The organism is Clostridium algidicarnis (assembly GCF_000703125.1).
GTDB lineage: Bacteria > Bacillota > Clostridia > Clostridiales > Clostridiaceae > Clostridium_L > Clostridium_L algidicarnis.
In genome coordinates this window covers 2,588,711-2,819,396 of the sequence record NZ_JNLN01000001.1, presented here as the reverse complement: position 1 = coordinate 2,819,396, position 230,686 = coordinate 2,588,711, and the positions used below count along the sequence as shown (strand labels likewise).

Below are 230,686 nucleotides of genomic sequence, written 5' to 3'. Positions count from 1 at the left end.
TCTCATGGAAGCTTTTAAAAAGGCAGATGACGTATTACGCCAAGGTGTACAAGGTATATCTGATCTTATTACTATACCAGGGCTTGTTAATTTAGATTTTGCGGATGTAAGAACTGTAATGTTAAATAAAGGTCTTGCACATATGGGAGTAGGAAAAGGAAATGGAGAAAACAGAGCTCAAGATGCAGCAAAACAAGCTATATCAAGTCCTCTTTTAGAGACATCAATAGTTGGAGCTACAGGAGTGTTATTAAATGTTACTGGAGGTTCAGATCTTGGCTTACTTGAAATAAATGAAGCAGCTGAAATAGTTCAAGGAGCTGCAGATCCAGATGCAAATATAATATTTGGTGCTGTAATAGATGAAAACCTAAAAGATGAGATAAGAATTACTGTTATTGCTACTGGATTTGAGGAAGAAACCTCGAAGAAACCTAAAAAGGATATGCAAAATATAATGAGCGATAAAAATAATAAAGAGCCTATAGAAGAAGCAGCTGCAACTTCAGCAGATACTTACGAAGATAGCCAGCTAGAAATACCAGCGTTTTTGAGAAAACAAAGAAGATAAATAGAACAATAAAAAAACTTGATGAAATTTCATCAAGTTTTTTTTGCGTTTAATCTTTAACATTTATTCGAATTTTAAAGTGTTTTTTGTAAAAAGATAATTTAAAAATAAATATATAATCTATATGAAATGACAAAATTTTGAATAAGGGAGCTATATAATGTTATTAAGGGAGTGGTGAAATTGATAGTTTATTTAGATGTACTGCTAATTGAAAATTTCATAGTAAATTTATTTTTGATATGTATAACTTCAGATACTATGAAAATAAAGCTCAAAGTTACAAATGCTATATTATCTGCAGTTTTTGCTACATCATATGTAATGGTTATATTGATACCAAAATTAAATGTCTTTAATGCAATTTACATAAAGATACCACTAGTTATGGTTTTTATGATTATTGCATTTAAAAAATTAGATATAGGATTTATATTAAAATCTTCTGTAATTTACATTATATATTCTATGATATTAAGTGGTTTATGTTTTTTTATGGGTATAAATAATATAAATATAGTGGAGTCAAAAAATACTTTAGAAAGCTTTTCTTATAAATATATAATAATGTCTATGATGATATTATATATATTTATAAATCGAATAATAAATTTTATAAAAGATAGATATGTTGTAGACAATTTAATATATAGTGTAGAAATATTTTACAAGGGGAAAGTAAAATCTTTTAAAGGCTTTTTAGATACTGGAAATGAACTCAGGGAACCTGCTACTGATTTGCCTGTTATCATTGTAGAAAGGGGGGCATTAGGTGATATCACATTAGAAGACAAAGAAAGATACATGATACCATATGAAGTTGTAAATGGTTCTAAGGGAAGGCTACAGGGATTTAAACCAGAATATATTAAATTATATTACAACAAAGATGAGAAAGTATCTATTAAACCAATAGAAGCTATTATATGTATATGTGATAATTCGCTAAGCAAAGGTGGAGAGTATTCTGCTTTATTATCAAGAGGAATATTATAAAGGGGGTAAGAAAAATGAATATTAAGGTACTTATTAATAGGATAATATCAAAGTTTGAATTATTTTTTAAAAAAGTTTATTATATAGGAGGTAACGATGCATTACCCCCACCTTTAACAAAAGAAGAGGAAGAAGATTTAGTACTAAGGCTTATGAAGGGGGAAGAAACGGTAAGAAGTGTTTTAATAGAAAGAAATTTAAGATTAGTTGTTTATATAGCAAGAAAGTTTGAAAATACAGGTATTGCTATAGAAGATTTAATTTCTGTTGGAACTATAGGACTTATTAAAGCTGTAAATACCTTTAATCCAGAAAAAAAGATTAAACTTGCAACTTATGGATCTAGATGTATAGAAAATGAAATACTAATGTATCTAAGGCGTAATAGCAAGATAAAAGCCGAAATATCATTTTATGAGCCTCTAAATATAGACTGGGATGGAAATGAACTGTTACTATCTGATATATTAGGAACAGAAAATGATATGGTGTATAACATTATAGAAGATGAGGTTGATAAAGAATTATTATTTTTAGCAATGGAAAAACTTAATGATAGAGAAAAGGAAATAGTTAAATTAAGGTTTGGATTAGTTGGAAAAAATGAAAAGACTCAAAAGGAAGTAGCTGATATGCTTGGAATATCACAATCTTATATTTCTAGGTTAGAAAAAAGAATAATTAAAAGATTGAAAAAAGAAATAAATAAAATGTTATAGTTTGTCTTTAGTATAAAAGTCATTTCTTCAGGGAATAATTAAAATGCAATTACTCTGAAGGGACTGATTTTTATGATGATCAATAAAGTTGAAATTTGCGGAGTTAATACATCTAAGTTACCGGTTTTGAAAGATAAAGAAATGAAAAAGATGTTACTTGAGATTCAAAATGGTGATGATAGCTCAAGGGATGATTTTATTAAAGGTAATCTTAGATTGGTTTTAAGTGTGATTCAAAGATTTAACAATAGAGGAGAAAATGCAGATGACCTTTTTCAAGTAGGATGTATAGGGCTTATGAAAGCTATAGATAACTTTGATTTAAGTCAAAATGTTCGATTCTCAACCTATGCTGTTCCTATGATAATAGGAGAAATAAGAAGGTATCTAAGAGATAACAACTCTATAAGGGTTAGTAGATCCTTAAGGGATATAGCATATAAAGCTTTAATGGCAAGAGATAAATTAGTAAATGAAAATAATAAAGAACCTACCATATCTCAAATTGCAAAGGAACTAAATATCCCAAGGGAAGAGGTTGTATTTGCTTTAGACGCAATACAAGATCCAGTATCTTTATTTGAACCTATATATCATGACGGAGGAGATGCTATATATGTGATGGATCAAATAAAAGATACTAAAAATATTGATGATAGTTGGCTAGAAGATATATCCATAAAAGAAGCCATGAAAAAGCTAAATAATAGAGAAAAGCTTATATTAAATTTACGATTTTTTGATGGAAGAACTCAAATGGAGGTAGCAGAAGAAATAGGTATATCCCAGGCTCAAGTATCTAGGTTAGAAAAAACAGCATTAAAACATATGAAAAAGTACATATAAATAATATTAATGCATAAAATTATTCTAAGGTTTATATGGAGATTATTTGTTAGAGTATTCTTTACATATGAACCTTAGAAGGTTTTATAAATGTCATAGAATTTATTATCTACAATATTAATATACTAAGGGAAGAAATATAAATATGTATTTGCATATTGTAAAAGATCTCAAATTATAATTAAGTGAATTTAATAGGGGGGATTTTCATGGAAATGGATATGCATTCTATAAACAATATAAGAGTTATGGAAGTTATAGATATAAATACAGGGGTGAAACTTGGCTATATAAAAGATGTAAAAGTTGATTGTGAAAATTATAAAATAATTTCTGTAATAGTACCAGTTCAAAAAAATTCTTGGTTTAGTAAAATAGATGTTATAGAAATACCTTGGGAAAAGATTCTTAAAATAGGTGTAGATGTTATATTGGTTGATAATTATATAATCAGAGAAGATGCATAGTATGTAGAAATTACATAGAAAAGTGTGTATAATTAAATAAAAGCAATAATTATGAAGAAAGGTGGGAATGCTTTGAAATGTCCATACTGCGCTTACGAAGAAAGTAGGGTTGTAGATTCTAGAGCTACAGAAGACAAGCTGGCTATCAGGAGGAGACGTGAATGTGTATCTTGTAGTAAAAGATATACAACCTATGAAAAGATTGAAGACATTCCTATATTAGTTATAAAGAAAGATCTTGCAAGAGAATACTTTGATAAAAATAAAATAATAAATGGATTAATAAAAGCTTGTCAAAAAAGGCCTATATCAAGGTTGCAAATAGAAAATTTAGCAAGTGATATAGAAAAAGAATTAAGTAATAGCATGACTACAGAAATAAAATCAGAGGATATAGGCGAAATGATCATGGATAGGTTAAAGGAATTAGACGAAATATCTTATGTTAGATTTGCATCAGTATATAGACAGTTTAAGGATATAAATTCCTTCATGGAAGAAATTAAAAATATAATGAGTAAATGATATTTTAGCCAAGCTCTAGCAGTTTGGCTAAAATGTTATAATACTGAATATATAATTAACAAGATAAAATAACTTTATTGGAATATATAAAGTTAAAGTATGTTTTTATTAATGGAGGAATTTAATGAAAAATATATTATTAGATGAAAGATTTGAGTTTGTTCATGAATCTATGGGTGGAGCTAATTTTTATTTTTCCACAGCGTATAATGAAATAAGTTTTAAAATAGATGAAAATGAAGGAATTTTAAATATAGATAAATTAAAAGAGATTATAAATTTAAAAGAAATTAAATATTTAAAACAATTGCATAGTGATATTATAAAAGTTAATCCAAAAAGCGAAGAAATAGGTGATGCAATTATATGTAAGGAAAAGAATATAGCTATTGGAGTCTTTATAGCAGATTGTGCACCTATACTTATTTTTGACAAAGATACAAAGGCTATGGCAGCTGTTCACAGTGGATGGAGAGGAACTTATAAATTGATTTTGCTTAAGACATTACAGAAAATGAAGGAGGAGTATGGAACTAAGGCAGAGAATATTATAGCTTACATAGGTCCGCATAATGGTGTATGTTGCTATGAAGTAGGTCAGGGCGTTAATGAAGAATTTAAAAAGGAAGATTTTTACAATAATAAAAATATATTTGAAGGAAAAAATTTGAATATAACTGCCTGCCTCAGATATCAACTAAATTCATTTGGAGTCTTAGAGCATAATATATTTGATGCTAATTCATGTACATATTGTGCAAAAGACTACAAATTACATTCTTATAGAAAAACAGGAGTTAATTCAGGTAGGTTGTTTTCTTTTTTATATTATAGATAAGTGAATTAAGTATCTAACATTTTAAGTACGTTTATCACAGTAGATTAAGATCTATTAAAAGTAAAAGGATACGGAGGGTTAATTATGTCTAAAGAAAAGATATTAATAGTAGACGATGAAGAGCATATAATAGAGCTACTAAAATTTAATTTAGAAAAATCCGGATATGAGGTATTAGTGGCTATGGATGGTAATAATGCTATAAGTAAAGCTAAAAGTGAAATACCTAAACTTATATTGCTAGATTTAATGCTTCCAGGCATGGACGGATATGATGTATGTAAAGAAATAAGAAAAGATAACTTAACAGCTCATATTCCTATAATAATGTTAACGGCAAAAGGTGAAGAGTTAGATAAGATAATAGGATTAGAATTAGGAGCAGATGATTATATAACTAAGCCATTTTCAGTTAGAGAATTAACTGCAAGAGTTAAGGCAGTTTTAAGGAGGGTCAATACCAAGCCTCTAGATGTAAGATATAGTTTTTCTAATATAACCATAGATTTTGAAAAACATGAAGTTATAAAAGATCTTAAAAAGATAGATTTAACCCTTAAAGAATTTGAACTTTTAGAAATTTTAATTAAAAATAAAGGAAAGGTTTTAACAAGAGAAATGCTTTTAGATAAGATATGGGGATATGAATACATAGGAGAAACAAGAACTGTAGATGTTCATATAAGGCATCTAAGACAAAAGATAGAGGATGATGACAAAAATCCAAAATACATAGAGACTATAAGGGGTATTGGGTATAGGTTTAATAATGAGTATAGGAGAGACTAGCTATGAAGAAAAAAATTATGCTCTTTGTGCTAGGTATAATAACATTTAGCCTTATACTTGTGAGTTCAATATTTATTATGATATGGAATTATCAACATTTAGAGCAAACGAAAAGTAATATTAGTATAGATAATAAGTTAATAGTAAATAGCATAAAAGATAAGACACTTGAAGAAAGATTAATATGGTTAAAAGAAAGTGTTGATGAATTCCATGTTAGAGTTACATACATTGATGAAAAGGGTGAAGTCATAATTGATACACTAAAAGACGAAGAAGATATGGATAACCATAATTTAAGAAAAGAAGTTTCGGATGCAATAAGAAATGGTGAAGGAGATAGTGTTAGATACAGCAATACCCTCGATAAGAATATGGTATATAATGCTTTATTATTAGAAGATGGATCTATACTAAGGGTGTCAATGGGTGTTGACAGTATGAAAAGTGTTCAACAAAGATATTTAAAGTATTATATTTTAACTTTGTTTTTAGTAATAGCGGTTTCAGTTTTATTATCCTCTAAATTTAGTCATTTTATAGTAAGACCTATAGAAGAACTTCAATTCCTTACATCAAAGGTTGCAAGTGGTGATCTAAATAAAAGGGTAAATATATTAACAAATGATGAGATAGGAAAACTTGGCAGAACCTTCAATGATATGGCAGATAAACTTGAGAGTACCATAAAGGAAGCTGTGGATAGGCAAGATAAGTTAGAATCTATACTTAAAAGTATGGATAGTGGCGTTATTGCAGTAGATGAAAACTATAATGTTATTATAATTAATCCTTATGCAAAAAAGATATTTGGTATAAGAAAAAACATTATAGGTGAAAATCTTATGGAACATATAAGAGACTTTGAATTAGAAAACGTATTTAAAGAAAGAAAGGATGAGTATAAAGAAATAAATATACTTTGGCCTTCAGAAAAGGAATTAAGAATAAAAACAGGAGATATAATAAGTGATGGAAAGCTTATAGGCACAGTAGCTGTGGTACAAGATATAACAGATCTTAAAAAATTAGAAAATATGAGAACTCAATTTGTAGCAAATGTATCTCATGAATTAAAGACACCATTAACTTCTATTAGAGGGTTTGCAGAAACTTTAAGATATGTAGATGATGATGAGAAAAAGGATAGATTTTTAAACATAATAAATGAAGAGGCCGAAAGACTTACAAGGCTCATTGAAGATATATTAACTCTTTCTGATATAGAACAGCATAAGGACGAAAAAAGTTCTGATATCAATGTGGAATATAAAATTAATGATATTTACTATTTAATGAAAAGTGTAGCATCGAATAAAGATATAAGTATTACGCTAAATCTTGAAAGTGGTATTGTTTTATACGGAAATGAAGATAGATTTACACAAATGATGATAAATCTTATAGATAATGCTATAAAATATTCAGATAAGGGGTCTAGTGTTTATATAAGTTCTAAGACGGATAAGAAAGATTGCATAATAATTGTAGAAGATACAGGAGTTGGAATTCAAAAAGAGCATATATATAGACTTTTTGAAAGGTTTTATAGAGTTGATAAAGCTAGGTCTAGGGCTAATGGAGGTACCGGACTTGGACTTGCTATAGTAAAGCATATAGTACTAGGGTTTGGTGGAAATATAGATGTTAAAAGCGAGGTTTCTAAAGGAAGTAAATTTATAATTACATTACCAATAAAAAAAGGACTCTAAAAGAGTTCTTTTTTTATTGGTAATGTAATAGAAGATAAAAGCTTATTTTCAAATGAATACAAATTAACAATGAAATTAATGTGAAAAATAATATTTAGAATAAAGTGTCTTAGTAAAGAGAATAATATATATGCAGATAAGTTTTAAAATATTAATTAATTTATCATATATAAGAAGTTATATAAAAGATGTATGTTAACTTTAATTAACACTGGAATAATACGCTATTAACTTTCAAGTATTATTATAAAGTTGTAGTAAATAAGTTAGATATTAAAAATGGAGGTAGGAAGATGAATAAAAATGTATCAAAGTTTATTAAAACTGGCTTATCAATAGTACTTATTGGAGGGATTTTAGCAGGGTGTTCAACTAAATCAGAAAATAAAGAAAGTGAAAATAAAGAAAGTGAAAATAAAATAGAAGGAAGTATAACAGCTATAGGATCTACAGCGCTTCAACCCTTAGCACAGCAAATTGCTAAAATGTTTAATGAAAAAAATCCAAATGCCACTATAAATGTCCAAGGAGGCGGAAGTGGTACAGGGCTTAAAGATGTGTCTGCAGGAAATGCTGATATCGGTAACTCAGATGTTTTTGCAGAAGAAAAGCTGGATGAAGATAAAGCTAAAGAACTTATAGATAACAAAGTTTGTGTAGTTGGATTTGCAGCTGTTGCTAACTCTAAAGTAACCCTAAATAGCTTAACTAAAGATCAGCTTATAGATATATTTACAGGCAAAATAGTTAACTGGAAGGAACTTGGTGGAGATGACATAAAGATAACTATAATAAGTAGACCAGATTCTTCAGGAACTAAAGCAACTTTTAAAAAATACGCTTTAGATGGAGCTAAAGAAGCAACAGGAGAAGCGTTAAAAGAAGATTCAAGTGGTGCTGTAGCTAAAGCAGTTAAAGAAACAGAAGGATCAATATCCTATCTAGCATCATCCTACTTATCAAACGAAAAGAACTTAGAAGGAATTAAAGTTCTAAAGTATGAAGATGTAGAGATGTCAAAAGAAAATATAACTACAGGAAAATATCCTATATGGTCTTATGAACACATGTATACAAAAGGTGAAGCAGCTGGAGTAACAAAGGCATATATAGAGTTCTTTGCTACAGATGAAGCTAAAAGCACCATGGAAAAACTAGGATATTATCCAACCAGTGACATGAAGGTTACTAGAGATAAATAAGATTACGTTTATACATTCTAAGAATTAGAATAGCGGAGTTGTGATGATATGAAAAAAAGTCTTAAAAATAAGATTAAAAATGAATATTTAGGTAGAGCATATGCTACCTTTTGCGGTATGCTTATTATTATTTTAACTATATCTATAATATATTTTATTACATCAAAAGGTATAAAATTATTTACACAAAATAAACAATCCATTTTAGAATTCTTGTTTTCTAAAGTTTGGGATCCAGAAGAGAAGAAGTATGGTGCATTAATATATATATTAGGATCATCAGCTGTGTCACTTGGAGCAGTTATAATAAGTACTCCACTGGCAATAGCGCTTGCTATCTTTATGAATATGATATCTCCAAAACTTGGAGAAAAGGTAATGCAACCTGCTATGGAGTTATTTGTTGGTATACCATCGGTAGTTTATGGATGGATTGGTATAAGCGTTTTAGTACCAATCATAAAGAACTATTTAGGAGGTCTTGGATTTAGTCTTTTAGCAGGAATATTAGTTTTGAGTGTAATGATTCTTCCAACAATAACAAGCATAGCCTCTGACGCTATTAAAACAGTACCTAAAGAATATATGGAGTCCTCTTATGGACTAGGAGCAACTAGGTGGCAAACTATAAAAGGGATAGTAGTACCCTCAGCTAAAACTGGAATATCTACTGGAATTGTATTAGGACTTGCAAGAGCTTTTGGTGAAGCTCTTGCAGTACAAATGGTTATAGGAAATGCTCTTAGAATTCCATCAAAGCTACTAAAACCCTCATCTACATTAACAGGGGCTATAACTATGGATATGGGTAATACTGTAATGGGTACTGAATGGAATAATGCATTATGGTCTATGGCACTATTACTGTTAATAATTTCATTTATATTCATACTTATAATAAGAGCTATTTCAAAAAGAGGTGAAATCTGATAATGGAAAAGACTAAGGACAAGATAGCCACTATAATATTATATGTAATTTCAGGATTTGTAATATTGCTGTTAGTAGCATTTATTTCATATATATTAATAAAAGGTGGAAGTTCCCTTACATCATCTTTTATATTTGGGAATCCAAAGTTTACTGAAGCAGGAGGAGGAATAGGCCCACAATTGTTTAATTCCTTTTATCTTTTAGTTATAACATTAATTATTACTATTCCAATAGGTGTAGGAGCTGGGATATATCTTGCTGAATATGCAAGAAAAGGTAAAGTATTGAATATAATAAGACTATCTATTGAAACAATGGCTGCACTACCGTCAATAGTAGTAGGATTATTTGGACTTGTAGTTTTTGTACAAATGGCCAAATGGGGATACTCACTTATAGCAGGAGCTTTAGCCATAACCATACTTAATTTGTCATCTATGACAAGGGTATGTGAAAATGCTATAAGGGTGGCCTCGTTAGGAGTAAAAGAATCTAGCTTAGGTCTTGGCGCTACTAAATGGCAGACAATAAAGAAGGTGATTTTACCAATGGCTATGCCACAAATTCTTACTGGAATAATCTTAGCTTCTGGAAGAATATTTGGAGAAGCAGCGGCGCTTATATATACAGCAGGGATGAGTGCAAGCCCATTAAATTTTAGTAATATAAGTTTTATAGATAAGGCATCTCCTTTTGCTATTACGCGTTCTACAGAAACACTGGCAGTTTATATTTGGAAGATAAATTCAGAAGGTATGCTACCAGATGCTACAAAGGTTGCTAATGGAGCATCAGCAGTTTTAGTAATAATGATATTGTTATTTAATTTTACGGCTAGAATATTAGGTAAAAAGCTACATGAATCTTACACTGGAAAGATATAGGGGGAATTGTAATGAGCATAATTCAAACAAAAGATCTTGACCTATACTATGGAAATTCACAGGCCTTAAAAAAGATAAATTTAAATATAGACAAAAATACAGTTACAGCCCTCATTGGACCTTCAGGCTGTGGTAAATCTACATTTTTAAGAACTATAAATAGAATGAATGACTTAATTGATTCAGTAAAAATAAAAGGGCAGGTTTTATTTGAAGGTAAAAATATATATGATGACTATGATGTGATTGAACTTAGAAAGAGAATAGGGATAGTATTTCAAAAGCCAAATCCATTTGTTATGTCGGTTTATGATAATGTAGCTTATGGGCCTAGAATACATGGAATAAAAAACAAGGCAAAGCTTGATGAAATAGTAGAAAATAGCTTAAAAGAAGCTGTGCTTTGGGAGGAGGTAAAAGATAGATTAAAAAAGAATGCCATGGGACTTTCAGGAGGACAACAACAAAGACTGTGTATAGCAAGAACCCTAGCCGTAGAGCCAGAAGTAATTCTTATGGATGAACCTACATCTGCTTTAGACCCAATATCTACGTTGAAGATAGAAGAATTAATGGATACATTAAAAAAGCAATATACAGTGATTATAGTTACACATAATATGCAGCAAGCAGGAAGAATATCAGATAATACCGCATTTTTTCTAACAGGAGAAGTTATTGAATATGGAAAAACAGAAGAGATATTTCATAGACCTTTAGATAAAAGAACAGAAGATTATATAACAGGTAGATTTGGTTAAATTTAAAATGAGGTGATATCATGACAAGAAGATCTTTTGATACGGATTTAAAAAATCTTCACAGGGAAGTCTTAAGAATGGGAAGCATTGTAGAAAAACAAATACACCTATCTATAAAAGCTCTTGAAGAGCAAGATGAAAGTCTTTCTATTCAAGTTATAAAACAAGATGATTTAGTTGATGATCTTGAAAGAGAAATAGAAGATAAGTGTATAAAACTTATAGCAATGCAACAACCTTTAGCTAAAGACCTTAGAAATGTATTTACAACTATAAAGATAGTAACAGATTTAGAACGGATGGCGGATCATGCTGTAGACATTGCAAAAATTGTTATAAGATTAAAAGATGAAAAATATATAAGAGAGCTAACAGATATACCAAGAATGTCTTTAATTATTCAACAAATGATAAGAGATTCACTAGATGCATATATAAATGCTGATTCATCCAAAGCTTATGATGTATGTAAGATGGATGATGAGATAGATGATATATACGAGCATTCATTTACAGAGCTTTTAAAGTATATAATAGAAGATAAAAGCAATGCAAAACAAGCTACTCAGTTTTTATTTGTATTTAAATTTCTAGAAAGAATAGCAGATCATGTAACCAATATATGTGAATGGACCATATATTTAGTTACAGGCGAGACTGTGGATTTAAACGATTAATAAATACTAAAAAATAATATGTAGATAAAAGTTACAATAAGCTGTATAATGTATAATGGAATATTAATTTAGATTTATACTTAAGAGAGTAGATTAAAGTAATTTATATTTTAAGAGAAGATGTAAAAATGCTTTTTCATCTTCTCTTATTTTATTGACTATAAAGGCCAATTAATGTAATATAACTAATTGATAGCAATAAATATGGGAGTGGGAATATGAATACAAAAATATGCGAAGTATTTAAAGACAGTATAGCAGAAGAGTTAGGTATAGAGGTTGGAGATAAAATAATTAGTATCAATGGAAATCAAATAAAAGATATAATAGATTATAGATTTCTTATGGCAGATGAATATGTAGAGGTGGAGATAGAGAAGTCCGATAAAGAACGGTGGATTCTAGAGATAGAAAAGGACTATGATGAGAAACTAGGAATAGAATTTGAAGATGCCATAATGGATGATGCTAGAAGTTGTAGTAATAAGTGCATATTTTGTTTTATAGATCAACTTCCAAAAGGAATGCGTAAATCACTTTACTTTAAAGATGATGATTCAAGACTTTCCTTTTTACAAGGGAATTTTGTAACCCTAACCAATATGAAAGATGATGATATAGATAGAATTATAAGATATAGAATTAGTCCTATTAATATATCTGTACATACAACTAATGGGGAGTTAAGAAAAAGAATGCTAAATAATAGGTTTGCAGGAGATATATATGATAAACTAAAAAAACTAGCTGCGGCAGGAATACAAATGAACTGTCAAATAGTTAGTTGTCCTGAAGTTAATAATGGAAAAGAATTAATAAATACGATTCAAGATCTTTATAAACTTCATCCTTATATCGAAAATGTGGCTGTAGTACCAGTTGGAGTTACTATGCATAGAGAAGGATTATTCCCATTAAAGTTGTATAATAAAGCATTAGCTACAGAAGAAATAAAAAGTGTTAGAAAACTTCAAGATATATATGAAGGTGAAATTCATGAACCTTTTGTACGATTATCTGATGAATTTTATATAACAGCAGGTATAGAAATTCCAGAAGATGAGTTTTATAGGGGATTTAAACAATTAGAAGATGGTATTGGAATGATAAGATTCTTTAGAGATACAATAAAAAAAGATTTACACAAGTTAAATAAATATAGCACAGGTAGTTTTACTATGGTTACGGGGGTCTCTGCCTATGAAGAGATATTAATGGCATCAAAAAATATCATGGAAAGTAATCCTAAAATTGATATAAAGGTAGAAAAGACTATTAATAAGGCTTTTGGAGAAACTATAACAGTAGCAGGATTACTAACAGGAAAAGATATAATAGATAATTTAAGAGAAAAACAATTAGGTGAATTCATAATTATACCTAAAAATATGTTAAGAAGCGGCGAAGAAGTATTTTTAGATGATGTAACTTTAGATAAAATGAAAAGTGAACTAGGCAAGGAAGTACTAGTTTGTGATTATACAGGCGAAGACTTGATAGATATAATAAACAGTAATTGTAAGGAGGAACAAATATGGCAAAACCAGTAGTTGCAATAGTAGGTAGACCCAATGTAGGTAAATCCACTTTGTTTAATAAATTAGCAGGTAAAAGAATTTCAATAGTAGAAGACACTCCAGGAGTAACACGAGATAGAATATACGCAGAGGCTGAATGGTTAAGGTATAATTTCACAATGATAGACACAGGTGGTATAGAGCCACAAAATGATGATATTATAATTGCTCAAATGAGAAGGCAAGCACAAATTGCTATTGAAACTGCTACTGTAATAATATTTATAGTAGATGGTAAAGAGGGGCTTACACCAGCAGACCATGAAGTAGCACATATGCTTAGAACTAGTAAAAAGCCTGTAGTGCTTGTAGTAAATAAGGTAGATTCACTTAAAGATGAAAATAATGCTTTTGAATTTTATAATTTAGGAATAGGTGATCCTATAACTATATCAGCTACTCAAGGATTAGGTCTTGGAGATATGCTTGATACTGTAGTAGAACACTTTAAAGATAGTGATTATGAAGAGAATGATGATGAATACATTAGGATAGCTATGGTAGGGAAACCTAATGTAGGTAAGTCTTCATTAATTAATAAACTTTTAGGTGAGGATAGAGTAATTGTAAGTGATATTCCTGGAACTACAAGAGACTCTATAGATAGTTACTTAGAAAATGACTTAGGAAAATTTATATTAGTAGATACAGCAGGACTTAGAAGAAAGAGTAAAGTTAAAAAGGAAATTGAAAGATATAGTGTTATAAGAACTCTAACATCTATAGAAAGATCAGATGTGTGTATACTTATGATAGATGCACAAGATGGTGTTACTGATCAAGATGAAAAGATTATAGGATATGCTCATGAGCTTAATAAGGCTGTAATGATAGTAGTTAACAAATGGGACTTAATAGAAAAAGATGACAAAACTATGGAAAAATTTAAAAAGGAAATAGCTATAAAGCTATCATTTTTAAGTTATGCGCCATATCTATTTATTTCAGCACTTACAGGACAAAGAACACATAAGATTTTAGCTATGGCAAAGGATTGTTATAATAATTACTCTAGAAGAATAACTACAGGATTATTAAATGAAGTTGTAAATAGAGCAATACTTATGAAAGAACCACCTGTAGTTGCACTTAAGAGATTAAAAGTATATTATGTTACTCAAACTGGTATAAAACCGCCTACATTTGTATTTTTTGTAAACAATAAAAGTACATTACACTTTTCTTATGAAAGGTACCTAATGAATCAGTTAAGAGCTGGATTTAATTTTGAAGGTACTGGAATTAAGTTAGAATTTAGAGAGAAGAAGGAATAATATGAGTAAAATAACCTTTCTTGGCGGAGGAAGTTTTGGTAGTGCCTTAAGTATACTTTTAGCTAAAAAGGACCATGATATAACCCTTTGGGATAGGAAGAAGTCTGTTATAGATGATATAAATAATAATAGAAATAATCATAAATATCTAAAGGATGTAAATTTTCCTGAAAATATATTTGCAACAGAAGATATTGCATTAGCTTTAAAAGATTCAGAATTTGTAATCCTTGCAGTACCATCTCATGCTATACGGGAGATAACAAAAGTTATAAAGCCATATATATCAAAAGAATCTATTGTTATAAGCATTGCAAAGGGAATCGAAGAAGGAAGCTACAAGAGATTATCACAGGTTATAGAAGAAGAATTAGAAAATCCAGTTGTAGTATTTTCAGGACCTAGTCATGCAGAGGAAGTTTCTTTAGATATACCTACAACAGTAGTTGTAAGTTCAAAAGATATGGATAAAGCAAAGATTGTTCAAGACTTATTTTTTACACAAAGCCTTAGGGTTTACACTAATGATGATTTAATTGGTGTAGAAATAGGCGGAGCTGTAAAAAATATAATAGCTTTGGCAGCTGGTATATCAGATGGTATAGGATATGGTGATAATGCAAAAGCTGCTTTAATGACTAGAGGGATGAATGAGATAATTAAGATTGGTAAATGCCTTGGAGGAAGAAAAGAAACATTTTTTGGACTTACAGGCATGGGGGACTTAATAGTAACCTGTACTTCTCTTCATAGTAGAAACAGGAGAGCTGGCATACTAATAGGTGAAGGAAAGACTATGGATGAATCTATTGAAAGTGTAGGTATGGTAGTAGAGGGCATAAAAAGTTGCAAGGCTTTTTATGAATTAAAAGAAAAGCTAAATGTATCTATGCCCATAACCGATACTCTATATAAGGTTCTTTTTCAAAACAAAGACCCAGAAGAAGGGGTTAAAGAATTAATGCAAAGGGACAAAAAAGATGAAATTTATTAAGAAGACTAAAATTAGTCTTCTTTTTTTTGTTAGAAGTAATAAAGTGATTAAAGTATCAATATATATATAATGTTAACATATAGTTTAGGAGGGTAGAAATTGAATAATTTTAACATATACAAGGATATATCGGAACGAACCCAAGGGGATATATATGTAGGAGTTGTAGGTCCTGTTAGAACTGGTAAATCAACATTTATTAAACGGTTTATGGATACCATGGTAATTCCTAAAATCGAAAATGCCTATAAGAAACAAAGAGCGAAGGATGAATTACCACAAAGCTCCTCTGGAAAGAGTATTCATACAACAGAACCAAAATTTGTTCCAAATGAAGCTATAGAAATGAGCTTAGAAGATGGAATAAAATTTAAAGTTAGAATGGTTGATTGTGTTGGATACATTGTAAAAGGAGCACTTGGTTATAAAGAGGGAGAAGAGCCTAAGATGGTTACTACACCTTGGTATGATTATGCAATACCATTTGAAGAAGCAGCAGAAATAGGAACAAAAAAAGTTATTACTGAGCATTCTACTATAGGGCTTTTAATAACTACAGATGGAAGTATAACGGATATAACAAGAGAGGAATATGTAGAAGCAGAAGAAAGAGTCGTGGAAGAATTAAAAAATATGAATAGACCATTTATAATTGTTCTTAACTCATCTAAAGAATATGCTCCAGAAACTATAGCATTAAGGAAAGAGTTAGAAGATAAATATGATGTACCCGTCCAAACATTAGATGTATTGAATATGGAAGAAAAGGATATGATGAATCTTTTCCAAAAGGTACTAAAAGAGTTCCCAATTAAAGAGATAAATATAGATATGCCTCATTGGATCGAAAAACTTGAGGGCACACACTGGCTTAAAATTAATTTCCTGAACATAATAAAGGATATGTGCAAAAATGTTTATAAAGTAAGAGATATAAAGAAAACTTTAGATGGAATAAAAGAAGAGGAATTTCTAGAAAATGCTTTAATTGATGAAATGGATATGGGAGAAGGTATAGCTAGGGTTACTATGAATCCTAAAGGTGGAGTATTTTATCAAATACTTAGCGAAATATGTGATTCTAGTATAAAGGGGGAAGATGAACTTTTAACTGTTATAAAAGAATTTCATCTAGCAAAGGTTGAATACGATAAAATATCTATGGCATTAAAAGATGTAAAAGAAACAGGCTATGGACTTGTACCACCTCAATTAGCTGAAATGAAGTTCGAAGAGCCAGAAATAGTAAAACAGGGCAATAAGTATGGTGTAAAATTAAAAGCTAGCGCACCATCCTTGCACTTTATTAAGGCTGATATTAAAACAGAAATATCTCCTATTATGGGATCTGAAAAGGAGAGTGAAGATTTAGTAAAATCTTTATTAGAACAATTTGAAAGTGATCCTTCAAAAATGTGGCAAAGTAATATGTTTGGTAAGTCCTTAGAAGTATTAGTAAAAGAAGGACTTCAAAATAAATTATATAAGATGCCAGAAGATGTCCAAAGCAAAATTCAAAGGACACTTCAAAAGATAATTAATGAAGGAAATGGTGGGCTCATTTGTATAATATTATAAGTTTAATATTAGATTAAATATTAAATTTAAATCAAAGGTGTGACAAAGTATACATGATATTTTGTCACACCTTTGAATAATTATAATTTACATATTAGAGTCTTGTTATAATAAGACTTTAATATATTTACATAAAGATAATATAAAGCTATAATAATAAGTAAGTAGGTTATTATAACCAATAAATTAATATTGTGAAATATAGCCCTTCATCTTAAATAGAAGATGATAGGTTTTATTTTTTAAAATAACATATAGTACATTTAAAGTACACACTTGAAAGGATGAATAGCATGAGTAATGAAGAACTAGGAGAACTTTTATTCCCTAAAATAGAGAAAACGCCGAAATATTATTTAGAACGTTATCCAAAAAGAGAGATTAAAGAAGAAGCTAAGGTAGTTAGATATGCTCCAAGCCCTACAGGATTTCAACATATAGGTGGTGTATTTGCAGCGCTTATAGATGAAAGAATAGCAAGTCAAAGTGAAGGGGTTTTTATATTAAGAATAGAGGATACTGATCAAAAAAGAGAGGTTGAAGGAGCTATTTATGACACTATAGAAACCATGAAACACTTTGGCATGAATTTTAATGAAGGTGTCACAGGAGATGATAAAGAAATAGGCGAGTATGGTCCTTATAAACAAAGCCTTAGAAAAGAAATTTACCAAACTTTTGCAAAAGACTTAGTTAAAAAAGGATTAGCATATCCATGTTTTTGCACTCAAGAAGAATTAAACGAAGTTAGAGAAAATCAAATTTCAATAAAGGTTACTCCAGGATATTATGGGGAGTATGCAAAATGTAGAAATTTATCTTTAGATGACATTGAGTCTCATATTGAAAAGGGTGATAATTTTATTTTAAGATTAAAATCGCCAGGGGATATAGAAAATAGAGTTGAATTTCATGACTTAATAAAAGGAGATATTTCTTTCCCAGAAAACAATCAGGACATAGTTATAATAAAGTCAGATGGGCTTCCAACTTATCATTTTGCACATGCTATTGACGATTATTTAATGAAGACAACTCATGTAATAAGGGGTGAGGAATGGCTATCATCATTACCAATACATGTTCAATTATTTGAGGTTTTGGGATTTGATGCTCCAAAGTTTGCTCATATTCCAACTATAATGAAACAAGATGGAGATGCTAAAAGAAAACTAAGCAAAAGAAAAGATCCAGAAAGTGCTGTTTCTTATTACAACGAGCAGGGGTATCCTGTAGAATCAGTTACTGAGTATCTTTTGAATATAATAAATTCTAATTTCGAACAATGGAGAGAAGAAAATCCTAAACTAAGTTATAAGGACTTCCCAGTATCTTTAGAGAAGATGAGCAAAAGTGGAGCTTTATTTGATATAATTAAGCTAAATGATGTAAGTAAAAATATAATAGCTAAAATGAACTCTGACAAAGTATATGAATTATATATAGAGTGGGCAAAAGAATTTGACAAAGAAAGTTATGATCTTGCAGTTAAGTATGAAGATAAATTAAGAAAAGTCTTTAATATAGATAAAGAAGGAACAAAGCCAAGAAAAGACTTTGAAAAGTGGAGTGATGTTAAAGAAAAGATATTTTATTTCTTTGATGAACTGTTCTATCTTAAAGGGGTAGAGGATGTAGAACTTCCTAAAAATATGAGCTTAGATGAAGCAAAAAGTATAGTTAAAGAATATATTAAAATATTTAATATAAACGAAGACAATAATGTATGGTTTGAAAACCTAAAGTCACTAGCTTTAAAATTAGGTTATGCAGGAGATAGAAAAACTTTTAAAAAGGATCCAGAAAGCTATAAAGGTATGGTTTCAGATGTTGCTGGAGTTATAAGAAGTGCGCTCACACATAGAACAAATACACCTGATTTGCACACTATAATTCAAATAATGGGTAAAGAAAAGGTAGAAGAAAGATTCGAAAAGTTTTTAAATTTATAAAAATATATTGACAATTATAATTGCAGATGTTAGTCTAAATAAGATAGTAAGCCTTTAATTTGATTCAGAGAAATCAGTAAGGAAGATATAGATGAATATAACAATATTTATGTTATTGTTATGCCTTCCTTTTTAAGGAAGGCATTTTTTGTTTAAGTTGTTTAGATAATAACTTATTTAAATTATATAAATGCATCTATAGAAATGTAAAACAATAGCGATGAAAGTTAAGGCCTACAAAAATTAAATATTATATAACCTTTAAAATTAACACAGTGATGTTAAAAGGAGAGATGATTATGTTAAAAGGAAGACACTTAATTGACCCTATGGATTTTACTCTAGAGGAAATTCAAGAAATACTTATTCTAAGTGAAAAAATTATTTTAAATCCAAATGATTATTCAGATATTTGTAAAGGTAAAATATTAGCAAATCTATTCTATGAGCCAAGCACTAGAACCAGATTTAGCTTTGAAGCCGCTATGTTGAGACTTGGAGGACAGGTTATAGGCTTTTCAGAAGCAAATTCTAGCTCTGTAGCTAAGGGCGAAAGTATTGCAGATACTATAAGGACTGTAGGATGCTATGCCGATATAGCAGCCATTAGACACCCTAAAGAGGGATCTTCAAAAATCGCATCTCAGTACTCACCTATTCCAGTAATAAATGCAGGAGATGGAGGACATCAACATCCAACTCAAACACTTACAGACTTACTCACCATAAAAAGTATAAAAGGAAACTTAGATAATAATGTAATTGGTATTTGTGGTGATTTAAAATTTGGAAGGACAGTACATTCTCTAATAAAATCCATGTCTAGATATAAAAACAATAAATTCGTATTAATATCTCCAAAACAGTTAAGTATACCAGATTATATAAGTAAAGAAATATTAAAGAAGAATAATATAGAATACCTAGAAATAGAAAAAATGGATGATGTAATAAAAGATTTAGATATTCTTTATATGACAAGAGTTCAAAAAGAAAGATTCTTTAATGAAGATGAGTACTTAAAGCTTAAAGATAGTTATATATTAAATAAAGAAAAAATGAACAAATCTAAAGAAGATATGATAGTTATGCATCCTTTACCAAGAGTTAACGAAATAGCCTATGAAGTAGATGAAGATCCAAGAGCTTGTTATTTTGAGCAAGCTAAATATGGAATGTATGTAAGAATGGCTTTAATGGCTAAACTTTTGGGGGTGAACTAATATGGTTTCTATAAATAGTATTAGAAAAGGTATCGTGATAGATCACATAAAGGCTGGGCTTGGAATGAAAATATTTAAGTATCTAGGTTTAAATAATGCAAATTATACCGTGGCTTTAATTATGAATGCTCCAAGCTCTAAACTTAATAGGAAAGATATGATAAAAATAGAAAACGAGCTAGATATAGATTACACAGTACTTGGAATTTTAGATCCTTCAATAACTATAGATATAATAGAGGACGAAAAGATAGTAAAAAAATTAAAACTTCAATTACCTCTAAATGTTGAGAATATAATAAAATGCAAAAATCCAAGATGTATAACTTCTGTAGAAAATTATATTCCTCAAAGCTTTTATTTATCAGATAGAAAAAATAGTGAGTATAGATGTACTTATTGTGACGAAGCTTCTAATCTTGAAGATATATAAAAAGGAGGAGTAATAATGAAATTACTTATAAAGAACGTAAATATAATAGATTATAAGGATAATTTTTTCGGAGATGTTTATATAGAAGAAGGGAAAATAACTAGTATAGGTAAAGATATAGATAAAGAATGCGAAATCATAGATGGAAAAGGATATAAATTACTTCCGTCTTTTATAGATCTTCATAGTCATTTTAGAGATCCAGGGTATACCTATAAAGAAGATTTATATACAGGAAGTAAAGCAGCAGCGAAGGGTGGATATACAGTAGTAAATCTTATGGCAAACACAAATCCTGTTTGCAGCAATACAAAGGTATTAAGTAGTATAAGAAATAAAGCTAAAGAAATAAACATCATTGACATAAATCAGTGTATGGCAATTACAGAAGATATTAAGGGTGAAAACATTGATAGTCTTAAAGAAATAACAAAGTATGATGAGATTAAATTTGTAAGTGATGACGGTAAAGGTGTATCTGATAGCAAAGTTATGATTGAGGCCATGAGGGTATGCAAAGATAAAGATATTACAATGATTTCGCATGCTGAGAGTCAAGAATTATCAGATATTGATATGAGGCTTGCTGAAAATACTATGACATGGAGAGATATAGTACTTGCTAAATTTACGGGGGTAAAGCTTCACTTAGCACATGTTAGTACAAAAGAATCTATGAAATATATAATTGAAGCTAAGGAGGAAGGATCTAAGGTAACCTGCGAGGTAACACCTCATCATATAGCCCTTACTTCTAAAACAAATTATAGAGTAAATCCTCCTTTAAGAGAAGAGGAGGATAGAAAGTTTTTGATAAAAGCTATTAAAAATGGATATGTAGATGCAATAGCTACAGACCATGCACCTCATAGCAAAAAGGATAAAGAAAAAGGATCCCCAGGGCTTATAGGGCTTGAAAGTGCCTTTAATGTATGTTACACAACTTTAGTTAAAGAAGAGGGAATATCTATAAATAAGTTATCAGAAATTATGTCATATAATCCAGCTAGGATAATGGGGTTTAATAAGGGGAAAGTTAGCATAGGGTTTGATGCAGACTTTGTTTTAGTAGATACAGAAAAACAATGCGAAATATATGAGGAAGATATAATTTCAAAAAGTAACAACACTCCCTTTATAGGGTTTAAAGGATATGGGAAAATACTTGCAACTATAAAAGGTGGCAAAGTTGTTTATAAAGGAGATATATAATTATGAGTATAATGGATAAGCTTTACGAAAAGGTTGAAGAAAGAGGGAATACTTGTGTAGGTTTAGATACCAATTTAGATTATATACCTCTATCAATAAAAGCAAAATTTACAAATTATGAAGATATGATATTTAATTTTAATAAAGAGATAATAGATTCAACCTTTGATAAGGTGGCTTGCTTTAAACTTCAGATAGCTTATTATGAGGCACAAGGTATAGAAGGTTTAAGAGCATACTCGAAGACAGTAAAATATATAAAAGAAAAAGACTCTTTAGCTATAGGTGATATAAAAAGAGGGGATATAAAAGATACAGCAAAGATGTATGCAAAAGCTCATTTTGAAGGAGACTTAGAGTGTGACTTTATAACCTTAAATCCTTATATGGGAATGGATAGCATAGAACCCTACCTTCCTTATATAAAAAAAGGAGATAAAGGAGTTTTTATTTTACTTAGAACCTCTAATAAGGGAGCCGAGGATATACAGTATATAGAATCAAAGAATGGAAAAAGAGTATATGATATCATGGGCGAAAAGATATCTTGTATGGGCAGGGAATATATAGGTGAAAAAGGATATAGCCAAATAGGAGCTGTTGTAGGATGCACTCACATAGAAGAAGGAAAAGATTTAAGGGAAAAGTTAAATAATACCTTCTTTTTAATACCTGGATATGGTGCTCAAGGGGGAAGAGTAGAAGATGTAGCAATTTATTTAAATAAAGGTAATGGAGGAGTTGTGAACTCTTCTAGAAAGATAATTTTAGCTTATAAAGAGCATAAAGGAGAAGATGTAGGGTTTTATGCGAGACAGGAAGTAATGAGGATGAATGATGAAATAAAAAATGCTTTAAATATTTAAATTTATGGAGGTATATATGAGTGCTAATTTTACGAAAGTAAAGGTAATAAAAAATGATGAAGTTTATAATAATATATTTAGCCTTTGTGTTGAATTAAATGAAGATGCAGAAAATTTACTTCCAGGTAAGTTTTATATGTTAAAGCTAGAAGATACGGAAACCCTTTTACCAAGACCAATAAGTATATGCAGTTTTAATTCAAATAAATTAGAATTTCTTTATGAAGTCGTGGGAAAGGGTACTAAAAGTTTTAGTACCCTCTCTACGGGCGAATATATAAACATAATTGGGCCTTTAGGAAATGGATTTCCAGCTAATGAAGCCAAAGGAAAGATAGCTGTTATATCGGGAGGGATAGGAATAGCACCAATGAAAGAGCTCATAAAAAGATTAAAAGATTCAAAGGATGTACAAACCATTCATTTATACTCTGGTTTTAGAGAAGAACCTTATTTCATGGAAAGCTTTAAAGATACAGCTGACACGATTTATATAGCTACGGATAGTGGAAAAGAAGGCTATAAAGGCTTTATAACAGATATTGTAGATTATAAAAGTTATGATTTAGTATTTTGTTGTGGGCCCTTGCCTATGATGAAAAAGGTTGCACAAAGCTGCAAGGAATGTGGGGTTAAATCTTATATATCTATGGAAGGTCATATGGCCTGTGGTGTTGGAGCCTGCCTTGTATGCACATGTAAAACTAAAGAGGGAAATAAAAGAACGTGTAAAGATGGACCAATTTTCTTAGGTGAAACCTTAGAATTTTAAAGGGAGAGTATTATGAAAATAAATATAAATGGTATTGAATTTAAAAATCCTGTTATAGCAGCCTCTGGTACCTTTGGATTTGGGCAAGAATACAATGATTTTTATGATGTAGGAAAGCTTGGAGGTATATGTACTAAAGGGCTTACTCTAAATCCTAAAGAAGGAAATGAAGGCGTTAGATCCTATGAAACTTCTTTAGGTATGCTAAACAGTGTAGGACTACAAAATATAGGTGTAGAAGAATTTATAACAAGTGAACTTCCTAAAATGAAAAAACTAAATACAAATATAATAGCTAATTTAGGTGGAGGATCTATAGAAGACTACGAAAGAGCAGTAGAGATTTTAAACAGTAGTGATATAGATATGATAGAACTTAACATATCTTGCCCTAATGTAAAGGAGGGTGGAATGGCCTTTGGTATAAAATCTGAAGTTGCTTATGATGTAGTATCTAGGATAAAAAAGATAAGTAAAAAGAAGATAATGGTAAAGTTATCTCCTAATGCAGAGGATATTGTAGATATGGCATATAATTGCTGCATGGCTGGAGCTGACAGTTTGTCATTAATAAATACCTTAAAGGGTATGGCTATAGATATAAAATCAAAGAAACCTGTATTTAATAACATATTTGCTGGATTATCTGGTCCGGCAGTTAAACCTATAGCACTAAGAATGGTTTATGAAGTCTCTTCTAAAGTTAATATACCCGTAGTTGGAATAGGTGGTATAGCTTCCACAGAAGACGCACTTGAATTTATAATGGCAGGAGCTACAGCAGTTCAGATAGGAACTGCAAATTTTTATAATCCAAGGGTTGGAATAGAAGTAGTTAATGGTATACATAAGTATATGAAAGAAGAAGGAATAAAGGATTTGTCGGAAATAAGAGGCATAGCACAAATATAATTTTAAGGAGTTGTTATTATGGTTATAGATATATTAAAGAATAGTAAAGCTTTATTAGAAGGTCACTTTTTATTATCATCGGGGATGCATAGTAATAAATATTGCCAGTGCGCTAAGGTATTAGAAGATCCAAAAGAAGCAGAAAAGGTTTTAGAAAATGTAGCAACACAGCTAAAAGATATTGAATTTGATGTTGTTGTTGGACCTGCTATGGGGGGGATACTTGTAGCTTATGAATTAGCAAGGCAACTTGGGAAGGTATGTATCTTCACAGAAAGACAAGATGGGAAGATGACACTAAAAAGAGGGTTTGAATTAAAAAAAGGACAAAAGGTTATAATTTCAGAAGATGTTGTAACTACAGGGAAATCTTTTAAAGAAACAGAAGAGGTTATAAAATCATACGGAGCAGAAGTAGTAGCTGTTGCTTGCATAGTGGATAGAAGCAATGGAAAGATACATGAAAGGCCACTATACAGTGCTATAAAGCTTCAGGTAGATAACTATGATCCAAAGGATTGTCCTTTATGCAAAGAATTAATACCTTATATAAAACCTGGTAGTAGGGATATAAAATAAAGTTATAATTTAATATGAGATTATGTGATTACTTGGATAAGGCAACATAAACGAACTATAGATATTATTAATAGAATAAGATGATTACATTTAAAATACTAACTTGATATAAAGTATAAAAGGTGTTACTATATTAATATTGGGTACGCACCTAAAAATACTAGGCTCCTTGGTCAAGCGGTTAAGACACCACCCTCTCACGGTGGAATCAGGGGTTCGATTCCCCTAGGAGTCACCAAATGTTAGAATATAAAGATTTGAAGGAATTCAGATCTTTATATTTTTTTGTTTTAGTAAGAGCTTACACGCTATGAAAATAATGTTTTGTTTAAAATACAATGATAAAAAACTGTTTGATTTTGAAAAATAGAACTTTATCTCTTTTCAATTTTGGCTAAAGTAAGTATAATAGCATTGTACTTAAAATATATAAATAATGTAGTGAAGGTGAATTATGGGAAGATTAATATTGGCAGAAAAACCTTCTGTAGCTAGAAATATAGCAGAAGCACTAGGATGTAAAATTAAAAAAGATGGATATATTGAAGGTCCAGGATATGTAATAACTTGGGCCTTTGGTCATTTGTTGACCTTGTATGATGGCAAGGATTATGATGAAAAGTTAGCTTTATGGGATTTTGATTACTTTCCATATATACCAGATGAGTTCAAGTATAAAATTAAAAATGACAGTAAGAATAAAAAGGTAGTGGATAAAGGGGCAAAAAAGCAATTAGATATTATAAGCAGCCTCATAAATAGAAAAGATATTGAAGAAATTATAACGGCTACAGATTTTGATAGAGAGGGAGAGCTTATTGCCCTTCTTATATTTAAATATTTAAATGTAGAAAAACCTATACATAGGATACTAATTAATGAATGGACTCCAGAAGAGGTTAATAAAGGGTTGAATAACCTAAAGACAAATGAGCAAATGAGTACCCTACAAGATGCTGGACTTAGTAGGCAACTAGCAGACTGGGTAATAGGTATAAACTTCACTGCAGTTGCTACAATGAAGTATACACGGGGAAGGGGGAACTTACTTAATATTGGAAGGGTACTCATGCCAACACTTAAGCTAATTTATGATAGAGAATTAGAAATAAAAAACTTTAAACCAGAAGCTTTTAATGAATTGTTTACTACTTTCGAAAATCAATTTGGAAAGTATAAAGGTAAGTTTTTTCATGGAAGTAAAGATAAATTTAAAAATAAGGAAAGCGTTGTTAGGTTAAAGGATGAGGTTCAGGGAAAACCTGGTGTGATAAAGAGCAAAAAGGTGGAAATAAAAAATGAATATCCACAGGCACTATTTAACTTAAGTAATCTCCAAGGATTTGTTACTAGTAAATTCAATGGATGGACGGCGGATAAGGTATTAAAGGTAGCACAAAGTTTATATGAGAAAAAATACATAACTTATCCTAGGACCGAAAGTACAGCGTTAGAGGAAAGCATTAAGGATAAGGCTAAAAATGTATTAATGATACTTAAAAAGGATATTCCATTTAAAGATGAAATAGTTTTTAATGAGTCGAAGAAAGTATTTAATAATGAAAAGGTAGAAAGTCATAGTGCTATAATACCAACTTATATTGTTCCTAAAAATTTAGATAAAGATGAAATGGAACTGTATAGTAGTATAAAAAATAGATTTTTATCTCAATTCATGGATGCAGCGCAGTATGAAAATACTGAGATTGTAACATCTGTACAGGGAGATAATTATGAAAGGCTATTTGTGACTAAAGGAAGGATACTTATAAATAAAGGTTGGCTTAAGCTTTATAATGAAGATAAAAAGGAAGAACTATTACCAAAGATAAGTGAAAATGAGAAGGTTGAAAGCAGTGATACTGTTGTTGTATCTAAAAAGAGTAAACCACCTGCTCATTATACAGAAAAGACACTTTTGAAATCTATGGAAACCTGTGGTAAAGCTAATAAATCGCAAGAACAAGATGATGAAGAGTCTCAAATATTGTATGGATATTCTATAGGTACCGCAGCTACAAGAGCAGATACCATAAATAAGCTAAAGTATGCAAGGTATATCTCTACAAAGGGGAAATCACTATTAATAACTGATATAGGAAGTAAGCTTATAGAAAACTTTCCTGTGAAAGAATTAATGGACACTGACTATACAGGAAGGCTTGAAAAGAAGTTATATGATATAGAAAAAGGAAGCTATAATAAAGATGAGTTTTTAAAAGAAATATATAATTTTACAAGGGTTGGAGTAATGAGGATGAAGTCTAGTAGAGCCACCATAATAAATGATACAAGAGAAGCAAAAGAAATAAAAAAGTAACTATTAATTAGCTTTTACACTATGAATTAATAGTTACTCAAATTAAAATATTAAGACAGATTTTTAGTGTATAACTAAGCAAAAGACAAAGAGATTGCAAATTAATATAAATATTGATAGGCTATTTACATATCAATATTTATTTCATTAGGATCTTCACCGAAAAGCCTTAATTTTTTTAGCTTGTTTTCAAGATATAAAGTGACAAATAAAACCTCTATGCCTGTACAAATAAAGTATATACCAATTAATCTTGATAAGGTTACAAAAGCAATATAAGGTTTAAATATAATCATTAAGGCAAAACATAAAGATATGAAGGATAGAATTATACCTAAATATCCTTTTTCCACACTTTTGCCTTTAAAGGATTTTAAAAATAAGGTTATTGAAATATAGGCACACCATAAACCTAATATGACAGAAAATGACAATACCGATAGGTTTTCGTTGAAATAAAATAAAATAGCCACAATAATGAAAATAATTCCTTCAAATAAGTTTAAAATAAACATATAATTTTCTTTAAATCTACGTTTATCTACTAAGGTTTTTATAAGTTTTACAGAACCTAAAGTTATTAAAAGTATTTGAAATATTAATGATAAAATAGAAAGAGATTCGGTAGGATATACAAAGCTTATAATACCTATAAATAGGAACAATATACCTTGTAATATTGATAACATCTTAATCTGCTTCATAAAATTTCCTCCTTTATAATATATTATAGATATATTATAAAGGATAAAGACTATAAAGAATAGATGTATAGTAAAGAAAGAGGTGCTAAATGAAAAGTAAAAAAAGCGAGTTCTCTGTAGAAAAACCGAGATTACCCTTATTATTAGAAGATATGGATCTATCCTATGAGGATTTACAAGATGAAAGCTATATATCTTTTGCTAGTATAACTGACTTTCATCTTGAAGGTGAAAGTATAAAAAGAGTTAATTTAAAGGAAACAATATTTAAAGGAAGCACTTTTATAGGATGTTCATTTCCAAGATCTGAACTAGTAGATGTAAGGTTTGAAAATTGTGATTTGTCTAATGTGAATTTAGAAAATGCTATAATACATAGAGTGGAATTTATAAATTGTAAACTTATAGGTATCAATTTAAGTGAAGCAAATTTAAAAAATATTACTTTTAGTGAGTGTAACTTAAGATATACTCTATTTTCATTTTCTAAGTTTAATGAAATAAAGTTTAATGAATGTGACCTAGCTTTATCTGATTTTCAAGAAGTTACTTTTTCTAAAGTTGGATTTTATGATTCAAAGCTTTCAGAGTGCCAGATGTCAGGTACTAAACTAAAAGATATAGATTTAACTAGTTGTGATATAGAAGGCATTGCAATTAGGATAGAAGATCTTAAGGGTGTTATAGTATCACCAATTCAAGCAGTTTCTTTATCTAAACTTATGGATATTATTATCAAATGATTAATGGTACATCAAATTTTTCATAAAAAGTTTGATGTACCATTATATTATAATATGGGAGAAAGTAGTCTTGTAATAGATTCTGCAAATCTAACCCAAAGACCTCTGTTTTCAAAAAGGTCAAGAGTTACTTCCTTGGAATCTAATATATCCCTTTTAAATTGGATTTCCATTTTATTAGAGATATTTTCGTTATAAATAAAACAATTTGTTTCAAAGTTTAATTTAAAACTACGTATATCCATATTTGCACTTCCAATACTACACACGTTGCTATCAGATACTATGGTTTTAGAATGCAAAAATCCTTTGTTATAATAATAGACTCTGACACCACTTTTTAAAAGTTCTCCAACGTAAGAACTAGCAGCCCAAAACATAAATTTATGGTCAGGGACTCCAGGAATCATAATACGAACATCAACTCCAGATAAAGCAGATAATTTTAAAGATTCTAAAGTAGTCTCATCCGGAATAAAATAAGGACTTTGGACATATACATTTTTTTTAGCATTATTTATAATTTTAACAAATCCATTTCTAATGTAAGGACTTTTATGGTCTGGACCACTTGAAACTATCTGAGTCCCGGTTATCTCATCTATAGACATATCAATGGTTAAATACTTTCCATAATCATGTATTATTTCTTCCGAAGCATAGGTCCAATCCATAAGGAATCTTTCTTCTAGATCTCTTACAGCCTCTCCAGCAATTTTTAAATGAGTATCCCTCCAGTATCCAATTTTCTTATCCTTACTTAAATATTCATTTCCGATATTAAATCCACCGACAAATCCAACCTTACCATCAATTACAGCTATCTTTCTGTGGTTCCTAAAATTGATTCTTTTATTTAAATGAGGAAATAGTGCAGGAAAAAATACGGCGTATTTTCCACCTGAATCTACAAAGTTTTTTAAATAGATTTTACTATTAATTTTATAAGATCCCATTGAGTCGAATAAAATTTTAACTTCTACATTTTCTTTTGCTTTTTTAGTAAGTAGGTCTATTAACATTTTACCAGTTTCATCTCTGCTTATAATATAATATTCAATATGAATAAAGCTTTTACTGTTTTCGATAGCGCTAAAAAGTTCTTTAAATTTTTCTTTACCATCAAAAATCAAGTCAATATTATTTTTTTGAGTGTAAAATGAATTAGAGTTTCTATAATTCATTTTAATTAAGTCTATATTTTCAAAAGTGCCCTCATCTAATACATATTCTTTTCGCGAGTTGAGTAAATAATCACATTTTTTTCTTTCATCAACAATAATTTTTTTGGTGAATAGTTTTTCTTTGTTTAAATTTCTACCTAGAAGCATATAAATAATAAAGCCTATGAAGGGTAAAAATATTATAACTAATAACCATGCCCAGGTAGTAGAAGGATTCTTCCTTTCAAAAAATATAAGAATAGTTGCAAAAAACAAATTAGTAACAATAACTAGAATTCCTATTATGATATTTAATTTCATAAATTTATACTCCTTAAAATATTTGAACTACGTATGATCAAACATACTAATTCTACATAATTATTTAATTTCCTTTATTTATAAACATATAAGAACAATAAATTGTAGTATTTTGTTTCATTAAAAAAGTAAGACCTTTTGTAATTTTACAAAAGGTCTTACCCTATGGTACTTTAATTAAATATTATAATATAGTTATTCATTTTCATATATTAGTTCATAATTCCTATCATTAATTAAAAACACCTTTTCTATATCACTAATTATAAAGGAATTTATATCTTTGTCATAACAAAATTCCACACTAATGCCACAGTTAGAGCTTAGTTTTCTAGGTGTAGGTAATATTTTGTAAGAAATATTTTCGGCGTTTATTATATTAGTAAACTTTATAGCACCGGAATGAGTATAAAATAAACAAATATAATTTACAACATTATTTTTTACCATATAATATAAAGCCATCTTCCACATTTTTTGAAGATACAGAATAACCGGATTGTTTAAAGTAACGTTCAACATTATTCTTAGCAGTTGCATTATCCACAGTAACTTCAACTTCTTTAGGATTATTCATTAAAGCATTTTTTGTCATCAAAACTGGCTGTGGACAAGATATACCTCTAGCATCTATTTTAACCAATGTTAACATCTCCCTTTGAAACTATATTTACTTTTTTAGTACCTTTTTCTATATTTATATAGGATATTAAACATACAACTAAAAATCCAATTAACACTGCTACCTTACCATTAAATGTAGGTCCTTTAGCACTAGAAGCTAAATTGAAATTGTGTACAAAAGCTGCACCTACAAAGAGGCCTAAAACTGTTATAACAGAATCTATATTACCCTCAGAAGATAATATTAGTTGCCTTAAAGGACAACCACCTAATAGTACTGATGCCCACCCAGCTAAAGCCATGCCTAAAAAGTTCCATAAAGCATCGTTATGAGCTACAGGCTGATTTATAAATCCTAAATTAAACTTGCCTATTATTAAATTTCCTATAAGCGCAAATACAAATATAGAAATAAAGCCAGATAATAAATAGGTATCTTTAAACATTATAACATCTCTAATTCCTCCAACCATACAAAGCCTAGTCCTTTGTGCAATTGCACCTACAACGAGCCCTGCAATTAAGGCCATATAAATTGGAGCATGAGAAGCACCGGGACCTTTCTTACTAAAAAATATAAAAGCAGGTGCTGAAATAAGAAGAGCAAATAACCCTACATTAACTGCAGGAAATAAGTACTTTTCAAGTTTTGTTATTGTATAATTTCTTTTTAAAGAAAATCCTTTATTTAAAAATTGTATTCCAAGAAAAATACCAGCTGTAAATCCTACTATACCTGTAATGGCATTTAAGTCCCCACCTGCAAGCCTAAGCACCATTCTTAAAGGACATCCTAGGAACATTAAAGCACCTACCATAACAATAAACCCTAATATAAATCTGGTAAATGGCGATGAACCCCCTTTAGAATAAAGCTCTTTTTTAAAGAATGCCATTATAAATGCGCCTAATACAATACCTATAATTTCAGGCCTTATATATTGAACAACTTCCGCCCTGTGTAAACCTAGACTACCTGCTGTGTCACGTATGAAACAGGCTATACAAAGTCCCATGTTAATAGGGTTTCCGAAGTACACAAGTATTACTGAAAGTATACCAACTATTGCACCAGCCGCTATAATCCCTCTTTTTTCTTTCATGAAAATTCCCCCTTATTTTTATTACTTCTATATAAATATAACAAATTATTCAATGCATGTTAAATATATAAAGCTGATTGGTAAAGTCTTCTCTATCAGCAAATACAATACTGTAAGTTGTAAATAGACTATATACTTAAATATTCATATAATATATTTTTTAGTTCTTCTAAAAAGTTGTTTATTTTTAATAAGGTATCTTAAACAAATAATATAAAAATTATATTTTCACTAAATTTTAAAATTGCAGTAATAATAAAAATAACTTCAATTTAAGATAAAAAAACTAATAAATCTTATTATAAAATGAAAGAATAATATATAAATTTGTATATATATTATTTAATGAAATTATGTTAAATTTACTAGGAGGAATATTTAAAACATAGATAATTAATATGATATTATATTTAAAAAGGCGATAGTGTATATTTTAATTTTATAAGTCATTGGTTTTAAATATTTATTAACTTAAAACTAAGGGTTGTAGAGTAAATGATTTTAAATAATAGGAGGTATTTTATGAAAAAGGTAGCAATTGTTTTTAATGGTGGAACTATTTCTATGAAGGTGGATCCTAGGATAAAGGCGGCAGTTCCTAGCCTTACTGGAGAAGAAATAATGTCTATGGTAACGGGTATAGAAAAATATGCAGATATAGAATCACATAATTTTTCAATGTTACCAAGTCCACATATGACACCAGAGATTATGCTAGATCTATCAAAGTTTATCCAAAAGCTTTTAGATAGAGAAGATATAGCAGGTGTTGTAGTAACACATGGTACAGATTCTCTTGAAGAAACTGCGTATCTTGTGGATTTAACTATTAATTCTATAAAACCTGTGATATTTACAGGATCTATGAGAAGTGGATCAGAGCTTGGATATGATGGACCTTCTAATTTAGCTGAATCCATTTGTACATCAATATCAGATGAATCAAAAAATAGAGGGGTTCTAGTCTGTTTAAATGGACAATTGAACTGTGCATCGGAAGTGACAAAAGCTAATTCTATGAGTTTAAATGCTTTTAAAACTCCAAACTTTGGACCAATTGGTATAGTGGATAATAATAGAGTTATATTTTATAGAAATAACATAGAAAAACAAACCATGAGTATAAAAGAATTAGATAGTAAAGTTGCTCTTATAAAATGCGCATCAGGTATGGATTCAGGTGTAATAAATTATTACATAAGTGAAGGAAACAGTGGTATCGTTGTAGAGGCTATGGGAAGGGGAAATATACCACCGCTTATGGTAGAAGGTATAGAAAATGCTATAAATAAAGGAATTGCTGTGGTTATTGTTTCTAGATGTTTTGAAGGAAGGGTCTTTGATTCATATGGATATCACGGAGGAGGAAAAGAACTAAGAAATTTAGGTGTTATATTTGGCGATAATTTGCCAGGGCAAAAAGCTAGAATTAAGTTACTAGTAGCACTTAGCTACACTAAAGATTTAGATGAAATTAAGTCTATATTTGAAAAAAGCTTATATAATATTTAGTTTTTAATATAAATTGTAAAATAAAAATTGTTATATAAACCTAAATAACACGAACAATATAATTAGATTTAAAAATAATAGCATGTAATGTTGACAATAATGAATTAATGTTATAAGATAATATTCGTAAACAGTAATACTCATATAGTTTTGGCGATAAGGGCTAAAAGTTTCTACCAGGCACCATAAATGTCTGACTATGAGTGGATCTTTAGAATTATCTTGATTTTACATGTGAAATTTAACTTTTTTAGTAATTCATATGTAATTATATTTTCATTAAGATAATACCTATATAGATTCCTCAGGGAATTTATATAGGTATTTTGCTTTATTAAAAGAACTTAGTGTGCAACATAAGATAAAATTTAGGAGGATGATTATGGATAAGTTATTTAGTTTTAACAAGTTAAAAGAAAGGAAAGATACAAACATAAGGAAAGAAATAATTGCAGGAATTACTACCTTTTTAACTATGGCATATATTATAGCAGTTAATCCTACTATACTAGGAGCCACAGGAATGCCAGCAGGAGCTTTGGTTACAGCTACATGCCTTTCAGCAGGTGTTGCCACAATAATGATGGGTATATATGCAGATTTACCATTTGCACTTGCATCAGGTATGGGTTTAAATGCATTTTTTGCCTATACAGTTGTTATAAAAATGAATGTACCCTGGGAAGTAGCACTTACAGCAGTATTTGTAGAAGGAATTATATTTATAGTTTTATCATTAACTAACGTAAGAGAAGCAGTAATAAATAGTATACCTATGAACTTAAAATTAGCTGTTACAGCAGGGATAGGTCTATTTATAACCTTCATTGGATTTGTAGATAGTGGAATGGTTATTAAAAACGACGCTACTTTAGTGGGACTTGGCAACTTTATGTCACCAACGGTTTTAATTACAGCTGTGGGAGTAGTAATTATTGTTGTACTTTCAAAAAAGAACGTTAAAGGAGCTATATTATTTGGGATATTTGGTAGCACTATTTTATCTTGGATATATGCAATTATTAGCCCTGAATTTGCAGCCTTGTATAATATATTTTTGCCTAGTGGTATTTTTAAGTTTGAATCTTTAGCACCAATTGCATTTAAGTTAGATTTTTCATATATAACAGATCCTTCAAAGATATGGGGATTTGTAGTTATAGTTTTCACCTTTCTATTCGTAGATTTCTTTGATACTATAGGGACCTTGGTTGGAGTAGCATCAAAGGCCAATATGTTAGATGAAAATGGGCGGGTTCCAAGAGCTGGAAGAGCTTTATTATCAGATGCGGTTGGAACTACCTTTGGAGCTTTAATAGGAGTATCAACAGTAACTACTTTTGTTGAAAGCTCTGCTGGAGTAGCAGAAGGTGGAAGAACAGGACTTACATCTATTGTTACTGGAATACTATTTTTAATAGCTATGTTTTTTTCACCAATATTTGTAGCTATACCATCTGCAGCTACAGCGCCTGCGCTTATTATAGTAGGATTTTTTATGATGGAAAATGTAGTTAAAATTAACTTTAGCGATTTTACAGAAGGGGTGCCAGCATTTTTAATTATTGCACTAATGCCACTTACATATAGTATAGGAGATGGTTTAACCATTGGTATACTATCTTATGTAATAATAAATTTAGTGAATAACTTATTTAGTAAAGAAAAGAAAAAGATATCTCCTGTAATGATAATTCTAGGTATTATATTTATGGCTAAGATAATATTTACTGGACTTTCCTAAATAAATATATTAATAAAACTTATTTGTACTTGAATAAATGTATCTTTATATATTGTGAATATTACTTTAAACAGAGTATACATTGAAAATCTAAAACCTGTATTTATAAATTCTATAATTTATAAATACAGGTTTTTATTATATTAATCTAAAGGTATAAGTAGTAACTAACTAATGGTTGCTGTATCAAAAAGATATAATAATGAATATTATGTTAAAAACAATATTTTGGAGGAGTTTATTTGAAAATAAATAATAGGACGACAAATCTTCCACAGTACCATTTTGATAAGATTGATATCTTAAAAGATAAGGTAAGAAAAGAAGGAAGAGAGTTAATAGATATTGGTATAGGTGATCCAGATCTAGAACCACCTAAAGAGGTCAATGAGGCGCTAATAGAAGCATTAAGCTATAAGGGATATCATAACTATCCTAAAGGAAGTGGGATAGTTAAATTAAAGAAACAAGTGGTTAAAGATTATAAGCTTAATTATGGTGTAGACTTAACTGAAGATGAGGTACTGATAACTATAGGTTCTAAAGAAGCGTTAAGTAATATAATCCCAACAGTTTGTGATATAAACGATTATATTATTTTACCAGATCCTTCATATCCAGCATATGAATCTTGCAGTAGGCTTTGGGGTGTAATCCCATATAAGATGCCTTTAATTGAAGAAAAAAATTATTATCCAAACCTTAACTTAATTCCTGAAAATATAAAAAAAGTATCTAAACTTATGATAATAAATTATCCTAATAACCCTACGGGAGCTAATTTAAAAAAAGACTTTTTAGAGGAGGTTAAAGAAATGTGTGCAAAGTATAATATAGTACTTTGTAACGATGGAGCTTATAAAGAGATTGTAAATAAAAAAGAAGATAGGTTGTCAATTCTTATGGGAGGAATAAGCAACTGCATTGAATTTAGCAGTTTTTCTAAGGCGTTTAGTATGACAGGATATAGAATAGGCTATGTTGCTGGTGACAAAAATATTATAAAGGCTTTGGGAGAAGTTAAAAACAATATGGATTCAGGTCAATTTATGCCTATTCAATATTCAGCTTTAAGGGCAATAAAAGATTGTAGCTACTATATAGAATATATAAATGAGGTGTACAGAAAAAGAAAAGTTTTAGCAGAGTCTATTTTAGATGAAAAGAATATAAAATATTTTAAGGGAGAAGGTACCTTCTATATTTGGTGTAAAATTCCTACAGGTTATACCACAGATGAATTTTGTAGTGAGTTACTTTTGAAAAAGGGTATTGTTGTAACACCTGGAAGTGCATTTGGGAGACTAGGATACGGTTATTTTAGAATTGCGCTTACTAAGGATGAAGAAGTTATAAGAAATACACTGAATAAACTAGATAGGTACAGTAAAAACTAGATAAATTCTATTTTTAAAATAAAACTTGAAATATTGCAGGTTGTTTATGTATAATAGGTATGATGAATTGGAAAAGCATAAGGAGGAGTTTCATGATTAAAAGTATGACGGGTTTTGGCAGAGCCAATAGTGAAGAGGGGAACAAACATAACTTTGTAATAGAAGTTAAAAGTGTAAACCACAGGTTTTTAGACTTAAATATTAAAATGCCTAAAGCCATGATTGCTTTAGAAGAAAGAATTAGAAGCATCATTTCTCAATATTTAAACAGAGGCAAGGTGGATTTATTTTTAAATTATAAAAACTATGAAAAAGTAGAAGGTAGAGTAAGGGTTAACACAAATCTATTAGATAGCTATATGAGTTGTCTTAATGAAATAAAAGATAATTATGATGTTAAAGATGATATATCACTGTCTTTTGTTTCAAAGTTACCTGATATTATGTATATAGAAGAAGATGAAGAAGACATTGAGGAACTTTGGAAAGAAATATCCCCTTCTATACATTATGCGTTAAAAAACTTGTTATCTATGCGAGAAAGAGAAGGAATTAAACTAAATCAAGATATAAAATCTAATTGTGATAATATAAAAGGCGAGTTAGATAAAATAGAAGTAAAGGCTCCAACAGTGGTTAAGGAATACGAGATAAAGCTTCAAGATAGAATAAAAAATCTGATAGAAGATGGAAAACTAGATGAAGGTCGTTTAAATATGGAAGTGGCTATATTTTCAGATAAAGCAAGTATAGATGAAGAAATAATAAGATTAAATAGCCATATTGAACAATTAAACGACACTTTGAATTTAAAAGAGCCTGTAGGTAGAAAACTTGATTTTATAGTTCAAGAAATGAATAGGGAGGCTAATACTATAGCTTCTAAATCTTCAGATTTAGAAATAACAAATCAAGTACTTAATATAAAAAACAATATTGAAAAAATAAGAGAACAAGTGCAAAACGTAGAATAATGAATTTTAGGAGGAAGACAATGAGTATTAAGTTAATAAACATAGGTTTTGGAAATATTGTTTCTGCTAATAGATTAGTAGCGATAGTAAGTCCTGAGTCTGCGCCGATAAAAAGAATAATCCAAGAGGCAAGAGATAGGGGAATGTTAATAGATGCAACATATGGTAGAAGAACAAGAGCTGTAATAATTACAGATAGTGACCATGTGATTCTTTCAGCAGTACAACCAGAAACAGTAGCACATAGACTATCATCAAAGGGAGAAGAGCCTGGAGATGAGGTTGAAGAATAATGTCTAATAAAGGTATATTAATAGTTATATCAGGGCCATCAGGAGCAGGTAAGGGTACTATTTGTAAGGCTTTGCTAGAAAAAAACCAATATTACCTTTCAATTTCAGCAACTACTAGGAAACCTAGAGAGGGAGAAGTTGATGGAGTTAACTATTATTTTATGGATAGAGATGAATTTGAAAATAAAATAAAGGAAGATGATTTTTTAGAATGTGCTGAGGTTTATGGAAACTTATATGGAACTCCTAGATCAAAAGTTCAGGCTATGCTTGATAGTGGAAAAGATGTTATACTTGAGATAGATATTCAAGGAGCATTAAAAGTTAAAGATAAAATAGAAGATGGTGTATTTATATTTATCCTACCTCCATCTATGGAAGAATTAAAACAAAGAATAATAAAAAGAGGCAGTGAAACACCAGAATCATTAATGACTAGATTTAAATCTGCATATCAAGAAATTAATTATATTTCAACATATAATTATGCAGTAGTAAACAATACAGTAAGTGAGGCTGTTAACAAAATAGAGAGCATACTAACCGCAGAAAGATGCAGGGTAGACAGAATAAAAGAAAAAATATTAGATTCTAAGGAGGGCTTAATACATGAACAACTCTATGATTAATCCATCAATAACAGACTTATTAGAAAAGGTGGATGATAGATACACTTTAGTTACAGTAACTTCAAAAAGAGCAAGACAAATAATTGATGGTGCTGAGCCAATGGTAGAGGTAGACTCTAAAAAACCTTTAACTAGAGCCATTAGCGAAGTAGATCAAGGATATGTTAAATATGAAACAATAAAAGAAGGAATAAAATAGTTATGACAAAGAATTCTCATTGTGTAGTTTTAGGTGTCACAGGAGGCATAGCTGCATATAAAGCTCTAGATATTATTAGTGCTTTAAAGAAAAAGGACATAGAAGTTAATGTAATAATGACAAAGTCTGCCAAAGAATTTGTTTCACCTTTGACATTTCAAACCCTTAGTCAAAATATAGTAGTATCAGATATGTTCGAAGAGCCTAAAGCCTTTGAAATACAACATATTTCATTAGCTAAAAAGGCGGATATACTTCTTGTTGCACCAGCTACAGCTAACATCATAGGTAAGGTAGCAAATGGCATTGCAGATGATATGTTATCTACAACCATAATGGCTACAAAAGCAAAGGTTGTATTTGCTCTAGCCATGAATACCAATATGTATAATAACAAAATAGTTCAAGAAAATATATCTAAGTTAAAAAGATATGGGTATGAATTTATTGAACCTACTAGTGGAAGGCTTGCTTGTGGAGATGAAGGAAAAGGTAAACTTGCAGATACAAAATATATAGCGGGTAAGGTTGAAAGTATGCTTTATAATCCTAAAGATTTAGAGGGTAAAACAGTATTGGTTACAGCAGGACCGACCATAGCAAACATTGATCCCGTAAGATATATAACAAATAAATCTACAGGAAAGATGGGGTATGCTATAGCAAAGGAAGCTAGAGATAGAGGGGCAAAGGTTATTTTAATATCTGGTCCTACTAATTTAGAAAGGCCTTTTGAAGTTGAATTTATAAGTGTAACTACAAATGAAGAAATGTTAAAAGAAGTGCTATTGCATTATGAAAAAGCAGATATTGTGGTAAAAGCAGCTGCAGTATCCGATTATAAAACTAAGTATTATAGTAAAGAAAAGATTAAAAAAACCGAAGACAGTATGAGTATAGAATTTTCAAAAGATAATGATATACTTAAAATCTTAGGACAAAAAAAAGAAAGTCAAATTTTAGTAGGCTTTGCTGCGGAAAGCAGTAATCTTATAGAAAATGCCAAAGTTAAACTTACTAAAAAGAATTTAGACTATATAGTTGCAAATAATATTCTTCACACGGGATTTGCTTCAGAAGACAATGAGGTAAGTATAATATGTAAAGATGGAGATATTATAAAACTACAATCTATGAATAAAAAAAAGGTTGCAAAAGAATTATTTGATATTGTAAATAAAAGGCGCTAGTCTGCGCTTTTTTATTTTATAAAGGGTGATTAAATGTTAAAGTTTGCTGGTATTGTTATAAACCAGGATGCAAATGAATTAGATAGAATTTTTACGTATACAATTAAAGCAGAAGATGCTAATAATATAAATATAGGCTATAGGGTTAAAGTCCCGTTTGGAAGAGGTGATAGATTAGTAGATGGGTTTGTATTATACCTCTATGATGAATCACATGAATTTAAAGACTCCAATATAAAAATGAAAAGTATTGAAAAGATTTATAAAGAAGTGGAACTTTTTAATGAAAAAGACGTAAATCTTATGGAGTTTATGAGAAAAAGATATCTTTGTTCATATGTGGATGCTTTAAAACAATTTTTGCCTAAAGGAATTGTAGGTGGAATGAAAAATAAAACCATAGAAGTTTTATTTACTAAAGAAATCTTAGAGGGTCGATATAAAAAAGAGCCTTACGAGTCTATATGGAATAAAGTAAAAGAACTAAATGGAAATGTAACACGAGCGGAATTGAATAAAAATTATTCTATGTCATTAAGCTCTATAAATACATTAATAAAGCAAGGTTTTATATTTTCAGAGCCTAAAACAGTACAGAGGTATAATGTTAGAGAATTTGAACATTATGGAAAAAAAACACCTAACGCCGAACAAAAATATGTTATTGATAAAATTTTAAATTCAGATAAAAAGGTATTTCTTATCCATGGGGTCACTGGAAGTGGTAAGACTGAAGTGTATATGAACTTGGTAGAAGATTGTATAAAAGAAGGTAAGTCTTCTATAATCTTGGTACCGGAAATTGCACTAACGCCACAAATGATAGAAAGATTTAAAGGAAGATTTGGTAAAGATGTTGCTGTATTTCATAGTAAACTTTCTGATGGAGAAAGATTTGATGAATGGTTTAGAGTCAAAGAAGGAAAAGCTAAATTAGCTGTAGGAGCAAGATCTGCTATATTTTTGCCTTTTAAGGATTTAGGTATTATAATAATTGATGAAGAACATGAAACTAGTTATAAGTCTGATAGTAACCCTAAATATGACGCTAGAGAAATTGCTGAATATAGGAGTAAACTAGAAGGGTGTAGGGTAGTTTTAGGAACTGCAACGCCAAGTATAGAATCCTATTATAAAGCTGAAGTTGGAGAGATAGAATTACTAAAGATGGAAAAAAGAATAGATGATGCATTTATGCCAGTGATACAAGTTATTGACATGAGAGAAGAACTTGAAAATAATAACAAATCTATTTTTAGTAATTTATTATATAGTAGCATGAAAGATGCCTTAGAAAAAAAAGAACAAATAATTTTGTTTTTAAATAGAAGAGGGTTTTCTACTTTTGTATCTTGCAGAAAATGCGGATATGTATTCAAATGTGATAAATGTGATATATCAATGACTTACCATTTTTCAGGTAACTATTTGTCCTGTCATTATTGTGGAAAAAAGTCTAGAGCTACCAACGTTTGCCCTGTTTGTAATAGTAAATATGTAAAGTATTTTGGAGTAGGTACTGAAAAAGTAGAAACAGAAGTAAAGAAATACTTTAAAGAGGCTAAAATATTACGAATGGACTTAGATACTACAAGAAGGAAGGATTCCTATGAGAAGATATATAACTCCTTTAAAAAAGGTGAAGCAGATATTTTAATTGGAACTCAAATGGTTGCTAAAGGATTAGATTTCCCAAATGTGTCTCTAGTAGGCGTTTTGGCAGCAGATTTATCTTTGAATTTACCTGATTATAGGGCATCGGAAAGAACATTTCAACTTATAACACAAGTTTCTGGTAGAGCTGGAAGGGGTAAAACTATAGGAAATGTAGTAGTTCAAAGTTATCTACCAGATAGTTATAGTATAAAGGCTGCGAAGGAATACAATTATAGTAGTTTTTATAAAGAAGAATTATCTATTAGAAAGAGTATGAATTATCCACCTTTTGCAGAAATATTGCTTATAAATATGAGCTCTAAAAATGAAGAATTATTAATAAAATGTATACAAGATATTAGCATTAATTTAAAGAATAAGCTACAATATAATGATAAAATAGTCATACTAGGACCTTGTCCTTGTATGATAAGCAAGATTAAAGAATTATATAGATGGCAAATAATAATAAAAGGTGAAATAAATGACCAATTAGCAAAGGAAATAAAAGACTTTTTATATGCCAGTACTAAAAGTTACTATAAAGATATAAGATTAAGTATTGATATTAACCCCAGTAGTCTAATATAATGTAACTTAGCTTATTATTTTAATATAGAAAGGAAGAGTTTTTATGGCATTAAGAAATATTAGAATTTATGGAGATCCTATCCTAAGAAAAAAAAGCAAACCTGTAGAGGTGGTTAACGATAGAATAAAGATTTTAATTAAGGATATGTTTCAAACTATGTATTATGAAGATGGCGTAGGTCTTGCTGCTCCACAAGTAGGTATACTAAAAAGAGTTGTAGTAGTGGATATTGGAGAAGGTCCTATAGCATTAATTAATCCTGAGATAATTTCAAAAGAAGGATCTTATATAGATGTGGAAGGGTGCTTAAGTTTACCAGAGGAGCAAGGTGAGGTTGAAAGACCACAGCGTATAACAGTAAAAGCTTTAAATGAAGAAGGAAAAGAAATTAAGTTTAGAGCAGAAGATTTATTTGCAAGGGCTATTTGTCATGAGGTAGATCACTTAGATGGGGTTTTATTTACAGACAAAGTTATCCCAGAGGAGGAATAGAAGATAAATGAATATAGTATTTATGGGTACTCCAAATTTTGCAGTACCCTCTTTTCAAAAGATTATAGATGAGTATGGTGTAGTTGCTGCATTTACACAACCAGATAGACCAAAGGGTAGAGGGAAAAAGCTTTCTATGTCTCCGGTTAAAGAATTAGCTTTAGATTATAATATACCTGTTTTTCAACCAGAAAAAGTAAAAGGCAATGAAGAAGTTATTAGAATACTTAAAAATTTAAATCCAGACTTTATAATCGTAGTAGCTTATGGTCAGATATTGACAAAAGCAGTTTTAGATATACCTAAGTATGCATGTATAAACCTTCATGCATCATTACTACCTAAATATAGAGGGGCAGCTCCAATTAATTGGGCAATAATTAATGGTGAGAAAAAGAGTGGGAATACTACTATGCTTATGGATGTTGGGATAGATACAGGGGATATACTTTTAACTAATGAGGTATGTATAGATGATGATATTACAGCAGGTGAGCTACATGATAAGTTAATGAGTACCGGATCAGATCTTCTTATAGATACTATACAATCTATGTATAAGGGAGGTTTATCATCAATAAAGCAAGAAGATAAAGGAAGCAGTCATGCTTCTATGTTAAATAAAGATATTGCTAAAATTAATTGGAATGAAAACTCTTTAAATATACATAACCTTATAAGAGGATTAAATCCATGGCCTATAGCTCATACTGATTATGAAGGACAACGAATGAAAATATATAAAAGCAGTGTTATAAATAAAAAGTCCACAAAAACACCAGGAACAATATTAAATGTAAGTAAAGAAGGTATAGAAGTAGCTACGAAGGATAGTATACTTCGTATTGAAATTATACAATTTCCTAATGCAAAACCACTAAAGGTTGAAGAATATATAAATGGACATGATATCAAAGAAGGTTTAATATTAATTTAAATTAAAGGGAGGTAATTTTTTTGTTTTATGATAGTACTTATTTAATTTTAGTGCCAGCCTTAATACTTTCTATATGGGCTCAATCTAAAATATCATCTACTTTCAATAAATATTCAAAAATATATAGTTCCAAAGGATATACAGGTTCAGAGGTTGCAAGGATGATCCTTGATAGTAATGGACTCGTTGATGTACGTATTGAGAGGGTGGCTGGTAATCTTACAGACCACTATGACCCTAAGGATAGGATACTTAGGCTTTCAGAAAAGGTGTACTCTAGCACGTCAGTTGCATCTATAGGAGTTGCGGCTCATGAAGTAGGTCATGCAATTCAACATCAACAGGATTATAGACCTCTTATAATTAGAAATAATATAGTACCTGTTGTAAATATAAGTTCTAGTGCATCCTGGATAATATTTTTTATTGGAATAATAATGGGGTTACCACTTTTAACAAACATAGGAATAGTATTATTTTCAGCAGTAGTTTTATTTCAACTTATAACTTTGCCAGTTGAATTTAATGCTTCTAATAGGGCTATTAAAATACTAGAAGATAAATCTATACTTTATGAAAATGAAATAGTTGGCGCAAAAAAGGTGTTAAGTGCTGCAGCTCTTACTTACGTGGCAGCTACACTTACAGCTATATCACAATTATTAAGATTAATGGCATTAAGTAATAGAAGAAATGATTAAGGAATTTGAGGTAGAAATATGAACGCGAGAGAATTAGCCACTAATGTTTTATGTAAAGTATTTAATGAAAATGCTTATTCTAATATTGCATTAAATAAAGAATTAAAAGGTAAAGAATTAAAAGATATGGACAGGGGACTTATTACTGAAATAGTATATGGGACTATAAAATATAAATATACTATAGATATTATTATAAAATCTTTTGTAAAAGATATAAAAAAAGTAGACAATTATGTATTAAATATATTAAGGATTACTGTATATCAAATTAGATATCTAGACAAAGTTCCAAATTATGCTGCAGTAAATGAAGCTGTAAATTTGGCTAAGAAAAAATCTAAAGCATCTTCTAAATTTGTAAATGCAGTACTTAGAAATTATTTAAGAAATGAAGAAAAGGACTTTTTAAATAATCAAGATAGATTTGAAAGATGGGCCTATGAGTATTCTTTTGAACCTTGGATGATAAGATCATTATATAAACAGTATGGAAATAAATATACAGAACTTATATTAAAAGGTTTGAATAACAGACCAGCAGTAACGGTTAGAACAAACTCAATTAAAGGTTCTTATGATGACATTTTTAAAGGCTTACAAGAGGCTGGGTATGAAATTAGTAGGGGATATGTATGCGATGATGCCATAGTTATATCAAAGGGTAGCAGTATAGAAAAAAACAGAGCATTTGTAGAAGGTGAAATTACAGTGCAAGATGAAAGCGCTATGCTTGTAGCAAATGTTATGGATATAAATAAAGATGATATAGTCTTAGATTTATGTGCAGCACCAGGAGGTAAAACTACGCATATAGCAGAGCTTTTAAAGGGTACTGGTAAGGTTTTGGCTTTTGATATACAAGAGGGTAAATTAAAGTTTATAAAAGAGAATATGGACAGATTGGGACTTTCAAACATAGTACTTGATACTATGGATGCTACAAGGTTTAATGAAAAGCTTATTAATAAAGCAGATAAGGTGTTAATAGATGTACCTTGTTCTGGTATAGGCATAATAAGAAAAAAACCAGAAATAAAATGGAATAAAAATTTAAAAAATCTTAAGGAACTAATAGCTATACAAAGAGAGATTATGAAAAATGCTTCTCAATATGTAAAAAAAGGTGGTATACTCCTTTATTCTACTTGTACATTAAATAAAGAAGAAAACGAAGATAATATAAAATGGTTTTTGAAAAATAACAATAGTTTTAAGTTGGAAAAAGTATATTTTAAAGAAGCAAATAATATTATTTATAGTGAAGAAGGTTCTGTTACTATATTACCACAAGAGAACATGGATGGCTTTTTTATAGCTAAATTAATGAGAGTTTAGTAGGTGCTGTATGAAAAATATTTTAGACCTATCGTTAGAAGAACTAAAAATCTGGATGAAAGAGAATAAAGAAAGTGAATTTAGAGCAAAGCAAGTTATGGACTGGATTTATAAAGGTATTTTTGAATTTAATCTTATGTCAAACTTATCAAAACCTCTTAGAGAGAAGTTAAAAAGTCACTTCTTAATATATATACCACTAGTGGTTAATAGCTTTCAGTCAAAAAAAGATAATACTAAAAAATTACTATTAGCACTTGAAGATAATAATCTTATAGAATGCGTAATAATGGATTATAAATATGGTAAGTCTATTTGCATATCTACGCAAGTAGGATGTAGAATGGGATGTAAATTTTGTGCATCTACAGTAGATGGCGTAATTAGAAGCCTTTCAGCGGGGGAAATGATTTCGCAGATATTAGCTGCAGAAAAGTTGAATGGAGATCGTATATCAAATGTTGTGCTTATGGGAAGCGGAGAACCATTTGATAACTATGACAATGTGATTAAATTTTTGAAGATAGTAAATGCAGAATATGGACTAAACATAGGGCAAAGGCATATTACACTATCTACTTGTGGAATTGTGCCTAAAATAAATGAAATGGCAAAAGAAAACATGCAAATAACGTTGGCTATTTCACTTCATGCATCTAATGATGAAGATAGAAAGAAGATAATGCCAATAGCTAATAAGTACTCTATAGAAGAAATAATTAATGCATGCAAAGATTATATTGATAAGACAGGCAGAAGAATTACATTTGAATATGCATTGGTTAATGAAATAAATGATTCCAAAGAAAATGCTATAGAATTAAGTAATTTACTTAAGGGTATTTTATGTCATGTGAATTTAATACCTGTGAATGAAATTAAAGAAAAGGTATATGTAAAATCTTCCGAAGAAAATATTAAGAAGTTTGCAGATGTTTTGAATAAGAGAGGAATTGACACCACTGTAAGAAGGGAAATGGGATCAGATATTGATGCTGCATGTGGACAACTTAGAAGAAGCCACATTGAGAAGACCCAAATATCAAAAAAGGGGTGCTAGTCATGTTTGGAATGATAACAGATTTAGGAATGGTACGAAGCCTAAATGAAGATTATGTTGGTTATTTAATTAATGATAATATTAAATTATTTATAGTAGCTGATGGTATGGGTGGCCATAATGCAGGAGAGATAGCAAGTAAAACAGCTGTAGAGACTGTAAAAAGTTATTTTGAGGCAAAACAAAATATCTTAAAAGAAAATTTATTAAGTGATTTTAAAGAGGCTATAACCTATGCTAATGAAAAGATATTTAACATTTCAAATGAAAAAAAAGAATGCAGAGGAATGGGAACTACTATAACAGCTTGCATAATGTATGAAGATAAGACTTTAATAGCAAATGTAGGAGACAGTAGTTGCTTTATTATAGAGAAAGATAATATAATTAAGATAACTAAAGATCATTCTTTAGTACAGCAGCTTGTAGATAAGGGAAGCATAACGGAGGAAGAAGCTGTGAATCACCCAAATAAAAATGTAATAACAAGAGCAGTTGGCACATATGAACATTTAGAAATAGATATATTTGATATATCTGATATAGATATGGATATGATTTTGTTATGTACAGATGGCCTAACTAATGATATACCAAAAGATGAATTATATAATATTATTAATAAAAATAGTTGCGCGAGCTACGATGAACTTTGCAAAAAGATAATAGAAGAGGCTAAAAAACGCGGGGGAAGAGACAACATATCTTTAATTTTAGTTAAAGGAGAGCAAGATTATGATGATAGGAACGATATTAGGCGATAGATACGAGCTCTTAGAAAAAATAGGAGAAGGTGGCATGGCTATAGTTTATAAAGCTAGGTGCCATAAATTAAATAGGTTTGATGCCGTTAAAATTTTAAAGAAAGAATTTGTATCAGATAGTGATTTAGTTGATAAGTTTAAAAAAGAAGCTACAGCAATTGCTAACTTATCGGATAATAATATAGTTAATATTTTTGATGTTGGAAGTCAAGGTGATATAAATTATATTGTTATGGAATATGTAAAAGGAAAAACATTAAAGGAAGTTATTAAAGAAGATGGAAGATTACCTTATGATAAGGTTTTGGATTATGGTATACAAATTTCAAAGGCACTAGATTGTGCCCATAGAAATAATATAATTCATAGAGATATAAAGCCACAAAATATTTTAGTTACAGAAGAAGGCGTTTTAAAAGTAACAGACTTTGGTATAGCAAAATCACCAGATTCAGCCACTATAACTAATTCTAAAAAGATATTAGGTTCTGCTCATTATTTTTCTCCAGAACAAGCAAAGGGAGCCTATATTGATGCTAGGACGGATATATATTCTTTAGGAATAGTGCTATATGAAATGGTTACAGGAAGAGTTCCATTTGATGCTGAAAGTCCAGTTTCTGTAGCATTAAAACATATACAAGAAGCACCTATACCACCTAAGCAAATAGTTCAAAACATACCTGAAAGTTTAAATAAATTAATATTAAATGCTATAGAAAAAGAGCCAGCTAAAAGGTATAAAACTGCTAAAGATATGATGAATGACTTAATTAAAATACAAAAGGATCCAGATTCTCAAATGCAGTATGCTAATATAGACAATGGATTTACTAGAATAATGGATCCTGTAAATCAAGCCCTACTTCAAGAGGAACTTGAAAAGGACAAAACAATTATAGAGGATAATGATGAAGATGAAGATGAAGAAGAAGAAGAATATAAAGATGAAGATCATAAGAAAAAAGCAGGGATAACAAAGAAAAGTAAAAAAATAATAATAATATCGCTTATGGCTGTATTAGCCATATCATTAGGACTATTAAGTGCTTATTTAATTGATAGATCATCACTCACAACTAAAAAGAATAAAGAAGTAACAGTGCCTCAAATATTAAATCTAACAAAAGAAGAGGCTAAAAAGGTTCTTGAAAGCAATAAACTTAAAATGGAAGTAGCAGGTACAGAGAAAAGTGACAAAGAAGAAGGGACCATAATAGATTCAAACCCTAAAGAAGGTGAAACGGCAAAAGAAGGCGATGTAGTAAAAGTTATTATAAGCGGAGGAAAGTCATCTGTAAATGTTCCGGACCTTAAAGATATAGACATAAAATCAGCTAAGGATATGATAGAAAGTTATGAACTTGAAGTCGGAAGTATTGATTCAGATTTTAGTGATACAGTAAGTAAAGATAATGTAATAAAACAAGATCCAGCTCCAGATAAGCAAGTTGAAAAGGGTACAAAAATTAATTTAGTTGTAAGCAAAGGACCTAAGACTGTTTTAGTTGCTGTTCCAAATGTAATGAATGCAAATATTAATGATGCGGAAAATGCTTTGAAAAATTCAAAATTGACTGTAAATAAATCTGTGGAAGAAACTACTGATAAATCCAAGGATCAAAAGGTATTTTATCAATCAATAGAGGCGAATACTAAAGTAGAAGCAGGATCTAATATAAATATAAAATATTATATTTATAAAGAGCCAGAAAAATTAAATGTAGGTGAACTTGTTGGTAAAACAATAAGTGAAGCTCAAGGAAGAGCAAATTCTTTAGGTGTAAAACTTAATACAGGTGGGTTTGCAGGGGAAGATAAAATTACGGCACTAGATGTTAACAGTGTTTTACCTGGTGGAACTGTTACAGTAACAGCAGCTGAAAAGCCTAAAAAACCAGAACCAGAAGAGCCGGTGAAACCAGTAGAACCAGACCCAAAACCTGACCCAAAACCTAAACCATAACTTATTAACAATGGAGGTTATAGATGAAAGGTATAATAACAAAAGGTATCGGAGGATTTTACTATATAGATACTGTAGATGAAGTTTTTGAGTGTAAGGCCAGGGGTAAGTTCAGACATGATGAACTTACTCCAATGGTTGGTGATAAAGTTGAAATAACAGTAGAAAACGGTAAGGGCGTAATAGAAAAGATTTACAAGAGAAACTCAGAACTTACAAGACCTATGGTATCCAATGTAAGTCAAGCATTTATAGTTTTTGCAATTAAAGACCCAGACCTTAATATAGAACTTTTAAATAGGTTTATATTACTTTGTGAATACAACAATATAAAACCGATAATATGTATAAATAAAATAGATCTTTGTGAAAAAGAGGAATATCTTTATATTAAAGATATTTTCAAAGATTTGGGTTATGAACTTTTATTTATAAAAGCAACAGAAGAGGATAATCTTGAACCACTAAAAAAAATGCTTAAAGATAATGTAACAGTACTTTGTGGGCCTTCTGGATCGGGAAAATCCACTATATTAAATAGTCTTATAGGAAATTATAAGATGGAGACTGGCGAAGTAAGTAAAAAAATTGGTAGGGGAAAGCATACTACAAGGCATAGTGAATTAATTCAAATAGAACAGGGATTTTTATTAGATACTCCCGGGTTTTCTACTTTAGATGTGGATATTATGCCTAAGGAAGAACTCCAATACTTATTTCCAGAATTTTCATTTTACAGGCAGTGTAAGTTTAATTCTTGCCTTCATAATAAAGAGCCAGGTTGTAAAGTAAAAGAAGCATTAGATAAAGGTAACATAAGTAGAGTTAGGTATGACTTTTATATTAAAACATTAGAAGAAATTATGGGGAGGAGAAAAAAATGGTAAAGATAGCACCTTCAATATTATCAGCAGATTTTTCAAAATTAGGAGAGCATATAACAAGATTAGATAATAGCGAGGCGGACATTATACATATAGATGTTATGGATGGAAGGTTTGTACCTAATATTAGTTTTGGTATGCCAATTATTAAATCTATAAGACCTTACACAAAGAAAGAATTTGATGTACACCTTATGATAGAGGAACCGTCAAAATATATAGAAGAGTTTGCTAAAGCAGGAGCAGATATTATTACTGTACATTATGAATCAGAAAAGCATTTAGATAAAACTATTACTCATATAAAAGAGCTTGGAATAAAAGTTGCTGTAGCATTAAATCCAGCAACACCTATTAATGTATTAGAAAGCATATTAAAAGAATTAGATATGGTTTTAATTATGAGCGTAAACCCAGGATTTGGGGGACAAAAATATATAAAGTATTGTGATGAAAAGATTAAAGATTTAAAACAAATGATACTGAAAACTGGTAAGGATATAGCTATAGAAGTAGATGGCGGAATAGATTTAACTAATATTAAAGATGTATCAAATAGCGGAGCTGACATAATAGTTGCAGGATCTGCGGTGTTTAAACAAGATAGAATAGAAGAAAATATAAAAAACCTTAAAGAGGTTACAAAATGAAAATAGTTATAGTAGCAGGGGGAAATCCCCCCTCTTTTAATTTACTTAATGATGAGATTAGAGATTGTGATTTTCTTATAGCAGCTGATAAGGGAGGGGAAGTGCTTTATAGGGCAGGTATAAGCCCAAATATTTTACTTGGTGACTTCGACTCTATAGATGAAAAAGTTTTTAAATATTTTAAAAATAATTTAGAGGATATAGAAATATATCCAAAAGAAAAAGATTTTACAGACACAGAACTTGCTTTAATAAAGGCATTAGAAAAAAAGGCAAAAGAAATAGTTTTTTTAGGATGTACAGGAAGTAGATTAGATCATATGTTAGCAAATTTGGGGCTTTTAGAGACTTGCCTTGATAATGGAGTAGATGCGTATATAAAAGATGACAACAATTGTATATTTTTAAGAAATAAAAATTGTAGTCTTAAAGGCGAGTATGGCCAAATACTGTCATTTCAAGCTTTTAAGGAGGAGGTAGAAGAGTTTAATATATATGGTGCAAAGTATGACCTTCGAGACTATAGGCTTGCATTTGGAGACCCTAGGACGGTGTCTAATGAATTTTTAAAAGAAGATGTGAGAATTGAGTTTAAAAAAGGTATAGTTATGGTTATGTATTCTAAAGATTAAATTATTATAAAACAAAGTATTATAATTTGTGGTTAACCAAATAAGAGTTATTTTAAACAATAAAATTAATAAAATATGATAATCACCAAAGTAAAGATGTTTAATATAATAATTATTGGAGCAATATGTTTCGGGTGATTTATTTGGGTAAAAGATGGAATAAGAAAAAGTTTTATGGAATAGTAGTTGGGTGTGTAGGACTTGGAATGGTATTATCTGTATTAATGCCTCTGTGGGCATGGTTATTGGCTATTGGAGCTGGACTTGTATACTGTGGATGGTATATTTTCTGTGGTAAAAAGTAAAAAATCAACCATATATTTAATATATTTAGAAGCTAATTTAAGCCTAATCTCTTTTAAGGAGGCAATGTAACATGAAGATAATGGCAATAAAGTTACCTAAGTTCTTATCTAACATACTAAAAGCTCTAAAAAAAAGATAAATAAAAAATGCAATTGTATCTTAACAATTGCATTTTTTATCTTTTATATAGCTCTTTCAACCTTACCGGAACGAAGGCACCTTGTACAAACATGGACAGTCCTTGGAGTACCGTTAACTATGGCTTTTATTTTCTTTATATTTGGAGCCCATTTTCTTTTTGATTGACGGTGCGAGTGGCTGTATTGAACCCCTGACATAACACCTTTATCACAATATTCACATCTTCTTGACATTATAAAACACCTCCTCTAACTATAGAAGATAATATTCTTCATTTAGCACAAATAATATTCTATCAAATATTCAGATTTTGTGCAAGTAAAATATAAGGTTATTAGTAAATAAAGTAATTAAAATTTAAATTTTCTTGAATAAAGTGAAAAGTTAATATAGAATATATGATATGGAATTAATCAAGGAGGACTGAATATGATAGGAATATCTAATGAATATGGAAACGTAGAGTATTCAGACGAAGTTATAGCTAATATAGTAGGGTTATCTACTATGGAATGTTATGGTGTAGTAGGAATGGCTTCTAAAAGTGCTGCTGATGGTTTATGGCAATTACTGAAGATCGAAAATTTGAGTAAAGGCGTTAAAATTAATTATAAAAATGAAGAACTGACTATAGAATTATTTGTAGTAGTACAATATGGAACTAAAATATCTGTTATAGCTAATAATATTATTCAAAGAATAAGATATAATATAGAAAGCTATACAGCATTAAAGGTTTCTTGTATAACTGTGAATGTTCAAGGTATCAGGGTCTAGGAGGTTTACTTAAATGAAATATTTAAAAATAAATGGTGAGCATTTTTATAATGTAATGGTTAATGCTAGTAATAAATTAGAAGAACAAAAGGAGTTTGTTAATTCCTTAAATGTATTTCCAGTACCTGATGGGGACACAGGGACTAATATGTCAATGACATTTAAAGCAGCAGTAAAAGAAATAGAGGATATGAACTCTAAATCTATTAGCGAAGTTTCAAAGAAACTTGCTAAAGGAGCTCTTATGGGAGCTAGAGGTAATTCAGGAGTTATATTATCTCAAATACTAAGAGGTATTGCAAAAGGATTAGAAGGTAAGGAAGAAGCAAATGCTGAAGAGTTTGCAGAAAGTATAATGGAAGGTAGTAGATCTGCATATAAAGCAGTAATGAGACCAATAGAGGGTACAATCCTTACAGTGGTAAGGTCAGCAGGTGAAAATGCTCTGAAGAGTAAAGCTAAAGATATAACACTCCTTATGGATGACGTTTGCAAAGGTGCAGAAGATACTTTAAATAAGACACCTGATATGTTACCAGTTTTAAAAAGTGCTAAGGTAGTAGATTCTGGTGGAATGGGACTTTTAATAATATTAAAAGGAATTCATGAAGCTTTAAGAGATGATGTTAAATCTACGCTTGGAGATTTTCATTCAATAGCCACTAATATATCTGCTGCTAACAATCTTGAACCTCATGATATTAAATTTGGTTATTGTACCGAATTTATAATTTTAGGAGATTCATCTAAAGCAGAAGATTTTAAAAGGGAAGTAGAAGCTCAGGGCGATTCTATGATAGTTGTCGGTTATGAAGATGTAATTAAAGTTCATATTCATACCAATGATCCTGGAAATGTTTTATCAAAAGCAGTAGCAATTGGAGAACTTTCAAAAATTAAAATTGATAATATGAGGGAAGAACATAGAAGTTTAATTATAGATCAAGAAAAATATAAAGAAGAAACTAAAGAAGAACAAAAAAAATATGGATTCATTTCTGTATCTATGGGAGAGGGAATAGAACATATTTTTAAAGACTTAGGAGTAGACTATATTATATCAGGTGGCCAAACCATGAATCCTAGTACAGAAGAAATAGTAAAAAGTATAGAAAAGGTAAATGCAGAAAATATATTTATATTGCCAAACAATAAAAATATAATTATGTCAGCAACTCAAGCCGCGGAGCTTTCAGAAAAAAATGTTGTTGTTATACCTACAAAAAGTATACCACAAGGTATAACTTGTGTTACTATGTTTAATCCTGATGGAGATGTAGAAGAAAACTTAGAAGTTATGAAAGAAAGTATTGAATCTGTTATATCAGCATCTATAACTTATGCTGTCCGTGATACTGAGATGGACGGAATTGAAATAAAAGAAGGAAATATACTAGGACTTGTTGAAGGTAAAATTAAAGAAGTTGGTAGTGAGATATACGACGTTAGCGAAAAATTGTTAGAAAAGATAGTTGACGCGGATAAATCGCTTATAACTCTTTTTTACGGAGCAGACTGCACAAAAGAAGAAGTAGAAAAGTTTGCTTTAAAATTAGAAGGTATATATGAAAATATAGACATTCAATTTTACGAAGGAAAACAGCCTTTGTATTATTTCATAATTTCTGTAGAATAATTTAAAAAGCCTACGGGCTTTTTTTGCTATGAGGTGTTATTTGTGAATCTTTATAAAGATATAGAAGAATTAAAAGGAGTTGGCGCTAAAACAAAAGAAAATTTAAATAAATGTGGTATATTCACGGTTATGGATCTTTTATTATATTTTCCAAAAACTTATGAGTTTGTAAACAATGAAACTTTATGGAGTGAAAACTTTGAAAAAGAAAAATTAGTATTAACTTGCACTTTTAAAGGAGTTAAAAGTCATATTAAGACTAGAACAGGTAAACATCTTATTACCTTAAATTTTAGCTACAAAAATATGAAAGTTATAGCGAAGTGGTTTAATCAACCATACATAAAAACAAAGTTTAACATTGACGAAGAATATGTACTTTTTGGAAGCTATAAAAAGAGTGGAGATATTTTAGAAATTACTAATCCTCTTATAGGAAGTAAAGAGCTTAAAACTGGAAATATTATATCCAAATATATACTTCAGGACAAATTGACTAATAAAATCATATTGAAATTGATAAATAGTGTCTTAGATAATATAGAAATAAAAGAAAATTTACCACAAGATTTATTGCAAAAACATAATTTTATGTCCTTAGATAGTTCTATTAGAAACATACATTTCCCAAAAAATATGGAAAGTTTAAATAAAGCTAAAGAAAGGCTGAAATTTCAAGAGCTTTTTACTTATTCCTTAAAAATATTAATGTTAAAGAAAAAACTTCAGTTTAATACAAAGGGGATAGCTTTTAAAATGGATGAATCCTTAACTAATCTAAAAGAAAGTTTACCATTTAAACTTACAAAAGCTCAAAGTAGAACTGTGAGAGAAATTCTTATAGATGAAAAAAGAGCTTATCCAATGAATAGGTTAGTACAAGGAGATGTAGGAAGTGGGAAGACTATAATTGCCATAATAGCAATGTTTAATGTAGTTAAAAATAATTATCAAGCAATATTTATGGCTCCTACTGAGATTCTTGCAAATCAACATTATAAAGAATGTAAAGACATATTAAATAAATTTGCTATTGAAATAGAACTACTTACTGGAAGTACATCACCAAAGGAAAAAGAAAGAATTAAAAAAGATCTAAAAGAAGGTAAACCAATGATAGCAATAGGTACACATGCTTTAATCGAAGAAGATGTAAAAGCCTTGAAGCTAGGTATCATAATAACAGATGAACAACATAGGTTTGGAGTACATCAAAGAAGTAAGCTTATAAATAAAGAAGAAACTGCAGATGTGTTAGTAATGACAGCAACTCCGATACCTAGGACTTTATCACTATATTTATATGGAGACTTAGATGTTTCAATTATAGATGAACTGCCTCCTGGAAGACAAAAAATAGATACTGTTTTTTATAATCAAAAACAAAGAGGGCTAGCTTATAAATTTTTATTCGAAGAAATAAAAAAGGGACGTCAAGCTTATATTGTATGTCCACTTATAGAAGAAAATGAAAAATTAGATCTTAACTCTGTAAACAAATTATATGAAGAGTTAAAACAAACATATCTGAATAAGGAAACTGTAGAGATACTTCATGGAAAAATGAAACCATTAGTAAAACAAGATATAATGACTAAGTTTAAAAATGGAGAAGTATCTGTTTTAATTTCAACTACGGTTATAGAAGTTGGGGTAAATGTTCCTAATGCTACAGTAATGATTGTAGAAAACGCTGAAAGATTTGGTCTATCTCAGCTTCATCAACTAAGGGGAAGGGTTGGAAGAGGAACTTATAAATCATATTGTATGCTTATAGGGGAAGCTAAAAGTAATACAACTAAGAAAAGAATGATGACTATGGTAGAAAGTAACGATGGATTTTATATAGCGGAGCAAGATTTAAAATTAAGAGGGTCTGGAGAGCTATTTGGAATTAAACAACATGGAGAGACGGGACTTATATTGGCTGATATAATGGAGGATATAGAATTATTTAAAATAGCTAATAATGAAGCACACCAAGTTATAAATAGCAATCTTTATATAAATAAACTACTGATAGAAGAAATAATGAGTTACTTAGAAAGTAGTTCTAAATATATTTGTTTTAATTAATATAAAAACTTTGTATATTATAAATTCCTATGGTAAAATGTATAAAAGTAATTTTGAGGAGGATGGCATATGAGAATAATAGCTGGTGTAGCAAGGGGAAGAAAGTTACTTGCTCCTGTTAACCTAGATACAAGGCCAACTTTAGATAGAGTAAAAGAGGCCATGTTTAGTATGATACAATTAAGAATCCCAAATGCCACAACACTAGATGTTTTTGCAGGTACTGGCAGCTTAGGTTTAGAAAGCGTAAGTAGAGGTGCGAAGGAATGTTATTTAATAGATAAAAGTCCTGTAACCTTTCCTTTATTAAAACAAAATGTAGAAAATTTAAAGTTTCAAGATAAGGCATATTGCCTTAACATGGATTCTTATGAAGCATTAAAGAGGCTTGGTAAATCTGAAAATAAATTTGATGTAATATTTATAGATCCACCTTACATGAAAGAGATGATACCTAAGGCCATAGAACTCGTACATAGTAACAGTTTACTTGCTAAGGGAGGGCTTATAGTAACAAAGATTGATAGTCAAGAGGAAATATATGAAGGCAATGGCTTTATAATACTAAAGGATCATAGAAGATACGGAAATACAACTATATGTTTTTATGATTATAAGGAGGACTAAGCCCATGAGAAGAGTTGTTTATCCGGGAAGTTTTGACCCCATAACAAATGGACATTTGGATATAATAAAAAGATCCTCTGAAGTATTTGATGAAGTTACGGTTGGAGTTTTAGTTAATGTTGATAAAAAAGGGCTTTTTGACATTGAAGAAAGAGTAGAACTTATAAGAAAAGTTGTTAAGCCATATAAAAATGTCAAAGTAGATAGTTTTGATGGCTTATTAATAGACTTTATGAAAGAAAAAGATATTAAAGTAATTGTTAAAGGGTTAAGGGCATTTTCAGATTTCGAATATGAATTTCAAATGGCACTTATGAATAATAAATTAGATTCATCTATAGAAACTGTTTTTATGATGACAAATGCAAAATATTCTTACTTAAGTTCTTCTTCAGTTAGACAAGTAGCTAAGTTTGGTGGATGTATAAAAGGATTAGTTCCGGACGAAATAATATCTACAATAGTAGAAAAAGCTAAAATATAGGGGTGATTTAAATGGACGTTATTCAATTATTAGAATATCTTCAAGAAATAATAGATAGTGCGTCGAAAGTTCCCATTACTGGAAAGATAGTACTAGATAAAAAGGAAATGCTAGAGGTAATTGATCAAATAATAAATTATATGCCAGATGAATTTAAAAAAGCTCAATGGGTTTTAAGCGAAAAAGAAAGAATTCTTGCAGAAGCTAGAGAAGAGTATGACAATATAAAGGGTCAAACTGTAGAGATGATGAAAAAACAGGTAGAAAATCATGATATAACAAAAGAAGCTAAAATAAAGTCTCAAGATATAATAGCTGTAGCTCAAAGAGATGCTAAGGCCATAAGGCTCGGTGCAAGGGATTATGCCGATGAAGTATTGTGTCAATTAGATGAAGAGATGAAAGAAAATAGCAAAAAAATGATGAAAAATGTAAAAAAAGATGTAGAAGATTTTATGAAAAACCTGTCTGAAGATTTATCACAAAACTCATCTACAATAAGAGAAAATATAAAGGAATTAAGAAACATCAAATAATTTTTTTGAAAAATAGTGTGCAAAGTAAATAAAGAGTAATAATAAAATAGGAATATAGCTTTTAAAACTTATAGTTAGAGGAGTCTTATTCGAAAAAGTAAAAAGTGTTCTATCATTTAAAAATAATAAGGATACAAGGGTTATAATGAAACTTATAACACCTTGAATTACTTTTCTTATGACGTATTTAATTATTGAAATTTCTTTGTATTTATGTGTGAAGGAATGAATTTGAGCTATTATTGCAAGCCCACTAAAGGCACATAAAAAACTAATAAAACATAGGCTTAAAACATAATTTATATTTCCTTTAGATAAAAGATAACAGCCGTTTGTAACTTCTATTAAACCTAAAATGATTCCACTTAAAGCGTTTTTTGGTAAAGAAGACTCCATATATATTTTATTTAAAACAATGTTGAAGACAACATTGTTTTTTATTATAGCTAAAATAACAGAGAATATTACAACGTAAGATCCGATGTTAAGCGTTGTGGCTATTGCATTTTCTATAGAAGATTTAAGCACCATTCCTAAATTGTTATTTTTACTTGCCTTAATAGTTTTAACCTTTAATTTTGACACAGGTTCTTTATATTTATGTTTTAAAATAATAGCCATAAAAACACAAGATAAATAATTAGAAAAAAGTAATAGGTAACCAGCTCTTGTATTTCCAAGCATAGATGTTCCGACAGATCCTATTAAAAAAAGCGGACTAGAATTTGAAGCTATACTTATTAGCTTAGAAAGCTCTGATGAATTTATGTTACCTAAGTCGTACAATTCACAGCTATATTTTGCACCTAAAGGGTAACCGCATAACATGCTAATGATTAGAGCAAAGCTAGCTTCTTTAGGTAATCCCAGGGGCTTGGAGATTAAGGGACCAAGGAATGTTGAATAAATATTTACTCCATCATAAGCAACTAGAATATTAGTTATAATTATAAATGGAAATAAAGATGGAAATAAAGATGTGAAAAAGAGCTTGGCACCATTTATAGAAGCGTCTATGCATAAAGTTGGATTTAAAATAAAGTTAATTATGAAATAAGTTAATATTATTGTCATCAAAATATTTACCTTATTGTATTTTAATAAGTAAAACAATAAAATGATAATCAAAACTATAGTTATAAATAAAAGAAATTTCACAATCATTCCTCCAATAAATAAAAGCATTGAAATAGTATAGGGATCTCGACGGTACACCATACTAAAAAGTATATTGAAAGATGTGAAGGAATATTAACAAAATAAGTATATTTATTTAATTATTATAGGGCTTTTAAAATAATCTTCATTGTATCTTATAGAAGGATTTAATATACTGTATGCTTTAGTGCTTTGTAAATCTAATTCTAACATTGGACATAAACTTTTAGGAAGTTTTGTATATATTTGAAGTGAGGAAGTGTTTTTGATTTTTTTTAGAAGCTCAGCTCCTTTATCATTAAAAGCCAAAACACGTATATAACTTGGATCACTTCTTCTCAAATTATCAATAGAATAATTCTCAAATCCAATGAAATACTGGCACAATAGCCGATTTATTCTTGTGGAAGCATATCTTTTACTTTTAATTTTAGAAAAAGATTCTTCATAAGTAGAGCCATCCCATAAACTTTTATATATTTTATTGTATAATCCTTCAGAAGCTTCTGGAATTTGCTTTAAAGAATTGTTATCTGTTAAGGCTTTATATTTTATAAATGGGAATATATTCTCTATTTGAGGAAATGTATAATTGTCTTTGATTAAAGTTTCTATAAGGGTGTAAGAAGATTTTGGTAGATGACTTTTAAGTAATGTTAAATCATCTGAAGTTTTAAGATGATTTCTTATGGAGGTTGCGCTAGAAAAACTCGCATTTAAACCTTCATCGTTGTAATTTGAACCAAGCCTTTTAATGGTAAAAGGCTCTATAGTACTATCTAGTGAATATAAAGCTTTTAAATATTCTATAGCTAATATATTATTTGAAGAGCTTAAAAGGTTTGTTATAAAGTCTATAGTATACATTGGAAAGTTATCAGTAATATATTCAGTTAGAGCTAGAGATCTTGCTTTTGCAAAGGCAAGTCCGTAAGATAGCTTAGATTTAAGCAAAGACTTATATGCATGAGGCTCATTGCAAAGAATAGATGCTATAAGTTTTAAGGGCTCGATATCACCAACTTCACTTCCAAAACTTAAATAATCAACTATTCCTAAAGAATTTAATATTTGAGCAGAGCCCTTTGCAAAAAATTCTGCTGATGAAAGGCTAAATATTACAGGAAGTTCAATTACAAGGTCTATTCCGTTTGAAACAGACACCTTTGACTTATTCCATTTATCAATATAAGAGGGTAGACCTCTTTGGACAAAGTTACCACTCATTATAGATATGAGATAATCACAATTTAATTCTTTTTTAGTTTTCTCGATGTGAAGTTTATGGCCGTTATGCAATGGATTATACTCAGAGATAATAGCAGCTACTTTCATAAAAAGACCTCCTTTGGTTTAATAAAATTTTATTAAAAAGTGATATTAATAAAACAATTTTGCAATAAAGATAAAAAACTATCAAACTAAAGTCAATATAGACTTTAAAAATAACTCAATCTATAGTATTATACTATAGAGAAATACATATTGAAACTTCAACTTATATTTTTAAATTTCAATATATAACGTTTTATCCGATGGCTACCATCCGCAACACCCCTCTCCTCTTCAAGGTGGGGGATGACGGCTGCTACGCCCTGGATAAGTTCTTCTAAGACTGAGATGGAGAGATGTATTCCTTATAAGCAAACTCCACCTAAGTCTAAAAATCACTTGATAAAAAAAATATAATTATTGTTGGAGTTTATAAAAAGTATATTAAAAAAGCAGCCTTAATTAAATGAGAGGAGAAATGAGCATGGAATTTATGAAGAACATATGGGAATCTGCAAAGTCAGATAGAAAAAAAATAGTTCTTCCAGAAGGCGATGAAGATAGAACACTTATCGCCAGTGAAAAAATCAATAAAGAAGGTCTTGCAGATATTATATTAGTTGGTAGCAGCATTATAATAAAAGCAAAAGCAAAAGTTTTAGGGGTGGACATAGAGGGTATACAAATAGAGGATCCTGAAACATCATCTAATACAGATAAATATGCGGAAGAATTTTATGAACTAAGGAAAAAGAAAGGCATGACTAAAGAAAAGGCCTTAAAAATAGTAAAGGATCCCCTTTACTATGGTACAATGATGGTTAAGATGAATGATGCTAACGGCATGGTATCAGGTGCTGTACATACTACAGGAGACCTTTTAAGACCGGGACTTCAAATAATAAAAACAGCGCCAGGGGTATCGGTAGTATCTAGTTTTTTCATTATGATGGTTCCAGATCATAATTATGGTGATGATGGAATGTTAATATTTTCAGACTGTGCGGTTAACCCAAGCCCAACAGCAGATGAATTAGCTGCTATAGCTATAGCTACAGCTGAAACAGCAAAAAATTTATGTAAAATAGAACCTAAGGTTGCCATGTTATCTTTTTCAACTATGGGAAGTGCTGAACATGAATTAGTTGAAAAGGTAAGAAATGCTACACAAATTGCAAAAGATAGAAGACCTGACCTAGATATAGATGGAGAGATGCAACTTGATGCTGCTATAGTTCCTAAAGTTGCTAATCAAAAAGCTCCAAATAGTAAGGTTGCAGGAAATGCTAATGTACTTATATTCCCAGATTTACAATCAGGAAATATAGGATATAAGCTAGTTCAAAGATTTGGAAGGGCAGAAGCTATAGGACCTATATCTCAAGGATTCGCAAAGCCTATAAACGATTTATCTAGAGGATGTAGCTCTGAGGATATAGTAAATGTGGTGGCTTTGACTGCGGTTCAAGCTCAAACAAGTAAGTAAATAAAATTATTAGTGTTTAAAACGAAAGGGGAAAATCAAATGAAAGTATTAGTTATTAATTGTGGAAGTTCATCATTAAAATATCAATTAATTGATATGACAAATGAGAAATCTTTAGCTCAAGGATTAGTTGAAAGAATTGGTATTGAAGGATCAATATTAACACAAAAGGTAGAGGGTAGAGATAAGTACATTGTTAAAGAGCCTATGAATGACCATAAAGATGCAATTAGTATAGTATTAAATGCCTTAGTTAACAAAGAAAGTGGAGTTATAAGCAGCATGGATGAGATTAATGCTGTAGGTCATAGAGTTGTTCATGGTGGAGAAAAATATTCTAAGTCAGTAATTATAGATGAAACAGTTATGAAAGAACTTGAAGAGTGCGCAAAACTTGCACCACTTCATAACCCACCAAATATAATTGGAATAAACGCATGTAAGGAACTTATGCCACAAACTCCTATGGTAGTAGTATTTGATACTGCATTCCACCAAACTATGCCTGAAAAAGCATATATGTATGCATTACCATATGAACTATATAAAGAGAATAAAATCAGAAAATATGGCTTCCACGGAACATCACATAAATATGTTTCAAAAGTAGCATCAGAATGTATGAACAAAGATTTAAAAGATATAAAGATGATAACTTGCCATTTAGGTAATGGAGCTAGCATTGCGGCTATTAATGATGGAGTATGCGTTGATACAAGCATGGGATTCACTCCACTTGCAGGTATAGTCATGGGAACAAGATGTGGAGATATAGACCCTGCAATAGTTACATATTTAATAAAGGAAGTTGGTTATTCTGTAGAAGAGACTAACAATATATTAAATAAAAAATCAGGTGTTCTAGGTTTATCAGGAGTAAGCAGTGACTTTAGAGATATTGAAAATGCAGTGGGTGAAGGTAACAAAAGAGCAGCTTTAGCATTAGATGTATTTAATTATAGAGTTAAACAAACAATAGGGTCTTACGCAGCATCAATAAGTGGACTTGATTGTCTTGTATTTACTGCAGGACTTGGTGAAAACTCACCTGACACAAGAGAAGCAATCTGTGATGGATTAGAATTTTTAGGAGTTAAAATAGATAAAGAGAAAAATAATGTAAGAGGTAAAGTTACTGAAATAAGTGCATCAGATTCAAAAGTCAAAGTTTTTGTTATACCTACTAACGAAGAACTTATGATAGCAAGAGATACAAAAGAACTTTTGAACAAATAGTAAGAAACATCTTGACTTTTAATGGGCAAGTTTATATAATAAATTGTGGTTATAAGCAAAATATAATTACTAAGGAGAGAAGTGAAAGATTTAAAGTATTATCTGTAATCTTTCAAAGTTAAAGCTATGAGTGTAGAAATTATAGAATTAAACAAAGGCAAGTCTTTTAAGAAAGAAGTATCTTTTATTTATAATAAAGATACGATAAGTTATGACGGAGAAGATATAGGTTTTGTAAGACCCATAGCAGTAAGTGGAGATATAAGTTCTAATGGGGACGTAATAACTCTAATAGCTAAGGTCAAAACAGAATTAGAACTTACATGTTCTAGATGTCTTGAAAAGTTTAATTATCCTCTAAATTTAAATTTGAATGAAGAATTTTCTTTTGATGAAGAAATAGAGGATGAGAATATAATCATTTTAAATAGTGATAATTTAGATATTGCTGAAGTTGTAGAAAACAGTATAATATTAACATTACCTATGAAGAAGCTTTGTAGTGAAGATTGTAAAGGTCTTTGCCAAATTTGTGGGACTAATCTAAACAATCAAAGTTGTGATTGTGATAAAGATATTATTGATCCGAGATTGGCAAAGTTAAAACAACTGTTTTTAGATGATTAAGGAGGTGTTATAAATGGGAAATCCAGCGAGAAAATTTTCTAAAGGTAGAAGAGACTCAAGGAGAGCGCAAACTTTTAAATTAAGTGCGCCAGGAATTGTTGAATGTCCACAATGCCATGAAATGAAACTTGGACATAGAGTATGTAAGAACTGTGGTTTTTACAAAGGTAAAGAAATAGTTGCTACTGAAGCAAAATAATGTAGGAAAGGAAAGTCTTAGGGCTTTCTTTTCTTTATATCTGAAATTAAAAGGGGCGTGTTAACCGTGAAAATTGCTGTAGATGGAATGGGTGGAGATAATTCTCCTAGAATAGTTGTAGAAGGCTCAATTCAAGCTTTGAAAGAATTTGAAGACTTACAGATAATAATTACAGGGAAACAAAATGAAATAAATAAAGAACTCTCTAAATATGAATATGATAAAAATAAAATTACCGTTGTTAATGCAACTGAGGTAATAGACACTAATGATCATCCTGTAATGGCAATAAGGAGAAAAAAGGATTCTAGTTTGGTTAAAGCATTAAATTTAGTGAAAAACAATGAAGCGGATGCTATAATTTCTGCGGGTAGCACTGGTGCCTTTATGGCGGGATCTCTTTTCATAGTAGGACGTATTAATGGTATTGATAGACCAGCTCTTGCACCAATAATGCCAGGTAAAAATGGAAAGTTTATGGTGGTAGATTGTGGTGCTAATGTAGATTGTAAGCCTAATAATCTTGTTCAGTTTGCCCATATGGGGAAAATATATTTTGAAAATGTTTTAGGCGTTAAGAATCCATCTATAGGGTTAGTTAACATAGGTGTAGAAGAGGAAAAAGGAAATGAATTAACTAAGGCTACTTACAAGTTGCTTAAAAATGAAGCTATTAACTTCGTAGGTAATATAGAGCCTAGAGATGTTCCATTAGGAAATACAGATATAGTGGTATGTGATGGGTTTGTAGGAAATACTATTTTAAAGATGTATGAAGGTGTGTCTTCTAGTATATTCGATGTTTTAAAATCTGAAATAATGAGTTCTACAAGAACTAAAATTGGTGGACTTTTATTAAAGCCTATATTCAAAGAATTTAAAATTAAATTTGATTATAAAGAATATGGTGGAGCAGCTTTTATAGGTGTAAAGGGTATATGTATAAAGGCACATGGAAGCTCAGATGGAAAAGCCTTGAAAAATGCTATAAAGCAAGCTATTATATTTTACGATAATAAGATTATAGAAAAAATAAGTAATGAAATAGAAAGTTTGTAATATTAAGTTCTTTCTATTGACGATGAATAATATATGTAATATTATCTAATTATAGAATTTCGTTGGGAGGTGATAATATGACATTTGAAAAGATAAAAGCAATTATAGCTGATAAATTAAGTGTTGACGAGAATGAGATTAATATGGAATCATCTTTTATAGAAGATTTAGGAGCAGATTCTCTTGATATAGTTGAACTTATAATGGCCCTTGAGGATGAATTTGACTTAGAGATGGCCGATGAAGATGCAGAAAAGATGGTTATAGTTAAAGATGTAGTTGATTATATAAAAGAGCATATTGAAGAATAGTGTAAAGTCCCGTATATCGGGGCTTTATTTATCAAAAAAACAAAGTTTATTCTTGAGTTTGCAAAGAATTAGTAGATTGAAGAATAAACTTCTTTGAGGAGTTGGAAGAATGAAACATTATCTAGAAAACATAAAAAATATAGAAAAACAGATTGATACAGTATTCAGCGACAAAGAACATTTATTAACAGCTATAACTCATAGTTCCTATGCTAATCAATTTAAAAATGTAGACTACAATGAAAGATTAGAATTTTTAGGTGATTCTGTGCTTCAATTATGTATAACAGAATACCTTTTTAATAATTATAAGCAAAAAAGCGAAGGTGATTTAACAAAGCTAAGATCACTTATTGTATGCGAAAACTCTTTATATGAAATTGCATTAACATGGGGAATTGGAAGGCACATGCGTATGAGTCGCGGGGAAGAGCTTACAGGTGGGCGTGATAGAGTTTCAATTCAAGCAGATTGCGTAGAAGCTGTAATAGCAGCCGTATACTTAGATAAGGGGATAGATTACGTTACAGACTTCATACTAAAGAGTTTTAAAGAAACTATAAGTAAGGCAATTAATCAAGAAATAGTACTAGATTATAAAACTGCTCTTCAAGAAAAACTTCAAAAGGATGGCGAAGTTGAAATTGATTATGAACTAGTAAAATATGAGGGACCTCCTCATAGACGAAAATTTTATACTAAGGTTGTAATTAATAATAAGGTTATGGGTGAAGGCAATGGTTATAGTAAAAAAGAATCAGAACAAAGCTCTGCTAAAGAGGCCTTATTAAAACTGGAGGAAATACATGAGTAAAGATTATTATATTATTCCTATATTTGTTCCCCATGAAGGATGTCCACATAACTGTGTATTTTGCAACCAAGATAAAATAACTGGGGAACAAGAAAAGGTAAATGCAGAGTTAGTAAAAAATACTATAGATGAATATCTATTAACTATAAATAATAAAGAGGCCACTATAGAGGTGTCATTTTTTGGAGGAACCTTTACAGCAATACCAGTAGAAAAACAAAAAGAACTTTTAAGTGTAGCAAAAACATATAAAGAATCTAAACTCATATCTAAAATAAGGCTATCAACTAGGCCAGATTATATAAATGAACAGATATTAAATACATTAAAAGATTACTCTGTAGACATAATTGAACTTGGCATACAATCTTTAGACGAAGAGGTCTTAAAAAGGTCTGGAAGAGGACATAGCGAGGAAGATGCTATTAAAGCTTCTAAACTGATAAAAGATTATGGATTTACATTAGGTCATCAAATAATGCTAGGATTGCCTACGGATAATTTTAAAAAAGATATAGAAACTACTAAAAAGATTATAGCTATGGGACCTGACATTTGTAGGATATACCCCTCTCTTGTAATTAAAGACACTCCTATGGAACTTATGTACAATAAAGGAGTGTATAAACCATATACATTAGAAGAGGCAATAGAGGTATCTAAAACAATTTATATGATGCTTGTAGAAAAAGATATAAATGTTATAAGGATAGGACTGCAGCCTACAGAAAATATAAATAAGGGTAAAGACGTTGTAGCTGGCCCATTTCATCCTGCATTTAGAGAATTAGTGGAAAGCAATATATGGAATGATGTTATATATGAAATTATAAAAGAAGTTAAATCAGAGATAATAATACAAGTACCAAGTAAAGATTTATCTAAACTTTATGCTAATAAAAAGATGTATTTTAATAAAATGAAAGATAGAATTGAATCAAAATTTATTGTTATAAAAGTAAATGATAATCTAAAACGAGGAGATTTTATAATAGAGTTTTATGAAAATAAAATGGTCTTAAATTTATATTCTATTATAAAAAAAATAGGAGGCTAATATGAAAATTAAAACTAGAGAAAAGATAGGGAAGTTTTTATTAGGAATGATAATCTTGATATTTTTGATTGGACTATTGCCAGTAGCATTTAAGTAGCTAAAGGAGTGGGCGTATGTTTTTAAAATCTATTGAGATAAAGGGCTTTAAATCTTTTGCAGATAAGATAGAATTAAAATTAAAAAAAGGTATTACTGGAGTCGTTGGACCAAATGGAAGCGGAAAAAGCAATATTTCAGATGCAATAAGATGGGTGCTTGGAGAGCAAAGTGTAAAAAATTTAAGAGGGGGAAAAATGGAGGATGTTATATTCTCTGGAACTGAATTTAGGAAGTCCGTTGGTTTAGCACAAGTTTCCTTAACTCTTGATAATTCTAAAGGTGAATTACCTATAGATTACATGGATGTTACAATAGGTAGAAGGCTTTATAGATCGGGTGAAAGCGAGTATTTTATAAATAATATATCTTGTAGATTAAAAGATATACACGAGTTATTTATGGATACAGGTATTGGAAAAGAAGGATATTCTATAATAGGACAAGGTAAAATTGATGCTATATTAAGTGGAAAAGCAGAGGATAGAAGATCTCTTCTAGAAGAAGCAGCAGGAATAGTAAAGTTTAAAACTCGAAGAGATGATGCTCAAAAGAAAATTGATTCAACAGAACAAAATTTAATAAGAATAAATGATATATTGCTTACCTATGAAGAAAGACTAGAACCTTTAAGAATAGATAATGAAAAAGCAAAAGAATTTCTAAAATTATCATCTAAACTTAAAGGTTTAGAGGTATCCTTAATAGTAAAAAGAATAGAAATTATAGAAGCAAACATTTTAAAGCAAAATAGCAACTTAGAGAGAATAGAAAAAGATTTAAATGAATTAAAAAAGGATGAAACTAGTATAAAAGAAGAGTTAATAAAAAGTGAATCCTTGTTAGAAGAGTCTTCTATAAAAAATAAATATAAAGCAGATGAATATTATAAACTAAAAGAAATAGTTCAGTCACTTAAGGCAGAAATAGGAATTGCTAAAGAACGTTTAGACAATTCAAAAACCACTATACAAGTAAATGAAGGAAGCATAAAGAACTTAAACCAGAAGATAGAAGAGCTTAAAAGAGAAAAAAATAAAAATGAAGAGTCTTTAAAAGAAAATGAAAACTACGAAAAGAAACTAAAACATGAGATAAATATTTTAGAAGAAGAGAGTAATTTATGTAATAGTGAATTATCAAACTTTAAATCAGAAGTTTCTATTTTAAGAAAAGATGCTATTGAAATACTAAGAAATCAATCAAAACTTAGAAATGACAAGTCAAAAGTTGAGATAGAGATTAATTCTTTAAAAGAAAAGCAGCAACAACTTCATGGTTACTGTGAAGATTATTATAATCTTTTAAAAACAAATAAAGATACAGGTCTTAGGATAATTAGTGAAAAAGAAAGATTTATGGATAGTACAGAAAAATTAGAAATATCTATAAAGGATAATAGAAACAAAGTTCTTTTTGTAAAAAGGGCTTTAAATGATAATGAAATAAAGCTAAAAAATATTAATAGAGATATTAATAAATTAGAGGCAAATAAAAATGCACTTATAAATTTAGAAAGTAATTATGAAGGATATAATAAATCCGTTAAAGCTTTAATGATGCGTATGAAAAAAGGTGATATGCATGGCCATATTGATAACTTTTGGGTTTTAGGAGATATAATAAGGGCAAATCCTAACTATCAATCTGCTATAGAAATAGCTTTAGGCGTTGGGGTGTCTAATATGGTAACTAATACTGAAAATGAAGCGAAGTATTTAATAGAATATCTTAAAAAGAATAATTTAGGTAGAGCCACATTCTTACCATTAAACATAATACAAGGGAAAAGTATTTATTTAGATAAAGAAATAACATCTATAAAAGGATATATAGGTATTGCTAGTAAAATTATTGATTTTGATGATAAATTTAAAAATGCTATAGAATATATTTTAGGAAGAACCATTATATCAGATGATATGAAAAGTGCTTTAGAGATAGCGAAAAAAGTAAATTATAAAAATAAGATAGTTACACTTCAAGGGGAAGTTATAAATACAGGTGGAGCACTTACAGGTGGAAGCTTGTATTATAAAAATACAAATATAATAGGTAGAAAAGATGAAATTGAAAAATTAAAGTTAGAGATATTAGAATTTAATAAGTCTTTGGAAAAAGCGAATAGTGAATTAGAAAGATACAAAGATGAGTATAAAATTCTAGAAGAAAATTATCTTAAGTTAAGAGAAAAGATTCATTATAATAATATAGAGGTAGCTAAAATAGATGAGAAGATTTTAGCTATAGAGTCAGAAAAAGAAAGGTTAACTAAAAATATACTTACGTCGAAACAAGAAATAGTTTTAATAGAAGAAAGTATAGATAATAAAACTAAAGAATTAGAAGAAGATATTAAACAAATACTTAATTTAGATAAAAAAGAAAAGCAATGTGGAGATAGAATAACCTTTTTAGAAGAAGAGATAATAAACAAAGAAGAAGGATCCAAGGTTAAAAAAGAATATATCTTAGATTTAAAAGTTAAAAAAGCTAAAATAGATGAATTTATATTAAATATGCTAAAAGAAGTAGAAAGGTTATGCAAGAATCTAGATGAACTAGAATCAGAGATACTAGAAAAAAAACAGACTATCCTAGATAAAGAACAAACTATTGTGAAATCAAAGGAAGATATTGAAAATTTAACTAAAAGCATAGAAGAAAATAAATTTATAATAGAGAATTTGGATAAAGATTTTAAAAGTTATGAGATAGAAAATATAAAAATTAAAGCTAATATTACTAACCTAAAAAGTAGAATAGAACAATTACAATTATTTATACAAAAAAAAGAAGAAGAAAAGAATAAGTTTAATATAAATAAAACTAGAATAGATATAGAAAAAGAAAATTTATATGCAGGATTAAATAATGAGTTTAATATTAGCTTTGTTGAAGCTTTGGATATAGCAAAAGATATTGAAAATGAAGATTTTGCAAAAGAAGAAGTTATAACTATAAAAAAAGAAATATCTAAGCTAGGTACCATAAATCTAGGATCTATAGATGAATACAAAGATATAAAAGAAAAGTATACATTTATGAATAGTCAAAAGGAAGATTTAAACAACGCACGTATTGAGCTAAAAGAAGTTATTGATGATATGACAAGTAAAATGAAAGACGTTTTTTCATCTAATTTTAAGGTTTTAAATGAAAACTTTAATAATACATTTAAAGAATTATTTAAAGGTGGAAACGCAGCTCTTATATTGGGCGAAGGTGATGAACTTACGGCCAATATTGATATAAATGTGCAGCCACCAGGTAAGAAGCTTCAAAATATAAATCTTATGTCAGGAGGAGAAAAGGTACTTTCGGCAATAGCGCTACTTTTTGCAATATTAAAGATGAAACCTACACCATTTTGTATATTAGATGAAATTGAGGCAGCATTAGATGATGCAAATGTTTATAAATACGCTGAATTCTTAAAAAAGTTTTCAAATGAGATACAGTTCATAGTGATAACTCATAGAAAAGGAACTATGGAATCAGCAGATATGCTCTATGGTGTCACTATGGAGGAAAAAGGTATATCTAAGATAGTATCAGTAGATTTAAGTAAATAATTAAGGAGGATAAATATGTTTGGAGGTCTTTTTGAAAAATTAAAATCTGGATTAAGTAAAACCAGAGATACTCTTACAGATAAGGTTAACGATATGTTAAATTTAGCTGTAACAATAGATGAAGATTTATATGAGGAATTAGAAGAAATTTTGATAACGTCAGACATAGGAGTAGAGACTTCTATGGACATTATAAGCAGGCTAAAAATTAAGATTAGAGAAGAAAAAATTAATGATCCTGAGCTTATAAAGCCTTGTTTGAAAGAAATTATAAAGGAATTAATGGTGGATGAAGAGCCTATAGATAACAATGTGTTTCCTAAAGTTATTTTAGTTATAGGAGTGAATGGTGTTGGGAAAACTACTTCTATTGGAAAGCTTGCTTTAAAGTATAAAAATGATGGCAAAAAAGTTATTCTTGCTGCAGCGGATACTTTTAGAGCAGCAGCTATAGATCAATTAGAAGTTTGGAGCAGTAGAGCTAATGTAGACCTAATAAAACATAAAGAAGGATCTGACCCAGCAGCAGTAGTTTACGATGCTATTCAAGCTTCAAAAGCTAGAAAAGCAGATATATTAATTTGTGATACTGCAGGGAGACTTCATAATAAGAAAAACTTGATGGATGAACTTTCTAAAATTAATAGAATAATAGATAGAGAATTTAGCGAAGCAGAAAAACAAACATTGCTAGTACTAGATGGCACCACAGGTCAAAATGCAATAATACAAGCAAAGCAATTTATGGAATCTAGCCCTTTAGACGGGATTATATTAACTAAGCTTGACGGTACTGCTAAGGGTGGGGTGGTAATATCTATAAAAAGGGAATTTGAAATACCGGTTAAATATATAGGAGTTGGAGAAGGGATTGATGATCTTCAAGAATTCAATGCAGAAGCCTTTGCAGAAGCCTTATTTTAAAATATAAAACTGTTAAGTAAAAATGCTTGACAATGTAATTATATTTTGTTATAATTTTTTTTGTAGGTTAGGTGATATAAATGGAAGATAGATTTACTATCTCACTATTATTTGATTTTTATGGTGAACTTTTAACTGAAAAACAAGTGAATATAATGAATTTGTATTACAACGAAGATCTTTCATTAGTAGAGATTGCAGAAATAAATGAAACTAGTCGTCAAGCTATATATGATACAATTAAGACCTGTTATAAATTACTTATGAACTATGAGTCTAAATTAAATTTATTAGAAAAGAGCTTGAAACTATCAGAAAGTATTAAAGAAATATGCATTAAGTTAGATAAAGTGGAGAAAAATTTTGATTCTACTGAAGAGAGTTATATTGAGATTAATAATATAAAAAGTATCCTTTTAAAGGATATTAATATTTAGGAGGATTAGCATGGCTTTTGAAGGATTAACATCCAAACTTCAAGAAACTTTTAAGAAGTTAAAGGGAAAAGGGAAGCTTTCAGAAAAAGATATAAAAGAAGCCATGAGAGAGGTTAAACTTGCTCTTTTAGAGGCAGATGTAAATTATAAAGTGGTTAAAAGCTTTGTAAGTTCTGTAAGCGAAAAATGTTTGGGATCAGAGGTTTTAGAAAGTCTAACACCTGCTCAGCAAGTTATAAAAATAGTTAATGATGAGTTAACTAAACTTATGGGTGAGGAAGAAAGTAAGATAAATCATTCTGATACTGGGCTTACAGTTATAATGCTTGTAGGGTTACAGGGAGCTGGTAAGACCACCATGGGAGGCAAACTTGCCCTTCATTTTAGAAAAAAGAATAAAAAACCATTGCTAGTAGCAGCAGATGTATATAGACCAGCTGCAATCAAGCAATTGCAAACTGTAGGTAAGCAAATAGACGTTCCTGTATTTTCTATGGGAGATAAAATAAGTCCTGTAGATATAGCAAAGGCATCCTTAAGCTTTGCTAAAGATAATGGAAATAATGTAATAATAATAGATACTGCAGGAAGACTTCATATAGATGAAAATTTAATGGAGGAGCTTGCTTGCATAAAAACTGCTATAAACCCGTCTGAAATACTGCTTGTAGTAGATGCTATGACTGGGCAAGATGCAGTGAATGTTTCTGAATCATTTAATGACCAATTAGGCGTTTCTGGAATAGTTTTAACTAAACTTGACGGAGATACTAGAGGTGGAGCAGCTTTATCTATTAGGGAAATAACTAAAAAACCCATTAAATTTGTAGGTATAGGCGAAAAGATGAATGATATCGAAGTCTTTCATCCTGAACGAATGGCTTCAAGAATATTAGGAATGGGTGATATGTTATCACTTATAGAGAAAGCGCAACAATCTATAGATGAAAAAGAAGCAAAAGAACTTGGGAATAAAATACTAAATCAAGGATTTAACTTTGAGGATTTTCTAACGGCCATGAGCCAAATGAAGAAACTTGGACCTTTAAATAAGATAATGGATATGATACCAGGAGGTAATTCAAAAGAATTACAAGGGGTGGACTTTAATCAGGGTGAGAAAGAAATGTCTAAGATGGAGGCTATAATAAAATCCATGACATTAAAGGAAAGGAGAAATCCGAATTTACTAAGTGCTCAATCCAGAAAAAGGCGTATAGCTAATGGGTCTGGAGTTACTGTTCAAGAAGTTAATAAAGTAATAAAAAACTTCGAAAGCATGAAAAAGATGACTAAGCAAATGAAAGGTATGAAAAAGGGAATGAAAAAGAGTCCTTTTGGAAATTTACCCTTTGTTTAATATAAATTATAAGATTTGAAGGAGGTGAAAAATAATGGCAGTAAAGATAAGACTTAAAAGAATGGGCGCTAAGAAGACTCCTTTTTATAGAGTTGTAGTAGCTGATTCAAGAAGCCCAAGAGATGGAAAGTTCATAGAAGAAATAGGATATTATAATCCAGTATCAGAGCCAAAAGTAATCAAAATTGATGAAGAAAAGGCAGCTAAATGGATAAGTAATGGAGCACAACCATCAGATACAGTTAAAAAGCTTTTTGTAAAGGCTGGAATAAACGATAAACTTTCAAAGTAATACTTGGGAGGTGATTTCTGCTTAAGATTTTATAAAGTCTTATAGCAGAATCTTTATGAAAGAATTAGTTGAAATAATAGCTAAATCATTAGTTGATAATCCTGAGATGGTACAAGTAAATGAAATAACTGGAGAGCAATCTATAATTTTAGAGTTAAAAGTTGCTGAAGGTGATATGGGAAAAGTTATAGGGAAACAAGGTCGCATAGCAAAAGCTATAAGAACCGTTGTAAAAGCCGCAGCAATTAAAGAAAATAAAAGAGTAATTGTTGAAATTATATAAAATATTTTCAAGGCAGAGTTAGGTTTATTCCTAGCTCTTTTTGATTAAATTATGTTTGGTGGTGAATATGTGGAAGATTATTTATCTGTAGGTCAAATAAGCAAACCTCATGGAATAAAAGGGGAAGTCAAAGTAATACCTCTAACAGATGATATAAAGAGGTTTAGAAAATTAAAAAAGGTGTATATAGACGGAAATGAAAAAGTTATAGTTTGGTGTAAAATGCAAGTTGATAGAGTCATACTCAAAATAGAGGGTATCGATACTATGGAAGGTGCAGAAAGTTTAAGAAATAAATATATCCAAGTAAAAAGGGAAGAAGCAGTTAGATTACCAAAGGATAGCTATTTTATAGCAGATTTATTATCATGTACAGTATATGATACATCAGAAAACAAAATAGGAAAAGTATATGATGTAATTAAAACTGGAAGTAATGATGTGTATTGGATTAAAGATGAAAAAGAGATTTTAATACCAGCTTTAAAGGATATAGTACTTGATGTGGATATAGATTCTCATAAGATTATTATAAGACCTATAAAGGAGTGGCAAGATGAAGATTGATATCCTAACATTGTTTCCAGAGATGTTTAGTGTATTCGATCATAGTATATTAGCTAAAGCTAGGGAAAAAGGAATTATAGATATAAATTGCTTTAATATAAGGGACTTTACAGAAAATAAACATAGGAAGGTAGATGATTATCCTTATGGTGGTGGAGCTGGTATGGTTATGTCACCACAACCTATTGTTGATTGCATAAAGCATGTTAAAGAAAATAATAAGGGCAGGGTAATATTTTTAGGACCGAAAGGTGCGACTTTTACACAGTCAAAGGCTAATGATTTATCAAAGGAAGAAAATCTTATCTTTTTATGTGGCCATTATGAAGGTATAGATGAGAGGGTTTATAATTACATAGATGAGGAGATATCCTTAGGGGATTTTATACTTACTGGTGGCGAAATGGCTGCTATACCAGTAATAGATAGCATATGTAGATTAGTACCAGGGGTATTATCTAATAGTAACAGCTATGAAGATGAATCCTTTTATAACGGGCTTCTAGAGTACCCTCAGTATACAAGACCAGAAGTCTTTAATGATGAAAGAGTACCTGAGGTGCTTATCTCAGGGCACCATGAGAACATAAGAAAATGGAGAAAAACTAAGTCACTTTTATTAACTAAAAAAAATCGATTGGACCTTTTTAAAAAGTTTCCTCTTAGCAAAGAAGATATAAAATTACTAAAAGATATTGATAAATTATAAAAAAACATTGAATATACCTACCATATGTGATAAAATATCAAATGTGTTAGTACGAACGGTCCTCTGTCAGAAAATAACTGGCAAGAACGTTAAATTAGTTTAAGGAGGAATACACAATGAATGAATTAATAAGAGCTATTGAAGCAGAACAACTAAGAAGTGATTTACCAAACTTTAATGTAGGTGATACAGTTAAGGTACACGTAAGAATAAAAGAAGGAACTAGAGAAAGAATACAAATTTTCGAAGGAACCGTTCTTAAGAGACAAAATGGTGGAATAAGAGAAACATTCACTGTAAGAAGACTAGCTTCAGGTGTAGGGGTAGAAAGAACATTTCCTTTAAATGCTCCAATAGTTGAAAAAATAGAAGTAGTAAGAAAAGGTAAGATTAGAAGAGCTAAATTATTCTACTTAAGAGATAGAGTTGGTAAGGCTGCTAAGGTTAGAGAACGTAAATAATATATAATAGTTACATAAATTATTTTATAGCAAAAGGGACTTTTATAGTCCCATTTTTGTTATTTAAAAATATATGTTTTGTAAAAGTGAAAGGAAGTGAACTTAATGGCAATAAATTGGTTTCCGGGTCATATGGTTAGGACTAGAAGACAAATAACCGAAAATTTAAAATTAGTGGATTTAGTTATAGAAATACGAGATGCCAGGATAGTTAAATCTAGTAGTAATCCAGAAATAAATGAGCTTTGTGAAAATAAGCCTAGAATAATATTATTAAATAAAGCTGATTTAAGTGAAGGCAAGGTTACAAAAGATTGGATTAAAACTTTATCTTCAGATAAAATTAAGCTATTGGAAGTAAACAGTTTAACAGGGGAAGGTATTAAAAATATAAAGCCTGCAATATCAGAACTTTTGAAGGAAAAAGAAGATAGAATGAAAAAAAAGGGCCTTAGAAGCATTGTATGGAGAGCTATGGTAGTTGGAATACCAAATGTTGGTAAATCTTCATTTATAAATAAGATGGCTAAAAATAATATAGCTAAAGTAGGGGATAAACCTGGTGTTACAAAAAATAAACAATGGATAAAGACTTCTTTGGGAGTAGAGCTTATGGATACTCCAGGTATTTTATGGCCTAAATTTGAAGATGAAGAGGTTGCTTTAAATCTAGCATTTACAGGGTCAATTAAAGATGAAATAATGGATGTAGAAGAGCTTGCACTAAAACTTATTGAAAGATTAGTTGTTACAAATCCTAATAACCTTAAAAATAGATATAAATTAGATACACTAGAAGGAACGTCTTTAGAAATAATGGAAGCTATAGGTAAAAAAAGAGGCGCTATAATATCTGGTGGTGGTGTTGATTATAATAGAATTGCAATAATGCTATTAGATGAATTTAGAGGTGGAAAGATAGGGAAGATATCTCTTGAGACACCTTAATTAAGGAGAGAATATTTTGAAAGACATTTTGCTTAATGAAAATTTTGAAAGTTTGTCTGTAGATATTTTAAAAAGTTATGTAAATTCGCTTAGCTTCTATAACTTAGAAAAAGAAGAGGTATATTTTATAAATAAAAAGCTTGAATTAGATAATAGAAAATCAATTCAATATTTAGCTACACGATTTATGAGGTGTTACGAAAACTATAATAAGGAATTGAAGAGAATTGAAAATTTATATATGTTTGATAAAGGTTTTAAAAACTTTGAGCTGATTGCAGGAATAGATGAAGTAGGAAGAGGGCCACTTGCGGGTCCTATAGTTTCTGCAGCTGTTATATTGGATCTAAATGTTAATAATAAAGATATGATTTTAGGGTTAAATGATTCTAAAAAGCTAACTGAAACAAAAAGAAAATATCTTAGCAACATAATAAAATCAAAAGCATTAGCATATTCAATATCTTTTTGTAGCAATAGTGATATTGACGAAAGAGGTATAGGATTCTGTAACAATGAAGTATTTAAAAAGGCAGTATATAGCTTAGATATAAAGCCAAATTTAGTCTTGTCTGATGGGTATACTATAAAGAGTTTTGAATCACCTAATATAGCAGTTATAAGGGGTGATTCAAAGAGCGCTAGTATAGCTGCTGCATCTATAATAGCAAAGGTTTATAGAGATAACTTAATGAAGGAACAAGCTAAAATTTATCCGCATTATGATTTTGATCACAATGTGGGATATGGAACCAGAAAACATATTGAAGCTATAGAAAAGTACGGGGCAACTTCAATACATAGAGTAAGTTTTTTAAATAATATTATAGGCGAAAAGCATCTTTAATGATACTTATTTTAGGTGTACTATATTGATTTAATAATATTTCTATAGCATCAAATCTAAAAAAGTTTTTATGCAAATTATTTTGTTGAATATAAAATTTAGCTACACGCTTTATTTTCTGAGTTTTAGAATAGGTTATGGATTCCAGTGCTGTGCATACATGTGATCCATACCTAGTCTTAACCTCTATAAAGCAAATGTATTTGTCATCTCTTGCAATTATATCAATTTCACCTAATTTACATAAGAAATTTGTTTCTATAATATCATATCCTTGAAGTAGTAGATGATTTAAGGCTAAGGATTCACCATGATATCCTAGGGCCTTTTTTTGTGATTTCAAAATTACCACCCTATCCTTTATATAATTTATCAATTTAGTAAGTAAGGATTAAAATACAAACAAAATATAAAACTTACAAAATAGTATTAACATTAATTATAAAATTATACATAATGGTCAATAATTAACTAGAGGTGATTTTAATTATGGCTATCAAAATTTATAGTGCCGCTTATACAGGCATTAAAGGGTTTTTAGTAGATGTGGAAGTGGATATATCATATGGACTACCAACATTTAATATTGTGGGACTTGGAGATACTGCTATAAAAGAATCTAAGGATAGAGTAAGGACTTCCATTATAAACTCGGGATTTGATTTTCCTGTAGGAAGAATAACAGTAAATCTTGCTCCAGCTAGTATAAAAAAGGAAGGAGCTGTATTTGATTTATCTATAGCTTTAGGTATATTGTTAGCAAGTTCTCAGATAACTTATGCAAGTATAGAAGAATTTGTGTTTATGGGCGAACTTTCTCTTAATGGTGAATTAAGACCTGTAAAAGGAATTCTTCCTATAATATTAGAAGCTATGAACAATGGGATAAAGGATTTTATTGTGCCCTATGAAAATATTAATGAGTGTATGGTAAGTAAAGACATAAAAGCTTTTCCATTTAAGAATTTAAAAGAGGTTATACATTTCCTAACATATAAGGATATGTTACCGTATAAAAATTCTTCCAATGAAAAGGATGAAAACAATATAAAAGCATTAGAATATGATTTTGATGATGTAGTAGGACAAGAAAGTGTAAAACGAGTGTTAGAAGTGGCTGCTGCAGGATTTCACAATTTAATACTTTATGGGCCACCAGGATCTGGTAAAACAATGTTAGCGAAAAGGATGTCATGCATTCTTCCAGGGTTAACTTATGAAGAATCTGTAGAAGTAACTAAAATATACAGTGTTTCAGGAAATCTTAATAAACAGCAAGGACTTATAAAATCAAGACCCTTTAGAAATCCTCATCACAGTATAACAAAAACAGCATTAATAGGTGGGGGGAGAGACCTTAAGGTAGGTGAGATAACACTTGCGCATAATGGAGTACTATTTTTAGATGAGATTTTGGAGTTTAATAGAAGTACACTAGAACTATTAAGGCAACCATTAGAAGATGGTAATGTAACTATAACTAGACTTACAGGGTCTATAGATTATCCTTCTAAATTTATATTTATAGGAAGTTTAAATCCATGTCCATGTGGATTTTATCTTTCTCACTCAGAAATTAAACAATGTACTTGTAGTGAAGCTGAAAGAAAAAGGTACCTTCAAAAGTTATCGGGACCTTTGCTTGATAGGATAGATTTATTCTCATTTGTACCCTCTTTAAAATATGAGGATATAAATAAAGATAATAAGTCTAAGACTTCAAAAAATTCTAAAGAGATAAAAGATAGGGTTTTTAAAGCTAGAGAAATACAAGCTCAGAGATTTAAAAATGGAGATATAAAATATAATTCTGAGATGAATAAAGAATATATTAAAGAATATTGTAAATTAGATAAAGATTCTAGTGAAATATTGAAAACTGTTTATGAGAAATATGGATTAAGCACTAGAGGATATTATAAAATATTAAAGATTTCAAGAACTATAGCCGATTTAAATGATAATAAAAATATAACAAAAAATGATATTATAGAATCAATACAGTATAGACGGTTTCTTAAAGATATAATTTAGTCATAATAAGAAACCAGTATTATTTACTTAAAGTTACAAGAAATTGTTATAATTTTAAGTATTAATGGTTATACTCTAGAAAAAAGATTTGAGGTAAATATATGAATAAATATGAATTAAATTTTATTTTAGCTAAAATCTCTAATAGCAAAAAATCATTATTATTAGAAACTTATGGCAGTGTGGAGAATATATACAATAATATTGAAAGGCAAAAAGAAAACAATTACCTTAACTATATATGGATGGAATTAGAGTCGAGTATTTATATAAATATAGAAGAGTTAAGTGAAATGATATTTAAAAATGAAATGAAATATTGTTTTTATGGTGAAAGCGTATATCCTTATTTTTTGAAAAACATAGAAGAACCTCCCTTTGTATTATTTTATAAAGGAGAAATAGAAAAGCTGCAAAATCATACTAATATATCCATAATAGGGTCTAGAAAATGTAGTAATTACGGAGAAGAAATGGCTAAACAAATAATTAAAGGTTTGAACGGATATGATATAAATATTATAAGTGGTGGAGCTAGAGGAATAGATAGCATAGCTCATAATATATCATTAAAAGAAGGGTTGTATACAACAGCTGTATTGGGGTGTGGATTAGATCTTATCTATCCAAAAGAAAACAAAACTTTATATGATGAAATTTCTAAAAGAGGATGTATAATTTCTGAATTTATGCCGGGAACTCCACCATATAAGATTAATTTTCCAAGAAGAAATAGAATAATAAGTGGGCTTAGTGAATTAGTAATAATAGTAGAAGCCGCAGAAAGAAGTGGTACACTAATAACAGCTAATTATGCACTACTTCAAGGTAAAGATGTTATGGCTGTGCCAGGTAGCTATTACTGGAAACAGAGTAGAGGCTGCAATGATCTAATAAAAGATGGCGCCTATATATTTACAGGAATAAATGATATATTAGAATTATTAGGAATTGATAAAAAGATTAATAATTGTGATAAAAGCAATAAAATGAATTTAAATAAAAGCTTTTTAATGAAGTTTATTGAAGATAGACCCATACATATAAATGAAATAATTAACAAAAGTAATATTGACATAAAGGTACTGTATGAGTTATTATTTGAAATGCAACTTGCTGAAGAAATAATATGCTTAGCAGGAGACTATTATGTTAAGAAAATTTAAATATGATAATATAAAGCCAGATAGAAAATATAGTAAATATGTATAAGAAATAGTATGAAATATGTTTGTGGGATTATATTACGTAGGGGGTGAAATCTCCATTTCATTATGGAGTATTATATGGGACAAAATTTAGTTATTGTTGAATCACCAGCAAAGGCAAAAACAATCGGTAAGTATTTAGGGAAAAATTATATAGTAGAAGCATCTATGGGACATGTTAGAGATTTACCTAAAAGTCAACTAGGAGTGGATATAGAAAATAATTATGATCCTAAATATATTACAATAAGAGGTAAAGGTGAATTATTAAATAAGCTAAGAAAGCTTGCAAAGAAAAGCGATAAAGTTTATCTTGCAACAGACCCTGATAGAGAGGGAGAAGCTATTTCATGGCATTTAGCAACAGCATTAAAAATAGATAAAAAAGAAAAGTGTAGAATAGAGTTTAATGAAATTACTAAGACGGCCGTGAAAAATTCTATAAAGAATTCAAGAACTATAGATGAAGATTTAGTAGATGCTCAGCAGGCAAGAAGAGTTTTAGATAGACTAGTTGGATATGAAATAAGTCCAATTTTATGGAGAAATGTAAAGTGGGGACTTAGTGCAGGTAGGGTTCAGTCAGCAGCGTTACACTTGATTTGCGATAGAGAAGCAGAAATTGAAAAGTTTATTCCAAAAGAGTATTGGAGCATAGAGTGTATTATCTTAAAAGATAAAATAAAATTTCCTGTAAAACTTACAGGTTATAATAATAAAAAAATAGAAATAAAAGATGAACAAGAAGCTAATAATATTATTGAAAATATAAAAAGCAATGATTTTAAAGTAGAAAAAGTTAAGAAGTCTTTAAAAAATAAAAATCCACTTCCACCATTTACAACAAGTACATTACAACAAGAAGCTTATAAAAAGATAAATTTTGCAACAAAAAAGACTATGTCGGTAGCTCAACAACTTTATGAAGGTGTTGAAATAAAGGGATATGGAACCATTGGTTTAATTACTTATATGAGGACAGATTCTGTACGTATATCTGATGAGGCTCAAGGATATGCAATGGAATTTATCGAAAGCACCTATGGTAAAGAATATTTACCAAAAGAGCCTAGAGTTTATAAAAGTAAAAAAAATATACAAGATGCTCATGAAGCTGTAAGGCCTTCAGATATAAACATTAGACCAGAGAAAGTAAAGGCAAGCCTTAAGCCAGAACAATATAAACTGTATTTACTTATATGGAATAGATATGTAGGAAGTCAAATGTCATCTTGTACATTAAATACTATTTCAGTAGAGATGAAAAATGGAGATTACACTTTTAGAGCTAGCGGATCATCAATTAAATTTGAAGGTTTTATGAAAGTGTATGATTATGCTCCTGATACGGAAGAGGAAAACACAAAAATACCGGAGCTTATTGAAAATGAAATTTTAAATTGTTGTGATATAGATCCTAAACAACATTTCACACAGCCTTCTGCTAGATACACAGAAGCAAGTTTTGTTAAAACTATGGAGGAAAATGGAATTGGAAGACCAAGTACTTATGTACCAACTATATCTACACTCTTTAGCAGAAAATACATTGATAGAGAGAAAAAAAGTTTATTACCAACGGATTTGGGCAAAATAGTAAATGACATTATGGAAAAGTATTTTAAACAAGTAGTTGATATAGAATTTACTGCGGCAATGGAAAATAAGCTAGATAGTGTAGAAGAGGGAAAGGAACCATGGAAAGAAGTTGTAGATGAGTTTTTTAAACCTTTAAAGGAATCTATAGATATAGCTGAAAAAGAAATATCCAAAATAACCATAGAGGATGAAGTAAGTGAGGTGCCTTGCGATAAATGTGGTAAATTAATGGTTATTAAGCATGGAAGATTTGGTAAGTTTTTAGCTTGTCCGGGATATCCAGAATGTAAAAATACTAAAGCGATAGTGGAAGAACTAAAAGCTCCATGTCCTAAGTGTGGAGGTATATTAGTTGCTAAAAGAAGTAAAAAAGGTAATAGATTTTATGGATGTTCTACATATCCAGAATGCGATTTTATTAGTTGGTTTGAACCTTCAGAAAAAAAATGTATTAAATGCGGAACATTTATGTATAAAAAATATAGTAAAGCTAAAGGAAATTATTTGGAATGCTCTAATGCAGAGTGTAAATTCAAAGAAATTATAGAAAAGGAAACTGAAGAATAAGTTGATTAATACTTAATTGATGATAATTTAATTTCAATACAAGGAGAAATATGTTGAATTAATAAGATTTAGGTTGAAACTTGTTCTATAGTATGATATTATGATTTAGGTAAAGCTACGACTATTCTAAATATTTAGAAAAGATTAAGTCTTTAGAATAGTCAATAAACTTAAAAGTTATATAAATGTATATAAATTAGATATTTTATATAATTTATTGTAAGGAGGAATAAAATGTCTACGTTGTTGAGTAAAGCAAGAAGCCTAAATAAGATACTTCAAAAATCTGGAGCAGAACCAGTAGTATTTGATGATATTTGTAAGATCCTAAGTGAAGTTCTGGAATGTAATGTTTATATAGTAAGCAGAAAAGGAAAGATACTAGGACATAATTTTTCCAAAGGATTTGAGTGCGATAAAGTCAAAAGCAATGTTTTAGACCAAGGGAGATTCCCAGAAGACTATAACAATAATCTTTTAAATATTCATGAAACAATATCAAATGTTCCAAATAAAGGAAGCTGCGTGTTTGAAGATAATTGTGAATGTAACTTACTAGAGAAAAACTCTACTATAGTTCCTATAATAGGAAACAGAGATAGAATCGGTACTTTACTTTTAGCTAGATTTGGAGATCTATTTACTGATGATGACTTAGTTTTAGCTGAATATAGTGCTACAATTGTAGGGCTTGAAATGTTAAGAGCTAAGCAAGACGTAATAGAAGAAGAAGCTCGTAAAAAAGCAGTAGTTCAATTAGCTATTGGTACTTTATCTTATTCTGAACTAGAGGCAGTAGAGCATATATTTAATGAGCTAAATGGGAGTGAAGGTCTTTTAGTTGCTTCTAAAATAGCTGATAAAGTAGGAATTACTAGATCAGTTATTGTAAATGCTCTTAGAAAGTTTGAAAGCGCAGGAGTAATTGAATCAAGATCCCTGGGAATGAAGGGTACACATATAAAGATATTAAATGACAAGTTATTAGATGAATTAAAAAAGATGAAATAAAAAAAAGTAAAAGGAATTATCCTTTTACTTTTTTAAATGTAAATTTAGATTATTAAAAAAGTTAATAAATTTTAAAATATATATTGATACTATGATAGCATTATGATATACTATCAAAAGAGAAAATACACACATTGTTCAATTTATAAAGGGGTGCCTTAAAGGTATTTTATGAATATGAGAACAATGGAGGTAAAAACCAAGGAGGTATATAAAATGGCAGTAATTTCAATGAAACAATTATTAGAAGCAGGTGTTCATTTTGGACATCAAACTAGAAGGTGGAACCCTAAAATGGCTCCATATATATTTACTGAAAGAAATGGTATATATATAATTGACCTTCAAAAAACAGTTAAGAAAATAGATAATGCGTATGATTTTATTAGACAATTATCAATGGATGGAAAAGATATTCTATTTGTTGGAACTAAAAAACAAGCTCAAGAAGCTATACGTGAGGAAGCTGAAAGATCAGGAATGCATTTTGTTAACAATAGATGGTTAGGTGGAATGTTAACAAACTTTAAAACTATAAAGGCTAGAATAAAAAGATTAAATGACTTAAGAACTATGGAAGAAGATGGAACATTTGATGTTCTTCCAAAGAAAGAAGTAACTAATCTTAGAAATGAAATGGAAAAGCTAGAAGCTAATTTAGGCGGAATTCAAAACATGGATGTAAGTAACATTGGAGCACTGTTTGTTGTTGATCCAAGAAAAGAGAAAAATGCTGTTTCAGAAGCTAAGATATTAGGAATACCTGTAGTAGGAATAGTTGACACAAACTGTGATCCAGATGAAGTTGATTATATAATACCAGGAAATGATGATGCAATAAGAGCAGTTAAGTTAATAACTGGAAGAATGGCTGATGCTGTTATCGAAGGAAGACAAGGTGAACAACTAGCTGAATAGTTTATATAAATGGTAAATGAGGTTTAAATCTCATTTGCCATTTAAACTAACTGAATAAGGAGGATTTAAAATGATTAGTGCAAAGTCTGTAAAAGAACTAAGAGATATGACGGGTGCAGGGATGATGGACTGCAAGAAAGCTTTAACTGAAGCTGATGGAGATATTGAAAAAGCAGTTGAAGTATTAAGAGAAAAGGGATTGGCAGCTGCAGCTAAAAAAGCTGGGAGAATTGCTTCAGAAGGAGTAGTTGAAACATTTATTTCTGAAGATAAAAAACAAGCTGGTATGATTGAATTAAATTGTGAAACTGATTTTGTTTCACTTAATGAAGAATTTATAAAATTTGCTAAGAGCTTAGCTAAAATGGCTTCAGTTTCTAATGCAAAAGATATTGATGAATTTATAGAAGAAAAACATATAGATAATCCAGATAAATCTGCAAAAGAAGTTTTAACTGATTTAATAGCAAAACTTGGAGAAAATATGAACATTAGAAGATTTGTTAAGTTAAATGTTCAAAATGGTGTAATATCAAGCTATGTTCATGGTGGAGGCAGAATTGGAGTTTTAGTTGAATTGGGATGTGAAAATAGCAACGAAATATTAGAAACAGTTGCGAAAGATGTTGCTATGCAAATTGCAGCAACTAATCCATTGTTCTTAGATAAAACATGTGTAGATCAAGTATCAATTGAAAAAGAAAGAGAAATATATAAAGTTCAAGCTTTAAATGAAGGAAAACCTGAAAAGATAGTTGAAAAAATGGTTGAAGGTAGAATTCAAAAATACTATAAAGAAGTTTGTTTAGTTGAGCAAGTTTGGGTAAAAGATGCTGATTACACAATTTCAAAGTATTTAAAAGAAAAGTCCAAGGAAGTAGGATCTGAAATAAAGATTAATAAGTTTGAAAGATTTGAAAAGGGCGAAGGAATAGAGAAAAAAGAAGAAAACTTTGCTGAAGAAGTTCAAAAGCAAATGCAGCAGGGAAAATAAAAAAGAGAACACTGCGTGTTCTCTTTTTTTAAAAATATATATTAAAAGCAATAATTTTACTGGGGGTTAGTATATGGAAGGTTGCAAATATAAGAGAATCATACTTAAAGTATCAGGAGAAGCATTAGCAGGAGATAATGGATTTGGTATTGACTTTGATGTTGCCACAAGAATAGCTATAGAAATTAAAGAGTTGGTTGATATGGGAGTAGAGATTGGTGTTGTTGTTGGAGGCGGAAACATATGGAGAGGAAGAAGTGGTAAAGGCATGGACAGAGCTACAGCAGACTATATGGGTATGCTAGCAACTTGTATAAATGCATTAGCTCTTCAAGATTCTCTTGAAAACGTAGGCGTGCACACTAGAGTGCAAACTGCAATTGAAATGAAGGAAATTGCAGAACCGTTTATAAGAAGAAGAGCAATGAGACATTTAGAAAAGGGAAGAGTTGTAATATTTGCTGCAGGAACTGGAAATCCATATTTCTCTACAGATACAACTGCTGCCTTAAGAGCTGCAGAAATGGAAGTCGATGTAATATTATTAGCTAAAAAAGTAGACGGAGTTTATGATAAAGATCCCCATAAATATAGTGATGCTATAAAATTTGATAAATTATCTCATATGGAAGTATTAGAAAAGGGATTACAAGTAATGGATTCAACGGCTGCATCGTTGTGTATGGACAATAACATACCTATTTTAGTATTTGGATTAGATAATCCAGGGAATATAAAAAAAGCTATAATGGGTGAAAATTTAGGTACTCTAATATCATCAAAATAATATAGGAGGGTTATTATGATAAAAGATATTATAAAAAAAGCTGAAGATAAGATGAAAAAGACAATAATAGTGCTAAAAAGCGATTTATCTACTATGAAAGCTGGTAGGGCAAATCCTACAATGCTTGATAGAATAGAGGTAGAATACTACGGAAGTATGGTACCTTTAAGTCAGGTAGGAAATATTTCTGCCCCAGAACCTAGGGTACTTCTAATACAGCCTTGGGAAAAGTCTACCCTTAAGGATATTGAAAGGTCAATTTTAAAATCAGATTTAGGTATAAACCCTTCAAATGATGGAACGGTTATAAGACTTATGGTACCGGAACTTACTGAAGAAACAAGGAAGAATCTAGTTAAAAATATAAAAAAAGCAGGGGAAGATTCTAAGGTTGCTATAAGATCTATAAGAAGAGAAAGTAACGACAAAATAAAGAACTTGAAAAAAGATGGAAATCTTTCAGAAGACGAAGTTAAAAATGTAGAAGACGATATACAAAAGCTAACTGATAACTATATAAAAGAAGTTGATATTATAATAGATGATAAAGAAAAAGAAGTAATGTCAGTATAGTAAATGTCTTTAAGTTTCAAATAAATAAAACCTGCTTTGCGGGTTTTATTTAATATTTTTTAGTATTGGGGGCATTGTAATTGTTTAATATATTTAAAAAGAAACTTATTAGGCCAAATGAACAGCTAAAATTAGATATGAATAATATACCAAAACATATAGCTATAATCATGGATGGAAATGGTAGATGGGCAAAAGAAAAGAATTTACCAAGATCTATGGGACATAAAGCTGGGGTAGAGACAATAAGATGTATTGTTAAGGAATGCAATAAATTAGGAATAAAGTATTTGACGTTATATGCCTTCTCTACAGAAAACTGGAATAGGCCAAAGGAAGAAATAAATACATTGATGGGACTTTTAATTCAATATTTAAGAAACGAATTTAATGAATTACATGAAAACGGAGTAGTTATAAATCATATTGGAGATATAACAAAGTTACCCTTATCTTGTCAAAAAGAACTTATTAGTGCATACGAAAAAACTAAAAATAATACAGGGGTAATTATGAATTTAGCTCTAAACTATGGTGGAAGAGATGAGATAGTTTATGCTGTTAATAGCTTAATTAAGGATTTTAGCGAAAAAGATATATTAAAACAACCAATAGATGAAAAAGTTTTTGAAAAGTATCTTTATACAAAAGACATGCCGGATCCAGATTTAATAATAAGACCAAGTGGAGAACAAAGAATAAGCAATTTTTTATTATGGCAGTGTGCTTATTCTGAGTTTTGGTATTCTGATATATATTGGCCAGATTTTGGGATAGAAGATCTTCACAAAGCTATAGCAGACTATCAAAGGAGAGATAGAAGATTTGGTAGTGTAAAATAAAGAATGTAGGTGGTAAATTGAAATCTAATAATAGGTATTTAGGAGCACTAATGTTATCTCCCCTCATTGCATTTTTATTTATAGGAGGACCATATTTAAAAATTGTGTCTTTAATCTTGTCTTTAATGGGAATGTATGAAATATATAATGCAGCTAGAGCTGTAGACATTAAACCTATACCAATACTAGGGTATATATCTTGTGTTTTTTATTATATATTTAATTCAAATTCTGAGATATCATTATTTATTATTATAGTATTAATTTTTATTCTTTTGATAAATTCAGTATTAAACGTGAAATATAACTTTATAGATATATCTGTAACATTATTAGGATTTATTTATTGCGGGATATTCTTTAGTTTTATTTCATTAGTAAATCAGATGCAATATGGAAAATACATGGTGTGGATAATATTTTTATCTTCATGGATTTGTGATACGGCGGCTTATTATACAGGTAGAATTTTTGGAAAAAGAAAGTTATGTCCTAAAGTAAGTCCTAAAAAGACTATAGAAGGCTCTATTGGTGGGCTAATTGGTAGTATGGTAGCTTGTAGTGCTTTTGGCTTTTTTATAAGTAAGAGTGTACCAATACCAAATTATCATTATGTGATATTGGGATTATTAGGTGGTATAGCAGGTCAATTTGGTGATTTATCAGCATCAGCTATAAAAAGATATGTAGGTATAAAAGATTATAGTAATCTAATACCAGGTCATGGTGGAATATTAGATAGATTCGATAGTATATTATTTTCATCTGTAATAGTGTTTTATTATCTTCATTTTATATTACAGCTTTAATTATAAAATTAATATTTTTAACCAATAAAAAGGAGCCTTATATTTATATAAGGCTCCTTTTTATGCGAAATATTTAATGCCCTATATATCATTAAATAGAATAAATTGAATATATGGACTAGTTGTAATATACTAAAAGAAGGACACAAAAGTTATTTATAGGAAGTTATAACTAATTAAATTAACTTGTTATAAAAAATATAAGGGAGGGTTATATGGTTAAGGAATTAGAACAACTTATTGATATGGCTAAAAAAAGACCTGTTAAAACTATGTCGGTTGCTGTTGCAGATGACAATGACATATTAAAGGCTGTATCAAAAGCTGTTAATTTAGGAATTATAAATGCTACGTTAGTTGGAAACAAAGAAAGAATAGAAGCTATTTTAAAGGCTGAAAATATATTAATTAAAGGTGCGAAAATTATAAATGAAAAGGATAGTAAGATTGCAGCAAAGATTGCAGTGGAAGAAGTATCTTTAGGAAAAGCTGATTTTATAATGAAGGGTATGATAAACACTGCAGATTTATTAAAAGCGGTACTTGATAAAAAAGCAGATCTTAGAGGTAAAGGTATACTTTCACACGTTATGGTTTATGAAACACCGACTTACCATAAGTTGCTCTTTTTAACAGATGGAGGAATGATACCTTATCCAGATGTAAATGATAAAGTTGCAATAATAAATAATGCTGTGTTTGTTGCAAGTAGCCTTGGAATTCAAACCCCTAAGGTGGCAGCTATATGTGCTGTTGAAACCGTTAACCCCTCTATGCAATCTACAATAGATGCGTCTATACTATCTCAAATGAATAAAAGAGGACAAATAAAAAATTGCTTGGTTGATGGACCTTTAGGATTAGACAATTCAATATCTAAAGAAGCTGCAAATCATAAAGGTATTAAAAGTGAAGTTGCAGGAGATGCTGACATACTACTTGTTCCAAATATAGAATCCGGTAATTTTTTGGGCAAATCATTAACCTATTTTGGAAAGGCTAAGAGTGCAGGTATAATTGTAGGAGCTAAATGTCCAATAGTTTTGGTATCAAGAGCAGATTCTGCAATGTCAAAGCTATATTCCATAGCGCTTGGAGCGCTAATGGACTAATTTTTAGGAGGAGATTTTATGAAAGTTATAATGTCAGGAAATGAAGCTATTGCAAGGGGAGTCTATGAAGCAGATTGTAAAATCGCATCAGGATATCCTGGGACACCTAGTACGGAAGTATTAGAGAATTTTGCTACTTATGAAGGAGTTTATGCAGAATGGGCACCTAATGAAAAGGTTGGATTTGAAGTTGCGTCTGGAGCATCTATAGGTGGAGCTAGAAGCTTATCAGCTATGAAACACGTAGGGCTCAATGTAGCTGCAGATCCGCTCTTTACAATGGCTTATGAAGGCGTTAATGGTGGTTTTGTAGTAGTAACTGCAGATGACCCAGGTATGCACTCATCTCAGAATGAGCAAGACAATAGACTATATGCACCTCATGCAAAAATAGCACTTATAGAACCTTCTGACTCAGATGAGTGTAGAATATTTATGAAAGAAGCATTTAAAATAAGTGAAGATTTTGATACTGTTGTTTTATTTAGAAGCACTACTAGAGTTTCCCATTCTAAAGGACCTGTTGAACTTGGAGAAAAGTTAGAGGTTCCTATTAAACCCTATGTAAAAAACATATCAAAATATGCTATGATACCTGCTAATGCAAGAAAGAAACACTATGAGGTAGAAGAAAGATTAGAAAGATTAAAAGACTTTTCTAATACAACCTTTTTAAATAAAATAGAGATGAATGATACATCTATAGGAATAATAACTAGTGGTATAAGTTATCAATATGCTAAAGAAGTTTTCGGTGATGATGCATCTTATCTTAAAATAGGAATGAGCTATCCTTTACCAGATAAATTAATAAAAGAATTTTCTAAGAAGGTGGACAAACTTTATGTAATAGAAGAAAATGAACCTTATTTAGAAAATGCTATAAAGGTAATGGGTATAGATTGTATAGGAAAAGATATAATTCCAATATGTGGAGAATTAAACCCAGAAATTATAAGAGAGGCTATTTTAGGTAAAAAAGCAGACTCTAATTATATAACAGATATAGTTCCACCATCAAGGCCTCCAATATTGTGTGCTGGGTGTCCTCATAGAGGAATGTTTTATGCCGTATCAAAATATAAGGATATAATAGCTACAGGGGATATAGGATGCTATACTCTTGGAATGATGCCGCCACTTAGTGTTACAGATACAGTTATTTGTATGGGAGCTTCGATTTCATCAGGACTTGGAATGCAAAAGGCAAGGGAACTATCTGGTGATAAATCAAAGGTGTTTGCATTTATTGGTGACTCAACATTCTTTCACTCTGGAATAACAGGACTTATAGACTCTGTTTATAACGATATTCCAATAGTTACTTGTATATTAGATAATAGAATTACAGGCATGACTGGTCATCAAGAAAATCCTGGTACAGGAAAAACACTTCAACGCAAAACTGCACCTATAATAGATATCGAAGGATTAGTATTATCCTTAGGTATTAAAAAAGAGAACTTGAAGGTTGTAGATCCTTATGATTTAAAGGCCACTGAAGCTGCTGTAAAAGAAGCTTATGAAAGTGAAGAACCTTTTGTTATAATAGCAAAGCAGCCCTGTGCTTTAATAAAAGATGTAATAAAGTACAGAGCTCATATGAAGTGCAAAATAGATCCTATAAAATGCAAAAAGTGCAAGGCTTGTCTAAAGGTTGGATGCCCTGCATTAAATTATAAAAATGGAATTGTAAGTATAGATAAAGATATGTGTAATGGATGCGAAATATGTAAGCAAGTCTGTAAGTTCGGAGCTATTGAAAAGGTAGGTGAACAAAATGAGTAATACTAAAAATATTTTGTTTGTAGGTGTAGGTGGCCAAGGAACCATATTAGCATCTAAGGTGTTAACAGAAGGAATTTTAAATTTTGGCTACGACGTAAAAATGTCAGAAGTACACGGAATGGCCCAAAGAGGAGGAAGTGTAACAACTCAAGTAAGGTATGGAGAATGCGTTTCTTCACCATTAATTGAAAAAGGAACTGTAGATGTAATTGTTTCATTTGAAAAGAGTGAGGCTGCTAGATGGGTTTCTTATTTAAAAGATGAGGGTACTTTAATAGTTAATGATTATGAAATATATCCTATTACTGTACTTATAGGTATGGAAAGCTACCCTAAAGATGTTAGTAGTAGATTAAAAGCTTTGGTTCAAAATACTGTTATTGTTGATGCTCATGGTATGGCGGGGGATCTTGGAAATGTAAAAGCTCAAAATATTATTTTGTTAGGAGCATTAATCAAAGCATTAAATTTAGAAGATATAGATTGGGAAAAGGTTTTGGAAAATAATGTGCCAAAGAAGGCATTAGAACTTAATAATAAGGCATTTAAAATAGGGTTAGAATTTTAACGCTAATAAAATAAAAAGAATGGAGATTTGAGTCTCCATTCTTTTTATTTTACGACTTTTATATATTCTACCTTTGGGTCTTCTGTACCTTGAACATAAAGCCCTGCATCTTTAAGTTCATTTACATAGCTTATTATTTCTTCAGTGATTTTTTCTCCAGGACATAAAATTGGAATTCCTGGTGGATAAGCTAATAAAAATTCACCACTAATTAAACCTATGCTATCGTCTAAAAGAAGTGACTCTTTATTGCTGTTAAAAGCATCTCTAGGTATTAGTATTCTTTCAGGTATAGATGGTATATCAATAAAATCTGGCTTTTTAGAACTTTTATTTGAATATTCTGTACTTATTTCTTTTAAAGCTTCTATAAGTTTATCTATACTTTCTTTAGTATCTCCAAAAGAGCCTACTGCTAAAATGTTATAAAGATCTGAAAGCTCCATTTGAATATGATATTTTGTGGACAAAATCATATCTAAATCATATCCTGTAATACCTAAATCTCTACAAGTAATGGTAAGTTTTGTAGGATCCAATGAAAATACTCCAGGAGATCCTAGTATTTCATCACCAAAACAATAAAGTCCCGGTATCTTGTTTATTTCATCCCTAGCATAGCTACAAAGTGCCAGTGAACCTTCAAGCAGTTCTTTACCATGAAGTGCAATCTGACGTCTAGAACAGTCTAATGAAGCCATGAGTATATAAGAGGGAGATGTTGTTTGTAACAAATTTAAAATTTGTTGAACTCTTGAAGAATCTATATATTTTGAGTTAACATGTAATAAAGAACATTGAGTCAAAGCACCTATTATTTTATGTGTACTTTGAGCGCATATGTCAGCACCTGCATCGATTGCTGACAGTGGTAACTTTTCATTAAATCTTAAGTGAGGACCATGTGCTTCATCTACAATTAAAGGAATATCATAACTATGAACGATTTCAGCTATGCATTTTAAATCTGTAGCTACACCATAGTAAGTAGGGTTTATTATCAAAACTGCCTTTGTTTCAGGATGCTTTTTTAAGGTAGCCTCCACAGTCTCTGGTGTTACACCTTGAGCTATACCTAAGTTTTTATCTAATTCTGGCTGCATATATACTGGGGTAGCACCACTTAAGATAATTCCAGCAGTAACGGATTTATGTACATTTCTTGGAACTAACAATGTATCACCGGAACCTACTGCAGACATTATCATAGCTTGAATTGCACCAGAAGTCCCATGGATTGAGAAAAATGCATCTTCTGATCCATAGGCATCTGCTGCCAATTCTTGAGCTTTTTTTATGGGCCCTGTAGGATGATGAAGACTATCCACCAGTTTAAATACAGTTACATCAATTTTAAATGGATTTATACCCATAAAGCTTTTAAATTCTTCATCCATACCTACGCCTTTTTTATGGCCAGGAACGTGAAATGGTATAGTTTCTCTATTTACATATTCCATTAAAGAATCAAACAATGGGGTTTCATTTTGATCTAATTTATACACCTTACTATAGCACCTTCTTTCCTGTTATAATCTAATAAATATTTAAATTTATATCGCTTAAAAAACAATATTATTATATGTTATATAGTGCTTAAATGCAATATGAAAAGGTAATAAAAAAATATAATATGCTTTATTTATAAATACTTGGGTGTACTTATAAGATCTTTTTTAGTATAATAGGTTTGTTAAGAATTTCTAGGAGGATAACAATATGTATCATTATAATGTATATGAGGAATGGTTAAGTTCAAAGTTTATTGATGATAAAACTAAAAATGAGCTAATTTTAATTAAAAATAATCAAACAGAAATAATTGATAGATTTTATAAAGATTTAGAATTTGGAACTGGCGGATTAAGAGGCTTAATGGGTGCTGGAACAAATAGAATGAATTTATATACTGTAGGTAAGGCCACAGAGGGCTTAGCTCAGTATTTAAATAGTACGTATAAAGAGCCTTCCGTGGCTATAGCCTATGATTCACGCAATATGTCAAAAGAATTTTCTGAAAAAGCAGCACTGACACTTTGTGCTAATGGAATCAAATGTTATTTATTTGAAGACTTAAGGCCAACTCCTATGCTTTCTTATGCATTAAGGCAGTTACACTGTAATGCAGGTATAGTAATAACCGCGTCTCATAATCCAAAAGAATATAATGGGTACAAGGTATATGGTGAAGATGGGGGACAAATTACTGATACTAAGGCTAAAGATATATTTAAATATATTAATAACGTTAAAGTATTTGAAGGAGTTAAAACCATAAGTAAAGCATTAGCAATAGAAAAGAATTTATTAAATATTATTGGGGAAGACATAGATTCTTCCTATATAGATAAAGTCAAAAATTTATCTATAAGAAAAGATATGATAAAGGAAAATGCAAAGAATCTTAAGATAGTATATACACCTATACATGGCTCAGGAAATATCCCAATGAGAAAGATGTTAAAAGAATTAGGATATACAGATGTACATGTGGTTAAAAAGCAAGAAGATCCAAATGGAAATTTTCCAACAGTAGAGTACCCAAACCCAGAAGACCCTAAATCTTTTGAGCTAGCTATAAAGATGGCTTATGAAATAAAGCCTGATATAATATTTGGAACAGATCCAGATTGTGATAGAATTGGAGTAGTTGTATTTGATAAAGAAGAATATAAATCATTAAGTGGAAATGAAATAGGCATTCTTTTATCTAATTATATTATGGAATCTTTAAAAGAAAGTAGTTTAATGCCAAAGAACCCAATTATATTAAAAACTATTGTAACTACAGATTTAGTTAAAAGGATAGCAAAAGATTATAATGTGGAGGTTATGGATGTACTTACTGGATTTAAATATATTGGAGAAAAGATTACAGAATTTGAAGATAGTAAAGAAAAGGATTTTATATTTGCATTTGAAGAAAGTTATGGATATTTAGCTGGAGATTTTGTGAGAGATAAAGATGCAATTATAACAGCTATGTTAATATCAGAAATGGCTCTATATTATAAAGAAAAAGGAAAGACCTTATTTGATGCATTACTTGAAATATATAAACAATATGGTTATTATAAGGAAAAACTTATATCTATTGAATTACAAGGCAAAGAAGGACAAGAAAAAATTGAAAATTGCATAGATTATTTAAGGCATTCAATGAAACCTACTATAAATAATATCAGTATAGTAAAAAAGCTAGACTACAAAACTGGAATTGAAAAAGATCTTATTAAAATAGAAGAAAAAACCATAGATCTACCTAAGTCGAATGTACTTAAATTTATATTAAAGGATGAATCATGGTTTGTTGTTAGACCTTCAGGTACTGAACCTAAGATTAAAATTTATATTTCTGCTTGGTCTTATGATATATTTGAGGCTGAAGAAAGAATTGTTAAATTAGAAAATAGCATAATGGATATAGTAAATAATGCTATGGATGTAGAAGCTTAATTATCTTTAAAATTAAGATAATAATAAATTGTAAGTTAATAAGGAGGGTTTTTTTGGATATAGATTCTAAATTCAAACAAAAATTAGAAAAGCTAATCTTTATAGAGGTTAAAAAAGAAGTGGTAGAAGAACTTTTTAACACAAAACTAATAAATAAGGAAAATATATTTATACCGGTAGAGTCTTCTTATATTACTAAAGAGATTCTAGAAACTTTAAAATTAGAAAGTATACCTTTAAATAAAATAGTAAAATCTATATTTTTAATACTAGGGGCAGATAGTGAGTTTGAATATAACAATATATATAAAGCCTTGGTTATAAAAAATGAAGAAGCTATAAAATATATAAAGGGTGAAATAGCATCCTATGTTAAAGAAAAGAATTATGAAGATGCATATTTGCTACTTAAGGGATTAATTTCAGTAGATGATGAAGACGAAAACATTGAAAAGGCTATATGGATACTAGAAACATTAAGAGGAGAAGAAAAGGAATTTATAAAAGAAGAATTAGAACTTATCGAATATTTAAAAACTATAAATAGTTATGATTTACCATACTTTTATGAAGCTTTAATATATAAAGATGAAGAAGAATATGAAAAGGCAATACTAGCTATTGAAGAATGTCTGAAAAGGGAAGGAGAGTTTAAGACGCAATCACTGGAGCTTAAAGAGACTATACTTCAATCATTAAACTATGAAGATGGAAAAGCATTGATTTATGATGATCCCAAAAAGGCATTAGAAAAGTTATTGCCTTTAGTAAAAAGTCATGAAGAAAATCCTATGCTTTTTTATCATATAGCGGTAGCTTATAGAATTATAGGTAATTACCAAAAGGCTATATATTATTTAAATGAAAGTAGATCTATAGATAGTGATATTTTAGAAGTAGTAAATGAATTAGGATTGAACTATGCATCTATGGGTGACTATAGCGATGCTATTATATATTTCAAAAAAGGATTTGAGGTCTCCCAAAGTGTTGAATTTTGCACAAATTTAGCAGTTTCTTATTTGAAAATAGGAGATAAAAAGAATGCTGAAATATATATTTCAAAAGGTAAAGAAATAAGTCCAGAAGATGATATAATTACAGAGATAGAAAGAACTATTAAATAATACGATTAAAAGAATTTTATGAAGCTTTATTAATAGCCTTATAAAGTTATTTTAATATCCGGTAGGACGTTAAGAACAAATATACAGTTTTCATCTATAGATGGAGATAATTTAAAGACTATACTTGTAACGTCATCAGGACAAGGAAAAGGTACTGTAGCTATAAACTTAACAATAACTATAGTTCAAAGTGGAAAAAAGGTTCTTTTATTGGATTGTGATTTTAGAAAACCATCTATACATAAAAAACTAGCTTTACCAAATAGAGAAGGACTAACCAATATATTAATAAAAGATAAAAATATAGAAGACTGCATCTTATCTATATCAACTTCTAATTTATTCGTTTTAACTAATGGAGCAATACCTCCAAATTCATATGAATTATTAGGAACGAAAAAGATGAAAAACATTATTATAAATCTCAAGGAACTTTTTTTATATAATTATAATCGATTCCCCACCAGTTATAGCAGTGACAGATGCGCAAATACTAATATAAAAGAAGCTTTTGAAATTATTAAAAGTAGAAATTTAGACTTATATAAATGGATATTAAATAATGAAGAAAAAGTATTAGATGGCAAGAGGTAGAAATACTAGAAATAGATTTAAATAAAAGAAAAAAGATATTTAACTTTTTCAAAAAAACTGAAATAATCATATGTGCATTTAGATTAAAACGTTTTTAAAATAGGTAGTCTTATAAAATTTATATAAAATTTTGTAGGCTACCTGTTTTAAAATACATAATGTTATCAAATAACTATGAATCACATTGATAAATGTATTTATATGGAATGAGGTATATTATTAGTTTGACTTAATATAGTTTAAAGTGTAAAATTATTTAAGAAAACAAGCTTGAATGAGGTGCAATATGAAAAATAAAAAAGTTGTTACAGAAACGTTTAAATTGGGAACCTATTTAATTGATTCAATATTGGTAATCTTGTCAATATATATAGCTTTTATTATAAAGTTTCAATTTGAACCACCTATGTACAATCTAGAGCCATTTATAGATATAATACCCTTCATAATAGTGGCGTATTTAATTTTTATGTATGTCTTTGGATTAAGTGATATATTGAAAAGAAGCATAGGGGAAACAATATATTCTATAACACTAACGGTAATTTCACTTTTTATTACTACAGCTTTTATAACATTTTTTGCAAGAGGATTCTCCTTTCCAAGAAGTGTTCTCATAATAAGTCCCTTTATACAGTTTGCTTTGCTAAGTATATGGAGAAGTATAGTTTGGAAGTTAAGGAGAATACAACATGGTGTTAAGGATTCTCTTATAATTGGTGAAAAAAATATAGATTATGTTACAAAAAAAATACTTTTAAAACAAAATGAATTGTACAACATAAAGTATATATGTGGAAGTAAGTCGAAAAATATAGATGAGTATTTAGACAACGTAGAGGTTGTATTTATATGCAATGATGTAGATTATAATATAAAAAGTAGCATAGTAGATAAATGTTTGGATAATAGAAAAAGCATATATATAATACCGGATATATATGAGATAGCAATATTAAACTCTAAATTAAATAGAGCAGATGATATTCCTATGTTTAAGGTGCAAAAATTAGGACTTAATTTCGAGCAGTTATTCTTTAAACGAATATTAGATATTATAATTTCAATTATAGGAATAGTTTTAACTAGCCCAATTATGATAATAGTATCTATAATTATAAAGTTAAAAGATGGTGGAAACATATTTTATAAACAAGAAAGAGTAACTATTGGAGAAAAAAGGTTTCAGGTTCTTAAATTTAGAACAATGGTTATGAATGCAGAAAAACTTACAGGACCAGTGCTCGCTGGTGAAGATGATCCTAGAATAACTAAGATAGGAAAAGTCATGCGTGCTACTAGAATAGATGAGTTACCTCAATTTTTCAATATATTAAAAGGTGATATGAGCGTTGTTGGTCCAAGACCTGAAAGACCTTTTTTTGTAGAAAAGTTTAAAAGTGAAATTTCAGATTTCAAATATAGGACTCTTGTAAAGGCAGGGTTAACAGGTGTTGCCCAAGTTATGGGAAAATACACAACAACACCAGAAGATAAAGTTAGATATGACATAATATATATCAAAAATTATTCCATTTTGTTAGATTTAAAGCTTATACTTCAAACTATTAAAATAATGTTTATGAAGGAGAGCTCAGAAGGTGTAGCGTTAGATGAACCTTTAATGGATATAATAGAGAAAAAAAATCCTAAAATAATTGTAGATAAAGATTAAAAGATATTAGGCCTTGCTTAATATCTTTTATAACATATTAAAATAAATAATTTAAGAGGTATTATGGATGAAAAAGTTAGCATATGTGATTACTCAATCAGAAATGGGCGGAGCTCAAAAAAATATACTTTTACTTTGTGAAGGTTTAAAATCTTCTTATGAGATAACTGTATATTCAGCTAGTGGAGGAGATATGATAGATATCCTAAAGGAAATGGATATTAGGCATAAATCAATACCTAATATGGTAAGAGAAATAAGCCCATTAAATGACTACAAGGCTTATAAATATCTAAAAGAAGAGTTCCTAAAAGAAAAATTTGATATAGTTCACAGCCATAGCTCTAAAGCAGGAGTTTTGGCAAGGGAAGCAGCTAAAAGGGCTAAGACTCATAACATAGTATACACAGCCCATGGATTTGTTTTTAATGAGCCTATGAGCAAGCTTAAACAAACTATATATAAAATAGCTGAAAAAAGAGAAGCAAGATTTAGTGATAATATAATATGTGTAGATCCTAAAGATATAATAATAGCAAAAGATTTAGGTATAATACCTAAAAAAGAATTAGTTTACATTCCTAATGGTATAAACTTTGAAAATGATAACAATAAAATGGCACTTAAAGAAAATGATACATTTAGATTTGGATTAGTAGCTAACTTTTATGAAACCAAGGGACATAGATATTTAATAAAAGCATTTAAAGAAATATTAAAGACTTATCCTAAATGCGAACTTGTATTAATTGGTGAAGGAATATTAAAAGAAGAAATGGTTTCATTATCTGATGGAGAAGATAGAATAAAATTTTTAGGATACAAAGAAAATGGCGGAGAACTTATAAAAGATTTTAATTGTTTTACGCTATCTTCCGTAAAAGAAGGGTTTCCTTTTGTGATTTTAGAAGCTATAAAGCAAAAAGTACCTATAATATCTACGGATGTAGGTGCAATTAGGGATATTTTAAAAAATGATAAGTATGGTCTAATTATAGAAAAAGCTTCTATAAAAGAAATGCAAAAAGCTATGGGATATGTTATAAATAATTATGAAGAGGCTATAAATAAATCAGATATGGCCTATGATTATTGTAAAAATGTATATTCTTTAGAAAATATGATAAATCTTACAAAACACATATATGAAAATTAAATTTTAAAATTTAACAAGTTTAAGTTTGGAGGGAAACCAATGCAATTATCTAACAAAGTAAAAAAGACTTTATTATTTGTGCTGAATTGTTATTTAGCAGCTCTTTTGCTTGTCCCTAGAGATTTTAATATATATAAAAATGTGGGACCCGCAGATTCAATATTATGTTTGTTATTTATATTCTATTTTATTGCAATATTAAGAAGTGGAAATATAAAAAAATATGTAGTACTTAACTCAAAAAAGGTATTCAAAAATAAACTTATTAAAAGTATGCTATTATTATTTGTTTTTATGGTGGTTTCAACTATATATGCAAGTAATAAGTTAGTATCCATAGGAGAAGCATTTAGATTTTTTAGTTACATCCTGATAGGAATAATGATTTACTTAGAACTGAATAATAAGAGCTTTTTTAGAATGATTATTACTAATTATTTTGTGATGACAGGAATCATATGTATATTCGGTATAATTCAATTTTTCACAGGAAAAGGAATATCTACTACAGTTATAATAATGGATAAAGTTAATAGGGTCCAATCAACACTTGGAAATCCTAATGCATTTGGGGCTTTTTTAGTTATAAGTTTCTTTCCATTGTTAAGCCTACTTATAAGTGAAAAAAGCAAGAAAATAAAGTGGTTTTATGGATTTAATTTATTGTTAATATCTATTAATATAGTGTTAAGCTTTTCTAGAAACTCTTGGCTAGCTTGGACTATTGGAATTGTAGTATTAGCACTACTTTATAGTTATAAATTTTTATACATATTAGCCTTAGGTGGAGCAGGAGCATTAGTGTTCCCGTCTATGAGAGGAAGACTTCTTCAATTTACGGATGTATCACAAAATATGTCTAGGATAAATATATGGAGAGTAGCCTTAAAGATGATTAAAGAGCATCCATTTAAAGGCATTGGAAATGGTAACTTTTCAGCTCTTTATGATAATTATGTGGAAAAGTATCCTGAACTGTGGATGGAAGATATAAAAGGATATCCTAGCCATAATTCTTTTCTTAAGGTATTTAGTGAGCTTGGTGTATTTGCATTTATTATATTTATAGCATTAATGGGTAGAATAATAAAGACAGTTAACTTTTTAAGAAAAAATTTAAAAGGTTATTACGGTGAATTTTATACAGGGTTTTTTATTTCTTTAATTGTGATGATTATATTAAACTTGTTTGATAATATATTCTTTGCTCCGCAAGTAGCAGTTCATTTTTGGATTTTTGCATTTATTGCAGAGTATATTAGAGAAAATATAGTAATGTTTAACAACTAAAATTTAAATGGATGTGAAGATTGTGATAGAAATTTTAGGATATCCAATTTATAGTGGATATAAAAAAGAAATATTAAATGATATAGAAGAAATTGTAAGCTCCGAGGGGTGTGTACATATTGTATCTGGAAATCCAGAGGTTTTATACCAAGGTTTGTTCGAGAAGCCACTTTATGAAAACTTTACTTCTAAAAGAAGTCTAATAATACCAGATGGTGTTGGTGTTATATTTTCTGCAAAGGTTAAGGGCTTAAAAGTAAAAGAAAAAATTGCCGGTATTGAAGTTATGCAAGATATTATAAGTTATTGCAATAGAAAAGATAAGAGTATATATTTACTAGGATCAAAAGATTCCATAGTAAGAAAATGTAAAGTAAATATAGAGGCAACTTATAAAGATATTAATGTGGTAGGTTATAAGGATGGATATTTTGATTTAGATAATTGTGATGATATAATAGAGGATATAAATAAATGTAATCCGGATGTTTTATTTGTTGCAATGGGGTGCCCAAGACAAGAACGATTTATAATAAAACATATGGATAAACTTCATTGTAAGCTTTTTATGGGAGTTGGGGGAAGTTTTGATATATTAGCAGGGGAGCTAAAGAGAGCACCAAAATGGATGATAACTTTTGGAATAGAGTGGCTTTATAGAATCTTAAAGGAGCCTTTTAGAATTAAAAGAATGAAATCTATACCTAAATTTATGATTAGAGCTATAATAGGCAAAGTGTAGGTGAAACCATGAAATATGGGATGCAATATTTAAAAACAGAAAATGTTCATTTAATTAAAGATATGGGAATGATACCTTATAAGTTATTTAAAAGACATGGATATAAGCCTTTTGTAATTACTTATGAAAATGGAGAATATCCTTATTTAGATAAAGAAGTTAAGGGTATTAATTTAAGATTTGTAAAAAGAATATTTAACAATTTTTCACTAGATGGTGCATTCCATTTGGTTAGATATGCTAAAGATTATGATATAATACAAATATTTCACACTACACTGTCATCTTTTATTTATGCTTATACATATAAGATGTTTAATTCAAAAGGGAAGATATATCTAAAACTTGATTGTAGTCATAAGCTAGTAGAAAGAATTGAAGGATTAAATAGATTCCAATATAAAATGTTGAACAAAGCTTTTAACAAGATGGATTTAATAAGCGTGGAGCAAGAGGAACTTTATCCTAAGATTAAAGATTTATTGCCAAGTCAAAAACATAAGATAATAAATATATCTAATGGAGTAGACTTTGATTATATAAAGGGTATAGGACTTTCTTATGACTTTTCTAAAAAAGAAAATATAATTTTAAGTGTTACAAGGGTTGGATCAGAGGAAAAGAACACCCCTATGTTACTAGAAGCCTTTGCGAATATCGAAGGTATAGATAAAACAGATTGGAAGCTTGTAGTAGTAGGTCCAGTTGAAGAAACGTTTAAAGAATACATAAAAGGTTATTTAGAGTCTTATCCTAATATAGCCAATAGGGTAATAATCAAAGGAAACATAGAAAATAGAAAGTGCTTGTATGAAGAGTATCAAAGAGCTAAAATATTTTCTTTGACATCTGACTTTGAAAGCTTTGGCATAGCGTTTGTAGAAGCAGCAGCTTTTGGCGATGTTATAGTATCAACAGAGGTAGGGATAGCAAAAGAGATAGTAGGAGATAGCAATGGAATTACTGTGCCTATAAAGGATACAAAGGCACTAACCAAAGCACTACAAGAAACTATATATAAATCAAATATAAAAGAAATTAGCAATAAAACTTATGAGATTACAAAAGAAAAATATGATTGGAATAAAGTTGCAGATAAACTTTATGAATATATATCAAAATTATAAAGTTTATAAAAACAATTGAATATAATTAATAAAAGATGATGAAGTTAAATATTTAATTTCATCATCTTTTATTAAAAAATCATTTTAACTAAAAAAACATAATTACGGCATAAAAATTATCATAAGAATATTCAAAATAGATTTTATAGAAGGAAAATTAAAAACTTTACAGAATATATATAAGGTGAATAAGTAAAAGGAGGTCAATATGAATATTATAGAAATAGATGGAAATGGGTTAGATTTAGAAAAGATTATTTTGGTTTCAAGAAAGGGGTCAAAAGTAGAAATAACTAAAGAAGCAAGAGAGGGTATAAGAAAATCTAGAAAAATAATTGAACAAATAGTTGAAGAAAAGAAAGTGGTGTATGGTGTAACTACAGGATTTGGAAAGTTTGCTGATGTAAGTATCTCGAATAAGGACTGTAAAACACTGCAAAAGAACTTAATTCTTTCTCATGCTTGTGGCACTGGAAATCTTTTATCACAAGAAATAGTAAGGGCTGTAATGTTACTTAGAATTAATGCTTTATGTAAAGGGTATTCAGGTATAAGTGAAGTGACTTTAGATACATTAGTTAATATGCTAAATAAAGGAGTTCACCCTTGTATACCTGAAAAAGGCTCACTTGGAGCATCAGGAGATTTGGCACCTTTATCACATATGGTACTTCCTATGCTAGGTGAAGGTGAAGCAGAATTTAACGGACAAATTATGTCAGGAAAAGAAGCCATGGAAATGGCGGGCATCCCTACCGTAGATTTGACTTATAAAGAAGGATTAGCTTTAATAAATGGTACACAAGTTATGACTGCTATTGGTGCAATAACCTTATACGATGCTATAGATATATGCAAAATATCAGATATAGCAGCCTCACTATCTTTAGAGGCGTTAAGAGGAATAAAAGATGCTTATGACCCAAGGATACATAACATTAGACCTTATAGTGGACAAATAAGTACTGCAGACAACGTTTTAAGATTAGTTAAGGGAAGTACTTATGTAACATCACAAGGTGAGCTTAGAGTTCAAGATGCTTACACACTAAGATGTGTTCCACAAGTTCATGGTGCAACTAAAGATGCTATAAATTATGTAAAAGAAAAAGTTCTTATTGAAATAAATTCAGTTACTGACAATCCTATAGTAACAAAAGAGGGCGATGTTATTTCCGGAGGAAACTTTCATGGTCAACCTATGGCTTTAGCTTTTGATTTCATGGGAATAGCCTTAGCAGAAGTTGCAAATATATCTGAAAGAAGACTAGAAAGACTAATTAATTATCAACTAAATGATTTACCTGCATTTTTAGTTAAAAATGGAGGCTTAAATTCAGGGTTTATGATAACCCAATATGCTGCAGCCTCTTTAGTGTCAGAAAATAAGATATTAGCCCATCCAGCTTCAGTGGATTCAATACCATCTTCTGCAAATCAAGAAGACCACGTAAGTATGGGGACTATAGCTGCAAGAAAAAGTAGAGATATATTAGAAAATGTTAGAAGGGTACTAGCAACAGAAATTATGGCTGCTTGTCAAGCACTTGATTTCAGAGAAGGATTCATTTTAGGAGAGGGAACACAAGAAGCATATAACGTAGTTAGAGAAAGTATAGATTTTATTGAAGAAGATAAGGTTATGTATAAAGAATTAGATAAATGTACTAAAATATTAAAAGATAGAAGTATTATTGAAGCTGTAGAGAAAAAAGTTAATATAAACATATAACTTAAAAAATTTATAAGATAATGCATTTAATATTATGGAGATTATGATATTGAATGCATTATCATAAAGGTAGGGGGAATTTAAATGTTAAAAGAATTAACGGTAGAAAATTTTGCAAAAGAACTAGCATCAAAATCACCAGCACCAGGTGGCGGTAGTGCAGCAGCTTTGTCAGCTACTTTAGCTGCATCTTTAAGTAGTATGGTTTTTAACTTAACAATAGGTAAGAAGGCTTATGAAAATTTAAAAGATGAGGAAAAAGAATGTATAATAAATGCACTAAAGAAAACTGAAGTTTTAAGAGAAGAGTATCTTGATATTATGCAAGAGGATACAACTGTATTCTTAAAGGTAATGGATGCTTATAAGATGCCTAAAGATAGTGAAGACGAAAAGAACTTAAGAAAGATAAAAATAGAAGAAGCTTATAAACTAGCATTAGAGGTTCCAAGGAGGTTATCTGAAAAGTGTTTTGAATTATATAAGTACATTGAGATTGCTGCAAAGTACGGCAACGCTAACGCCATTTCAGATGCTGGGGTTTCGGCTCTTATGATTCAAGCTGCGCTTGAGGGAGCTTCACTTAATGTAAAAATAAATTTGGCTAGTTTAGAAGATATAAAGTTAAAAGAAACACTTTTAAAAGAGACAAATACACTTATAAAAGAAGGATCAATTAAGAAAGATGCAATATTAAAAATAGTAGAAAATAAGATAGGCGCTTAATATTATACAATAAAATTTAATTTTGGGGGATCATATATGGAAGACAAGGATGTAGTCAAAAAGATAATGAAAAAGTCTATAAGCTTAGAAGGCTTTATATCTATGATTTTATTTATTACCTTTTTCTTTTTAATGGGGCGACAAATGGGAACTTCAAATATGTTTAATACTATTATGAATACTTCTCATAAATTATTATTAAATACAGTTTTTTTTATAATGGGTATAGCTGTAATAGCAGGTGCTGTGGCAGCGTTACTATCTGAATTTGGTGTGATATCTATAATTAACAAAATATTATCACCCCTAATGCGTCCACTATATGATTTGCCAGGTGCTGCGGCTTTGGGGATTGTTACCACTTACTTATCCGATAATCCTGCAATAATAACTCTTGCGGATGATAAGGGCTTTAAGAGATATTTTAAGAAATATCAAATACCTGCGTTAACAAATCTTGGGACATCCTTTGGGATGGGATTAATAGTAACCACATTTATGATGGGACAAAAGTCAAATGCTGGAGAAGACTTTTTTTTAGCAGCTATTATAGGAAATGTAGGTGCATTTATAGGAAGTATTATAAGTGTTAGAATAATGTTACACTTTACTAAAAAACATTTTGGTAAAGACAAGTGGGTATTTGAAGATGTAGGTAGTGATATAGACTCTTTAAAATATAGAGAAATTAGGCAGGGGAGCACAGGATCTAGGATGCTTTCATCTATGCTTGAAGGTGGAAAGACTGGCGTAGACATGGGGTTATCAATAATACCTGGTGTGCTTGTAATATGTACACTAGTTTTAATGATTACTAATGGTCCAAGCTTAAGTGGTGAGTATACTGGAGCTGCATTTGAAGGTGTTGCTGTATTGCCATGGATAGGCAGCAAATTATCTTTTATTATTGAACCTTTACTTGGGTTTAAAAATCCAGAAGCCATAGCCTTTCCAATTACCTCTTTAGGATCGGTAGGCGCAGCAATTAGCCTTGTGCCAAATTTTTTAGAAAGAGGATTAATTGGTGGAAATGAAATAGCTGTGTTTACAGCTATGGGAATGTGCTGGAGCGGTTATTTAAGCACTCACGTTGCTATGATGGATGCTTTAAAGTGTAGAAGCCTAACGGGGAAGGCTATTTTAAGTCATACGGTAGGTGGCTTAGGTGCTGGAATTAGCGCCCATCTAATTTACATGTTAATATCTTAAGTTTAAGATATTAAATTTTAAATAAAGGATAAAACCTAAAGGTTTTATCCTTTATTTTTAAGGAAGATCATCTAAAGATTTTAAAGTATAACCTTCTGATTCCCATTTAGTTATAACTTCATCTAGAATATCCGCATTAGTTTTAGATACAGCATGTAAAAGTACAATTGCACCACTATGACTTCTTTTTAATATGGTTTCTAAAGCTTTTTCTTTAGATGGTTGCTTTTTAATATCCCAGTCATTGTATGCAAAGCTCCAAAATATAGTTTTATAATTTAGTTCCTTTGTGTAATTTAAAGATAACTCACTATATTTTCCCATAGGAGGTCTAAAATATTTAGCCATTTTTTTACCAGTAAGATTTTCAAAGGATATTTCAAGATCTAATAATTCTTTATTAAACTTATCTTTGTCTTTAATTAAAGCCATGGAAGGATGGTTACAAGTGTGATTACAGACTAAGTGACCTTCTTCTATCATTCTTTTTATTATGTCAGGATTTGATTCAATATAAGGTTTAACCACAAAAAATGCTGCTTTTACATTATGTTTTTTAAGTATATCTAATATTTCATTAGTATATCCATTTTCATATCCCTCATCAAAAGTTAGATAAATAACCTTTTCTGTAGTATCACCTACATAATAAGCGTCATATTTTTTTAAAAGATGTGCTCCTTCCTTTGAAGGTTCTGGGGTAAGACCATCACTTCTTGGATTAAAATACCAATTAAGTTCCTTAGTATCTAAAGGCTTTTGCTCGGACTCATAAGCCTCATTAGAAGAATATTGAAACAATTTATCAGTGTAGTTTCTTATGGAATTGAAATTTGAAAAACTATTTATTAGTATAGTTAAAGAAAAAACATAACTAGCACAAATATTTAAATTCATATTATCACCTCCATATAATTAAATAATATTAATACGAACATAATAATAGTATTAACTATGTTTAAGTATAAATAAGTGTTAAAGTTATGGAAACATAGAATTACATACCTTGTATGCTATGTTTTTGTAAGAAAGCTTTAAGATTTAAATTTAAAATATGAGTTTCTAGTTTTAAATATTTTTCTAAAGAAATATTTTAATTCTTAAATGAATAAATCAATAAGTTGAAATAAAGCTATCCATAGAGTATAATTTAAAAAGCAAGATTTTGAGGAAAGGACTGTACATGCGATGAAACTTGGAATAGTAGGGTTACCTAATATAGGAAAAAGCACACTTTTTAATGCGATAACAAAGGCTGGTGCTGAATCAGCTAATTATCCATTTTGCACCATTGAACCAAATGTAGGAGTGGTTAATGTACCAGATAACAGATTAGAAGTACTAGAAAAAATGTACAACTCTAAAAAGAAAGTTTATACTAATATAGAATTTTATGATATAGCAGGTCTTGTAAAAGGCGCTAGTAAAGGAGAAGGCTTAGGTAATAAGTTCTTATCCCATATAAGAGAGGTTTCTGCAATTATACATGTGGTTAGATGTTTTGATGATACTAATGTAGTACATGTGGATGGGTCTGTAGATCCAGTAAGAGATATAGAAACAATAAACTTAGAATTAATATTTTCAGATTTAGAAGTTTTAGAAAGAAGAATGGAGAAATCCGCAAAACTTGTAAGATCAGGAGATAAAAAGGCAAAAGAAGAATATGAGCTTATGGAAAGAATCAAAGCTCACCTTGAAGGCAATGAGCCTGTTAGAACCATGGAGGCCACTGAAGAGGAACAAGAGTTTATAAAAGCAATGTTTTTAATAACATCTAAGGCTGTTTTATATGCAGCAAATATTTCAGAAGAAGACTTAACATCAGGAAATCATAATAATAAGTATGTTGAAATAGTAAAAGCTCATGCAGAAAAAGAAAATTCTGAAGTTGTTATAATATGTGCTAAATTAGAAGAGGAATTATCTACGCTAGAAGAAGAAGAAAAAAAAGAAATGTTAAGTGAATATGGATTAGAGGAAACAGGATTAGATCAATTAGTATCTTTAAGCTATAAACTTTTAGGCTTAATTAGCTTTTTAACAGCAGGACAACAAGAGGTAAGGGCATGGACAATAGTAAAGGGAACAAAGGCTCCTAAAGCTGCTGGAAAAATTCATTCTGATATTGAAAGAGGATTTATAAGAGCAGAAATAATAGACTATGATAAATTGATAGAAGTAGGTTCAGAAAGTGCCGCTAAGGAAAAAGGGTTCTTTAGACTAGAAGGAAAAGAATATGAAATGAAAGATGGAGATGTAGTAAACTTTAGATTTAATGTATAGTAAGTGATAATTCTAGAGTTGTAGTTGAATTTATTTATAAATTGCGTAATGTTTCCATCAGAAATCATATGAAAAAGTTTTTAAAAATAAAAATAAGAGTTTCAGATTATTAAATCTGAAACTCTTATTTTTTAACTTCTGGCGGGAATATGTGGGAATCGAACCCACCCATGATGGTATTAGCACCACAACACAGTTTTGAAGACTGGCGAGCACACCAGCACTCATCTACTCCCATATGCACATTTGTTATTCTACAATAAACTTTATAAAAAGTCAACAATAGCTTTTTGTAAATTATAAGTTAATTATATTAATAAAAAACAAAATAGATTTTGTTTTAAGAAGGTTTTTTGATATTTTTATAGAATTAATAAGCAAAGTGGTTTAAAATGGAGTAGAGTGGAGGGGAAATAAATGTTTATGGGAGAATACCAACATGCCATAGATAATAAAAATAGAATAATAGTACCCTCAAAGTTTAGGGAGGCCCTTGGAGATAAATTTGTTATAACTAAAGGCCTTGATGGATGTTTATACATTTATGATATGGATGAGTGGGGTTTACTACAAGAAAAATTAAAAAAGCTACCATTAACAAGTAAAGATGCTAGAGCTTTTGTAAGGTTTTTCTTTTCAGGTGCTAATGAAGTTCAATTAGATAAACAAGGAAGGGCACTAATACCTCAAAATCTAATAGAATATTCTAAAATAAACAAAGAAATAATAAGTATTGGGGTAATGAGCAGAATAGAGATATGGAGTAAGGAAAGATGGGAAGAATATAACGAATCAAATATAGATTATGATGAAGTAGCTGAAAAAATGAGCGAATTAGGAATATAAAGGAGTAAATTATGGAATTTAAACATGTTTCTGTATTATTGGAGGAGTGCATTGATAACTTAAATATTAATCCTCTAGGAATTTATGTAGATTGTACCTTAGGTGGAGCTGGACACTCTTTAGAGATATTAAAAAGGTTGGATAAAAAAGGTGCCTTAATAGGTATAGATCAAGATGAAGATGCATTAAAAGCAGCAAAGGAAAAATTAAAAGATTACGACAATGTAATTTATGCACATAGTAATTTTTATGATATAAAAGAAGTGCTTAAAAGATTAAATATAGATAAGGTCGATGGAATATTAATGGACCTTGGGGTATCTTCTTATCAATTAGATAACGACGAAAGAGGCTTTAGCTATATGCATGATGCACCTTTAGATATGAGAATGGATAGAACAAAGAACTTTTCTGCATATGAAGTTGTAAATGAATATTCTATGGATGAATTATACAGGGTTATAAGAGACTATGGTGAAGAAAAGTTTGCCAAAAGAATTGCAGAATTTATAGTTAAAGCTAGAGAAGAAAACAAAATAGAAACTACATTTAAACTAGTTGAGATAATTAAAAATGCAATACCAGCTAGGGCTAGGAGAGAAGGACCTCATCCTGCAAAAAGAACTTTTCAAGCTATAAGAATTGAAGTTAATAATGAACTTGGTATAATAGAAAAAACCATAGAAGATTCTGTGGATTCTTTAAATGGAAATGGAAGAATTGCAATAATAACATTCCATTCGTTAGAAGATAGAATTGTAAAAAATAAATTCAAAGCACTTACAAATCCCTGCACTTGCCCAAGGGAATTCCCGATTTGTGTTTGCGAAAATAAACCTATTATAAAGATCTTAACTAAAAAGCCAATAGAACCTAGTATTGAAGAAGTAGAACTTAACCGTAGAAGTAGAAGTGCAAAACTTAGAGTTGCAGAAAAAATAGTTCTAAAGTGAAGCGGAGGGGAATAAATTGATAGTAGAAAAGCAGAAAAATTATATTAATGGTAGTAACGCATTAATGCCAGAATTAAAAAAAGATACACAAAAAAAAGATAAATATAAAAAATTACAAAGAGAAAAAAGAGAGAGAGAAATAAGAATATCAAAAGAAAAAAATCAAAAGAAAAAATCAGCCATTCGTTATATATTAATTCTTTTTGCTTTAGGAATTCTACTTACTAGTAGATATGCTATTATATTTAATATCCAAAAGGATTTATCTTCAGTAAAAAATCAAATTCAAAAAGTTGATTCAGAAAATGAGGCATTAAAAATTGATATACTAAAAGTTAGCTCTTATGAAAGTGTAAAAAACACAGCAGAAAAACAATTAAATATGAAGGAACCTGATAATAGTAAAGCTCTAATTGTTGATCTTTCAAAAAACAATTTTAAAGAATCTAATAAGGATAAAGAAAAACTTAGTAAGTTTGAAAAGCTTAAAGATATATTGTTTTAAATTTACATCTACTAGCAATTAAGTGGAGGTATATACTTGTCTAAGATTCAATATAAAGACCAAGTTATAATTCGGAAGAGAATAGTAACAATATTTATATTCTTTGTTGTATCCCTTACTATTTTAATTACTAGGCTTTCATACATAATGATAATAAAATCCCCGGAATATTCGGCAAGGGCAGAAGAACAGTGGACTAGTGAAGTTAAAATTTCTGCTAAAAGGGGTAGTATATTAGATAGAAATGGAAAGGAATTAGCTATAAGTGCAAATGTTTATAGGGTGGATCTAGATATGAATGCATTTAGAGCTTTTTTAAAAAAAGAGAATTTAACTAATGAAGGTGTAGCGGATTCTATTTCAGAGGTTTTAGAAATGAAGCCTGAAGAGGTATTAAAAATTTTAAATAAAAAACTCCCAAATGGTAAGGTTATGCAATCTGCAAATTTAATTCGAAGAATTGAAAAAGATGGGGCAGATAAGTTAAAATCATTGGGCATAGGTGGTATGATAGTATCCCCAGATACTAAAAGATATTATCCAAACAATAACTTTTTAGCTCACGTACTGGGTACTACAAATATAGATGGAGATGGACTTACAGGTATAGAACTAGCTTATAATAAAGAGCTTACTGGGACCATTGGGGTAAGCATTTTAGAAATAGATAGTAGGGGTGCAGATAAAGAGCATACTATATCAGAGTATAGAAAACCTGTTGAAGGTATGGATATATTTTTAACTATAGATGAAAAAATACAGCAATTTGCAGAGCAAGCAGCAGATCAAGCACTTATGGATAATCAAGCTAAAAATGTGTCTATAATAGTTATGAATCCTAAAACAGGAGAAGTCTATGCTTTAGCTAATAAACCAGATTTTAACCCAAATAAGCCTAAAGAAGAAAATGAGTCCATGGAAGATCTTCAAAAAAAATGGAGAAATAAAATAGTAAATGATACCTATGAACCAGGGTCTATATTTAAAGTTATTACATCAATTGGAGCAATGGAAGAAGGACTTATTGATGATTCAAGTAAGTTTATGTGTAGTGGAAGTATTAAGGTTGCAAACAGAACTATACATTGTTGGAAGAGAAATGGGCATGGAGAACAAAGCTTTCAAGAAATATTAAAAAATTCTTGTAATGTGGGATTTGTAAATGTTGGTCAAAAACTTCAAAAAGAAAAACTTAACAAGTATATTAAAGCTTTTGGATTTGGACAAAAAACAGGAATAGATCTTCCAGGTGAAGCTAAAGGAATAGTTAAGAAAACTGAAACTATAAGTGATGTAGATCTTGCAACAATATCCTTTGGGCAAACCAACACAGTAAGTCCAATACAATTTTTAGCAGCCTTTAATACTCTAGCTAATAATGGCGTATGGGTTAGACCTCACGTAATGAAGCAAATTATGAATGGTGAAGAAAACAGTATTTATAAGACTTATGAAGATTATGGAGAGAAAAGGGTAGTAAGTGAAGAGAATACTAAACTTTTAAGAAGCTATCTAGAGAATGTTATTGCAGAAGGCAGTGGAAAGAGAGCTTATATAGAAGGTTATCATATAGCAGGAAAAACTGGTACAGCTCAAAAAGTTAATTCACAAAGTGGAACTTATGAACATGGTAAATATGTAGCTTCCTTTGTTGGAATGGCACCAGCTGACAATCCAGAAATAACTGTCTTTATTTCTATTGATGAACCAAGTTCAGGCGAATATTACGCAGGGGTTATAGCAACACCTGTAGCTAAGCAAGTTTTTAATAATATTTTTAATTATCTTCAAATAAAACCAGATGCAGATAATAAAAGCGTTGAAGAAAGCCTTCTTAAAGATATTATTGTTCCAGATGTAAGAGGGATGAAAAGATCAGAAGCTATAAAAGTATTAAAGTCCAATAATCTAAGTTATGAAGTCAATGGGGAATTAGACAATATTTACGATATGAGTCCTAAGCCAGGGTATACTATAAAGGAAAATAAAAAAATATTGCTTTATGCAGATAAAAGTTATAATTATAATAAAGAAGTTATAGTGCCAAGTTTAACTGGGTATTCTAAAGAAGGCGCTTTGAGTATATTAAAATCTATAGGACTTGAAGCTACAATAGAAGGCGACGGCATGGTAATAGAACAGAGCTTAGAAGCAGATACCATAGTAAAGTACGGAACAAATATTCATATACTATTAAGTCCTACAGGATTTGATTAGTTAAAATATTTAAACTTTAGGCATGTGGAATAAGGCTTATACCACATGCCAATATTATTTTAGTATAATATAATTTTGCAAAACCTATTTAAATATACCGTAATTTATATATTTAAATAGGCATATTAATATAAGGAGATGCTAAGATGAAAATTAAAAATATCCTTAAAGAAATAGAATTTACATTTGTATCCGAAACTTTTGAAGGTGAAATTAGCAAAATACAATATAATTCAAAAAAGGTTTCTACTGATGATATGTTTTTTTGTATAAAGGGTTTAAAAGTTGATGGGCATTTATATATAGATGAAGCTATAAAAAAAGGCGCAAAAGTTATTGTTCTAGAAAATGTTGATTTTGCACCGAAGGTAAAGGGCATTACAGTTATTAAGGTAACAGATACAAGGAAAGCTTTAGCTAAAGCTACAGCTAATTATTATGATAATCCTTCAAGAAAAATAAACTTAATAGGAATTACAGGCACTAACGGTAAGACTACAACTTCATATATGATTAAGTCTATATTAGAAGAAGCGGGATATAAAGTAGGACTTATAGGAACTATAGCAAATTTTATAGGAAAAACTCCGATACCTTCTGAAAGAACTACTCCAGAATCTTTAGAATTACAATGTTTACTTGATAAAATGGTTAAAGAAGGAACAGAGTATTGTGTCATGGAAGTTTCATCCCATTCTTTAGCTTTAGATAGGGTTTATGGAATTAAGTTCAAATTATCTATGTTTACAAATCTTACACAAGATCATTTAGATTTTCATAAAACTTTTGAAAACTACTATAATTGCAAACTAAAGTTATTTAAAAATAGTGAATATGCTGCAATTAATGTAGATGATTCTTATGGAAAAAGAGTTTTAAGAGATATAAAAGAAGATAATATAATAAAAAGTACATATTCTATAAAAGAAGAATCAGATTTTAAAGCATATAATATAACAAGCTATCCAAAAGGAATTTCTTTTAATATGGACCTTCAAAACACTAAATATAATATGAAAATTAGTATACCAGGAAATTATAATATTTATAACGCTCTTGGAGCAATTTCTATATGTGTTAAAAGCGGTATAGACATGAAATATATACAAAAAGGATTAGAAAGATCTATAGTTCCTGGAAGATGCGAAACAGTAGCTAAGGATAAAAATTTAGGATTTGATATAATTTTAGATTATGCTCATACCCCAGATGGTCTAGAAAATGTACTATCTACATTAAAGGAGCTCACAAAAGGTAGACTTATAAGCGTTTATGGGTGTGGTGGCGATAGAGACAAAGGTAAAAGACCTATAATGGGTAGTATAGGAGAAAAACTTAGTGATATTACAATAATTACATCAGACAATCCAAGATCGGAAGATCCTATTAATATAATAGAAGACATAATATCAGGAATAAAAGATAAAGAAAATTGCATAGTAATAGAAGATAGAAAAAAGGCTATTGAAAAAGCTATTTCCATAGCAAAAAAAGATGATGTTATATTAATTGCAGGTAAGGGACATGAGACTTATCAAATCTTAAAGGAAAAAACAATACATTTTGATGAAAGAGAAATAGTAGAAGAAATATTAAACAATAAATTTAGTGGAAAGTAGGTATTATGATGATCGGTCTAACCTTAGATGAGATTATAGAGAGTACAAGGGGTCATATTTATTTAAAAAAAGGTGAAGTAAATTTTAGAGATATAAACACTGATACAAGAAAAATAGAGCCAAAGAGTATATTTTTAGCATTAAAAGGTGATAATTTCAATGGAAATGATTTTATTGAAGAAGCCTTAAAAAAGGGAGCAAGTTTATGTATATTAGATGAAATAAATTTTAAAAAGGAAGATTTATTATCTAAATACAATAACTTTATTATAATAAAAGTTGAAAATTGCAAGGAAGCCTTATTAAAAATGGCTCAATATAAAAGAGAAAAATCAAATATAAAAGTGATAGGTATAACAGGATCTACAGGTAAAACTACAACTAAAGATATGATGTCAGCTGTTTTAAGTAGTAAATTTAAAGTTTTTAAAACTAAAGGGAATTTTAATAACCATATAGGACTCCCTTTAATGATATTACAGATGGACGAAAGCTATGAAATAGCTGTGCTTGAACTTGGTATGAGTAATTTAAATGAGATTCATAACTTAGCAGAGGTTTCAAAACCTGATGTTGCAGTAATAACAAATATTGGGTTATCACACATTGAAAACTTAAAAAGCAAAGATAATATTTTAAAAGCTAAAATGGAAATAACAGATTTTTTTACCAAGGACAATGTATTAATAATAAATCAGCAAGATCCTATGCTCTCAAAAATAAATAGTAAAAAGTTTGAAATTGTAAGAACATCTACATCAAAGGATAACAGTGATTTTAAAGCAATTAACATTAATTTAAAAGAAAGTTATAGTGAGTTTTCTTTGATTTATAAAGGAAAAGATCTAGGTAGGATAAGTTTACCGGTACCAGGAGTACATAATATTGAAAATGCACTTTTAGCTATCAGTTGTGGATATTTAATGGGCATAGATATAAAACAAATGGTGGAATCCTTAAAAGCTTTAGAAGTTTCTTCCATGAGGTTAGACATAATAAAGGGGGAAAATATAGATATAATAAATGATTGTTATAATTCAAGTCCTGATTCAATTAAGGCAGCCATAGATGTTCAAGCAAACTTAGATAAATCGAGAAAGGTTGCTATACTTGGTACTATGAAGGAACTTGGTGAGTATTCTAGAAATGCTCATAAAGAAATAGGGGGTTATGCGAAAGATAAAGGTATAGATATATTAGTAGCTGTTGGTGAATTTTCATCAGAAATGGCAGAAGGTTATAATGATGAAAAAAACGTATTTTTATTTAAAAATACAAATGAAGCCATAAAGAATATTAATAAAATAATAAGAAAAGATGATTTGGTTTTGGTTAAAGCTTCAAGGTCTATGAAGTTTGAATCAATAATCGAAGAATTAAAAAGGATATACAACTAAAGAGGGGGGAAGTTAAAGAGTTATGAATATAAACAGCATGAATAATTTATTAAATTATTATAATATATTTTCAATATTGATAGGGTTTATAATAGTGTCAATTTTAGCCCCTATAGCTATACCTGTACTTTCAAAACTTAAATTTGGTCAAAATATAAGGTCGGATGGACCTAAATCACATCAAAAAAAAGCAGGAACCCCTACAATGGGAGGAATAATTTTTATTATATCTACTTTAATTTCTATGATTATAATGATAGGAAAACCAAGTGATGAAGCGATGGTTGCATTATACGCATTTATAGGATTTGGATTTGTAGGTTTTTTAGATGATTATATGAAAATAAGACATAAAGATAATCAAGGACTTAATGCAAAGCAAAAGATGGTATTACTTATTATTGTATCATCAGTTTTATCTTATTATGCTTACGGTAAAATTGGAACTGAATTATTTATTCCATTTACTAGTAAGACTATAGATTTAGGTATACTCTATATACCTTTTATGTTAGTTTATTTTACTGGAGTTACTAATGCTGTAAATTTGACTGATGGACTTGACGGACTTGCCACATCAGTTACACTGCTAGTTATAACATTTTTTGCCTTAGTAAGTTTTGGTATGGGGCATTATACTCTCTCAATATTTTGCTTGATTTTAGCTGGATCATTACTTGGATTTTTAAGATTCAATGCATTTCCTGCTAGAATATTTATGGGAGATACGGGCTCTCTAGCACTTGGAGGAGCTGTAGCAATGGTTGCTGTGGCACTTCAACTGCAGCTATTACTATTCATAGTAGGTGGCATTTATGTAATAGAAACACTTTCAGTTATAATTCAAGTAACATCCTTTAAACTAACAGGTAAAAGGGTATTTAAGATGGCACCTTTACATCATCATTTTGAACAACTTGGGTGGCCAGAAACTAAAATAGTTACTAGTTTTTTAATAATAACAGTTATATTATGTTTAATAGGATTCCTTGCTTTTTAAAATTGACTAAGGAGGATATTTATGAAAAAAAAGAAAAAGAATATTAAGCAAATAGATTTTATTATGTTTGCTTCTATATTAATTCTTCTTGCTATAGGGGTTATAATGGTTTATAGTGCTAGTTCCTATATTGCGTTGTATGGTAAAAAGGACAGCATGTTTTATTTAAAAAGGCAGGCGCTTTGGGCTATTTTAGGAGTTACAACCATGTGTGTATTCATGAATTATGATTATCACAAACTAAAAAAATATACAACTTTGCTTATGATTATTTGCGTGCCGTTGTTATTTCTTGTTTTTGCTTTCGAAGGTGTAAATGGCGCTCAAAGATGGATAAGAATAGGTCCTGCATCATTTCAACCTTCTGAAATTGTAAAATATGTAGTAGTAGCTTATATGGCTAAAAGTTTAGAATACAAAGGAGAAAAGATTAATAGTTTTTTATATGGTATATTACCTTATCTTTTGGTTTCAGGCTTTTATGCAGGTATGATTCTTTTAGAAAAAAACCTAAGTATAGCATCAGTTATAATGATAGTTACCCTTATAATTTTGTTTGTAGCAGGTGGAAGAGCATTTCATCTCTTTGGCATAGTGACACCAAGTCTTTTTGCATTAGGGGTAGTGTTTATATTTTCAGAATCTTATAGAAAGGATAGGCTTTTAAATTTCATAGATCCCTGGAAAGATCCAGTTAAAAATGGCTATCAATTAATACAGTCATTACTTGCACTGGGTTCAGGAAAGATACTGGGCCTAGGACTTGGTAAGTCACGGCAAAAGGCATACTATATGCCAGAACCACATAATGATTTTATTTTTGCTATAATTGGTGAAGAGCTTGGACTTGTAGGTTGTCTTTTTATAATACTATTATTTTTAATTTTTATATGGAGAGGAATCAGAACTGCATCTAAGGCAAAAGATATTTATGGAACGCTTTTAGCCACAGGAATAACTTCGATAATAGCAGTTCAAGCCATAATAAATATTGCAGTAGTAACAGGTTCTATGCCTGTAACAGGAGTACCACTACCTTTTATAAGCTATGGTGGATCGTCGTTAGTTATAAATCTTATTGCAATGGGGGTACTGCTTAATATATCTAGGCAGACTGATAGTATTTAAAAAAGAGGCTATATTAGTTGGAATACATAGGGTAGTTAACGTGTATTCCAAAAATATAGGCTCTAATTTATTTTTAGGTATTCTTATTATTAAATTAATGTTATTATAATAATAAGAATCCTTAAAGTTTAAAAGGAGATCAAAATGGGCGAAATAGCAAAGAAAAAAGAAGAAAACTCATTTATAGTTAAAAGGAGAAAAAGAAAGGCTTTAAAACGCAATATTATAATTTTCATATTTTTAATTGTTATATTAATTACGTTAAGTCTAAAATTAAAAATTTTTGATGTTGAAACTATAATCGTAGAGGGAAATAATATAATTTCATCAGAAGAAATTATAAGTACATCTACTTTAGAAAAGGGAAATAATATTTTTTATATTAATACTAAAAAGATAATTAAAAAAATACATGACAATCCCTACATAAAAAACGTAAAGATAAGTAGGAGGCTACCAAATACAATTATATTAAATGTAGAGGAAAGAAGTGCATTTTTTTATGGAGAAAGCAATAATAAATACTTTATAATAGATAGGGATTCAAATTTATTACAAATAAAAGATGAAATTACTAATATGAATTTAATATATATAGATGGATTAGATTATACTAATGCAAAAGTAGGGGAGGAAATATTGCCTAAAGAAGATAGGAAGAATAAGGTTATAAATGACTTCTCTTTTTTAATAGAAAATAATACATCAGGAATAGATATAACATCTTTAGACATGAAAGATATCTTATCTATAAAGGCTTATCATAACAATATGTGCATAATTATAGGAACTAGTGATGATATAGAAGGGAAATTAAATAAGGCTATAAATATAATTTCTAGTAAGCCTGAGTTAAGTCAATCTAAGGGATATATAAACGTAAGCTTTAAAGGAAACCCCGTAATATTTGTAGAAGAGTAGGAAGAGGTGATGGAGTGAAAAAGGTTAATTCTCAAGTGGCTGTGGCTTTAATTTGTGCGCTTCTTGGATTCTTGCTAGCTTATCAATTTAAGCTTCTAGGTGGTCAAGATAAAAAGCTTCAGACAAATAACTATGATAAAGAAGAAATAAGTGTTGAAGTCGAGATGTTGCAAAAACAAAAAGAAGAATTAGAAAAAAAGAATAATGATGTATCTTCACAATTAAAAAAGTATGAGGAATCCGCTAGTGAAAGTGGAGATGTAACTAAAGAATTAAAAAAACAATTAGATAATAGTAGATTAATACTAGGTAGTTTAGATGTGACAGGCCCAGGCGTAATATTATCACTAACACCTAAAGATCCTGTGTTTTCTAGCAATACATATACAGCATTTATAACTGATTATGAGCTGGTATATGTAATAAATGAATTGAATTTTTCGGGCGCAGAGGCCATATCTATAAATGATAAGAGGGTAACATTACAAACGGGAATAAAAAGTTCTTCTAATAATAGCTTTATTTTAATAAATGATGAGAAAATATCACCAAAAGAAAAAATAGAAATAAAAGCAATTGGAAATAAAAAAACCTTAGATGCAGGAGTTAATTTTGCAGGAGTTTTTCATTATCAAAACCTAGAAAATTATAATATTGATATTAAGATGTCTGATTCAATAAATATACCAAAGTTTAGTAAAAACTATAAGCAAGAATATATTAAAGCTGTAGAATAAGTAGGAGTGATAAAATGATAGCATTAATTGGACTTTTAGTTGGAGTTTTAATGGGGATGTTTTTAAAGATAAATATTCCGGATAAGTTTTCACCTTATATATCTGTAGCTATACTTGCTTGCTTAGATTCAGTTTTTGGAGCTATAAGAGCATATCTATCTAAAAACTTTCAAGCTGATATATTTATATCTGGGTTTTTCGGAAATGCAGCTTTAGCTGCAGGACTTGCATATTTGGGAGATAGGCTTGGTATACCAATATATATTGCTGCAGTTATAGTATTTGGTGGAAGAATTTTTGACAATTTCGCTATAATAAGAAGGTTACTATTAGAAAAGATTAAACATCGTTAAATTTAATGTAGTATTAAATTACTTTTACATTAATTTTTAAATCCAAAAAGGGTGATTTTATGAAATTAAATGAAGGAAAAATATTTATTTTTATAGCTGCAATTATGATAGGAATTCTTGTATCTTTCAATATAAATTTAAGCACAGACAATAAACGAGAGTATGTAAGCACGAAAGAATATCAAGAAATGTACAATAAAAGAAATAAATTATATAGAGAGGTTTCCGATGTAAGAGAGGATTACCAAAGTAATTATAAAAAACTTAATTCCTTTAAATCAGGATACGTAGATAAAGAAAAGAATATAGCAGATTCTATAGTAGAAGAACTAGAAAATAACAAAATACTTTTAGGGTATAATAAGGTTCAAGGGAATGGTATAGAAATAACCGTAAGAGATGGATTCGATGAGCTTAATCCTGATATAGAAGATCCCCTTTTAAGGTATATGCGCACCTTTCATAATACAGATTTAATTCAAATTATAAACGAGTTAAAACTTTTTGGAGCTGAAGCTATTTCAATAAATGGGCAAAGACTAATGAGCAATTCTGAAGTGTATTGTAGTTCAGCATTTATAAGTATAAATGGAGTGAAACTTCCTGCACCTTTTCATATAGAAGCTATAGGAAATACAGAAAACCTTGTAAATAGTCTTAAGTCCAATGATAGCTATGTAAAAAGGTTACAAGGTAGAGGTATAAATATTGATATAGAAGAGAAAGAGACTATTGTAATTTCACCTTATATAGGAGATTTGAAAGTGAACTTTTTAAGTAGTAAAAAAAATAAATAATAATTTATTTAAAAATAAAGGGATTTTTAAATTTGTGAAGAATAGTTACTTTATAAGGGTTATCAAAGGAGAGGGTATTAATGGATGTCTTGGGTAACTTAAAATCAATTATAAATAAAATACCAAAGGATTCAACTTTTATAGCTGTGAGTAAGCAACAATCTAAGGATAGTATAAAAAAGGCTTATGATTTTGGTATAATAGACTTTGGAGAAAATAAGGTCCAAGAATTATTAGAAAAAAGTGAAGAACTGCCAAAAGATATAAGATGGCATTTTATAGGTCACCTTCAAAGAAATAAGGTAAAATATATAGTAGGGAAGGTTTATCTTATTCAATCTTTAGATAGCATAAGGCTTTTATCGGAAATAGAAAAACAATTTATGAAACAAAACAAAGTTGCAGAGGCTTTAATTGAAATTAATATAGGAAAAGAAAAAAGTAAGGATGGCATATTCTTAGAAGATTTAGAAGAATTAATTGTTGAAATTGAGAAATGTAATTTTGTAAAGATTAAAGGTCTTATGGCTATAATACCAAAAGGCGATGAAAAGTCTTCTGAATCTTATTTTATGAAGATGAAGGATATTTGGGATAACCTTTCTTATAGAAAATTTTCTAATATATCTATGGACTATCTATCTATGGGAATGAGTAGAGACTACGAATTAGCTTTAAAGTGTGGAGCTAATATGATAAGAGTCGGGGAAGGCATCTTTGGTAAAAAAATATAAAAATAAGGAGGAATATAAATGGCAGCGAAAGTGTTAAATAAAGTATGGGGATTTTTGGGGTTAGAGGATGAATATGATGAAGAGTATGATGAAGAATATGATGAGGCTGAAGAAGAAGAAGTAAAACAACCTACTCAATTAAATAATAAAAAGAATCAAGGTAAGGTGGTAAGTATACATACTGCAGTTTCTGCTAAGGTTACTATAGTAAAGCCTCAAAGCTACGAAGAAGTAACAGAGATAAGTGATGATTTAAAAAATCGAAAAATAGTTATTGTAAACACCACAGCTCTAGAACCTAAAATAGCTCAAAGATTATTAGATTTTATGGGTGGAGCAAGCTATGCTCTAGGTGGCGAGCTTCAAGAGGTTGAAAATGGTGTCTATATAGTATCACCTTCTAATATAGAAGTTACGAGCGAACTAAAGACTGAATTAAGTAAAGGATTGTTTAATTGGTCTAAATAGTTTTTAGATAGAAGGGAATGAATAATTATTTTAAGAGTTTTTTTTGAGGTCTTATTTTCAATAGTAGAATATGCTATATTGATAGATGTAGTTTTATCATTTATTTTTAGAGAACAACAAAACAAGCTTATAAATATAATAAAATTTCTAACAGAACCAATCTTAAAACCAGCTAAGCTATTACAAGATAAATTTATTCCAAACCTCTCCTTAGATTTTTCACCAGTTATTGTATTGATACTATTATATTTGCTAGAGAGCATAATTATGCCTCTTGTTAGTTAAATAATATGAATAAAAAGGATTTTTTAAAGTATATGGGAGAGGAAGACATATCTTTATGTTCAAATCTTTATGATAAGATTTTATTATCGAATAAAACATTAAACACTGTCTATAGCAATGAATTTTTAACACCTAATATTTGGAATAAGATTCAGAAATATTGCAACGTAAATAATATTGTTTCTGATGTTTCGGGTGGATTTGATGATGCTGAAAGAAGGATAATTAGATTTAATGGTTCTGGATTTTACTATTCTATTCAAATTATTAAGATTACAAATAAGTCGAAATTTTGTGAACTTCTACATAAAGATTATTTAGGAGCATTAATGTCATTAGGAGTAAAAAGGGAGAAATTTGGTGATCTTATAGTACAAGATAATAAATGCTATTTGCCAGTAACTGAAGATATATTACAGTATATATTTATTAATTTAAAAGTTATAGGTAAGAGTCCATGCACTGTAGAGATTTTAAATGACAATGAAAGTATTCCAGACTATAATTTTAAAGTAAATGTGCATTTAGCTTCATCAAAGAGAATAGATGTGATAGTTAGTTCAATTACAAATCTTTCAAGAGCAAAAAGTCAGCAGTACATAAAATCGGGTAAAGTACTTATAGACTATGTCACTTGTTATGAAAAAAGCGAGGAAGTAATGTCTGCAAGTACTATTACCATAAGAGGATATGGAAAATATAAGGTTGGAGAGATAATAGGTACCACATCTAGTGGTAGATTAAAAATAGAAATAAAAAAATACGTTTGACGGGGTGATGACTTATGAAAATAACTCCAATGGATATAAGTAATAAAGAATTTAAAAAGGTACTTAGAGGATATGATTCAGAAGAGGTAGATGAATTTTTAGATAAAATTGTAGAAGAATATGAAGTGCTATTTAAAGAAAATGCCATACTAAAAGAGAAAATGTCAGTAATGGATGATAGGATAGATCATTATTCTAATATAGAAAATACAATACAAAATACTTTAGTATTGGCTCAAAATGCGGCAGAACAAGCTAAAAAATCTGCACAAAAAGAAGCAGATATAATAGTTAGAAATTCTAATGAAACGGCACAAAAGATATTAGATAAAGCTCATAGTGATGTTATAAGAGTGAATGATGAGTATGAAAGATTAAAACAAGATTTTATTAGGTTTAGAGTTAAGTTTAGAAGTTTTATGAATGTTCAGTTAGAAACTTTTGATGATCTTGAAAAAGATTTTGCTAAAAATTATAATTTAGGAATACCTTTAGAAGAAGATGTAGTTGAAGAAGAAGAAAAAGAACAAATTATAAATAAAGAAATTGAAGTACAAAAGGATGAATCTATAAACTCAGATGATTTAAGTGCTATTAAAAGCTTCTTTGCAAAAAATAGCTAATTGAACTCACTCTTTAAGAGTGAGTTTTTTTATTTAAGACGGGAGGACAAATATGTATAAGAAAATAGAGCAAGATATTAATATACCCTATCCTATATATTTGGTAAATAATATTTATGAAACGGTTAAAAGAATTGAAAATATAAAGGTAAAGCATAGGGCTGATTTATTTCTTATATACGATAAAAATTTAAGCGTATATTACGATAAATATATAAATAACATTAGGAGCTTTTGCAAAAGCTCACTTTATATAGAATGTAAAGAATGCAATAAAAATAGAGAAACTGTAGATGAGATATATAAATTTTTAGTAGATAATAATGCCAAAAGGAATGGTATAGTAATATGTATAGGTGGTGGCATCCTAGGGGATTTAGTGGGATTTGTTTCTGGCACTTACATGAGGGGTATAAGATACATTAATATTCCAACTACAATGATATCTCAAGTTGATAGTAGCATTGGAGGGAAGGTTGGATATAATTTTAATAATCTAAAAAATTATATTGGAATGTTTTATAACTCATTAGAAGTCATAATATGTCCAGAGTTTCTTAAAACACTCAAAAGAAAAGAAATTTTGAGTGGATTTGGGGAAATAATTAAATATTGTATAATAGATAGGGCTGATTTGTTAATTTATTTTGAAAAAAATATAGAATCTATAGTGAACCTTGAAAAAGATGAAATAATTTTATTAGTGCAAAAATGTATATTAATAAAAAGAGGTATTGTTTCTAAAGATTTTAAGGATACAGGACTTAGAAATGTATTAAATTTTGGACATACTGTAGGCCATGCTATAGAAATAGATTCAAATTACAAGGTTTCTCATGGACAATCGGTATCTCTTGGAATATTAGTTGCATTAAAATTATCAGAAACCCTTATGTCTTTAGATAAAAATCTATATAATAAAATAAAAGATATTTATACGTATATAGGTATAGATAAGTATTATAAGATAAATAATAAAGATAATTTTATAAAAAGCATAAGAGGAGATAAAAAAAATGATTCTAATATAAGATTTGTACTAATATCAACATTAGGAAAACCTGTTATAGCGGTTAAAGTTAAAGAAGAACAGCTACTTAAAGCTATCAAAGAGAGTATAGAAGGTGAAAAAATATATGAGTAAATTATTATGTGATAAAGATAGTGGTGATGCAATTATAGTTAAAGTAGGAGACACAGAAATAGGTAGTAAAAAAAAGGTTATAATATCAGGGCCCTGCGCAGTAGAGGATTATGATACTATGATTAGCATTGCGACACAATTAAAATTATATGGTGTAAACATACTAAGAGGAGGAGCTTTTAAGCCTAGAACATCACCTTATGATTTTCAAGGACTTGGTAAAGAAGGACTTGAAATATTAAAGTCTGTAAGGGAAGAAGTTAATATACCTGTATCCACAGAAATTATGGATACTAGAGACGTAGAAGAAGCTCTTAATTATATTGACGTAATTCAAATAGGATCCAGAAATATGTATAATTACAGTTTATTAAAAGAAGTAGGAAAGTTAAAAACACCCATCATACTTAAAAGGGGCATAAGTGCAACTATAAATGAATGGATAAATGCTGCAGAATATATATTAAGAGAAGGAAATGAAAATGTTATATTGTGTGAAAGAGGTATTAGAACCTTCGAAACATATACACGCAATACTTTGGATCTAAATGCTGTAGCCTTTGTTAAAAGCAACTATAGATTGCCCATTATAGTGGACCCAAGCCATGGAACAGGACTTAGAGAACTAGTACATCCAATGTCTTTAGCGTCTATTGCTGCAGGGGCAGATGGGCTATTAATAGAAAGCCACATAAATCCGGACCTTTCAATATCTGATGCAAATCAAACAATATCAATAAATACTCTTTCTGATATAATTAATGACATAAAAAGATTATATTGAAGGGAGGATTTAAATGGATATAAAGATATTAAAAGCTAAGGAAGATATTCATAAAGAAATTAAAAACTTGCCAGGTGATAAGTCTATTGCACATAGAAGCCTTATAATAGGCTGTATACCTAAGGGAACTTATAATATATATAACTTTCCAAAAGGTGATGATTGTGTTGTTACACTTAAGAATATAGAAAAGCTTGGAGCTAAGATTATTTATGAAGATGAATATAAATTAAAAGTTATAAGCCCTGGAATAGAAGAATTTAAAAAGGATGTTGGTATATTAAACTGTGATAATTCAGGAACAACTGTTAGATTATTACTAGGTATTTTATGTGCAGCTAACATAAAAGCGGTTTTAATAGGTGATGAATCTTTAAGTAAAAGACCCATGGAAAGAATATTAGAACCATTACGACTTATGGGAGGAGTATTTGAGTGCTCAGAAGACAAATTGCCTATAAACACCACTAAATTATCAAATCTAGAAAGTATAGAATATTTGATGACGGTATCCTCAGCACAGGTAAAATCAGCCCTTTTAATAGCGGCTTTAGTAGCAAAAAAGTATATAGTAGTAAAGGAAGTTTTATCTACAAGAGATCATACTGAAATTATGATGAAATACCTAGGCGCAGATATTACGTGTAAAGGAAACTCTATAACGCTTGAAAAGTCTAATTTATCTTCTAAGGATATCTTTATTCCGGGAGATATATCTTCTGCAGCTTTTATAATAGGGTTATGCCTACTCGCGAAAGAGTCAAGTGTAACTTTAAAAGATGTTCTACTAAATCCCAGCAGAAGAAAATTTATAGATATATTAAAGGACATGGGTGCTGATATAAATACAGACATAAAAGAAACTAGAAATGGAGAACTTGTAGGTGATATAAAGGTTAAAAGTAGTGACCTTAAAGGAATTGAAATTGAAGCAAAATATACTCCGAGTATTATAGATGAAATTCCGCTTATTAGTGTTTTAGCCGCTTTTAGTGAAGGTACTACTATAATAAAATCAGTAGATGAGTTAAAGGTTAAAGAAAGTAATAGAGTAGATGGTATAATAAATAATTTAAAAAATTGTGGTATACAATCACATTATGATAATGGAGACCTATTTATTAAGGGTGGGAATTCATATATAAGCAAAGATATAAATATTGAAAGTCAAAAAGATCATAGAATAGCTATGGCATTTGCAGTACTTTCTATTAGAAATTTAAAAAGTACCAATATTAATCATTGGGAGTATACAAATATATCATTTCCAAATAGCATAAAATTTTTTAGTGAATTCTTAAATATGGTTGAGACCTAGAGATTAAAAAAAATGATGCTTTCGAGCAATATAAAAATGCATTACCAGATTAATTTAACGGGGGATGGAAAATTGGAAATAATTATAATTATTTTAGGTGTGTTTGTTGACAGGGTTACAAAAATGTGGGCAGTTAGTAATTTAGCTAAGGGTAAGGATGTAGTTATAATTAATAACTTTTTTAGTTTGTCTTACTTAGAAAATAGAGGGGCTGCATTCGGTATTTTCCAAGGAAGGGCTTTTTTATTATCATTATTAACGATTATTGTTGTATTAGCAATGATTTTTTATTTAATAAGGTATAAACCTAAATCATTTATATTAAAAATATCATTAGCTCTTATTATATCTGGGGCTATAGGTAATTTAATAGATAGAATAAAGTATAATTATGTAGTAGATTTTATTTTTTTCCACTATAAAGATGTTTATAGTTTTCCGACATTTAACATTGCGGATATACTTGTGGTTATAGGAACATTTTTACTTGCAGTATTTATAATAAAGGATGGCGAATAATGAAAGAAGAAGTATTTTTAATAGAAGAATGTGTAGATGAAGAGAGGGTAGATAAATATTTATTTAGAAGTTTAGAGATTTTATCAAGATCCTACATACAAAAATTAATTGAGGAAAGTAATGTTCTAGTAAATGATAATCCTGTAAAAAGCAAATATAAGATAAAACAAGGAGATTTAATTAAGGTTTATCTTAAAGAAAGCACAGAAATTGAAGTGAGGCCCGAAAATATATATTTAGATATATTATATGAAGATGAGGATATAATCATTGTAAATAAAGACCAAGGCATGGTTGTTCATCCTGCATCTGGTAATCATTATGGTACACTTGTAAATGCACTTGTAAATCACTCATCGAATCTATCTAAGGTTAATGGTATTGAAAGACCTGGGATAGTTCACAGAATAGATAAAGATACTTCAGGAGTACTTGTTATAGCCAAAAATGATAATTCACACTGCATATTAGCAGAACAATTTAAAGCACATACTATAAAAAGAGAGTACTATGCACTAGTTGAAGGAGTTTTAAAAAGTGACAGTGGTACTATAGACACTATAATAGGTAGAAATCCTAAAGAAAAGATTAAATTTGCAGTAGTAGAAGAAGGTAAGCGTGCTATAACTCATTATGAGGTTTTAGAAAGATATGAAAATAATACTTTAGTAAGGTGCAACCTAGAAACAGGAAGAACTCATCAAATAAGAGTTCACATGGCCTATATAGGTCATCCTTTAGTGGGAGATCCGGTATATGGATATAAGAAACAAAAGTTCAACTTAAAGGGGCAAATGCTTCATGCCAAATCTTTAGGTTTTATTCATCCAACTAAAAATCAGTATGTTGAGTTTGAATCTGAACTTCCAGAGTATTTTATAAAAATACTCACTAGATTAAAAAAACAGTTGTAAAGAATAATTTTAGATGATATAATAATAAAAATACCTTTAAAATGATCCAAGAGAGATCCAAAGGCGCAGATATTAACTTTGTTATTAATTTGTTTTTAAGCGTCTTATCTTTTCTGATAAGACGCTTTATTTTTATAGAAGGGGGAATAATTATGAAACTAAAGACAACTCTATTAGATGAAAATGCAATAAAAAGAAGTCTTATAAGAATATCACATGAGATATTAGAAAAAAATAAAGGCATAGAAGATATTGTTTTAGTAGGTATAAAAAGAAGAGGATATCCACTAGCAATAAGGATAGCAGAAACTATAGAGGCTATAGAGGGAATAAAAGTTTCGGTAGGATCTGTAGATATAACATTATATAGAGATGACCTTACAAATTTAAATGATGCACCAACCATAAATAACAAAAACCTAGGTGTTGAAATTAAAGATAAAAAAGTGATATTAGTAGATGATGTACTTTACACAGGAAGGACAGTTAGAGCAGCTATAGACGCAGTTATGGACAATGGAAGACCTATGTCTATTCAATTGGCTGTGCTTATAGATAGAGGACATAGAGAGCTTCCTATAAGAGCTGACTATGTAGGTAAAAATATACCTACATCAAAAGACGAGATGGTATCTGTTGAAATTAAAGAAATAGATGGAGAAGATTTAGTGAAAATTTATGAATTAGAATCATAATAAATTTTTAAAAATTATATTTTAACACACCAAATTAAAATGAATTAAAAGATTTTCTATATATAAGTCTTTTAAAATAATCCAGTGAGGTTAAAAAGAGGAGGAATAATATGAAAAACTACGTAGATGTAGAAGAAAGACTACCAATGATTAAGACATTACCTTTAAGTTTCCAACATTTATTTGCAATGGTAGGTGCAACTATATTAGTGCCAATGCTGACTAACACAAACCCTTCCTTAGCACTATTTTGTAGTGGGGTTGGAACCCTTATATATATATTGTGCACTAAGGGAAAGCTTCCAGCGTATCTTGGATCATCCTTTGCATTTATAGCACCTATAGTTGCAGCCACCGCTAAGTATGGTAGGCCATCAATGCTATCTGGTATAGTTGCAGCAGGGGTTGTTTATGTTATAGTAGCAGCTATAATTAAATTTACAGGTACGGGGTGGCTTGATAAACTACTACCGCCAATAGTTGTAGGATCTGTAGTTATTGTTATTGGTTTAGGACTTGCAGGTGTAGCTATAGACTGGGCGGGATTAAATCCGAATTTTATGGTTCAATCTATGGAAGGCATCCCTAGAATGTCATGGATAGCAGTATCCTTAGTAACTTTGGGCATAGGTATTTTTGGAACTATGTACTTTAAAGGATTTTTAGGTGTAATACCAATACTTGTAGCCATGGTTGTAGGATACATATTATCCTTAATTTTAGGTGTAATCCCACAAGAATCAATAGAAATTATAAAATCAGCTAAACTTTTTGAAATACCAAGATTCATGGCACCAAAATTTAATTGGAATGCCATACTACTTATGGCTCCAGTGGCTTTTGTTACATTAGCAGAACATATAGGACATGTATATGTAACAAATAATGTTTGTGGAAAAGACTTCACAAAAGATCCAGGACTTCATAGATCTATATTAGGAGATGGAGTTGCCACGATTTTTGCAGGACTAGTTGGTGGACCGCCTAACACTACCTATGGTGAAAATATAGGAGTTATGGCTATAACTAAGGTATATAGTGTTTGGGTTATAGCATGGGCAGCGGTTATAGCTATAGTGTTATCATTCATAGGTCCTGTATCTGCTGTAATAAGCAATATACCTCTACCAGTAATGGGTGGAGTGTCTATATTACTATTTGGTATAATAGCTTCATCAGGATTTAGAATTTTTGTTGAAAACAAAATAGATTTTGGTATGAAAAAGAATCTTATAATATGTTCCGTAATAATAATTTTAGGTATAGGTGGAGCGGTTATAGACTTTAAGGGTGTGAGTTTATCAGGAGGTGCACTAGCTACCTTAGTTGGCATAATACTAAATTTAGTGTTACCTGAAAAGAGTAAATCAGAGTAGAAGGTTTAATATGAAAAGAGCTTGGATAAAAGGAAGTAGTTCCTTTGGTTCAAGCTCTTTTAAATTTACCAACTATTTATCTACGGATAGGAGTTTATTTTAAACTCTTTTAAGTCCAAGATCCTTAGGGTTTATATAAAGTGTTTTATTAGTATAATATATAACCATTCCAGGTTTAGCACCAGAAGGCTTTTTAACATTTTTAACTAAAGTGTAATCCACAGGAACATTAGAGGAATCTTTAGATTTACTATAATAAGCAGCAAGGGTAGCAGCCTCTAACAAGGTTGTATCAGATATATTAGTTCCTTTTATTATTACATGAGAACCAGGAATGTCCTTTGTGTGAAGCCAAGTATCCTGCTTGTTTGCAAATTTAAGCGTTAGATAATCATTTTGAATATTATTTTTTCCAACATAAATATCCAGTCCTTCACTAGAAATAAAATGCATTGGTTTTGAAATTTTCTTTTTGCCTTTTTTTAGAATCTTACGTTTTAAATATCCTGATTCAACAAGTTCAGACCTTATTTCTTCAATCTCTTCATATTGTTCTATATTAACTAAGTTATTTAAAACAGAATTTAAATATTCTATCTCGTCAGCAGCTATTGAAAGTTGAATTTTAGCGGCCGCTTCAGACTTTTTATATTTATTATACTTTTTATAAAAGGATTGTATATTTTCAGAGATCGTTTTATTTTCATCTAATTTTATAGTAATATATTCATCTTCATCACTATAATAATTTTGAAGAGACACTTCAGATTTACCTGGTGTAATGCTATATATATTTGCAGTTAAAAGTTCGCCTTTAATTTTATACTCATCTTTATTTTTACATTCTTCTAAGGTGGATTTTAAAATATCAATTTTTTTATTACACCTATCTAAATTAGTATTAATTAATTTTAATAGCTCTGTGCTTCTACCGTGAACATGCTGACTTCTAGCCTTTTGTTTATAAAAAGATTCAATAAGTTTTGAAGGTGAGGTATAAATATCTTTATTATAACTTTTCATTGTAATTAGGTCTAGACAGTAGAAGTCTTTTAGCATGTTTTCATCTGAATAACTTATAAATTCAAAGTTATTAGAAAGTATATTACTAAAGTAATCCATGCAAATATTAGCATATGAATTTAAATATTGATCTACATCGTCTAAAGAAAGGTAACTTTTGTATATATCCTCAGATAATAATTTGCTTACACCATTAAAACATAAAGAAGCAGTTTTATTAGAAATATCTAAATCATTTTCCTTAATAAAAGTTATTATGTTAGTATTACTGCAATTTAATGGATTTAATTTATCGAAACTAGGTGGGTATTTAAACTTTAAACCAGGATAAATACTTCTATAGCTATTAATATCAGGGGTTATATGTTTTATAGAGTCCATAACTATTCCATCTCTTTTTCTAACTAATGTAATATTACTATGTCTTCCCATAATTTCAATTACTAAAGAGTAGATACTGTCAAAGCCTAAATCATCTGTATTTTCAACATCTATGATTAGAACTCTATCATTGTTTAATTGTGTAATATCTTTTATTCTACCACTAACTATATATTTCCGAAGAATCATACAAAACATTGGAGCACTTGCTGGATTAGCTTTTGATTCTTTTGAAAAATGTATCCTTGGATAATTAGAGTTAGAACTTATAAGTAATTTTTTGTTACCGCTAGAACATCTAACACTTAATATAATCTCATCCTTTTCAGGTTGATTAACCTTATCTATTTTTGCGTTTAATATTTCGCTTTTTAATTCACTAACAATACTGTGTAAAAATATTCCATCTAAAGCCATAAATAAACTTCCTTTCTTAAAAAAACGTCCTGGATTTCATTAATAATACATTGATTATACCAATATTTAATATAGTTGTCTAAATGTAATAAAATTTTTACAATTTATTTATATATATATAGTATTATATATATGCAATAATAATGTAATAGAAAGAATAGTTAAGGAGGAGCAATTTTGAATTTTAAAAAGATGCATGGAAATGGAAATGACTTTATAATAATTGAGGATTTAAATAATGAATATTTAGGAAAAGAAGGTAATATAGCATTAAAACTTTGTAATAGAAACTTTGGAATAGGTGCAGATGGTATTTTAATAGTACGAAATTCTAAAGAAGCTGATATAGAAATGGTAATTATTAATTCAGATGGATCTTATGCTTCTATGTGTGGTAATGGTATAAGATGTTTTGCAAAATATGTTTATGAAGAAAAGATAGTTGAAAAGACTATAATTAATATAAAAACAGGAGATGGAATAAAGAAGGTAAGTCTTACTCTAAAAGGTGACAATATAGAAGAAATCACCGTATATATGGGGAAACCATCTTTAAATCCAAGTAATATCTCAGAAGTTTCAGAAAAACCTATAATAAATAAGCCATTAGAAATAAATAACAAGAGATATATAATAAACTCGCTCCATCTTGGGGTGACACATACTGTCATAATAGATAAACTTAGTAATTATAAAATAGAAGAAGGTAAATTTATAGAAGAAAACAGTTTTTTTAAAATGAAAACAAATGTTAACTTTTGCGAAGTATTAGATAGAAAAAGTATTAAAATTAAGACATGGGAAGTTGGCGCAGGTCCGACTCTTGCTTGTGGAACTGGAAGTTGTGCCTCTGCATATATGTCTTATATGCTAGGATATACAGATAATGAAGTTTCAGTTATAGTGGAAGGTGGAACATTAAAAGTTCGAATAGAAGATGGTGATGATATATATATGATTGGAAATGCAGAAAATGTATTTAAAGGAACTCTTTTGATGGAGTATTAATATGACTGGTGGGAATAATGATGAAGAAAAAGTGTAATGCTTTTATACTTTTACTTTTTACGCTATTTTTGGTTGCATGCAATAAAGGAGCCCCTAGTGAAAAAGATATAATTAAGGATTGCAATTATTCAAATTTTACAAAGGCTACATTAATGGAATCATCAGAAACTAATATAAAGGCATATAGTTTAAAAGATGGAAAAAGAGAGTATATAGATGAGATAGAGGATATAATGGATTTTAAATACTCCGAAAATATTTTAATATATTTAAAGGAGAAAAATAAAAACAAAGAACTTCCAAGTACAAATATTAGTATAATCAAAAAAGATAAAAAAATACAAAGTTTAGATAAATATAATAGCTATATTGATCTTAGAATATCTAAAAATGGAAACAATATAGCTTACAGGGCATTTGAAGAGGATAGTCTTAGCAGTGCAAAAGGTGTTATGGTATATAACATAGCAACTAATAAAGAAAGTGAAGTTTCTAATGATATCTTAATTTCGGGAAATGTTTATGACTGGATAGATGACAGCAACATAGTTTACTATGGAGCAATAAATAATTCAAAAGAATCTGCTATATTTTTAAAAGACACAAATAATAATGAAGAAAAGAAACTTTTACAAATAAATGATGGATTCATCGTGTATTTAGAAAGTTTAGATGAAAATAATATTATAACTATAAAGTATAGTAAAGATAATTATGAATTGGTTCTTATTAATTTAAAGGAAGAAACATATAATCCCTTTGACTTAAAGTTATCAAAAATTTTTTACTCTCTTAAATCTGGAGAAGATATATATGTAATGGGTAAAGATGAAAGTGAAAAAGATTGTATATATAAACTTCAATTGGATAGAACATTTAAAAAGGCAGTATTTAATTTTCCTAAAAATATAAATTCTTCAGGTGGAATGGCTGTAGATGAAAATGGTAATGTATATTTTTTAGGATATGAAGTTAATAAAGAAAAATCAAAGGTTTATATGATAAAAAAAGAGGATAATTCAGTTAATTTGATAATAGACAAAGAAAAAAACTATCATATATATCAAAAAGATAAATAGTAAAAGAGGAATATTTCTTAAAAAGAAATATTCCTCTTTTTGTGTATAAAAAATTAGTGTTTGACAATAATCATAAGTAAATCATGAAATATATATGTTTAACCTATAGAAAGGGGTAATAGGGTATATGCTAAATCCTGAATTAAACTCTAGCCTAGTAAATCTAATACCTAAAAACATAGCTTATGAGAATTTTATGGTTCCACTTAATATAAATGATAAAATTATTGATTTAGCAATAAGTGATGAAAATAATTTATTTGCTATTAATTATGTAAAGTTTTTATATAAAAGAGAAGTTAGAATACATCTGTTTAAAGAAGAGGTGATATTGCAAAAGTTATCCCTTTATTATGGAAATAATGTTAAGGATAATTCTATTGAAGAATTAATAAAAGATAATGTGGAGAAAAGAGAAAAAATATCATGGGAGGAGAAGTCTCCTGCTTCTAGGTTAGTACAGGATATAATAAATGAGGCCATAGATGCTAATGCTAGTGATATTCATATTGAACCTAAAGAAAATGAAATAACTATAAGGTTTAGGAAGGATGGAGTTTTATTTCAATATATAAAACTTCCAAAGGCTGTGTTATCTAGTCTAGTTATAAGAATAAAGCTTTTATCTAATATGAACATTGCTGAAAAGAGGATACCACAGGATGGCAAAATATCATTTGCTAAAAAAGACACAGGATATGATATAAGGGTTTCTTCTATTCCCACTATAAATGGTGAAAAGTTAGTTCTTAGGATTTTATATAAGGATTCAGCCTTTAAGTCATTAGACAATCTAGGATTTAGAAAGGAGCAATTAAAGCTTATACGATCTATGTTAAATTCTCAGTATGGAATGATACTTGTAACAGGACCTACTGGTAGTGGCAAAAGTACTACTTTATATGGCATGATAAATGATTTTAATAAAGAAAATTTAAATATAACTACTATAGAAGACCCTGTAGAATATAGTATAAAAGGTATTAATCAAATAAACGTTGATACTAAAGGAGGAGTACACTTTTCTTCAGGTCTTAGAAGCATTTTGCGCCAAGATCCAGATATTATAATGATTGGTGAAATAAGAGATGAGGAAACAGCTCAAATAGCTTCTAGAGCAGCTATAACAGGACACAAGGTCCTATCAACACTTCATACCAATGATTGTATAGGTGCACTTTACAGACTGTCTGAAATGGGAATAAAGAGATATATAATGATGGATGCAGTATTAGGTGTAGTATCACAAAGCCTTGTAAAAAAGTTATGTTGTCATTGTAAACAAAAGTCTAAAGAAAAAAATTACAAAGGTCTAAATTTAAATATTAAAGAGGATGAATGGTTTTATGAAGCCAAGGGATGTAAGATTTGTAGGAACACAGGTTATTTAGGACGTGTTTTAGTTAGTGAAATACTTTATTTAGATGAAGATAAGAAAATAAATCTACAAAATTGCAAGGATATAAGGGATTTTAGAAGAGAATTAAACATAAAAGAAGAAGATACCCTATTATTTCAGTACAAACAGTTACTATTGCAAGGAGTAATAGATTATAAACAAGTTGTACCCATTATAACTAAGCAAAGGATGATGAAAGATGGATAGGTATTATTATATTGCATATAACTTAAATGGTAGGCGTAAAATGGGTACATTTAAAGGGAGAGAAGATGCATTATGGTTATCATTAAAAACTGAGGGTTATTATATATCAAGGTACCGTAAGGCTATTAATTTAAAGAAAGGCATTAAAAAATCTTCATATAAAGATTTAGAAATTTTATGTCTTAACTTAAAGCTTATGATAGGTTCAGGTGTTAGCCTACTTAGTTCTCTAAATATAATACAAGAAGGCATAGAAAATATGTCAGTAAAAAATAGTATTTTAGAAATATGTAAATCTTTAAAAGATGGTAAAAGTCTAAGTCAAAGTTTTTTAAGTTATCCTAACATATATCCAAGGCTGTTTATACAAATGATAAAAGTCGGTGAAGATAGTGGAAGGTTAGAAGATAGTTTTAAAATACTAGGTGATTATTATAAAAAGCAACAAAAACTAAAAAGTAAATTAATAAATGCACTATCATACCCAGCTGTACTTATGATTACTGTTATTATAATGTTTTTCTTTATAACAATTAAAGTAATTCCAAACTTTATGACTTTATTAGAAAATAATGTACAAGAGCTACCATTGTACACAAAGGCAATCTTAAGGATTAGTAGCTTCATTTCAGCTAAGTGGTATTTAATAGTAATAATACTTATATTAAATGTATTGCTTGTATTATTTAATTATAAGAGGAGCTACATGAGCAATTTTTTGATTGCAAGAATCAAGACCGTTAAAGAGTTTTATAATATTAAATTCATCATGAGTTTAAGGGTACTTATAGAATCAGGAAATACAATTATAAATAGCATAGAAAAATGTACGAATATGTTTGAAGAGAATAATTATAAAAAAGATCTAAATTTAATAGTAGCAGATATAAAAAAAGGAAGAAGCTTATATAAAGCATTTAAAAGATCCGGATTATTTAACTCTATTTCTTTAGTAATTTTAAAGGTAGGAGAAGAAAGTGGGAATCTAGAAGAAAGCTTAAATCACATAGAAGAAATAATGTTAGTTAACTATGAAAAGAAAATAGAAAAAAATCTTAATATTATTCAGCCTGTCTCCTTAATTATTGTAGGTGGGATGATTTTAACCCTTGTAATAACTTTAGTTTTACCCATGATTAATGGATTAACATCAATATCTTGAAGCAGGTGACATATGAAAAGAGCATTTAATAAAGTTTATGTGAAAAAAAAAGGATTCACTTTAATTGAAATATTAATAACGTTAAGTCTTATAGGCATAACTGCATATATAACATTTATTCCTATAAATCTAGTGAAAAACAATATATTTAATGCTGAAGTTAAACATTGCAAGACATCTATATTTTCATTAATATCTTTCTCTAGTGAATATTGTAAAGGTAATCAAAAAAATGGATACATACAATTAGAAAAGAAAGCAAATAAAATAAGTTTTTCAGTTGATAATAAAATTGTTAAAGTTATGATAATACCAAAAGGATATAAATTAACGGGTGGTAACTTGGATAATATATTGCATGTTGGCAAAGATGGCACAGTGCAACCTGGAACTATAAGCCTTAAAGATTCTAAAGGCAATGAACACTCAATTACAATACAGGTAGGTAATTTTTATGCAGAAATTAAATAATAATAGTAAAAGTAAGGGGAGCATTCTTGTTGAAACACTAATTGCATTTTCTATATTAATTTTAATTATTAATACATTCTTTATGTGTAGAAGCTATTATTTTAAAGAAACGATTAATCAGGAAGATTCTATGAAAGAAACATTGTTCTTAGAGGCTTTAAAAAACGAAATATATTATAATCAAAGTTTTGAGGCTTGGGAACTAACCTGTAATAAAGAATATTACATTGAAAATGAATATATTAAAATGGACTTTATAAAACATAAGAATATATTAGAAATAATGAAGGAAGAAAGTCAGATTAAAAAACCATATATTAAGATAAATACCATTAAAACAGAAGATATATTAGAGGTGAATATTAGGTTTATAAAGGAATCTAGTAGTAAAAAAATAAAACTATATAAAGGAAACTACTGACAAATGAATAAAAGAAAGAAAAAGGCATTTTCTATTTTAGAGTTTATTATTTCTTTTGCCATATCTATGACTATTGCCTCATTCCTTTTTATATTAATATTAATGTGTGTTAAGGATAACCAAAAAGAGAATAAATCTTATGTTAATTATGTTTATTTAAAACAAGCTGTAGATATAATAGATAGAGAGATATCTACAGGAAGATTTATGGTAGAGGTCAAGAATAATTCTATAATATTAAAAGAAAACAAAATAAATAATCCAATAGAAAAAGAAATAACTAAAAACAAAGAAAATAGGGTGGTGTCTATTGTTAAAATAAACAATAGTATTCAAACTTCTAATAATATTATTAAAAATGTAGAAGAATTCTATGTAGAACAAAAGGGTGATCTAATCTTCATTAAGATAGTTTTAAAGGAGGGAGAAATTATAGAAAAATGCTTACCTATGATAAAAATATAAAAAAACATAAAAAAGGTAATATCCTTTTAGCAACATTAATTACTATGATTATGGTATTTACAATTAGTAGCTTCACAATAAATATATTAAAAAAACGTGTAGATACTAATAGTTTAATAAATAAAGCTGTATTTAGAGAAAACAATAAAATGAAGGAAGTTCTCTTAACCAAATTGAGTTTTCAACTGCAAAGTTATTTAGACAAATATATAAGTGAAAATCATGAAGAGGAGATAAGTGAAGTAGAACTTTTGAAAAGCTTTAAGACTATTATAACTTATGAAAATTGTAGTATAAAATACGATAATTTAAGAGAGTGTATAAACTTACATATTAAAGATTTTAGCGGATCCTATAGTAACGAAAGTTATAAATGCAAGATAAGTGAAAATAAAGTTAAACTTATAAGATGTGAAGGGGAGGTGCATGATGAATTCAAATAATATTTATATGATTATAGGAAGAGAAATTTATACTTATGATAAAAGAACAAAGTGTTATGAAAAATTTAAGTATGAGGATATAGATTTTATATATTTTAAAAACAAAAAACTAAATATTATTTTAGAGGGAGAGGAAATATATAATTTAAAATTAAATTTACCTAGGATGAATAATATATCATTAAAGAAAAATATAGAAAAGGAAGTAAATCTTTTATTTAAAAAAGATGATATTCTTTTTGATTATGAAGTTATAAAGTCTAGTGATAAAAATTTAATTACGAGCATTAAATGCATAAACACAGATAAATATGAAATTATCGATAGATATTTTGCAGGCTGTAAGTCATTGAGGATTATACCAATTCAAGAAGTTTTAGCTAAATATATAAAAAATAAAGCTAAAGTGAAAGAGGGTATAGTAATAGCTTTAATAAAAGAACATTTATATTTTATAATTTTAAAATACGGTGATATAGTTTTTTGTATCCTTAATAAGGATGCAGATGAAAAAAATATTAATAATCTGTGCGAAGAATCTTTGAATATTATTACTAAGTCTTTAGAACATTTAAGTTTATCTATAGAAAATAATATGTATTTAATAAACTTGAATCTGGATAAGAAACATACTAATGACTTTAATATTAAAAGATTTAATATTAAAGCTGAGGAGTTGTTTTATGTTAATTAGATATAAAAATCAATATAGTTATCTTCCATCTAGCTATGTAAGTGGCAAAGAAAAAGAAAAATCAATGTCTTATAATAATTACATAATTCTTGCTTTAGTTATTATGATATCAGTAGGCATGTTAATAATAGATTATAATAAAAGTATAAGCTCTAAAAAGCAAGTTGACACAGTCAATGAAGATTTTAGCAAAAAGAGTGTAAGTTGCAATTCAAAAGATATACATGATATCTTAGAGACGTTATTTGGGTTTGAAGAAAAAATGTTTTTAGTAGATAGTGTTTTAATTACTAAAGATAATGTAACTTCAAAGATTACTTTTTATGACAATAAAGATATAGATGAATTTATAAATTACTATAATAAAAATAATCATATAAAGGTGAAGAGTATGGAATATATAAAAGATTTAGAAAATAAATATAGTTTTAATATTAATTTATCTTATTAAGGTGATTGTATGACAAATAATACTAAAAAGATTATTATAATAATATTAGTAATTATATCTTTAGGTGAAACTTTTTATATATTAAATAAATATTCACTAGAAAATTCTAATAATACTACGGTAGTAAATGAAGAAGCTATACCCCTATTCAATGAAATATCTGAAAATAAAGATGAAACATATGATGATAAGGGAAAAGTAGGAATTAATAATGAAAATACCATATCTAGCATATTGATTTTTCATGAAGAATTAGGCTTTGAAATTGAAAAAATAGAATATAGCAAAGATAATATAAATATATTTGTAAATTTTACATCGGATATAAATAAATTTTTAAATTACCTATTAGAACTAGAGAAAAGATATGTTAATATTGAAGAGATGAGTATCCTATCTAAAGAGGATAATGTTATAAAAGGGTATTTAATTATTAAAATATCTAAAGATATTTAGGGGAGCATCTAAAATGAGTAAATTAATATTTATAGGTATGCCTGGTGCCGGAAAAACTACTATAGGAGAAGCCGTCAGTAAGGAAAAAGAATGGCGTTTTATAGATACTGATAAGTATATAGGGTCTAGGGAAGGAAGTAGTATTTCTAATATCTTCAAAGAAAAAGGAGAATTATATTTTAGAGATTTAGAAAAAAATATATTAAAAGATTTTGAGGATAAATCTAATATCGTAATATCCACAGGTGGAGGATTACCGATATATAACAATAATATGGAAAAGTTAAATTCATTAGGATTAACAATCTTTTTAGATACACCAATTGATGAATTAGTAGAAAGAATTAAAAAAGATAATAAAAGACCATTGATTTCACAAAACCATATAAAAGTTGAATTAGAGACATTATTGAAATATAGAACTCATATATACAAAAAAGCAACTATAATAATAGATTGTGAAAGTAAAAATAAATATGATATAATAAATGAGGTTATAAATAAAATTAAACTATTTGAGATTAATTTATAATAATATATAAATTAAAGGGTAAAATACTAATGAGAATTATATATTATTTTTAAATAATAGTCAGACTAAAGGTTGATTTTTTTCAAAAATTAGTTTAAAATCTAATAGGTTTAACAGGTGAGATAAATGAAGATATTTGTTATTAATGGACCAAATCTTAATAGATTAGGTAAGAGGGAAGTGAACATTTACGGTGACTTAAGCTTAGGTGAAATAAACAAAAAAATAACTGAGCATTTTAAAGATCAAGCTGAAATTTGTTTTTTTCAAAGCAATAATGAAGGAAAAATTATAAGTGTCATAGGAGAAGCTGACGAAAAATACGATGCTATAGTAATAAACCCAGCAGCATATTCTCATTACAGTATTGCTATATTAGATGCATTAAAGGGAATAAGCATACCGTCAGTAGAAGTCCATCTTAGTAATATTTATAAAAGGGAAGACTTTAGAAAAATAAGTGTTACTGCAAATGCAGCAATAGGTGTAATAAGTGGACTTGGATGGAAGGGTTATATTTTAGCCATAGAATTTTTATTAAACGAGTACAAAGACATACATAAAAACAATATATTTGCCTGAAAAGGTTGTAATATAAATTAATCTAAAAGATTTTTGGAGGGATACTTAATGATATCAGCAGGAGACTTAAGAAAAGGTAATACTTTTGAATTAGATGGACAAGTATTTACAGTAATAGACTTTTTACATGTTAAGCCAGGTAAGGGAGCAGCTTTTGTAAGAACAAAGCTTAGAAATGTAATATCAGGTGGAGTTACTGATACAACTTTTAACCCAACTTTAAAATTACAAGAAGCCGTAATTGAAAGAAAAGAAATGCAATATTTATATTCCGATGGAGAGTTATATTATTTTATGGACCAAGAAACTTTTGAGCAAATTCCATTGAACTTAGAAATTGTAGAAACAGCTATAAAGTTTTTAAAAGAAAATATGTTTGCTATAATAAAATTTTATAAAGACGAAGCATTCTCTGTTGAAGCTCCTAATTTTGTTGAGCTAGCCGTAACCCATACAGAACCATCAGCAAAGGGAAATACTGCAACTAATACATTAAAGCCAGCTACAGTTGAAACTGGTGCTGTAATAAATGTTCCACTTTTTGTAAGCGAAGGGGACGTAATTAGAATAGATACTAGAAATGGTGACTATATGGAAAGAGTTTAAAGCATAGTATTAAACCTTTTATTTTAGAAAGGGATGTGTATCTATGAGCGATATTATAAAAGATATAGAGAGTATTAAAAGTGAACTACAATCATCTAATTTATTAGAGGAAACTTTAGATAAAGCTCTTCAAGTTATTTTGGATTTAGGAGCAAAGGTTACTACAATGGAAAAAGATATGCTAGAGCTAACTGAATATGCCGAGTATATTGAGAGAAGACTAGATTTTATGTCTTCACCATTAGAAGATTATGAAGATGTTATAGGCCCTTTAGATTATGAATATGATGAAGATGATTATGTTGAAAGTTCTTGCCCATTTTGTGGCGAGGTACTATTTATAGAAGAGCAACTATTTAAAAGTGACTCTAAGATAAAATGTCCAAATTGCAATAAGACTATGAAACTAGAAGAAAAGTATTTAGAACCAATAAAAAGTGAGGATTAAAACAAATGTTTTAATCTATTGTTTAACAAATTAAATAGTAAATAAAAAAAACCTAAGATTATTCTTAGGTTTTTTTTATTTTTGTAATAATTATGAGTATATATAAATAAAAATTAAATATACAAGGAGATGCATAACCTTAATAAAAAGATAGAAAGAGGAATGTTATGAATACTAATGAAATTATAAATATTTTACCTAAAGAGATTATATTAAAACTAGAAGAAATTAAAGATTTTAATTGCATTCAGGAAATTAGATTAAGGACAAATAGACCACTTATAATCCAAATAAATCAAGAGGAAATAATAAAACCATATTTAGTTACTAAAAATGATATAAAAACTATACTTCAAAGAATAAGCAATTATTCTTTATACGCTTTTGAAGAAGAGATAAGGCAAGGATATATAACAATAAAGGGTGGTCATAGAGTTGGCATAGCAGGGGATTGTGTTCAAGAAAAAGAAGGAATTAAAACAATAAGAACTATTTCTTCTTTAAATATAAGGATATGTAAAGAAGTGAGGGGATGCGGGCTAAATATACTACCTTATGTAATAGAAAAAGGTAAGATACTTAACACTATAATTATTTCACCACCAAAGTGCGGTAAAACCACTATATTAAGAGATATTACAAGGAGTATATCAGACGGTGATATAAATCAAGGACTCAAAGGTAAAAAGGTAGTTATAATTGATGAGCGAAGTGAAATTGCAGCTTGCTTTGAAGGCGTTCCGCAGTTAAATGTGGGTATTCGAACGGATGTTTATGATAATTGTATGAAAAGTTATGGAATAATAATGGCAATCAGGTCTATGGGGCCTGAAGTAATAATTTCTGATGAAATTGGATCTTTAAAAGATATGGAAAGTATCCTACTTGCCATGAATTCAGGTGTTAATATTATTACTACTATTCATGGAAGTGGTATTGAAGATATGAAAAAAAGATCAGTATTCAAAGACATACTAGAAGAAGAAGTTTTTAGAAGAGCTGTTGTATTAAGTAATAGAAATGGAGTTGGAACCATAGACTATATATATGACTTTAAAGATAAAAAAGTGATTTATGGAGAAAAAAACTATGGTTAAATATTTTGGGTTTCTTATGATAATTATTTCTTGTTCCTTGGCAGGATTTGTGTATGCAGAGTCCCTCAGAAAAAGGGTTTTGGAACTAAAAGAATTAGAAAGAGCATTAAATCATCTTCAAAATGAAATTTTTTATACACATACACCACTTCCAGAAGCTCTTTTAAATATATCTAAAAAAGGAAAATATGGATTTAAAGATTTATTTAAAGATGTAGCAACTGACTTAAAAGAAAACAAAGTTAAAGATGTCTATGAAAGTTTTCAAAATAATTTAGAAAAACATAAGAAATCCTTAAATATTAATGAAGAGGACAGAAATATAATTTTAGACCTAGCTAAAGGGATTGGAGAGTCTGACATTGAGTCCCACATGAGTATATTTTCAATTACATTAAAAAACCTCCAAGATCAAATTGAAATTGCTTTAGAAAAAAGTAAAAAGGATATGAAAGTATATAGGTATCTTGGTATCTCCATAGGTCTAATGACAGTTATTTTCTTAATATAAAGGAGGAGAGGACATGCTAGACATAAGTTTGTTATTTAAAATAGGAAGTGCCGGTATAGTGCTAGTAATATTAGATAAGGTCCTTACAACTAGTGGAAAAGAAGATATAGCTGCTATTGCTAATATAGCAGGGGTAGTGATAATACTTTTGATGGTAATAAATCTTATAAGCAAGTTATTTGATTCTGTAAAAACCATGTTTCAATTTTAGGTGGTTTTATGGAAATAATAAAAATAACCTCTTTCGCCTTTGTAGCATTATTTTTACTTATTATATTTAAGGAGGAAAGGGAAGATATATCAATATTTATTACTTTAATCACTAGTGTTATAATTATTTTCTTTTTGCTAAGTAAAATCAATTTCATATTTCAATTTCTTCAGTCTATAGCGCTAAAGGCCAACATAGATGCAGTTTATCTAAGTACAGTTATGAAAATACTAGGAATAGCCTATGTAGCATCATTTTGTTCTGAAATATGCAAGGATGCAGGGGCTAATAGCATAGCTTCAAAGGTAGAACTTTCAGGTAAAATTCTTATTTTATTTTTAGCCATACCAATTTTGATGGCGGTTCTAGACGCCATACTAAAGATTATGTAGGTGGATATATGAAAAAATTAATAATAATGGTTTTATTTATAATAATGATAAGTTTCACCACAACCAAAGCAGAAACTCAAATTAAGAAGGTGGATATTAATGGAGGGGGAGGGATAGAAAATGTAGAAGAAAAGAATATTGATACTATGGATGAAAAAGACTTAGAAAATTTATATGAATATATGAGAAATATTAAATTAGATCATGAAGTTTCTAATGATTTAGATATTAAAAGTTATATATCAAATTATATTAAAACAGGAAAAGGAAACCTTAATTATAGGGAAGTGTTAAAAGGACTTCTTAGTTATACATTTAAAGAGGTAATTAGCTCATCAAAGTTTTTAGTTATGGTGATAGTCATTGCATTAATAACTGCATTATTAAAAAATATTCAAGATGCTTTTACTAATGATAACATAACAAACATTGCCTACTTTGCATGCTACTCAATATTAATAATGATATTATCAAAAAGCTTCTTAATATCTATAAATTTAGCTAAGGGTACTATAAAGGAATTAACAGATTTTATGGCGGCGCTTATACCTGTTTTAATGCTACTACTAACAAGTGTTGGAGGGGTAGCGCAGGTTGCAACTATGGATCCTATAACATTAATTGCTATAAATGTTATACCAAGGTTTTATGTAGATTTTATAATTCCATTTATACTTATGGGGTTTGTACTACAATTTATAAATAGTTTATCTGAAGATTATAAGATAACTAAATTAGCTAAGCTTTCAAATCAAATTGTATTATGGGTGCAAGGCATAATTATGACAATATTTATAGGTATAATTACTATAAGAGGAGCCACATCAAGTACATTAGATGCTGTAACTGCAAAAACAGCTAAATTTGCAGTTGATAATTTTGTACCTATAGTTGGGAAAGCTTTATCTGATGCAGTAGCAACGGTTGCTGGATATTCCTTATTATTAAAAAATGCTGTAAGTGTTTTGGGACTTGTAATTATAGTATTTATTATAATTACTCCTATACTTAAGTTGTTTATAATGGCTATGTTATATAAGATAACAGCTGCATTTATAGAACCTATAAGCGATAAAAGAATAATTGAGTGCGTTAGCTCTATAGGTGATTCTATAATACTTATAATGTCTTGTGTTATTTGTATTTCAGTAATGTTTTTTATAATGATAGCTATAATAGCCTCAAGCGGTAAAGCTATTATAGGAGTTTAGGGGTGATTATATGGACATGCTAAAAACTTGGATTATAAACATATGTAGTACAGTTTTATTTATAACAGCTGTAGAACTTATCTTACCAAATAACACTATAAAGAAATATGCAAAGTTTGTTTTAGGATTAATATTAATGACTGTGGTTATAAATCCCATATTTAAAATTGCAGATAAAAATAAAGAAAATTTAACATGGAACATAGAAAAAAGCGAAAAGTATTTAGTAGATTTTGAAAAAAATAAAAAAGAATATAAGAGTAAAAATATGGACTCTACCATGGAAAATTTCAAAAAGAATTTACAAGATAAAATAATTGAAAACTTATTAACAAAATATCCCGAAGATAAATTTGAGGTTGGAGTACTTTTAGAAAGTAATGAAGAAAAGTTTTCTATTAAGGGGTTAGAAGTAAAGGCCTACGATAAAAATATAAACAAGGTTAAAAAGGTAGAATTAAATGGTGTAAAAGACGATAATGCCAAATCCTCTTTAGATACAGCTAAAGATAAGGAAATTAAAACTTATTTAAGCTCCATTCTAAACATAGAGGAAAAAAACATTAAAATAATAAGATAAATAAAGAATGGTCTTATATAAAACCGAAAAGTGTACAGAAATTTTTAAGACGGAGGGGATAAAATGTGGACCTAAAAAAGATAGTGGAAAGACTCAGCAAAAAGGGAACGAAGAATACTATGTTTAACATTTTAATAATATTGCTTATAGGTTTATTTATAGTAATAATATCCGATTTATTTAAAAGCACATCAGCTAAAACTAGTATAAAACAAAAGGAAGATAAAAATATAAATATGAGTGAAAATATTTCATCTTATGAAGATGAACAAAAAAACCAACTGAAATATATATTAAGCAAAATCGAGGGCGTTGGTGGGGTTGATGTGATGATGTATTTTGAAAGTGGAGAAGAACATGTTCCAGCTTTAGATAAAAATAATTCTACAAGCAACACAAAAGAAAAGGATACCGTTGGAGGCAGCAGAGATATAGTACAAAATAATGATGGTACAAAAGTCGTTATGAGCAACAAAGGTAATGACAATGAGCCTCTTATAATTAAAACATATAAGCCAAAGGTTAGCGGAATAATAATAGTTGCAGAAGGTGCAGAGGAAAAAAGGATACAATATGACATAACTAAAGCAGTATCCAACTTTTATAACATTCCTGAAAACAAAGTAAATGTATATTCAATGAAAAAATAGCATATAATTCAATAGAAAAAGGATAGGGGGAATATAAATGAATAAAAAACAAGCAGGTATAATATTAGCTCTATTGGCATTAATAGTTTGTGCAGGAGTAATGGCTACTAAGGTTAATGGAAATATTGATGAATTAGCCATTGGTAACTTAGACACAGGTAAAAACACACTAAGTCTAGGTAAAGAAAAGAAAGAAAAAGAAGTAGCAGAGTCAGATTATTTTTATGAATCAAGAACCATTAGAGATCAACGAACTTCAGAAACAGTACAAACATTAAAGACGCTTATGTCTGAAAAAGATATATCTAAAGAGGAAAAAGATAGTATTTCTAAGAAACATACAGACCTTGCATTAAATCAAGATAATGAAAATAGAATAGAAATTGCACTTAAGGGTAAAGGATTTGAAGATGTGCTATGTTTAATAGAAGGTGACAAGGCAAGAATAATAGTTAAGACTAAAGAAGAATTAACAGAAAAACAAAGAAAACAAATACAAGAAGTAGTTATGAGTGTATCTAAAATAAAGAATGTAGAGATAGATACTAAACAATAATAATTGTAAAACATATTATTGTTTGATATAATGTACCTAAGATTAATAGATTGCTATGCAAAAGTAGGAGGTTAATTTATATGGACGATATAAAAAGAGACGATGTGAACCTTGGTATAGTAAAAATATCAGATGAAGTGGTTAGTGTAATCGCAGGTATTGCAGCTACAGAAATAAAAGGAACTACTGATATGAGTCATACAGTAACAGGTGGTATCACTGAACTTTTTACAGGAAAGAAAAACAATTCAAAAGGTGTAAAAGTCAACGTAGAAGAAGATAGTGCTTCTATTGATATAATTTTGAATGTAGATTATGGTGTTAAAATACAAGATGTAGCAAGTGAAGTACAACAAAACGTAAAAAAAGCTGTTGAAACTATGACAGGTCTTACTGTATCATCAGTTAACGTATATATTCAAAACATAATATTACCAAAAGAAGTATCTACTGTAGACGTTACAGAGTAGAAATAAAACACCTTATTTAATAAATAAGGTGTTTTATTTATTTATAATTAATAATTTAAGATGTTATTTTCTTACTTAAAGAAGTATGATAAAGCATAAATAGGAATAAAAAGGCTCTTGAAAATTCAGGAGTTTTTTTTATAATTTATATGTAATTGTATAGATATCAATTTTGATATATAATATTTAATGATTAATAATAATTAATACTTAACTTTGGATAAATTCTATTATTAAATTTAGGAGGATATAATGAACAGAAAGAGATCAAGAGAAACAGCATTAGAGCTTACATTTCAAATGATGATAAATAAAGAAAGCTCAGAGGAGACCATTGAAAACTTTATTGAAAATACTGATTATGATATAAATGAATTAGACCTTGATTATATAAAATTAATATTAAAAGGTATAGATTCAAATAAAGAAAAATTAGATACGGAAATCGAGAAGTACATGGTAAACTGGAAACTTCAAAGAATATCAAAAATAGATCATGCAATCTTAAGAATAGGGTGCTATGAAATACTTTTATTAAAAGATGTACCTTATAAAGTTGCAATTAATGAAGCCTTAGAACTTACTAGAAAATATTCCGATGAAAAGTCAATATCATTTATAAATGGTATACTTGATAATATAAACAAAAACAAATAAATTAGTAAGGGGAGAGAAGATTATGGGAAATATCATCAATGGGAAAGAAATTGCTAAGTTTTTAAAAAATGACATAAGAAAATTTGCAGAAGATAAGAAAAACCAAGGAAATAGAGTTCCATGTCTTGCTACAATAACAGTGGGTCAAGATGGGGGATCTATTTACTATGTAAATAGTCAAATTAAATTATGTGAAGATTTAGGGCTTGAACCAAAACATTTTTCATTAGATGAAAGCATAACCGAAGAAGAATTAATAAATCTTATTGAAAAGTTAAATAATGATAAATCAGTAGATGGAATAATGCTTCAACTACCTTTGCCAAAACATATAAACGAAAAGGAAGTTTCTTCTAAAATAAATTACAAAAAAGATATTGATGGGTTAACTGATATTAACTTAGGTAGATTTTATAAAGGTGAGAAGGCATTTGTACCATGTACTGCTAATAGTGCCTTAGAACTTATAAAGAATACTGGTATAAAGATACAAGGTAAAAGAGTAGTGGTTTTAGGTAGAAGTAATATAGTAGGTAAACCTTCAGCACAATTATTATTAAATGAAAATGCTACAGTTACTATTTGTCACTCAAAAACAGAAAACTTAAAGGCGGTATGTAAAGAAGCGGATATCTTAGTTGTAGCTATAGGAAGACCACAGTCTGTAGGAAAAGACTATATAAAAGAAGGTGCTGTAGTTATAGATGTTGGAACATCATCTGTAAATGGTAAGATTACAGGGGATGTTATATTTGATGAAGTTTTAGAAATAGCATCTTTTGTAAGTCCAGTACCAGGTGGCGTTGGTTCTATGACTACTACCTTATTAATGAAAAATTTATGTGAGGCGTTTAAGGAAAATGTATATTAAAACACTAACTGTAACTTTAGTAAATAGTTACGTTAAAAAGATGCTAGATAACGATATTATATTAAATAACTTAAAAATAAAAGGTGAAGTGTCTAATTTTAAAAAACATTCTAGTGGACATTTATATTTTTCATTAAAAGATGATTCATCAAAGATTAATTGCGTGATGTTTAAAGATTATGCAAGTTTATTAGATATAAATATGGAAGATGGTTTAATGGTTGAAATAAAGGGCAAAATAAAGGTATACCAAAAAGAAGGAAGCTACCAACTTTATTGTGAAGAAATAAAAAAACAAGGAGTAGGTGAATTATATCTTGCCTTCTTAAAACTTAAGGAAACCTTAGAAAAAGAAGGGCTTTTTAAATTAGAACATAAAAAGTCTCTTCCCCTTTACCCTAAAAAGATAGGTGTAATAACATCACCTACAGGCGCAGCTATAAAGGATGTTATAAACGTAGCTAAAAGGAGAAATCCTTATATAGATATTATAATTTACCCAGCATTAGTTCAAGGTATTGGATCTAGTAGTAACGTAATTGAGGGAATCGAATATTTAGAAAAAAATAAGAAGGTAGAAGTTATTATAATTGCTAGGGGTGGAGGAAGTATAGAAGAGTTATGGTCATTTAACGATGAGGCCTTAGCTAGAAGAATCTATGAGTCTAAAACACCAATAGTTACAGGGGTTGGACATGAAACGGATTATACTATAGTAGATTTTGTAAGTGATTTAAGAGCTCCAACACCGTCAGCAGCAGCGGAAATTGTATTTAAAAGCTATTCTGAAATAAAAAAAGAGATAGATTATAATTATAATAGGTTGCAAAAGAGTATGGATGATAACTTACTAAGGAAAAAGAACGAAGTAAACTTATTAAAAAACACTATAGAATTTAATAGCCCAATGACCTATATATTAAATGAGCATAAAAAAATCGAAATCATTAATGATAGACTTAATATTAGTATGAAGAAAAAGGTTAGTGAAGAAAAAAACAAATTAGGTTATATGTTGGAGTTATTAAATTCTAGAAACCCCTTAAATATATTAAATAAAGGATATACTTTAGTTAAAGATGAAAGCGGTAAGATAGTAAAAGATAGTAAAAAATTAAGTGGAGAGCAGCAAATCGAGATTAAGTTTAGAGATGGAAGCTTAAAGGCTAAAATAGAATCTAAGTAATGCTAGAACTATATAAAAGATTATTAAGTTAATATGTAAGGGGGCTATTTTATGGCTAAAAAAGATGATACTTATGAAAATTTAATTAGTAAATTGGAGATTATAGTAGAGGAAATGGAAAGTGAAGAATTAACTTTAGAAAAGTCTATGAAAAATTATGAAGAGGGTGTCAAGATCTGTAACAAGCTATATTCTTTAATCAATGAAATAGAAGGAAAGATAACTATACTAAAAAAAGATGGATTAGAGGAGTTTGAACAGTAAAATGATAAGTTATAATTATATAAAAAAAGAAATTGAATCATGGATGGAAGTATATTTTAAAGATAAACATGGGTATAACAATAAAATATATGAATCTATGTATTATAGTATTAAAAATGGTGGGAAAAGAATTAGACCTATTCTTAATATATTAATTTATAAATTATATAAAGAGAATTATAATGAAATAATACCTTTATCATCATCAATAGAGATGATACACACATATTCTTTAATACATGATGATTTACCTTGTATGGACAATGATGATTTAAGAAGAGGAGAACCTACAAACCATAAAGTATTTGGAGATGCTATAGCGGTTCTTGCAGGAGATGCCTTACTTAATGAGGCAATGAGCATATTATTTTCTTTATCCTTAACTAAGGGACCTGAAATTTTAGAAGCTAGCTACTATATTTCAAAAAGTTCAGGAGCTGAAGGTATGATTGCAGGGCAGGTTGTAGATATTTTAAGTGAAGGGAAAAATATAAGTAACGAAGAACTAAAATATATGCATGATAAAAAAACCGGAGCTTTAATTAAAGCCTCAGTCATGTCAGCTGCTATAGCAGCAAAAGCACCTAAGGAGCATTTAATTATATTAGAAGAGTATGCACAAAACTTAGGTTTGGCATTCCAAATAAAAGACGACATTTTAGATGTAATTGGTGATGAAAAACTATTAGGTAAATCATTAAATAAAGATATAAAAAATAAAAAGTCTACATTTATAACCAATTATGGCCTTGAAAAGTGTGAAAGTTTATGTGATGATATAACCCATAAATGTATTAAAAGTCTAAAAGACTTAGATTTAGATACTAAAGATCTTGAAGAGCTTACTATGGAGCTTTTAAACAGAAAATCTTAGTATGGGTTTATGTTTGAAGGATTATGTGTACATAAAAATAATTATTTAAAAGTGATAATAGAATCTTCAAACATATATAAAACAAAAAAGGATATGATTAATATGGTTAATATGTTAGATGAATATAACGGTCATAAAGACATAAAAAAAATGACCTTAGAAGAGCTAGATAATTTGGCAAAAGATATTAGAACATTTTTAATAGATAAAGTTTCTAAAACAGGAGGACATTTAGCCTCTAATTTAGGAGTTGTAGAGCTTACATTGAGTTTATTTAATGCATTTGATGTAGATAGAGATAAGATTGTTTTTGATGTAGGCCACCAATCTTATATATATAAGATATTAACAGGTAGAAAAGAAAAGTTTGATAGTTTAAGACAACTTGGAGGAATAAGTGGATTCCCTAAAAGAAATGAAAGTATATATGATTGTTTTGACACGGGACATAGCAGTACGTCTATATCTGCAGCACTAGGCATGGCTAGAGCTAGGGATCTTAAAAATAAGAAAAACAATATAATAGCTGTTATAGGTGATGGTGCCTTAACAGGTGGAATGGCTTTAGAAGCACTTAATGATGTGGGATATAGTAAAACTAATTTAATTATTATACTAAATGATAATCAAATGTCTATAGATAAAAATGTAGGTGGGATGTCCACATACTTAAGTAAGTTAAGAGTAGATCCAAGATACAATAAATTAAAAGATGAGTTTAATTCTACTATGGAGAGAACTTCAGTAGGTAAAGGTATAGTATACTCTATAGATAAATTTAAAGGCAGTATAAAACATATGGTTGTACCTGAAATGCTCTTTGAAGATATGGGGATAAAATATTTAGGCCCTATAGATGGTCATGATATTAAAGAAATGAGCAAAGTTATGAACCTTGCAAAAAACATACAAGGTCCAGTATTAATTCATGCTATAACAAAAAAAGGTAAGGGGTATAGTTTTGCTGAAGATAACCCGAATAAATTCCACGGTATAGGACCTTTTAGCTCAGATAGTGGAGAGCTTTCTTCTTCAAGTAAAAACAACTATTCAAAAGTTTTTGGAGATGAACTGCTAAAAATTGCAAAAGAAGATGAAAATGTTGTAGCAATTACAGCTGCTATGCCTGATGGTACAGGTTTAAAAAAGTTTGCTGAAGCTTACCCTGAAAGATTTTTTGATGTTGGAATAGCAGAACAACACGCTGTAACTCTTGCAGCAGGAATGGCAGCATCAGGTATTAAACCAGTATTTGCTGTATATTCAACCTTCTTACAAAGAGCTTTTGATCAAATACTGCATGATGTATGTATACAAAACCTTCCCGTAGTATTTGCTATAGATAGAGCAGGTATAGTTGGAGAGGATGGAGAAACCCATCAAGGAGTCTTTGATATATCTTATCTTTCATGTATGCCTAATATGACTATATTAGCACCAAAATCCATGGAAGAATTAAGACCAATGTTAAGATGGTCATTAAATCAAGATTCACCTGTTGCAATAAGATATCCTAGAGGTGGGGACATGGATGGGATAAACTTTCAGCCTTTAACATTAGATAAAATTAAAAAAGGAAGATGGGAAAGGTTAAGATTAGGTGATGATGTTGTTATAATAGCCACTGGCAAAATGGTTCAAATGGCAGAAAAGGCAGCAATAATTCTTGAAAAAAGCAATATAAATGTAACAATTATAAATGCATGCTTTATTAAACCTATAGATAAAAGGATGATAAAAGATTTAGTAGATAATAATAAGATAATAATTACACTAGAGGATAATGTAATATCTGGAGGTATGGGATCTGAAATTTTAAATTACATAAGCACACTAGGTAGTTCTATTAAATTTAAGAGTTTGGGCTTTGTTGATGAATTTATAAATCAAGGGGATATAAAGTCCTTATATAAAAAATATAATTTAGATCCAGAGGGTATAGTTAATTCAGTAATAGAAATGTTATAATAATAAATAAAACAATTAAGGAGAAACAATGTCGGTTATAAAGGAAAGAATAGATGTTTTAGTAGTTAATAAAGGCCTATTTGAGTCTAGAGAAAAGGCTAGGGCAAGTATTATGGCAGGTAAAATATTTGTAGATGGAATAAGGGTAGATAAATGCGGAGAAAAAGTTAAGGTAGATTCTAATATTGAATTTAAAGGTGAAAAGCTTCCATATGTAAGTAGAGGAGGCCTAAAACTTGAAAAAGCAATAAAAGATTTCGGACTTAATTTAAAGGATAAGGTATGTTTAGATATTGGAGCCTCAACAGGAGGGTTCACAGATTGTATGCTTCAAAATGGAGCCTCAAAAGTATTTTCTATAGATGTAGGATACGGACAGTTCGCATGGAAATTGAGAGTAGACCCTAGAGTTACTTGCATGGAAAGAACGAATGTAAGATACGTAAAGCCAGAAGATATAGGTGAGTCTTGTGGTTTTGCAAGCATAGATGTATCATTTATATCACTTAAAACAGTTATACCGCCTATATTAGATCTTTTACAAGATAAGGGCGAGGTTGTAGCTTTAATTAAACCACAATTTGAAGCAGGCAGAGAAAAGGTGGGTAAAAAAGGCGTAGTTAGAGATCCTGAAGTACATAAAGAGGTTATTACAAATATAGTAAATTTTTTAATTAATCACAATCTAACTATAATAAGATTAGATTACTCGCCAATAAAAGGACCAGAAGGTAATATTGAATATTTAGTTTATTTTTGCAAAGATGAAAGAAATACAAATTTTAACAAAGAACAAATTGATTTAATAGTGAATAAATCTCATAGCAATTTATAACTTAAAAAGGGAGCTGTAGATTTGAGCAGAATTAAGAGCATAGGTATAAATGTAAATACCTCTAAGGATAAAGATGAAAAAACACTTAAAGAAATAATAAAGATTATAGAAAAGAAATTAGGACATATAGATATAAAGGTATATAAAGACTCAAAAGGACTCGGTAGAAATGAAGATCCTAATATAGAAATGTTGATATCACTAGGTGGAGATGGAACCATGTTAAGTAGTGCTAGAGAAGTATCACAATTTAATGTGCCTATACTAGGAGTTAATATTGGTACCTTAGGTTTTTTAACAGCAGTGGAGATATTAGAATTTGAACAGGCCATAGATGTTATTTCAAAAAACAACTATTCTATAGAAAAAAGATTAATGTTAAATTGTGTTGTAAACCAAAACCATAAGGAGGAACTAAGAGCATTAAATGATATCGTAATATCTAAGGCTGTGCTTTCAAGAATAGTTATATATGATATAGAAATAAATGATGTTTTTTATTCTTCATTTAAAGGCGATGGTATTATAATTTCCACACCCACAGGATCCACTGCTTACTCATTATCTGCAGGAGGTCCTATAATATATCCCACATTAGATTTAATAAGTGTGACCCCTATATGCCCTCACACACAAGGAATAAGAACTATGATATTTAAATCTTCAGATAAAATTAAAATTACTGTAAGAATGGACAATGAAGAAATTTATCTTACATCGGATGGACAAAATTCACTAAGACTTTCAGATGATGCAAGTGTGGTTATATCTGGTGACCATAATAAATGTCATATAGTTAGGCTAGATGGCTATGATTATTTTGATATACTTAGAAAAAAGATAATGTGGAGAACTGAAGAGGTTGTAGGTGATAGATGGTGAAATCTAAAAGGCATTCAAAAATATTAGAAATTATATCTTTAAAAGATATCGAAACCCAAGAAGAATTAGCAGAAGAGCTAAAAGAGAGTGGATTTAATGTAACTCAAGCAACTATATCTAGAGATATTAAAATGTTAAAGCTAACAAAGGTTTTGTCCTCTGAAGGTAGATATAAGTATGTTGTAATTTCTAGAGATCAAAACCAAATATCAGATAAACTTGCAAGTGTTTTAACTAATACTGTTTTGTCCATAGAAAGCATAGATAAGATGGTGGTTATAAAGACACTTTCAGGATCCGCATCAGCCGCAGCAGAAGCTATAGATAATTTACAACTTACAGAAATTGCAGGGACTATAGCAGGTGATAATACCATATTAATTTTAGTAAGATCTTTAGAAAGAGCTGAAGAATTAGTAAGAAAGATAAGAAAGCTTATATAAAAATTAAAAATTATTAAATAGGAATTTAAGGTGGTAAGAAAATGCTTCTTCAACTAAATATATATAATTTTGCATTAATTGAAAAGCTAAGCATATCATTTAAGGGTGGATTTAATGTGCTTTCTGGAGAAACAGGAGCAGGTAAATCTATAATTATTGATGCCATTAATTATGTTCTTGGCAGTAAATTTAATAAGGACTTAATAAGAAGTGGAGAACAAAAAACTTACGTCGAAGCTATTTTTTCATTAGAAAACCCAAAGACACTACTATTATTACAAGAGTTAGAAATAGAGTATGATGATATTATAATCATAAGTAGAGAAAGCTTTCAAAATGGCAAGAGTATAGTAAAGGTTAATGGAAAATCTGTAATCCTTTCCTCACTAAAAAATATATCAAGTACACTTATTGATATTCATGGTCAACATGAAAATCAAAATCTTTTAGAGGCTAGCAATCACATAAATTATTTAGATGATTTTTCTGATAGAGATTTTGATATAAAGAAAAAGGATTATGAAAAAAGTTACAGAGAATTAAATGATATAATTAAAAAAATTGAAGATATAAAAGGAAAAGAAGATAGAGAAAAGCTAATTAATTACTTAGAGTATCAAATTAATGATATTGATTCTGCAAATTTAGATCCAGATGAAGAAAAGAATTTAGAGGAACGATTTAATATATTATCTAATGCAGAAAAGATAAGTAAGAGTATTAATATTGCCTATGGAGTATTAAATGATAGTGATGAAAACTTCACATCTACAAAGGATTTAATAAATTCAGCCCTTAAAGAGTTAAGAAATATAGAAAAGCATTCAGAAAAAATAAATACTTTAGCAGAGCAACTTCAAAGTATAGGTTTTTCTATGGAAGACATAATACTTGAGCTTAGAGGCATAAAAGAAGATATCATATATGATGATAATGAACTTGAAAAAATAAACGCTAGATTATATAAAATAGCGGATTATAAAAAAAAATATGGGAAAACTATAGATGAAATTCTTCAATACAGAGATAATATTAAAAATCAATTTGAAGAGATCACAAATAGTGAAGAGATATTAAAAGAACTTGAATTGAAAAAAGAAAATTTAATGAAGATATTAGAAAAAAAGGCAACTATCATACATGAATTAAGAAAAAAGACAGCTAAGATATTAAAAAGTAAAATTAAAGTGGAATTAGATTATATTGGTCTTGAAAAGAGTAATTTCGATATATCTATCGAATATACTGACTCATTTAATATTGATGGTAAAGACAAAGTGCAATTTTTAATCTCCACTAATCCAGGCGAGCCTTTAAAGCCTTTAGAAAAGATAATTTCAGGTGGAGAACTTTCAAGAATAATGTTAGCTTTAAAGACTATATTTGTAGATAATGATAAAATTCCTACAGTTATCTTTGATGAAATTGATACTGGAATAAGCGGTAGGATTGCTCAAAGAGTAGCAGAAAAGATGTATTTAATATCTAAAGCACATCAAGTTTTTTGTATAACTCATCTTCCTCAAATAGCCAGCATGTCAGATAATCACTTTTTAGTATATAAAACTATAAATAATAATAAAACTTATACGAAACTTACGAGTCTTACCACTAAAGAAAAAGAAATAGAAGTAGCAAAAATGATAGGTGGGATTGAAGTTACAGAAGTTACTTTGAAAAATTCAAGAGAAATAATTAATTTAGCAGATAAATCAAAGGAGACACTATCATAAAATATCATAAATTTAATACATACTTAATAGATATAATCACAAAATAAAACTATAAATTAATTTTATAGTTTTATTTTTTTGAAGTTTATCAATAAATAGAGCTTTAAAATATATATTTACTCTTATAACATTATTATTACAGGATATTAGTATAAGAAAAAGGGGAATTTAAAACTAATGAAATAAAAAAGGAGGAGAAGGCATGAGAAAAAATATATCTAATAAGTTATGCTTTATTTTAACTCCTATATTTATTCTTTTTTCTAATATATTTTTTAGCTTTAGTGAAACGCCAAATTTAATATTAGTAAAAGAAAGTCAAAGCATAAATGTAAAACAAGTATTACAAAAGAATGATATAAACAAAGATACCTTAAAATTCCATCCTATATTTTTTACAAATAGAAACACTTTAAATTCTTTGCAAAGTAAAAGCATTATAAAATCTAATGGAAAAAGTATTTCAGAAATAGAGATTTATCCTGGTGGAAATAGCCTTGGAATAAAACTCAATACAAATGGAGTGTTAGTAGTTGCATATTCACAAATAGAAAATGAATCAGAAAATATACCTAGTATATCTGAAAAAGGTGGAATTGAAATTGGCGATAATATATTAAAAATAAATAATGTGGAAATAAATACTGCAGAAGATATGGTAAGAACAATAAATAATTGTGAAGGAAAAGAAATTTCACTTATTATTAATAGAAAGGGTAATATTATTGAGAAAAGTATTATGCCTGTAAAAGGTAAAGGCGGAAGATACAAAATAGGATTATGGATAAGGGATTCAACTTCTGGTGTAGGGACACTAACTTTTTATGATGATACTACAAAAAAGTTTGCTGCATTAGGTCATCCTGTAACAGATGAAGATACAGGAAATATAATGACTATAAAAAATGGTGAAATTATAAAGGCATCTATTGTAAGTGTAAAAAGAGGGGAAAAAGGAAGTCCTGGAGAACTTAAAGGAAACTTTATAGAAGAAACATTACCTCTAGGAAATATAATAAATAACACTGAATGTGGAATTTTTGGAGAAGTTTCAGATAATATAAAAGGTTTAAAGTTTAATAAGCCCCTAAAGATAGCCTCAAAAGAAGAATTAAAAGAAGGACCTGCTGAAATAATAACAACCATAGATGATTCAGGACCGAAAAGATATAAAATAGAAATAGAAAAATTATTATACCAGGATAAACCAGGACCTAAGAGTATGGTAATAAAAGTTACAGATAAAGAGCTTTTGGAGAAAACCGGTGGAATAGTGCAAGGCATGAGTGGAAGTCCTATAATTCAAAATAATAAACTAGTTGGGGCTGTAACACATGTATTAATAAATAAGCCAGACACAGGATATGGCATATATATAGAGTGGATGTTAAAAGATTCTGGTATACTAGACTAATAAAAACAATTTACTATAAAATTTATATATAATTAAGAGTTTACCATCATATATATAAATAAAATGGAAAATACTAAAGAGATTTAAAACTTTTTAGTATTTTCCATTTAAATAACATAAATTATTTAGTTTAAGAAGGAAAAGCATTAGTTTTGTCGAAATAGTAATTGTTAAGATTTGGAATAAGATATTAAAGGGGGAAAGGTAAGATGGAAGAAGCAAAAATTTCAGTTCTAATTGCGGATGATAATAAAGAATTTTGCAATATTTTAAATGATTATCTACTTAATCAAAAAGATATTGTAGTAGCAGGTATAGCAAAGGATGGGTTAGAGGCATTAAAATTAATAGAAGAAAGAAAACCTGATTTAGTTGTTTTAGATATTATAATGCCACACTTAGATGGATTAGGTGTCCTAGAGAGATTAAATATCATGAAGATAGACCCTATGCCAAGGGTGATAGTATTATCAGCAGTAGGACAAGATAAAATAACACAACGAGCTATAAGTTTGGGAGCAGATTATTATGTAGTAAAACCTTTTGATATGAATGTTTTCATAAAAAGAATAAGGCAAATGTTTAATAATACATTAGCTACAGATACAAAGAAAACTGTTGTTTCAATATCAGATAGTGTAGAACTAAGACCACTAAAAAAAGAACCCATGGATTTAGAAGGTGAAATAACTAACATAATTCATGAGATAGGAGTGCCGGCACATATAAAAGGATATATGTATCTAAGAGATGCTATAAGCATGGTAGTAAACGATATGGAGCTTTTATCAGCAGTAACAAAAGAACTCTATCCTTCCATTGCAAAAAAATACAATACTACTCCAAGTAGAGTAGAAAGAGCAATAAGGCATGCTATTGAAGTAGCTTGGGGAAGAGGAGAAATAGAAACTATAAATAAAATCTTTGGATATACTGTACACAATCAAAAAGGAAAACCTACAAATTCTGAATTTATTGCTATGGTAGCAGACAAGTTAAGACTTCAAAATAGAGTAGTATAAATTAGGGTACTGGTAGGTTACAAGCTTTTATATAGTGTGCTTTGATAGCAACTAACTTCATTTTAGACCAATTAATATATTAGATAAATAAAAATACACTTTTGTATCAGAAATATAATTTTTGATATGGAGGTGTTTTTATTTTGCCTAGAATTAAAAAATCTGAAAGAAAACTAGAAGATACTTTAGAAGATTTTATGGTTAATTGTACAAATAAAGATTTAACTTTAAAAACTTTAAAAAGTTATGAAAGTACAATTAAGTTATTTTTGAAGTTTTTGGAAGAAGAATATAACATTTTAGATTTAGGAAAAGTTGAAGAAAAACATATAAAAGAATATTTAACATTTACAAAAGAACGAGGGAAATATAGCTTTGTAACAGATGCTAGAACCACAAAAATTAATAATCCTAACAATCGTAAAGATTTTGGAAAACAAGTATCTAACTACACCATAAACAGTTATCTAAGAAATATCAAAGTGTTTTTTAGTTTTTGTTTGGAGAATAACTATATAAAAGTAAATCCTACTACAAAACTTAAACAATTAAAAATAAGTAGAAAGCCTAAAGAAGAAATATCAGATTTAGATTTTAAAAAGCTTATAAGTGCCATAGACACTACTACATTTCATGGACATAGAGACTATGTCTTAATTCATTTGTTAATGGATACAGGTATGCGAATTGGAGAAACTTTAGCATTAACAGAAAAAGATATATTAGCAGATAAAAGAGCAATTTTTATAAGTGCCACTATAAACAAAGGCAGAAGAGATAGATATGTTTTTTATTCCGTAACAATGCAAAAGATTTTAACTAGATGGTTAGATTACAAAGATAGATATATGGATACAGATTATTTATTTCCAAGTGCTAGAAATAAAAAGTTAGAAGTAACAAATGTAGAAAAGAATATTAAAAAATATGTATTGTTAGCGGGAATAAATCCAAATATATCTTGTCATCACTTCAGAAATAATTTTGGTAGAAGATATTTAACTTCAGGAGGAAACATATATCAGCTATCACAAATACTCGGTCATAGCAGTGTAGAGGTAACAGAACAAGCTTACGCAGATTTAACTGTAGAAGACATAAGAAAGAGCTATCAGCTTCACAGTCCATTGGAGAATATGAAATAGGAGGATTTTATTATGAAAAGTATTAAAGGGTTTAATAAATTAACTACTCAGCAACAAGAATTATTCCTAAAAATATATACAAAACATCAAAGTATACTAGGTGCTTCAGCAAAAGTAGAATATACACCAATTTCCGTTAAGTTAGAAGATGGCTACTTTAGAACTACCTTTAAAAATAAACAATGGCTACATTATAAATTTAATGGAACTTGGTACTGATTAATGGCAAATAAAAAAAGCAGGTACTAGTAATACCCACTTTTAATTGAATAAAGATTAACTTAACCTTTACCCTCAACAATATACAATTAATTGGATTATACCAAAAAAAGTTGAGTTTGTAAAGGTCAAGTTTCCTATTGTTTAAAATAGGTAAGTTGTCTAAGCACTAGAGCAACTCTAAATAATTTCTAGTAGGATTAGCTATGCCGATGCAAAACAAGTAGCTGGGACAAGCAATATTTCTACTATTGTATTGTTTGCCCCTAAGAAGGATGTGTATAGCCTTCTAACAAATTATACAGGTAGGTTTACTGGATAGCAATATCAGCTTTATATGTTAGCTCTAGGGCAGTAATTAGAGTGTTTAAGCATATACAACAATAGTAGTACTAAAGAAACCTAAGCATACTATACAAAACTTTAAATTATCAATATATAAAGAGTATCTTAATTGGTACTCTTTCCCTTTTTATCTCAAAAAGCACTTTTCTAGGGCAAACTACGTCTATTTCCTAGCAACTTCCAAAACTTTAATTGGTGTGGTTCAAGAAGTCAAGTTAATTCTAAAATGTTTTTTAACAATTTAGAAAAAAGATTTTAATAACTCGGTTGAAACGATTTGCAGATCCGAAACTCATGGATGATATAGACATGAGTTTCGGATCTAGCGAATAACTACACCCGACCAACATTTTGTTGGTGGGATAAAATGTCCTAAGCCAAGAGCAAATAGCAAGAGAATTAGGGGTAGACGTTAGAACTATTCAAAGGCTTAAAAAACTCCAAACTTTATCTCCAGACTTACAACAACTTATTGAAGACGGTTCAGTAAAAGGCAATTCCGAAAATCGGTCTAACCGACTTTTAAACTTCTTAATTACAACAAATGCCCTATAATACACCATCTAAAAGTTTACCCTAGTGTTTATACCTATTCCGTCCTAAAACACTAAACAGGTCAATATAAGTGTAATTTGATAGGTGTATGCGTTCTATTATATGTTCTATTACCTTTCTATTATCTATTAGTGGTTTAATCAGTGGTCTACTCATGTAGTATTTATAGTAGCCTACTAGACCACTAAAACCATACTTAAACCCTTACTTATACTAATCTAAAAACAATCAATAAGGAATATAAAAGGTTAGGTATAAAGTAATTATAAAAAATGTTAACCACCAATAGAAACCCCTTTAAACGTTGGTATTGCTATTGTTGTTAATTGTTTCCATTATCATAAAATGGCTTTAACACAAGTAGCCCCAACGTTTATAGGCTTTTTACGTTAATGGTCTCTAAGGGAACACATAGGAAATAAAATATGTAACGCAAAGGTACTTATTTTCCTTTTTATGAATAGCCAAGTAATCTTAATTGAAGCTACATCTAATAAAACAAAATATTGTAAATCATGTGCAAAAGGGATGGAATTAGAAAAATATAAAAAATATAATAAGAAACGTAAAATTAACCACCAATAGAAAAACCCACTCTATCCATTGATACTACTTGTCTAGGAGGTGATTCACTATTATCTTCCTTTTTATGAATAAGAAAAGGTAGACATTAGAATGGAAAAGTTAAAACGTCATAGATTACAAAAACTCTATAACCATTGATACCACTACTTTACAAGCTTTTGTAAATAAAAGTAAAAATTGAAAAACAACCCTCAAACCATTGCTATTACTTGTTTACAAGGATTATTCCTTAATGGTCTCTAAGGGAACAGTACATATAAAGATAAAATAAAAAAAGAATGTAACGAAATAGAAAACCCACTCTAGCCATTGATACTACTAGTTTAAGAGGTGATTCACTGTTATTTTCCTTTTTATGAGTAGTAGAATAGTAGACGGAGCAGAAAACTCTATAACTATTGGTATTACTAATTCATAAGGCTTTTGGCAATAAAAGGGAAAACTCAAAAACCTTACTCTAACCATTGAAACCACTTGTTTACAAGGATTATTCCTTAATGGTCTCTAAGGGAGCACTACACATAATTGTGGAATATTAATAGAAGCTAAAAGTGGAAGAATAAAATATTGTAAATCATGTGCAAAAGAAATACAACTTGAATGGCAAAGAAAAAGTATGAAAAAATTAAGAAATCATAAAATGTGAAGTGATAGAAAAAATCCGTCCCTTGATACAACCAGCTTGTAGGGTTTGGAGAAAAATGGGAACTAAGAAAACAACCCTCAAACCATTGGTATTACTAGCTTACAGAGTTTTACCCTTAATGGTCTCTAAGGGAACAGTACGATAAAAACGCATTTAGTATATTTATTAAGTATATTAAATGGGGTTTTATTATTAACCCTATTGTTAATTTTGTTGTTATCATAATAGGTAAGTTTTATTACTTTTGTAGTTGGTTCAAACCCAACCTTCCTCAAATTAAAATGTATAAAGTGATGTGATGGGGAATTAATGCCATTAAGAGCATCTATTAGCTTATAGGTGCTTTTATTTTATTTAAAATAATAATATTAATAATATATTTTTTTAGGCAACTAAAGTTTCCTAAATAGGTGGAGGAGAAACATGGAACAGGAGGAATTAAGATGTAAGTTAATAGAACATTGTAATTCAAGAGGTGTAAAGTATTCATTTATTGCTACAAAATTGAATGTAAATAAATCAACATTATCAAGATTCAAGGACAATAAAAAAGTTTTAGGTAAAGAATTATACAATAAACTAAAAAAATATTTAGAAATGGAGATGTAAAGATGAAAAAAGGTATGGATTTACAACTATTCGCAGAGGAATCACCAGAAACAATAGAAACAGAGGTTATTGATACAACAGAGAGAACTACAGAAACTGAAACAGAGCCAAATAAAGAAACTGAAACATTAGAAACTAAGTTGAAGGAATTAGAAGATAGGGAAAAGGCTTTTAAGGTTAAAGAAACAGAATTTGCCCTTAAAACAGAATTAACTAAGGCTAATCTTCCAACAGAACTAACTAAATACTTAAAGATTGATAAAGGTCAAGATCTTAAAGCATTTGTAAAAGATTTAGGTAAAATAATTAATAATTTAAAACTAGAAGGTGCTTATGTACCTACAGACAAAAATACTCAAACAGATTTAATAACTAAAAAACAATTTAAAGAAATGGGATATGCAGAAAGGTTAAATCTTTATAATACAAACCCAAGTCTATATGCAGCACTCAGCAAATAACACTCTATTATTTTAGGGTGTTTTTTATATGTCTTTTTTGGCTTAGACGTTAAAGAAAGCACTAAAAAATGAAAGAAGGAATTTTAAATGGCAAACTTAATAAAACCAGAATTATTTACATCAATACTAGGAGCAAAATTCACAGGAGCAGTAAAGGTATTACCTTTAGCAGTAGATTTAGGAGAAATAGAAGGATTCAGAGAAGTTGGAGAAACTATTCACTTTCCAAGATTTGAAGCTTTAAGTGGACTTGTCACAGATATGAAAACAAAGGCAGAAATGGACACAGAGAAGTTAAGTCAAAAGGATTCTACAGCTATAATAGAACATATAGGTAGAGCAGTAGCAGTAGAAGATTATGAAGACCTTACAGCACTAGGCAATCACATCGACGAAGCAGGAAGACAATTAGGTGTAGTATTTGCCAGACATTTAGATAGTAGATTAATTGCAGAAGCAAAGAAAACTTTATTAATATCAACACCAGCATCTGCAAACAAAATAAGAGAAACAGAATTAAATGATGCACTAGGATTATTTGGAGATGAGCAAGATTCAGAAGATTTTGCTGGAATCATAATAAATAGTAAATTATTAGGTGCTTTCTATGAAATGCAAGGATTCGTAGATAAGAATAAGACATTTGTAACAGATGGTAGTGGAATAATTAGAAATGGTTTAGTTGGATATTTTAGAAATATACCAGTAATTGTTTCTGACAAGGATACATATGACACTTCCACAAAGAAGTGTGAAACATTAATAATCAAAAAAGGATCTTTAGGCTACAAAATGAAAAAGGAATTTAACACAGAAATACAAAGAAACGCAAAAGCAAAATCTTCTGATATTTGTGCAGATGCTATTTTTGCAGTTAAATTGCTAAATGAAGAAGGTATAGTTTTAATAAAGTAATAAATCAGATTTTAGGTGTGGGAATAATATCTCACACCTTTAAAACAATTAAAATATTGAGGTGATAAAAATGTCTATGAGAGCAGAAGGGTTTAGAAGAATTAGAGAATCAAGGAATCTAACACAAAAGGAACTAGCAGATAGGATAGGGTGTACTAGAAACTATATCAGCATGGTGGAGAATGGGTTTAGAATACCAACAGATGAATGGATAGGAAGATGGAAAACATCAGTATACCAATAATAAAATAGGAGGAATCAAGTATGGAGAAGTATTATGTTATAAAGAATAAATATTTAGCAGAAGGGTTAGCATTTTTAGGATTTAGATATTTTAAATATAATCAAAATGGCAAAGAAACATACAGCTTTATTAAAAATGAAGATTTTTTAAATGCAATGCAATCAATTATAAAATTAAAAAATGAAATAGGATATAAAAATAATTAGGAATGGAGATGTCACTTATGAAAATCAATTTAGATACTTTAAAAAATGAAATAGAATTAAATAAAAAATACAATATAAAAATATTATGTGAAAAAATGAATATAGAATATAAAGATGATACAAAATTTAGAAGAAAAATATTGACATTGATAAAAGAAAATATGCAAATAACAGAAGAAGGAAGAGGTAAAGGATATAAAATAATAATTAATAAAATAAATAGTGGGTTTGAATACATAGATGGTAGAGGTAAAAGTGAAGGTAGTAGAGGTCAAAATAAAATTTATGCTCAATACATAGACCTTTTATTGCATAAATACTTAATAACACAGGCAAATGGTAAAAATATAGTGAATACAACTAATAATAAGATTGCAGAAGCTACAGGAATAGTTAATTGTAATTATAGAACAGCCATAGCTAATCAAGAGAAATTTTACAACACAATAAAAAATGAAATAGAATTAAATAATAATACATATTGTATGTTTGATACATTTAAGAATGTAAAAACTAAAATAAGAGAAGTTGTAAAAGGTAGTTTAGATAGATTACAGAAAGACAATACAATTTCATATGAAATTAGTACATTTGTATATGTAAATAATGTAAGTAGAATAGCTACACCAGAAGAACTAGAAATAATAACCAAATATGAGGAAAAAATATTGTGTGAAATGAATATAACAAAAAGGCAAAAAGATAATAATTATAAGCTAAATAGAGAATTTAATGTAAAAGTTCTTAAAAAGGTACAAGAAGAAACCAATATAACAAGAATTTATAAGGGATATGAGATAATTATTCTAAATAAAAATATAGAAAGCTTTAATGAGGGAGAATACATAACAAAATTAAATAATGAAATATTAAAGTTTTTGAGAAATAAATCAATGCAAGAAGAAAATAAAGTGTCAGAAAATAAAAGCTTTATTGGTAAATGGGAAATTGATAGAAATGATGAAGAATATATAACAAAATGCAATAAAATAATTGAAATAATTGTGAATGTAACATATCAAGATATAAAAAATAAAATAATTAGGTGTAAAAATAATAAAATAAGTACTCAATTGAGTGCAGAAGAGCAAGATGAAATAATATATAGTCTTATAGATAATTTAGATGTAGAAGATGTAGATATAGACTTTTAAGGTATATTATTTTACCGTGCTTCTCAACATCACTAAGAAGAGTATATATTACTTAGTGTGTTTGAAAAGCACGGTAAACTTTATTTTTTGTCACTTCTCAAAACCTCTAAGAAGAAGAGTAACCGACTATCTTTCAAATTCCCTTATATAATACTTATTATTCTTATATAAGGGAATTTGAAACTTGTACACCTAAAATTATAATTCTTAAAGATTTGATTACATAATACAGGGCTACCTACGGTAGTGATGGCGCTACGCACCATAATTCCCATTCATATAAAATATAATAATAGTTAATTGCGGTGGGGTTTGGGGAGGTGCTAGGTTAATTAGGAATACTAGCACCGTTAGGTGTGTGTAGTCCTTTAACCCTCCCCATATATAGGTAAGTTAGAGTTGTCCAGGGGTTACAACCATGTCAAAGCAAACGCTACGGTATATATTTTTATGTTGTGCAAAGGGAACTATTGGAACTACAACGTTCGTGTCAAAGGTTTAATAATAATTATTTTATAATTTTTGCAAGAGTCCAATTTTGGACTGGTCGAGTTTTACAGACGTTTAAATCAATCCAAAATTTACAGACATACAATCATTCAACTTTCATTCACACGTTTAACTGAAATGGGTGTTAAGGTTAAAAAGTGCCTTAAACCGTTGGTATCATTGGGTTTGCTGCTAATAGGCTTAAACCATTGGTATGACTGGGTTTGAAGGTGTTGTAGAAAAGAAGTTGAAATAAATACAATGAAATAGAGATAAAAATTCAGATATACGAAATATGAACATCTGAAATAAATATAATGTATAAATATACATAAAACGTGCATAATTATACATTTGGAAAGAGGGAATAAATATGGCAAAACAAAGTTATAAGATAGACAGATTTGTAGAATGGTATTTCAATACACCAGATAAAACAGAAGAGAGTTTTAAGCCTTTAGCTCCAACTATGGGCATTACATTAGATACTTGTCTAAAGAATTTTAAAACTAAGGAACAATGGATTAAAGTTGCAAAAGAATATCTAAATAATTCTAAGGATTCAGAAATGCTAGATATATATTTAAAAATGCAAGAAAAAGCTAAACAAGGTGATGTTAAATGTGCGGATTGGTGTCAAAAGTTCTTCAAAAGTGATTTTCTAGTAAATAAAACAGATGAAGTTAACGATTACCTAAGCGGTATAGAAATAGAGGTGGATTAAACGTGGGATTGAGTGCAGAAAATGTTTTGAAACTTAAATTTTTATTACAGGATGGTCATGAAGCAGATTTTATAAGAAGTTTTATTAAAATAGTAGATAAAGATACAAATACAGTACCTTTTTTACTTACATCAGAGCAAAAAGAATTTGTTGATTCATTAGAAAAGTTTAATATTGTATTAAAAAGTAGGCAACTAGGATTAAGTGTTGTTACTGTAGCATTAGCAATAAGAAGATGTATAGTGTACCCTAATTCAAATTGTATGCTGGTTTCTCACGATCAAAAGTCATGTAATGCGATATTTGATAAGCTAAAACAACAATTTAATAGTTTGCCTAAATGGTTAAAACCAAAAACATTAGCAAATAATCGTCAAGAAATAAAAATGGAAAATGGTAGTAAAATTACTTGTGTATGTGCTGGAAATAAAGATGTTGGACGTGGAGATACATTACAATTAGTACATTTGTCAGAGTTTGCTTTTTGGAAGATGCCTAAGAAACAACTTAATAGTATTACACAAGCTTTAAGTGCAGATGGTAAATTAATAATAGAATCTACAGCAAGTGGACTGAATGAGTTCCATGATTTATATTTTCAATCAAAACATGGGGAAAACTCATATAAAAGTTTCTTTTTTAATTGGATAAATGGAAGTACTCTATTCAAAAAGGATTATTTAAAAAGTGCAGAACTCTATAAAATAAGAAATAATGGAGCATTGACACTAGAAGAATTAGATGAAGAAGAAATAGAACTTAAAAATATGGGTGCAAGTATAGATCAATTAATGTGGAGAAGGTTAAAAGTTGCTAATACAGGTGTTGAAGCATTTCATCAAGAATATCCTAGTACCGATACAGAAGCTTTTATATCTACAGGAGCAAATGTTTTTGATAATAGTAGAATTTTAAGTGTAGAGAAGGCTATAAAAGAAGAAAAACAACAATATATCAATAAGAATAATCTAATAGATTTACCTATAGATTTAATGGCACTATATGGTAGGTCTTTTTTCATGTATAAAATCCCAATGGAAGGTAGACGGTATGTAATTGGTGTAGATATGTCAGAGGGAGTTGGACAAGATTATTCTGTATTAGAAGTATTAGACAAAGAAACAGGGGAGCAAGTAGCAGAATTATATAATAATCAAATAAAACCATATCAAATGGTGGATTTACTTTATTCTTTAGGTATGTATTTTAATTATGCTTTATTATGTATAGAAAAAGCTTCAGGTGGACATAGTGTCATAGAAAAATTAAGGTATGATAAAAATTACATGAATATGGTTAAATATAAGACTTATGATGAAAGAAACAAAGAAAGATGGAATATAGGATTTGACACTAATACAAAAACAAAAAGTATGGCAATAAATGATCTAAGAGAAAGTTTTGAAAAAGGTGAAATAAAAATAAATAGTATAAGAGTTCTACAAGAAATGAAAATCTTTAGCATAAAAGATAATGGGACAATGGGAGCAACAGGCAGCGGACATGATGATACTGTAATGGCTATGGCACTAGCAATACAAGCTATTAAATATCCTTATTGGTACATATAAGTAAAATAAATTTGAAAGAAGGAATAAAATTGAATTTTGAAGAATATTTAAAAAGATATTATAATGGAGATATTGTTGCATTATTGCATGACGAAATAATGAAACCAGAGCATCTACAAAGAATAAGTGAAGACAAGCAGATGAAATTATATTTGCAAGGTAAACATAGGATAACAACTAAGCCAGATATGGAATGGAAGAAAGAAAAATTCACAACAACTAAGCTTGTAATCCAAAAAGCTAAAACAATTCTCAATATACATAATACTTATTTGTTAGGTAAAAGAGTTTCACTTAATGGTACAGAAAATATGGTAGATATATATAATAATGTTTATCGTTTAGGAAAGTTTCATAATCAAGATTTTAATATAATCAGAAAAGTAAATCAAAGTGGTAATACATGGGAATATGTATATAAGGGTGCTAAAGGAATAACAAGTAAAATTATTAATTCTGATTTAGCTTATCCAATATATAATTTTAAAAATGAATATATCGCTTTCATAGAATACTATAAGATTAATCAAACTGAATATTGGAATTTATATACAGAAGATAAGGTGCAAGAGTTTAACACAGAAGATGGGATATTAAAACTAGAAAAAGAAAGTTCTAATATTGGTGGCTTACCTATACATTATAAAAATTATAGTGCAGCTAGTGAAGTATATGGAGAAAGTGAACTAAAAGATATAATACCAATATTAGACAAATATGAAGAGATAATAAGCAAGATGATAGATAGTGTGTATTGTTTAAGTCTTAATCCTATAGGAGTTGCAACAGGACAAAGTGTAGTTGGTACTATGGATGCAGATATGGTAGGTCAAATAATCAACTTAGATAGTGGAAAATTTGATTTTGCTACAGGTGAATTAGACTATAATAGTATAAAATTAATTTTAGATAACTTGAAAGAATGTTTACAAGATGTTAGTAGTACACCTAGCGTGGCTATGGGTAATAGTAATATAGCAAATGTATCAGAGGTATCCTTAAAAATGTTGTATGAGTTAGCTACAAAGAAAGCACAGCTAAATGAGAAGTGGCTAAGAAATGGAATGGAAGAAAGATGGGAAAGAATAAAAAATATTTTGTTGCTACAAGGTGTGGAAATTAAAGATAATGAATATATTGATTGTGAATTTAATTATTCTATACCACAAAATACAACAGAAATAATAACAAATCTAAGTAATCAATATAAAGATGGTGCAATGAGTAAGGAAACTTATATACAAATAAGTCCACTTACTACAGATGTAGGGCAGGAAATGGAACGAATAGGTCAAGATAATAAGGTGAATGAGGGTAATGAGGTAGAATAAGGTAGGATAGATAAGTGATATAAATAAGTAGATATATGTACTAATAGTTTGTACCGACCGATAGAGAATCGAGCGGTGATTTGTTGGTAATCCATTGGTAATTAAAAGATATAGATAATTATAAGATGATATTAATAGTTGCTAATGGATAATGATTATTGATTATAATGATTAGATATTGTTAAGTAACTAATTCAGAGTAGAATGGTCGGGATTAGAACCTCATTATACACGCTCCCACGTGTGTCATATATCATAGTCTATCACAACACAACAACAGCCTACCACAAGCTACTACTATACACTACCATATACTACTATATTGACAATAAAAGGGTATAATCACATATTACCAATGAAAGAAATGAATATACCAATATCATAATAAGTATAGATAATGTATATTATACGTACTTAATTATTTGATGTAAGATTATTACAAAGAAGAGGTGAATTATATCTATATTGTTGTAAGTGTTGGTATGACTAGGTTTGAAGGGGTAGGGGGGTATGCACGGAAAAGGTGTAGTATATACATCAAATCCCTATCAGAAGAGGGAAATAATTATTAAAAGCTTGTAAGTGTTGGTATGACTAGGCTAGGGGCTTTATTGATATAATTAATAATGTCGTGAAACGGAGGTTTAGCGACGTTGGGGAAATATGGTAGTTGAGTATATAGTAGATAATGAATAGGATAAATGAAGTATTTATATATAAAACTTGCAAGTTCGAATGGTAATGAGAACCCCCATTCTTATATATAAGGGTGGGGTTAGTACAATTTTTACCCACAAAAGAAATATCATCTACCATATCCAAACCTAAGCACACCATACGGTTACCCCTATATTACCGTATTTAATAATCATACATATATATATTCTATATTTACTTATATTGCGCAAAGATGTAATGGAAGTAGGTTAGATGCAACTATTGAAGAAAAGAGTGACAATTATTTAATAGCCTATCATCATATAGGACGTTCTATAAATAGGACGTCCTTTTTTATACTCAAAAATAAACTCAATAGGAGGAAATAAAATGAAAATACTAGAAAGACTTAAATTAGAATTAAATAATCAGGAATATTATACAGATATAGAATATACACAATTCCTAACAGAAAATAACCTAATCCCAACTTTGGATTATGACAAGCAACTAAATCAGAGGGATTTACTATTAACTGTATTAGATATTTTAGAATCAATATCAAATGATATAGATCTAATGAGAAAAATTGCCGACGATAGTAATGGATTTACTACAGAAAATGCTTCAAAATTCTTATCACAACGTAAAAGTGAAATTAAAGCTAAAATAGCAACTTTACCAGTAGAGCAAATAGAATACTCTAATGTAGCACCATTGATTGTAAGAAGGTGGTAATATGGATATACAACTAAAGCACTTCAAGGAGCAATTAAAAAGAACTAAAACTATAGCCACAATAAATAATCATAAACATAAAGTAGTTACAAAAAATATAGATGATAAGAATAAATTTATGTCTCAAGATATTCAATATTTATTTATAGAAAAGGATATTATAAATCAGGGTGATATAGTAGGAATTGAAAACAATAAATATATTGTAGTAGATTTATTTAAGTCTACATATTCTAAGGCTACTATAATAAAAGTAAATTCTAGTATTAAATTTGCTTTAGATAAAAAGGTAAACTTAATAGATGCTATTATGACACCTATAAGCAAACAAGATGTATATAATTCTAATGTGCTACAGATACCAATAGGAGATATAAAACTTACAGTACCTAGAAATAGCTTGAGCATGAAAATAGATATAGATAAAAGGTTTATAAAATGGGATAGTGCATGGAAAATAACAGGGAAAACCTATGAGCATGATGGATTAGTATATTTTTATTGTAAAAAAGATCAAATAGACAATAATATTGATGATGCTAAAGAAGAATTAGCTAATAAAAATGAAGTTTCTTACGAAAAAATAATGGCTGATGATATTACATTTAAATTAAATAAAACCGCTGCAATAGTAGTAAAGTATTATAAAGATAATATTCTACAAGAAACAAATCCTAAATTTATATACACTTCAAACAAGCCTAATATATGCAAGGTAGATGATGCTGGAATTATAACAGGATTAGAAGTGGGTAAATCTACTATAACCATAAGCTATTTAGATTTAACCACAACTATTAACGTAGAAGTAGAAGAAGTTCCTACAGTTGTAGATTTAACGATTTATGGTAAGAGTTTTAAGATATATAAAGGAAAAACTATTGAATATGTACTTAAAACAGAAGAGGAAGGTGGAACTGTTCCATCTGGCACTTATACATGGTCTTTGACAGGAGCAGAACAGTTAGGAACATTAAATCAAACTGATAATTTAAGTGCTTCTATTACAGCTTTCCCAACAGCAGACTATGGAGAATGCACTCTTAAAGTAGTTGGTGATAATGGTATAAGTTTAGAAAAGACAATAATTATATTTTCAAGAATGTTGTAATCAAACAAAGACTTCTAACAGTAAATAAATTAGAAGTCTTTTTATTTTGTCTAATATTAATAAAAGGGGTGATGATAAATGGAAATAGCACTAATAAAAGGGTTTGAGTATGCTTTATTTATAAGTTTATTTATATATGTACTGAAAGAGCAAAAAGAAAGAGATTTAAGATCAGAGAAAAGAGCAAAAAGATATATAAAACTTTAAAAGATTGGAGTGATAAAGAATGGCAGATGATATATGTAATGAAAGACACTTAGCTATAAAAGAAAAATTATCTATACACGATGCTAGGATTGATAATCATGGTGTAAGGATAGATAAGTTAGAACAAAATGACACAGCTAATGCTGTAAGAGTAAATAATTTATGTGATCAATTAGCAAATTTAGTAGTTACTATAAGGTGGTCTATGGGGTTTCTAGTTGGTGGCTTTATAACGTTTTTCTTCTATGCAGCTCAAAAGGGATTAATAAAATAAAGGTCTATTAATTAGTAGTCAAAAAGATTAAGATTAATTTCTTAGTCTTTTTTTTGCTTTTTTCTTCAAAATATAATTATTTTACTTGTATTAGGTAAATTTATAATATATAATGTTTATAAATACTAGGTACAACTAATTTTACCCTAACTGTACCTACTGATACAAGAGAATATTTAATACAATTAAAAACTAAAATGAGCCAGTTACTACGTTTTACTGTACACAATCAAAAAGGAAAACCTACAAATTCTGAATTTATTGCTATGGTAGCAGACAAGTTAAGACTTCAAAATAGAGTAGTATAAATTAGGGTACTACAGTGTGAGAAAACTTGGACTTATATTTATAGACCAATAGATATAAAACTATTCCAATGAATATTTTAAATTTAGAATATTAACCTTCAATATTTTTAAAAAAAGATATTGGAGGTTTTTTATTGTGAAAGGTAATATAAAAGTTATAAGAATATGAACTCCATAATAGACATATATATATCTAAGACATATGATAATAAAAAAGATCTAGGGAGGAAAAAGTAATGAGAGATAATAAGTACGTTAATGTTATTACTCAGCATATTCAAAACAACTTTTGGCTTTATATTGTAAGTTTGTTATTTTTATGTACAGGCATAGTACTCGGAATATATGCAATGAAATATATGTCAGAGGTAGATAAATTAGATTTATCAAATTATTTTAATTCATTTATTGAAATCCTTACTTCAAAAGAAATAAATAATAAAAGTATATTTTTCGAAGCAATAAAAAATAATGTATCTATGATTTTTCTTATATTCTTCTTAGGAATAACTTTTGTGGGACTGCCTTTGATACTTTTAATTAATTTAATCAAAGGATTTACTATAGGATTTACCATCTCATTTGCCATAGATATGTTAGGGGGAAAAGGCTTAGTATTAGCTTTAATTGGGGTTATGCCGCAAAATATAATATACATTCCTTGTATAATGGGAGCATCGGTAATATCTATGAGGACATCTTTAGACAAGATGAAAAACAACCTCTTTGGTAAAAAAAACTATGCTATTAGCGAAAATAAAAATATGATAGTCAGTATAGCTACAATAATACTTATAGTAAGTTTAGGTATATTAATGGAAAGTTATGTTACTCCTTCAATATTAAAATATTTATTACAATAATAAAATGCCTATAATACAGAAAACTTTTTAACTTTACATAAATGTGTTAATATATATAGTATATATTAAGGATTATAGGTGAGATTTATGGATGAATACATGGAGAAGTATATAAACTTTATAAAAAGTAAAAATTTATCTAAAAATACTATAGAAGCTTATAGTAATGATTTAGAGAAGTTTTTTGCATTTTTAAATAATAGGGAAGAACAATTTAATGAAGTTGATGAAATTTTAATTATGTCTTATGTTCAACAACTTATAAAAGAAGGTATAGCTAATTCTTCCATAAATAGAAATTTGGTTACTCTTAGAAATTTCTATAAATTTTTATTACAAAAACATCTAATAATAGAATCTCCAATGATAAGTTATGAACTACCCAAAATAAAAAGAAATCTTCCCAAAATACTTACAATAGAGGAAATGAACACCTTGCTAAACTTACCGGATACAGCAACATATAAAGGTGTAAGAGATAGAGCTATGCTAGAATTAATGTATGCAACAGGTATTAAAGTTACAGAACTACTAAATTTAAGAATTTTTGATGTAAACCTAAACATGGAGTATATGGTCTGTAAAGGCTCAAAAGAAAAGGAACGAATAATACCACTAGGAAGTGTAGCCATAAGATATGTTAGGGAATATTTAGATTTAAGAAAAACTATAAGTAATTCAGAAAGCTTATTATTGTTCTTAAATTCAAGAGGAAATAAGATGAGTCGTCAAGGATTTTGGAAAATAGTTAAAGCTTATGCTAAAGAAGCTAGCATTGATAAAGATATAAATTTATATACATTTAGACACTCTTTTGCTGTTCACCTTTTACAAAATGGTGCAGATATTAAATCAGTGCAGGAACTTTTAGGTCACGTTGACATATCTACTACAGAAATTTATTATTCTATAACTAAAAAGAATAAATTAATAGAAGTATATAAAAAGGCTCATCCAAGAGCTTAAGGACCTAAAATTAAATAAATAACATATTGAAAAATAGTTATTAATGAACTGATACTTCCAAAGTAGACAATCTAATTAATTAAAAATAGATTATCTACTAGGAGGTATTTTTTTATTTTTTAAAAATAATTTCATTTATAGTGATAATAATTTAAATTTAGGAAAAAATAAGTTTAAAGGAAGGAGGAATTACTATGAAAATGCAGAAAATCAAGATATTTTCAAGCTTAATTTTAATACTTAATTTGCTTATGGTAAATGTTCCCGCAGAGGAAAAAGAATTAAATAAAGATATAAAGTCAGAGGGATTGAATATAGAAGCTAAATCCGGATTATTAATGGAGGTGAGTACAGGAAAGATTATTTTTGAAAAGAATTCTAAAGAAAAATTTGCACCAGCGTCTGTTACGAAGATAATGACAATGCTTATAGCTATGGAGGAAATAGATAAAGGTAATATAACATTTCAAGATAAGGTTACAATAAGTGAAACCGCAAAAAAAATGGGTGGTAGCACTATGTTGTTAGATACAGGAGAGGTAAGAACAGTAGAGGAAATAATAAAGGGTATAGCTATTGCCTCAGGAAATGATGCAGCAGTTGCTATGGGTGAATTTCTAGGTGGTACAGAGCAGGCCTTTGTTAATATGATGAACGCAAGAGCCTCTAGCCTCGGAATGATGGATACTACATTTAAAAATTGCACTGGACTTCCGGAACAAGGACATTTGAGTACCGCATATGATATATCAATAATGTCAAGGGAGCTTTTAAAGCATTCTGATATATTAAAATATACAGGTACATATATGGAGACCATATCTGAAGGAAGAAAGTCACCTATAGAGCTTGTAAATCATAATAAATTAGTAAGATTTTTTGATGGATGTGATGGATTAAAAACTGGTTATACAGAAGAAGCTAAGTACTGCATATCTTCAACTGCATCTAAAGATGGGGTAAGGGTATTGGCTGTAATAATGGGATCACCTACCTATAAAATAAGAAATAAAGATGCTAGTATGCTTATGAATTATGGTTTCTCTAAATTTGAGAAAAAAAGTATTGTGGAAAAAGATGCAGAAGTTGATAAAATAGTTTTAGATAAAAGCGGAGAAAGATATTTTATAGCAAAGGCTAAAGAAGAATTAAATATTATAGTAGAAAAGGGTCAAAAAGTTGAAACAACAAAAGAATTGATAATTGATGAAGATAAAAAAAGTTATAATAAAGATGATGTAATAGGTCACTGTAAATATTATGAAGGAGAAACCCTTTTAGGTGAGGTTGAGATATATACAGACAGAGAGATTAAAAAATCTACTTTAATAGATAATATTAAGTATAACTTAAAGAATATATTTGAAGGGGCAATTTAAAAATATGTAATAATATTTCCCTTTGAATTAACGAGATACAAAAAATAGATTTATTCACCTAAACATATCTAAAATTTAATATAAAAAAGAGTTTTTAAAATATATATACTTATATTTTTAGAAACTCTTTTTTGCATTTAAGATATAAAGATGACAATATGCAAAGGCTATAATATAATTAATAGGTACTACTAGAGAGAAATTATAAGAGGTGAATTTTATGGAGGGTTTAAATATTAAAATATCAAATTTTGAAGGTCCTTTTGATTTGTTATTACACCTAATCAAAAAGAACAAGATGGATATTTACAATGTAAAAATATATGAAATTACTAATCAATATATAGAGTATATTAAAGAAATGAAAGAATTAGATCTTGAGATAACTTCAGAGTTTATCGTTATGGCTGCAACACTTATAGAATTTAAATCAAAGATGCTTCTTCCCAAAATAAAAAAAGAAGAGGATGAAGCTGAAGAAAGGTACAAAGAGGATCTATTACAAAAGCTAATAGAGTATAAGAAATTTAAGAAAGCCTCTATATATTTTAGAAAGTTAAAAGGTGATACAGGGGAAATGTATGCTAAAATGCCAGAAGTAATTGGAGAAAAGATACCTAAAACCAATGAAGAGCTCTTAAAAAATGTTACTATGCTTAATTTATATAATTTATATAATGACTTAATATTAAATTACAAAAACAAAAAGAACACTAGTAATGTTATAGAAACACAAATACCTTTAGATAAATACAAGGTAGAAGATAAGATACGGCATATACAAGAAATTTTATATAAAAATAATAATATAACCTTTTATGAGGTAATACTTGCTTGCAACTCTAAACTAGAAGTTGTTGTTACATTTTTAGCATTACTTGAATTAATCAAAGAAAGGTCTATAAATGTTACTCAAGGGGATAGTTTTTCTGAAATTTACATAGAAAGGATTATATTAAATGCATAATAAAGATTTAAATCAAATAGAATTTGAACAAACATCAAAAAATATATTATATACTTCAGTAATAGAATCATTGCTCTTTGTTAGTGGAGAACCTATAGATTTAGGGTATATTTCAAATATTATTGAATGTAGTAATGGCTACACAAAAGAGCTTTTAAATTTTATGATAAAGGATTATGAAGGTGATAAAAGAGGTATAAAATTAATACATATAGATGGTAAATATCAACTTGTTACTAAACCTGAAAACAGTGAATATATCCAAAAAGTATTAAAGGGAAGTTCACGTCAGTCCCTATCTCAAGCAGCACTTGAAAGTCTTGCTATAATTGCATATAAACAGCCTATAACAAGGATTGATGTAGATGAGATAAGAGGTGTTAAAAGTGATAGTGCTATACAAAAGTTATTAGAAAGAAATTTAATAAAAGAAAATGGACGTTTAAATGTTCCAGGAAGACCTATACTTTATGGTACCACTGTTGAATTCTTGAAACAATTTAATATAGAGACACTTAAAGAATTACCATCTCTAGAGTCATTTTTAGATGAGGTAGCAAGTACAGAAGAAATATAATTATATAAAAAAGAGATAAGTGTAATATTAAGTTAGGGAAATATAAGTATTCCCTAACTTAAAGTAATTACATCATCCACCATAAGGCTAAAAGATTATTTTATTCTTCTTTACACTTTTTGTTATTTAACAAGTCTTTCATCATGTCTATTACCTGCGGAACAGTATCTACTATCTTATCATAGGTATTATCTTGATCTACGGATAATAGTCTTAAGCAATCATCTCTTAAAACTAAGAATGCCACAGGTTTAATGGATACTCCAGCCCCTGAACCGCCTCCAAAAGGGAAATTAGTTGTATCTTCTCCACTGTTTTTTTGGCAGGTAGGTAAAAATTCAGATCCACCTGAAGCAAAACCAAAAGATACCGTTGAAATAGGTAATATAACACTACCATCTTTCGTTTCAATTGTATCTCCGACTATAGTGTTTACATCTACCATATCTCGAATGTTTTCCATAGTAGTTTTCATTAAATTGTCAATAGGATGATTTTCCATAATGATGCTAAGAGTGTAATCACTCTTTAGCTTTCACCTCCTTAATTGATTTCCTATACATAAAAAGTATATTAATAACTTGTGCCATATTTATGTAAATTATGCACCTTATTTTTAGATGTAAAATAGTTTTATTGAAATTTGGCACTATTTTTAAATTGTAATGCTTTATCTTAAATATATTTTGTAATAATGAATATAGTATATAAAAAAATGAGTTCAAGGTCCCATAGGATATAGCAGTAAGTGAAGCATCATTAGACCCATGTTCTATATAAGTATCTATAGATATATTACTTTTAAAATTAGAGGATTTATATCTGTTTAAAAGATTAATATATTTTATTTTATTAGACTTAATATTTTTATGTAAATTTTGTTTTCTTTGATTATGTAAATTAATAGATTTGTTAAATAATTTAATGTGGACCTTTTTATCTTTCACTTCTAAGCTTATTTTTAAGGGAATGGGAATAAGTGCAAGTATAATTAAAAAAGAAAATATAATTAAACCTTTAATAAACATGATTTGTCCTCCAATCAACAACATATCTTCTATTATTGCCAATAATTCCTCTTTTAAGTATATATATATAAAATTAATTAGTATCAATGTTAGGTTATTGGAAATACTAATTTAAAGCTTACTATATGGAGGTATGTATTTATGAGAAAAAAACAATATTATATAGCCAAGGGTTTAGTAGTATTATTTATAACTACCTTATTATTTAATACTAAAACTTTAGCAAAAGTAAATTCAAATGATTTGAAAGAAATTAGAATTTCAGCACTATCTGCTGTAGCCATTGATGCTAAAACAGGAAGTGTATTATATGATAAAGATTCTCATACAATATTACCAATGGCTAGTACAACAAAAATAGCTACAGCTTTAGTTGCATTAAAATATGGAGATTTAGATAAAACAGTTGAAATAAGTAAAAATGCTCAAAATGTAAAAGGGTCAAAGGTTGGCTATAAAAAAGGTGAAAACATTACAATAAAAGAGCTCTTATATGGACTTTTATTTAGATCAGGAAATGATGCAGCTATAGCTATATCAGAAGGCGTTGCAGGCTCTGTAGATGGATTTATTGAACTTATGAATGAGTATGCACTTAATATAGGACTTTTAGATACAAGTTTTAGCACACCTCATGGCTTAGACAAAGAAGAGCACTATTCTACAGCTTATGATTTAGCACTATTAACAGTTAAGGCAAAAGAAAATGAAATATTTAGCAAAATAGTCTCTAGTAAAAGCATAAAAAAAGATGAAATGAAATTCACAAGAGACTACAATAATATAAACAAATTACTTTGGCAAATCCCAGAAGCTAATGGAGTGAAGACAGGATATACAGGAAATGCAGGTAAATGCCTTGTATCATCTATATCCTATGATAATAATGATGTAATAATTGTAGTTTTAAATTGCAACGAAAGATGGAAAGAAACTAAAAATATTTATGATTACGTTTTGAAAAAATATGAATATAAAAAGGTATTTTCAAAAGGTGATATAGTAAAAGAAGTAGAAATTAAAGATGGTATATATGGCGTAAAAGCATATATGAAAGAAGATATAATAATTCCAATAGAAAAAGGTAAAAGTGAAGATGTTAATATAATAGTTAATAAAGATATTAAGGCACCCATAAAAAAGGATGATATAGTAGGAAGTATTATAATAAGGTCACAAGAAAATATAATTTATGAAGGAATAATATATAGTAAAGAAGATGTCGGAAGTATATCAAACTTTCAAAAATTAAAGGGTAAACTATTTAAGCAATCTTAAAATTAATAGCTTTAGTTGTAACATATAGTATTTAAATAAATACTTTAATAATATAGAAAAGTATTTATAATATTCTTTTTAAACAGGAAAGGATGGTATATATGAAATATGAAATAATAGATTGTATTGATGCAGGAACAGAATTTTGTGCTTAATACATAAAGATACATCATATATACCATAAAAATTTATTTGTAATTTATTTCTAAGCTATGATTTTCCTCATCAAAGTAAATAGATTCTATAAGTCCTCTTAATATATACTTTTTTTCCTCTAGGGTAATATAATCTTTAAACATTGATAAATTAAGCTTTTCTTTTGAAAAAAGATTTAATAGATAATTATTTTTTAAATGCATCTTTCTAGACAACTGTTTGTCTTTTAAATCATTAATAGAGGTCTCAAGCTCTATTATCTTAGGTTTAATGTGTTTTGAAAGTTCAGGACTTAAGGATAATTCATCTAATAAGTTTTGTATCTTCATATTTTTATATTGTATCTCTTTATTAATATTAAGAGAATATAGGGAGTAATCTTTTAGCTTTATGGTATTAAAAAGAGATTCAATAAGTTTAGAGGTATCTATTAAAGTTTTATTTATATCTTCTATTAGAGCAGTTTCTATTTCATCAACTCTTACATTTCCATTATTACATAGCTTGCCTTTTGATTTAGATTTGTTTTCACAGACATAATATAAGATTCTCACATTAGAATTAGCCAAAATATGTCCATGTTTAATATACATATTTCCGTTACAATTAGCGCATTTTAATATACCGACTAAAAGAGCTCTATTTGACCTTCCTTTAGCTGGGGGTGTTCTTGCATTAGTATCTAGTAGACTTTGAACTTGTAACCACTTAGAACTACCAATTATGCCATGGTGATCACTTATGGATGCTACCCACTCTGATCTATCTCTTTTTTGTGTTATATTTTTAGTTTTATTATAAATTAAAATACCATTTCCATTAGAATTTCCAAAAACATTTATATTATTAGCACTTAAGTAATCTAATACCTTGGGAGAACTTTTAACGTATACTGGAGACCTTAATATAATTTGAATCCTTTTAGCAGTCCAATTAATACTAGATTTTGCAGGTATAAGATTTTCATTTAGAAAATCTTTGACCTTATTTAAAGATCTTTTTTTTTCATATAAATCATAGATAAGTCTTATAGTTGTAATTTCACTTTCAATAGGGGAGAGCACATAAGTTTTCTTATTAATTTTATTGTTATCATAAAAAGTTTTACACTGACTTTTATAACCTAAGGGGGTTTGACCACCAAGCCATTGACCTGACTTTGCTAGCAAAAGCATATTATCTGAAACCCTTTGAGCAGTAGTCTCACGTTCTAGCTGAGCAAAGATAGAAGCTATATACATCATAGCCTTACCCATAGGAGATGATGTATCAAATTGTTCTTTGATACTAACAAATTGTATATTTAATGTATCTAATTCATTAATGATGTTTGTAAAGTCATACAAGTTCCTACTTATTCTATCTAATCTATAACAGATTATAAAATTAAATTTATGACACCTAGCATCCTCTAGCATTCTTTTAAATTCAGGCCTCTCAATATTTTTACCAGAGAAACCCTCATCTTCATAAATAAATATTTCATCTACAATTTTATCCTTGCAGTAATCTTTGCAAAGGTTAATTTGGTTTTCAATAGAATCTCCAGTGTTAGTTATTCTTGACTTTCTTGAATAAATAGCTACTTTCATAATATTTCACCTAAAACAATAATAATAATAATATAGTATTCCATTTAATATATAAAGGTTCATATGTAAGTATTAAAGTCTTAAAGGAGGGTTCTAATTTGAAAAAAAAGATAGAAAAAGTTTTGGTTAATAATTATAAAGAGGAAGTGTGTAGAGAAACTTTACTAAGTAATCTAGTGGAAATTATATCCTTAAAATTAAATAATGATGATCTTGAAGTATTATATAATAGCTTTAATGATGGAAATGAAGACAAATTAATATAAAAATGCTATAATACCTAGGAAAAAGAGAGGTGTTACAATGAATAATATAGCTGGAGAAGGTTGCGATATTTTAGTGCCTTTTAATGAGAGAAAGCCATTAAAAGACATAGAGAAAAGTCTTATAAAGACATATAAAAAGCATGTTTGGTCTAAATTTATTAAGGCCATAAAGGAATATAAATTGGTTGAAGAGGGAGATAGAGTTGCAGTTGCTATATCAGGAGGTAAGGATAGTCTAATTATGGCTAAGCTATTCCAAGAGTTACATCGACATAGTGACGTAAACTTTGAACTTCGTTTTATTGCTATGGATCCTGGGTATCATGATAATATTAGAGAACTACTAATAGATAACTGCAATTATTTAGAAATACCTGTAGAGATATTTGATTCAGGTATATTTGATGTAGTTGATAAGATAGCAAAGGATTACCCTTGTTATATGTGTGCAAAAATGAGAAGAGGTGCTCTTTATGCTAAAGCTAAGGAATTAAACTGTAATAAGCTTGCTTTAGGCCATCATTTTAATGATGTTATTGAGACGACTTTATTAAATGTTTTATATGCGGGCAATTTTAGAACTATGCTTCCGAAACTAAAGGCAGCAAACTTTGAGGGGATAGAACTTATAAGACCACTATATTATGTAGAAGAAAAATACATACAAAATTTCATTCAAAATAGTGGCATATGGCCATTAAATTGTGCTTGTATGGTAGCAGCAAAAAAGATAGGAAATAAAAGGCACGAAATAAAAGATCTTATTGAAAATTTGAAATTAACCAATAGCGATATAGATAAGTCGATATTTAAAGCTGCACAAAATGTAGAGTTAAACTCTATATTAGGATGGAAAAAGGACGGAGAAAGTCATTCGTATTTAGAATTTTATGATATGTAAAGTTATATAAAAGGAATTCCTAGTATGTAGGAATTCCTTTTTTTTAATACTCTGAGTATGATTAACAAATAAATACAAAATTATGATGTAATTTCCTGGGAAATTATTAGCTGAAATATTTCTATGATTTCCTAAGAAAAACCTTGTTAAAATATTTGTATAATTTTCATGGAAACAACCAACTGAAATATTGGTCAAATTTTATTTGAAACATTTAATTTATTTAGAATTTAAATAGCCTTCTTCTTTTAATAACTCTGCAGTTAATACAGCTCCACCTGCTGCACCACGAAGGGTATTGTGAGATAAACATACAAATTTATAATGGAACAATGGATCTTCTCTAAGTCTACCAAGAGTTATTCCCATACCATTATACATATCCCTATCTAAATTAGTTTGAGGCCTGTCAGCTTCCTCAAAATAGGTCAAAAGCTGTTTTGGAGCAGTAGGTAAGGAAAGTAACTGTGGCTTTCCTTTAAATTCCTTCCAAGATTTTATGATATCATCCTTAGTAGGTTTTTCTTCAAAAGATACAGAAACTGTAGCTAAATGTCCATCAGATACAGGAACTCTTACACATTGTGCACTTATTATAGGAGATGTAGCTAAATTTATTTTGTCATCTTTAATATTTCCCCAAATCTTAAGCGGTTCCTTTTCACTTTTTTCTTCTTCGCCACCTATATAAGGTATAACATTGTCTAATATTCCTGGCCAATCTGAAAATAATTTCCCACTACCAGAAATTGCTTGATAAGTGCTAACCATTATTTTTGTAGGCTTATATTTTAGTAGTGCGCTAATTGCAGGAACATAACTTTGAATTGAACAGTTTGGCTTTGTTACAATAAATCCTTTAGTTGTTCCTAGTCTTTTTTGTTGAGCTTTTATTACCTCAAAATGATTTGAATTTATTTCCGGTATTATCATAGGAATATCATCAAACATTCTATTAGCAGAATTATTTGATATTACTGGTGTGTTTGCTTTAGCATAAGCTTCTTCTAGCTTAATTATATCTTCTGTATCCATATTTACAGCACAAAAGACAAAATCTACAGATTCACTTATTTCTTTAGCTTCATTTATATTTTTAACAATAATTTCTTTTACATTGTTTGGTAGTGGGAGATCTAACTTCCATTTACCATCCACCGCATCCTCATATCTTTTTCCAGCGGATTTTTTGCTAGCAGCAATTTCCTTTATTTCAAAGTAAGGATGGTTTTGTAATAATGTAATTAATCTTTGTCCTACAAAACCGGTTCCCCCGAGTATACCTACTTTTAATTTACTACTCATAAGACACCTCCATAATATTATATAGCTTTATTATACTTTTATATATTATATATGTACACACAGGCAGCTTAATTTATTATAAAATATTAAGTTCACCATAGATTATAATATTTAAAATCTGCATTAGGGTTTATTTTTTAAGGGTTTTAATATATACTTTTATATATAATTATAGTTTTAAATGGGGGAGATTATGTGAGCAATTTATGGGGAGATGTAAAAAAGATTGAAGAGGATATAGAAACCTTAGAAAAGCTTAAAATTGATATTTTAATGATGATAGACTTTCCACTTTGGAATAGATTAACCAATGCCATGGAAGGGGTATGTAAGTGTTATATAAATTTTATTAAAAATGAAAATGAACTTGGGATTTTAGAGGAATTATATGAAGAGGAGAAGTATAGACAGATTAGAAAACTTGAAATATTAAATGATATTGAAGAAATAAAATCAAACATTAAAGTTTATATTAAAGATAGAAATGAAATTTTAAAAGACTTTTCCGAGGAAAAGATAAAAGAATTTCAAGATATATACATAAAGATATCTGAACTGGACCAAAAAAGACTCCAAATAATGCAGCTAATAAATATGAAGTATGAATAAAGAAAAGAAATAATTTAGTTAAAATAATATGGAATGTCTTAATATATAAAAAGCCTATATCTTATTTTACGTAGTAATTTAGGATATAGGCTTATGTTTTTTTTATGATGCATTTTTATGTATTAACCTTGTCCTTGCCATCTAGCAGAGTCGGGAGATTGTATTATATGTTCACAACTTTCGGGAAAGCATTTTTGCGACTGCATTAATTGGAAAGGGGTATGTATTTATCAAGAATATCATGATAATAAAAACAAAGTAAAGGAAGGTAGGGGGGAATTCACCTGTAAGATTTTAAATAAAAAATATTTAGAAACAAATGTTATATCTCTTACTATATTAGTATCTCATAAACTAGCTCAAAATCTTTATGCTACCGGTAGCTATGTATTTATGAGAAATCCTGAAACCATAAGCTATTATGATACGCCCATCTCAATTATGGATGTAAATTTAGAAGAAAACACAATAAAGGTGATTCTGGAAATAAAAGGCATCAAAACTAAAAGCATAGAAAAATTATCTGAAGATGAGAAGATTATAATAAGAGGACCTTATTGGAATGGGGTATTTGGGCTTAAAAATATAGCTAAAACTATCGAAGGTCATTCGTTAGTTGTATGTAGTGGTATAGGAATGGCACCAATGATACCTGTAATAAAAAAGCTATATTCAAATGGAAATAAAGTAACAGTAATATTAGATAAAGCTGGATACAAAAATATTTTTATAGAAGAATATTTAAAAAAATATGATGTAGAAATAATTGAATGTGACTTATTAGTATCAGGACAGCTTACTAAAGAGGCTGAAAATATTATAGAAGAATTTATAGAAAGTAAATCTATAAATTTAATACACTGTTCTGGGGCAAACATTTTAATATTTAAATTAATAGAACTTAATAATAAAAGAATTAAATTATCTTGCTGTAATAATGCTAAGTTGTGTTGTGGTGAAGGTGTTTGTGGAAGTTGTACTGAAAGATATGAGGGCCATAAGAAAAAGAGATTATGTAAGGTTCAAGCGGAACCAAATAGTATATTTGAGGGGAGAAGACTTATATGAAAGTTGTAGTTATTGGAGCAGGTTGGTCAGGTATTGCAGCAGCTATAGCTGCTAAAAAGGCAGGAGCAGAAGTTACACTATTAGAAAAAACAGATCTTACATTAGGACTTGGAAATGTAGGAGGCATAATGAGAAATAATGGTAGATTTACTGCAGCAGAAGAATTAATAGCAATGGGAGCTGGAGAGCTTATAGAAATAACAGATGGGATATCAAGACATAAAAACATAGAATTTCCTGGGCATAAAAATGCATGGCTATATGATGTGAATAAAATAGAACCCCTAGTTAGGAAATACATTGAGGACTTAGGCATAGATTTAAAGCTTATAGCTAGAGTTTCAGACATTGAGAGAGAAGAAGAAAAGATAATGGGTATATATTTAAGTGATGGCACTTACATTGAAGGGGATGTGTTTGTAGAAACTACAGGATCTACAGGCCCCATGGGTAATTGTTTAAGATATGGGAATGGATGTTCTATGTGCATATTAAGATGTCCAGCCTTTGGACCAAGAATAAGCATAAGTGCTAGAGCTGGTATAGATGATTTACAAGGGGAGAGAGAAGATGATGTATTTGGAGCTTTTAGTGGCTCTTGTAAGTTAGCTAAAGAAAGTTTATCAGAAGAAATAAGAGAAAAGCTAGATAAAGATGGAGTAGCAGTTTTAAAAGTTCCAGCAGAAGATGTGCATTTAGATAAATTAAAATCTAAGGTATGTCAACAATATGCATTAAAAGAATTTGCAGAAAATATAGTTCTACTAGATACTGGTGAAGCAAAACTTATGACTACCTTTTATCCATTAGATAAGTTACGAAAAATAAAGGGTATGGAAAGTGCTAAATATATAGATCCTTATGCTGGAGGAAAAGGGAATTCTATAAGATATTTGTCAGTTGCACCAAGAACAGACGATATGAGAGTAAAGGGCATTGATAATTTATTTGTAGGTGGGGAAAAGTCAGGACTTTTTGTAGGGCATACAGAAGCTCGCCATAGCAATCTGCAATTTTTTAGTTATAGCTCCGCAGTAATGTTTTTCTAGAGAAAAATCTATTTTTTTTTTGGACTTCCCCATAATTTTATATCAACTTCTCCAGTAGATCCATTCCAGCTTATTTTGTCTATCAGAGTAGAGATTAAGTATTTTTTATTTTCTATGTCAGCATAATCAATAGTGCTGTAAAAGTTTTTTAAGTTGTAAATTAACAAATCTACATTTATGTCTATTTCAGAACCTTTAGATTTATTTTCAGATAAAGCTTTAAGTTTAGCTTTTGTATCATTAATTTCTTTTTCACGTTTTTCTATTTCATCAAATATGTAATTTGAAGCAATAGAACTTTGTTTTTTTGCTAGTTGCTTAACTAAATTATTTATAGCTTCTTCATTAGATTTTAATGAAGCTTTAAGTAAGTTTAATTCATCAGCATAATTACATTTATCATTTACTTGATTTTTAACTGATTTTAATTCCTCTAGTAATAAACCATTATCCTTGGTAACATTCTTTAATTTATCTATAACAATAGATTCAATTTCATCACTTCTAACATTTGAATTATCACACCTTGTGCCTTTAGAATATACCTTTAGGCTACAACCATAATAGAACCTCTTATTACCTTCTTTATCTTTAGAACCATGTATAACAGTCATGGGTGATCCACATTTACCACATCTTAATAAGCCAGATAATAGGGTGGTATGAGTTTTACCAAGTCTAGGGGAGTTTTTTTTGTTAATTATTAAAGTCTGTTGAATCTTTAACCATTTATCTGCATCTATAATTCCAGAGTGTTTTGCGATTGCTGCAATCCATTCTGTTTTTTCTCTATGAACATTAGGACCTTTTTTCTTATTATAACTTAAAATACCACTTTTATTATTAGGCTTACCTATACAATCTATTCCTTTTTCTATAAGAAAATCAAAAACTTCTTGATTTGCATTAACATAAGTAGGGCTTTGCAGTAAATCAGATATAGATTTTGCATTCCAATCAGAACCAAATTTAGTTTTGAAATTATTTTCTAATAAATACTGATTAACTTTTCTTAATGAATTAAATTCCAGATACTTTTCATAAATAAGCTTAACCAACTTTAATTCATCATCTATAGGAGAAAGCATATATGTAGTTCGCTCTTTATATTCTTCATCCAAAGATATAGTCTTTTTACTGTCAAAGCCTAGTGGAGTTTGCCCACCTAGCCATCGACCAGATTTAGCTAGTTCAAGCATGTTATCCCTTATTCGTTCTGCTATGGTATCACGTTCTAATTCTGCAAACACAGATGCAATATAAATCATAGCTTTTCCCATAGGTGTTGAAGTATCAAATTGTTCTTTTATACTGACAAAAGCTATGTTGTTACTTTGTAGTAATTCTAGACTAGAAGAAAAGTCTGCTACATTCCTACTTATACGGTCTAGTCTATAACATATAAGAACGTCAAATTTTTTCTTTTTAACATCTGCCATAAGTTCAATAAATTTAGGCCTATTAGTATTGCTACCACTAAATCCCTCATCTTCGTAAATTACAAATTCAGTTATTCCTAAAATCTTTTCTCCATACTCCTTGCACATTTGTACTTGGTTTTCAACGGAATCTCCTTTTCCAGTAAACTTAGATTTTCTACTGTATATAGCTGCTATCAATTGCTACACCTCCTAAATGTATATTTATATAATTACATTAGCATAGATTATTGCTTCTTTCAATTAGGTTATAAATATAGCTGATTTTAAATAACTAAGTGTTAGAAGGGAATGCTTTTTATATATTATATTATATAAACTAAAATATAAAAACACATTGAATAAACTTAATTTTCAATGTGTTTTTAGAGCTATAACTCTACAGTATAAATATCTTTTTTGCCAACTACAATAATGAGGACTTTCTTTAAACCTTCTCTTTCAAGGTTTTCTTGAACAAACTTACTTTCTTCGTATCCTTTAAGCTGCTTTAATCCTTCTTGTTTAACCTTTTCGAAAGAATTTCTGTCACTTTCTTTTATATATTTTAGCTCAATAATCCACTGAAATTTAGTTATGTCTTTAAATTGAATTTTTCTTTTTAGCATTATATCTACATACCCTTTATTATTTTCAGCTTCACTTTGTATAAAATAAGTACTATCTACGCCTAAAAGGGTAAGAAACATCATCTTTATATTTTTTTCATCCATTTGAATTAGATCCCTGTTGGATAAATCCTCTAATATGCCTTGTATAAGTTTTACTAGCGACTCAATATTGCCATGGGTTCTCATTTCATTAACGGCTATTCTTATATCCTGCACTTGAATATTATACTCTTCGTTTATTTTTTGGAAATATTGTTCCCAATAAATAGTTTTAATAACGTAGTTAGGCACCTTAAGTACTGTACCAAGTGGTCCTTGATCCTTTATAGAAAGCATGCCAAGATAAAACAATAAGGATTTAAAGTTTTCTTTTATACTGTACATAGTATGAATATTAAATCTATCTACTAACATAGTAGACGTTTCACCTTTAGTCATAATTTCATCTAGGGCTTCTCTATCGTTAAAATTATAAGCTAATTGATTGACCTTTCCATAGTCGGTTTTTACATTGTTATCTATCATCTCTTTTGGATAACGATTATAAGCTAAATAATTATCTAAAAAATACATTGACATATCTGGATTAAAAACTGAATTACTATTTTCGTTAAATCTATAGCCATCGTAATAAGTGGTCATATCACTACATATTTTCTTTCTGAGTTCTGAAGTCTTTATGTTCACTTCGTCCATTATCAATGAAAGTTCATCTCGTGTAAATCCCATCATAGCATTAAGATTTTCATCTAAAGTATAGTTTCTAGTTATATTAAATCCACTGGTTAAGTCATCTAGCATTATAGGACTTACCCCTGTCATAAATATTCTGTTGAAATTATCCATAGTGGCGTCTTTTAAAGCTTTATAAAAAACTTTAACAAAACCTTCACCATGAAGTATATTTTCATAGGTATTTTGTTTTCCTCCTGTAATTAATTCATTAGCAAAGTTATCATATTCATCTATTAGAACAAATACTTGTTTATTTACTTTACTAGCTAAAAGAGAAATATACTGTACTATTATTTCAGCACTGTCTACTTCTTTTGGAATAGTCTTATCTTCTAATAGATTTGAATATTGATCTATAAACTTCATTGCAGACACAAGAACTTTTGAATTAAAACTTTTTCTAAGTTCTTCCTCTCCATTGCCTGCATCAACACCAGCAAAGCTTATTTTCCAAATGAGAAATTTGTTTCTTTCGCCTGTAGGATTCTTGCCTATATATAAATCACCAAATAAATCATCAAATTTATATTCTTTATTTATATCATAATAATTCTCTAAGGTTGAAGTAAATAAACTTTTGCCAAATCTTCTTGGCCTTATGAAGAACTGATAAGGAGCATAGTTATCTAAAATTTCTATGTAAGATGTTTTATCCACATATAGATAATTTTTTTCCCTTAAAACTTCAAAATTAGAAATACCATAGGGTATCCTCTTCATGTTGTATTCACACTCCTAACTTTATTCTATTTATTTAATTATAATATAGTCAATGAAAATCACCAAAATAAAATAATATTTAAGTAACCTACTAAATCATTTGAAACTATAATTAATCAACTTTAGTTTACCACATTTATAAAAGAATATAAAACGAAAGGAGCATGTTCCAAATGGTAAGCACAAATATTATTTTAAATGAAAATACTAAAACTATAAGTAGTAGAAATACAAACTGTATATGTAATATAAAGGTTAATAGAAATTCACAGTATTAAAAAAATAACTATTGGCACATTGGCACGCCTTTAAATTTACTTAATACAGTATAATAAATAACTGTAATACTGTTATATCTGTATAATGTATATTTTATAATTGATGTGCCACTGTGCCATTAATAAATTTATATTATATTAACTCTGTTAAATGAATGATTTGTGATGGAATAAAAATAGGCACAGTTGGTAAGTTTGTATGTGACTTCTGAGCCACTAAAACTTTTAGAAGGGAATGTCACTATTTTCATCTGCTACTTCCAACATATCAGCTGGAGCAATGGAATTTAAATTCAATTCTTGTAGCTTCTTTTTATTGTATACATCAAATCTAATAGTTTTTCTTTCACTACCAGTATAAGCATGTAAGTATTTTGTATCTACTATATAATTAGACTTTTTAGCTTGCTTTTTAAAATCTTTAAGATTTAATATAATTATATCGGCACCAACATTTTTATTGAATTCTAAGATTTGATTAATCATTTCGCTAGTCTTTATGTAAATCTTACCAGATTTACTAACTACTACTTCTTTTACATTTTGGGCTCTTCCATCTTCTATAAGTTGGTTATACAAAACAAGCATCTGTTGAACAGATGAAAGTGAATCCTGACTATCATTTAGAATTTCTGATTTTATATTTTGTGTAATTAAGTCAGCATAATTTAAAATTTCATCTAAGCCCAATTCTTTTAACAGTATATTAAATATTTCTATACCCGTAGCAATATTTATAGCAGTATTTAGTACTCTATCCCTTAAATCTGTAAAACTAGGTTTTAGGGTATCTCTTAATTCTTGGTAACTAAGGACATCTAAATTTAAAATTATTTTTATAAGACTTATACCTAATTTATTAAGAATTTCTTCATTTTTTTGTAGCCATTCCATGCTATTTTCATTATCAATAGTTCTTTCTGCTTTAGATAAGTAAACGATACAAGATCTTTCCATAAGAGCTTTTTCAGCGTTTTTATAACTTTCTTCTCCAGCTAAAATTATAGGCCTGTTTAAGACAAAATTTCTATTATTAAGGGTCTTATCTCCTCTAGACACAGTTGTTCTATCATAACTATTTCTAAAGATTTCCGATAATTTTGCATTTTTATATTTATCTAATAAACTAGGTTTGTATTCATCAAAAATAACAGGATAATTTCCTGTAGAGATAGCTTTTATTAATGCGAAGTTAGTAATTAAACCTATACTCTTTATTTCTTCATCTGGATAATTTAGTATAGCTGCTATCACATTTTTTAATATTGTGCTCTTACCACTTCCGCTTTCTCCAGCAATAAGAAGGTGGTGTCCTTTAATTTTTAAAGTTTCACTTTGTTCTATGCACAAATTGTTTATTAAGCTTCCTAATATGCAAATTGTTTTTTCTTTAGATGCAAAATTAAATATATGTTTCATAAGCTCTTTAGTCTCTTCATTATTAATAGGTTCTGTATCTTTAATATTTATAGCTATTCCCTCTACACTTATTATGGTACTATCTACACTTTTTCCTAATATTGCTCCATTATTTGTTATTAGCATTCTTGTATCATTCTTAGTTATAAATTTAACACCACTATGAATTTCTTCTACATTAAAAGTAAAGTACCTATTTATCCACATTTTCAAGTTGGTTAAATCATCTAATTTGCCTTTAAATGTTATATCCATACTTGCTAAAAAGTTTTTGAAAATTTTCATATCATCAAATACACTTACTTCCCCAATACGTTTAAATTTTTCTCCACTATCAGATTTTAATATTAAATTTATACCTTCAACTTGCTTGTCAACAAAGATAATTCTGGTAGCTTTTATTACATTAAAATTTGTAATATAGACTTTCTTAATATCATCCTCTTTTTTGTTATTAACATATTTATATATGCCGAGATCATCTTGCTGTAATAAATTTTTATTTTTTAAATCAAGGCTCCTATTAAAAGCTTTAATTAATTTTTCTGATGTATTCTCAGCATTTATCCATTTAAGAATGTCTTTATTATCATGGAAATCTTTTAGTTCCAATAAACTTATAATCTTGAATGTTTTAGAAGCCTCATAAACTTTATTCATTATATTTCTTATATATTCATTATCATCATCGTCATATTTCAATATATATATTCTACAATTATCAACATAAGATAAACCTTCAATAGTATTATATGTTGTTGCCCAGTACATACCATTTTGTTCTAATAATATATTTAGACTATTAGCTTCTTCTTGCATTTTTGAAACAATTATTATTTTATTATCCTTAATAGATTTAATTACATTTTGGATTTCTAAAGAACAAATATCCATATTTGTTTTTTCCCTTAATATAGCTCTTGATATTTGCATATTAATTTCCTCCATTGTCATAAAAAATTTCTAATTTTAAAAACTAGATATTCCTATATATCTAAGTAAATTAAAAAATATAAAAAAGAGGATAAGGAAAGTTATAATTTATTAAAAAAATATATTTTATTAATAAATTAAAAAACTTTGGAGTAGTACTTTAGGTTTAAAAGTACTACTCCGAAAGAATTTTATTATTATCCAAAATATAAAAGTGCTACAAAGGTATTGATTGTAGCACTTTTACAATTCTTATATTAAGTAGATAGTTTGTTTACAATACAAATTTAGCATTACATATTAATAGCTTTGTCCAATATCATTTTTTTAAAAGATTGCACATTTATTATAAAATAGTTTATAAAAGATAGTAAAGTTCTTATTATCGATATAATAATAAGATAATTAAAGAATAATGGCTTTTTAAAAGCTAAAAATATAGACGGGTTTATAAAATTAATATTATGGATTATTTTTTACGTGTGGACCTTTAGGGAGTGGATAATAGTTCTAAAAAGATTTCCAAAAAGTTTCTTAGCTCAATGGCTTCTGCACTTTAAGCAGAATTTATAAGCAATTATCCAATGTATTTAAGATACTTGGGTTGGGATTTATAAGTATAAATAAAACTAAAAATCCCTATTAAAGCATAAAAGTTTATGCTCTTGCTTAGCTTTCTTAACATATTAATATATGTTTTAAGCATTATTACTAAGCTAGTTACAACTAAATAACAATATAGATACGGGAACATAATATAGTACACAAAGTAAGGATTACCAGGTGTTCGAGAAAATATATTATGGGAAAACGCAAGAAACAGAATAATTAAGTTATGGCGTAGCTATGTACTTTTTTAAAAGAAAAAATAAACAAGAAAGGAGTAAAAGATATGAATGGTAAAAGTAAGAATTTAATAGCTCAAATAGATCATCTTTTTAAAATGAACAACATGAAAAGTATTAAAACTAAATATAGGTATAAAGAGGCTTGTTATCGCTTTTGTATTTGGACTGGTGAAAATACAAATGTAAAAAAGTTTAAGAATATAAAAGCAAAACATATCTATATGTACGTAGACTATATGCATAGTGTAGATTACGCTCCAGGAACAATAAAACTAGAATTATCTGCAATAAGGTTTTTCTATACTTTGTCTCAAGGAAAAGAAATTTTACCTAAAAATGAAAAGTTAAAGTTAGAAAAAAGAATAACTCGTGGAGCTAGGAGGGCATGGTCAGAAGAGGAAATAGATAGTGCAATATCATTAGCCAAGGAAATGGATAGGCTAGATGTTGTTAAAGCTATACTTTTGTCCTCTAAATTTGGATGTAGATTGGAGGAGGCTGTAGTTTTAACCAATCATCAAGTTAAAGAAGCCATTTGTAGTGGATTTTTATATTTAGAAAACACTAAAGGTAAGAATCCAAGGGAAATTGAAGTAAAAATTGAAGATAGAGAAACATTAAAATATATATTATCTAACGCAAAAAGTGATGAACGTATTTTTATAGGTATAGGGGATAAAACACATATGGTAAAAAGAAGCATACAAAATTGGATTACAAACCACAGAAATGAATTTCAGGACAAGGATAGAATAAATAGGGATATCGCTAGGAAGATGCTAGAAGAAGATAGAAAAGCTACACCAAAAACAAATCTTACTATGCACGGGAATAGACACACCTTTGCTCAAATTAGATTTGATGAGGCTTTACAGAAACATACAAAAGAAGATGCACAAAAAAAGATAAGTGAAGATTTAGGGCATCATAGGAAAGAGGTTACTAATATTTATTTGGGAAGATAGAAAAGTAAAGTCTGTGTAAATATTAGTAAAATACTAGTATTCAAAATATAATTGATGAAATCAGATGATTATATTATAATCTCTATTATAGAGACGTGTAATAACGTAGTCATATGGAATCCTATTTTTAAGAAAATAGAATAATTTCTATTAAGGAGGTGTTCATATTATGAAAAGATCTTTGAACTTAGAAAAATTGAAAGATAGAAGAAGCGTTATAATATCTTCTAATCAAGCGTTGAAAGATATTGTACAAATTAATTGGAGTAAAAAGGTTTTAAATGGAAGAAAGCAAGTTGAAGTTTGTGGTACTAATAAATCTAATAAAATAGTAAAAGTGGAAGTTATAAAACTTGAAGATAAATGTTCCAAAACCACAGTGGATATTAATAAGAATCCTTTTTTATTAACAGTGGAAGATCTTAAAAGAAAATTAGTTAGTTATAATATTTCATCTTTATCTGTTTCGCATGTAAATGAATGGCAAAAGTATAAGAATAGATATAGCAGAATATTGATGAAAGCAAAACATGTATAGGTAGTTAGATAAATAATTTATTTGTGTTTTAATATATAAGTAAAAAATAGTAGTAGGGAGTTAACTAAATTTCTACTATTATTTTTCTTGAAAGATCTGACATGGTTAAGCAAAATTTTAATACTAAGTTAAATCTCAGTTGCACACTTTTTCAACCTTTTCTATTTTTCATATACACTAGGAGAAAGTTTTTCTTCGGACTACATACATTCTTCACTGAAGCCTTTAATCCAATCATTAATAGTAGATTTCGCAATATTGTATTCTTTTGAGATGCTTGATAAAGGTATACCTTCCTCCAAACTTAGTCTGGCTATTGATTCTTTAAATGCTTTATCATATTTCTTATTTGCCATTTGTAACACTACTCTCTTAATTTTATTATACTAAATTTTCAGATGTTAGTGTTACAATTTTAGTATATTACGTCAGATAGTGTTAACCAATCTATGAAAAAACAAATTAAAAGTGTGAATAATAAGTTAAATAAAATAGTTTCCCACTTTTACTTGACTCAAACCTAAATGTAAAAAAGTTTGTTAATTATAGATATTTTGTTATAATAATAGCTAAGAAAAAATATTTTGATTACATGAGGAGTTGAGTGAATGGGTGATAGTACAATTCAAATTAAAATAGATAAGAAATTAGAGCATTTGGGTGAAGAGGAAATTGCTACTTTAATAAATAGGTATTATAGCAATGAAAAGGCAAAAAACTTAGTTGAAGAATATAAAATTGAAATTAATCCATCTAAATTATATACATTATTTCCACCAATAATTTATGAAGATAAACTGTGTACTTATTGTGGGAAACCTATGTTAATTAAAAGACCTTCAAAATCATCATGTGGGTACGGTAGAAATAATGCATATTGCATAAATTGTGGACATGAAGATAGCCATTTTTGTAATTGTTCATATTGTCGAGAGAAGATAAAACTGGAAGAAATAAAATTAGAAGAGGAGCAGAAAAAGATAGTTCAAGATAAAAGGAATTTGATTAATGATACTTATGATTTAAATAAATATAAGCCAGTTAGGATAGAGGATCTGGGATTTAGAGAAAAAGTTTTTTTAGGAGCACTATTAAGAACTGCTTTGACTGAAGATATGAAAATAATAAAGCCACTGGAAGTTGCGGAAAGAAAATTAGCACCAACATTAAATTATACTAAAGAAATATTAATAACATTACTTTCAAAAAATGTAATTGTTGTAAGTCCTGATTCTAAAATTGAAGCATTTGTTGATTCATCTGGTGAGAAAGAATTTCCACAAACTTATTATATAAATGAAGTTATTTATATCCTTAATATAGAAATTAAAGAAGATTATGAAGAAGAAATAGCGACTTTAATAAATCCTAAAGAGATGAATGAAGAAAGTAAAAGTGAAGCTTTGGAAATTTGGAAAGAGATTGCTTTGGAAGAGTGTTTAGAATATTTAAATTATCAAATGGATAAAGTTAAATTTGATTTTAACCCAGGAGAAAAGACAATTGCAGTTTTTAAAGACCTGTTAGAACATTTTTCGGTAGCGCAGATATATGGAATTATTTATAGGTGTATTGCTAATTCCACAAAGTATTATCAAGAGACAAATATCGGTAGAAAACAAGCGGCAAATTCAGTGGTTGGTGCCTGCCAAAGATATGGAGAAAGAGCTTTAGTAGAGAAATGGGATTTAATCAAATATCATAGGGCATATGATATTCCTCAATCAATGATAGGTGAATTTTTTTTAAATCGTGTAACTAGAATAGGAGATTTAGGCTTTGAGATGTCACCAATAATATTATAACTATTTTATAAAATAATATTATGCAGCTAGAATAGCAACTTTTTCTGTGAAATATCTTTTGTTTGTCTTAAGTACGTTATTCTTTGATCAATCATATTTAAAATCAAAACCTCCTATTTAAAATGAAGGATAATTAAAGAAAAACTAATGTAATCATATATAATCAGTCGTATTTATTTGAAGTCAAATTTGTTATAGTATAATGTTGATGAAATAGAAACTAGGATATTAAATGGAGATGGCGCAAAGTGGATAAAAGCAACTTGTGAAGATCAAGACATACACTTTGAGTTGGATCCATTTCATATAAGCCAAGCGATTATTCGAAAAGTAAGTGATAAAAAAGAACAGAGAGTATTATTGAAGTTATTTAGGCAATGTAAAACTGATGAAAGGTTGGAATTAATTGTTGACATGATGATAGACAATAATAAAGATGAAGTTGTTTTTAAAAAGCTTACAGAACTATATGACTATTTTGTGCATAATAAAGAGGGCCTAGTTCCATATAAATTAAGAGACAATATAACTATGCCTACGGCACCCGAAGGGCGTTATAGATACTTGTAATTCGTGAAATACCTTTATCCGCTTCCGCGGTTAATAAAAAGGGTACGAAATCTAAAGAATATAAGATACATATCGCCCCTATTCCTTATAGTAGAACCGCTGTTAGTTTAGGAAGAAAGGTAATATAAAAATTTTGTGGATTAAAAGGATTTGGAGATTTTAGCTACAATTAGAAGTAAAAATGGGTAGGGTAAATTATAAATACCTCATGTAAAATGGTGGATAATAAGTTAAGTAAAATAGTTGTCCACTTTTACTTAACTCAAACTTATTTAAACTATAATTATATGAAATAAGATGCATATAGTATTATTATATAATAGCGATGTGTAATAACATAGTCATATTTAATCCTATTTTTAAGAAAATAGAATAATTTCTATTAAGGAGATATTCATATTATGAAAAAATCCTTAAATTTAAAAAAACCGAAAGATATAATAATGGTTACAGTATCGGCTAATCAAGCATTGAAATATATTGTGCCAATTAATTGGAGTAAAGAAGTTTTAAATAGCACAAAGCAAGTTGAAGTTTGTGGTGCCAATAAGTCTAATAAAGTAGTAAATGTTTACAAAGTGGAGGCGTAAGAACTTTCAGAAGGGAGAAAACATATTGCAAATACTACATAGTATGTAGTGTGAATAAAAGATATAAGCTAAATATACGATGGAATAGAGATGCATTAAGATGCATGTGCCTATACGGAAACTCATATTATGATAGATTCATCAAGACGAGGGAAGTACTAGAACTTACACTTGATTCTTATAAGGAAATAGAGGAATGCATGAAGGATAGAAATTTATAAGGGAATAAATAGGGCTTTGGGTTAGAAATAAATTTATTAAAAAAACGTTGAAGTGATTTTTAACCTTTAATTAATATAAGAATAATTACTAAAATTAATAATTTAGATAAAGATGTTATAAAGTTATTTAAATTATTTGAACATTCATTCACAATATCAGCTCCTTTTGAATTAAAATATAAGAGCTGAAAGGTAATTATCCCAGTAAAAGGCGACCGTACACCTCAACGCTTTTCTCTGCCCACCCACCTCACCTAATATAATAATATACCAAACATTTACTGGTGTCAATTACCAAGTGAGTATACAATATATAACAATAAAGATTTAACTTTTTCAATCAACTAACTAAAAATCGATATGATGCATAGATAACATAGTAGGTTAAGTAAGGATAATAAAGGAAATGATTAACGAAGAAATTAAAAATAATTGAAGAAGATAGATAAAAGATAAAATTAGGATTCCAAAATATCATAGTACATTATCGAAGATTAATAGCTAAAAAATAATGGGAGGAAAACCCTCCCATTATTTAATAATTGTATCTAATTGTGAATTCAGGATCAGTAGTATATTGGAATGATATAGCTTGTTTTCTTGAATAAGTAAACTCTGCATATTGAGGTTGAATTTGTTGATTATCCTCTGATATTCCCATAGTCTTTTCTTTATCTATAATAGCATTAATAGGAGTCACTACAGTAATTTGAATTTCATCACCATTATCAGGCATAATAAACCCTGGGAATGGTAGAGTAACTTTAAGCTCAAATATATTAGGCGCAATAGGGAATAGTTTATAACTATAACTTAGTAAATATGTGTTTTCTGTATTTTCAATTGGATTTAAAGTTGTTTTGGAGAATGCTGATAATAGTGCCAAAGTTGTAATATCTTTTTTTGTTTCATTTTCATCTCCAGACATAGCTTCATTTAAGGCATCACCGAAACCATCAATTCTTTCTTGAATTAAAGAAGAATGAGTTGGCATAAGATTTATTTTTGCGTGTTCAAAAATAGATTTAAACATTGGATCTATTGGTTTAGAATTAGGGATATACCATGTATCATCTGATGGTATAGGTTGATCAGTTACAATTAAACTTTCTACATGCACTAAATCGAATTCACCTCCATTATATTTAGATGTTTGATGTATTGTAGCTGTAAAATCTTGAAGTTTAATATTAATAGACATAATAGCCTCCCTTTAAATTATTATGGTCAGTATTCGGTTATATACTACTTATAATTAATAAAAAGTTTATACCTCCTTTTATTACATAGTTCTATATAAAATGGTAATCTCCTCTAAAGATCATTCGACAAATAGAGAAAAATATTCTAAAGTATAGAGTTAATTACATTGAAAGGTGTAAGGAAATGATATATGAATATATTAATAACACTTATAACTGAAAACTGATTGTAATTAGTCCCAGGCAACGAAAAAATAGTTGAAAACATAATTATTTTATAAACACATTAACATATAAAACTAAAAATTGAAACAAAAAAGGCTTTAGCAACGCTATGGACAGATTATAATTAACTATAGGAGCTTAAGTAAAAGTAAACTAGAGATATTTTAGTAAAAAATGAAGTCTGAAATATCATAAATTCAGATCAAATTTCCAACAAGTCTAAAATTGAGTAATTGTATTATAAATATTTTCGCTAAATTTAAAGTAGTTATAATGTGTGTAGGGTGATAGTTCAAAATGGTGTAAAACAAGCTAATTTCAAATCATTTCTTGTTATAATGTATAGATGGGTAGATTCAGTTAGAAAATACTGTAGCTATGCTTTTTCACGCAAATGTTTTGCTCTTGTAAGACAAAAGTTCAGCTTTTTACCATCCTATTTTACATTATAAATGTCAGAAAAAAATTTATTTCTGAATCATTGTGTTTTTAACAATTACTGTATTATTACTGAAAGATTGTTATACTAGTTATAAAGTATAAAAATTATATTTAGACAAAGGGTGGTATATATGTTTCGATATGCTGTAAATAAAAGTTTCGAAGAAATGAAATCAGTAATCATAGTAGCGGAAAACAATTTAAATAACAATCAATTTAAAAAAGAAGTGAATTATCGTATTGGAACCTTTTTACATTGGATATTCGACTACTATGACCGTATTGAAAAATATGTGGGAAAAGAAAACATTGATAAACATGATAAAAAATTTTTCAGTGGCTTAAGGTATGCAAACAATAAATTAAAACACGATTCATCTATTATACAGATTTATCAAAGAACAGGTGGTTCTTTATTTCCAATATCATTTCCTTTATACATAGAAAGTATTGCCTTTAGATGGAGATTTATAGATAAAGAAGAAGATTCTAAGTATATGAATCAATATAATAATTATATATCTTATATTTGCGAAAAAGAAATTATTCCTATTTCGGAACAAGCTCTTAGTAGTATTAAAAAGTATGAATACTAATGTTAAAAATAATTAACTAGGATTTTTGTTTTAATACAACTCTTTGTACTTTAACCCTTATAATTGTCCAATTATAATTAATGCTTATATTTATGGTAGAATTTGAAATTGGCATTATTTGAAATATACAATTTTTATTATATTGACTATTTTTAAGGTTCTCTGATATAATATAGTTAGGATTCATTTGATTTCAAGTGTTTATATAATGAAATTTAGAAAGTAAGTAATGATTGAACTCCGTTACTTACTTTCTAAATTTTCTTATAGTATCTAAGATTTTATTTGTAATTGAAACACCCATAGATTTGGATAAATCAAATCTATGGGTGTTTTTTATGCTAGTAGATAACACATAAACAAAAATATGATAGAATTACAATTTAAACTTGAACTTAATATTAAATAAACACCATATTTATGGATTAAGTGATGATATGATAAAAAGGTACTATGTTATGAGAAAATATGTTAATGGGAATCTATTCCCCTAGAGTAACAAAATCAAGATTGCAATAATAATAATTTATCCAGGAACAATTAAATGATTATTAACATAACTTGATTAGAAGGGGTAACTTTAGGAGGGGGAATAGAGCTTGGCTACACATAAAAAAATTAAAAAGGTCACTGTGCATTATCCAACTAAGGAAAATGAAGAAGAATTTCAAAAAAGAGCAGTAAAATCAGTAGCTCAAGTTCTCTTTGAAATGTATCCATTATATGTAATAGATAAAATCATAGATGATTTAGAAAATGTAGAAAAAAGCGGCATATAAAAAATGTCGCTTTTTTTAATGTTAAAGATTCTTAATAATGCCTTTAATCTTTTTGTAATTTTCCTTATCTACAGAGTAGACACCTTTTTCCCAACTTCCAATTGCGCTAGAACTTACACCTAAGACTTTGGAGGCAGCACTTAAAGTTAGAGCATTACTAATTCTCCATTCTTTTATTCTTTTAGAATAATCGCTTAATAGGAACCTTGAGTATTCGTCAAAACATAAGTAATCTTTATCAATAAACTTAGTAAGTTTTATAAGTGACCTTTTAGACGGATGTATACTATCACTTTCATATCCAGCAATAGCTCCTCTACTTAGATTACATTTAATAGATAACTGATTTTCTGAAAGGCCTAATTTAAGCCTAGCTTTCTTTAATCTTTTTCCCAAAGTATTTTCGTCTAGAATAGAATATAATGAATCATAAAAATTAATTACCAGATGTTGTGAAAATGTTGCAGATTGCTGTGGCGAGCAGAAGCTATCTGTACAGGTACTTTAGCAGGATATAATGCTGTTAAGTATGGACTTGGGATGCCTATGCTAATCTTACCAAGAAGTACGGCTATAGGAGATATAATAGCCTATGCAAATTATAAGATGACAACTAAAGAAGGTAGAAGGAACAGATATACCTTTGCAGGAGCAGAATACTTTAATAGGATGAAAGAAAACAATCTTTATACTACAGATATAGAAAGCATACAAAATAAGATAAAGAAATTAAATTTAGATGGGATATTTAGCTATAAGCTAATTTAACTTAGTTTAATAATATAAAAAGGTGAAGAATTAAAGTCTTCGCCTTTTTATTTATTTATACTTAAGATGAAGAAGATATGATTTATACATGGATTATGATGGTAAATTATTTCCATAGCTGTTATTTTAGCTGATTTAGTATCTAGCGTTTTATTCTATTTATGCCTACTAAAATTATATTCAAACTAAGCATAGTTAATTTAAAATAATTAAATGTTAGGGGAGGATTCGCTTTAGTTATTATATAAACAAGGGGATGGATAAGCATAATACCCTTATTTATCAGCTAAACAGATCATATTTTTAATTTCCTAACACTAGGAAATGTATTCAAGATATGACTTATAATATTAGTATATAATATAAGTTGATAGTATATATAATTAAAAATAAAATGTGGTACAAATAAGTTTTTTAATGCTTTCAATAAAAGATGTATTCTAGGGGATTAGATTGGATTAATGTGTGAGGAGGGGTAATAGGGTGTTAAATAAAAGACAAGAAAAAATTATCATGTTCATGCATGGTGACAAAGGTTGGATTATTGGTGAAGCATTAGCTAAATTATTAATGGTATCATGTCGTACTATTCGAAGTGATGTCGCCAATATTAATTCGTTTTATGAAGATGTGTTAATTGAATCAAATACAAGGCATGGATATCGAATAAATGAGGACAAGTTTCAAAGATTGGATATAGGATTAAGTGAGATGATTCCACAGACTTCAGAAGAACGATGTATTTATATTATTAAAGAATTATTATTTCAACAAAAGGAGATAAATTTAATATTATTGCAAGATAAAGTATTTGTTTCTGGGTATTCCATTGATAGTGATATTAAAAAGGTCAAAAAGATTATTGGAGCATACGAAAGTTTACAACTTATAAGAAGCAAGAATTATATTTGTTTAACAGGAACGGAAGAAGATAAACGTAAATTATATAAAGATCTATTGGAAAATGAGATAAAAGGAAACTTTTTAAATTTAGATAAAATTGCTTCATTGTATAAAGGATTTGATTTAATTGAGGTAAAAGGTATCTTAGAAGATACTTTTAAAGAATATCATTATTGTATTCATGGGTTTGATTTTACGATACTTCTAATTCAAATTGGAATCGCAATAGAACGTAATATAAAACATAATTTCATTAAGAGTGATCAAGATAGTGAAGAATTAAGAAATAGTGAGGAATATAAAATTGCACAAACATTTTTCAAAAAAATAGAAAGCAAGATTAGAATTGAAATTGTTCAAGATGAGATTTCTTTGCTAGCCTTATTATTATTAGGAAAAAAAGGCAGCAATTTCATCAAAGATGTGAGAAAATATCAAACTGATTATTCAATTCCTAATTTAATAGAAGAAACACTTGTTGATATAAATAGAATATTTGATATTGATTTTTGTTGTGATAAAGGTGCGACACGTTGCAATATAAAAAATATTGCCTAAACAGATTAAAATTGTTTAAGAACTAATAACTTGAAAGGTCAAATGAGAGGGTAACGCCTTGAAGGGCTTTCTCTGATACTCCGAATAGCAAAGGATTATGTAAGGAAGACTTTGTTATAAGCTCGGTGAAGTCGGCTGAGATTACACCCTAAGAAGTGAAAACTTTAGGAAAAGCAAACCAGAGGTGGTTGAGTGTAAGATAGGCCGGGAGTCTATAAAATATCTATGGTAAGAATGTCCATAAGGACTGACAAAATTCTGAATTAAAGGGTCTAAATGCAGGTGAAATAGAAATGTTTCAACTATAAAATTGTAGTGTATGTGTGGATGAGTAAAAGTCTTTATTATAAAAGTCCATATACTGTTATAGGCAGTAAGAGTTAGTGAATAATTTACATACAGGCCCATAGGGATTACTTAAGGGTATATGAAAGGATAGAGTTATTGGAACGTGGTAAGCTGATAACATAGAGGACTTACTTCTGATTAAATGGTAGCAAGGAAAGATTTACGATTATAACTTGCTTTTATATCAGTGAAAGTAGTGGCATAGTACTGTTGATATTTGTGAAAATAAATGGAGGGATAGCCACAAGTCAATGATTATTAATAAACATTGATGGAACGCCGTATGCGGTGAAAGTCGCACGTACGGTGTGGAGGAAGGGAAAAGTAGGAGATAACATCAAGTTCTTACCTATTCCTATAATTAAAAGATGGTTTGGAAATACACATTATGTCATTAATAGAGCGTCAGATAGAAGATGATGGAATTGATAGTATGTATTTACAAGAAGTAAAACTTAAATATCCACTAATATTTGAGATGGGAATTACAGTTTGTAAGCTATTAAAAGAAAGAATTCACATTCATATAAGTGAAAATGAAATTATGTTTATTTCTTTACATTTGGGAGCTGCATATGCAAGGGCAAATATAGCTTATAAATATAAAGTAGTTATTATTTATCCTCAAAATGAAGCTTTATCTAATTTATGTCTACAAAAGATAATAAATCGATTTGGTGATCGTATGGATATTATTGAATGTATGAGTTTTTTTGAAAAAACATCAATTGTTGATATAAAACCTGATTTAATTTTAACAACACTTCCATTAAAACATAATTTATCTATTTCAACAGTACAAGTTTCTTTATTTGTGAATTATGAAGATGAAAGTAAAATTTTTCAAGCATTAAACAATTTAGATAAGGTCAGGTATAAAGATGATTTTAAATTTCTAGTATCTGAACTTATTAAAGAAGATTTTTTTTATACACATCTTGATGTAAATACCCCTAGTGAGTTAATTAGTATAATGTGTGATAACTTATATGAAAAAGGATATGTTGAAGGAGCTTTTGAAAATAGTGTATTAAAAAGAGAGATGATGTCTGCAACCTCCTTTGATTATGGATTTGCAATCCCACATAGCCTTAATGAATTTTTTATAATTCAGTCAGCTTTAAGTATTGCAATTTTAGATAAATCAATTCGATGGGGTGACTTTGATGTAAGACTAGTAATATTATTTTCTATTAATAAGGATAATCAAAAGGTGCTAAGGATATTTTTTGATTGGTTGAGTAATGTTATTTCAGATTCTAATCAACTTACCAAATTATTAGGAGTTAAAAATTATAAAGAATTTATAGAACAGGTCTTAAAATAACACGGAAATATATTATGAAAGGATTAGTATAATGAAACCTGTTCATTATATAAGGTGAAAGAATGAAAAGTGGAAAAAGATTGATTAAGACAAGTGAAGTTAAAGTTTTATCGGATGTGCCATCTTGGAAACGTTTTGTTGCATATATGCTTGATTGGTATTTAGGATCTATTTTTACTTCTTTACCAATGGTAATGATATATATGAAGGTAACAAATACTGATAATTTAAATGTGAACCTATTTCAATATCCTAAACAATATGCCATGTTAGCGGGAGGATTAGGATTATTATTTGCATTATTTTATTATATGATTGTGCCACTATGTATTTGGAAAGGACAAACTTTAGGAAAACGCTGGTGCCATTTTAAGATTGCTAAAAGAGATGGTGATGACGTATGTTTAAAAGAGTTATTTTTAAGACAAATTATTGGTATCTTTTTAATAGAAGGAGCTCTGATTTTTCCAAGTGATCTATTTCATCAAATTTTATCACTAGTAAGTAATATTAATTTTGTTACGCCACTAACGTATATAGGTATTGTGGTTAGTGTATTATCGGCAATATTTGTTATATTTAGAAAAGATCATAAAGCTATTCATGATTTAATATCTAATACTAAAGTAATGAGTGTTTAAATTCCTTCCTAATAGTAGGAAGGAAGCTTAAAGTTAATAGTTGTTTAAAAAGTATATAATATAAATATAAGATAGGAGGGGAAATTGTGGAAATGTTAGAGTTAGCTTGTTTTCAGATTATATCTGAAGCAGGTATTGCAAAAAGTAGCTATATTCAAGCAATAAAAGAAGCTAAGAATGGTGAGTTTGAAAAAGCAAAAGCTTGTATTAAGGAAGGTGAAGCAGCCTTTGTGGAAGGGCATAATGTTCATGGTAAACTGATTCAACAAGAAACAGGGGGTGAACAAGTGATTCCAGATTTATTATTAATACATGCGGAAGATCAATTAATGTCAGTCGAAACTTGCAAGATTTTGGCAGACGAATTAATTGAAACTTATGAACGTATTGCCTTTTTAGAAAATAAATAATAATTAATTTTTTAAGAATAATTAAACGAATTATTCTTAGAAAATATTATAGAAAGGAGAATATGATGAAAAAAATTTATCTGTTTTGTGGTAATGGAATGTCTACAAGTATATTAGCAAGTAAAATGCAGACTGTTGCTGATGAACATTCATTACCAATTGAAGTAAAAGCTTACCCTATTTCCCAATTAGAAATGATTATTGATACACTTCATCCTGACTGTATATTACTTGGACCGCAAGTAAAGTATTTATATGAAAAAACAGTAAACGATTTCGGGGAGAAAGGCATTCCAATTGCTGTTATAGATAGTAGTGATTATGGAATGATGAAAGGCATGAATGTTTTGAAATCTGCAATAAAGTTAATTAAAGAAACAAAAAAATAAATGAGGTGAAAGGTATGTTTAAAAAATTAGAAAAAGTCTTAACAGAACTAGCTCAGGTAATCGGTAAAAATAAATATTTACTTTCGATACGTGATGGTTTTTTAATATCAACACCCTTACTAATAGTAGGATCATTCTTTTTGTTAATTGCAAACTTCCCAATACCTGCGTGGACTAGTTGGTTAGAGTCTGTAGAAATCAATGGTTCCACATTAGCTGCTTATTTAGGAAAACCTGCTGATGCAACATTTTCGATTATGGCTCTATTTGCTGTAATTGGCATTGGATACTCATTTGCTAAGCAAATGAAAATAAACCCTATTTTCGGAGCCGCTGTATCTGTAATGTCCTGGTTCCTAGTTATGCCTTATGGTGTAAAAGGAAGCGTTGCTGTTGAAGGGATGACAAACAAAGTTGAGGTTTTCTTAAGTGGAGGACTTCCACTTGGTTGGATAGGGGCTAAAGGAATATTTATAGGTATTATTTGTGCCTTTTTATCGGTTCATGTATATGCCTTTGCTGAGCGTAAAGGATGGGTAATTAAAATGCCTGCTGGTGTTCCACCAACTGTTGTACAATCATTTGAAGCTTTAATACCTGCTGCCCTTGTTATAGTTGTATTTTTTGCAATTAATTTATTTTTCGGCTTCTTTAAAACCGATGTTTTTACTATTGTATTTAAGTTCTTACAGTTACCACTTATGAATTTAGGAGATACATTAGGTGCTATGGTTATTGCCTATATTTTCTTGCACTTATTTTGGTTCTTTGGCGTAAACGGAGGATCTGTAGTAGGTGCAGTATATAACCCTATTCTTCAAACATTATCTGCTGAGAACTTAGAATTCTTCAAGACTGGTATTGGACAAGGACATATTATTTCTCAACAATTCCAAGATTTATTTGCTACGTTTGGTGGATGTGGATCTACACTATCACTATTAATAGCTATGCTATTTTTCTGTAAATCTAAACGGATTAAAGAGCTTGGGAAATTAGCTATAATTCCAGGGATCTTTGGAATTAATGAACCAATATTATTTGGTTTACCAATAGTGTTAAATCCAACCATGTTAATTCCATTTATGTTAGTTCCAACAATGAATATTGTTATTTCATATTTGGCAATGAAAGGCGGATTAGTTCCAATTTGTAATGGTGTTAATATTCCTTGGACAACGCCAATCATTATTTCAGGATTTTTATCTACAAATTGGGTTGGTGCTGTACTTCAAGCTATATTATTGGTTTTAGGTGTGTTTATTTATATGCCTTTCATTAAGATTATGGATAAACAGTACTTAATTGATGAAGACAACCCAGTTAACAAAGATGAAGACATATCTTTAGATGATTTATCATTTGATGACCTATAGGAGATGAATATAAATGTCAATTAAAATTATAATGGTTTATGACCAAATTCAAGCTGGTGCAGGCACCAAAGATGATAAAATGGTACCCTTAAGTGCTAAAAAGGAACCCATAGGTCCAGCAATAATGATGGATTCATCATTAAAAAAGATTGATGGTAGAATAATTGCCAGTATTTATTGTGGCAATGGTACTTATTTAGCAAATGCTGATGAGGTTTCTAGAAAGATTTGTGCTATGGTAAATAAACTACAACCCGATGTAGTAATGTGTGGGCCTGCTTTTAACTTTATTGATTATGCTATCATGGCAGCAAGAGTTGCGTGTGATATTAATAAAACCACAAACGTTCCAGCTTTTGCAGCAATGTCTATTGAAAATGAAGAAACACTTGTTAAGTATAAAGATAAAGTAAACATTGTAATTACTCCTAAAAAGGGTGGGATAGGTTTGAATGACTCATTAGATAATATGTGTCAATTAGCAAAGGCTTTAGTTTCTAAAGAGGATGCCACATCTTTGACAAATAGAATTTGCTTTTAATAGTAAAAGGTTAATTGGAGCTAAAGCATAATTTTAGTAGTCAAAAGTAGTAAAAAGAATATATAAACAAAAGGAGATGCAAGTGCATCTCCTAAAAACTTAAATTTTCAATAAAAAAAGCTAGCTACATAAAAGCTTGGTAATTTTCGTTACGTTAATAAATATGAAATTTAAATAATATTTTAAAATAAAGGAGAAAATTAATATGTATGGAATGATTGCAACTTGGCGAATGTCAGTTGAAGGTATAACAAAAGGAAGAGAAATATTAAAAAACAAAGGATGTTCAGGGGATGCTATTGAATCAGCAATAATAGAAGTAGAAAACTGTGAATTTTACAAGTCTGTAGGTTATGGTGGTTTACCTAATGATGAAATGGAAGTAGAATTAGATGCTGCATATATGGATGGCACCACTTTTGATATTGGAGCAGTTGGAGCTATCAAAGATTTCGCCAATCCAATTAGAATCGCAAGACATTTAAGCAAAGAAAAGGTAAATAACTTATTAGTGGCTGAAGGGGCAGAAAAGTTTGCCCATAAAGAAGGGTTTGAACGTAAAAATATGTTAACAAACCGTGCTAAGATTCACTATTATAACCGTCTTAAAGAAATAAAAGAACAAGATATAAAACCTTATAGTGGACATGACACAGTAGGCATGGTATGTCTTGATGAAAATGGTGATATGACTGCAGCTACTTCAACAAGTGGGTTATTTATGAAGAAAAAGGGAAGAGTCGGTGATTCTCCAATTTGTGGTTCGGGATTTTATGTAGATTCTAAAGTAGGTGGGGCTAGTGCAACAGGACTTGGAGAAGACTTAATGAAGGGATGTATTTCTTATGAAATTGTTCGTTTAATGAAAGAAGGTCATAGCCCTCAAGAATCTTGTGAAATTGCTGTAAATAATTTAGATGCAGAGCTTAAAGAAAGAAGGGGTATAGCAGGGGACTTATCATTAATTGCTATGAATAATATGGGTGAGTGGGGAGTTGCTACGAATGTTGAAGGATTTTCATTTACAGTAACTACAGAAAGTCAGGAACCCATTGTATATATTACGAAGAAGGTAAATGAAAAATGTATTCATGAAGTTGCAAGTAAGGAATGGTTATATAACTATATGGAGACAAGAACTGCACCATTAGTTAGAAAGTGAGGTTTAAAATGAAGGAAGAAATTTTAAAAAAAATAAATGAATTAGAAAATCAGATAATTTATGACATTATTGAAGTGGTTAAAATCGATAGCATAGAAACTAAGCCAGAATCAGGAATGCCTTTTGGTAGTGGTGTCAATGATTGTTTAATAAAAGTATTAGAAATTGCTGAAAAACTTGGTTTTAAAACAAAAAATATGAATGGATATGTAGGCTATGTCCAATTGGGTGAAGGAAATGACTATATCGGGGTTATGGGGCATTTAGACGTGGTACCAGTAGGAGATGGATGGATTGAGCCTCCTTTTAGCGGATATAATAAGAATGGAAGAATTTACTCAAGAGGGATTTTAGACAATAAGGCACCAATAATGTCATGTTTATATGCTTTATATGCATGTAAAGAATGTAACGTTACTTTTAATAAACCGATTAGAATTATATTTGGAACCAATGAAGAAACAGGAATGAAGGATCTTGAATATTATTTAAGTCATGAAAAACCACCAATCATGGGTTGGACCCCAGATTGTAAATATCCAGTTGTTTATGGTGAAAGAGGAAGAGCTAAGTTTAAAGTATTAGCAAAGCAAATTAATTTAAATGAGTTTTTTGATTTTGTAACTAAATATTTTTTACAAAGCAAAGATAGCGGAGACCGTTTAGGTATTGATTACTCTGATGATGAATTTGGAAAGATGCAGATTCGTGAATATGAATTAAAGATGGAGGAAGATAAGTGTGTGTTTGATTTTACTTTGAGCTATCCAGCAAGTGCTACTTTTTTAGAAATCACGGAACAAGTAAGGTCAAAGATGCATGAATCTTTATCATTAGAATTAATTCATAACTATAATCCTGTTAAGTTTGAAAAAGATTGTTTTTTAGTAAGAAAACTTCAAGAAGCTTATGAAGAAATAACTGGATTAGATGGTACACCAGTAACTACCACAGGTGGTACTTATGCGAAAGCAATGCCTAATATAGTTCCATTTGGGCCGAGTTTTCCAGGTCAAAAAGGGATAGGTCACAATCCGAACGAATGGATGGACATTAAAGATATTATGATGAATACCAGAATTTACGCATTGAGTTTTATAAAGTTAGCAGGTGAGAATTATTAATAAGATAGTAGAAGTATGTTGTGGAAGTTATTATGATTGCTTGCAAGCTTATAAGGGAAAAGCAAATAGAGTTGAGTTAAATAGTGCTTTATATATGGGGGGATTAACTCCTAGTATTGCAAGTCTTGTTTTGACAAAAAAGAATACAAATTTAAAAGTTATTTGTATGGTAAGACCTAGAGGTGCAGGGTTTTGTTATGAAAAGCAAGACTATGAAACAATGGTATTAGATGTAAAGAGTATGTTAGAGCGTGGTGCTGATGGAATTGCTTTTGGATGCTTAAATGATAAAGGTAATATAAATATTTCACAGACAAAAAAAATAATTGATATCATTAAATCATATGGAAAGGAAAAAGAAGTGGTATTCCATCGAGCTTTTGATTGTGTTAGTGATCCCTATGAGACAATGAGAAGTTTAATCAAGTTAGGCGTGGATCGCATTCTAACTAGTGGCTTAGAGGATAAAGCTGTTCAAGGAGTAGCATTATTGAAAGATTTACAAAAGGAATTTGGAGATAAAGTCCAGATTTTAGCAGGTAGTGGAATCAATGCTAAAAATGTGAAGCAATTTATGGAAGATACCAAAATTACACAAGTGCATAGTTCTTGTAAATCATGGTTGAAAGATAACACAACTACTAAAAATAATATCAGTTATGCTTATACTAATGATGACTTTGCCTATGAAATAGTAGACACTAAACTAGTTAAACAATTAGTTGAAATTGTTAATAAACAAGAGCGTAAATAAATGCCCTTGTTTTTTTGATTGCAACATTATTTATAGATAAAGTGATTGATTTTGCTTTCCCATAATTATATACTAGCACCACCCCTTTTTTAAAATAATTCATCTTTCAATTTGATTTAACTAATTATCAGATTATATTTCCAATTATGGGGAAAATGTTAATGGGAATCTACGCCTTAGGACACCAAAATTATTACATCAAGTTATCTTTGAAATGTATATCTTATATGTAATGGCTAAAATTATAAATGATTTAGAAAAAATGTGGTATATAAAAATACTGTTTTTTGATGCTGTAGTCAATATAGATAATAATTTAAACAGATAAGATCTAGTAATCATCAAAAAAATATATCTGCTTTATTTGCACAATAAGTCATATATATTGTATAAATGTAAACATTTTGTTACAATATAGATAAATTTGAAATTGTGGAGGGGATATCTTGAAAAGAAATAATAAGTGGTTACTATTTACATTGTTGATATTTGTATTTACCCTTTTTCCTAAGACTGCATTAGCAAAAGATTTTCCTACAATGAAGGTGCATAAAGATAAGATATTTAGTGTTAAATTCAATGATTTTGTAGATGAAACTTCAATTACAAATAATATCATTGTGCAAAATGACCAAGGAGAAATGGTTAATGTTACTCTTCAGGCAGAGGATAATGTTGTAAAGGTACTTCCGCCTTATGAAGGATATTTATCAGGTAAGTATACATTAAAAGTAAATGATAAATTAAAATCTACTGATAACAAAAAAATAAAGGAAAGTGCTCAATTAAAATTTGAAGTTGTAAATAGCAACTTGAAGGTACACTACATAGACGTGGAGCAAGGAGATTCAACTTTAATTCAAATAGACGATAAAAATATTCTTATAGATGCTGGCCCAGGTATTGCAAAGGAAAAGGTTGTAAGTTACTTAAAAGAGGCTGGGGTATCTAAGCTAGATTATGTGATAGCTACACATCCACATGAAGATCATATTGGAAATATGGCAGATATTATAGATAGTTTTGAAATAGGAGAATTTATAGCTCCTAAAGCAATATCTACGACAAAATCCTTTGAAAATATGATTAAATCTTTAAAAGCTAAGAACTTACAAATAAAAACACCTAATGCAGGGGACAAGATAAGTTTAGGTGCTGCTCAATTAGAGATAATTGCTCCTAATAACAATAGTTATCAGAATCTAAATAATTACTCAATAGTTACAAAGTTAAAGTATGGAAATAGATCATTTATATTTACTGGAGATGCAGAATCTATTTCAGAAGGAGAAATATTGGCCAAGCAATTAGATTTATCTGCAGATGTTTTAAAGGTTGGTCATCATGGAAGTAAAACATCTACTACAGATCAATTTTTAAAAGCTATAAATCCTAAATATGCTGTTATATCTGTAGGTAAGGATAATAATTATGGTCATCCTGATAAGGAAGTACTATATAAATTAGCAAATAATAATACAGATATATTTAGAACTGATAAGCAAGGCACAATAGTTGCAGAATCAGATGGTAATAAAATAACCTTTAATATTAATCCAGCTAAAAATGATCCAATAGTAAGCGAAATAGAGATACTATCAGTAGAGTTAGAGAAAGAAATAGTAGAAATTAAAAATAATTCTGGAAAAGATGTAGATATGAAAGGATGGAAAATTATAAGCACAGAAGGAAATCAATCTTATGCATTTTCAAGTTTTATTTTAAAGGCTAATTCTACTGTCTATATAACAAGCGGTAAAGATGCCAAGGAAGACGGATTATCTTATTTAAAATGGACAACAGGTTATATATGGAACAATAGTGGAGATACTGCAGAACTTTATGATAGTAAAGGGAATTTAATATCTAGAAATCGAGTAGGAGATAAATAATTATTTTATTTACCCACCTCTCACACCACTATACGTATGGTTTCTTAGTTTGTGCATTTACAATTTTGTAGTAATCCAAGAAAAATGAATATCCTGCATCCTTTAACCTTTTATCGGTAATAGTGCAGTTCAGGATTTGGCTATTGGCTATACGCCAGTAGCCTTTTCTTGTACATGAATACTTTATAGATAACTTAGAAAATGTGTAAAAAGATGGCATATGACAAATGTCGCTTTCTTAATGCCTTTAATCTTTTTGTAGTTTTCTTTATCTACAGAGAGATACCTTATGAAGGTAGTTTTGAGATCAAAAGTTGCATTGGATGTATACGTTAGAGTATAATTTTAGTAGGAAGAAGAGTGAAAATAGCTCATTTAGGCAAGGATATAGAAGGTCGATAGGAGATAAAGTAATTTGGCCTATCACTAGATGAATTTATATTAATATTATAGCTCCTTTTAAGACGTTTTGAGGTAAGATTCGTAAGTGGAGAAGATTGAAAGGCTAAGAGTTGTTATCTAAAATAGCTGTAATTTAATAGGATAAAGTTATAGATATTAAGATGCCATTTTTTGAGGAGGTTCATATAATTTATGAAATGTAACAGAAGAACAAGTTATTTTATAAGCACAATGGAATTTAAGGAAATTGATAAAAAACCTTTTATAGCAGGAGTATTATCAATTGTTTTAGGAATGTTTGGAGTGCATAGATTTTATTTGAAAAGAAAACTGACAGGATTTATTTTTTTGATGATATCAATAGGTTCTCTAGAATTTGGTGAAGGGAACCTAGTAGTTATTTTAGTGTTTATATCTATTATAGAGGGAATGGTTTATATAGTTAGAGGTTTAGTTTTATTTAAAGAGAAAATTACAAATATTAAAACTAAAAAGGATAGAAGGATAGAAGAATTGGAAAGTGTAAGTTATGGAGAAAAGGATAGGATAAAGATAAAAGATGAAAAAGTTAAAACAAGTGAAAAAGAAGATGAAGATGAACTAGAAATAATTGAAATATCTAAAATAGAGCCTAGTAAGATAATTAAGGAAAATGAATCTGGTAATATATTTAAAGGCAATTGGATTAAAAAACTAAATATATCTTATGACAAAAGTATAATGAAAGTATATCAAGTAAAGGAAGAATCTCTAAACCTATATGAAAACCTGTGCAACTTTATAGATAAGGAATTGAAAAGTGGTAGCAGTTCTCTAAATAAGGAAGCAAGAAGAATAGAAATAGATAATGGATATTATAATAATATTTTTTATACAATTTATTGTATATCAGAAGGTCATGTAACCAAAACTTATAGTGGAAATTATAATTATTATAATCAAGAGTCTTCTTATAGAATGTTGGAAGAACATTTAGGGAATAAACTAAAAGATAAAGTATTTAATAAGGCTAAAGAATTAGAAGGAAATATATCATTTCCAAATAGTGAAACACTTAAATATTTCAATTTAACAGAAACTGGATTACCAATAGAGTGGTGGGATAAAGATGGAAACCTTAGGTTAGAGAGAGAATTTAACAAAGATGAGTTAAATATTCTAAGAGCAACACCTTTAAGAAGTACTAAAGTATGGGAACTATATAAAGTAAAAAAAGAAATTATAGAGTTATATTTAGAGATATGGAAGACTATATTGAACAGTTTTAAAAAAGATTTAGAATGGAAACATAATAATAAAGATATTTTAGAAAAGATAAAAAAAGGAGGATATGAGTATTTTGCAGATTATGAAAATGGAAATATCTTAGCTTCTTTAATAAAAGTCTCGGAGAATGAAATAAGAGAAGTCATGCCAAATACACAGATTTTAAATTTGAGCAAGGAAAAGAATAATATCAACAAATATTTACCAAGCGAACTTGTAGAAGATATAAATAATAAGACTATAGAATACAAGAATAATATGACAGATGAAAATTTAAAAGGGATACTAAAGGAGATGTTGGAGAATGACTCTAATGATTGGAGACTTAAAGTAGAGGAGGTATTAATTGAGGATGATTATAAGAGAATAGATAAGTTAATTGATTATAGTGAAGATGAAAATTTTATAAGAATGGCAAAGGAAATCATTGAGAAGACAAATGATGAAAAACTATTATTGCTATGCTTGTATGGAATAGGGAAGGAAGAAAACTTAAATCAAAAAAATATTAAATTACTTGAGTATATTATTCATTCAAGTAATATCTCAGTATATAAAAGTATAGTTCAATTTAAAGAGGTGTTGTCATTAGAGCTTTTGGATAGATTATTAGAGTTAAAAAAGCCAATTAGAAAGAAGATAGAACTAGATATGGATAAAGTAAAAGATTCAAAGAAAGAACTTAATGAAACAGTAGATATAATTAAGGAATATATAGGAGATGAAGAAGAGGCTCCAAAAATAGATGTTGTAGAAAAAATTATAGAAGGAAAAGATGATGAAAAATTGGAATTTAAATATGCAGAGTTTTTGAAACTAGTATTAGATAAAGGTTCTATAAATGTAGAAGAGGGTAAAAAAATAGCTATGGATAATGGTACCTTACTAAATGCTTTTATAAGTGATGTAAATCAAAAGCTTTATGAATATATTCAGGATCAGACGATTATAATTGAAGGTAATTATATAAAGATAGATGATTTTTATGTAGATATGGTAAAGGAGTTGGTAATTAATGAAGAATAGAGTTAACCCAAAGGAAGCAGACAATATTATAAAGGCTTTGGAAGGAGGAATAGTACCTAGGAGGGGAATTCAACATCTATTGGTAGGAAGAAATGAAGAAGTTCAAGAAGTTATTTCTATTTTAGATTCTATAATTGAAGGTGGAAGTGATATAAGATTCTGGGTAGGAGATTTTGGTAGTGGTAAGAGTTTTATGCTTAGAACTATAGAGTCTATTGCTGTACAGAAGAACTTTGTTGTTTCTACAGTGGATTTAACTCCTACAAGAAGGTTTTATGCTTCTGATGGAAAGGCTAGAGCTTTGTATAGTGAGATAGTAGATAATATAATTGTGCAAACTTCCCAAGTTGGTAATGCTATAGATACGATATTAGAAGAATGGATAAATAGAATTATTATAAATGTTTCTGAAAGAGATAATATATCTATGGCTGAGTTATTGACCTTAGATAATAAAGAACTTATAGAGAAAGAGATATTAAACGTTACTAGTTCTTTTAACTCAGTTGGTCTCTCTTATGAATTAGGAGAAGCTATTGCAAAATATTATGAAGGAGTAGTAGGGGATAATAGAGTATTGAGGTTAAAGGCTTTAAGATGGATTCGTGGAGATATAGATACTAAAACTGAGGCTAAAAGAGAGTTGGGAATTGAAAAGATAATAAATGATGATAACTGGTATGATGCTATTAAAAACTTAGCAGAACTATTTTCGGATATAGGATATTCGGGTTTTGTAGTGAATTTTGATGAAGCTGTTAATTTATATAAGTTACCTCTGGCTAGAACTAGAGAAAGGAATTATGAAAGAGTGTTAAATATATTTAATGAATGTAAATCCAATATAGCAAGAGGGCTGTATGTGAATTTTGGAGCAACAAGAAAAACTATATTTGACGAGTATCGTGGTATGTCTAGCTATGGAGCATTAAAAGGAAGGTTAGGAACAGAAGAGGGTATAGATTCAAAATTACTAAATACGAATAGAACTGTTCTACTATTAAAACCTTTAAGCGTAGAAGAGATATATACATTACTAGAAAACTTAAACAATATACATAATATTCATTATAGACAAGAGATATCTATGACAACAGAACATATAAAGATGTATATGGAAGAGGAATTGAATAGACCTGGATCAGATGAATTTTTGACTCCGCGTGCAGTAATCAAAGATTATCTGGAAATTCTGGATTTAATAAGACAAAATTCAAATGAGAGTATTGATAATATAATTCATATAAAGTTTGGTAGAGAACCTATGCCTATAACTAAGGATGAAGATGATAAAGATGATGAAATAGAGGTTTTATAATGAGTAGTTTTAACTTATTACAAAGAGAAATACGTAGATATATATATGATGAAGGTTGGGATGCTTTGAGAGGTATACAAGAAGCCTCAATAAAACGTATTTCTAATACAGACCATAATTTAATATTAGCAGCGCCTACTGCTTCTGGTAAAACAGAAGCGGCGTTTTTGCCAGCGATAAATTCTATAAAGGATTGGAATTCCGGCCTTAAAATTATTTATATATCTCCTTTAATAGCCCTTATAAATGATCAATTTAAGAGAATATTAAAACTGTGCGATTATATAGATATACCTGTAACAAGTTGGCATGGAGAAGCATCTAGAACGGATAAGAACAAACTATTGAAGCAACCTAGGGGAATACTTTTGATAACTCCAGAGTCTATAGAAGCCATGTTAGCGTTAAGACCAGGAGAAGCAAAAGAGTTATTTAAGGGAACAGAATGGATAATAGTAGATGAGATACACGGCTTTCTAGAAAATAATAGAGGGGTACAATTAAGATCTCTTATAGAAAGAATAAAAGTATACATGGAAAAGGATCCTAGATTTATAGGTATGTCGGCTACTTTAAATAGAGAAGATTATAAAGAAGTAAAAAACTTTTTTATAAGTGATAGAGTGACAGATGTATTATTAGATAGTAACAAGAACTTTTTGGAAGCTACTAAAAGTTACTATGAATCAAATATAAAGAAAGACTCAAAAGAAGCATTAGAAGAAATTTATGACTATTCTCAAAGAGAATCTATGTTAGTATTTCCAAATTCAAGAGGTGAAGTAGAAAGATTGGCTGTAGGTCTTAGTCGACTAGGAAAGAAGAGAGGTTCTGATACTAGATATTTTGCTCACCATTCTTCTGTGAGTAAGGATATGCGATTAACAGCAGAGAAATTCGCAAAAGGTAGTAAAGGAGAATTATTCACTATATGTTGCACATCTACTTTGGAATTGGGAATAGATATAGGCTCAGTAGATAGTATAGTTCAATATAATGCTCCACATTCTGTAGCAAGTTTGGGGCAGAGACTAGGAAGAAGTGGTAGGACTACAAGAGAAAATATATTACATTTTATAGCTACAGATGAGTGGTCTTTATTGCAAGGATTAGCGGCAATATCTCTTTATGAAGATGGTGTGATAGATAGGTTTGATCCTATAATAAAGCCTTATGATGTTTTTGCTCATCAAATAATATCTATTCTTTTAGAAAATACAGGGATGCCCTTTGAAGATGTAAAAGATATAAATAAGAATTTTAAATGCTGGTATGGTATAGAAGATGATGAGTACTTAGAATTATTAGGATATTTGATAGAAAGAAATTATATAGAGCTATTAGAAACAGAAGCTATAACAGGTTTAGAAACAGAAAGACTACTAAAGGGAAGTGATTTTTTTGCTCATTTTGAAACAGAAAATAATTTTTCTCTTTACAATGATTATAAAAAAATAGGAGAGATTCCTCTATCACCTAGTGTACAAATAGGAGAAAATATATTTTTGTCAGCCCAGATTTGGAAGATAAAAGATATAGAATTAGTGAGTAAAAAGATATATGTAACGAGAGCTGTAGATGGTAATCCACCTATGTTTTCAGGGGGGAGTGGGAACATAACCAATGAAATAAGATCTAGAATGAAAACTATATTAGAAGATCGAAGTTATTGGATCGATTATAGCGATAATATAAAAAAAGTTTTATTAAAACTTTCTAAAGAAAATTTAAGATATGAAAAATTTCAATGGACAGAAGAGAATGATAAAATTGGACTTAGGACATTTCAAAGTACAAAGATAAATAGAACTTTGCAACTTTTACTTAATATCTTAGGGAAAGGTGGAAATTACAAACTAGATGATAGGACGACTTTTATAAGTGGGTGTAATATAAAGGAAGATATAAATAGGGTAATAGAAAGAAGTTTTAATGAAGAAGTAATATTTAGATATTTAAAAGATAGTCCAGAAATAGTAGAGCTATATTTATACGATAATAAATATAGAAACTTATTACCAGATGATTTAAAAATCAAATATATTATTAAGAACAAATTAGGTTTAGAAGGAACAAAAGCATATTTAGGAATTTTATAAGAGGAATGATATATGCAAGGGATTTAAGAGATGAAATTAAAATCTTAATTGTTGATGATGACGTTGATTAATTGAGAAGGATAATTAAATTTAATTTATGAACTTAGAAGTTTGGTTAGAGTTGAAATACAAAGATTTAAGGCCTATAATAAATGTAAACCTAAACATATTATAGAATTCATAAGATATCAAATTTCATACAATATATTAATTAAAATGTATTGATTAAAAAGGGGTAGAAATATGTTTTTTAAAACTACTTTAGAACATGAAGAGTTAAGGATGAAGGTTAGAGCATTTGCGGAAGCAGAGATCAAACCTATTGCATTTATGTTAGATCAGGAAAATAAATTTCCATCAGAAGCTATTCATAAGTTAGCTGATATTGGGATGATGGGAATTCCTTATGGTAAAGAGTACGGTGGAGCCGGACTTGATATAATCAGTTATGCCATTGCTGTTGAGGAATTGTCAAGAGTTGATGGTGGTACAGGTGTAATTCTTTCAGCTCATACATCTTTAGGTGCATACCCAGTGTCTGCTTATGGAACAGAGGAACAAAAAAAGAAGTATTTAGTTCAAATGGCAAAGGGAGAGAAGATTGGAGCCTTCGGTCTTACTGAAGAAAATGCTGGAAGTGATGCTGGGGGTACTGAAACTACTGCTGTTTTAGAAGGAGATTATTACATATTAAATGGTGAAAAAATCTTCATTACTAATGCAGGTGAGGCTGAAACTTATATTGTTTTCGCAATTACCACACCAGATATAGGCACTCGTGGTATTAGTGCATTTATTGTAGAGAAGGACTTTGAAGGCTTTACCTTTGGCAAACATTACGACAAAATGGGCATTCGTTCTTCTGCCACTGCAGAACTTATTTTTAACCAAGTTAAAGTTCCTAAGGAAAACTTGCTAGGTAAAGAAGGGGATGGTTTCAAGATTGCCATGGCTACTTTAGATGGTGGACGTATTGGTATTGCAGCTCAAGCTCTTGGTATAGCACAAGGTGCATATGAAAATGCATTAGAGTACTCAAAAGAAAGAATTCAATTTGGTAAGCCTATTTGTCAGCAACAAATCATCGCTTTTAAGCTAGCGGATATGGCTACAAAGCTTAGAGCAGCAAGACTTCTTATTTATAGTGCAGCAGAGATGAAACAAAATCATGAGCATTATAGTATGGAAGCAGCTATGGCAAAGCAATATGCCTCTGATGTTTGCCTTGAAATTGTTAACGACGCTCTTCAAATATTTGGGGGAAGCGGTTATTTAAAAGGTATGGAAGTTGAGAGGGCTTATAGGGATGCTAAAATTTGTACAATATACGAAGGAACTAATGAGATTCAGCGTCTAGTTATATCATCTCATATAATAGGTAAGATGCCAAAAAATGAAAACACAAGTAGATCTTCTAAGAAAGTACCTGCTACGGGTTATCGTAAGCAAGTAATATTCAAGGAAAAAACTCAAAAAGAATCAGTTGATGCTCTTATTAAAGCTCTTAAGGAAGATGGCTATGACTTTACCGTTGGAATACCTCTTGATACTCCTATAAGTAAAGCCGAAAGAGTAGTTAGCGTAGGCCTTGGTATAGGGGAAAAAGAAAACATGAAGCTTATAGAAAAGCTAGCAGTGCAAGCTGGTGCTGCCATAGGTTCTTCTCGTCCTGTAGCTGAGACCCTTAAATATGTACCATTAAATCGTTATGTTGGTATGTCAGGTCAAAAGTTTAAAGGAAATCTTTACATTGCTTGCGGAATTTCAGGTGCAGGCCAACATTTGAAAGGTATAAAGGATGCATCTACAATTGTAGCTATAAATATAGACCCTAATGCGAAAATTTTTAAGAATGCGGATTATGGTATTGTTGGAGACTTGATGGAGGTTCTACCATTGCTTACAGCTGCTTTAGATAATGGGGAAGCAAAAAAGGAAGCGCCACCAATGAAGAAGATGAAAAGACAGGTTCAAAACAAAGTAGATTCAACATTAAAACATCATGTTTGTAAGGGATGTGGGTATGAATACAATCCTAATGTGGGTGATGCTGAAGGTGAAATACTTCCAGGAACATTATTTGAAAAGATACCTGAAGATTGGACTTGCCCTGATTGTGGTGAAGAAAAAAATATGTTTATAGAAGCTTAATTATCGTTATTATAAGTAAACATAATAATGTGCTTTAGAGAGAAGGAGGATTTAATTTATGCATTGTGTTAGAAAAATAGTTGAGGATCTTTATTGGGTTGGTGGCAATGATAGCCGACTAGCTCTTTTTGAAAATATTCATCCCATTCCACGAGGAGTATCTTATAACTCATATTTACTTTTAGATGATAAGACCGTACTCTTTGATACAGTGGATTGGTCAATTTGTAGGCAATTTCTTGAAAATATTCAAGAAGTTTTAGGAGATAGGACTTTAGATTACTTGGTAGTAAACCATGTAGAGCCAGATCATGCGGCAGGTATTGAAGAGCTTATTCTTCGTTATCCTGATATGAAGATTATATGTAGTAACAAAGCTTATTTATTTATGGGGCAATTTGGATTTAATGTAGATGGTAGGGTAATAGAAGTTAAAGATAAGGATGCTATGTCCTTTGGAAAGCATAATCTTATATTTATGTCTGCTCCAATGGTACATTGGCCAGAAGTTATGGTAACATTTGATACTACCAACGGCGTTCTATTTTCAGCTGATGCATTTGGAGCTTTCGGTTCCTTAGATGGCAAGTTGTTTAAAGATGAAATTAATTTTGACTCTAATTGGATTGATGATACTAGACGATATTATACAAATATTGTAGGTAAATATGGGCCACACGTTCAAGCCTTATTAAAGAAGGCTAGTAGTCTTGACATTAAGATTATATGTCCACTACACGGTCCTGTGTGGCGTGACGATTTGGAATATTTGCTTGATAAATATAACAAATGGAGCCTTTATGAACCAGAGGAAAAAGGTGTAATGATAGTTTATGGAACAATGTATGGTAATACAGAATCTGCAGCTTATAACTTAGCAACAAGGCTTGTGGAAAAAGGAATGACTAATGTTGTTATGTATGATGTTTCAAAAACTCATGTTTCATATTTGATTTCTGATACATTCAAATATAGCAACTTGGTTCTTGCATCTGTAACCTACAACTTAAATATTTATCCACCAATGCTAGATTATATAATGGATATGAAGGCATTAAATCTTCAAAAACGTAACGTAGCTATCATAGAAAATGGCTCATGGGCACCTAAATCTGGAAAGCTTATGCGTGAACATTTAGATGGGATGAAAGAAATGACTATTTTAGATAATGAAATGTCAATTAACTCCACTATGAAAGAACATGACATAGATTCAATGAATGATCTTGCTGATAGTATTATAAATTCAATAAAGTAACCTAAATTTAGGCCAGCTCAAGGACAAAACTCCTGAGTTGGCCTTTTTATATATCTATGTGGCTATTAATATTAAAAGTGAACAAAATAATAAAAATAAAATTGTATGGTAATTTGCAGTTAACTGCTATACTATTTCTATATAGGATTAAATTTGAAGGGGGATTTTATGTTTAGAGAAATAGATAGAAAAAAGAAGTTGTTGGATAATAAAAGGCCTCTTCCACCGTACACCTTAAAAAGCATAAGGGAAAACTTGCTTTTAGAGTGGACATACAATTCTAATGCAATTGAAGGAAATACATTAACCATATTAGAAACTAAAGTGGTTTTAGAGGGAATAACTGTAGGGGGCAAAACATACTCCACCAGAGTCTTTTTTAATTAAAGAACAAATGGAAAATTTAATTAAATGATATAATGATAGTATAGAAATTCATCCTGTAGAAAAGGCAGCTATGCTACATATAATTTTTGTTGGAATACATCCGTTTATTGATGGAAATGGTAGAACTTCAAGATTACTCTTGAATTTAGAACTTATGAAAAATGGCTATCCACCTATAATAATCAAAGCGGAAAATAGATTAAAATATTATAGTGCATTAGATAAGGCACATACTACGAATAATAGTAAAGATTTTATTAATTTAGTCATTGAAGAATTAGATAAAATCTTGGATATATATTTAAAATATATATAACAACTAGATGTGTATTTTATGAGTATAAAATAAAAAGATGAATTCATATGAATAAAAAGGTGGAGAATTAAAATCTTCACCTTTTTGGAGATCTTTGTTGGGTTAGATATAACAATTATATCAGAAAAGAGGGGGGCATTGTTTTTTAGGTTTAAAATAGAACAAACCCTTGCAATAGCAAGGATTTAAATAAATAAAACAAAGATGGTGTTAACACTATCTAAAGTAACAAGGAGGATTTTAAATGTTTATTGAATGTAGTGACTTTTATGAAACCGAGACATCATTCCTTTCAAAATCACTTAATTTAGATGAAATTGATTTATCTAAGGGTAAACTGGCAGTTAAAGCCCATGAAAAAGAAATTTACTGTCTATCAAATGAATTGATTTTAGCGAAAGTTCACAGAGATAATGACGGAGTATATCCATTTTCAAAAGTAGACTTCCTGTCACATAAACTGCAAGAAATTATTTTTCCACAGTTTGTTCCTAAAATTCACTTTGCCTTATTTGATAACGCAGACACTCCAATGTTTGTTTTGCAAAGGATAAAATTGGACAAACTTCATATCGCATATAATGTTCAAAGACAAAACTTTCATAAATCAAATGGTAGAAATTTTTATTATGACCCAGACTTTTTAAAGCTTGATGAGAATGATGATATAGATGAATTAGCAAAAGAACACTTTAAAAAAATAAATAGGATGCAAGAGGAGTATTCATACTTAATTGATAAATATGGTCTTGCCTTTGACCACTCATATGTTAATATCACTTGGAAAGATAATGATATTCCTATTTCTCTTGAAGTGCATAAATGCAAAAGAGATTATTTGTTTAATTTAAACAAATGTAAAAAATACTTCTATAATCTAAATAACAATAATGAAAGAAAGGAAGAGGCTTTAATTATTCTCAATCGAATTGAACAATTATTATAAATTTAAACTTTTTTAATGAAGCGATCTATCTCCGGAATATTCGTAAAACATCTATTAAGGGAAGCCCTCAATGGCTTCCCTTAAAAATTATCATATTATCAACACTGTTATTAAACATAGCCTAAAAATAAAGCTAGACAATGATTTAAAATATTGTCTAGCTTTTACTTTTACTTTAATTACTTGTTTTAGAATTTTTAAAGTGTAATTCTCTCATTCCTTCTACTTCATCACAAATGGATTTTAAGTTACAACTGTGACAATCAAGGTTCATGTTACTTAACACATGATTTAATGTAAGTGTAATTTTATCCACTTTTTCTGCATTTGATATAAGGTTCTTAAATATTGGCATGTCAGAAGTAATGAAAATGATTTTTACAGCTTTAACCAAAGGGTTTTCTTTATATTTGTTAATAAAGGCATTACCTACACTTTCAAAGGAGATGCTGCTATTTATTGCGGTTTTCGCAATTCTAACTTGCTCTCGTTTGTCCATGGTAGAAGCTCTCATCATATAACCGTCTAAATTCATGTTATATTTAATGAATTCTAGTTCTTTAATTGCTTTATAAGCGGTATCATCATCCTCTAGATTATTTATTTGAAGAAAAGCTAATCTAGCAAAGGAAACATCAGTGCTTATTTCACTTAAATCCTTACCATATAGCAAAATCTCATCTTTTTTAACAAAGCTTTCTAAGGTAGTTACACATTGAAAATTAACTGCAGGTTTATAGCTTCCACCTAGTTCAAACTGAGAATCTTTCTTTAAAATAAGTTTATTTAAAGAACCCATAGGCTATGCGTTGTCTTTTGATACTGATAAGTTTGTAGGAGTAGAGTCTGATAATAAATCCATAGTATTTTTTATAATGCTATCATAAAGTTCCATTATAAACTTGTATCCTTTTCCATATTGTCAAATCTTTTACCTAGATAAGAATACATTTTAGCTACAAGTTTCATATCAAGATTAAAGAAGCATACCATATAATTAATTTTTCCCTGTGGAGCAAGTCCTTCAAATTTAAGTTTATCCATTTCAGCCACCTCTAATATATTCGTATTATAAATATATTTTATTAATTATACTCTAACTTTATTATGTTGCATGATTTTACATAAGGGGTGTTGTTAAAATTGTCGGTTTATTCGTACTGAGATATTTAGTGTAATATGGTGAATAAATGATAAAAGTAATTTACAATATATGTTAATAAGTTTATAATATAATAAACGGAGCATATAAATTGTGATTGAATGTTCAGTATAAAGGGAATTGGTAATGGAGGTATAAATTTAGATAATAAAGTCATTGATAGTTTACAATTAGAAATTATTGAATTGAATGATGAGATAAACATTACAGCAGGAGCAACGTTTGCAGGATGTTGTAGTACATCAACAAGTTGTGGATCGACATCTACTAGTACAACTTGTTAGCTAAAAAGTAAATAACTATAAATAATTTATATGCTTTGTTTAGTAATATTTATGAGGGGAGAGAGGTTATTTGGTAGATGAAAGTATACAAAAAAAAGTATTGGAATACTTATCTAATCATGAGTATTTAACTATAGCCACCTGTCATAACGATAAGCCTTATGCCTCAAAAATAAAAT

Annotated in this window: 237 protein-coding genes, 2 tRNA genes, 3 pseudogenes and 1 riboswitch (2 of these 243 cut by a window edge); of the genes and pseudogenes, 217 read left to right on the top strand and 25 right to left on the bottom strand. The window is 29.1% G+C overall.

The genetic code is table 11. The features are described 5' to 3' along the window. The 28 genes from ftsZ to BV55_RS0113380 form a co-directional block, all read left to right on the top strand. Positions 1-571, top strand: partial view of a cell division protein FtsZ gene (ftsZ, locus tag BV55_RS0113520; protein ID WP_029453341.1) — the 3' portion only. 533 nt of this gene lie to the left of the window's left edge; 571 of the gene's 1,104 nt are visible here — the last part of the coding sequence; its start codon lies beyond the left edge, outside the window; its stop codon occupies positions 569-571. 183 nt (positions 572-754) lie between these two features. Further along, the gene (gene spoIIGA / locus BV55_RS0113515; RefSeq protein WP_029453340.1) at positions 755-1,567 is read left to right on the top strand and encodes a sigma-E processing peptidase SpoIIGA; all 813 of its coding nucleotides are present in this window, start codon (positions 755-757) and stop codon (positions 1,565-1,567) included. Between the two features lie 14 nt (positions 1,568-1,581). Next, positions 1,582-2,286 (top strand): RNA polymerase sporulation sigma factor SigE, encoded by a 705-nt coding sequence (sigE, locus tag BV55_RS0113510; protein ID WP_029453339.1) that lies wholly within the window; start codon positions 1,582-1,584, stop codon positions 2,284-2,286. A 72-nt stretch (positions 2,287-2,358) separates the two neighbouring features. Next, entirely contained in the window at positions 2,359-3,132 is a 774-nt protein-coding gene (gene sigG / locus BV55_RS0113505; protein ID WP_029453338.1) for an RNA polymerase sporulation sigma factor SigG, read from the top strand. Positions 3,133-3,341: 209 nt separating this feature from the next. Further along, complete coding sequence (locus BV55_RS0113500) at positions 3,342-3,599, top strand: YlmC/YmxH family sporulation protein (RefSeq protein WP_029453337.1); 258 nt, start codon at positions 3,342-3,344, stop codon at positions 3,597-3,599. 72 nt (positions 3,600-3,671) lie between these two features. Continuing rightward, the gene (gene nrdR, locus BV55_RS0113495) at positions 3,672-4,124 is read left to right on the top strand and encodes a transcriptional regulator NrdR (RefSeq protein ID WP_029453336.1); all 453 of its coding nucleotides are present in this window, start codon (positions 3,672-3,674) and stop codon (positions 4,122-4,124) included. Positions 4,125-4,248: 124 nt separating this feature from the next. Next, positions 4,249-4,962 (top strand): peptidoglycan editing factor PgeF, encoded by a 714-nt coding sequence (gene pgeF / locus BV55_RS0113490; protein WP_029453335.1) that lies wholly within the window; start codon positions 4,249-4,251, stop codon positions 4,960-4,962. An 84-nt stretch (positions 4,963-5,046) separates the two neighbouring features. Next, on the top strand, positions 5,047-5,751 hold the full coding sequence (locus BV55_RS0113485) for a response regulator (RefSeq protein WP_029453334.1): 705 nt from the start codon (positions 5,047-5,049) through the stop codon (positions 5,749-5,751). Positions 5,752-5,753: 2 nt separating this feature from the next. Further along, positions 5,754-7,463 carry a two-component system histidine kinase PnpS gene (gene pnpS, locus BV55_RS0113480; RefSeq protein ID WP_029453333.1) on the top strand — a complete coding sequence of 570 codons (1,710 nt, stop codon included), beginning with the start codon at positions 5,754-5,756 and terminating at the stop codon, positions 7,461-7,463. A gap of 293 nt (positions 7,464-7,756) precedes the next feature. Then, positions 7,757-8,665, top strand: a complete 909-nt coding sequence (locus tag BV55_RS0113475) for a phosphate ABC transporter substrate-binding protein (RefSeq protein ID WP_029453332.1) — start codon at positions 7,757-7,759, stop codon at positions 8,663-8,665. 48 nt (positions 8,666-8,713) lie between these two features. After that, entirely contained in the window at positions 8,714-9,595 is an 882-nt protein-coding gene (gene pstC, locus BV55_RS0113470; RefSeq protein ID WP_029453331.1) for a phosphate ABC transporter permease subunit PstC, read from the top strand. Positions 9,596-9,597: 2 nt separating this feature from the next. After that, complete coding sequence (gene pstA, locus BV55_RS0113465; RefSeq protein WP_029453330.1) at positions 9,598-10,482, top strand: phosphate ABC transporter permease PstA; 885 nt, start codon at positions 9,598-9,600, stop codon at positions 10,480-10,482. An 11-nt stretch (positions 10,483-10,493) separates the two neighbouring features. Beyond that, positions 10,494-11,243, top strand: coding sequence for a phosphate ABC transporter ATP-binding protein PstB (pstB, locus tag BV55_RS0113460; protein WP_029453329.1), 750 nt, complete (start codon positions 10,494-10,496; stop codon positions 11,241-11,243). A gap of 20 nt (positions 11,244-11,263) precedes the next feature. Then, a complete protein-coding gene (gene phoU, locus BV55_RS0113455) occupies positions 11,264-11,920 on the top strand; it encodes a phosphate signaling complex protein PhoU (protein WP_029453328.1) in 657 nt (218 codons plus the stop codon). Between the two features lie 218 nt (positions 11,921-12,138). Then, the gene (locus tag BV55_RS0113450) at positions 12,139-13,470 is read left to right on the top strand and encodes a DUF512 domain-containing protein (RefSeq protein ID WP_029453327.1); all 1,332 of its coding nucleotides are present in this window, start codon (positions 12,139-12,141) and stop codon (positions 13,468-13,470) included. Continuing rightward, positions 13,455-14,771: a ribosome biogenesis GTPase Der gene (gene der, locus BV55_RS0113445; RefSeq protein ID WP_029453326.1), complete on the top strand. Its 1,317-nt coding sequence runs from the start codon at positions 13,455-13,457 to the stop codon at positions 14,769-14,771. The genes BV55_RS0113450 and der overlap by 16 nt, the downstream gene beginning before the upstream one ends. A 1-nt stretch (position 14,772) precedes the next feature. Continuing rightward, on the top strand, positions 14,773-15,765 hold the full coding sequence (locus tag BV55_RS0113440; RefSeq protein ID WP_029453325.1) for an NAD(P)H-dependent glycerol-3-phosphate dehydrogenase: 993 nt from the start codon (positions 14,773-14,775) through the stop codon (positions 15,763-15,765). Between the two features lie 99 nt (positions 15,766-15,864). Further along, entirely contained in the window at positions 15,865-17,343 is a 1,479-nt protein-coding gene (gene spoIVA / locus BV55_RS0113430; protein ID WP_029453324.1) for a stage IV sporulation protein A, read from the top strand. A 293-nt stretch (positions 17,344-17,636) separates the two neighbouring features. Continuing rightward, entirely contained in the window at positions 17,637-19,295 is a 1,659-nt protein-coding gene (gene gltX / locus BV55_RS0113425) for a glutamate--tRNA ligase (RefSeq protein ID WP_029453323.1), read from the top strand. A gap of 299 nt (positions 19,296-19,594) precedes the next feature. Beyond that, a complete protein-coding gene (gene pyrB, locus BV55_RS0113420; protein ID WP_029453322.1) occupies positions 19,595-20,518 on the top strand; it encodes an aspartate carbamoyltransferase in 924 nt (307 codons plus the stop codon). Position 20,519: 1 nt separating this feature from the next. Further along, positions 20,520-20,951, top strand: coding sequence for an aspartate carbamoyltransferase regulatory subunit (locus BV55_RS0113415; protein WP_029453321.1), 432 nt, complete (start codon positions 20,520-20,522; stop codon positions 20,949-20,951). A 15-nt stretch (positions 20,952-20,966) separates the two neighbouring features. After that, complete coding sequence (locus tag BV55_RS0113410; RefSeq protein ID WP_029453320.1) at positions 20,967-22,163, top strand: dihydroorotase; 1,197 nt, start codon at positions 20,967-20,969, stop codon at positions 22,161-22,163. A gap of 2 nt (positions 22,164-22,165) precedes the next feature. Next, a complete protein-coding gene (gene pyrF, locus BV55_RS0113405) occupies positions 22,166-23,029 on the top strand; it encodes an orotidine-5'-phosphate decarboxylase (protein ID WP_029453319.1) in 864 nt (287 codons plus the stop codon). 16 nt (positions 23,030-23,045) lie between these two features. Further along, a complete protein-coding gene (locus BV55_RS0113400; protein WP_029453318.1) occupies positions 23,046-23,801 on the top strand; it encodes a dihydroorotate dehydrogenase electron transfer subunit in 756 nt (251 codons plus the stop codon). Positions 23,802-23,810: 9 nt separating this feature from the next. Then, positions 23,811-24,713, top strand: coding sequence for a dihydroorotate dehydrogenase (locus tag BV55_RS0113395; RefSeq protein WP_029453317.1), 903 nt, complete (start codon positions 23,811-23,813; stop codon positions 24,711-24,713). Between the two features lie 18 nt (positions 24,714-24,731). Beyond that, positions 24,732-25,292 (top strand): orotate phosphoribosyltransferase, encoded by a 561-nt coding sequence (gene pyrE, locus BV55_RS0113390; protein ID WP_029453316.1) that lies wholly within the window; start codon positions 24,732-24,734, stop codon positions 25,290-25,292. Between the two features lie 163 nt (positions 25,293-25,455). Further along, positions 25,456-25,530 (top strand) — tRNA-Glu (locus BV55_RS0113385). A 216-nt stretch (positions 25,531-25,746) separates the two neighbouring features. Continuing rightward, a complete protein-coding gene (locus BV55_RS0113380) occupies positions 25,747-27,612 on the top strand; it encodes a type IA DNA topoisomerase (protein WP_029453315.1) in 1,866 nt (621 codons plus the stop codon). Between the two features lie 125 nt (positions 27,613-27,737). Here the strand turns inward: BV55_RS0113380 and BV55_RS0113375 are convergent, their stop codons facing one another. Further along, positions 27,738-28,316 carry an HdeD family acid-resistance protein gene (locus BV55_RS0113375; protein WP_029453314.1) on the bottom strand — a complete coding sequence of 193 codons (579 nt, stop codon included), beginning with the start codon at positions 28,314-28,316 and terminating at the stop codon, positions 27,738-27,740. An 89-nt stretch (positions 28,317-28,405) separates the two neighbouring features. Between BV55_RS0113375 and BV55_RS0113370 the strand changes: the two genes are divergently transcribed. Next, positions 28,406-29,059: a pentapeptide repeat-containing protein gene (locus tag BV55_RS0113370; protein WP_029453313.1), complete on the top strand. Its 654-nt coding sequence runs from the start codon at positions 28,406-28,408 to the stop codon at positions 29,057-29,059. Positions 29,060-29,106: 47 nt separating this feature from the next. Here the strand turns inward: BV55_RS0113370 and cls are convergent, their stop codons facing one another. From cls to yedE, 4 genes are all read right to left on the bottom strand, one after another. Further along, positions 29,107-30,543 carry a cardiolipin synthase gene (gene cls, locus BV55_RS0113365; protein ID WP_029453312.1) on the bottom strand — a complete coding sequence of 479 codons (1,437 nt, stop codon included), beginning with the start codon at positions 30,541-30,543 and terminating at the stop codon, positions 29,107-29,109. Positions 30,544-30,738: 195 nt separating this feature from the next. Further along, positions 30,739-30,993 (bottom strand): putative Se/S carrier protein, encoded by a 255-nt coding sequence (locus BV55_RS0113360; protein WP_029453311.1) that lies wholly within the window; start codon positions 30,991-30,993, stop codon positions 30,739-30,741. Then, entirely contained in the window at positions 30,980-31,195 is a 216-nt protein-coding gene (locus BV55_RS0113355; RefSeq protein ID WP_029453310.1) for a sulfurtransferase TusA family protein, read from the bottom strand. The genes BV55_RS0113360 and BV55_RS0113355 overlap by 14 nt, the downstream gene beginning before the upstream one ends. Further along, complete coding sequence (gene yedE, locus BV55_RS0113350; RefSeq protein ID WP_029453309.1) at positions 31,179-32,270, bottom strand: YedE family putative selenium transporter; 1,092 nt, start codon at positions 32,268-32,270, stop codon at positions 31,179-31,181. The genes BV55_RS0113355 and yedE overlap by 17 nt, the downstream gene beginning before the upstream one ends. A 522-nt stretch (positions 32,271-32,792) precedes the next feature. On the opposite strand from yedE, the gene BV55_RS0113345 reads away from it, so the two are divergent. The 21 genes from BV55_RS0113345 to spoVM all read left to right on the top strand — a co-directional run bounded on the left by BV55_RS0113345 (position 32,793) and on the right by spoVM (position 52,325). After that, positions 32,793-33,782 (top strand): asparaginase, encoded by a 990-nt coding sequence (locus tag BV55_RS0113345; RefSeq protein ID WP_029453308.1) that lies wholly within the window; start codon positions 32,793-32,795, stop codon positions 33,780-33,782. A gap of 120 nt (positions 33,783-33,902) precedes the next feature. Continuing rightward, positions 33,903-34,002, top strand: a riboswitch (purine riboswitch). Between the two features lie 162 nt (positions 34,003-34,164). Next, entirely contained in the window at positions 34,165-35,526 is a 1,362-nt protein-coding gene (locus BV55_RS0113340) for an NCS2 family permease (protein WP_029453307.1), read from the top strand. A 242-nt stretch (positions 35,527-35,768) separates the two neighbouring features. Beyond that, positions 35,769-36,923 carry a pyridoxal phosphate-dependent aminotransferase gene (locus tag BV55_RS0113335; RefSeq protein ID WP_029453306.1) on the top strand — a complete coding sequence of 385 codons (1,155 nt, stop codon included), beginning with the start codon at positions 35,769-35,771 and terminating at the stop codon, positions 36,921-36,923. A gap of 92 nt (positions 36,924-37,015) precedes the next feature. Next, on the top strand, positions 37,016-37,897 hold the full coding sequence (locus BV55_RS0113330; RefSeq protein WP_029453305.1) for a YicC/YloC family endoribonuclease: 882 nt from the start codon (positions 37,016-37,018) through the stop codon (positions 37,895-37,897). Positions 37,898-37,917: 20 nt separating this feature from the next. After that, the gene (remA, locus tag BV55_RS0113325) at positions 37,918-38,190 is read left to right on the top strand and encodes an extracellular matrix/biofilm regulator RemA (protein ID WP_029453304.1); all 273 of its coding nucleotides are present in this window, start codon (positions 37,918-37,920) and stop codon (positions 38,188-38,190) included. After that, complete coding sequence (gene gmk / locus BV55_RS0113320; RefSeq protein ID WP_029453303.1) at positions 38,190-38,819, top strand: guanylate kinase; 630 nt, start codon at positions 38,190-38,192, stop codon at positions 38,817-38,819. The genes remA and gmk overlap by 1 nt, the downstream gene beginning before the upstream one ends. Continuing rightward, positions 38,800-39,018, top strand: coding sequence for a DNA-directed RNA polymerase subunit omega (gene rpoZ, locus BV55_RS0113315; protein WP_029453302.1), 219 nt, complete (start codon positions 38,800-38,802; stop codon positions 39,016-39,018). Before gmk ends, rpoZ begins: the two co-directional genes overlap by 20 nt. Positions 39,019-39,020: 2 nt before the next feature. After that, positions 39,021-40,208, top strand: coding sequence for a bifunctional phosphopantothenoylcysteine decarboxylase/phosphopantothenate--cysteine ligase CoaBC (gene coaBC / locus BV55_RS0113310; protein ID WP_029453301.1), 1,188 nt, complete (start codon positions 39,021-39,023; stop codon positions 40,206-40,208). 33 nt (positions 40,209-40,241) lie between these two features. Next, complete coding sequence (priA, locus tag BV55_RS0113305) at positions 40,242-42,455, top strand: primosomal protein N' (protein WP_029453300.1); 2,214 nt, start codon at positions 40,242-40,244, stop codon at positions 42,453-42,455. Between the two features lie 43 nt (positions 42,456-42,498). Then, positions 42,499-42,948 carry a peptide deformylase gene (def, locus tag BV55_RS0113300; RefSeq protein WP_029453299.1) on the top strand — a complete coding sequence of 150 codons (450 nt, stop codon included), beginning with the start codon at positions 42,499-42,501 and terminating at the stop codon, positions 42,946-42,948. 7 nt (positions 42,949-42,955) lie between these two features. Continuing rightward, complete coding sequence (gene fmt / locus BV55_RS0113295) at positions 42,956-43,885, top strand: methionyl-tRNA formyltransferase (protein WP_029453298.1); 930 nt, start codon at positions 42,956-42,958, stop codon at positions 43,883-43,885. A gap of 14 nt (positions 43,886-43,899) precedes the next feature. Continuing rightward, on the top strand, positions 43,900-44,586 hold the full coding sequence (locus tag BV55_RS0113290; RefSeq protein ID WP_029453297.1) for a zinc metallopeptidase: 687 nt from the start codon (positions 43,900-43,902) through the stop codon (positions 44,584-44,586). 18 nt (positions 44,587-44,604) lie between these two features. Further along, positions 44,605-45,924, top strand: coding sequence for a 16S rRNA (cytosine(967)-C(5))-methyltransferase RsmB (rsmB, locus tag BV55_RS0113285; RefSeq protein WP_029453296.1), 1,320 nt, complete (start codon positions 44,605-44,607; stop codon positions 45,922-45,924). Positions 45,925-45,934: 10 nt separating this feature from the next. Beyond that, positions 45,935-46,984 (top strand): dual-specificity RNA methyltransferase RlmN, encoded by a 1,050-nt coding sequence (rlmN, locus tag BV55_RS0113280; protein ID WP_029453295.1) that lies wholly within the window; start codon positions 45,935-45,937, stop codon positions 46,982-46,984. Between the two features lie 2 nt (positions 46,985-46,986). Continuing rightward, the gene (locus BV55_RS0113275) at positions 46,987-47,748 is read left to right on the top strand and encodes a Stp1/IreP family PP2C-type Ser/Thr phosphatase (RefSeq protein WP_029453294.1); all 762 of its coding nucleotides are present in this window, start codon (positions 46,987-46,989) and stop codon (positions 47,746-47,748) included. Beyond that, on the top strand, positions 47,723-49,714 hold the full coding sequence (gene pknB, locus BV55_RS0113270; RefSeq protein WP_029453293.1) for a Stk1 family PASTA domain-containing Ser/Thr kinase: 1,992 nt from the start codon (positions 47,723-47,725) through the stop codon (positions 49,712-49,714). Before BV55_RS0113275 ends, pknB begins: the two co-directional genes overlap by 26 nt. A gap of 23 nt (positions 49,715-49,737) precedes the next feature. Then, positions 49,738-50,601 (top strand): ribosome small subunit-dependent GTPase A, encoded by an 864-nt coding sequence (rsgA, locus tag BV55_RS0113265; RefSeq protein WP_029453292.1) that lies wholly within the window; start codon positions 49,738-49,740, stop codon positions 50,599-50,601. Beyond that, positions 50,595-51,248, top strand: a complete 654-nt coding sequence (rpe, locus tag BV55_RS0113260; RefSeq protein ID WP_029453291.1) for a ribulose-phosphate 3-epimerase — start codon at positions 50,595-50,597, stop codon at positions 51,246-51,248. Before rsgA ends, rpe begins: the two co-directional genes overlap by 7 nt. Beyond that, positions 51,245-51,880 carry a thiamine diphosphokinase gene (locus BV55_RS0113255; RefSeq protein WP_029453290.1) on the top strand — a complete coding sequence of 212 codons (636 nt, stop codon included), beginning with the start codon at positions 51,245-51,247 and terminating at the stop codon, positions 51,878-51,880. Before rpe ends, BV55_RS0113255 begins: the two co-directional genes overlap by 4 nt. 143 nt (positions 51,881-52,023) lie before the next feature. Next, complete coding sequence (locus BV55_RS15735) at positions 52,024-52,185, top strand: hypothetical protein (RefSeq protein ID WP_169993891.1); 162 nt, start codon at positions 52,024-52,026, stop codon at positions 52,183-52,185. Between the two features lie 71 nt (positions 52,186-52,256). Then, positions 52,257-52,325 carry a stage V sporulation protein SpoVM gene (spoVM, locus tag BV55_RS15970; protein WP_104409117.1) on the top strand — a complete coding sequence of 23 codons (69 nt, stop codon included), beginning with the start codon at positions 52,257-52,259 and terminating at the stop codon, positions 52,323-52,325. Between the two features lie 43 nt (positions 52,326-52,368). On the opposite strand, the gene rpmB is transcribed toward spoVM, so the two are convergent. Continuing rightward, positions 52,369-52,560: a 50S ribosomal protein L28 gene (gene rpmB / locus BV55_RS0113245; protein WP_029453289.1), complete on the bottom strand. Its 192-nt coding sequence runs from the start codon at positions 52,558-52,560 to the stop codon at positions 52,369-52,371. Positions 52,561-52,756: 196 nt separating this feature from the next. On the opposite strand from rpmB, the gene BV55_RS0113240 reads away from it, so the two are divergent. The 6 genes from BV55_RS0113240 to BV55_RS0113215 all read left to right on the top strand — a co-directional run bounded on the left by BV55_RS0113240 (position 52,757) and on the right by BV55_RS0113215 (position 58,463). Beyond that, positions 52,757-53,104 (top strand): Asp23/Gls24 family envelope stress response protein, encoded by a 348-nt coding sequence (locus tag BV55_RS0113240; RefSeq protein ID WP_029453288.1) that lies wholly within the window; start codon positions 52,757-52,759, stop codon positions 53,102-53,104. A gap of 13 nt (positions 53,105-53,117) precedes the next feature. Beyond that, entirely contained in the window at positions 53,118-54,740 is a 1,623-nt protein-coding gene (locus tag BV55_RS0113235) for a DAK2 domain-containing protein (RefSeq protein WP_029453287.1), read from the top strand. 42 nt (positions 54,741-54,782) lie between these two features. After that, positions 54,783-56,816, top strand: coding sequence for an ATP-dependent DNA helicase RecG (gene recG / locus BV55_RS0113230; protein ID WP_029453286.1), 2,034 nt, complete (start codon positions 54,783-54,785; stop codon positions 56,814-56,816). Between the two features lie 69 nt (positions 56,817-56,885). After that, a complete protein-coding gene (rsmD, locus tag BV55_RS0113225; RefSeq protein ID WP_029453285.1) occupies positions 56,886-57,443 on the top strand; it encodes a 16S rRNA (guanine(966)-N(2))-methyltransferase RsmD in 558 nt (185 codons plus the stop codon). A 4-nt stretch (positions 57,444-57,447) separates the two neighbouring features. Further along, on the top strand, positions 57,448-57,927 hold the full coding sequence (gene coaD / locus BV55_RS0113220) for a pantetheine-phosphate adenylyltransferase (RefSeq protein WP_029453284.1): 480 nt from the start codon (positions 57,448-57,450) through the stop codon (positions 57,925-57,927). An 11-nt stretch (positions 57,928-57,938) separates the two neighbouring features. Then, positions 57,939-58,463 carry a hypothetical protein gene (locus tag BV55_RS0113215; RefSeq protein ID WP_029453283.1) on the top strand — a complete coding sequence of 175 codons (525 nt, stop codon included), beginning with the start codon at positions 57,939-57,941 and terminating at the stop codon, positions 58,461-58,463. On the opposite strand, the gene ylbJ is transcribed toward BV55_RS0113215, so the two are convergent. Together ylbJ and BV55_RS0113205 are read right to left on the bottom strand one after the other, a co-directional pair. Beyond that, positions 58,446-59,621 (bottom strand): sporulation integral membrane protein YlbJ, encoded by a 1,176-nt coding sequence (gene ylbJ, locus BV55_RS0113210; protein WP_051652511.1) that lies wholly within the window; start codon positions 59,619-59,621, stop codon positions 58,446-58,448. The two genes, BV55_RS0113215 and ylbJ, sit on opposite strands and share 18 nt — an antisense overlap. A gap of 111 nt (positions 59,622-59,732) precedes the next feature. After that, entirely contained in the window at positions 59,733-60,956 is a 1,224-nt protein-coding gene (locus BV55_RS0113205; protein WP_029453281.1) for a nucleotidyltransferase, read from the bottom strand. 421 nt (positions 60,957-61,377) lie between these two features. Between BV55_RS0113205 and pta the strand changes: the two genes are divergently transcribed. From pta to BV55_RS0113100, 19 genes are all read left to right on the top strand, one after another. Continuing rightward, positions 61,378-62,379: a phosphate acetyltransferase gene (gene pta / locus BV55_RS0113195; RefSeq protein ID WP_029453280.1), complete on the top strand. Its 1,002-nt coding sequence runs from the start codon at positions 61,378-61,380 to the stop codon at positions 62,377-62,379. Positions 62,380-62,418: 39 nt separating this feature from the next. Continuing rightward, positions 62,419-63,615: an acetate kinase gene (locus BV55_RS0113190; protein WP_029453279.1), complete on the top strand. Its 1,197-nt coding sequence runs from the start codon at positions 62,419-62,421 to the stop codon at positions 63,613-63,615. A gap of 126 nt (positions 63,616-63,741) precedes the next feature. Beyond that, on the top strand, positions 63,742-64,242 hold the full coding sequence (locus BV55_RS0113185; RefSeq protein WP_029453278.1) for a YceD family protein: 501 nt from the start codon (positions 63,742-63,744) through the stop codon (positions 64,240-64,242). Between the two features lie 13 nt (positions 64,243-64,255). Continuing rightward, a complete protein-coding gene (gene rpmF / locus BV55_RS0113180; protein WP_029453277.1) occupies positions 64,256-64,441 on the top strand; it encodes a 50S ribosomal protein L32 in 186 nt (61 codons plus the stop codon). 66 nt (positions 64,442-64,507) lie between these two features. Then, the gene (gene plsX, locus BV55_RS0113175; RefSeq protein ID WP_029453276.1) at positions 64,508-65,500 is read left to right on the top strand and encodes a phosphate acyltransferase PlsX; all 993 of its coding nucleotides are present in this window, start codon (positions 64,508-64,510) and stop codon (positions 65,498-65,500) included. Between the two features lie 77 nt (positions 65,501-65,577). Continuing rightward, positions 65,578-65,811, top strand: coding sequence for an acyl carrier protein (acpP, locus tag BV55_RS0113170; RefSeq protein WP_029453275.1), 234 nt, complete (start codon positions 65,578-65,580; stop codon positions 65,809-65,811). A 109-nt stretch (positions 65,812-65,920) separates the two neighbouring features. Then, entirely contained in the window at positions 65,921-66,625 is a 705-nt protein-coding gene (gene rnc / locus BV55_RS0113165; RefSeq protein WP_029453274.1) for a ribonuclease III, read from the top strand. Continuing rightward, complete coding sequence (locus tag BV55_RS0113160; protein ID WP_029453273.1) at positions 66,618-67,682, top strand: elongator complex protein 3; 1,065 nt, start codon at positions 66,618-66,620, stop codon at positions 67,680-67,682. Before rnc ends, BV55_RS0113160 begins: the two co-directional genes overlap by 8 nt. Positions 67,683-67,795: 113 nt before the next feature. Continuing rightward, on the top strand, positions 67,796-71,353 hold the full coding sequence (gene smc / locus BV55_RS0113150) for a chromosome segregation protein SMC (RefSeq protein ID WP_029453272.1): 3,558 nt from the start codon (positions 67,796-67,798) through the stop codon (positions 71,351-71,353). A 15-nt stretch (positions 71,354-71,368) separates the two neighbouring features. Next, positions 71,369-72,277 (top strand): signal recognition particle-docking protein FtsY, encoded by a 909-nt coding sequence (gene ftsY / locus BV55_RS0113145; protein ID WP_029453271.1) that lies wholly within the window; start codon positions 71,369-71,371, stop codon positions 72,275-72,277. A gap of 80 nt (positions 72,278-72,357) precedes the next feature. Next, positions 72,358-72,714: a putative DNA-binding protein gene (locus BV55_RS0113140; RefSeq protein ID WP_029453270.1), complete on the top strand. Its 357-nt coding sequence runs from the start codon at positions 72,358-72,360 to the stop codon at positions 72,712-72,714. A gap of 10 nt (positions 72,715-72,724) precedes the next feature. Beyond that, positions 72,725-74,074: a signal recognition particle protein gene (gene ffh, locus BV55_RS0113135; protein WP_029453269.1), complete on the top strand. Its 1,350-nt coding sequence runs from the start codon at positions 72,725-72,727 to the stop codon at positions 74,072-74,074. Between the two features lie 34 nt (positions 74,075-74,108). Then, positions 74,109-74,366, top strand: a complete 258-nt coding sequence (gene rpsP, locus BV55_RS0113130) for a 30S ribosomal protein S16 (RefSeq protein WP_029453268.1) — start codon at positions 74,109-74,111, stop codon at positions 74,364-74,366. 55 nt (positions 74,367-74,421) lie between these two features. Further along, complete coding sequence (locus BV55_RS0113125) at positions 74,422-74,649, top strand: KH domain-containing protein (protein WP_029453267.1); 228 nt, start codon at positions 74,422-74,424, stop codon at positions 74,647-74,649. A 69-nt stretch (positions 74,650-74,718) separates the two neighbouring features. Then, positions 74,719-75,216: a ribosome maturation factor RimM gene (gene rimM, locus BV55_RS0113120; RefSeq protein WP_029453266.1), complete on the top strand. Its 498-nt coding sequence runs from the start codon at positions 74,719-74,721 to the stop codon at positions 75,214-75,216. Further along, entirely contained in the window at positions 75,206-75,925 is a 720-nt protein-coding gene (gene trmD / locus BV55_RS0113115; protein ID WP_029453265.1) for a tRNA (guanosine(37)-N1)-methyltransferase TrmD, read from the top strand. Before rimM ends, trmD begins: the two co-directional genes overlap by 11 nt. Before the next feature lie 116 nt (positions 75,926-76,041). Beyond that, the gene (rplS, locus tag BV55_RS0113110; protein WP_029453264.1) at positions 76,042-76,386 is read left to right on the top strand and encodes a 50S ribosomal protein L19; all 345 of its coding nucleotides are present in this window, start codon (positions 76,042-76,044) and stop codon (positions 76,384-76,386) included. 105 nt (positions 76,387-76,491) lie between these two features. Beyond that, entirely contained in the window at positions 76,492-77,334 is an 843-nt protein-coding gene (gene ylqF, locus BV55_RS0113105) for a ribosome biogenesis GTPase YlqF (RefSeq protein ID WP_029453263.1), read from the top strand. A gap of 16 nt (positions 77,335-77,350) precedes the next feature. Continuing rightward, positions 77,351-78,181 carry a ribonuclease HII gene (locus tag BV55_RS0113100; protein ID WP_029453262.1) on the top strand — a complete coding sequence of 277 codons (831 nt, stop codon included), beginning with the start codon at positions 77,351-77,353 and terminating at the stop codon, positions 78,179-78,181. Here the strand turns inward: BV55_RS0113100 and BV55_RS0113095 are convergent. Then, positions 78,159-78,533 (bottom strand): YraN family protein, encoded by a 375-nt coding sequence (locus BV55_RS0113095; RefSeq protein WP_242850900.1) that lies wholly within the window; start codon positions 78,531-78,533, stop codon positions 78,159-78,161. The two genes, BV55_RS0113100 and BV55_RS0113095, sit on opposite strands and share 23 nt — an antisense overlap. A 137-nt stretch (positions 78,534-78,670) precedes the next feature. Between BV55_RS0113095 and BV55_RS0113090 the strand changes: the two genes are divergently transcribed. The 13 genes from BV55_RS0113090 to BV55_RS0113030 all read left to right on the top strand — a co-directional run bounded on the left by BV55_RS0113090 (position 78,671) and on the right by BV55_RS0113030 (position 92,991). Continuing rightward, positions 78,671-80,215 carry a YifB family Mg chelatase-like AAA ATPase gene (locus BV55_RS0113090; protein ID WP_029453260.1) on the top strand — a complete coding sequence of 515 codons (1,545 nt, stop codon included), beginning with the start codon at positions 78,671-78,673 and terminating at the stop codon, positions 80,213-80,215. A 101-nt stretch (positions 80,216-80,316) separates the two neighbouring features. After that, positions 80,317-81,381, top strand: a complete 1,065-nt coding sequence (gene dprA / locus BV55_RS0113085) for a DNA-processing protein DprA (RefSeq protein WP_029453259.1) — start codon at positions 80,317-80,319, stop codon at positions 81,379-81,381. Between the two features lie 120 nt (positions 81,382-81,501). Further along, on the top strand, positions 81,502-83,589 hold the full coding sequence (gene topA / locus BV55_RS0113080; protein WP_029453258.1) for a type I DNA topoisomerase: 2,088 nt from the start codon (positions 81,502-81,504) through the stop codon (positions 83,587-83,589). A gap of 234 nt (positions 83,590-83,823) precedes the next feature. Continuing rightward, positions 83,824-84,600 (top strand): GTP-sensing pleiotropic transcriptional regulator CodY, encoded by a 777-nt coding sequence (codY, locus tag BV55_RS0113075; protein ID WP_029453257.1) that lies wholly within the window; start codon positions 83,824-83,826, stop codon positions 84,598-84,600. 216 nt (positions 84,601-84,816) lie between these two features. Then, positions 84,817-85,518 carry a 30S ribosomal protein S2 gene (gene rpsB, locus BV55_RS0113070; RefSeq protein ID WP_029453256.1) on the top strand — a complete coding sequence of 234 codons (702 nt, stop codon included), beginning with the start codon at positions 84,817-84,819 and terminating at the stop codon, positions 85,516-85,518. Between the two features lie 70 nt (positions 85,519-85,588). After that, positions 85,589-86,512, top strand: coding sequence for a translation elongation factor Ts (gene tsf, locus BV55_RS0113065; protein ID WP_029453255.1), 924 nt, complete (start codon positions 85,589-85,591; stop codon positions 86,510-86,512). Between the two features lie 73 nt (positions 86,513-86,585). Further along, on the top strand, positions 86,586-87,299 hold the full coding sequence (gene pyrH / locus BV55_RS0113060; protein ID WP_029453254.1) for a UMP kinase: 714 nt from the start codon (positions 86,586-86,588) through the stop codon (positions 87,297-87,299). Positions 87,300-87,314: 15 nt separating this feature from the next. Further along, positions 87,315-87,872, top strand: coding sequence for a ribosome recycling factor (gene frr / locus BV55_RS0113055; RefSeq protein ID WP_029453253.1), 558 nt, complete (start codon positions 87,315-87,317; stop codon positions 87,870-87,872). Between the two features lie 137 nt (positions 87,873-88,009). Beyond that, positions 88,010-88,714 carry an isoprenyl transferase gene (locus BV55_RS0113050; protein WP_242850899.1) on the top strand — a complete coding sequence of 235 codons (705 nt, stop codon included), beginning with the start codon at positions 88,010-88,012 and terminating at the stop codon, positions 88,712-88,714. 17 nt (positions 88,715-88,731) lie between these two features. Further along, positions 88,732-89,523, top strand: a complete 792-nt coding sequence (locus tag BV55_RS0113045) for a phosphatidate cytidylyltransferase (protein ID WP_029453251.1) — start codon at positions 88,732-88,734, stop codon at positions 89,521-89,523. A gap of 215 nt (positions 89,524-89,738) precedes the next feature. Continuing rightward, positions 89,739-90,635 (top strand): bifunctional enoyl-CoA hydratase/phosphate acetyltransferase, encoded by an 897-nt coding sequence (locus BV55_RS0113040; protein ID WP_029453250.1) that lies wholly within the window; start codon positions 89,739-89,741, stop codon positions 90,633-90,635. Positions 90,636-90,653: 18 nt separating this feature from the next. Further along, entirely contained in the window at positions 90,654-92,423 is a 1,770-nt protein-coding gene (iorA, locus tag BV55_RS0113035) for an indolepyruvate ferredoxin oxidoreductase subunit alpha (RefSeq protein ID WP_029453249.1), read from the top strand. Beyond that, complete coding sequence (locus BV55_RS0113030) at positions 92,416-92,991, top strand: indolepyruvate oxidoreductase subunit beta (protein ID WP_029453248.1); 576 nt, start codon at positions 92,416-92,418, stop codon at positions 92,989-92,991. Before iorA ends, BV55_RS0113030 begins: the two co-directional genes overlap by 8 nt. A gap of 44 nt (positions 92,992-93,035) precedes the next feature. On the opposite strand, the gene BV55_RS0113025 is transcribed toward BV55_RS0113030, so the two are convergent. Continuing rightward, positions 93,036-94,496, bottom strand: a complete 1,461-nt coding sequence (locus BV55_RS0113025; protein WP_029453247.1) for an aminotransferase class I/II-fold pyridoxal phosphate-dependent enzyme — start codon at positions 94,494-94,496, stop codon at positions 93,036-93,038. A 214-nt stretch (positions 94,497-94,710) separates the two neighbouring features. Between BV55_RS0113025 and BV55_RS0113020 the strand changes: the two genes are divergently transcribed. The 11 genes from BV55_RS0113020 to BV55_RS0112970 all read left to right on the top strand — a co-directional run bounded on the left by BV55_RS0113020 (position 94,711) and on the right by BV55_RS0112970 (position 107,825). Further along, the gene (locus tag BV55_RS0113020; protein WP_029453246.1) at positions 94,711-96,447 is read left to right on the top strand and encodes a phospho-sugar mutase; all 1,737 of its coding nucleotides are present in this window, start codon (positions 94,711-94,713) and stop codon (positions 96,445-96,447) included. 53 nt (positions 96,448-96,500) lie between these two features. Then, positions 96,501-97,574: a tetratricopeptide repeat protein gene (locus BV55_RS0113015; protein ID WP_029453245.1), complete on the top strand. Its 1,074-nt coding sequence runs from the start codon at positions 96,501-96,503 to the stop codon at positions 97,572-97,574. Positions 97,575-97,622: 48 nt separating this feature from the next. Then, positions 97,623-98,168, top strand: coding sequence for an AAA family ATPase (locus tag BV55_RS14960; protein WP_084170572.1), 546 nt, complete (start codon positions 97,623-97,625; stop codon positions 98,166-98,168). 286 nt (positions 98,169-98,454) lie between these two features. Further along, positions 98,455-99,843, top strand: a complete 1,389-nt coding sequence (locus BV55_RS0113005) for a sugar transferase (RefSeq protein ID WP_029453244.1) — start codon at positions 98,455-98,457, stop codon at positions 99,841-99,843. Between the two features lie 67 nt (positions 99,844-99,910). Next, positions 99,911-100,999 carry a glycosyltransferase family 4 protein gene (locus BV55_RS15180; RefSeq protein WP_051652508.1) on the top strand — a complete coding sequence of 363 codons (1,089 nt, stop codon included), beginning with the start codon at positions 99,911-99,913 and terminating at the stop codon, positions 100,997-100,999. Positions 101,000-101,038: 39 nt separating this feature from the next. Beyond that, positions 101,039-102,289, top strand: coding sequence for an O-antigen ligase family protein (locus BV55_RS0112995; protein ID WP_029453242.1), 1,251 nt, complete (start codon positions 101,039-101,041; stop codon positions 102,287-102,289). Between the two features lie 19 nt (positions 102,290-102,308). Next, positions 102,309-103,031, top strand: coding sequence for a WecB/TagA/CpsF family glycosyltransferase (locus tag BV55_RS0112990; RefSeq protein ID WP_157469729.1), 723 nt, complete (start codon positions 102,309-102,311; stop codon positions 103,029-103,031). Positions 103,032-103,039: 8 nt separating this feature from the next. Continuing rightward, entirely contained in the window at positions 103,040-104,158 is a 1,119-nt protein-coding gene (locus tag BV55_RS0112985; RefSeq protein ID WP_029453240.1) for a glycosyltransferase family 4 protein, read from the top strand. Between the two features lie 208 nt (positions 104,159-104,366). Continuing rightward, positions 104,367-105,890, top strand: a complete 1,524-nt coding sequence (gene hutH / locus BV55_RS0112980) for a histidine ammonia-lyase (protein WP_029453239.1) — start codon at positions 104,367-104,369, stop codon at positions 105,888-105,890. 84 nt (positions 105,891-105,974) lie between these two features. Beyond that, positions 105,975-106,616: a cyclodeaminase/cyclohydrolase family protein gene (locus BV55_RS0112975; RefSeq protein WP_029453238.1), complete on the top strand. Its 642-nt coding sequence runs from the start codon at positions 105,975-105,977 to the stop codon at positions 106,614-106,616. Positions 106,617-106,652: 36 nt separating this feature from the next. Further along, positions 106,653-107,825, top strand: coding sequence for a CD0519/CD1768 family membrane protein (locus BV55_RS0112970; RefSeq protein ID WP_029453237.1), 1,173 nt, complete (start codon positions 106,653-106,655; stop codon positions 107,823-107,825). Positions 107,826-107,882: 57 nt separating this feature from the next. On the opposite strand, the gene pdaA is transcribed toward BV55_RS0112970, so the two are convergent. After that, on the bottom strand, positions 107,883-108,722 hold the full coding sequence (gene pdaA, locus BV55_RS0112965; RefSeq protein WP_029453236.1) for a delta-lactam-biosynthetic de-N-acetylase: 840 nt from the start codon (positions 108,720-108,722) through the stop codon (positions 107,883-107,885). Between the two features lie 291 nt (positions 108,723-109,013). Between pdaA and ychF the strand changes: the two genes are divergently transcribed. Then, entirely contained in the window at positions 109,014-110,111 is a 1,098-nt protein-coding gene (gene ychF, locus BV55_RS0112960) for a redox-regulated ATPase YchF (RefSeq protein WP_029453235.1), read from the top strand. A gap of 139 nt (positions 110,112-110,250) precedes the next feature. Here ychF and BV55_RS0112955 read toward each other — a convergent pair. After that, a tRNA-Sec gene (locus tag BV55_RS0112955) sits at positions 110,251-110,347 on the bottom strand. A 181-nt stretch (positions 110,348-110,528) separates the two neighbouring features. On the opposite strand from BV55_RS0112955, the gene mraZ reads away from it, so the two are divergent. From mraZ to uraA, 24 genes are all read left to right on the top strand, one after another. Beyond that, on the top strand, positions 110,529-110,957 hold the full coding sequence (mraZ, locus tag BV55_RS0112950) for a division/cell wall cluster transcriptional repressor MraZ (RefSeq protein WP_029453234.1): 429 nt from the start codon (positions 110,529-110,531) through the stop codon (positions 110,955-110,957). A gap of 11 nt (positions 110,958-110,968) precedes the next feature. After that, positions 110,969-111,910, top strand: coding sequence for a 16S rRNA (cytosine(1402)-N(4))-methyltransferase RsmH (gene rsmH / locus BV55_RS0112945; protein WP_029453233.1), 942 nt, complete (start codon positions 110,969-110,971; stop codon positions 111,908-111,910). A gap of 16 nt (positions 111,911-111,926) precedes the next feature. Continuing rightward, entirely contained in the window at positions 111,927-112,415 is a 489-nt protein-coding gene (locus BV55_RS0112940) for an FtsB/FtsL family cell division protein (RefSeq protein ID WP_029453232.1), read from the top strand. A gap of 36 nt (positions 112,416-112,451) precedes the next feature. Beyond that, positions 112,452-114,632: a stage V sporulation protein D gene (locus tag BV55_RS0112935; protein WP_029453231.1), complete on the top strand. Its 2,181-nt coding sequence runs from the start codon at positions 112,452-112,454 to the stop codon at positions 114,630-114,632. A gap of 146 nt (positions 114,633-114,778) precedes the next feature. After that, complete coding sequence (locus BV55_RS0112930; protein WP_029453230.1) at positions 114,779-116,251, top strand: UDP-N-acetylmuramoyl-L-alanyl-D-glutamate--2,6-diaminopimelate ligase; 1,473 nt, start codon at positions 114,779-114,781, stop codon at positions 116,249-116,251. An 8-nt stretch (positions 116,252-116,259) separates the two neighbouring features. After that, complete coding sequence (locus BV55_RS0112925) at positions 116,260-117,648, top strand: UDP-N-acetylmuramoyl-tripeptide--D-alanyl-D-alanine ligase (RefSeq protein WP_029453229.1); 1,389 nt, start codon at positions 116,260-116,262, stop codon at positions 117,646-117,648. Positions 117,649-117,670: 22 nt separating this feature from the next. Continuing rightward, positions 117,671-118,648, top strand: a complete 978-nt coding sequence (gene mraY / locus BV55_RS0112920) for a phospho-N-acetylmuramoyl-pentapeptide-transferase (protein ID WP_169993900.1) — start codon at positions 117,671-117,673, stop codon at positions 118,646-118,648. Positions 118,649-118,669: 21 nt separating this feature from the next. Next, on the top strand, positions 118,670-119,776 hold the full coding sequence (gene spoVE / locus BV55_RS0112915; protein WP_029453227.1) for a stage V sporulation protein E: 1,107 nt from the start codon (positions 118,670-118,672) through the stop codon (positions 119,774-119,776). Between the two features lie 144 nt (positions 119,777-119,920). Next, complete coding sequence (locus tag BV55_RS0112910; RefSeq protein WP_029453226.1) at positions 119,921-120,697, top strand: cell division protein FtsQ/DivIB; 777 nt, start codon at positions 119,921-119,923, stop codon at positions 120,695-120,697. Between the two features lie 14 nt (positions 120,698-120,711). Next, complete coding sequence (locus BV55_RS0112905; RefSeq protein ID WP_029453225.1) at positions 120,712-121,434, top strand: DUF881 domain-containing protein; 723 nt, start codon at positions 120,712-120,714, stop codon at positions 121,432-121,434. Between the two features lie 14 nt (positions 121,435-121,448). Then, positions 121,449-121,787, top strand: coding sequence for a small basic family protein (locus BV55_RS0112900; RefSeq protein ID WP_029453224.1), 339 nt, complete (start codon positions 121,449-121,451; stop codon positions 121,785-121,787). A 59-nt stretch (positions 121,788-121,846) separates the two neighbouring features. Further along, positions 121,847-122,584, top strand: coding sequence for a DUF881 domain-containing protein (locus BV55_RS0112895; RefSeq protein WP_029453223.1), 738 nt, complete (start codon positions 121,847-121,849; stop codon positions 122,582-122,584). An 80-nt stretch (positions 122,585-122,664) separates the two neighbouring features. After that, positions 122,665-123,318, top strand: coding sequence for a YggS family pyridoxal phosphate-dependent enzyme (locus BV55_RS0112890; RefSeq protein WP_029453222.1), 654 nt, complete (start codon positions 122,665-122,667; stop codon positions 123,316-123,318). An 18-nt stretch (positions 123,319-123,336) separates the two neighbouring features. After that, a complete protein-coding gene (locus BV55_RS0112885) occupies positions 123,337-123,786 on the top strand; it encodes a cell division protein SepF (protein ID WP_029453221.1) in 450 nt (149 codons plus the stop codon). Positions 123,787-123,807: 21 nt separating this feature from the next. Beyond that, positions 123,808-124,071, top strand: coding sequence for a YggT family protein (locus BV55_RS0112880; RefSeq protein ID WP_029453220.1), 264 nt, complete (start codon positions 123,808-123,810; stop codon positions 124,069-124,071). A 5-nt stretch (positions 124,072-124,076) separates the two neighbouring features. Beyond that, positions 124,077-124,841: a YlmH family RNA-binding protein gene (locus BV55_RS0112875; protein WP_029453219.1), complete on the top strand. Its 765-nt coding sequence runs from the start codon at positions 124,077-124,079 to the stop codon at positions 124,839-124,841. Positions 124,842-124,855: 14 nt separating this feature from the next. Then, on the top strand, positions 124,856-125,464 hold the full coding sequence (locus BV55_RS0112870; protein WP_029453218.1) for a DivIVA domain-containing protein: 609 nt from the start codon (positions 124,856-124,858) through the stop codon (positions 125,462-125,464). A 52-nt stretch (positions 125,465-125,516) separates the two neighbouring features. After that, positions 125,517-126,608 carry a 3-dehydroquinate synthase gene (gene aroB / locus BV55_RS0112865; protein WP_029453217.1) on the top strand — a complete coding sequence of 364 codons (1,092 nt, stop codon included), beginning with the start codon at positions 125,517-125,519 and terminating at the stop codon, positions 126,606-126,608. After that, positions 126,601-127,392 (top strand): 3-deoxy-7-phosphoheptulonate synthase, encoded by a 792-nt coding sequence (gene aroF, locus BV55_RS0112860; RefSeq protein ID WP_029453216.1) that lies wholly within the window; start codon positions 126,601-126,603, stop codon positions 127,390-127,392. Before aroB ends, aroF begins: the two co-directional genes overlap by 8 nt. 13 nt (positions 127,393-127,405) lie before the next feature. Further along, entirely contained in the window at positions 127,406-128,710 is a 1,305-nt protein-coding gene (gene aroA / locus BV55_RS0112855; protein WP_029453215.1) for a 3-phosphoshikimate 1-carboxyvinyltransferase, read from the top strand. A 72-nt stretch (positions 128,711-128,782) separates the two neighbouring features. Further along, a complete protein-coding gene (gene lspA, locus BV55_RS0112850) occupies positions 128,783-129,229 on the top strand; it encodes a signal peptidase II (protein ID WP_029453214.1) in 447 nt (148 codons plus the stop codon). Then, positions 129,229-130,143 (top strand): RluA family pseudouridine synthase, encoded by a 915-nt coding sequence (locus tag BV55_RS0112845; RefSeq protein ID WP_029453213.1) that lies wholly within the window; start codon positions 129,229-129,231, stop codon positions 130,141-130,143. Before lspA ends, BV55_RS0112845 begins: the two co-directional genes overlap by 1 nt. 152 nt (positions 130,144-130,295) lie before the next feature. Further along, the gene (gene pyrR, locus BV55_RS0112840) at positions 130,296-130,838 is read left to right on the top strand and encodes a bifunctional pyr operon transcriptional regulator/uracil phosphoribosyltransferase PyrR (protein WP_029453212.1); all 543 of its coding nucleotides are present in this window, start codon (positions 130,296-130,298) and stop codon (positions 130,836-130,838) included. Positions 130,839-130,948: 110 nt separating this feature from the next. After that, a complete protein-coding gene (gene uraA, locus BV55_RS0112835; RefSeq protein ID WP_029453211.1) occupies positions 130,949-132,214 on the top strand; it encodes a uracil permease in 1,266 nt (421 codons plus the stop codon). Positions 132,215-132,313: 99 nt separating this feature from the next. Here uraA and BV55_RS0112825 read toward each other — a convergent pair whose 3' ends face one another. Next, the gene (locus tag BV55_RS0112825; RefSeq protein WP_029453210.1) at positions 132,314-134,035 is read right to left on the bottom strand and encodes an Rqc2 family fibronectin-binding protein; all 1,722 of its coding nucleotides are present in this window, start codon (positions 134,033-134,035) and stop codon (positions 132,314-132,316) included. Between the two features lie 177 nt (positions 134,036-134,212). Between BV55_RS0112825 and dapF the strand changes: the two genes are divergently transcribed. The 57 genes from dapF (at position 134,213) to scpB (ending at position 181,532) form a co-directional block, all read left to right on the top strand. Then, positions 134,213-135,043, top strand: coding sequence for a diaminopimelate epimerase (gene dapF / locus BV55_RS0112820; protein WP_029453209.1), 831 nt, complete (start codon positions 134,213-134,215; stop codon positions 135,041-135,043). Positions 135,044-135,060: 17 nt separating this feature from the next. Next, positions 135,061-136,122 (top strand): hypothetical protein, encoded by a 1,062-nt coding sequence (locus BV55_RS0112815; RefSeq protein WP_157469668.1) that lies wholly within the window; start codon positions 135,061-135,063, stop codon positions 136,120-136,122. A 127-nt stretch (positions 136,123-136,249) separates the two neighbouring features. Next, positions 136,250-137,728 carry a GspE/PulE family protein gene (locus tag BV55_RS0112810; RefSeq protein WP_051652506.1) on the top strand — a complete coding sequence of 493 codons (1,479 nt, stop codon included), beginning with the start codon at positions 136,250-136,252 and terminating at the stop codon, positions 137,726-137,728. After that, a complete protein-coding gene (locus tag BV55_RS0112805) occupies positions 137,721-138,890 on the top strand; it encodes a type II secretion system F family protein (protein ID WP_029453206.1) in 1,170 nt (389 codons plus the stop codon). The genes BV55_RS0112810 and BV55_RS0112805 overlap by 8 nt, the downstream gene beginning before the upstream one ends. A gap of 12 nt (positions 138,891-138,902) precedes the next feature. Next, the gene (locus BV55_RS0112800) at positions 138,903-139,361 is read left to right on the top strand and encodes a type II secretion system protein (RefSeq protein WP_029453205.1); all 459 of its coding nucleotides are present in this window, start codon (positions 138,903-138,905) and stop codon (positions 139,359-139,361) included. After that, positions 139,345-139,782 carry a hypothetical protein gene (locus tag BV55_RS0112795; protein WP_029453204.1) on the top strand — a complete coding sequence of 146 codons (438 nt, stop codon included), beginning with the start codon at positions 139,345-139,347 and terminating at the stop codon, positions 139,780-139,782. The genes BV55_RS0112800 and BV55_RS0112795 overlap by 17 nt, the downstream gene beginning before the upstream one ends. 3 nt (positions 139,783-139,785) lie before the next feature. After that, complete coding sequence (locus tag BV55_RS0112790; protein WP_029453203.1) at positions 139,786-140,247, top strand: hypothetical protein; 462 nt, start codon at positions 139,786-139,788, stop codon at positions 140,245-140,247. Beyond that, a complete protein-coding gene (locus BV55_RS0112785; RefSeq protein WP_029453202.1) occupies positions 140,223-140,690 on the top strand; it encodes a hypothetical protein in 468 nt (155 codons plus the stop codon). The genes BV55_RS0112790 and BV55_RS0112785 overlap by 25 nt, the downstream gene beginning before the upstream one ends. Continuing rightward, entirely contained in the window at positions 140,677-141,384 is a 708-nt protein-coding gene (locus BV55_RS0112780) for a hypothetical protein (RefSeq protein WP_029453201.1), read from the top strand. Before BV55_RS0112785 ends, BV55_RS0112780 begins: the two co-directional genes overlap by 14 nt. After that, complete coding sequence (locus BV55_RS0112775; RefSeq protein WP_029453200.1) at positions 141,374-141,835, top strand: hypothetical protein; 462 nt, start codon at positions 141,374-141,376, stop codon at positions 141,833-141,835. Before BV55_RS0112780 ends, BV55_RS0112775 begins: the two co-directional genes overlap by 11 nt. Before the next feature lie 9 nt (positions 141,836-141,844). Further along, positions 141,845-142,291, top strand: coding sequence for a hypothetical protein (locus BV55_RS0112770; RefSeq protein ID WP_029453199.1), 447 nt, complete (start codon positions 141,845-141,847; stop codon positions 142,289-142,291). A gap of 13 nt (positions 142,292-142,304) precedes the next feature. After that, positions 142,305-142,823, top strand: a complete 519-nt coding sequence (locus tag BV55_RS0112765; protein ID WP_029453198.1) for a shikimate kinase — start codon at positions 142,305-142,307, stop codon at positions 142,821-142,823. Positions 142,824-142,949: 126 nt separating this feature from the next. After that, positions 142,950-143,405 carry a type II 3-dehydroquinate dehydratase gene (gene aroQ, locus BV55_RS0112760; RefSeq protein WP_029453197.1) on the top strand — a complete coding sequence of 152 codons (456 nt, stop codon included), beginning with the start codon at positions 142,950-142,952 and terminating at the stop codon, positions 143,403-143,405. Positions 143,406-143,453: 48 nt separating this feature from the next. After that, a complete protein-coding gene (gene efp / locus BV55_RS0112755; RefSeq protein ID WP_029453196.1) occupies positions 143,454-144,011 on the top strand; it encodes an elongation factor P in 558 nt (185 codons plus the stop codon). 43 nt (positions 144,012-144,054) lie between these two features. Next, positions 144,055-144,459, top strand: coding sequence for a hypothetical protein (locus BV55_RS15175; RefSeq protein WP_029453195.1), 405 nt, complete (start codon positions 144,055-144,057; stop codon positions 144,457-144,459). Between the two features lie 167 nt (positions 144,460-144,626). Then, positions 144,627-145,556, top strand: coding sequence for a stage III sporulation protein AA (spoIIIAA, locus tag BV55_RS0112745; protein WP_029453194.1), 930 nt, complete (start codon positions 144,627-144,629; stop codon positions 145,554-145,556). Further along, positions 145,549-146,067 (top strand): stage III sporulation protein SpoIIIAB, encoded by a 519-nt coding sequence (spoIIIAB, locus tag BV55_RS0112740; protein ID WP_029453193.1) that lies wholly within the window; start codon positions 145,549-145,551, stop codon positions 146,065-146,067. Before spoIIIAA ends, spoIIIAB begins: the two co-directional genes overlap by 8 nt. A 13-nt stretch (positions 146,068-146,080) precedes the next feature. Next, positions 146,081-146,278, top strand: coding sequence for a stage III sporulation protein AC (spoIIIAC, locus tag BV55_RS0112735; protein ID WP_029453192.1), 198 nt, complete (start codon positions 146,081-146,083; stop codon positions 146,276-146,278). 8 nt (positions 146,279-146,286) lie between these two features. Beyond that, entirely contained in the window at positions 146,287-146,670 is a 384-nt protein-coding gene (spoIIIAD, locus tag BV55_RS0112730) for a stage III sporulation protein AD (RefSeq protein ID WP_029453191.1), read from the top strand. Positions 146,671-146,678: 8 nt separating this feature from the next. Continuing rightward, the gene (gene spoIIIAE / locus BV55_RS0112725; RefSeq protein WP_029453190.1) at positions 146,679-147,881 is read left to right on the top strand and encodes a stage III sporulation protein AE; all 1,203 of its coding nucleotides are present in this window, start codon (positions 146,679-146,681) and stop codon (positions 147,879-147,881) included. A gap of 10 nt (positions 147,882-147,891) precedes the next feature. Then, positions 147,892-148,461, top strand: a complete 570-nt coding sequence (spoIIIAF, locus tag BV55_RS0112720; RefSeq protein ID WP_029453189.1) for a stage III sporulation protein AF — start codon at positions 147,892-147,894, stop codon at positions 148,459-148,461. 65 nt (positions 148,462-148,526) lie between these two features. Further along, complete coding sequence (gene spoIIIAG / locus BV55_RS0112715; RefSeq protein WP_029453188.1) at positions 148,527-149,111, top strand: stage III sporulation protein AG; 585 nt, start codon at positions 148,527-148,529, stop codon at positions 149,109-149,111. Between the two features lie 37 nt (positions 149,112-149,148). Continuing rightward, positions 149,149-149,667 carry a SpoIIIAH-like family protein gene (locus BV55_RS0112710; RefSeq protein WP_029453187.1) on the top strand — a complete coding sequence of 173 codons (519 nt, stop codon included), beginning with the start codon at positions 149,149-149,151 and terminating at the stop codon, positions 149,665-149,667. An 80-nt stretch (positions 149,668-149,747) separates the two neighbouring features. Then, a complete protein-coding gene (locus BV55_RS0112705) occupies positions 149,748-150,137 on the top strand; it encodes an Asp23/Gls24 family envelope stress response protein (protein ID WP_029453186.1) in 390 nt (129 codons plus the stop codon). A gap of 252 nt (positions 150,138-150,389) precedes the next feature. Then, positions 150,390-150,794: a transcription antitermination factor NusB gene (nusB, locus tag BV55_RS0112700; protein ID WP_029453185.1), complete on the top strand. Its 405-nt coding sequence runs from the start codon at positions 150,390-150,392 to the stop codon at positions 150,792-150,794. 22 nt (positions 150,795-150,816) lie between these two features. Beyond that, a complete protein-coding gene (locus BV55_RS0112695) occupies positions 150,817-151,665 on the top strand; it encodes a bifunctional 5,10-methylenetetrahydrofolate dehydrogenase/5,10-methenyltetrahydrofolate cyclohydrolase (RefSeq protein ID WP_029453184.1) in 849 nt (282 codons plus the stop codon). After that, positions 151,655-152,851 (top strand): exodeoxyribonuclease VII large subunit, encoded by a 1,197-nt coding sequence (gene xseA, locus BV55_RS0112690; protein WP_029453183.1) that lies wholly within the window; start codon positions 151,655-151,657, stop codon positions 152,849-152,851. Before BV55_RS0112695 ends, xseA begins: the two co-directional genes overlap by 11 nt. A 51-nt stretch (positions 152,852-152,902) precedes the next feature. Continuing rightward, positions 152,903-153,115 (top strand): exodeoxyribonuclease VII small subunit, encoded by a 213-nt coding sequence (locus BV55_RS0112685; protein ID WP_029453182.1) that lies wholly within the window; start codon positions 152,903-152,905, stop codon positions 153,113-153,115. Between the two features lie 4 nt (positions 153,116-153,119). Further along, the gene (locus tag BV55_RS0112680; protein WP_198023236.1) at positions 153,120-153,989 is read left to right on the top strand and encodes a polyprenyl synthetase family protein; all 870 of its coding nucleotides are present in this window, start codon (positions 153,120-153,122) and stop codon (positions 153,987-153,989) included. 102 nt (positions 153,990-154,091) lie between these two features. Beyond that, positions 154,092-155,957: a 1-deoxy-D-xylulose-5-phosphate synthase gene (dxs, locus tag BV55_RS0112675; RefSeq protein WP_029453180.1), complete on the top strand. Its 1,866-nt coding sequence runs from the start codon at positions 154,092-154,094 to the stop codon at positions 155,955-155,957. Positions 155,958-155,985: 28 nt separating this feature from the next. After that, positions 155,986-156,792: a TlyA family RNA methyltransferase gene (locus BV55_RS0112670; protein ID WP_029453179.1), complete on the top strand. Its 807-nt coding sequence runs from the start codon at positions 155,986-155,988 to the stop codon at positions 156,790-156,792. Between the two features lie 21 nt (positions 156,793-156,813). Then, positions 156,814-157,674, top strand: a complete 861-nt coding sequence (locus BV55_RS0112665) for an NAD(+)/NADH kinase (RefSeq protein WP_242850879.1) — start codon at positions 156,814-156,816, stop codon at positions 157,672-157,674. Beyond that, a complete protein-coding gene (locus BV55_RS0112660) occupies positions 157,671-158,117 on the top strand; it encodes an arginine repressor (RefSeq protein WP_029453177.1) in 447 nt (148 codons plus the stop codon). The genes BV55_RS0112665 and BV55_RS0112660 overlap by 4 nt, the downstream gene beginning before the upstream one ends. A 41-nt stretch (positions 158,118-158,158) precedes the next feature. Continuing rightward, positions 158,159-159,850, top strand: a complete 1,692-nt coding sequence (gene recN, locus BV55_RS0112655; RefSeq protein WP_029453176.1) for a DNA repair protein RecN — start codon at positions 158,159-158,161, stop codon at positions 159,848-159,850. 202 nt (positions 159,851-160,052) lie between these two features. After that, positions 160,053-161,264, top strand: a complete 1,212-nt coding sequence (gene spoIVB, locus BV55_RS0112650) for a SpoIVB peptidase (protein WP_029453175.1) — start codon at positions 160,053-160,055, stop codon at positions 161,262-161,264. Between the two features lie 209 nt (positions 161,265-161,473). Beyond that, entirely contained in the window at positions 161,474-162,286 is an 813-nt protein-coding gene (gene spo0A / locus BV55_RS0112645; RefSeq protein WP_029453174.1) for a sporulation transcription factor Spo0A, read from the top strand. A 143-nt stretch (positions 162,287-162,429) separates the two neighbouring features. Further along, positions 162,430-163,431 (top strand): tyrosine-type recombinase/integrase, encoded by a 1,002-nt coding sequence (locus BV55_RS0112640; protein WP_029453173.1) that lies wholly within the window; start codon positions 162,430-162,432, stop codon positions 163,429-163,431. Positions 163,432-163,443: 12 nt separating this feature from the next. Beyond that, positions 163,444-163,650: a hypothetical protein gene (locus BV55_RS0112635; protein ID WP_029453172.1), complete on the top strand. Its 207-nt coding sequence runs from the start codon at positions 163,444-163,446 to the stop codon at positions 163,648-163,650. 2,554 nt (positions 163,651-166,204) lie between these two features. Beyond that, complete coding sequence (locus tag BV55_RS0112630) at positions 166,205-166,390, top strand: hypothetical protein (protein WP_029453171.1); 186 nt, start codon at positions 166,205-166,207, stop codon at positions 166,388-166,390. A gap of 2 nt (positions 166,391-166,392) precedes the next feature. Next, positions 166,393-166,851: a hypothetical protein gene (locus tag BV55_RS0112625; protein WP_029453170.1), complete on the top strand. Its 459-nt coding sequence runs from the start codon at positions 166,393-166,395 to the stop codon at positions 166,849-166,851. An 87-nt stretch (positions 166,852-166,938) separates the two neighbouring features. After that, positions 166,939-167,766 carry a major capsid protein gene (locus tag BV55_RS15730; protein WP_029453169.1) on the top strand — a complete coding sequence of 276 codons (828 nt, stop codon included), beginning with the start codon at positions 166,939-166,941 and terminating at the stop codon, positions 167,764-167,766. A 70-nt stretch (positions 167,767-167,836) separates the two neighbouring features. Next, positions 167,837-168,010 (top strand): helix-turn-helix domain-containing protein, encoded by a 174-nt coding sequence (locus BV55_RS15455; RefSeq protein ID WP_084170570.1) that lies wholly within the window; start codon positions 167,837-167,839, stop codon positions 168,008-168,010. Between the two features lie 20 nt (positions 168,011-168,030). Further along, the gene (locus BV55_RS0112610) at positions 168,031-168,216 is read left to right on the top strand and encodes a hypothetical protein (RefSeq protein WP_029453168.1); all 186 of its coding nucleotides are present in this window, start codon (positions 168,031-168,033) and stop codon (positions 168,214-168,216) included. 17 nt (positions 168,217-168,233) lie between these two features. After that, on the top strand, positions 168,234-169,370 hold the full coding sequence (locus tag BV55_RS0112605; protein ID WP_029453167.1) for a hypothetical protein: 1,137 nt from the start codon (positions 168,234-168,236) through the stop codon (positions 169,368-169,370). Positions 169,371-170,232: 862 nt separating this feature from the next. Next, a complete protein-coding gene (locus BV55_RS0112600; protein WP_051652505.1) occupies positions 170,233-170,583 on the top strand; it encodes a hypothetical protein in 351 nt (116 codons plus the stop codon). Between the two features lie 2 nt (positions 170,584-170,585). After that, positions 170,586-172,154 carry a terminase large subunit domain-containing protein gene (locus BV55_RS0112595; protein WP_029453165.1) on the top strand — a complete coding sequence of 523 codons (1,569 nt, stop codon included), beginning with the start codon at positions 170,586-170,588 and terminating at the stop codon, positions 172,152-172,154. Positions 172,155-172,183: 29 nt separating this feature from the next. Then, the gene (locus BV55_RS0112590) at positions 172,184-173,485 is read left to right on the top strand and encodes a phage portal protein (RefSeq protein WP_035794426.1); all 1,302 of its coding nucleotides are present in this window, start codon (positions 172,184-172,186) and stop codon (positions 173,483-173,485) included. Between the two features lie 1,047 nt (positions 173,486-174,532). After that, the gene (locus BV55_RS0112585) at positions 174,533-174,880 is read left to right on the top strand and encodes a hypothetical protein (RefSeq protein ID WP_029453163.1); all 348 of its coding nucleotides are present in this window, start codon (positions 174,533-174,535) and stop codon (positions 174,878-174,880) included. Position 174,881: 1 nt separating this feature from the next. Then, positions 174,882-175,991: a hypothetical protein gene (locus BV55_RS0112580; RefSeq protein WP_029453162.1), complete on the top strand. Its 1,110-nt coding sequence runs from the start codon at positions 174,882-174,884 to the stop codon at positions 175,989-175,991. A 78-nt stretch (positions 175,992-176,069) separates the two neighbouring features. After that, a complete protein-coding gene (locus BV55_RS15450; protein WP_084170569.1) occupies positions 176,070-176,198 on the top strand; it encodes a BhlA/UviB family holin-like peptide in 129 nt (42 codons plus the stop codon). A 19-nt stretch (positions 176,199-176,217) separates the two neighbouring features. After that, positions 176,218-176,472: a hemolysin XhlA family protein gene (locus tag BV55_RS0112570; protein ID WP_029453161.1), complete on the top strand. Its 255-nt coding sequence runs from the start codon at positions 176,218-176,220 to the stop codon at positions 176,470-176,472. Between the two features lie 122 nt (positions 176,473-176,594). Further along, the gene (locus BV55_RS15445; protein WP_423752114.1) at positions 176,595-176,780 is read left to right on the top strand and encodes a sporulation initiation factor Spo0A C-terminal domain-containing protein; all 186 of its coding nucleotides are present in this window, start codon (positions 176,595-176,597) and stop codon (positions 176,778-176,780) included. Between the two features lie 236 nt (positions 176,781-177,016). Beyond that, a complete protein-coding gene (spoIIM, locus tag BV55_RS0112565) occupies positions 177,017-177,643 on the top strand; it encodes a stage II sporulation protein M (RefSeq protein WP_029453160.1) in 627 nt (208 codons plus the stop codon). 87 nt (positions 177,644-177,730) lie between these two features. Then, positions 177,731-178,609 carry a site-specific tyrosine recombinase XerD gene (gene xerD / locus BV55_RS0112560; RefSeq protein WP_029453159.1) on the top strand — a complete coding sequence of 293 codons (879 nt, stop codon included), beginning with the start codon at positions 177,731-177,733 and terminating at the stop codon, positions 178,607-178,609. Between the two features lie 251 nt (positions 178,610-178,860). Beyond that, entirely contained in the window at positions 178,861-179,988 is a 1,128-nt protein-coding gene (locus BV55_RS0112555; RefSeq protein WP_423752113.1) for a D-alanyl-D-alanine carboxypeptidase family protein, read from the top strand. Between the two features lie 220 nt (positions 179,989-180,208). Further along, entirely contained in the window at positions 180,209-180,955 is a 747-nt protein-coding gene (locus BV55_RS0112550) for a segregation/condensation protein A (RefSeq protein ID WP_029453157.1), read from the top strand. Next, positions 180,948-181,532, top strand: coding sequence for an SMC-Scp complex subunit ScpB (scpB, locus tag BV55_RS0112545; protein ID WP_029453156.1), 585 nt, complete (start codon positions 180,948-180,950; stop codon positions 181,530-181,532). The genes BV55_RS0112550 and scpB overlap by 8 nt, the downstream gene beginning before the upstream one ends. A gap of 100 nt (positions 181,533-181,632) precedes the next feature. Here scpB and ytfJ read toward each other — a convergent pair whose 3' ends face one another. Both ytfJ and BV55_RS15965 read right to left on the bottom strand, forming a co-directional pair. Continuing rightward, positions 181,633-182,034 carry a GerW family sporulation protein gene (ytfJ, locus tag BV55_RS0112540; RefSeq protein ID WP_198023221.1) on the bottom strand — a complete coding sequence of 134 codons (402 nt, stop codon included), beginning with the start codon at positions 182,032-182,034 and terminating at the stop codon, positions 181,633-181,635. 19 nt (positions 182,035-182,053) lie between these two features. After that, positions 182,054-182,560, bottom strand: coding sequence for a DUF2953 domain-containing protein (locus BV55_RS15965; protein WP_029453154.1), 507 nt, complete (start codon positions 182,558-182,560; stop codon positions 182,054-182,056). Between the two features lie 141 nt (positions 182,561-182,701). Here BV55_RS15965 and BV55_RS0112530 point away from each other — a divergent pair, with 141 nt between their 5' ends. Next, positions 182,702-183,838 carry a D-alanyl-D-alanine carboxypeptidase family protein gene (locus tag BV55_RS0112530; RefSeq protein WP_029453153.1) on the top strand — a complete coding sequence of 379 codons (1,137 nt, stop codon included), beginning with the start codon at positions 182,702-182,704 and terminating at the stop codon, positions 183,836-183,838. 188 nt (positions 183,839-184,026) lie between these two features. On the opposite strand, the gene BV55_RS0112525 is transcribed toward BV55_RS0112530, so the two are convergent. Continuing rightward, complete coding sequence (locus BV55_RS0112525; protein ID WP_029453152.1) at positions 184,027-185,586, bottom strand: recombinase family protein; 1,560 nt, start codon at positions 185,584-185,586, stop codon at positions 184,027-184,029. A gap of 98 nt (positions 185,587-185,684) precedes the next feature. Between BV55_RS0112525 and BV55_RS15610 the strand changes: the two genes are divergently transcribed. Further along, positions 185,685-185,852, top strand: coding sequence for a hypothetical protein (locus BV55_RS15610; RefSeq protein WP_157469666.1), 168 nt, complete (start codon positions 185,685-185,687; stop codon positions 185,850-185,852). A gap of 37 nt (positions 185,853-185,889) precedes the next feature. Beyond that, positions 185,890-186,753, top strand: coding sequence for a tRNA 2-thiocytidine biosynthesis TtcA family protein (locus BV55_RS0112515; protein WP_029453151.1), 864 nt, complete (start codon positions 185,890-185,892; stop codon positions 186,751-186,753). A 219-nt stretch (positions 186,754-186,972) separates the two neighbouring features. On the opposite strand, the gene asd is transcribed toward BV55_RS0112515, so the two are convergent. After that, on the bottom strand, positions 186,973-188,058 hold the full coding sequence (asd, locus tag BV55_RS0112510) for an aspartate-semialdehyde dehydrogenase (protein ID WP_029453150.1): 1,086 nt from the start codon (positions 188,056-188,058) through the stop codon (positions 186,973-186,975). A gap of 195 nt (positions 188,059-188,253) precedes the next feature. Here asd and BV55_RS0112505 point away from each other — a divergent pair, with 195 nt between their 5' ends. The 3 genes and pseudogenes from BV55_RS0112505 to BV55_RS0112495 all read left to right on the top strand — a co-directional run. Next, the gene (locus BV55_RS0112505; RefSeq protein WP_029453149.1) at positions 188,254-188,667 is read left to right on the top strand and encodes a hypothetical protein; all 414 of its coding nucleotides are present in this window, start codon (positions 188,254-188,256) and stop codon (positions 188,665-188,667) included. Between the two features lie 165 nt (positions 188,668-188,832). Beyond that, on the top strand, positions 188,833-189,735 hold the full coding sequence (locus tag BV55_RS0112500) for a sulfide/dihydroorotate dehydrogenase-like FAD/NAD-binding protein (RefSeq protein ID WP_029453148.1): 903 nt from the start codon (positions 188,833-188,835) through the stop codon (positions 189,733-189,735). Next, positions 189,732-190,730: pseudogene (locus tag BV55_RS0112495) on the top strand (FAD-dependent oxidoreductase); the annotation flags it as partial. The gene BV55_RS0112500 and the pseudogene BV55_RS0112495, both read left to right, overlap by 4 nt. A gap of 62 nt (positions 190,731-190,792) precedes the next feature. On the opposite strand, the gene BV55_RS0112490 reads toward BV55_RS0112495, so the two are convergent. The 3 genes from BV55_RS0112490 to BV55_RS0112475 all read right to left on the bottom strand — a co-directional run bounded on the left by BV55_RS0112490 (position 190,793) and on the right by BV55_RS0112475 (position 196,919). Then, positions 190,793-192,403: a recombinase family protein gene (locus tag BV55_RS0112490; protein WP_029453146.1), complete on the bottom strand. Its 1,611-nt coding sequence runs from the start codon at positions 192,401-192,403 to the stop codon at positions 190,793-190,795. Positions 192,404-192,594: 191 nt separating this feature from the next. Further along, positions 192,595-194,289, bottom strand: coding sequence for an ATP-binding protein (locus BV55_RS0112485; protein ID WP_029453145.1), 1,695 nt, complete (start codon positions 194,287-194,289; stop codon positions 192,595-192,597). Positions 194,290-194,792: 503 nt separating this feature from the next. Beyond that, a complete protein-coding gene (locus BV55_RS0112475) occupies positions 194,793-196,919 on the bottom strand; it encodes an ATP-binding protein (protein ID WP_051652504.1) in 2,127 nt (708 codons plus the stop codon). 892 nt (positions 196,920-197,811) lie between these two features. Between BV55_RS0112475 and BV55_RS0112470 the strand changes: the two genes are divergently transcribed. Both BV55_RS0112470 and BV55_RS14950 read left to right on the top strand, forming a co-directional pair. Further along, complete coding sequence (locus tag BV55_RS0112470; RefSeq protein ID WP_029453143.1) at positions 197,812-198,732, top strand: tyrosine-type recombinase/integrase; 921 nt, start codon at positions 197,812-197,814, stop codon at positions 198,730-198,732. A 169-nt stretch (positions 198,733-198,901) separates the two neighbouring features. Continuing rightward, positions 198,902-199,270, top strand: coding sequence for a hypothetical protein (locus tag BV55_RS14950; protein WP_035794423.1), 369 nt, complete (start codon positions 198,902-198,904; stop codon positions 199,268-199,270). Between the two features lie 200 nt (positions 199,271-199,470). Here the strand turns inward: BV55_RS14950 and BV55_RS15440 are convergent, their stop codons facing one another. Then, a complete protein-coding gene (locus BV55_RS15440; protein WP_035794786.1) occupies positions 199,471-199,626 on the bottom strand; it encodes a transposase in 156 nt (51 codons plus the stop codon). Between the two features lie 252 nt (positions 199,627-199,878). On the opposite strand from BV55_RS15440, the gene BV55_RS0112455 reads away from it, so the two are divergent. The 4 genes and pseudogenes from BV55_RS0112455 to BV55_RS15725 all read left to right on the top strand — a co-directional run bounded on the left by BV55_RS0112455 (position 199,879) and on the right by BV55_RS15725 (position 202,456). Then, a complete protein-coding gene (locus BV55_RS0112455; protein WP_029453142.1) occupies positions 199,879-201,075 on the top strand; it encodes a hypothetical protein in 1,197 nt (398 codons plus the stop codon). A gap of 210 nt (positions 201,076-201,285) precedes the next feature. Further along, positions 201,286-201,645, top strand: a pseudogene (locus tag BV55_RS0112450) (UPF0236 family transposase-like protein); the annotation flags it as partial. Positions 201,646-202,046: 401 nt separating this feature from the next. Then, a complete protein-coding gene (locus tag BV55_RS14940; RefSeq protein WP_035794420.1) occupies positions 202,047-202,235 on the top strand; it encodes a hypothetical protein in 189 nt (62 codons plus the stop codon). A 50-nt stretch (positions 202,236-202,285) separates the two neighbouring features. Continuing rightward, a complete protein-coding gene (locus BV55_RS15725) occupies positions 202,286-202,456 on the top strand; it encodes a hypothetical protein (protein ID WP_198023238.1) in 171 nt (56 codons plus the stop codon). 535 nt (positions 202,457-202,991) lie between these two features. On the opposite strand, the gene BV55_RS15435 is transcribed toward BV55_RS15725, so the two are convergent. Continuing rightward, positions 202,992-203,657 (bottom strand): hypothetical protein, encoded by a 666-nt coding sequence (locus BV55_RS15435; RefSeq protein WP_084170564.1) that lies wholly within the window; start codon positions 203,655-203,657, stop codon positions 202,992-202,994. A gap of 798 nt (positions 203,658-204,455) precedes the next feature. Here BV55_RS15435 and BV55_RS0112435 point away from each other — a divergent pair. Both BV55_RS0112435 and BV55_RS0112430 read left to right on the top strand, forming a co-directional pair. Continuing rightward, positions 204,456-204,920 carry a hypothetical protein gene (locus BV55_RS0112435; protein WP_029453139.1) on the top strand — a complete coding sequence of 155 codons (465 nt, stop codon included), beginning with the start codon at positions 204,456-204,458 and terminating at the stop codon, positions 204,918-204,920. Between the two features lie 599 nt (positions 204,921-205,519). Continuing rightward, positions 205,520-205,699: a hypothetical protein gene (locus BV55_RS0112430; protein WP_029453138.1), complete on the top strand. Its 180-nt coding sequence runs from the start codon at positions 205,520-205,522 to the stop codon at positions 205,697-205,699. 21 nt (positions 205,700-205,720) lie between these two features. Here the strand turns inward: BV55_RS0112430 and BV55_RS0112425 are convergent, their stop codons facing one another. Continuing rightward, complete coding sequence (locus BV55_RS0112425) at positions 205,721-206,095, bottom strand: helix-turn-helix transcriptional regulator (protein ID WP_029453137.1); 375 nt, start codon at positions 206,093-206,095, stop codon at positions 205,721-205,723. Positions 206,096-206,182: 87 nt separating this feature from the next. Between BV55_RS0112425 and BV55_RS0112420 the strand changes: the two are divergent. From BV55_RS0112420 to BV55_RS0112325, 20 genes and pseudogenes are all read left to right on the top strand, one after another. Next, positions 206,183-206,467: pseudogene (locus BV55_RS0112420) on the top strand (FAD-dependent oxidoreductase); the annotation flags it as partial. A gap of 483 nt (positions 206,468-206,950) precedes the next feature. Continuing rightward, positions 206,951-207,928: a BglG family transcription antiterminator gene (locus tag BV55_RS0112415; RefSeq protein WP_051652503.1), complete on the top strand. Its 978-nt coding sequence runs from the start codon at positions 206,951-206,953 to the stop codon at positions 207,926-207,928. A 721-nt stretch (positions 207,929-208,649) separates the two neighbouring features. Then, a complete protein-coding gene (locus BV55_RS0112410) occupies positions 208,650-209,603 on the top strand; it encodes a PTS sugar transporter subunit IIA (protein WP_278246648.1) in 954 nt (317 codons plus the stop codon). A 62-nt stretch (positions 209,604-209,665) separates the two neighbouring features. Next, a complete protein-coding gene (locus BV55_RS0112405) occupies positions 209,666-210,244 on the top strand; it encodes an RDD family protein (protein ID WP_029453133.1) in 579 nt (192 codons plus the stop codon). Positions 210,245-210,336: 92 nt separating this feature from the next. Continuing rightward, the gene (locus BV55_RS0112400) at positions 210,337-210,654 is read left to right on the top strand and encodes a PTS sugar transporter subunit IIA (protein WP_341349714.1); all 318 of its coding nucleotides are present in this window, start codon (positions 210,337-210,339) and stop codon (positions 210,652-210,654) included. Between the two features lie 65 nt (positions 210,655-210,719). Then, positions 210,720-211,043 (top strand): PTS sugar transporter subunit IIB, encoded by a 324-nt coding sequence (locus tag BV55_RS0112395; RefSeq protein ID WP_029453131.1) that lies wholly within the window; start codon positions 210,720-210,722, stop codon positions 211,041-211,043. 14 nt (positions 211,044-211,057) lie between these two features. After that, positions 211,058-212,419, top strand: a complete 1,362-nt coding sequence (locus BV55_RS0112390) for a PTS sugar transporter subunit IIC (protein WP_029453130.1) — start codon at positions 211,058-211,060, stop codon at positions 212,417-212,419. Positions 212,420-212,432: 13 nt separating this feature from the next. After that, positions 212,433-212,960, top strand: coding sequence for a GrdB-related putative oxidoreductase (locus tag BV55_RS0112385; protein ID WP_341349708.1), 528 nt, complete (start codon positions 212,433-212,435; stop codon positions 212,958-212,960). 205 nt (positions 212,961-213,165) lie between these two features. Then, positions 213,166-214,122 (top strand): glycosylasparaginase, encoded by a 957-nt coding sequence (locus BV55_RS0112380; protein ID WP_029453128.1) that lies wholly within the window; start codon positions 213,166-213,168, stop codon positions 214,120-214,122. Positions 214,123-214,130: 8 nt separating this feature from the next. Continuing rightward, the gene (locus tag BV55_RS0112375; protein ID WP_029453127.1) at positions 214,131-215,246 is read left to right on the top strand and encodes a Sapep family Mn(2+)-dependent dipeptidase; all 1,116 of its coding nucleotides are present in this window, start codon (positions 214,131-214,133) and stop codon (positions 215,244-215,246) included. Next, positions 215,233-216,000: a copper homeostasis protein CutC gene (locus BV55_RS0112370; protein WP_341349707.1), complete on the top strand. Its 768-nt coding sequence runs from the start codon at positions 215,233-215,235 to the stop codon at positions 215,998-216,000. Before BV55_RS0112375 ends, BV55_RS0112370 begins: the two co-directional genes overlap by 14 nt. 446 nt (positions 216,001-216,446) lie before the next feature. Beyond that, complete coding sequence (locus BV55_RS15430) at positions 216,447-217,892, top strand: MBL fold metallo-hydrolase (protein ID WP_084170563.1); 1,446 nt, start codon at positions 216,447-216,449, stop codon at positions 217,890-217,892. Between the two features lie 594 nt (positions 217,893-218,486). Next, a complete protein-coding gene (locus tag BV55_RS15170; protein WP_051652501.1) occupies positions 218,487-220,586 on the top strand; it encodes a tellurite resistance TerB C-terminal domain-containing protein in 2,100 nt (699 codons plus the stop codon). Then, positions 220,576-221,904: a BREX system ATP-binding domain-containing protein gene (locus tag BV55_RS0112355; RefSeq protein WP_029453123.1), complete on the top strand. Its 1,329-nt coding sequence runs from the start codon at positions 220,576-220,578 to the stop codon at positions 221,902-221,904. The genes BV55_RS15170 and BV55_RS0112355 overlap by 11 nt, the downstream gene beginning before the upstream one ends. Then, entirely contained in the window at positions 221,904-224,003 is a 2,100-nt protein-coding gene (locus BV55_RS0112350; RefSeq protein ID WP_029453122.1) for a DEAD/DEAH box helicase, read from the top strand. The genes BV55_RS0112355 and BV55_RS0112350 overlap by 1 nt, the downstream gene beginning before the upstream one ends. A gap of 243 nt (positions 224,004-224,246) precedes the next feature. Continuing rightward, on the top strand, positions 224,247-226,154 hold the full coding sequence (locus tag BV55_RS15420) for an acyl-CoA dehydrogenase family protein (RefSeq protein ID WP_084170561.1): 1,908 nt from the start codon (positions 224,247-224,249) through the stop codon (positions 226,152-226,154). 58 nt (positions 226,155-226,212) lie between these two features. Further along, positions 226,213-227,412: an FprA family A-type flavoprotein gene (locus tag BV55_RS0112340; protein ID WP_029453120.1), complete on the top strand. Its 1,200-nt coding sequence runs from the start codon at positions 226,213-226,215 to the stop codon at positions 227,410-227,412. 168 nt (positions 227,413-227,580) lie between these two features. Next, positions 227,581-227,799 (top strand): hypothetical protein, encoded by a 219-nt coding sequence (locus BV55_RS15930; protein WP_341349706.1) that lies wholly within the window; start codon positions 227,581-227,583, stop codon positions 227,797-227,799. Positions 227,800-227,869: 70 nt separating this feature from the next. Next, entirely contained in the window at positions 227,870-228,115 is a 246-nt protein-coding gene (locus BV55_RS15925) for a Fic family protein (protein ID WP_290441072.1), read from the top strand. A 244-nt stretch (positions 228,116-228,359) separates the two neighbouring features. Beyond that, positions 228,360-229,061, top strand: a complete 702-nt coding sequence (locus BV55_RS0112325) for a hypothetical protein (protein WP_029453119.1) — start codon at positions 228,360-228,362, stop codon at positions 229,059-229,061. A gap of 175 nt (positions 229,062-229,236) precedes the next feature. Here the strand turns inward: BV55_RS0112325 and BV55_RS0112320 are convergent, their stop codons facing one another. Then, positions 229,237-229,860 carry a hypothetical protein gene (locus tag BV55_RS0112320; protein ID WP_029453118.1) on the bottom strand — a complete coding sequence of 208 codons (624 nt, stop codon included), beginning with the start codon at positions 229,858-229,860 and terminating at the stop codon, positions 229,237-229,239. A 95-nt stretch (positions 229,861-229,955) separates the two neighbouring features. Then, the gene (locus tag BV55_RS15605; protein ID WP_157469660.1) at positions 229,956-230,105 is read right to left on the bottom strand and encodes a hypothetical protein; all 150 of its coding nucleotides are present in this window, start codon (positions 230,103-230,105) and stop codon (positions 229,956-229,958) included. A 219-nt stretch (positions 230,106-230,324) separates the two neighbouring features. Here BV55_RS15605 and BV55_RS0112305 point away from each other — a divergent pair, with 219 nt between their 5' ends. Both BV55_RS0112305 and BV55_RS0112300 read left to right on the top strand, forming a co-directional pair. Further along, positions 230,325-230,507, top strand: coding sequence for a hypothetical protein (locus BV55_RS0112305; RefSeq protein ID WP_029453117.1), 183 nt, complete (start codon positions 230,325-230,327; stop codon positions 230,505-230,507). Between the two features lie 70 nt (positions 230,508-230,577). Further along, on the top strand, positions 230,578-230,686 hold the 5' end (the start) of the coding sequence (locus tag BV55_RS0112300; RefSeq protein WP_029453116.1) for a pyridoxamine 5'-phosphate oxidase family protein. It continues 338 nt past the right edge of the window; 109 of the gene's 447 nt are visible here — the first part of the coding sequence; it begins with the start codon at positions 230,578-230,580; its stop codon lies beyond the right edge, outside the window.

Bases quoted from the DNA above. Each gene is read 5' to 3' on its own strand.
- coaBC (WP_029453301.1), top strand. From the start codon at position 39,021: ATGACAAAGAATTCTCATTGTGTAGTTTTAGGTGTCACAGGAGGCATA.
- BV55_RS0112845 (WP_029453213.1), top strand. From the start codon at position 129,229: ATGAAAGAAGAAGTATTTTTAATAGAAGAATGTGTAGATGAAGAGAGG.
- rplS (WP_029453264.1), top strand. From the start codon at position 76,042: ATGAATGAATTAATAAGAGCTATTGAAGCAGAACAACTAAGAAGTGAT.
- BV55_RS0112555 (WP_423752113.1), top strand. From the start codon at position 178,861: ATGGTAAATGTTCCCGCAGAGGAAAAAGAATTAAATAAAGATATAAAG.
- BV55_RS0112890 (WP_029453222.1), top strand. From the start codon at position 122,665: ATGGATGTCTTGGGTAACTTAAAATCAATTATAAATAAAATACCAAAG.
- BV55_RS0112355 (WP_029453123.1), top strand. From the start codon at position 220,576: ATGAAGAATAGAGTTAACCCAAAGGAAGCAGACAATATTATAAAGGCT.
- BV55_RS0112925 (WP_029453229.1), top strand. From the start codon at position 116,260: ATGATCGGTCTAACCTTAGATGAGATTATAGAGAGTACAAGGGGTCAT.
- BV55_RS0112825 (WP_029453210.1), bottom strand. From the start codon at position 134,035: ATGGCTTTAGATGGAATATTTTTACACAGTATTGTTAGTGAATTAAAA.
- BV55_RS0113500 (WP_029453337.1), top strand. From the start codon at position 3,342: ATGGAAATGGATATGCATTCTATAAACAATATAAGAGTTATGGAAGTT.
- BV55_RS0112975 (WP_029453238.1), top strand. From the start codon at position 105,975: ATGTTAAAAGAATTAACGGTAGAAAATTTTGCAAAAGAACTAGCATCA.
- BV55_RS0112900 (WP_029453224.1), top strand. From the start codon at position 121,449: ATGATAGCATTAATTGGACTTTTAGTTGGAGTTTTAATGGGGATGTTT.
- BV55_RS0112525 (WP_029453152.1), bottom strand. From the start codon at position 185,586: ATGAAAGTAGCTATTTATTCAAGAAAGTCAAGAATAACTAACACTGGA.
- BV55_RS0112910 (WP_029453226.1), top strand. From the start codon at position 119,921: ATGGGCGAAATAGCAAAGAAAAAAGAAGAAAACTCATTTATAGTTAAA.
- BV55_RS0113330 (WP_029453305.1), top strand. From the start codon at position 37,016: ATGATTAAAAGTATGACGGGTTTTGGCAGAGCCAATAGTGAAGAGGGG.
- BV55_RS14950 (WP_035794423.1), top strand. From the start codon at position 198,902: ATGAAAAGATCTTTGAACTTAGAAAAATTGAAAGATAGAAGAAGCGTT.
- ylqF (WP_029453263.1), top strand. From the start codon at position 76,492: ATGGCAATAAATTGGTTTCCGGGTCATATGGTTAGGACTAGAAGACAA.
- BV55_RS15605 (WP_157469660.1), bottom strand. From the start codon at position 230,105: ATGGATAAACTTAAATTTGAAGGACTTGCTCCACAGGGAAAAATTAAT.
- BV55_RS14940 (WP_035794420.1), top strand. From the start codon at position 202,047: ATGAAAAAATCCTTAAATTTAAAAAAACCGAAAGATATAATAATGGTT.
- BV55_RS0113355 (WP_029453310.1), bottom strand. From the start codon at position 31,195: ATGTTAACATTGGTTAAAATAGATGCTAGAGGTATATCTTGTCCACAG.
- BV55_RS0112305 (WP_029453117.1), top strand. From the start codon at position 230,325: ATGTTCAGTATAAAGGGAATTGGTAATGGAGGTATAAATTTAGATAAT.
- spoIIIAD (WP_029453191.1), top strand. From the start codon at position 146,287: ATGGAAATAATAAAAATAACCTCTTTCGCCTTTGTAGCATTATTTTTA.
- BV55_RS0112455 (WP_029453142.1), top strand. From the start codon at position 199,879: ATGGGTGATAGTACAATTCAAATTAAAATAGATAAGAAATTAGAGCAT.
- BV55_RS0112400 (WP_341349714.1), top strand. From the start codon at position 210,337: ATGTTAGAGTTAGCTTGTTTTCAGATTATATCTGAAGCAGGTATTGCA.
- sigG (WP_029453338.1), top strand. From the start codon at position 2,359: ATGATGATCAATAAAGTTGAAATTTGCGGAGTTAATACATCTAAGTTA.
- sigE (WP_029453339.1), top strand. From the start codon at position 1,582: ATGAATATTAAGGTACTTATTAATAGGATAATATCAAAGTTTGAATTA.
- BV55_RS0113140 (WP_029453270.1), top strand. From the start codon at position 72,358: ATGGAAGATAGATTTACTATCTCACTATTATTTGATTTTTATGGTGAA.
- ytfJ (WP_198023221.1), bottom strand. From the start codon at position 182,034: ATGGAAAATCATCCTATTGACAATTTAATGAAAACTACTATGGAAAAC.
- BV55_RS15965 (WP_029453154.1), bottom strand. From the start codon at position 182,560: ATGTTTATTAAAGGTTTAATTATATTTTCTTTTTTAATTATACTTGCA.
- BV55_RS0112635 (WP_029453172.1), top strand. From the start codon at position 163,444: ATGAAAAGTATTAAAGGGTTTAATAAATTAACTACTCAGCAACAAGAA.
- spoIIIAE (WP_029453190.1), top strand. From the start codon at position 146,679: ATGAAAAAATTAATAATAATGGTTTTATTTATAATAATGATAAGTTTC.
- BV55_RS0113205 (WP_029453281.1), bottom strand. From the start codon at position 60,956: ATGAAAGTAGCTGCTATTATCTCTGAGTATAATCCATTGCATAACGGC.
- BV55_RS0112350 (WP_029453122.1), top strand. From the start codon at position 221,904: ATGAGTAGTTTTAACTTATTACAAAGAGAAATACGTAGATATATATAT.
- BV55_RS0113030 (WP_029453248.1), top strand. From the start codon at position 92,416: ATGAGTAATACTAAAAATATTTTGTTTGTAGGTGTAGGTGGCCAAGGA.
- pyrF (WP_029453319.1), top strand. From the start codon at position 22,166: ATGAGTATAATGGATAAGCTTTACGAAAAGGTTGAAGAAAGAGGGAAT.
- spoIIIAC (WP_029453192.1), top strand. From the start codon at position 146,081: ATGCTAGACATAAGTTTGTTATTTAAAATAGGAAGTGCCGGTATAGTG.
- pgeF (WP_029453335.1), top strand. From the start codon at position 4,249: ATGAAAAATATATTATTAGATGAAAGATTTGAGTTTGTTCATGAATCT.
- remA (WP_029453304.1), top strand. From the start codon at position 37,918: ATGAGTATTAAGTTAATAAACATAGGTTTTGGAAATATTGTTTCTGCT.
- pta (WP_029453280.1), top strand. From the start codon at position 61,378: ATGGAATTTATGAAGAACATATGGGAATCTGCAAAGTCAGATAGAAAA.
- BV55_RS0112485 (WP_029453145.1), bottom strand. From the start codon at position 194,289: ATGAAGAGGATACCCTATGGTATTTCTAATTTTGAAGTTTTAAGGGAA.
- BV55_RS0113340 (WP_029453307.1), top strand. From the start codon at position 34,165: ATGGATAAGTTATTTAGTTTTAACAAGTTAAAAGAAAGGAAAGATACA.
- BV55_RS0113005 (WP_029453244.1), top strand. From the start codon at position 98,455: ATGAAAAATAAAAAAGTTGTTACAGAAACGTTTAAATTGGGAACCTAT.
- BV55_RS0112895 (WP_029453223.1), top strand. From the start codon at position 121,847: ATGAAATTAAATGAAGGAAAAATATTTATTTTTATAGCTGCAATTATG.
- der (WP_029453326.1), top strand. From the start codon at position 13,455: ATGGCAAAACCAGTAGTTGCAATAGTAGGTAGACCCAATGTAGGTAAA.
- trmD (WP_029453265.1), top strand. From the start codon at position 75,206: ATGAAGATTGATATCCTAACATTGTTTCCAGAGATGTTTAGTGTATTC.
- ffh (WP_029453269.1), top strand. From the start codon at position 72,725: ATGGCTTTTGAAGGATTAACATCCAAACTTCAAGAAACTTTTAAGAAG.
- pdaA (WP_029453236.1), bottom strand. From the start codon at position 108,722: ATGAATTTAAATATTTGTGCTAGTTATGTTTTTTCTTTAACTATACTA.
- BV55_RS0112375 (WP_029453127.1), top strand. From the start codon at position 214,131: ATGAAGGAAGAAATTTTAAAAAAAATAAATGAATTAGAAAATCAGATA.
- BV55_RS0112320 (WP_029453118.1), bottom strand. From the start codon at position 229,860: ATGGGTTCTTTAAATAAACTTATTTTAAAGAAAGATTCTCAGTTTGAA.
- BV55_RS0112875 (WP_029453219.1), top strand. From the start codon at position 124,077: ATGAATAAAAAGGATTTTTTAAAGTATATGGGAGAGGAAGACATATCT.
- xseA (WP_029453183.1), top strand. From the start codon at position 151,655: ATGTATATTAAAACACTAACTGTAACTTTAGTAAATAGTTACGTTAAA.
- pyrH (WP_029453254.1), top strand. From the start codon at position 86,586: ATGGAAGGTTGCAAATATAAGAGAATCATACTTAAAGTATCAGGAGAA.
- BV55_RS0112710 (WP_029453187.1), top strand. From the start codon at position 149,149: ATGAATAAAAAACAAGCAGGTATAATATTAGCTCTATTGGCATTAATA.
- aroQ (WP_029453197.1), top strand. From the start codon at position 142,950: ATGAAGATATTTGTTATTAATGGACCAAATCTTAATAGATTAGGTAAG.
- gltX (WP_029453323.1), top strand. From the start codon at position 17,637: ATGAGTAATGAAGAACTAGGAGAACTTTTATTCCCTAAAATAGAGAAA.
- scpB (WP_029453156.1), top strand. From the start codon at position 180,948: ATGCATAATAAAGATTTAAATCAAATAGAATTTGAACAAACATCAAAA.
- BV55_RS0112380 (WP_029453128.1), top strand. From the start codon at position 213,166: ATGTATGGAATGATTGCAACTTGGCGAATGTCAGTTGAAGGTATAACA.
- BV55_RS0113215 (WP_029453283.1), top strand. From the start codon at position 57,939: ATGGACGTTATTCAATTATTAGAATATCTTCAAGAAATAATAGATAGT.
- BV55_RS0113050 (WP_242850899.1), top strand. From the start codon at position 88,010: ATGAATAATATACCAAAACATATAGCTATAATCATGGATGGAAATGGT.
- BV55_RS0113020 (WP_029453246.1), top strand. From the start codon at position 94,711: ATGTATCATTATAATGTATATGAGGAATGGTTAAGTTCAAAGTTTATT.
- aroF (WP_029453216.1), top strand. From the start codon at position 126,601: ATGAGTAAATTATTATGTGATAAAGATAGTGGTGATGCAATTATAGTT.
- BV55_RS0113275 (WP_029453294.1), top strand. From the start codon at position 46,987: ATGTTTGGAATGATAACAGATTTAGGAATGGTACGAAGCCTAAATGAA.
- mraY (WP_169993900.1), top strand. From the start codon at position 117,671: ATGAATATAAACAGCATGAATAATTTATTAAATTATTATAATATATTT.
- spo0A (WP_029453174.1), top strand. From the start codon at position 161,474: ATGGAAGAAGCAAAAATTTCAGTTCTAATTGCGGATGATAATAAAGAA.
- BV55_RS0112810 (WP_051652506.1), top strand. From the start codon at position 136,250: ATGCTAAATCCTGAATTAAACTCTAGCCTAGTAAATCTAATACCTAAA.
- BV55_RS15730 (WP_029453169.1), top strand. From the start codon at position 166,939: ATGGCAAACTTAATAAAACCAGAATTATTTACATCAATACTAGGAGCA.
- BV55_RS0113185 (WP_029453278.1), top strand. From the start codon at position 63,742: ATGAGTGTAGAAATTATAGAATTAAACAAAGGCAAGTCTTTTAAGAAA.
- aroA (WP_029453215.1), top strand. From the start codon at position 127,406: ATGGATATAAAGATATTAAAAGCTAAGGAAGATATTCATAAAGAAATT.
- pyrE (WP_029453316.1), top strand. From the start codon at position 24,732: ATGGTTATAGATATATTAAAGAATAGTAAAGCTTTATTAGAAGGTCAC.
- BV55_RS0112610 (WP_029453168.1), top strand. From the start codon at position 168,031: ATGGAGAAGTATTATGTTATAAAGAATAAATATTTAGCAGAAGGGTTA.
- BV55_RS0112470 (WP_029453143.1), top strand. From the start codon at position 197,812: ATGAATGGTAAAAGTAAGAATTTAATAGCTCAAATAGATCATCTTTTT.
- rsmD (WP_029453285.1), top strand. From the start codon at position 56,886: ATGAGAATAATAGCTGGTGTAGCAAGGGGAAGAAAGTTACTTGCTCCT.
- BV55_RS0113360 (WP_029453311.1), bottom strand. From the start codon at position 30,993: ATGGTAAAAAATAATGTTGTAAATTATATTTGTTTATTTTATACTCAT.
- BV55_RS0112705 (WP_029453186.1), top strand. From the start codon at position 149,748: ATGGACGATATAAAAAGAGACGATGTGAACCTTGGTATAGTAAAAATA.
- uraA (WP_029453211.1), top strand. From the start codon at position 130,949: ATGAAAAACTACGTAGATGTAGAAGAAAGACTACCAATGATTAAGACA.
- BV55_RS0112550 (WP_029453157.1), top strand. From the start codon at position 180,209: ATGGAGGGTTTAAATATTAAAATATCAAATTTTGAAGGTCCTTTTGAT.
- def (WP_029453299.1), top strand. From the start codon at position 42,499: ATGGCATTAAGAAATATTAGAATTTATGGAGATCCTATCCTAAGAAAA.
- cls (WP_029453312.1), bottom strand. From the start codon at position 30,543: ATGAAATTAAATATCATAATAGGAATTCTAGTTATTGTTACTAATTTG.
- BV55_RS0113415 (WP_029453321.1), top strand. From the start codon at position 20,520: ATGGTTTCTATAAATAGTATTAGAAAAGGTATCGTGATAGATCACATA.
- BV55_RS15450 (WP_084170569.1), top strand. From the start codon at position 176,070: ATGGAAATAGCACTAATAAAAGGGTTTGAGTATGCTTTATTTATAAGT.
- rpsP (WP_029453268.1), top strand. From the start codon at position 74,109: ATGGCAGTAAAGATAAGACTTAAAAGAATGGGCGCTAAGAAGACTCCT.
- rsmH (WP_029453233.1), top strand. From the start codon at position 110,969: ATGGAATTTAAACATGTTTCTGTATTATTGGAGGAGTGCATTGATAAC.
- BV55_RS15925 (WP_290441072.1), top strand. From the start codon at position 227,870: ATGCTACATATAATTTTTGTTGGAATACATCCGTTTATTGATGGAAAT.
- spoIIM (WP_029453160.1), top strand. From the start codon at position 177,017: ATGAGAGATAATAAGTACGTTAATGTTATTACTCAGCATATTCAAAAC.
- BV55_RS0113255 (WP_029453290.1), top strand. From the start codon at position 51,245: ATGAAAATAGTTATAGTAGCAGGGGGAAATCCCCCCTCTTTTAATTTA.
- rpsB (WP_029453256.1), top strand. From the start codon at position 84,817: ATGGCAGTAATTTCAATGAAACAATTATTAGAAGCAGGTGTTCATTTT.
- BV55_RS15440 (WP_035794786.1), bottom strand. From the start codon at position 199,626: ATGGCAAATAAGAAATATGATAAAGCATTTAAAGAATCAATAGCCAGA.
- frr (WP_029453253.1), top strand. From the start codon at position 87,315: ATGATAAAAGATATTATAAAAAAAGCTGAAGATAAGATGAAAAAGACA.
- BV55_RS0112390 (WP_029453130.1), top strand. From the start codon at position 211,058: ATGTTTAAAAAATTAGAAAAAGTCTTAACAGAACTAGCTCAGGTAATC.
- rpoZ (WP_029453302.1), top strand. From the start codon at position 38,800: ATGAACAACTCTATGATTAATCCATCAATAACAGACTTATTAGAAAAG.
- BV55_RS0112685 (WP_029453182.1), top strand. From the start codon at position 152,903: ATGGCTAAAAAAGATGATACTTATGAAAATTTAATTAGTAAATTGGAG.
- BV55_RS15930 (WP_341349706.1), top strand. From the start codon at position 227,581: ATGTTTAGAGAAATAGATAGAAAAAAGAAGTTGTTGGATAATAAAAGG.
- coaD (WP_029453284.1), top strand. From the start codon at position 57,448: ATGAGAAGAGTTGTTTATCCGGGAAGTTTTGACCCCATAACAAATGGA.
- iorA (WP_029453249.1), top strand. From the start codon at position 90,654: ATGAAAGTTATAATGTCAGGAAATGAAGCTATTGCAAGGGGAGTCTAT.
- ychF (WP_029453235.1), top strand. From the start codon at position 109,014: ATGAAACTTGGAATAGTAGGGTTACCTAATATAGGAAAAAGCACACTT.
- pstA (WP_029453330.1), top strand. From the start codon at position 9,598: ATGGAAAAGACTAAGGACAAGATAGCCACTATAATATTATATGTAATT.
- pyrR (WP_029453212.1), top strand. From the start codon at position 130,296: ATGAAACTAAAGACAACTCTATTAGATGAAAATGCAATAAAAAGAAGT.
- BV55_RS0112325 (WP_029453119.1), top strand. From the start codon at position 228,360: ATGTTTATTGAATGTAGTGACTTTTATGAAACCGAGACATCATTCCTT.
- BV55_RS0112435 (WP_029453139.1), top strand. From the start codon at position 204,456: ATGTTTCGATATGCTGTAAATAAAAGTTTCGAAGAAATGAAATCAGTA.
- BV55_RS0113370 (WP_029453313.1), top strand. From the start codon at position 28,406: ATGAAAAGTAAAAAAAGCGAGTTCTCTGTAGAAAAACCGAGATTACCC.
- BV55_RS0112985 (WP_029453240.1), top strand. From the start codon at position 103,040: ATGAAATATGGGATGCAATATTTAAAAACAGAAAATGTTCATTTAATT.
- BV55_RS0113485 (WP_029453334.1), top strand. From the start codon at position 5,047: ATGTCTAAAGAAAAGATATTAATAGTAGACGATGAAGAGCATATAATA.
- priA (WP_029453300.1), top strand. From the start codon at position 40,242: ATGTTAAAGTTTGCTGGTATTGTTATAAACCAGGATGCAAATGAATTA.
- BV55_RS0112790 (WP_029453203.1), top strand. From the start codon at position 139,786: ATGAATAAAAGAAAGAAAAAGGCATTTTCTATTTTAGAGTTTATTATT.
- pknB (WP_029453293.1), top strand. From the start codon at position 47,723: ATGATAGGAACGATATTAGGCGATAGATACGAGCTCTTAGAAAAAATA.
- aroB (WP_029453217.1), top strand. From the start codon at position 125,517: ATGTATAAGAAAATAGAGCAAGATATTAATATACCCTATCCTATATAT.
- BV55_RS0112340 (WP_029453120.1), top strand. From the start codon at position 226,213: ATGCATTGTGTTAGAAAAATAGTTGAGGATCTTTATTGGGTTGGTGGC.
- BV55_RS0112630 (WP_029453171.1), top strand. From the start codon at position 166,205: ATGGAACAGGAGGAATTAAGATGTAAGTTAATAGAACATTGTAATTCA.
- tsf (WP_029453255.1), top strand. From the start codon at position 85,589: ATGATTAGTGCAAAGTCTGTAAAAGAACTAAGAGATATGACGGGTGCA.
- gmk (WP_029453303.1), top strand. From the start codon at position 38,190: ATGTCTAATAAAGGTATATTAATAGTTATATCAGGGCCATCAGGAGCA.
- spoIIIAF (WP_029453189.1), top strand. From the start codon at position 147,892: ATGGACATGCTAAAAACTTGGATTATAAACATATGTAGTACAGTTTTA.
- asd (WP_029453150.1), bottom strand. From the start codon at position 188,058: ATGAGTAGTAAATTAAAAGTAGGTATACTCGGGGGAACCGGTTTTGTA.
- BV55_RS0112995 (WP_029453242.1), top strand. From the start codon at position 101,039: ATGCAATTATCTAACAAAGTAAAAAAGACTTTATTATTTGTGCTGAAT.
- BV55_RS0112695 (WP_029453184.1), top strand. From the start codon at position 150,817: ATGGGAAATATCATCAATGGGAAAGAAATTGCTAAGTTTTTAAAAAAT.
- BV55_RS0112475 (WP_051652504.1), bottom strand. From the start codon at position 196,919: ATGCAAATATCAAGAGCTATATTAAGGGAAAAAACAAATATGGATATT.
- BV55_RS0112395 (WP_029453131.1), top strand. From the start codon at position 210,720: ATGAAAAAAATTTATCTGTTTTGTGGTAATGGAATGTCTACAAGTATA.
- efp (WP_029453196.1), top strand. From the start codon at position 143,454: ATGATATCAGCAGGAGACTTAAGAAAAGGTAATACTTTTGAATTAGAT.
- BV55_RS0112405 (WP_029453133.1), top strand. From the start codon at position 209,666: ATGAAAAGTGGAAAAAGATTGATTAAGACAAGTGAAGTTAAAGTTTTA.
- BV55_RS0113090 (WP_029453260.1), top strand. From the start codon at position 78,671: ATGGCTATCAAAATTTATAGTGCCGCTTATACAGGCATTAAAGGGTTT.
- yedE (WP_029453309.1), bottom strand. From the start codon at position 32,270: ATGAAAGAAAAAAGAGGGATTATAGCGGCTGGTGCAATAGTTGGTATA.
- rpmF (WP_029453277.1), top strand. From the start codon at position 64,256: ATGGGAAATCCAGCGAGAAAATTTTCTAAAGGTAGAAGAGACTCAAGG.
- BV55_RS0112570 (WP_029453161.1), top strand. From the start codon at position 176,218: ATGGCAGATGATATATGTAATGAAAGACACTTAGCTATAAAAGAAAAA.
- spoIVB (WP_029453175.1), top strand. From the start codon at position 160,053: ATGAGAAAAAATATATCTAATAAGTTATGCTTTATTTTAACTCCTATA.
- BV55_RS0112885 (WP_029453221.1), top strand. From the start codon at position 123,337: ATGGCAGCGAAAGTGTTAAATAAAGTATGGGGATTTTTGGGGTTAGAG.
- BV55_RS0113450 (WP_029453327.1), top strand. From the start codon at position 12,139: ATGAATACAAAAATATGCGAAGTATTTAAAGACAGTATAGCAGAAGAG.
- BV55_RS0112795 (WP_029453204.1), top strand. From the start codon at position 139,345: ATGCAGAAATTAAATAATAATAGTAAAAGTAAGGGGAGCATTCTTGTT.
- BV55_RS0112580 (WP_029453162.1), top strand. From the start codon at position 174,882: ATGGATATACAACTAAAGCACTTCAAGGAGCAATTAAAAAGAACTAAA.
- BV55_RS0112970 (WP_029453237.1), top strand. From the start codon at position 106,653: ATGGAAGACAAGGATGTAGTCAAAAAGATAATGAAAAAGTCTATAAGC.
- acpP (WP_029453275.1), top strand. From the start codon at position 65,578: ATGACATTTGAAAAGATAAAAGCAATTATAGCTGATAAATTAAGTGTT.
- BV55_RS0112600 (WP_051652505.1), top strand. From the start codon at position 170,233: ATGGCAAAACAAAGTTATAAGATAGACAGATTTGTAGAATGGTATTTC.
- BV55_RS0112800 (WP_029453205.1), top strand. From the start codon at position 138,903: ATGAAAAGAGCATTTAATAAAGTTTATGTGAAAAAAAAAGGATTCACT.
- rnc (WP_029453274.1), top strand. From the start codon at position 65,921: ATGAAACATTATCTAGAAAACATAAAAAATATAGAAAAACAGATTGAT.
- BV55_RS0112805 (WP_029453206.1), top strand. From the start codon at position 137,721: ATGGATAGGTATTATTATATTGCATATAACTTAAATGGTAGGCGTAAA.
- BV55_RS15435 (WP_084170564.1), bottom strand. From the start codon at position 203,657: ATGTCTATTAATATTAAACTTCAAGATTTTACAGCTACAATACATCAA.
- BV55_RS15170 (WP_051652501.1), top strand. From the start codon at position 218,487: ATGAAATGTAACAGAAGAACAAGTTATTTTATAAGCACAATGGAATTT.
- BV55_RS0113440 (WP_029453325.1), top strand. From the start codon at position 14,773: ATGAGTAAAATAACCTTTCTTGGCGGAGGAAGTTTTGGTAGTGCCTTA.
- BV55_RS0112515 (WP_029453151.1), top strand. From the start codon at position 185,890: ATGAATAATATAGCTGGAGAAGGTTGCGATATTTTAGTGCCTTTTAAT.
- spoIIIAA (WP_029453194.1), top strand. From the start codon at position 144,627: ATGAATACTAATGAAATTATAAATATTTTACCTAAAGAGATTATATTA.
- BV55_RS0112385 (WP_341349708.1), top strand. From the start codon at position 212,433: ATGTCAATTAAAATTATAATGGTTTATGACCAAATTCAAGCTGGTGCA.
- fmt (WP_029453298.1), top strand. From the start codon at position 42,956: ATGAATATAGTATTTATGGGTACTCCAAATTTTGCAGTACCCTCTTTT.
- BV55_RS0112625 (WP_029453170.1), top strand. From the start codon at position 166,393: ATGAAAAAAGGTATGGATTTACAACTATTCGCAGAGGAATCACCAGAA.
- BV55_RS0113235 (WP_029453287.1), top strand. From the start codon at position 53,118: ATGAAATATTTAAAAATAAATGGTGAGCATTTTTATAATGTAATGGTT.
- BV55_RS0113375 (WP_029453314.1), bottom strand. From the start codon at position 28,316: ATGAAGCAGATTAAGATGTTATCAATATTACAAGGTATATTGTTCCTA.
- spoIIIAB (WP_029453193.1), top strand. From the start codon at position 145,549: ATGGTTAAATATTTTGGGTTTCTTATGATAATTATTTCTTGTTCCTTG.
- dxs (WP_029453180.1), top strand. From the start codon at position 154,092: ATGGTTAATATGTTAGATGAATATAACGGTCATAAAGACATAAAAAAA.
- BV55_RS15180 (WP_051652508.1), top strand. From the start codon at position 99,911: ATGAAAAAGTTAGCATATGTGATTACTCAATCAGAAATGGGCGGAGCT.
- BV55_RS0112775 (WP_029453200.1), top strand. From the start codon at position 141,374: ATGTTAATTAGATATAAAAATCAATATAGTTATCTTCCATCTAGCTAT.
- BV55_RS0113380 (WP_029453315.1), top strand. From the start codon at position 25,747: ATGGGAAGATTAATATTGGCAGAAAAACCTTCTGTAGCTAGAAATATA.
- phoU (WP_029453328.1), top strand. From the start codon at position 11,264: ATGACAAGAAGATCTTTTGATACGGATTTAAAAAATCTTCACAGGGAA.
- pstB (WP_029453329.1), top strand. From the start codon at position 10,494: ATGAGCATAATTCAAACAAAAGATCTTGACCTATACTATGGAAATTCA.
- rpmB (WP_029453289.1), bottom strand. From the start codon at position 52,560: ATGTCAAGAAGATGTGAATATTGTGATAAAGGTGTTATGTCAGGGGTT.
- BV55_RS0112815 (WP_157469668.1), top strand. From the start codon at position 135,061: ATGATGAAGAAAAAGTGTAATGCTTTTATACTTTTACTTTTTACGCTA.
- BV55_RS0112530 (WP_029453153.1), top strand. From the start codon at position 182,702: ATGAGAAAAAAACAATATTATATAGCCAAGGGTTTAGTAGTATTATTT.
- BV55_RS0113400 (WP_029453318.1), top strand. From the start codon at position 23,046: ATGAGTGCTAATTTTACGAAAGTAAAGGTAATAAAAAATGATGAAGTT.
- spoVE (WP_029453227.1), top strand. From the start codon at position 118,670: ATGAAAAAAAAGAAAAAGAATATTAAGCAAATAGATTTTATTATGTTT.
- BV55_RS15175 (WP_029453195.1), top strand. From the start codon at position 144,055: ATGAGCGATATTATAAAAGATATAGAGAGTATTAAAAGTGAACTACAA.
- dprA (WP_029453259.1), top strand. From the start codon at position 80,317: ATGAATAAATATGAATTAAATTTTATTTTAGCTAAAATCTCTAATAGC.
- pyrB (WP_029453322.1), top strand. From the start codon at position 19,595: ATGTTAAAAGGAAGACACTTAATTGACCCTATGGATTTTACTCTAGAG.
- BV55_RS0112785 (WP_029453202.1), top strand. From the start codon at position 140,223: ATGCTTACCTATGATAAAAATATAAAAAAACATAAAAAAGGTAATATC.
- BV55_RS0112765 (WP_029453198.1), top strand. From the start codon at position 142,305: ATGAGTAAATTAATATTTATAGGTATGCCTGGTGCCGGAAAAACTACT.
- BV55_RS0112870 (WP_029453218.1), top strand. From the start codon at position 124,856: ATGAAAATAACTCCAATGGATATAAGTAATAAAGAATTTAAAAAGGTA.
- BV55_RS0113410 (WP_029453320.1), top strand. From the start codon at position 20,967: ATGAAATTACTTATAAAGAACGTAAATATAATAGATTATAAGGATAAT.
- BV55_RS0112770 (WP_029453199.1), top strand. From the start codon at position 141,845: ATGACAAATAATACTAAAAAGATTATTATAATAATATTAGTAATTATA.
- BV55_RS0113160 (WP_029453273.1), top strand. From the start codon at position 66,618: ATGAGTAAAGATTATTATATTATTCCTATATTTGTTCCCCATGAAGGA.
- xerD (WP_029453159.1), top strand. From the start codon at position 177,731: ATGGATGAATACATGGAGAAGTATATAAACTTTATAAAAAGTAAAAAT.
- topA (WP_029453258.1), top strand. From the start codon at position 81,502: ATGGGACAAAATTTAGTTATTGTTGAATCACCAGCAAAGGCAAAAACA.
- BV55_RS0112670 (WP_029453179.1), top strand. From the start codon at position 155,986: ATGTCGGTTATAAAGGAAAGAATAGATGTTTTAGTAGTTAATAAAGGC.
- pstC (WP_029453331.1), top strand. From the start codon at position 8,714: ATGAAAAAAAGTCTTAAAAATAAGATTAAAAATGAATATTTAGGTAGA.
- BV55_RS0113345 (WP_029453308.1), top strand. From the start codon at position 32,793: ATGAAAAAGGTAGCAATTGTTTTTAATGGTGGAACTATTTCTATGAAG.
- BV55_RS0113240 (WP_029453288.1), top strand. From the start codon at position 52,757: ATGATAGGAATATCTAATGAATATGGAAACGTAGAGTATTCAGACGAA.
- BV55_RS0112605 (WP_029453167.1), top strand. From the start codon at position 168,234: ATGAAAATCAATTTAGATACTTTAAAAAATGAAATAGAATTAAATAAA.
- ftsY (WP_029453271.1), top strand. From the start codon at position 71,369: ATGTTTGGAGGTCTTTTTGAAAAATTAAAATCTGGATTAAGTAAAACC.
- smc (WP_029453272.1), top strand. From the start codon at position 67,796: ATGTTTTTAAAATCTATTGAGATAAAGGGCTTTAAATCTTTTGCAGAT.
- BV55_RS0113475 (WP_029453332.1), top strand. From the start codon at position 7,757: ATGAATAAAAATGTATCAAAGTTTATTAAAACTGGCTTATCAATAGTA.
- rpe (WP_029453291.1), top strand. From the start codon at position 50,595: ATGGTAAAGATAGCACCTTCAATATTATCAGCAGATTTTTCAAAATTA.
- rsmB (WP_029453296.1), top strand. From the start codon at position 44,605: ATGAACGCGAGAGAATTAGCCACTAATGTTTTATGTAAAGTATTTAAT.
- codY (WP_029453257.1), top strand. From the start codon at position 83,824: ATGTCTACGTTGTTGAGTAAAGCAAGAAGCCTAAATAAGATACTTCAA.
- pnpS (WP_029453333.1), top strand. From the start codon at position 5,754: ATGAAGAAAAAAATTATGCTCTTTGTGCTAGGTATAATAACATTTAGC.
- BV55_RS0113125 (WP_029453267.1), top strand. From the start codon at position 74,422: ATGAAAGAATTAGTTGAAATAATAGCTAAATCATTAGTTGATAATCCT.
- hutH (WP_029453239.1), top strand. From the start codon at position 104,367: ATGAATATTATAGAAATAGATGGAAATGGGTTAGATTTAGAAAAGATT.
- rsgA (WP_029453292.1), top strand. From the start codon at position 49,738: ATGAAAGGTATAATAACAAAAGGTATCGGAGGATTTTACTATATAGAT.
- BV55_RS0113040 (WP_029453250.1), top strand. From the start codon at position 89,739: ATGGTTAAGGAATTAGAACAACTTATTGATATGGCTAAAAAAAGACCT.
- BV55_RS0112585 (WP_029453163.1), top strand. From the start codon at position 174,533: ATGAAAATACTAGAAAGACTTAAATTAGAATTAAATAATCAGGAATAT.
- BV55_RS0113190 (WP_029453279.1), top strand. From the start codon at position 62,419: ATGAAAGTATTAGTTATTAATTGTGGAAGTTCATCATTAAAATATCAA.
- BV55_RS0112930 (WP_029453230.1), top strand. From the start codon at position 114,779: ATGAAAATTAAAAATATCCTTAAAGAAATAGAATTTACATTTGTATCC.
- recN (WP_029453176.1), top strand. From the start codon at position 158,159: ATGCTTCTTCAACTAAATATATATAATTTTGCATTAATTGAAAAGCTA.
- nusB (WP_029453185.1), top strand. From the start codon at position 150,390: ATGAACAGAAAGAGATCAAGAGAAACAGCATTAGAGCTTACATTTCAA.
- mraZ (WP_029453234.1), top strand. From the start codon at position 110,529: ATGTTTATGGGAGAATACCAACATGCCATAGATAATAAAAATAGAATA.
- BV55_RS15420 (WP_084170561.1), top strand. From the start codon at position 224,247: ATGTTTTTTAAAACTACTTTAGAACATGAAGAGTTAAGGATGAAGGTT.
- BV55_RS15455 (WP_084170570.1), top strand. From the start codon at position 167,837: ATGTCTATGAGAGCAGAAGGGTTTAGAAGAATTAGAGAATCAAGGAAT.
- BV55_RS0112780 (WP_029453201.1), top strand. From the start codon at position 140,677: ATGAATTCAAATAATATTTATATGATTATAGGAAGAGAAATTTATACT.
- rlmN (WP_029453295.1), top strand. From the start codon at position 45,935: ATGAAAAATATTTTAGACCTATCGTTAGAAGAACTAAAAATCTGGATG.